203 protein-coding genes, 1 tRNA gene and 15 pseudogenes (1 of these 219 running past the window's edge) are annotated in these 230,686 nt (G+C 45.5%); 40 read left to right on the top strand and 179 right to left on the bottom strand.

The window, feature by feature from the left end; genetic code table 11:
* Positions 1-95: 95 nt before the first annotated feature.
* Complete coding sequence (locus AC6I3O_RS06940; RefSeq protein ID WP_497850225.1) at positions 96-419, bottom strand: cupin domain-containing protein; 324 nt, start codon at positions 417-419, stop codon at positions 96-98.
* A 201-nt stretch (positions 420-620) separates the two neighbouring features.
* On the opposite strand from AC6I3O_RS06940, the gene AC6I3O_RS06935 reads away from it, so the two are divergent.
* Complete coding sequence (locus tag AC6I3O_RS06935; protein ID WP_497850224.1) at positions 621-1,262, top strand: DUF5688 family protein; 642 nt, start codon at positions 621-623, stop codon at positions 1,260-1,262.
* An 18-nt stretch (positions 1,263-1,280) separates the two neighbouring features.
* Here the strand turns inward: AC6I3O_RS06935 and AC6I3O_RS06930 are convergent, their stop codons facing one another.
* From AC6I3O_RS06930 to AC6I3O_RS06905, 6 genes are all read right to left on the bottom strand, one after another.
* Entirely contained in the window at positions 1,281-2,147 is an 867-nt protein-coding gene (locus AC6I3O_RS06930) for an IS3 family transposase (RefSeq protein ID WP_497849287.1), read from the bottom strand.
* An 8-nt stretch (positions 2,148-2,155) separates the two neighbouring features.
* Positions 2,156-2,434 carry a transposase gene (locus AC6I3O_RS06925; protein ID WP_497849288.1) on the bottom strand — a complete coding sequence of 93 codons (279 nt, stop codon included), beginning with the start codon at positions 2,432-2,434 and terminating at the stop codon, positions 2,156-2,158.
* A gap of 288 nt (positions 2,435-2,722) precedes the next feature.
* The gene (locus AC6I3O_RS06920) at positions 2,723-3,046 is read right to left on the bottom strand and encodes a DUF6618 family protein (protein ID WP_302134599.1); all 324 of its coding nucleotides are present in this window, start codon (positions 3,044-3,046) and stop codon (positions 2,723-2,725) included.
* Positions 3,047-3,058: 12 nt separating this feature from the next.
* Complete coding sequence (locus AC6I3O_RS06915) at positions 3,059-3,865, bottom strand: ExeA family protein (RefSeq protein WP_497850223.1); 807 nt, start codon at positions 3,863-3,865, stop codon at positions 3,059-3,061.
* Positions 3,865-5,133: a DDE-type integrase/transposase/recombinase gene (locus AC6I3O_RS06910; RefSeq protein WP_497850222.1), complete on the bottom strand. Its 1,269-nt coding sequence runs from the start codon at positions 5,131-5,133 to the stop codon at positions 3,865-3,867. Before AC6I3O_RS06910 ends, AC6I3O_RS06915 begins: the two co-directional genes overlap by 1 nt.
* Before the next feature lie 90 nt (positions 5,134-5,223).
* Positions 5,224-5,817, bottom strand: a complete 594-nt coding sequence (locus AC6I3O_RS06905) for a DUF6431 domain-containing protein (RefSeq protein WP_304532924.1) — start codon at positions 5,815-5,817, stop codon at positions 5,224-5,226.
* Positions 5,818-6,074: 257 nt separating this feature from the next.
* Here AC6I3O_RS06905 and AC6I3O_RS06900 point away from each other — a divergent pair, with 257 nt between their 5' ends.
* Positions 6,075-6,257: a hypothetical protein gene (locus AC6I3O_RS06900; protein WP_300891170.1), complete on the top strand. Its 183-nt coding sequence runs from the start codon at positions 6,075-6,077 to the stop codon at positions 6,255-6,257.
* 87 nt (positions 6,258-6,344) lie between these two features.
* Positions 6,345-7,250 (top strand): hypothetical protein, encoded by a 906-nt coding sequence (locus AC6I3O_RS06895; protein ID WP_300891172.1) that lies wholly within the window; start codon positions 6,345-6,347, stop codon positions 7,248-7,250.
* A 616-nt stretch (positions 7,251-7,866) separates the two neighbouring features.
* On the opposite strand, the gene AC6I3O_RS06890 is transcribed toward AC6I3O_RS06895, so the two are convergent.
* The 7 genes from AC6I3O_RS06890 to AC6I3O_RS06860 form a co-directional block, all read right to left on the bottom strand.
* A complete protein-coding gene (locus AC6I3O_RS06890; RefSeq protein WP_300891173.1) occupies positions 7,867-8,286 on the bottom strand; it encodes a PIN domain-containing protein in 420 nt (139 codons plus the stop codon).
* Positions 8,270-8,512 carry a hypothetical protein gene (locus tag AC6I3O_RS06885; protein ID WP_300891175.1) on the bottom strand — a complete coding sequence of 81 codons (243 nt, stop codon included), beginning with the start codon at positions 8,510-8,512 and terminating at the stop codon, positions 8,270-8,272. Before AC6I3O_RS06885 ends, AC6I3O_RS06890 begins: the two co-directional genes overlap by 17 nt.
* A gap of 348 nt (positions 8,513-8,860) precedes the next feature.
* A complete protein-coding gene (locus AC6I3O_RS06880; protein WP_497850221.1) occupies positions 8,861-9,067 on the bottom strand; it encodes a hypothetical protein in 207 nt (68 codons plus the stop codon).
* 287 nt (positions 9,068-9,354) lie between these two features.
* Positions 9,355-9,534, bottom strand: coding sequence for a hypothetical protein (locus AC6I3O_RS06875; RefSeq protein WP_300891179.1), 180 nt, complete (start codon positions 9,532-9,534; stop codon positions 9,355-9,357).
* 471 nt (positions 9,535-10,005) lie between these two features.
* On the bottom strand, positions 10,006-10,182 hold the full coding sequence (locus AC6I3O_RS06870; protein WP_300891181.1) for a hypothetical protein: 177 nt from the start codon (positions 10,180-10,182) through the stop codon (positions 10,006-10,008).
* 14 nt (positions 10,183-10,196) lie between these two features.
* Positions 10,197-10,850: a hypothetical protein gene (locus tag AC6I3O_RS06865; RefSeq protein WP_300891183.1), complete on the bottom strand. Its 654-nt coding sequence runs from the start codon at positions 10,848-10,850 to the stop codon at positions 10,197-10,199.
* Positions 10,851-11,223: 373 nt separating this feature from the next.
* Positions 11,224-11,298 (bottom strand) — tRNA-Pro (locus AC6I3O_RS06860).
* A gap of 113 nt (positions 11,299-11,411) precedes the next feature.
* On the opposite strand from AC6I3O_RS06860, the gene dapB reads away from it, so the two are divergent.
* Positions 11,412-12,209, top strand: coding sequence for a 4-hydroxy-tetrahydrodipicolinate reductase (dapB, locus tag AC6I3O_RS06855; protein ID WP_497850220.1), 798 nt, complete (start codon positions 11,412-11,414; stop codon positions 12,207-12,209).
* 67 nt (positions 12,210-12,276) lie between these two features.
* Entirely contained in the window at positions 12,277-12,591 is a 315-nt protein-coding gene (locus AC6I3O_RS06850) for a YbjQ family protein (protein ID WP_497850219.1), read from the top strand.
* Between the two features lie 112 nt (positions 12,592-12,703).
* Here AC6I3O_RS06850 and AC6I3O_RS06845 read toward each other — a convergent pair whose 3' ends face one another.
* The 8 genes from AC6I3O_RS06845 to AC6I3O_RS06810 all read right to left on the bottom strand — a co-directional run bounded on the left by AC6I3O_RS06845 (position 12,704) and on the right by AC6I3O_RS06810 (position 22,773).
* Positions 12,704-14,281: a DEAD/DEAH box helicase gene (locus AC6I3O_RS06845; protein WP_497850218.1), complete on the bottom strand. Its 1,578-nt coding sequence runs from the start codon at positions 14,279-14,281 to the stop codon at positions 12,704-12,706.
* 290 nt (positions 14,282-14,571) lie between these two features.
* Entirely contained in the window at positions 14,572-15,561 is a 990-nt protein-coding gene (locus tag AC6I3O_RS06840) for an ABC transporter ATP-binding protein (protein ID WP_497850217.1), read from the bottom strand.
* The gene (locus AC6I3O_RS06835; protein ID WP_497850216.1) at positions 15,558-16,661 is read right to left on the bottom strand and encodes an ABC transporter ATP-binding protein; all 1,104 of its coding nucleotides are present in this window, start codon (positions 16,659-16,661) and stop codon (positions 15,558-15,560) included. Before AC6I3O_RS06835 ends, AC6I3O_RS06840 begins: the two co-directional genes overlap by 4 nt.
* Before the next feature lie 10 nt (positions 16,662-16,671).
* Complete coding sequence (locus tag AC6I3O_RS06830; RefSeq protein WP_497850215.1) at positions 16,672-17,589, bottom strand: ABC transporter permease; 918 nt, start codon at positions 17,587-17,589, stop codon at positions 16,672-16,674.
* On the bottom strand, positions 17,579-18,547 hold the full coding sequence (locus tag AC6I3O_RS06825; RefSeq protein WP_497850214.1) for an ABC transporter permease: 969 nt from the start codon (positions 18,545-18,547) through the stop codon (positions 17,579-17,581). The genes AC6I3O_RS06830 and AC6I3O_RS06825 overlap by 11 nt, the downstream gene beginning before the upstream one ends.
* A complete protein-coding gene (locus AC6I3O_RS06820) occupies positions 18,547-20,184 on the bottom strand; it encodes an ABC transporter substrate-binding protein (RefSeq protein ID WP_497850213.1) in 1,638 nt (545 codons plus the stop codon). The genes AC6I3O_RS06825 and AC6I3O_RS06820 overlap by 1 nt, the downstream gene beginning before the upstream one ends.
* Positions 20,185-20,511: 327 nt before the next feature.
* Positions 20,512-21,726, bottom strand: a complete 1,215-nt coding sequence (locus AC6I3O_RS06815; protein WP_497850212.1) for a MalY/PatB family protein — start codon at positions 21,724-21,726, stop codon at positions 20,512-20,514.
* Positions 21,727-21,903: 177 nt separating this feature from the next.
* Entirely contained in the window at positions 21,904-22,773 is an 870-nt protein-coding gene (locus AC6I3O_RS06810) for a C39 family peptidase (RefSeq protein ID WP_497850211.1), read from the bottom strand.
* Between the two features lie 448 nt (positions 22,774-23,221).
* Between AC6I3O_RS06810 and AC6I3O_RS06805 the strand changes: the two genes are divergently transcribed.
* Positions 23,222-24,301, top strand: a complete 1,080-nt coding sequence (locus tag AC6I3O_RS06805; RefSeq protein ID WP_497850210.1) for a PD-(D/E)XK nuclease family transposase — start codon at positions 23,222-23,224, stop codon at positions 24,299-24,301.
* Between the two features lie 374 nt (positions 24,302-24,675).
* On the opposite strand, the gene AC6I3O_RS06800 is transcribed toward AC6I3O_RS06805, so the two are convergent.
* The 9 genes from AC6I3O_RS06800 to aspS all read right to left on the bottom strand — a co-directional run bounded on the left by AC6I3O_RS06800 (position 24,676) and on the right by aspS (position 34,000).
* Positions 24,676-25,968: an MFS transporter gene (locus AC6I3O_RS06800; RefSeq protein WP_497850209.1), complete on the bottom strand. Its 1,293-nt coding sequence runs from the start codon at positions 25,966-25,968 to the stop codon at positions 24,676-24,678.
* Between the two features lie 204 nt (positions 25,969-26,172).
* Complete coding sequence (locus tag AC6I3O_RS06795; protein WP_497850208.1) at positions 26,173-26,556, bottom strand: hypothetical protein; 384 nt, start codon at positions 26,554-26,556, stop codon at positions 26,173-26,175.
* A gap of 64 nt (positions 26,557-26,620) precedes the next feature.
* Positions 26,621-27,574 carry a glutamine-hydrolyzing GMP synthase gene (guaA, locus tag AC6I3O_RS06790; protein WP_497853431.1) on the bottom strand — a complete coding sequence of 318 codons (954 nt, stop codon included), beginning with the start codon at positions 27,572-27,574 and terminating at the stop codon, positions 26,621-26,623.
* A 36-nt stretch (positions 27,575-27,610) separates the two neighbouring features.
* Positions 27,611-29,023 (bottom strand): amidophosphoribosyltransferase, encoded by a 1,413-nt coding sequence (locus tag AC6I3O_RS06785; RefSeq protein ID WP_497850207.1) that lies wholly within the window; start codon positions 29,021-29,023, stop codon positions 27,611-27,613.
* 202 nt (positions 29,024-29,225) lie between these two features.
* Positions 29,226-29,420, bottom strand: a complete 195-nt coding sequence (locus AC6I3O_RS06780; RefSeq protein WP_497850206.1) for a hypothetical protein — start codon at positions 29,418-29,420, stop codon at positions 29,226-29,228.
* Entirely contained in the window at positions 29,413-30,849 is a 1,437-nt protein-coding gene (gene gatB / locus AC6I3O_RS06775) for an Asp-tRNA(Asn)/Glu-tRNA(Gln) amidotransferase subunit GatB (protein ID WP_497850205.1), read from the bottom strand. The genes AC6I3O_RS06780 and gatB overlap by 8 nt, the downstream gene beginning before the upstream one ends.
* Entirely contained in the window at positions 30,849-32,333 is a 1,485-nt protein-coding gene (gene gatA / locus AC6I3O_RS06770) for an Asp-tRNA(Asn)/Glu-tRNA(Gln) amidotransferase subunit GatA (protein WP_497850204.1), read from the bottom strand. The genes gatB and gatA overlap by 1 nt, the downstream gene beginning before the upstream one ends.
* Before the next feature lie 14 nt (positions 32,334-32,347).
* Positions 32,348-32,641 (bottom strand): Asp-tRNA(Asn)/Glu-tRNA(Gln) amidotransferase subunit GatC, encoded by a 294-nt coding sequence (gatC, locus tag AC6I3O_RS06765; RefSeq protein ID WP_497850203.1) that lies wholly within the window; start codon positions 32,639-32,641, stop codon positions 32,348-32,350.
* A 24-nt stretch (positions 32,642-32,665) separates the two neighbouring features.
* The gene (aspS, locus tag AC6I3O_RS06760) at positions 32,666-34,000 is read right to left on the bottom strand and encodes an aspartate--tRNA(Asn) ligase (protein WP_497850202.1); all 1,335 of its coding nucleotides are present in this window, start codon (positions 33,998-34,000) and stop codon (positions 32,666-32,668) included.
* Positions 34,001-34,618: 618 nt separating this feature from the next.
* Between aspS and AC6I3O_RS06755 the strand changes: the two genes are divergently transcribed.
* Positions 34,619-36,298, top strand: a complete 1,680-nt coding sequence (locus tag AC6I3O_RS06755; protein ID WP_497850201.1) for an AAA family ATPase — start codon at positions 34,619-34,621, stop codon at positions 36,296-36,298.
* 50 nt (positions 36,299-36,348) lie between these two features.
* On the opposite strand, the gene AC6I3O_RS06750 is transcribed toward AC6I3O_RS06755, so the two are convergent.
* Together AC6I3O_RS06750 and AC6I3O_RS06745 are read right to left on the bottom strand one after the other, a co-directional pair.
* The gene (locus AC6I3O_RS06750; RefSeq protein ID WP_497850200.1) at positions 36,349-37,707 is read right to left on the bottom strand and encodes an MATE family efflux transporter; all 1,359 of its coding nucleotides are present in this window, start codon (positions 37,705-37,707) and stop codon (positions 36,349-36,351) included.
* 96 nt (positions 37,708-37,803) lie between these two features.
* A complete protein-coding gene (locus AC6I3O_RS06745) occupies positions 37,804-38,103 on the bottom strand; it encodes a YciI family protein (RefSeq protein WP_497850199.1) in 300 nt (99 codons plus the stop codon).
* Positions 38,104-38,298: 195 nt separating this feature from the next.
* Here AC6I3O_RS06745 and AC6I3O_RS06740 point away from each other — a divergent pair.
* The 3 genes and pseudogenes from AC6I3O_RS06740 to AC6I3O_RS06730 all read left to right on the top strand — a co-directional run.
* Positions 38,299-38,466: pseudogene (locus AC6I3O_RS06740) on the top strand (helix-turn-helix transcriptional regulator); the annotation flags it as partial.
* 33 nt (positions 38,467-38,499) lie between these two features.
* Positions 38,500-39,252 (top strand): helix-turn-helix transcriptional regulator, encoded by a 753-nt coding sequence (locus AC6I3O_RS06735; RefSeq protein WP_497853430.1) that lies wholly within the window; start codon positions 38,500-38,502, stop codon positions 39,250-39,252.
* Between the two features lie 196 nt (positions 39,253-39,448).
* The gene (locus AC6I3O_RS06730; RefSeq protein WP_497850198.1) at positions 39,449-41,344 is read left to right on the top strand and encodes a diguanylate cyclase domain-containing protein; all 1,896 of its coding nucleotides are present in this window, start codon (positions 39,449-39,451) and stop codon (positions 41,342-41,344) included.
* Positions 41,345-41,633: 289 nt separating this feature from the next.
* On the opposite strand, the gene AC6I3O_RS06725 is transcribed toward AC6I3O_RS06730, so the two are convergent.
* Positions 41,634-41,765 (bottom strand): TnpW family protein, encoded by a 132-nt coding sequence (locus tag AC6I3O_RS06725; RefSeq protein WP_497850197.1) that lies wholly within the window; start codon positions 41,763-41,765, stop codon positions 41,634-41,636.
* Between the two features lie 726 nt (positions 41,766-42,491).
* On the opposite strand from AC6I3O_RS06725, the gene AC6I3O_RS06720 reads away from it, so the two are divergent.
* A complete protein-coding gene (locus AC6I3O_RS06720; protein WP_497853429.1) occupies positions 42,492-42,731 on the top strand; it encodes a DUF6061 family protein in 240 nt (79 codons plus the stop codon).
* Positions 42,732-42,930: 199 nt separating this feature from the next.
* Here AC6I3O_RS06720 and AC6I3O_RS06715 read toward each other — a convergent pair.
* The 6 genes and pseudogenes from AC6I3O_RS06715 to AC6I3O_RS06690 form a co-directional block, all read right to left on the bottom strand.
* Positions 42,931-43,224, bottom strand: a pseudogene (locus AC6I3O_RS06715) (PDDEXK nuclease domain-containing protein); the annotation flags it as partial.
* Positions 43,225-43,316: 92 nt separating this feature from the next.
* On the bottom strand, positions 43,317-43,541 hold the full coding sequence (locus tag AC6I3O_RS06710; RefSeq protein ID WP_497850196.1) for a helix-turn-helix domain-containing protein: 225 nt from the start codon (positions 43,539-43,541) through the stop codon (positions 43,317-43,319).
* Positions 43,528-43,971 carry an RNA polymerase sigma factor gene (locus AC6I3O_RS06705; RefSeq protein WP_497850195.1) on the bottom strand — a complete coding sequence of 148 codons (444 nt, stop codon included), beginning with the start codon at positions 43,969-43,971 and terminating at the stop codon, positions 43,528-43,530. The genes AC6I3O_RS06710 and AC6I3O_RS06705 overlap by 14 nt, the downstream gene beginning before the upstream one ends.
* A gap of 129 nt (positions 43,972-44,100) precedes the next feature.
* On the bottom strand, positions 44,101-44,616 hold the full coding sequence (locus AC6I3O_RS06700; RefSeq protein ID WP_016283891.1) for an immunoglobulin-like domain-containing protein: 516 nt from the start codon (positions 44,614-44,616) through the stop codon (positions 44,101-44,103).
* 56 nt (positions 44,617-44,672) lie between these two features.
* Positions 44,673-45,995: a HAMP domain-containing sensor histidine kinase gene (locus AC6I3O_RS06695; protein ID WP_497850194.1), complete on the bottom strand. Its 1,323-nt coding sequence runs from the start codon at positions 45,993-45,995 to the stop codon at positions 44,673-44,675.
* Entirely contained in the window at positions 45,983-46,657 is a 675-nt protein-coding gene (locus AC6I3O_RS06690) for a response regulator transcription factor (RefSeq protein WP_497850193.1), read from the bottom strand. The genes AC6I3O_RS06695 and AC6I3O_RS06690 overlap by 13 nt, the downstream gene beginning before the upstream one ends.
* Before the next feature lie 187 nt (positions 46,658-46,844).
* On the opposite strand from AC6I3O_RS06690, the gene AC6I3O_RS06685 reads away from it, so the two are divergent.
* Complete coding sequence (locus tag AC6I3O_RS06685) at positions 46,845-48,332, top strand: hypothetical protein (protein WP_497850192.1); 1,488 nt, start codon at positions 46,845-46,847, stop codon at positions 48,330-48,332.
* Between the two features lie 582 nt (positions 48,333-48,914).
* Here the strand turns inward: AC6I3O_RS06685 and AC6I3O_RS06680 are convergent.
* From AC6I3O_RS06680 to AC6I3O_RS06610, 15 genes and pseudogenes are all read right to left on the bottom strand, one after another.
* Positions 48,915-49,055 (bottom strand): Maff2 family mobile element protein, encoded by a 141-nt coding sequence (locus tag AC6I3O_RS06680; RefSeq protein WP_004060551.1) that lies wholly within the window; start codon positions 49,053-49,055, stop codon positions 48,915-48,917.
* Positions 49,056-49,122: 67 nt separating this feature from the next.
* Positions 49,123-49,380 (bottom strand): annotated as a pseudogene (locus tag AC6I3O_RS06675) (VirD4-like conjugal transfer protein, CD1115 family); the annotation flags it as partial.
* 98 nt (positions 49,381-49,478) lie between these two features.
* Positions 49,479-50,303: a hypothetical protein gene (locus AC6I3O_RS06670; protein ID WP_497850191.1), complete on the bottom strand. Its 825-nt coding sequence runs from the start codon at positions 50,301-50,303 to the stop codon at positions 49,479-49,481.
* Positions 50,304-50,315: 12 nt separating this feature from the next.
* Complete coding sequence (locus tag AC6I3O_RS06665; RefSeq protein ID WP_497850190.1) at positions 50,316-50,717, bottom strand: hypothetical protein; 402 nt, start codon at positions 50,715-50,717, stop codon at positions 50,316-50,318.
* 88 nt (positions 50,718-50,805) lie between these two features.
* Entirely contained in the window at positions 50,806-52,449 is a 1,644-nt protein-coding gene (locus AC6I3O_RS06660; protein ID WP_497850189.1) for a recombinase family protein, read from the bottom strand.
* 62 nt (positions 52,450-52,511) lie between these two features.
* Positions 52,512-52,700 (bottom strand): hypothetical protein, encoded by a 189-nt coding sequence (locus tag AC6I3O_RS06655; protein WP_300561229.1) that lies wholly within the window; start codon positions 52,698-52,700, stop codon positions 52,512-52,514.
* A 12-nt stretch (positions 52,701-52,712) separates the two neighbouring features.
* A complete protein-coding gene (locus AC6I3O_RS06650) occupies positions 52,713-53,540 on the bottom strand; it encodes an ATP-binding protein (RefSeq protein WP_300561226.1) in 828 nt (275 codons plus the stop codon).
* The gene (locus AC6I3O_RS06645) at positions 53,537-54,250 is read right to left on the bottom strand and encodes a replication initiator protein A (protein WP_497850188.1); all 714 of its coding nucleotides are present in this window, start codon (positions 54,248-54,250) and stop codon (positions 53,537-53,539) included. The genes AC6I3O_RS06650 and AC6I3O_RS06645 overlap by 4 nt, the downstream gene beginning before the upstream one ends.
* Positions 54,251-54,387: 137 nt before the next feature.
* Positions 54,388-54,745: pseudogene (locus AC6I3O_RS06640) on the bottom strand (cysteine-rich VLP protein); the annotation flags it as partial.
* A gap of 8 nt (positions 54,746-54,753) precedes the next feature.
* Entirely contained in the window at positions 54,754-55,098 is a 345-nt protein-coding gene (locus AC6I3O_RS06635) for a winged helix-turn-helix domain-containing protein (RefSeq protein ID WP_300561220.1), read from the bottom strand.
* Positions 55,088-55,942, bottom strand: coding sequence for a ParB/RepB/Spo0J family partition protein (locus AC6I3O_RS06630; RefSeq protein WP_300561217.1), 855 nt, complete (start codon positions 55,940-55,942; stop codon positions 55,088-55,090). The genes AC6I3O_RS06635 and AC6I3O_RS06630 overlap by 11 nt, the downstream gene beginning before the upstream one ends.
* A gap of 11 nt (positions 55,943-55,953) precedes the next feature.
* Positions 55,954-56,274, bottom strand: a complete 321-nt coding sequence (locus tag AC6I3O_RS06625) for a DeoR family transcriptional regulator (RefSeq protein WP_300561214.1) — start codon at positions 56,272-56,274, stop codon at positions 55,954-55,956.
* A 33-nt stretch (positions 56,275-56,307) separates the two neighbouring features.
* Complete coding sequence (mobQ, locus tag AC6I3O_RS06620) at positions 56,308-57,720, bottom strand: MobQ family relaxase (RefSeq protein ID WP_497853428.1); 1,413 nt, start codon at positions 57,718-57,720, stop codon at positions 56,308-56,310.
* 234 nt (positions 57,721-57,954) lie between these two features.
* Complete coding sequence (locus AC6I3O_RS06615) at positions 57,955-58,236, bottom strand: DUF3847 domain-containing protein (protein ID WP_497850187.1); 282 nt, start codon at positions 58,234-58,236, stop codon at positions 57,955-57,957.
* Positions 58,237-58,346: 110 nt separating this feature from the next.
* Entirely contained in the window at positions 58,347-58,748 is a 402-nt protein-coding gene (locus AC6I3O_RS06610) for an RNA polymerase sigma factor (RefSeq protein WP_497850186.1), read from the bottom strand.
* Positions 58,749-59,042: 294 nt separating this feature from the next.
* Here AC6I3O_RS06610 and AC6I3O_RS06605 point away from each other — a divergent pair, with 294 nt between their 5' ends.
* Positions 59,043-59,390: a helix-turn-helix transcriptional regulator gene (locus AC6I3O_RS06605; protein WP_497850185.1), complete on the top strand. Its 348-nt coding sequence runs from the start codon at positions 59,043-59,045 to the stop codon at positions 59,388-59,390.
* A 58-nt stretch (positions 59,391-59,448) separates the two neighbouring features.
* On the opposite strand, the gene AC6I3O_RS06600 is transcribed toward AC6I3O_RS06605, so the two are convergent.
* From AC6I3O_RS06600 to AC6I3O_RS06565, 8 genes and pseudogenes are all read right to left on the bottom strand, one after another.
* Positions 59,449-59,604, bottom strand: a complete 156-nt coding sequence (locus AC6I3O_RS06600) for a cysteine-rich KTR domain-containing protein (protein WP_497853427.1) — start codon at positions 59,602-59,604, stop codon at positions 59,449-59,451.
* A 113-nt stretch (positions 59,605-59,717) separates the two neighbouring features.
* Positions 59,718-60,410, bottom strand: coding sequence for an ATP-binding cassette domain-containing protein (locus AC6I3O_RS06595; RefSeq protein ID WP_497850184.1), 693 nt, complete (start codon positions 60,408-60,410; stop codon positions 59,718-59,720).
* 25 nt (positions 60,411-60,435) lie between these two features.
* Complete coding sequence (locus tag AC6I3O_RS06590) at positions 60,436-61,728, bottom strand: ABC transporter permease (protein WP_497850183.1); 1,293 nt, start codon at positions 61,726-61,728, stop codon at positions 60,436-60,438.
* Between the two features lie 11 nt (positions 61,729-61,739).
* The gene (locus tag AC6I3O_RS06585) at positions 61,740-63,077 is read right to left on the bottom strand and encodes an ABC transporter permease (protein ID WP_497850182.1); all 1,338 of its coding nucleotides are present in this window, start codon (positions 63,075-63,077) and stop codon (positions 61,740-61,742) included.
* Between the two features lie 205 nt (positions 63,078-63,282).
* A complete protein-coding gene (locus AC6I3O_RS06580) occupies positions 63,283-64,635 on the bottom strand; it encodes a sensor histidine kinase (protein WP_497850181.1) in 1,353 nt (450 codons plus the stop codon).
* On the bottom strand, positions 64,619-65,290 hold the full coding sequence (locus AC6I3O_RS06575) for a response regulator transcription factor (RefSeq protein WP_497850180.1): 672 nt from the start codon (positions 65,288-65,290) through the stop codon (positions 64,619-64,621). The genes AC6I3O_RS06580 and AC6I3O_RS06575 overlap by 17 nt, the downstream gene beginning before the upstream one ends.
* A gap of 149 nt (positions 65,291-65,439) precedes the next feature.
* Positions 65,440-65,733, bottom strand: a complete 294-nt coding sequence (locus AC6I3O_RS06570; RefSeq protein WP_497850179.1) for a hypothetical protein — start codon at positions 65,731-65,733, stop codon at positions 65,440-65,442.
* A gap of 12 nt (positions 65,734-65,745) precedes the next feature.
* Positions 65,746-66,033, bottom strand: a pseudogene (locus AC6I3O_RS06565) (TnpV protein); the annotation flags it as partial.
* A 98-nt stretch (positions 66,034-66,131) separates the two neighbouring features.
* Between AC6I3O_RS06565 and AC6I3O_RS06560 the strand changes: the two are divergent.
* Positions 66,132-66,410 (top strand): transposase, encoded by a 279-nt coding sequence (locus tag AC6I3O_RS06560; protein ID WP_497849288.1) that lies wholly within the window; start codon positions 66,132-66,134, stop codon positions 66,408-66,410.
* A gap of 8 nt (positions 66,411-66,418) precedes the next feature.
* Complete coding sequence (locus AC6I3O_RS06555; protein ID WP_497849287.1) at positions 66,419-67,285, top strand: IS3 family transposase; 867 nt, start codon at positions 66,419-66,421, stop codon at positions 67,283-67,285.
* Between the two features lie 381 nt (positions 67,286-67,666).
* Here AC6I3O_RS06555 and AC6I3O_RS06550 read toward each other — a convergent pair whose 3' ends face one another.
* The 9 genes and pseudogenes from AC6I3O_RS06550 to AC6I3O_RS06510 form a co-directional block, all read right to left on the bottom strand.
* Positions 67,667-69,493: a reverse transcriptase domain-containing protein gene (locus tag AC6I3O_RS06550; protein ID WP_497850178.1), complete on the bottom strand. Its 1,827-nt coding sequence runs from the start codon at positions 69,491-69,493 to the stop codon at positions 67,667-67,669.
* 6 nt (positions 69,494-69,499) lie between these two features.
* Complete coding sequence (locus tag AC6I3O_RS06545) at positions 69,500-69,682, bottom strand: hypothetical protein (RefSeq protein ID WP_497850177.1); 183 nt, start codon at positions 69,680-69,682, stop codon at positions 69,500-69,502.
* Positions 69,683-70,118: 436 nt separating this feature from the next.
* Positions 70,119-70,421 (bottom strand): annotated as a pseudogene (locus AC6I3O_RS06540) (TraG/TraD/VirD4 family protein); the annotation flags it as partial.
* A 108-nt stretch (positions 70,422-70,529) separates the two neighbouring features.
* A complete protein-coding gene (locus tag AC6I3O_RS06535; protein ID WP_300820783.1) occupies positions 70,530-72,353 on the bottom strand; it encodes a reverse transcriptase/maturase family protein in 1,824 nt (607 codons plus the stop codon).
* A gap of 644 nt (positions 72,354-72,997) precedes the next feature.
* Positions 72,998-73,201 (bottom strand): annotated as a pseudogene (locus tag AC6I3O_RS06530) (VirD4-like conjugal transfer protein, CD1115 family); the annotation flags it as partial.
* Between the two features lie 99 nt (positions 73,202-73,300).
* A complete protein-coding gene (locus tag AC6I3O_RS06525) occupies positions 73,301-74,149 on the bottom strand; it encodes a PD-(D/E)XK nuclease family transposase (protein ID WP_160254699.1) in 849 nt (282 codons plus the stop codon).
* Between the two features lie 79 nt (positions 74,150-74,228).
* Positions 74,229-74,417, bottom strand: a complete 189-nt coding sequence (locus AC6I3O_RS06520; protein ID WP_120469646.1) for a transposon-encoded TnpW family protein — start codon at positions 74,415-74,417, stop codon at positions 74,229-74,231.
* A 71-nt stretch (positions 74,418-74,488) separates the two neighbouring features.
* A complete protein-coding gene (locus tag AC6I3O_RS06515; RefSeq protein ID WP_497850176.1) occupies positions 74,489-75,346 on the bottom strand; it encodes an ATP-binding protein in 858 nt (285 codons plus the stop codon).
* Positions 75,343-76,100: pseudogene (locus AC6I3O_RS06510) on the bottom strand (phage replisome organizer N-terminal domain-containing protein). The gene AC6I3O_RS06515 and the pseudogene AC6I3O_RS06510 overlap by 4 nt, the downstream one beginning before the upstream one ends.
* Positions 76,101-76,600: 500 nt before the next feature.
* Here AC6I3O_RS06510 and AC6I3O_RS06505 point away from each other — a divergent pair.
* Positions 76,601-76,768 (top strand): annotated as a pseudogene (locus AC6I3O_RS06505) (tyrosine-type recombinase/integrase); the annotation flags it as partial.
* Positions 76,769-76,969: 201 nt separating this feature from the next.
* On the opposite strand, the gene AC6I3O_RS06500 reads toward AC6I3O_RS06505, so the two are convergent.
* The 3 genes and pseudogenes from AC6I3O_RS06500 to AC6I3O_RS06490 form a co-directional block, all read right to left on the bottom strand.
* Positions 76,970-77,533 carry a PHP domain-containing protein gene (locus AC6I3O_RS06500; RefSeq protein WP_497850175.1) on the bottom strand — a complete coding sequence of 188 codons (564 nt, stop codon included), beginning with the start codon at positions 77,531-77,533 and terminating at the stop codon, positions 76,970-76,972.
* 102 nt (positions 77,534-77,635) lie between these two features.
* Positions 77,636-78,817 (bottom strand): annotated as a pseudogene (locus AC6I3O_RS06495) (IS630 family transposase).
* Positions 78,818-79,435: 618 nt separating this feature from the next.
* The gene (locus tag AC6I3O_RS06490; RefSeq protein ID WP_497850174.1) at positions 79,436-80,767 is read right to left on the bottom strand and encodes an MATE family efflux transporter; all 1,332 of its coding nucleotides are present in this window, start codon (positions 80,765-80,767) and stop codon (positions 79,436-79,438) included.
* A gap of 103 nt (positions 80,768-80,870) precedes the next feature.
* On the opposite strand from AC6I3O_RS06490, the gene AC6I3O_RS06485 reads away from it, so the two are divergent.
* Positions 80,871-81,689 carry a MerR family transcriptional regulator gene (locus AC6I3O_RS06485; RefSeq protein WP_497850173.1) on the top strand — a complete coding sequence of 273 codons (819 nt, stop codon included), beginning with the start codon at positions 80,871-80,873 and terminating at the stop codon, positions 81,687-81,689.
* A 21-nt stretch (positions 81,690-81,710) separates the two neighbouring features.
* Here the strand turns inward: AC6I3O_RS06485 and AC6I3O_RS06480 are convergent, their stop codons facing one another.
* Together AC6I3O_RS06480 and AC6I3O_RS06475 are read right to left on the bottom strand one after the other, a co-directional pair.
* Entirely contained in the window at positions 81,711-82,880 is a 1,170-nt protein-coding gene (locus AC6I3O_RS06480) for an AraC family transcriptional regulator (protein WP_497850172.1), read from the bottom strand.
* Between the two features lie 147 nt (positions 82,881-83,027).
* Positions 83,028-85,031, bottom strand: a complete 2,004-nt coding sequence (locus tag AC6I3O_RS06475) for a right-handed parallel beta-helix repeat-containing protein (protein WP_497850171.1) — start codon at positions 85,029-85,031, stop codon at positions 83,028-83,030.
* Positions 85,032-85,242: 211 nt separating this feature from the next.
* On the opposite strand from AC6I3O_RS06475, the gene AC6I3O_RS06470 reads away from it, so the two are divergent.
* The gene (locus AC6I3O_RS06470) at positions 85,243-85,896 is read left to right on the top strand and encodes a TetR/AcrR family transcriptional regulator (RefSeq protein ID WP_497850170.1); all 654 of its coding nucleotides are present in this window, start codon (positions 85,243-85,245) and stop codon (positions 85,894-85,896) included.
* A gap of 16 nt (positions 85,897-85,912) precedes the next feature.
* Positions 85,913-87,157: an MFS transporter gene (locus AC6I3O_RS06465; protein WP_497850169.1), complete on the top strand. Its 1,245-nt coding sequence runs from the start codon at positions 85,913-85,915 to the stop codon at positions 87,155-87,157.
* A 141-nt stretch (positions 87,158-87,298) separates the two neighbouring features.
* Here the strand turns inward: AC6I3O_RS06465 and AC6I3O_RS06460 are convergent, their stop codons facing one another.
* The 28 genes and pseudogenes from AC6I3O_RS06460 to AC6I3O_RS06325 all read right to left on the bottom strand — a co-directional run bounded on the left by AC6I3O_RS06460 (position 87,299) and on the right by AC6I3O_RS06325 (position 116,882).
* Positions 87,299-88,792 carry a lipopolysaccharide biosynthesis protein gene (locus AC6I3O_RS06460; protein WP_497850168.1) on the bottom strand — a complete coding sequence of 498 codons (1,494 nt, stop codon included), beginning with the start codon at positions 88,790-88,792 and terminating at the stop codon, positions 87,299-87,301.
* 8 nt (positions 88,793-88,800) lie between these two features.
* Complete coding sequence (locus AC6I3O_RS06455) at positions 88,801-90,486, bottom strand: thiamine pyrophosphate-binding protein (RefSeq protein WP_497850167.1); 1,686 nt, start codon at positions 90,484-90,486, stop codon at positions 88,801-88,803.
* A 10-nt stretch (positions 90,487-90,496) separates the two neighbouring features.
* Positions 90,497-91,390: an SDR family NAD(P)-dependent oxidoreductase gene (locus AC6I3O_RS06450; RefSeq protein WP_497850166.1), complete on the bottom strand. Its 894-nt coding sequence runs from the start codon at positions 91,388-91,390 to the stop codon at positions 90,497-90,499.
* A gap of 9 nt (positions 91,391-91,399) precedes the next feature.
* The gene (locus AC6I3O_RS06445) at positions 91,400-92,557 is read right to left on the bottom strand and encodes a polysaccharide pyruvyl transferase family protein (protein WP_497850165.1); all 1,158 of its coding nucleotides are present in this window, start codon (positions 92,555-92,557) and stop codon (positions 91,400-91,402) included.
* On the bottom strand, positions 92,526-93,617 hold the full coding sequence (locus AC6I3O_RS06440; RefSeq protein WP_497850164.1) for a glycosyltransferase WbsX family protein: 1,092 nt from the start codon (positions 93,615-93,617) through the stop codon (positions 92,526-92,528). Before AC6I3O_RS06440 ends, AC6I3O_RS06445 begins: the two co-directional genes overlap by 32 nt.
* On the bottom strand, positions 93,617-94,573 hold the full coding sequence (locus AC6I3O_RS06435) for a glycosyltransferase family 2 protein (protein WP_497850163.1): 957 nt from the start codon (positions 94,571-94,573) through the stop codon (positions 93,617-93,619). The genes AC6I3O_RS06440 and AC6I3O_RS06435 overlap by 1 nt, the downstream gene beginning before the upstream one ends.
* On the bottom strand, positions 94,570-95,868 hold the full coding sequence (locus AC6I3O_RS06430) for an O-antigen polymerase (protein ID WP_497850162.1): 1,299 nt from the start codon (positions 95,866-95,868) through the stop codon (positions 94,570-94,572). The genes AC6I3O_RS06435 and AC6I3O_RS06430 overlap by 4 nt, the downstream gene beginning before the upstream one ends.
* 25 nt (positions 95,869-95,893) lie before the next feature.
* Positions 95,894-96,814, bottom strand: coding sequence for a glycosyltransferase family 2 protein (locus AC6I3O_RS06425; protein WP_497850161.1), 921 nt, complete (start codon positions 96,812-96,814; stop codon positions 95,894-95,896).
* Complete coding sequence (locus AC6I3O_RS06420; protein WP_497850160.1) at positions 96,807-97,832, bottom strand: NAD-dependent epimerase/dehydratase family protein; 1,026 nt, start codon at positions 97,830-97,832, stop codon at positions 96,807-96,809. The genes AC6I3O_RS06425 and AC6I3O_RS06420 overlap by 8 nt, the downstream gene beginning before the upstream one ends.
* Positions 97,829-98,548, bottom strand: coding sequence for an IspD/TarI family cytidylyltransferase (locus tag AC6I3O_RS06415; protein ID WP_497850159.1), 720 nt, complete (start codon positions 98,546-98,548; stop codon positions 97,829-97,831). Before AC6I3O_RS06415 ends, AC6I3O_RS06420 begins: the two co-directional genes overlap by 4 nt.
* Before the next feature lie 23 nt (positions 98,549-98,571).
* Entirely contained in the window at positions 98,572-99,384 is an 813-nt protein-coding gene (locus AC6I3O_RS06410) for a LicD family protein (RefSeq protein WP_497850158.1), read from the bottom strand.
* Between the two features lie 26 nt (positions 99,385-99,410).
* Positions 99,411-100,463, bottom strand: a complete 1,053-nt coding sequence (locus tag AC6I3O_RS06405) for a glycosyltransferase family 2 protein (protein ID WP_497850157.1) — start codon at positions 100,461-100,463, stop codon at positions 99,411-99,413.
* Positions 100,464-100,481: 18 nt separating this feature from the next.
* Positions 100,482-101,174 carry a sugar transferase gene (locus AC6I3O_RS06400; RefSeq protein WP_497850156.1) on the bottom strand — a complete coding sequence of 231 codons (693 nt, stop codon included), beginning with the start codon at positions 101,172-101,174 and terminating at the stop codon, positions 100,482-100,484.
* Positions 101,168-102,532 (bottom strand): DegT/DnrJ/EryC1/StrS family aminotransferase, encoded by a 1,365-nt coding sequence (locus AC6I3O_RS06395; protein WP_497850155.1) that lies wholly within the window; start codon positions 102,530-102,532, stop codon positions 101,168-101,170. Before AC6I3O_RS06395 ends, AC6I3O_RS06400 begins: the two co-directional genes overlap by 7 nt.
* Positions 102,517-103,086 carry an antiterminator LoaP gene (gene loaP / locus AC6I3O_RS06390; protein ID WP_497850154.1) on the bottom strand — a complete coding sequence of 190 codons (570 nt, stop codon included), beginning with the start codon at positions 103,084-103,086 and terminating at the stop codon, positions 102,517-102,519. The genes AC6I3O_RS06395 and loaP overlap by 16 nt, the downstream gene beginning before the upstream one ends.
* A gap of 190 nt (positions 103,087-103,276) precedes the next feature.
* On the bottom strand, positions 103,277-103,753 hold the full coding sequence (locus AC6I3O_RS06385) for a hypothetical protein (protein WP_497850153.1): 477 nt from the start codon (positions 103,751-103,753) through the stop codon (positions 103,277-103,279).
* 426 nt (positions 103,754-104,179) lie between these two features.
* Positions 104,180-104,308: pseudogene (locus AC6I3O_RS06380) on the bottom strand (site-specific DNA-methyltransferase); the annotation flags it as partial.
* A 41-nt stretch (positions 104,309-104,349) separates the two neighbouring features.
* Positions 104,350-104,968, bottom strand: a pseudogene (locus tag AC6I3O_RS06375) (DNA adenine methylase).
* Positions 104,969-104,983: 15 nt separating this feature from the next.
* On the bottom strand, positions 104,984-105,679 hold the full coding sequence (locus AC6I3O_RS06370) for a D-lyxose/D-mannose family sugar isomerase (protein WP_497850152.1): 696 nt from the start codon (positions 105,677-105,679) through the stop codon (positions 104,984-104,986).
* A gap of 24 nt (positions 105,680-105,703) precedes the next feature.
* On the bottom strand, positions 105,704-106,552 hold the full coding sequence (locus AC6I3O_RS06365) for a MurR/RpiR family transcriptional regulator (protein ID WP_497850151.1): 849 nt from the start codon (positions 106,550-106,552) through the stop codon (positions 105,704-105,706).
* A gap of 25 nt (positions 106,553-106,577) precedes the next feature.
* Complete coding sequence (locus AC6I3O_RS06360) at positions 106,578-107,444, bottom strand: ketose-bisphosphate aldolase (protein ID WP_497850150.1); 867 nt, start codon at positions 107,442-107,444, stop codon at positions 106,578-106,580.
* Between the two features lie 82 nt (positions 107,445-107,526).
* Positions 107,527-108,843, bottom strand: coding sequence for an ADP-dependent glucokinase/phosphofructokinase (locus AC6I3O_RS06355; protein WP_497850149.1), 1,317 nt, complete (start codon positions 108,841-108,843; stop codon positions 107,527-107,529).
* A gap of 16 nt (positions 108,844-108,859) precedes the next feature.
* Positions 108,860-109,696 carry a carbohydrate ABC transporter permease gene (locus AC6I3O_RS06350; RefSeq protein WP_497850148.1) on the bottom strand — a complete coding sequence of 279 codons (837 nt, stop codon included), beginning with the start codon at positions 109,694-109,696 and terminating at the stop codon, positions 108,860-108,862.
* A 2-nt stretch (positions 109,697-109,698) separates the two neighbouring features.
* Positions 109,699-110,577: a carbohydrate ABC transporter permease gene (locus AC6I3O_RS06345; RefSeq protein ID WP_497850147.1), complete on the bottom strand. Its 879-nt coding sequence runs from the start codon at positions 110,575-110,577 to the stop codon at positions 109,699-109,701.
* Between the two features lie 89 nt (positions 110,578-110,666).
* A complete protein-coding gene (locus AC6I3O_RS06340) occupies positions 110,667-111,989 on the bottom strand; it encodes an ABC transporter substrate-binding protein (RefSeq protein ID WP_497850146.1) in 1,323 nt (440 codons plus the stop codon).
* Between the two features lie 288 nt (positions 111,990-112,277).
* Positions 112,278-112,592 (bottom strand): annotated as a pseudogene (locus tag AC6I3O_RS06335) (Fic family protein); the annotation flags it as partial.
* A 15-nt stretch (positions 112,593-112,607) separates the two neighbouring features.
* Complete coding sequence (locus AC6I3O_RS06330) at positions 112,608-115,667, bottom strand: glycoside hydrolase family 2 TIM barrel-domain containing protein (RefSeq protein ID WP_497850145.1); 3,060 nt, start codon at positions 115,665-115,667, stop codon at positions 112,608-112,610.
* A gap of 291 nt (positions 115,668-115,958) precedes the next feature.
* Positions 115,959-116,882, bottom strand: a complete 924-nt coding sequence (locus AC6I3O_RS06325; RefSeq protein ID WP_497850144.1) for a cupin domain-containing protein — start codon at positions 116,880-116,882, stop codon at positions 115,959-115,961.
* Between the two features lie 116 nt (positions 116,883-116,998).
* Here AC6I3O_RS06325 and AC6I3O_RS06320 point away from each other — a divergent pair, with 116 nt between their 5' ends.
* Complete coding sequence (locus AC6I3O_RS06320; protein WP_497850143.1) at positions 116,999-118,189, top strand: MFS transporter; 1,191 nt, start codon at positions 116,999-117,001, stop codon at positions 118,187-118,189.
* A 105-nt stretch (positions 118,190-118,294) separates the two neighbouring features.
* Here the strand turns inward: AC6I3O_RS06320 and AC6I3O_RS06315 are convergent, their stop codons facing one another.
* The 5 genes from AC6I3O_RS06315 to AC6I3O_RS06295 all read right to left on the bottom strand — a co-directional run bounded on the left by AC6I3O_RS06315 (position 118,295) and on the right by AC6I3O_RS06295 (position 123,179).
* Positions 118,295-119,881 carry an AAA family ATPase gene (locus tag AC6I3O_RS06315; protein WP_497850142.1) on the bottom strand — a complete coding sequence of 529 codons (1,587 nt, stop codon included), beginning with the start codon at positions 119,879-119,881 and terminating at the stop codon, positions 118,295-118,297.
* Positions 119,882-120,066: 185 nt separating this feature from the next.
* Complete coding sequence (locus AC6I3O_RS06310) at positions 120,067-120,495, bottom strand: potassium channel family protein (RefSeq protein WP_497850141.1); 429 nt, start codon at positions 120,493-120,495, stop codon at positions 120,067-120,069.
* Between the two features lie 45 nt (positions 120,496-120,540).
* Positions 120,541-121,059, bottom strand: coding sequence for an HdeD family acid-resistance protein (locus AC6I3O_RS06305; RefSeq protein ID WP_497850140.1), 519 nt, complete (start codon positions 121,057-121,059; stop codon positions 120,541-120,543).
* Positions 121,060-121,132: 73 nt separating this feature from the next.
* A complete protein-coding gene (locus AC6I3O_RS06300) occupies positions 121,133-122,398 on the bottom strand; it encodes a chloride channel protein (RefSeq protein ID WP_497850139.1) in 1,266 nt (421 codons plus the stop codon).
* Positions 122,376-123,179, bottom strand: a complete 804-nt coding sequence (locus AC6I3O_RS06295) for a DUF2238 domain-containing protein (protein ID WP_497850138.1) — start codon at positions 123,177-123,179, stop codon at positions 122,376-122,378. Before AC6I3O_RS06295 ends, AC6I3O_RS06300 begins: the two co-directional genes overlap by 23 nt.
* Positions 123,180-123,400: 221 nt before the next feature.
* Between AC6I3O_RS06295 and AC6I3O_RS06290 the strand changes: the two genes are divergently transcribed.
* Positions 123,401-124,144, top strand: a complete 744-nt coding sequence (locus AC6I3O_RS06290; protein WP_497850137.1) for a LytR/AlgR family response regulator transcription factor — start codon at positions 123,401-123,403, stop codon at positions 124,142-124,144.
* Entirely contained in the window at positions 124,141-125,457 is a 1,317-nt protein-coding gene (locus AC6I3O_RS06285) for a GHKL domain-containing protein (protein ID WP_497850136.1), read from the top strand. Before AC6I3O_RS06290 ends, AC6I3O_RS06285 begins: the two co-directional genes overlap by 4 nt.
* Before the next feature lie 45 nt (positions 125,458-125,502).
* Here AC6I3O_RS06285 and AC6I3O_RS06280 read toward each other — a convergent pair whose 3' ends face one another.
* The 23 genes from AC6I3O_RS06280 to AC6I3O_RS06170 all read right to left on the bottom strand — a co-directional run bounded on the left by AC6I3O_RS06280 (position 125,503) and on the right by AC6I3O_RS06170 (position 156,289).
* Positions 125,503-126,048: a hypothetical protein gene (locus AC6I3O_RS06280; RefSeq protein WP_497850135.1), complete on the bottom strand. Its 546-nt coding sequence runs from the start codon at positions 126,046-126,048 to the stop codon at positions 125,503-125,505.
* Positions 126,049-126,063: 15 nt separating this feature from the next.
* Positions 126,064-128,253 (bottom strand): ATP-binding protein, encoded by a 2,190-nt coding sequence (locus AC6I3O_RS06275; RefSeq protein WP_497850134.1) that lies wholly within the window; start codon positions 128,251-128,253, stop codon positions 126,064-126,066.
* A 43-nt stretch (positions 128,254-128,296) separates the two neighbouring features.
* Positions 128,297-130,381: a hypothetical protein gene (locus AC6I3O_RS06270; protein WP_497850133.1), complete on the bottom strand. Its 2,085-nt coding sequence runs from the start codon at positions 130,379-130,381 to the stop codon at positions 128,297-128,299.
* Positions 130,382-130,408: 27 nt separating this feature from the next.
* The gene (locus AC6I3O_RS06265; protein WP_497850132.1) at positions 130,409-133,111 is read right to left on the bottom strand and encodes a HAMP domain-containing protein; all 2,703 of its coding nucleotides are present in this window, start codon (positions 133,109-133,111) and stop codon (positions 130,409-130,411) included.
* Between the two features lie 90 nt (positions 133,112-133,201).
* A complete protein-coding gene (locus tag AC6I3O_RS06260; RefSeq protein ID WP_497850131.1) occupies positions 133,202-133,585 on the bottom strand; it encodes a DUF4280 domain-containing protein in 384 nt (127 codons plus the stop codon).
* Positions 133,570-134,346, bottom strand: a complete 777-nt coding sequence (locus tag AC6I3O_RS06255) for a hypothetical protein (protein WP_497850130.1) — start codon at positions 134,344-134,346, stop codon at positions 133,570-133,572. The genes AC6I3O_RS06260 and AC6I3O_RS06255 overlap by 16 nt, the downstream gene beginning before the upstream one ends.
* A 1-nt stretch (position 134,347) precedes the next feature.
* On the bottom strand, positions 134,348-134,926 hold the full coding sequence (locus tag AC6I3O_RS06250) for a Pvc16 family protein (RefSeq protein WP_497850129.1): 579 nt from the start codon (positions 134,924-134,926) through the stop codon (positions 134,348-134,350).
* 34 nt (positions 134,927-134,960) lie between these two features.
* Positions 134,961-136,775 carry an MORN repeat-containing protein gene (locus AC6I3O_RS06245; protein ID WP_497850128.1) on the bottom strand — a complete coding sequence of 605 codons (1,815 nt, stop codon included), beginning with the start codon at positions 136,773-136,775 and terminating at the stop codon, positions 134,961-134,963.
* Between the two features lie 23 nt (positions 136,776-136,798).
* Positions 136,799-137,680: a hypothetical protein gene (locus AC6I3O_RS06240; protein WP_497850127.1), complete on the bottom strand. Its 882-nt coding sequence runs from the start codon at positions 137,678-137,680 to the stop codon at positions 136,799-136,801.
* Between the two features lie 7 nt (positions 137,681-137,687).
* Complete coding sequence (locus AC6I3O_RS06235; RefSeq protein ID WP_497850126.1) at positions 137,688-139,415, bottom strand: Ig-like domain-containing protein; 1,728 nt, start codon at positions 139,413-139,415, stop codon at positions 137,688-137,690.
* A complete protein-coding gene (locus AC6I3O_RS06230; RefSeq protein ID WP_497850125.1) occupies positions 139,412-140,566 on the bottom strand; it encodes a phage tail protein in 1,155 nt (384 codons plus the stop codon). Before AC6I3O_RS06230 ends, AC6I3O_RS06235 begins: the two co-directional genes overlap by 4 nt.
* A gap of 108 nt (positions 140,567-140,674) precedes the next feature.
* Positions 140,675-142,798 carry a baseplate J/gp47 family protein gene (locus AC6I3O_RS06225; RefSeq protein WP_497850124.1) on the bottom strand — a complete coding sequence of 708 codons (2,124 nt, stop codon included), beginning with the start codon at positions 142,796-142,798 and terminating at the stop codon, positions 140,675-140,677.
* An 18-nt stretch (positions 142,799-142,816) separates the two neighbouring features.
* Positions 142,817-145,765 (bottom strand): baseplate J/gp47 family protein, encoded by a 2,949-nt coding sequence (locus tag AC6I3O_RS06220; RefSeq protein WP_497850123.1) that lies wholly within the window; start codon positions 145,763-145,765, stop codon positions 142,817-142,819.
* Between the two features lie 6 nt (positions 145,766-145,771).
* Positions 145,772-146,185, bottom strand: a complete 414-nt coding sequence (locus AC6I3O_RS06215) for a GPW/gp25 family protein (RefSeq protein ID WP_497850122.1) — start codon at positions 146,183-146,185, stop codon at positions 145,772-145,774.
* Positions 146,186-146,220: 35 nt separating this feature from the next.
* Complete coding sequence (locus AC6I3O_RS06210; RefSeq protein ID WP_497850121.1) at positions 146,221-147,000, bottom strand: phage baseplate assembly protein V; 780 nt, start codon at positions 146,998-147,000, stop codon at positions 146,221-146,223.
* Positions 146,997-148,058, bottom strand: coding sequence for a phage late control D family protein (locus AC6I3O_RS06205; protein ID WP_497850120.1), 1,062 nt, complete (start codon positions 148,056-148,058; stop codon positions 146,997-146,999). Before AC6I3O_RS06205 ends, AC6I3O_RS06210 begins: the two co-directional genes overlap by 4 nt.
* A 36-nt stretch (positions 148,059-148,094) precedes the next feature.
* Positions 148,095-148,757: a CIS tube protein gene (locus AC6I3O_RS06200; RefSeq protein WP_497850119.1), complete on the bottom strand. Its 663-nt coding sequence runs from the start codon at positions 148,755-148,757 to the stop codon at positions 148,095-148,097.
* A gap of 16 nt (positions 148,758-148,773) precedes the next feature.
* Positions 148,774-152,814: a hypothetical protein gene (locus AC6I3O_RS06195; protein WP_497850118.1), complete on the bottom strand. Its 4,041-nt coding sequence runs from the start codon at positions 152,812-152,814 to the stop codon at positions 148,774-148,776.
* 29 nt (positions 152,815-152,843) lie between these two features.
* Complete coding sequence (locus AC6I3O_RS06190) at positions 152,844-153,284, bottom strand: phage tail protein (protein ID WP_497850117.1); 441 nt, start codon at positions 153,282-153,284, stop codon at positions 152,844-152,846.
* Positions 153,285-153,332: 48 nt separating this feature from the next.
* Positions 153,333-153,461, bottom strand: a complete 129-nt coding sequence (locus tag AC6I3O_RS06185; RefSeq protein ID WP_497850116.1) for a DUF6760 family protein — start codon at positions 153,459-153,461, stop codon at positions 153,333-153,335.
* Positions 153,462-153,514: 53 nt separating this feature from the next.
* Positions 153,515-153,883: a phage tail assembly protein gene (locus tag AC6I3O_RS06180; RefSeq protein ID WP_497850115.1), complete on the bottom strand. Its 369-nt coding sequence runs from the start codon at positions 153,881-153,883 to the stop codon at positions 153,515-153,517.
* Between the two features lie 197 nt (positions 153,884-154,080).
* Positions 154,081-154,506, bottom strand: a complete 426-nt coding sequence (locus tag AC6I3O_RS06175) for a phage tail protein (protein ID WP_159753344.1) — start codon at positions 154,504-154,506, stop codon at positions 154,081-154,083.
* A 46-nt stretch (positions 154,507-154,552) separates the two neighbouring features.
* On the bottom strand, positions 154,553-156,289 hold the full coding sequence (locus tag AC6I3O_RS06170) for a phage tail sheath family protein (protein ID WP_497850114.1): 1,737 nt from the start codon (positions 156,287-156,289) through the stop codon (positions 154,553-154,555).
* Between the two features lie 222 nt (positions 156,290-156,511).
* On the opposite strand from AC6I3O_RS06170, the gene AC6I3O_RS06165 reads away from it, so the two are divergent.
* The 6 genes from AC6I3O_RS06165 to AC6I3O_RS06140 all read left to right on the top strand — a co-directional run bounded on the left by AC6I3O_RS06165 (position 156,512) and on the right by AC6I3O_RS06140 (position 162,902).
* A complete protein-coding gene (locus AC6I3O_RS06165) occupies positions 156,512-156,664 on the top strand; it encodes a hypothetical protein (RefSeq protein WP_497850113.1) in 153 nt (50 codons plus the stop codon).
* A 173-nt stretch (positions 156,665-156,837) separates the two neighbouring features.
* Positions 156,838-159,606 (top strand): AfsR/SARP family transcriptional regulator, encoded by a 2,769-nt coding sequence (locus AC6I3O_RS06160; RefSeq protein WP_497850112.1) that lies wholly within the window; start codon positions 156,838-156,840, stop codon positions 159,604-159,606.
* A gap of 36 nt (positions 159,607-159,642) precedes the next feature.
* Positions 159,643-161,562, top strand: coding sequence for an ATP-binding protein (locus tag AC6I3O_RS06155; protein WP_497850111.1), 1,920 nt, complete (start codon positions 159,643-159,645; stop codon positions 161,560-161,562).
* On the top strand, positions 161,546-162,364 hold the full coding sequence (locus tag AC6I3O_RS06150) for a hypothetical protein (RefSeq protein ID WP_497850110.1): 819 nt from the start codon (positions 161,546-161,548) through the stop codon (positions 162,362-162,364). Before AC6I3O_RS06155 ends, AC6I3O_RS06150 begins: the two co-directional genes overlap by 17 nt.
* 87 nt (positions 162,365-162,451) lie before the next feature.
* Positions 162,452-162,724 carry a type II toxin-antitoxin system RelB/DinJ family antitoxin gene (locus AC6I3O_RS06145; protein ID WP_497850109.1) on the top strand — a complete coding sequence of 91 codons (273 nt, stop codon included), beginning with the start codon at positions 162,452-162,454 and terminating at the stop codon, positions 162,722-162,724.
* Positions 162,708-162,902 carry a Txe/YoeB family addiction module toxin gene (locus AC6I3O_RS06140; protein WP_497850108.1) on the top strand — a complete coding sequence of 65 codons (195 nt, stop codon included), beginning with the start codon at positions 162,708-162,710 and terminating at the stop codon, positions 162,900-162,902. The genes AC6I3O_RS06145 and AC6I3O_RS06140 overlap by 17 nt, the downstream gene beginning before the upstream one ends.
* 81 nt (positions 162,903-162,983) lie before the next feature.
* Here AC6I3O_RS06140 and AC6I3O_RS06135 read toward each other — a convergent pair whose 3' ends face one another.
* Both AC6I3O_RS06135 and AC6I3O_RS06130 read right to left on the bottom strand, forming a co-directional pair.
* Complete coding sequence (locus AC6I3O_RS06135; RefSeq protein WP_497850107.1) at positions 162,984-164,108, bottom strand: AAA family ATPase; 1,125 nt, start codon at positions 164,106-164,108, stop codon at positions 162,984-162,986.
* On the bottom strand, positions 164,077-164,916 hold the full coding sequence (locus tag AC6I3O_RS06130) for an RNA ligase family protein (RefSeq protein ID WP_497850106.1): 840 nt from the start codon (positions 164,914-164,916) through the stop codon (positions 164,077-164,079). The genes AC6I3O_RS06135 and AC6I3O_RS06130 overlap by 32 nt, the downstream gene beginning before the upstream one ends.
* A gap of 238 nt (positions 164,917-165,154) precedes the next feature.
* Here AC6I3O_RS06130 and AC6I3O_RS06125 point away from each other — a divergent pair, with 238 nt between their 5' ends.
* Positions 165,155-165,928, top strand: coding sequence for a class I SAM-dependent methyltransferase (locus AC6I3O_RS06125; protein WP_497850105.1), 774 nt, complete (start codon positions 165,155-165,157; stop codon positions 165,926-165,928).
* Positions 165,929-166,180: 252 nt separating this feature from the next.
* On the opposite strand, the gene AC6I3O_RS06120 is transcribed toward AC6I3O_RS06125, so the two are convergent.
* From AC6I3O_RS06120 to AC6I3O_RS06090, 7 genes are all read right to left on the bottom strand, one after another.
* Positions 166,181-166,768, bottom strand: a complete 588-nt coding sequence (locus AC6I3O_RS06120) for a hypothetical protein (protein WP_497850104.1) — start codon at positions 166,766-166,768, stop codon at positions 166,181-166,183.
* Positions 166,758-167,240 (bottom strand): RNA polymerase sigma factor, encoded by a 483-nt coding sequence (locus tag AC6I3O_RS06115; RefSeq protein WP_497850103.1) that lies wholly within the window; start codon positions 167,238-167,240, stop codon positions 166,758-166,760. Before AC6I3O_RS06115 ends, AC6I3O_RS06120 begins: the two co-directional genes overlap by 11 nt.
* Positions 167,241-167,395: 155 nt before the next feature.
* Positions 167,396-168,649 (bottom strand): ATP-binding protein, encoded by a 1,254-nt coding sequence (locus AC6I3O_RS06110; protein ID WP_497850102.1) that lies wholly within the window; start codon positions 168,647-168,649, stop codon positions 167,396-167,398.
* A gap of 223 nt (positions 168,650-168,872) precedes the next feature.
* Positions 168,873-169,526, bottom strand: coding sequence for a hypothetical protein (locus AC6I3O_RS06105; protein WP_497850101.1), 654 nt, complete (start codon positions 169,524-169,526; stop codon positions 168,873-168,875).
* Entirely contained in the window at positions 169,519-170,139 is a 621-nt protein-coding gene (locus AC6I3O_RS06100; RefSeq protein WP_497850100.1) for an NUDIX hydrolase N-terminal domain-containing protein, read from the bottom strand. Before AC6I3O_RS06100 ends, AC6I3O_RS06105 begins: the two co-directional genes overlap by 8 nt.
* Positions 170,129-170,695: a sugar O-acetyltransferase gene (locus tag AC6I3O_RS06095; RefSeq protein ID WP_497850099.1), complete on the bottom strand. Its 567-nt coding sequence runs from the start codon at positions 170,693-170,695 to the stop codon at positions 170,129-170,131. The genes AC6I3O_RS06100 and AC6I3O_RS06095 overlap by 11 nt, the downstream gene beginning before the upstream one ends.
* A 25-nt stretch (positions 170,696-170,720) precedes the next feature.
* Entirely contained in the window at positions 170,721-171,632 is a 912-nt protein-coding gene (locus AC6I3O_RS06090; RefSeq protein ID WP_497850098.1) for a helix-turn-helix domain-containing protein, read from the bottom strand.
* A 422-nt stretch (positions 171,633-172,054) separates the two neighbouring features.
* On the opposite strand from AC6I3O_RS06090, the gene AC6I3O_RS06085 reads away from it, so the two are divergent.
* Positions 172,055-173,005 (top strand): methyl-accepting chemotaxis protein, encoded by a 951-nt coding sequence (locus AC6I3O_RS06085; protein WP_497850097.1) that lies wholly within the window; start codon positions 172,055-172,057, stop codon positions 173,003-173,005.
* 96 nt (positions 173,006-173,101) lie between these two features.
* Here AC6I3O_RS06085 and AC6I3O_RS06080 read toward each other — a convergent pair whose 3' ends face one another.
* The 3 genes from AC6I3O_RS06080 to AC6I3O_RS06070 are packed head-to-tail and all read right to left on the bottom strand — an operon-like array spanning position 173,102 to position 174,463.
* Positions 173,102-173,605, bottom strand: coding sequence for a methylated-DNA--[protein]-cysteine S-methyltransferase (locus tag AC6I3O_RS06080; RefSeq protein ID WP_497850096.1), 504 nt, complete (start codon positions 173,603-173,605; stop codon positions 173,102-173,104).
* Between the two features lie 23 nt (positions 173,606-173,628).
* Positions 173,629-174,099, bottom strand: coding sequence for a YbaK/EbsC family protein (locus AC6I3O_RS06075; protein ID WP_497850095.1), 471 nt, complete (start codon positions 174,097-174,099; stop codon positions 173,629-173,631).
* A gap of 4 nt (positions 174,100-174,103) precedes the next feature.
* The gene (locus tag AC6I3O_RS06070; protein WP_497850094.1) at positions 174,104-174,463 is read right to left on the bottom strand and encodes an AAA family ATPase; all 360 of its coding nucleotides are present in this window, start codon (positions 174,461-174,463) and stop codon (positions 174,104-174,106) included.
* A 173-nt stretch (positions 174,464-174,636) separates the two neighbouring features.
* Here AC6I3O_RS06070 and AC6I3O_RS06065 point away from each other — a divergent pair, with 173 nt between their 5' ends.
* The 4 genes and pseudogenes from AC6I3O_RS06065 (at position 174,637) to AC6I3O_RS06050 (ending at position 176,820) form a co-directional block, all read left to right on the top strand.
* Positions 174,637-175,788: an AAA family ATPase gene (locus tag AC6I3O_RS06065; protein ID WP_497850093.1), complete on the top strand. Its 1,152-nt coding sequence runs from the start codon at positions 174,637-174,639 to the stop codon at positions 175,786-175,788.
* 95 nt (positions 175,789-175,883) lie between these two features.
* Positions 175,884-176,026, top strand: a pseudogene (locus tag AC6I3O_RS06060) (ATP-binding protein); the annotation flags it as partial.
* Positions 176,008-176,097: pseudogene (locus tag AC6I3O_RS06055) on the top strand (TnpW family protein); the annotation flags it as partial. The pseudogenes AC6I3O_RS06060 and AC6I3O_RS06055, both read left to right, overlap by 19 nt.
* Before the next feature lie 297 nt (positions 176,098-176,394).
* A complete protein-coding gene (locus tag AC6I3O_RS06050; protein ID WP_497850092.1) occupies positions 176,395-176,820 on the top strand; it encodes a hypothetical protein in 426 nt (141 codons plus the stop codon).
* Positions 176,821-176,879: 59 nt separating this feature from the next.
* On the opposite strand, the gene AC6I3O_RS06045 is transcribed toward AC6I3O_RS06050, so the two are convergent.
* From AC6I3O_RS06045 to AC6I3O_RS06035, 3 genes are read right to left on the bottom strand one after another with little or no spacing between them, the layout of a single operon-like run.
* Positions 176,880-178,859 carry an ATP-binding cassette domain-containing protein gene (locus AC6I3O_RS06045; RefSeq protein ID WP_497850091.1) on the bottom strand — a complete coding sequence of 660 codons (1,980 nt, stop codon included), beginning with the start codon at positions 178,857-178,859 and terminating at the stop codon, positions 176,880-176,882.
* Positions 178,798-180,615: an ABC transporter ATP-binding protein gene (locus tag AC6I3O_RS06040; protein WP_497850090.1), complete on the bottom strand. Its 1,818-nt coding sequence runs from the start codon at positions 180,613-180,615 to the stop codon at positions 178,798-178,800. The genes AC6I3O_RS06045 and AC6I3O_RS06040 overlap by 62 nt, the downstream gene beginning before the upstream one ends.
* Entirely contained in the window at positions 180,573-182,174 is a 1,602-nt protein-coding gene (locus tag AC6I3O_RS06035; RefSeq protein WP_497850089.1) for an ATP-binding cassette domain-containing protein, read from the bottom strand. The genes AC6I3O_RS06040 and AC6I3O_RS06035 overlap by 43 nt, the downstream gene beginning before the upstream one ends.
* A 534-nt stretch (positions 182,175-182,708) precedes the next feature.
* On the opposite strand from AC6I3O_RS06035, the gene AC6I3O_RS06030 reads away from it, so the two are divergent.
* The gene (locus AC6I3O_RS06030; protein ID WP_497850088.1) at positions 182,709-184,535 is read left to right on the top strand and encodes an ABC transporter ATP-binding protein; all 1,827 of its coding nucleotides are present in this window, start codon (positions 182,709-182,711) and stop codon (positions 184,533-184,535) included.
* On the top strand, positions 184,510-186,258 hold the full coding sequence (locus AC6I3O_RS06025) for an ABC transporter ATP-binding protein (protein WP_497850087.1): 1,749 nt from the start codon (positions 184,510-184,512) through the stop codon (positions 186,256-186,258). The genes AC6I3O_RS06030 and AC6I3O_RS06025 overlap by 26 nt, the downstream gene beginning before the upstream one ends.
* Before the next feature lie 47 nt (positions 186,259-186,305).
* Here the strand turns inward: AC6I3O_RS06025 and AC6I3O_RS06020 are convergent, their stop codons facing one another.
* Positions 186,306-187,490 carry an MFS transporter gene (locus AC6I3O_RS06020; RefSeq protein ID WP_497850086.1) on the bottom strand — a complete coding sequence of 395 codons (1,185 nt, stop codon included), beginning with the start codon at positions 187,488-187,490 and terminating at the stop codon, positions 186,306-186,308.
* A gap of 115 nt (positions 187,491-187,605) precedes the next feature.
* Complete coding sequence (locus AC6I3O_RS06015) at positions 187,606-188,895, bottom strand: ATP-binding protein (protein WP_497850085.1); 1,290 nt, start codon at positions 188,893-188,895, stop codon at positions 187,606-187,608.
* Between the two features lie 288 nt (positions 188,896-189,183).
* On the opposite strand from AC6I3O_RS06015, the gene AC6I3O_RS06010 reads away from it, so the two are divergent.
* The 3 genes from AC6I3O_RS06010 to AC6I3O_RS06000 are packed head-to-tail and all read left to right on the top strand — an operon-like array spanning position 189,184 to position 191,576.
* Entirely contained in the window at positions 189,184-189,972 is a 789-nt protein-coding gene (locus tag AC6I3O_RS06010; protein ID WP_497850084.1) for an ABC transporter ATP-binding protein, read from the top strand.
* 17 nt (positions 189,973-189,989) lie between these two features.
* Positions 189,990-190,793, top strand: coding sequence for an ABC transporter permease (locus tag AC6I3O_RS06005; protein WP_497850083.1), 804 nt, complete (start codon positions 189,990-189,992; stop codon positions 190,791-190,793).
* A 6-nt stretch (positions 190,794-190,799) separates the two neighbouring features.
* Positions 190,800-191,576: an ABC transporter permease gene (locus AC6I3O_RS06000; protein WP_497850082.1), complete on the top strand. Its 777-nt coding sequence runs from the start codon at positions 190,800-190,802 to the stop codon at positions 191,574-191,576.
* 48 nt (positions 191,577-191,624) lie between these two features.
* Here AC6I3O_RS06000 and AC6I3O_RS05995 read toward each other — a convergent pair whose 3' ends face one another.
* Complete coding sequence (locus AC6I3O_RS05995; protein WP_497850081.1) at positions 191,625-192,674, bottom strand: ATP-binding protein; 1,050 nt, start codon at positions 192,672-192,674, stop codon at positions 191,625-191,627.
* A gap of 408 nt (positions 192,675-193,082) precedes the next feature.
* On the opposite strand from AC6I3O_RS05995, the gene AC6I3O_RS05990 reads away from it, so the two are divergent.
* Positions 193,083-193,520, top strand: coding sequence for a hypothetical protein (locus AC6I3O_RS05990; protein WP_497850080.1), 438 nt, complete (start codon positions 193,083-193,085; stop codon positions 193,518-193,520).
* 153 nt (positions 193,521-193,673) lie between these two features.
* Here AC6I3O_RS05990 and AC6I3O_RS05985 read toward each other — a convergent pair whose 3' ends face one another.
* The 28 genes from AC6I3O_RS05985 to AC6I3O_RS05850 form a co-directional block, all read right to left on the bottom strand.
* A complete protein-coding gene (locus AC6I3O_RS05985; RefSeq protein WP_497850079.1) occupies positions 193,674-193,853 on the bottom strand; it encodes a hypothetical protein in 180 nt (59 codons plus the stop codon).
* Positions 193,846-193,998, bottom strand: coding sequence for a hypothetical protein (locus AC6I3O_RS05980; RefSeq protein WP_497850078.1), 153 nt, complete (start codon positions 193,996-193,998; stop codon positions 193,846-193,848). The genes AC6I3O_RS05985 and AC6I3O_RS05980 overlap by 8 nt, the downstream gene beginning before the upstream one ends.
* Before the next feature lie 92 nt (positions 193,999-194,090).
* Entirely contained in the window at positions 194,091-194,627 is a 537-nt protein-coding gene (locus tag AC6I3O_RS05975; protein ID WP_497850077.1) for an AAA family ATPase, read from the bottom strand.
* A gap of 96 nt (positions 194,628-194,723) precedes the next feature.
* Positions 194,724-195,239 (bottom strand): GNAT family N-acetyltransferase, encoded by a 516-nt coding sequence (locus tag AC6I3O_RS05970; protein WP_497850076.1) that lies wholly within the window; start codon positions 195,237-195,239, stop codon positions 194,724-194,726.
* 53 nt (positions 195,240-195,292) lie between these two features.
* Entirely contained in the window at positions 195,293-196,594 is a 1,302-nt protein-coding gene (locus tag AC6I3O_RS05965; protein WP_497850075.1) for a hypothetical protein, read from the bottom strand.
* Between the two features lie 30 nt (positions 196,595-196,624).
* Positions 196,625-197,044, bottom strand: coding sequence for a hypothetical protein (locus tag AC6I3O_RS05960; RefSeq protein ID WP_497850074.1), 420 nt, complete (start codon positions 197,042-197,044; stop codon positions 196,625-196,627).
* A 191-nt stretch (positions 197,045-197,235) separates the two neighbouring features.
* The gene (locus AC6I3O_RS05955) at positions 197,236-198,300 is read right to left on the bottom strand and encodes a hypothetical protein (RefSeq protein ID WP_497850073.1); all 1,065 of its coding nucleotides are present in this window, start codon (positions 198,298-198,300) and stop codon (positions 197,236-197,238) included.
* Positions 198,301-198,396: 96 nt separating this feature from the next.
* Positions 198,397-199,776, bottom strand: coding sequence for a hypothetical protein (locus tag AC6I3O_RS05950; protein WP_497850072.1), 1,380 nt, complete (start codon positions 199,774-199,776; stop codon positions 198,397-198,399).
* A 177-nt stretch (positions 199,777-199,953) separates the two neighbouring features.
* Entirely contained in the window at positions 199,954-202,722 is a 2,769-nt protein-coding gene (gene lanM, locus AC6I3O_RS05945; RefSeq protein WP_497850071.1) for a type 2 lanthipeptide synthetase LanM, read from the bottom strand.
* A 68-nt stretch (positions 202,723-202,790) separates the two neighbouring features.
* Positions 202,791-202,922 carry a hypothetical protein gene (locus AC6I3O_RS05940; protein WP_497850070.1) on the bottom strand — a complete coding sequence of 44 codons (132 nt, stop codon included), beginning with the start codon at positions 202,920-202,922 and terminating at the stop codon, positions 202,791-202,793.
* Positions 202,923-202,951: 29 nt separating this feature from the next.
* Complete coding sequence (locus tag AC6I3O_RS05935) at positions 202,952-204,145, bottom strand: ATP-binding protein (protein WP_497850069.1); 1,194 nt, start codon at positions 204,143-204,145, stop codon at positions 202,952-202,954.
* A gap of 122 nt (positions 204,146-204,267) precedes the next feature.
* A complete protein-coding gene (locus AC6I3O_RS05930; RefSeq protein WP_497850068.1) occupies positions 204,268-204,981 on the bottom strand; it encodes a LytR/AlgR family response regulator transcription factor in 714 nt (237 codons plus the stop codon).
* A gap of 228 nt (positions 204,982-205,209) precedes the next feature.
* Positions 205,210-207,069 carry a DUF5696 domain-containing protein gene (locus tag AC6I3O_RS05925; RefSeq protein ID WP_497850067.1) on the bottom strand — a complete coding sequence of 620 codons (1,860 nt, stop codon included), beginning with the start codon at positions 207,067-207,069 and terminating at the stop codon, positions 205,210-205,212.
* 105 nt (positions 207,070-207,174) lie between these two features.
* Complete coding sequence (locus AC6I3O_RS05920; protein ID WP_497850066.1) at positions 207,175-208,002, bottom strand: carbohydrate ABC transporter permease; 828 nt, start codon at positions 208,000-208,002, stop codon at positions 207,175-207,177.
* Between the two features lie 12 nt (positions 208,003-208,014).
* Positions 208,015-208,914 carry a carbohydrate ABC transporter permease gene (locus AC6I3O_RS05915; protein ID WP_497850065.1) on the bottom strand — a complete coding sequence of 300 codons (900 nt, stop codon included), beginning with the start codon at positions 208,912-208,914 and terminating at the stop codon, positions 208,015-208,017.
* A gap of 10 nt (positions 208,915-208,924) precedes the next feature.
* Positions 208,925-210,208: an ABC transporter substrate-binding protein gene (locus AC6I3O_RS05910; RefSeq protein WP_497850064.1), complete on the bottom strand. Its 1,284-nt coding sequence runs from the start codon at positions 210,206-210,208 to the stop codon at positions 208,925-208,927.
* 283 nt (positions 210,209-210,491) lie between these two features.
* Positions 210,492-212,096, bottom strand: coding sequence for an extracellular solute-binding protein (locus AC6I3O_RS05905; RefSeq protein WP_497850063.1), 1,605 nt, complete (start codon positions 212,094-212,096; stop codon positions 210,492-210,494).
* 13 nt (positions 212,097-212,109) lie between these two features.
* On the bottom strand, positions 212,110-213,702 hold the full coding sequence (locus tag AC6I3O_RS05900) for a response regulator transcription factor (RefSeq protein ID WP_497850062.1): 1,593 nt from the start codon (positions 213,700-213,702) through the stop codon (positions 212,110-212,112).
* A complete protein-coding gene (locus AC6I3O_RS05895) occupies positions 213,695-215,302 on the bottom strand; it encodes a sensor histidine kinase (RefSeq protein ID WP_497850061.1) in 1,608 nt (535 codons plus the stop codon). Before AC6I3O_RS05895 ends, AC6I3O_RS05900 begins: the two co-directional genes overlap by 8 nt.
* Before the next feature lie 83 nt (positions 215,303-215,385).
* A complete protein-coding gene (locus tag AC6I3O_RS05890) occupies positions 215,386-218,475 on the bottom strand; it encodes a flagellin (RefSeq protein ID WP_497850060.1) in 3,090 nt (1,029 codons plus the stop codon).
* A 604-nt stretch (positions 218,476-219,079) separates the two neighbouring features.
* Positions 219,080-219,694 (bottom strand): response regulator transcription factor, encoded by a 615-nt coding sequence (locus AC6I3O_RS05885; protein WP_497850059.1) that lies wholly within the window; start codon positions 219,692-219,694, stop codon positions 219,080-219,082.
* The gene (locus tag AC6I3O_RS05880) at positions 219,663-221,228 is read right to left on the bottom strand and encodes an ATP-binding protein (protein WP_497850058.1); all 1,566 of its coding nucleotides are present in this window, start codon (positions 221,226-221,228) and stop codon (positions 219,663-219,665) included. Before AC6I3O_RS05880 ends, AC6I3O_RS05885 begins: the two co-directional genes overlap by 32 nt.
* Before the next feature lie 139 nt (positions 221,229-221,367).
* Positions 221,368-223,374, bottom strand: a complete 2,007-nt coding sequence (locus AC6I3O_RS05875) for an FtsX-like permease family protein (protein ID WP_497850057.1) — start codon at positions 223,372-223,374, stop codon at positions 221,368-221,370.
* A 10-nt stretch (positions 223,375-223,384) separates the two neighbouring features.
* The gene (locus AC6I3O_RS05870) at positions 223,385-224,134 is read right to left on the bottom strand and encodes an ABC transporter ATP-binding protein (RefSeq protein WP_497850056.1); all 750 of its coding nucleotides are present in this window, start codon (positions 224,132-224,134) and stop codon (positions 223,385-223,387) included.
* A 215-nt stretch (positions 224,135-224,349) separates the two neighbouring features.
* The gene (locus AC6I3O_RS05865; RefSeq protein ID WP_497850055.1) at positions 224,350-227,043 is read right to left on the bottom strand and encodes an amidohydrolase family protein; all 2,694 of its coding nucleotides are present in this window, start codon (positions 227,041-227,043) and stop codon (positions 224,350-224,352) included.
* A 42-nt stretch (positions 227,044-227,085) separates the two neighbouring features.
* Positions 227,086-229,410, bottom strand: a complete 2,325-nt coding sequence (locus AC6I3O_RS05860) for a hypothetical protein (protein WP_497850054.1) — start codon at positions 229,408-229,410, stop codon at positions 227,086-227,088.
* A gap of 465 nt (positions 229,411-229,875) precedes the next feature.
* Positions 229,876-230,310: an IS200/IS605 family transposase gene (tnpA, locus tag AC6I3O_RS05855; protein ID WP_300512659.1), complete on the bottom strand. Its 435-nt coding sequence runs from the start codon at positions 230,308-230,310 to the stop codon at positions 229,876-229,878.
* Positions 230,311-230,413: 103 nt separating this feature from the next.
* Positions 230,414-230,686, bottom strand: partial view of a TniB family NTP-binding protein gene (locus AC6I3O_RS05850; protein ID WP_497850053.1) — the final stretch only. Its footprint extends 402 nt past the window's final position; the window shows 273 of its 675 coding nt (coding positions 403-675); its start codon lies beyond the right edge, outside the window; the stop codon is at positions 230,414-230,416.

Here is a 230,686-nt window from a genome sequence, read left to right as displayed (position 1 = left end):
CCTTTTGTACCCTTTTGCAAATAATTAGCATGGAAATAGGCTGCCCTGAATAAAATTTTATTTTCAGGGCAGCCTATTTCCAAATCTTGTTATATTTAAAATGAAACCGTAAGCTGCATCTTGAACCGTTCCTCCCCAAATACCGCATGAGGAACGTCTTTCGGCATAATTAATGTCTCCCCTTCTTCAAGAATAAATACCTCTCCCCCAACGGTAAACTTGCCCTTGCCCTCCAGCACCGTGACCATAGCATCTCCGCCGGACGCATGGGTGGAAATCTCCTCTCCTTTGTCGAATGAGAAAATCGTCATGCTGACGGAGGCATTCTGCACCAGCGTCCTGCTCACTACCTGCCCTGCCTGATAATCCACCAAATCTTTTAATTTCATGCTCTTCTGTTTTTCAATATTCTTATACATCTCAATTCCTCCTAAATGCTTAATACTGACATCACAAGATGCCCGGATGGTTATGATAATTAGTATAACACAGGGATTCCGTTTTACAACGAAATAAACTATAAAAATGGTAAATATCAAATCAAAAAGAGGTGTTTTAAAAAACCTTCGGTCGGGTGGAAAACTGAAAATAAAACCTATATCACAGAAAGGAATATCAAGATGAAAAAATTAATGGCTTTAAAAGAATTTTCAGAATGCGTACGTAAAGGCGTGAAAGCCGGACTTCCTCACGAGCTGGAAAAGGCGAAGGTAAATATCAAATATGAAAAGGACGGGCATGCACAAATACAGATTAACCGTCCATGTTCCAACACGACAATACGTTACACATTAACCCTCGACTACCGGGAATACCTGTCTGGAAAATGTACGCCGGAATGTGTGATCGCGAATATCCTGAATAGCCGGATTCTTTACTATGTACCGGAAGACTTCTGCAGCATTGACGTTTCCGACTTCGAGTATCTCAAGAAACGGATTGTCAGCCGGCTCATCAGCAGTAAGCCCCAATACATAGAACGGATGAGGAACCGTCCCATAAAGTGTTTCAAGGATATGCCCCTGGCTATGGTCTGGGAGTTTCACAGCACGGATTTGTGCCACAGCAAAGACAGGATAGCGCGGATGCCCGTAACAATGGACATGGTAAATGATTGGGGGATATCCGTAGACGAATTGGAGAGGATTGCACAGAATAATAACCCCTTATTGCGCCCTGCACAAATCAGGTACATGGGCGAAATCCTCAGTGGAAATAGATATGGATGTGAAAGGCAAAGTGGATCTATGTCAATACTTTAGACAAAAAAAGTTGAAAGGTTATGCTGCTGTTTTAAGTTCTTCATCCTCCTTTTGTTGTGGTGTCATATAACCAATAGCACTGTGTATTCTTTTACGGTTATACCAGCCCTCTATGTATTCAAAGATTGCTCTGCGGGCTTCCGTTGAATCCTGATAGTCATGGAGATAGATTTCTTCCTTTTTCAGCACGGAATGGAATGACTCAATACAGGCATTGTCATATGGATTCCCCTTACGGCTGAAAGAATGCAGGATTCCCCTGCTGGCCAAGTAGTTTTCAAATTCCCGACCCGTGTACTGACTCCCAAGGTCGCTGTGCAGGATAATCCCCTCTGTATCCGCGACATTCAGGCACGCATTCTTTACTGCCTGGACTGCCAGTTCCGCCGTCATAGATGTTCCATAGGCATACCCGATGATCTTGCGGCTGCATAGGTCCATAACAGACGCCAGATAAGTCCATCCTTCTTTCTGCACATGGATGTAAGTAATGTCCGTACACCATTTTTGGTTAATGGTCTCCGTTTCAAAATCACGCTGCAAAATATTTACCTTATCATCTGGGACGCTGCCATGATTGGCACGGTGGTTGTACTTCTTTACTACAACAGAGCGCAGCCCCTGCTCTGCCATATGCCTCTGCACCCGCTTGACGCTGCAGGATGTACCGTTATCATTCAGTATGCGGCATATTTTGACAGCTCCATATCTCTGTTTTGAGTCCTCATATGCCTGTTTCACTTTCCGGCCGAATTCTTCATACTCTTTTTGCTTATTTGAAGGCACACGGACCAGAGCCTTGTAATAGGTGCCCCTTGGGAATTTCAAGGCGCTGCAAAGCTGGGACACAGAGTAATCAGCCAGGTTGTTCTGGATAAAAGCCACAATTTCGGCTATTGTTCTTTTGCGAATATGGCGGTCGCTTTTTTTAATATTTCATTCTCGATCTTAAGGCGCTGGTTCTCTTTCTGGAGAGCCTTATACTCCCTGAGGGTAACCGTTTCCTCCCCCGATACTTTGATTGGGGAAAGCTGCTTTACCCACCCGCTGATAGTACTCCGATTTACGCCATATTCACGCTCCAGTTTTGGATACGAGGTTCCTCCGGCATTGTACAGATCCACGATCTGCTGTTTAAATTCCAGAGTGTAAGATTTTTGGTTTTTCGCCATGCCCTTCATCTCCTTTGCTCTTTCACTTGATAGTATAGATTGTTCAACTTTTCCTGTCCACTCTTATATACTAACACCAAAGCGATGCCGTTATTATTGTCGGACGGCAAATTGAGGGAGACGCAAACAGCGAATTATTTTTCCGACATTTATCCTATTGACTGCGCAGTGCTGTCTGCAAATGCACAATCCTGTCAAAAATGCTGCACGTTGTTGTCGGTATTGTTTTGCGCCTGAAATGCAAAAGGCCATGGATCCCTCATGAGACACATGGCCCATATGAAAAATTTAGTTTTTCCCCTGCCTGTCGGCCAGAACAGGAAGATGAACCAGGCCGGTGGCGACAGTCACCGCATCCACCTTCCGCATCAGGGAGCCGATCCTTTCTTCATTCCAAAAGATATCGGAGAAATCGGAGAGCTCGCACCCTACATCATGGTTAGGGATGCACAGGTAGTTCCCATATTTATGCCGTCCGGCGAGGATGTGGAAGTAAGTCCCCCGCCCATTGATCTCAGCTTCATACCATCCGTTCCCCGTGCTCAGCAGGATGATCTGCCCCGTCCAGGTCTCCTTGCGGGAACCGCTTTTCAGGATACAGGTATAATTCATGTTCCATTCCTCCTATCCGAGATTCTGGCTGCTGACAGAAGCCAGGATGACATCCGTATCGATCACTTTCTTGTCCATCTGTGCCCCCAGAGTCAGCGCGTCGGTCATCAGGTTGTCCACCAGGCGGGGGCTCCCCTGGGAGTGACTGTGGACGGCAGAAAGCGCTGCCTGGTCGATGATGGAGGCTGCGCCTCCGGCACAGGCGATCTTGTGGAGGATATACTGCGCCACTTCCGAGTCTGAGAGACCGGAAAAGTTGTAGTGTACGGTGATGCGCTGGCGCAGGGCCTCATGGACGGGCTTTTTCAGGGTGCTGTTCAGGTGGGGCTCCCCACAGAGGATGAGCGTGAAGCAGTTCAGGGAGTCATACCCGTAGTTCATGAGCATCTTGATATCCTCCAGGATGCCGGTGGAGAGGTATTGTGCCTCATCGACTGCCAGGAGGAGGGGCTGCTTCTTGTCCTTGTAGAGGTAGAGTATCTGCTCCTGTACGGCGCGGAACATCCCAGGCTTGCCGCCCCTTGGCTCTACCCCCAGGACAGAGCAGAGCTGGCGGTAGAACTCCATGACGCTGACCGTGGAGAGGCAGATGTACTCCATATGGTAGAGGTTGGGGTTGAGGCACTTTGCGAAGCAGCGCAGTGCGAAGGACTTGCCCATGCCGGGGCGTGCGGTGAACAGCCCGATTCCCCTTGTGTCCTTGAGGTAGTCCAGCCGGGACGTCATTTCCGAGATGTCCTTTGAGAGGAACCGGTCCTTTTCTCTTGCGTTCTGTTTGTCAAAGGGATTGAAGGAAAGCCCATAGTAGGAACGGAACATCAGCTCTCACCCCCGATCCTTGAATAATCGATGGACGGCGTGTTATTGCGTTTCGTCCTGCAGTTCTCGTTTTTATCCGTAGGCCGGATGGGATAATGTTCCCCCTCATAAAGGATGAAGGCACTGGACATGTCGTCTGGCAGGAAGCGGATCTCCACTTTTGAAGAAATGAACTGCATGGGAACGTCATAGGACACCTTGTCGATGGAGACGGTAGAGTCCTTGTTCACCTTCCTGGTGATGCGGTTCAGGAAACATTCCTCCAGCCACTCCCTGGACTTAGGGTTCCGGATGGAGGAGCGTGTCTGCTGGTAGCGGTCCATGGGCGTTGTGCCGATGCCGGAATGGACAGATGTGTTGTAGGTGCGCATATAGTCCTTAAGCAGCCTGTTGAACTGTGCCAGCGTGGTGATGGAATCCAGATCCAGCGTATAGAGCCAAGTCTCCTTGAGCGTTCTGAACTGGCGTTCTATTTTGGCTTTGGAAGCACCATCACGAATTTTTGTGTGTAAAAGTACGGTGCCGATGGAGCCGCAGATGAGGGAAAGCTGCTCATTCGAGTAACTGCAGCCATTATCGACATAGAGCTTCGCCGGGATTCCATGGGCTGCCACAGCGTCCTTGAACACCTTCTGGAAGTTATAGGCATTATCGTTATAGAAGAGGCCGCCGCCCACCAGAAACCGGGAATAGTCATCAATAATCATGATGCAGTAGACTCTCCTGCGCTGGCCGTGCTCCGTGATATAAGGCAGGTAACAGGTATCTGCCTGCCACATCTTCCCAAAGGCGTCTTCTTCAAACGCCTTCCTGTCCCGCATGCCTGGGTTGCGTGCTGATTTCAGGTCATGTTTCTTCACGAAGCGCTGGACGGCGCAGACGCTGACTGTGGCAGGGATGAAGGCTTCTTCAACGAGGTGCCGGTGGATCTGGGTGGAGTTCAGCCGTGGGAAGGCTTCCTTGAGGCGGTAGATCTCCTCGATGGCCGTGTCCGGGAGCACCCGGGTGGAGCCCTTATCGGAACGCTCCTGCGGCATGAGGGCGTCGATGCCACCGTTCTGGTAGAGGGACACCCATTTGCTGAGGGTCTTTGGGCTGTACTGGAATACCGAGCCGTCAGGCAGGGTGAGCGGTTTTTCGGTGATACGCAGGTAGTAAGCGTTCCTGGACGCATCCGGATAAAGGCCATGGATGACCGGCGCTATGAGAGCAAGGCGGAACTGTGCCATGGCGGCTGCGTCCGAAAGTTTTTTTGGATTGTTGTCCATAAAAATGTCCTCCTTAGGTGGTTTTCCACCATTATGCAGGAGAGAAGGGAGGGAAGCCATACCCGTGGCGTGTGGCCGACGGAAAAAGGGTCAGGGGCCGAACACCTGCTGGCAGTAAAGTGTCGGGTTTTTATGGGACTGGAGGAAAGACTTTGTAAAACGGCGGACAAAGGCGGAGGCGAAATCCGAATAAGCCGGCTGCGTGAGCAGGGACTTCAGGAAGGAAAGGCCGGAAACCTCCATGGAGGAAAGCACGCCGAGCCAAACTTCCTTCTGCACCCGAAAGAGCTGCAGCCACCGGCGCAGCTGGGAAAGGGTGATGCCGAAGCGTTCGCATAGCCTTTCCACAGTGGAAAGGCGCAGGAAATACTCTGCCAGGACACGTAGAAGGAAGAACAGGCCGTAGCCGGAGTAGGGAATGATGAAGTCCGGGAGGATGGCATGGGTATGGCCACAGGTACAGATAAGGCGCATGATGCAGAGGCTGTGGCGGACCTGGGTGCCGCCTATAAAGTCCACCAGGGAGCGGTCATAGTAGGCATGGATGCGGCAGGATCCCTTTACCCCACAGCAGGGACAGGTCTGCAGTTCCGAACGGAATCCGGCCATAAAGGAATCGAACAGGATCTTTGATGAACTTTTTATACGAACCAGCTTGCAAAACAGGGAATTTTCTCTTATCATAATATATGTCGGTGGTGCTGGAGCCTCATGAGCGGGACATGATCCCGTATATGGCAGGCACACTGGTATGTGAGAGAAAGAACGAACTGTGGAAGGTGCTGTTCTTTCTCTTTTTTTTGTTCCATAAAAACTATATCGGAATGACATGGGATGGTCAAGAGGAAAACGTGCCGCCTCCTGTAGCACACTTTTATAGACAGTGTTTAAAAACTGAGATTATAATTTGACGTTTTTGTGCGGGAGATAGGAACTTTAATTTGCTGGGCTACATTATAACGAACCCGGCGCTCCAAGACGGCGCGGTTGCTGCCACCTATCCCGGTGTACGGGAAACCCTGACAGGCATGCTGGGAGATGACGTGTATATCATTCCTTCCTCTGTCCAAATAGAGCAATCGGATTTAGTTAAGAAAGGAGTGCGTGGCCATGGAGAAGAATGAAACGTATGTAGGAAAGACTTAAATCTGTCTTTCCTGCTACATACTGACAAGAGCAACATAGATGATAGGATAAGGAGGGAATCTATCATGAAAAAGAGAATGACATTGCTTACCGTAACCCTGATGATGATTGCATGCTTAACCGCTTGCGGCGAATCCGAGGAAAGCATAAAAGAGACCATCGGCAAGATGGACACCGTGAAGGTGGACACCATTGCGAAAGGAAACGAAGACAAACTGGACGAGATTTTAAAAGACCAGGAGTCTGAGAAAAAGGACGAAGATGCAAAGGACGAGGATAAGACCGAAGAAAAGAAAGACGAAGACAAGACCGAAGACAAGTCTGAAAACAAGTCTGAGGATAAGAAGCCGGAATCCAACAAGACCGATTCCGACAAGAAACCTTCTACTTCTACGGATACGAAAAAACCTTCTACTTCCGACGACAAGAAGCCGTCCGCACCGTCCAAGCAGCCGTCTACGTCCAATGACAAGAAGCCGAGCCAGCCGACGACGAACAATAACACCGCAAAGCCGGAAGCTCCGAAGGGATGCAGCCATAACTGGAAAGCGAACTATAAGACCGTAACCACAAAGGCAGCATGGGATGAGACCGTTACGGTCAAAGCAGCATGGTCAGAGCAGGTACTGGTGAAAGCGGCATGGTCAGAACAGGTATGTGTAAGAGAAGCACAGACCATTACTACAAGCTACAGCTTATGCTCATGCGGACACGCCATGTATTCTGATGCAGAAGTCCAGGCACACACGATTTGGAAACTCCAGAATCCAGATGCAGCAGCAGCTTGCGCTGGTGGACGTGACTGTAAGACAAAAACGGAAACAATTCCAGCCGAATATACAACGGTAAACCATCCGGCAGAATACAAGACGGTGAACCATCCGGCAGAGACCAAAACCGTACACCATCCGGCAGAGACCAATCAGGAACTGGTGAACCATACCTGTACGAAATGCGGGGCTGTGAAGTAAAGACAGATAACAAGAATAAAGCGATGTCCATCACGGATATCGCTTTTTTTTAACAAATCAGAAAACCAAACCTTAAAAAAATACATGAGAATAAGTTTGTTGAAGATGTGGGTCGTCTTTCCAAAGTATCCCATAAACTGTCTGGTCAAATACTTCATATAATTATTGAAATATTCGCTTCTGTGATTGTCGGTAAACTGGTTCGCATCCATCAGGAAATCTAATGTGTAATCTCTGATTTTTTGACAGAAGTACAGAAGCCTGCGTACCTATCAAAATCTGCATCCTGCTATCTACATCGGTAGCTGCTTTTCTCACTGGTCCAAAATTGATTATATGAATCTCGTTCACTTTGCGCCCCCCCTGGTGCTCCAAACATCTTGCCGCATTGAAAAAGAGGCGTTTCCTCCAATTTAGGAATCACACCTCTTGCTCAGTCGGGGTAACAGGATTCGAACCCCTTGGCCTGTTTCAAAGGCCTTGCTAATCCCCTGTTTGAACAAGGGGATTGATATCGCCACACGACTTTTCAAGGGTTCTTTTCTTTTGCAGTCGTCGATTCGTCGCCGCAAAATCCTCGTAATCCTTACCCTGTCAGTCCTGTCTACTCATTATACTATATGTCTTGAAATTTTTGCAAAACCTGTTCCGGACTCCATACTTTCATATCTGCCCTTTTATAGTCTTTTGGATTCCGTGTAACAATTCCATCCATCTCATTCAACAATGCAACGGCATACTGAACAGAATCTTCAAAATCATTCCACGCCAATTCCAAAGCTTCTTCTATCTCTTTCTCTGAAACTGCTGCAATCGACACAATGCCCATAAGTTTTTTCAATAATTGTCTAACTAATCCTTTATCTTTCAAATATTTGTAGGCAATATAATATATATCCGTTACCGCAGCAGCAGACACATATTCCTGCACATTATCATACTGGACCAATTCCAGTACTTCTACCGCCTTGTAATAAAATGGTTCTCTTTTCAAAAGGACATCTAACAAAATATTCGTATCAATCAGTAATTTCATACTTCCTTAACCTTTCGTCCCGTAATTCAGACAATGTTTTATTTGTATATGGAATTGCGCCAACTAACGACTGAACGATATCTTTCACATTCTCTTTTTTTTCTACAGATTCTTTTTCTTCTGTTGGAAGGATAATAACCTCTAATTTCTGATTTTTAAAATTATCCGGTAATTTCATAATCGTCATCAAACTACTTGCATCAACATATTTTCTTACAACTTCCATATGAATTTCCTCCTGTATCGCTGATTATTGTATCATTACTTTTTTCTAAATACAATATACTCGTATTCATTTAACAGTATCTATCTATTCCACATTTTATATTGTATACCATCAACCATCTTCAAAATCACTCTCGTTTGATAAAGCAGACATTCCAAAACCGTCGCCGTCCATTAATTTCCGAATTATCATATACTGGATTTCCTTCAATAAACACTCCTCGTACACTATCATATGGTCTTAAATTATATTCCCGATTATACTGATGGATTCGTTCAATCACAGCACAATCCAATTCCCTTAATAGAACAATCCAATCATTAAATTCGGCAGATTGCTGTACATCTCTTATTCCTTCTGCATAGTATATGCCCTGCTATACCGATATCTTTCCGAAAATTCTCCATCTTCCTGCAGAATGCCAGCCCCCTCCAAGCTTATCCTTGATCTCTCGATCGCCTCTTTGTCAGGCATAGAATTCAATTTCTTCAAATATTCTTCCATTCCCTTAACATAGGCAACTCTCTCATACTCGACCTGTTCAATCGTTGGCATATAATCGACCTCCTTGCCTTGGACTGTCAACCCGTCATTTTCAACAATCTTTCCTGTTCCTCTTTTGCCCACTCTATAGCTTTCAACTATTCCTCTAACCGTTCACTTAAGATAGCGTGTTCCGACATAAAGAATCCCCTTCCTATCAAATTGACCCTGTTACTGCTTACTCATCTTTAGAATACCCCTTCAAACCACTTAGGTACTTGCCGATAGATTGGGTAATGTCTGATATAAAGTCGATTTTCCTGCACCATTCACTCCTGCTATCAAGACATATTTTTTCACTAAAACAGCTTCCTTTCTATTACCTGCCTTTGCTTTCTTTGTAGCAAAAAATTACCTACCATTTCATAAAAATCTCTTTGTTCTTCTGTTTCAGCCTCCAAAACAAGCTGCAATGTATCTTCTGGTTGAAGAAATTTTATTTCCTCATATTTTTTTTCAAATTTTTTTACATCACACATACAATCACCTCTAAATATATCTGTTACTGTTATACAATACTAATATTACTTTTTATAGGTGTTTTTTTAATCTAAAAAGAGGCGTTTCTACCAATTCAGAAATCACGCCTCTTGCTCAGTCGGGGTAACAGGATTCGAACACCTCGGCTTGTTTCAAATACCTTGCAAATCGCCCGTTTGCGCAAGGAGATTGACGTTGCTTCACTTCTTTTCAAGGGTTCTTTTCTTTTTCAGTCGCCGATTCGTCGCCGTAATTTCTTCGGAATCTTTAGACTGTCCGTCCCGACTTTCCATCCTAATTCTAATTATTAACTACAATCTCCGTTTTGTCAAATGTTTTCTCCAATCTCTCCATATCTACAATGGTTTTCCGCATTAGTGGGTGTTGGTAACGCTTGGTACTCTGGATTCGTGCAATCTGCAGCTTTGGTTATCTCAACAGGTAAAACGGTCTCCATAATCCTTAACCTGTCATTTACTCTGACTTTTCTTTTTCTGATTTAAAATAAACGGTGTCATTTTCTCCATAAGTTCCTTCGACAAACGTTCTCCCTTTTTTTTCAATAGCCTTTCCTGTTCCGCTTTTGCCCACTCTATAGCTTTCAATTGTTCCTCTAACCGTTCACTTAAGATAGCATGTTCCTCCATGAATAATCTCCTTTCTATCGGTTGTCGTAATCTATACCTACTCTATAACAATTTTTCAAAAAATTATCTGTTGCTTTTTGTAAACCTTTAAGATTTTTTGCTTTATTACTCAAATTAACTGATTCGTTAAATAATTTTACAGCCATTTCATAAGAATACCTTCTCCCTTTTACAAGATATGATACACTTCCTAAATTAGTAATAACCACTAGCATCTTAAGACTTGCATATTGTAATAGAAACTTTATATCTGAAAGCGAAAAATCAGATAATGACGGGTGGTTATGCAACACAATAACAATACAATCTCTGGCAGACGACATCAAGTGATATGCAACTGTACTACTTAATGGGTCAACCTCGTGTTCCCCACCTAATGCCACTCCTATATACTCCTCTTCGTTTTGAATACATTCAGTACTGTCCATACTATAGGTGAGTGCCACTTCATTAGAATTATTTTCTGTTTTTGAAATCCATAATACATTCTTTGCTAACTCTTGAATGATACTATACTCACTTTCCGGAATATTCTTATATTGTACTCTTGGTACTTTTCTAATGGCTTCGTCTGTAATCATTACTTTATGGTTTCTTTTTTTTGCCATTTCCAACTCTCTTACTTTACGTCTATTACCATATTTTCCCAAGAAATCCCGCCCTTTCATAAAAATCTCTACTATAATGCTATCTATCCGTAAACACACCATCTTCCTTAAAGATACTAACTTTATTATACAATATTAATATAACTTTTTACATACATTTTTTTCCTAATGATTTATGCTATTTTTATGCATATCTACTTCGTAATGATACAGAATCACTATATCAATTCACAACTGTACAATCATCCACTTTTCCGCCTGAAGGGCAATCATTCCAAAACCGTCGCCATATAGGGGGGCGCAGACGTCGCCGTCCATCGTCATTCAATGTTTTTTTCGTACTTAGATGTACGAACCATTCTTCCCGCCAGATACCTTTCTGCATTGAAAAAGAGGCGTTTCCTCCAATTCAAGGAACACGCCTCTTATTAAGTCGGGGTAACAGGATTCGAACCTGCGACCTCACGGCCCCCAGCCGTGCGCTCTAACCAAACTGAGCCATACCCCGATATTGTTATTTTACCGAATATCTCCCAATAATGCAAGCATTATTTTCAATTCTGTGTTAAAATATAAGAAATTATATACATGTACCAAAGAAACACGAAAGGAGTTCAACGAATGAAAGTAATCGTAATCGGTCCACGGGGCAAGATGGGACGGCTGATAACAATGGCCGCGGCATCCCGTGACGACATGGAATTAATCGCCGGCATCGCACCCAAGGGACGCAGCTACCTCGGACAAGATCTCGGTACCGTTGCCATGACAGGTTCCATCCTTGGCGTTCCGGTAACGGACGATTTAGCAAGCGTTATCGACTTTTGCGACGTTATCATTGATTTTTCCACAAAGGAAACGGCGATGGAAGTTTTGAATCTCGCTGTCGCCCACAAAAAAGCTCTGGTATGCGGAACTACCGGATTTGGTTCAGAGGAAATGCAGAGATTCCAAGAAGCCGCTAAAGAAATTCCTATGCTCTACGCCGCCAATACTTCCAAGCTGGTCAACGTTATGAACAAGCTGTTGGAACTGGTCGCTTCGACTCTGAAAGACGAAATCGACATTGAGATTCTGGAAATGCATGACCAGTGGAAAAAGGACGCTCCCAGCGGAACCTCGAAAGAAATGGGTGAAATCATGGCGCATGCCCTTGGAAAAGAGCTGGATGAGATTGCAGTCTACGGGCGGGAAGGAGCCGCGCCGCGAAAACCCGGAACCATTGGATACCATTCCCTGCGGGCGGGAAACATCCCAAGCAGCCACACGGTTTTCTTCGGCGGTATGGGAGAACGTCTGGAAATCACCCACCATTCTTACAACTGGGAATGTTTTGCAAGAGGCGCTTGTGACTGTGCAGCATTCCTTGCAGATAAGGCTCCGGGATTCTATACCATTAAGGATGTCCTTTCTCTCTGACCTGGCATAGCCACCAACCGATACAAATTCTTTAAAACTAAGTCTACAATAAACAGGAGGAAATAAAATGTTATTAGTCAATACAGATTACATCACAGGGAAAAATTTCGAGATGATTGGTATGGTACGCGGCACGATGATTCAATCCGTACATTTAGGAAAAGATATTATGAACAGTTTCCGTACCTTGGTAGGCGGAGAGCTGACTTCCTACACAGAGATGATGAATGAGGCGAGGGCTGTCGCGACAAAACGGATGGCGGAGGACGCACAGGCGATGGGCGCCGACGCGGTAGTCAATATCCGCTATGCCTCCAGTTCCATCGTGCAAGGCGCAGCCGAGGTTCTTTGCTATGGAACAGCAGTGAAATTTATCGATTAACTCATCTGGCCTATCCGTTCATAGATGCCGAAAAAGCGGTTTTCCTGCCATATATACCAAAGAGCTTTAAAGCCTTGCTATACATGGCAGAAAGCCGCTTTTACTGACCTCCCTATTTCTGGTTTGCCGGTTCCACCGCCACTGATTTTCCCTTAATCTTTGTGTGGTTCACAGAATTAATAATCTCCCGCGCATACTCTGTCGGCACTTCGACGAATGTATATTTATCATACATATCAATCGTCCCGACAACCTTCCCGGGGATTCCACTCTCTCCGGCAAGCGCGCCTAAGATATCTCCCGGCTTCGCCTTATCCTTTTTCCCGATATTGATAAACAGTCTGACCATTCCCGGTTCTTCCGCACCGGTATCTGCAAATACCTCCGCGGGCTCTTCTTTCCCGCCTGCGCATAGTTTCAGCAGAGCCGCCGCAATATCCATGCTGGTATAATCAGAATCGTTAACCTCCGACTGTATCAACTGCAAGTACGTTGTCAAATCCTCTTCTTCAATCATCTGGTTGACCGTATCCATCAGCTTCTCAATCTTCGTATTCGCTACGTCATTCAGCGATGGAACTTTCTGAGCATAAATCTTCGTCTTACAGTAACGCTGTATTTCCTTTAGCTTGTAAACCTCCCTGCCGGACACAAAGGAGAAGGAACGTCCCACACGCCCCGCCCTTCCGGTCCTGCCGATACGGTGTACATAATACTCGTCGTCCTGAGGGAGGTCATAGTTAAAGACCGCCTCCACTTCATCCACATCAATCCCACGCGCCGCAACATCCGTCGCCACTAAAATATCCGTCTTTCCCTTTCGGAATCCATCCATGACACGGTCGCGCTGTGCCTGCTTCATATCGCCGTGGAGCCCTGCGGCAAAATATCCCCTGCCTAAAAGCCCGTTTACCAGAAGGTCCACCTGCTTCTTCGTATTACAGAATACGACGGAAAGCTTTGGGTTGTAAATGTCGAGAATCCTTGATAACACTTCCTCTTTATTCTTAGGCTTTACCTCATAGTAAAACTGTTCAATGTTGGGAACCGTCAGCTCACGCTTCGTCACCTTGATCATTTCCGCATGGTTCTGGTATTTCTTCGTTATGTCAAGAATCGGTTTCGGCATGGTCGCGGAAAACAGTACTGTCTGCCGTTCTTTGGGTACTTCTTCCAATATTGTCTCGATATCCTCCCGAAATCCCATGTTCAGCATCTCATCCGCCTCATCTAACACGACCGTATGAAGATGCTCCATTTTAATCGTCCTGCGGCGCATATGATCCATCACACGCCCTGGCGTTCCGATAATCAGGTGTACCCCTCCCTTGAGGGAACGGATCTGTTTCACGATCTCCTGGCCGCCGTAAATGGGTAGCACTTTGATTCCATGCATATAATAGGCCAGATTGCGGATTTCCTCCGCTACCTGGATTGCAAGCTCTCTTGTGGGGCAAAGCACGATTGCCTGTAGCTTTTTATTCTTAGGGTCTATTTTCTCTAAGAGAGGAATCCCGAATGCGGCTGTCTTGCCTGTCCCTGTCTGAGCCTGTCCAATCAAATCCCGTCCTGACATCATTACCGGGATTGCCTTCGCCTGAATCGGGGACGCTTCCTCGAATCCCATTTTCTTCACTGCCCGCATAATCTCCGGACGCAGTCCTAAATCTTCAAACCTTACTTCTTCCATATTAACATCCTTCCTAATCGATACTGTCTATACAATCGAGAAGGGAAGAGCCATCTTCCCCTACTCAACCCACGGCCCGTGCGCCGCCTCAGCGGCATATTTTCGCTGCAAGGGTCTGCACATAAAAAATACTCTCTACCTGATACCAAGTAAAGAGTATTCACAAAGTCTCGATATTTATCATAACATAGATTCTTCCTGCTTGTCCAGTGCATCCTTGCATAAAATTACAGAAAAATCATATATTTTAGTCCACCAGCCCCGCAAGGGGCATGCATTACGGGATACCCTTAGGAATACAAATGACATGCTACAAAATGTCCTGCCGAAACCTCTTTTAGTGGCGGTCTTTTGGTCCTGCACACCTCCATGCACTTTGTACAACGTTCACAGAACCGGCATCCTTCCGGCGGATTCACCGGACTTGGCACATCCCCTCGAAGCAGGATACGTTTCCGTTTTTCGGACGCATCCGGGTCAGCAATCGGTACTGCCGAGAGAAGCGCCTCCGTATATGGATGGTATGGTTTCGCATACAACTCAACGGATGGAGACATTTCCACCATATTTCCAAGATACATGACCCCAATATTGTCGGAAATATGCTTCACCATAGACAAATCATGGGCAATGAACAGCATGGTCAGATTCCGTTCAGCCTTTAACTCTGCCAGAAGATTAATAATCTGTGCCTGAATGGACACATCCAGCGCAGAAATTGGTTCGTCACAGAACAAAAATTCCGGATTCACCGACAATGCCCTGGCAATTCCAATCCTCTGACGCTGGCCTCCTGAAAATTCATGGACATTCCGGTTAGCGTGTTCGGTATTCAGCCCTACCATTTCCAGAAGCCGCATGACTTGACCTTCCTCGTCCTTCCTGTCCTTCGCCAGCTTATGTACCTTGATTCCTTCCGCAATAATATTATATACTTTCTGGTGGGGATCTAAGGAGGCATAGGGGTCCTGAAAAATCATCTGCACTTTACTGGTAAAGGCAAACCGCTCCTTTTTGGACATGCCGTGGACATCTTGGCCCTGAAAAAGCACTTCTCCGCTGTTTTTCATAAGCATCCCAATGCAGGTCTTTCCACAGGTCGTCTTCCCACAGCCAGACTCCCCCACAATCCCTAGCGTCTGCCCTTTGCGTATCACAAAAGAAACATCGTCCACAGCTTTCAGCACACGCCCCTTGCCTGCCGGAAAATATTTACACAGATTCCGGACTTCCAGTTCGGGGATTTGGGCATACTTACGCTCTCTCAACTCATCTGTCATCTGTTTTCCTCCCGGCATACCGCCTTCTGTTCGGATTCTTCCTTAGCCCGGTTTTCCGAAACCAATTTCCGTTCTTTTGCAGTCCTATCCGTTTCTATCTGGAACGGTATCCCGCTTAGGTCTGCCCTTTTGTCTGTAAGCCAGCACCAGACCTCATGTCCGTCGCTGACCTTTGCCGCATCCGGCATATATTCCCTGCAAACATTCATTGCATAAGGGCAGCGTTCACAAAAACCGCACCCCTTGGGCGGGCAGGTCATATCTGGAATATTTCCTTCAATCGTGACCAGTTTCTTGTCCTCGCCGGTGTCAATACGCGGAACGGAGTTTAACAGTGACCATGTATAGGGATGCTGGGGATGGTAGAAAATATCCCTGCACGCCCCCCGCTCTACAATCTTTCCCGCATACATTACAATAATTTCATCCGCTATGTCAGCCACCACGCCCATATCATGGGTAATCATCAGAATCGACATGCCCGTCTCTTCCTGTAGTTCCTGCATCAACTCTAATATCTGCGCCTGAATCGTCACATCCAAAGATGTAGTAGGCTCGTCTGCAATCAGCATCTTTGGCTTCGTAATCATTGCCATTGCAATCATCACCCTCTGGCGCATACCGCCGGACAGCTCATGGGGATATTTCCTCATGCAGAGTACTGCGTCAGGAATTCCCGCCTTTTGAAGCATTTCCACAGCACGTCTATCCTGCTCCTGATTCCCGATTTCCGGGAAATGGTTTGCAAGATTTTCCTTAATCTGCTTTCCAATACACATGGTCGGATTCAGGGACACAAGCGCATCCTGAAAAATCATGGAAATCTCTTTCCCGCGGAATCCATTCCATTTCGTTTCGTTATATGCCGAAATCTCCTGGCCTTCATAGAAGATTCTGCTTCCTTCTTTTACCTTTCCCGGCTTCTCAATCAGCCCCATCAGCGACTTTGCCGTCACGGACTTTCCACAGCCGGACTCTCCTACCATCGCCACCGTCTGTCCTTTTGAAATCTGGAAGGAAACGCCTCTGACCGACTGTACCTCACCTGCATACGTGTAGTAAGATACCGCTAAATTCTGTACTTCAATTAATGGTTTCATCCCGTCTCTCCTATTTCGCAATCTTAGGTTCCAAAGCAGTCCGCAGCACGTCTCCTAACAGGTTGAAGCTCAATACCGTAAACAGTATCAGCACCCCCGGATAGACGGCAAGCATGGGTGCATCCATGATGTGCGCCTGCGCTCCTTCCAGCATACTTCCCCAGGACGCCTGAGGAATCTGAACCCCAAGCCCTAAGAAACTTAACGAAGACTCCGTTAGAATCGCATTTGCCACTCCTAAACTTGCTGCCACCGTGACCGGTCCTAAAATATTGGGTACGATGTGAGTCACCGCAATCCGTATGCTTCCACTTCCGAGATTCTTCGACGCAATGACGAAATCACGCTCCTTCAAAGACATTGCCTCCGCCCTTGTGATGCGGGCTACCGATGCCCATGAGAAAATACTGAGTACCATAATCAAGGTCACGAGTCCTGGTCTTAAAAATGCGTTCATAACCACCATGAGCAGCATGCTCGGAAGCGCCAGGAAAATGTCAGTAAAGCGCATGAGCAGCGTATCTAACTTTCCGCCGATGTATCCCGACAAGATTCCAATTGCCGTCCCGATGAACACCGTTACAAGCATCGCACAGAATCCGACGGTCAGCGATACCCTTCCCCCATAAAGCGCCCTGGTCAAATAGTCCCTACCGTAATCATCCGTTCCAAACCAATGGCTTACCGATGGACCCTCCATCTTATGAGAAACGTCGATTGCATTGGGATCATACGGGCTTAAAGGCGCCAGTAGAGAAGCAATGATAATCACGATCAAAATGACCAGGCAAATCGCCGCAACTTTGTTATTCATCAATTCTTTTCGGATATCCTTCCATACACTGTGACGGACAAAGTTCACATCCTGTCCCTGTTTTTTTGCCACCCGCCGAAAGGAATCCTCCGTATACATTCTCTTATCTTCCATTTGTCTGGTCTATCCCCCGTTTAATTCTTGGATCTACCACAGCGTACAGCATATCTGCCAGAAAATTGCCCACTACCAGGATAAATCCCGACATCATGATATAAGCCATAATCATTGGATAATCGCGCACCCCGATTGCCGACATTGCAAGCGTCCCGATACCCGGCCAGCCAAATACGCTTTCTATAATAAACGAGCCGCAAATCAGCGAAGCCAGGTTCATTCCCATCAGCGTAATGATGGGAAGCAGTGTGTTCTTCATCACATGTCGAAACAAAATCTTCCTCCCCGGCGTCCCCTTTGCCTTGGCGGTCAGCACATATTCCTCTCCAAGCTGTCCTACCGTATTCGCCCGTATATATCGGATATAGGTGGCAAGATGCCCCAGACTTAGGGTAATACAGGGCATGATCATATGCTTAAATGTGTCGAATACCGAATTCTGCCCTACCGTGTGCATTCCGGAAGACGGCAGGATTCCAAGTTTCGCTGTAAAAAGAATAATCAGCAGCATTCCCAGCCAGAAGGAAGGCACAGACATTCCTACGTAGGACAAGCTGCTGATTAGATTATCTATCCATGTATTCTTCTTTAACCCTGCCCAAAGCCCCAGCGGGATTGCCAGGACAAACGACAGGATCATGGCGGCTCCCATCAATTTAATCGTAGCCGGAAACCGGTTCAAGAACTGCGGCATAACCGCGCTCTTATTCGCCAGAGACACTCCAAAGTCTCCGCGAACCGCCCTTTTTGCCCATGCAAAATACTGTTCCGGCATACTCTTGTCAAGCCCCAGGTCGGAGAGGACCGCCGCCCTCTCCTCCTCTGTCATTTCCGGTGTGATATACATGGATGAGACATCCCCCGGAGCAATATATATAATTCCAAATGAAAAAAATGATATCATGACCAGGACAACTGCCAGTTGAAGAAGTTTACTTCTAACATATTTTTTCATTATTTTACCTCGATTGGTAAGTAGTCGTTAAATTCTGGGATGATAGAACTACCGTCCAGCCCTGTTACATATTTTTGTGAAACCATGATGTAGTTCGTATAAGTAAGCGGGTACTCCCAGTATTCTCCATTTGCCTTCGTCTGCAATTCCTTTGCGGCTTCCTTCGCCTCGTCTTCGGAGGCTGCGGAGTTTACTTTAATTGCCAGTTTCTTGATTTCGTCGCTCCATCCCCATGCATCGCTGCTATTGTTGAGATAGGTATAAGATTGTCCCAGATGCGGGCCGCGCTCGGAATCCCATCCGTTCGTTCCCAAATCCCATGTATTTTCCTGTCCGCTCTTGTAGAGCATTGCAAAGAATCTCTGGAAAAATGCGGAAGATTCCACCCCTTCTACATTGACCTGGACGCCAATCGCTGCAAGCTGCTGCTGGATAACAACCGCAACCTCTTCCATGTTCGGTCTGTCTGCATTGTAGATATAGACTAAGGGCTTGTCGGTAAGTCCGGAGGATTCTGCAAGCTTCTTTGCTTCCTCCAAATCCTGCTCAAATCCCTTGCAGTCCGGGTCATACAAGCTCTGATCCGGAGTCAGCACACTGTTTGCAGGTGATACCAATTCATCGCTTCCATAAGCCGCCTCAAGGATTTCGTCTTGATTCAAGGCAAGGAAAATTGCTTTTCTTGCATCCTCAGAAAGTTTTGTGGGGCCATAAGGGTTGACCTGAAGATAATTCAGACGGGCTTCTGAGATTGTATACATGTTGTACTTGTCAGACTGTTCTTTATATTTCTCAACTTCATCTGCAGTCGTAATCCGCAGGTAATTGATTTCGTTATTCTCAAACGCGATCTGTTTGGTGCTGCCTGAACCAATCGTCTTCATAATGACCTGTTTTACCGACGGCGTCCCCCGGTAATAGTCTTCTCTCGCCTCATATACGATGCTGTCCTCGTTGATTTCTGCGACCGTATAGGCGCCGGACGTCACCATGTCCGTAGAGTTGAAGTATCCGCTGTCGTCCACCTTGGAAGGGTCGTTGTCGAATACGTGGGCCGGAAGCAGCGTCATTCTCGCAAGAGCCATAGAATAGGTTGCGAATGGTTCCGAAAGGACAAATTCCATAGTCTTATCATCCTTCTTTGTCAATGTCACTTCCTTGTTGTTTACCGTCTTTACCGAACTTCTCCCGCCTGAACCAAGCGCGCTGTATTCTACGGTAAACAGGAAATCGTCTGCGCCAATGGGCTCCCCATCGCTCCATGTGGCTTTGTCATTAAAATGCAGCGTATATGTCTTCCCGTCCTCGGAAATTTCCAGACTGTCTGCCAGATAATACTCTCTTCCGTCCTTTGTCTCAGAAAACAAGGAGTCGTAAATCGGACGAGTCACTGTCGTCTGATCGTCGCTTGCGGTACTCGGCTGCAAGGACGTCGGCATATAGTTGACGGCCTGCACGAATACACCCGGATTGCCGCCGGATTCCTCTCCCTGGGAATCATCTTCTTCCCCCTGGGAGCCGGCGTCATCTGTCGTCTCCGTCTTTCCTGTATCTTGCGCTTCCTTGTTCCCACATCCGGCAGTTATTGCCGCTACCATGCTTACCGCACACAATACGGCAACTATTCTTCTCTTCATGTTTCGCTTTCCTCCTAATCATTTGGCAGCAATGATGCTGCAGCTCTTGTGTCCATTTGCCCCAAACCTGTATATTTCACAAGTATATTTGTTTCCTCCTTCCTTCATTTTTTTAATATGTTTAATATTTACACATATTCGACAAAAATTCCAATCGTTTTTTTACATAAAGTATGCATATTTATTAACATATTCTATAAACTTAGGACAAACTGGCATTTCCTGACCGTCCCATATCCCAGCAAATCCAGGCACAAAAACCATGAAGTTAAAAATGCCAGAAATCTTGAATATACAAAGACTTCTGGCATTTACGCTCAACATATTCTATTCACAAAATACATATTTTCCCAATCTGTCAAATGCTTCCTGTATCATGGAAAGGGGCGAGGCAAGGTTTATTCGGATGTACCACTCACCATGGAACGCCTTTCCGCTCTGCCAGAACACGCCTGCCTCAAATCCGGCTCTCATCAGTTCTTCCATCGTCTTGCCATGTTTCCGGCACCATTCCTCACAGTCGATGAACAGCATATACGTCCCCTGAGGGCGTGACACACTCACACCTTCAAAATGTTCGTCGATATAATCGCAGGCATATTTTACATTGCCTCCAATCACTTCTCGGAGTTCTTCCACCCATTCTCTGCCTTCCGGACTGTAAGCTCCTGTCAACGCATGCATGGATAGTACGTTTATAGAATTATAATGGCCAAGAGACGCTTCTTTCCGGATTCTCTCCCTAAGCCAGTCATTATATATAATATGGTAGCTTCCAATCAGTCCTGCCAGGTTAAACGTCTTAGATGGGGCATAGAAGGCGACAGTACGATTCCTTGCATCTTCTGATACAGACTGGGTTGGGATATGCTTGTTGCCGTAGAGAAGGATATCTGACCAGATTTCGTCAGAAATCACATAAACGTCATGCTTTGCATAAAGCTCCATTACCTTCTCGACTTCCCATTTTTCCCAGACACGTCCTGTAGGATTGTGAGGAGAACAGAAAATTGCACAGTGTATCTTATTCTTCACAATTTTTTCTTCCATATCCTTAAAATCCATTCTCCAGATGTCTTTGTCATCCTTCTTTAATGCGCTATGTACGATGTTGTAACCGTTATTCTTCAATGTTTTGGTGAATCCGATATAAGTCGGCGCATGTACCAATATCGGATCTCCCTGAGAACAAAGGGTATGGAGTGCGCTTGCCACACCGCCGAGAACACCGTTTTCGTAACCTATATGCTCCTTTTCAAGCCCGGTCACGTTATTCTGCCGTTCCTGCCACTCAATAATCTTGTTGTAATATTCCTGAGATGTTGCAAAGTAACCATAAGTCGGATGCTTTGCCCTCTCGATGATTGCCTCCGTGACTGTAGGCACCGTTGCAAAGTTCATGTCTGCGACCCACATCGGGATACAATCAAGCCCATCCCTTACTTCTATCTCTTCCCCTATGCCAAAGGAATTCGGAAGGATATCAACGGCAAGGGCATCTTTGCCTTTTCTGTCAATAATCGTGGTAAAATCGTATTTCATTCTAATCTCCTTTGTTTGTTTTTTATTTCAGTCTATTCTTAATTGCCTGTTGCGTCAAATCGAAATAATTGATATTTTCATGTAATTATACCTTATTGGACGAAGTCCATCCGCCCCGTCAGGGGCATGCATTACGGTGTGCCCTTGGGTATAGATATTTGTTATATATGAAAATAATTATTGCTCTATACTATACACCCACAATCCCCGAATCTGGCTCGCAATATCGGCATACACCCAGCCCTTGCTGCTGTTCTTTTTACTGAATGGGTCGTTGACTATGACTTTTCCATCCTCATACCCGGTCAGGACGATAAAATGCCCGTTTTGTGTAAAATCTCCGGGACTCATACTGCAAATGATTGGTTTACCCTGCGTCAGCTCCTCTATCACTTGTTCTTCCGTCATCTGCGGTACGTCATAGCAGGACAGATTCCAATTCGCCCCGGCTTCTTTCATGAAAGCCCAGTAAGTGTCGTTATTCTCATCTACATAATAATTCTCGGTTCCGTATGCCGCAACCTTCGCCGGCGTGATAGACGCATCACCGGTAAGCCCGGACGCAACCATCGCCATACAAGTAGGACCGCATCCGCTGACAGCAATAATGCTTGTCCCGTAAGGCGCATAGCCCCAACGCTCGTCATACTGGTACAGATTCGGAATCTTCCCTGCCACCAAGTCTTCCCCTATCGTTTCTGCGCTGGGTATATCCTTCTTCTCTCCATAATGTTCGACAAAATCTATAGTCTCCACATTCTTGTCTAATAATTCAATCACACTCTCCGGATATCCTTGCTTGACAGCCTCACTCTTGATTCTCTTTGCCCTCTGCTCGTCAGTTTCAATCTCTACCGTGACCTTGTCCGCCTTTTTTGTATTTTCCGCCTTCATAACCTGCTTTGCCGCCAGCTCATCCTCCCGCTTCTGTGCGTGACAGCAAAAAAGTATTACAATCAAAAAAACCAACAGCCAACTGAGCAGAAATATCTGACGCTGCACCTGTCTTCTACGCTTGCGTGCCCTTATCCTTCTGCTTGCATCCATCAATCATCCATCCCCTTGTATTACCTGTGCCGACAGATACGGACCCTCATTCCGCATATATCGACAATATACTCTTCTCCACATCGTTCATTATACTCCATGGTTCGGCATGTGGCAACTTAAAGTATTCTTAATTTTTGCTTCCTCCAAGAAAAATTTGCCTTATGAACATTTTTACAAGCCTATCTTTACAACATAATCATATTACAACAAAATACACCTCAATCCCTCAGAACACCACATCGTTCTGGGTTTTTTATTTTTAGCATCAGACGATAAGCTTTAGTATCTCTAAATTTAAAACTTCTCTTGTCGAAAAACGTCGCACAAATGTAATTGAAATATAAAACATTTACCCCATAAAAGATTTACTTCTTAACCATATAAACGCCAACAGAAGAGATTAATTTAACAACGTACACAGACATTTTGTGAGGAGGGATTACATTTGGCCAATTCATTACGGACATATTTTCCAATGCTTCAAAGCCGTGAAGAAATCTTGGGGAAAATCCATGGTTCAAAAGAACTGGAAGAAATCTTTCACAGTTGGCAAGAAAAACAGCGGGAAGAGTTCCTCGATTTCTGTACGGGCGCAAAAGGCGTTAAGATGCTCTATGACTTTTGTATAAAGGCAATACTGAATCCGGAAATTTATCCGGAACGGCTCGAAGAGTTAATCTCCTTATTGCTTGGGAAAAAGGTAAAACTTTTGAAGGTACTTCCCAATGACAATACACGGATTGCGGACGAATCGTCTCTGCTAATCATGGATTTTCTAGTTCGGTTATCAGACGGAAGCGTCGTCAATGTAGAAGTCCAAAAGGTAGGGTACGCTTTCCCGGGCCAGCGGAGCGCCTGTTATTCTGCGGATTTGTTATTGCGGGAGTACAAACAGGTACGCGGCGAGATGACAAAAAAGGCTTTTTCCTACCGCAAGATTTCCAATGTCTATACCATCGTCCTATTCGAGAAAAGCACTCCTGAGTTCCATCAATTTCCGGATAAATATATCCACAAATTCCAGCAAGAATCAAATACCGGGTTAAAGCTCAACCTTTTGCAGAAATTTGTCTTTGTTGCGCTTGACATCTACAGAAAAAACCAGCAAAATAAAAGTATAAAGAATCGGCTGGACGGATGGCTTACTTTTCTGAGCAGCGATGCGCCGGAGGATATCATTGCGCTGATTGAGAAGTACCCGGATTTCAAGCCGATGTATGCGCAGGTATATGAGATTTGCCAGAATATAGAGCAGGTGATGGGTATGTTTTCAAAGGAATTGTATGAGTTAGACAGAAATACGGTACGGTATATGATTGATGAACTTCAGGAAGAAAATAAACGATGGAAAGAACAGGATAAGCGGAATCAGGAAGAGATTGAACACTGGAAAGAGGTAAATCGCCGCAATCAAGAGGAAAACCGCCGCAATCAAGAGGAAAACCGCCGTAATCAAGAAGAAAATTTATATTTGAAACAAGAAATTGATCGTCTGCGCAAGGAATTAAGACAAAAACAGGGTTAAGGTTATCTTGCATGGCCAGCATTAAGCAACTCCAGAAGCCCATCTGGGAGAACTTGGGAGCAGTTCACTCCCCGCTTTTCTGCCAGGATAGTCATTCATGCCGGAAACGAGACATTTTTGCGGACTGCCCTGGTATCAGTTACCTATAATTGAATATAAGGGAATCACATTGAGGATAGTATACATACCTACTGCCAGATGATTCCGTTTGACAGTAGATTATGCTATTTGCTATCAATTAACAGCGGATTGACTCACATTAACATCACGATGGAAACAAGAGGGATTGAAACCCGCACAAATACGCCGTTTCAATCCCTTTTTTCACTATTCCCATTCGACAAGTTATTTTGTTTAGCTCACCAAAAATATAGTTACTTTTCGTTATATTGATACTTTTTTAACTTCTTACCCGTAATGATACAAACCATACTTCCACTTACTCCAAGTATAAACATCATAAGTGCCGCACCAGAACCTTTTCCTGTACCAAAAAGCATTTTTAGAATTGATAAATCATCATATACAGCCATAAGCGGTTCGCATACATTATCTACCATAAAACCACCCAAAAACAATCCGATTGGGATGGTAAAAAACTGAAGCGTATTACGACACGCATAAACACGTCCCTGCAATTCTATCGGAATGGTACTCCTAAGAATCACATCCAAATTAGCACTCATAACAGGTACAAGAATCCACCCAATGATCTGTCCAATACACCACAATATCGGTTCTCTGGAAAAAGCCAATAAAAAATTTTCAGTCCCTAACGAAAACAACATTGTCAAATAAACGACTTTAACCCTATCCTTTGGCTTAGGTAAAACCGAAACGATCAGACTGCCAATAATCATAGCCACACCGGAACAGGAAGTAACAACCCCAAGAACATAGTGACCTCCTTTAGGATTCGGAAGTACATACCCTGGTAATGTTGCATCAAAAGCAGAAGCCACCAGATTAACACCTGCCATAAATAAGATCAGCGTCATAATCATTGGATTGTCTTTCAAAAACCCAATTCCTTCTTTAGCAAGAACAAATACACTTTCTTTTCGTTTACGATTGCTTTTTGGAATGCTAATAAAAAACTGCAATGCTATAAATGCGACTACAAAGCTGCCAATATCTACTGCTATCACACCATTAAGTCCTGTAAAAGAATACAATGCTGTAGCAATCAGAGGGTTTAATATGGATATCAGCGACCCTGACAAAGAACGAAGGCCACTTGTCTTCTGATAATACTTTTCGGGAATAATAAGCGTCATAGCAACTTCTGATGCCGGTTGCTGCACTGTATTCATTAATCCCGAAATCGCATTTAAGACATACAAATGCCATACCATCAAACGGTTTGTACTAAATAATCCCAATACTACTACGGTACAAAACACTGCAAGTGCATCGCAAACAATCATTGTCTTCTTTTTATCGAACCGGTCTGTCAACGCTCCTGCAAATATACTCATTAACACATATGGTGCATAAGAGCATATAGTAAGTGCTGCAGTACTTAATGAAGAACCAGTCTTCTCATACAACCATAAAGTTAATGCAAATGCTGTGATACTGCTGCCAAGTTGAGATACACTCTGGGTACTCCAAAGAATCAAAAAATCTTTCAACTCATATAATTCAATTTTCTTTGTATTATTCATTTCTTTGCTCCTTTTCATATCAACTATTTCTTGAAACAGAAGCAAAGCTTGAGGATATCAGCCTAATGCTCTTCCTCCATGCAGCCTCCTCAAGCTCTGCATGGAGCTACTACAATACAAAGTATCATTTTTACTTACCTTCCATTTAGATCGAACAACTTGCATAGCCGAAAAATTATCTCTCACCTATATTATATCTACCAGTTAGCCCCATGTAACCACCAAACCAAAAGCCTTTTTCATTCGCTCAAAATCTGCTCCTATTGCCCGCAGTTCTCTGTTTTCCTCCAGTACATCCTCCAATCTTTCAGAAATCCTGTTCTTTCGTTCAGATACTCGGGCATCCGGCTTTATGAAATAAACGAAAATACAGACCCGGACTTCCCGGAAAAACACATAGCCGTCAGTTTCCGCTACCACCTGCTGGACAAGTTTCTGTTGGAATGGCAGCTTCGCAAAAAGCAGCTGGCAGCCGGGGAGATTACCAGAGAAGAATATCTGGAATGGAAGCTCAACTGGCCGCAGACCGCTGATGATTGCGGCAAACATACACCATCTAAGCAATGGCGAAAAGAATAAGATACACAAAAATATCCCTCTGGAAACAACCTCTGAAAATGACTTAAAATAAAGCTTTCTTGAGATTTGTGCTTTATTCCCATTCAATCGTCCCACACGGCTTCGGCGTCAAATCATACAGCACCCGGTTCACCCCCGGCACCTCATGGGTAATCCTCTCCGTAATATGCTCAAGCAATTCAAACGGCACATTCTCCACCGTAGCCGTCATGGCATCCACCGTATTCACCGCACGCAAAATCACCGGATACGCAAACGTCCGGGCGCCGTCTGCGACTCCCACAGACCGAAAATCCGGAACCGCCGTAAAATACTGCCATACCTTCCCCTCGAGTCCATTCTTCGCAAACTCCTCCCTAAGGATCGCATCTGACTCCCGTACAATCTCAAGCCTCTCCCGGGTAATCGCCCCAAGACAGCGAACTCCAAGTCCCGGTCCCGGGAACGGCTGGCGGTATACCATGCCGTCCGGCAGGCCCAACGCCTTGCCTACCACGCGCACCTCATCTTTATACAAAAACTTCAAAGGCTCCACCAGCTCAAACTTCAAATCCTCCGGCAGGCCACCCACGTTATGGTGCGCCTTCACACCGTCGCTCTCGATAATATCCGGGTAAATCGTCCCCTGAGCCAGGAACTCAATCCCTTCTTGTTTGCGCGCTTCTTCCTCAAACACCCGGATAAATTCCGCACCGATAATCTTACGCTTCTTCTCCGGCTCCGCTACATCCGCCAGCTTGTCCAGAAAACGGTCTACTGCGTCCACATAAATCAAATTGGCGTCCATCTGGTCACGGAATACCTCCACCACCTGCTCCGGTTCCCCTTTCCGGAGCAAGCCATGGTTCACATGCACACACACTAACTGCTTCCCAATGGCTTTAATCAAAAGTGCAGCCACCACAGAAGAGTCTACTCCTCCGGAAAGCGCCAGCAGCACCTTACGTCCGCCTACCTGTGCCTGAATCTCTGCCACCTGCTCTGCAATAAATGCATCTGCAAGCTCCTTCGTCGTAATCCGCTCCATACTGTCCGGTCTGGTATTATTTCCCATAGTATCCTCCTATTCTTTGCCGTTAAAGCAATACGTACACACCTTGCAAGGCTCGATCCCGATGGACTCTAACAAGTCGTCCAGTCTGTGGAACCTAAGCGAAGTGAAATTCTGCTGTTTTCTGATATCCTCAATTAACTGCGCATACTTGCAGGAACATGGATTGGCGTACTCATCCAGGACCTCCTGCGGGCATTCGTCCCCCTCACGCTTCCGAATCATCTGTCTTGTAATCAGTTCCATCTCTGATTTGGAACGTGAAAAGTTCAGATACTTACACCCATAGAGCAGCGGCGGGCACGCCGGACGGACATGTACCTCCTTCGCCCCGCTGTTATACAGAAATTCTGTCGTCTCCCTAAGCTGCGTCCCCCTCACAATAGAGTCGTCAATCAACAGAAGCTTCTTATTCTCAATCAATGCCTGAACCGGAATCAGCTTCATGCGGGCAATCAAGTTCCGCTGGCTCTGGCTGGTAGGCATGAACGACCGGGGCCAGGTGGGTGTGTATTTGATAAATGGTCTTGCATATGGAATCCCGGATTCATTGGCGTAGCCAATCGCATGGGCAATCCCGGAATCCGGTACGCCTGCCACCACGTCCGGATGGACGCTGTCCCCGTCCCGCTTCGCAAGCATACTTCCGCATTTGTAGCGCATCTCTTCTACGTTGACCCCCTCATAGGAAGAAGTGGGGTATCCATAGTAAACCCACAAAAATGAGCAGATCCGCATCTCCTTGCTTGGCTCCCTAAGGGTCTTTACGCCCTCCGGCGTGATAAACGCCACCTCCGACGGGCCTAATTCCCTGTAATCGGTATATCCCAGATTGATATACGCATGGCTCTCGAAGGACACGCAGTACGCATCCTCCTTCTTTCCTATTACAAGAGGCGTCCTTCCGTACTTGTCCCTCGCCGCATAAATACCTTCCTTGGTCATCAAAAGCAATGTCATGGAACCGTCCACAACATCCTGAACATACTTGATTCCCTCCAGGATAGAGTCCTTCTCACAGATTAACGCAGCAATCAGCTCCGTCACATTAATCTGCCCGTTGGTCATCTCCTGAAAATGTGAATGTGTACTTTCATATAGTTGGTTCAGCAGTTCATCATAATTGTTCACCTTGCCAACCGTCGTGATTGCAAAACTGCCCAGCTTTGAACAGATTAAAAGCGGCTGGGGCTCAAAATCCGAGATACATCCAATCCCCAGATATCCCTTCATCTCGCCTACGTCACGGTCGAATTTCGTCCGGAACGGTGAGTTCTCAATGTTATGGATTGCCCGGTTGAAGCCGTCCTCTCCATAAGTAGCCATCCCGCCCCGCCGTGTGCCAAGGTGCGAATGATAATCCACACCATAAAAAAGTTCTAATACACAATCCTTCTTTGATGCTACACCAAAAAATCCTCCCATATAAAATCTCCTTCTTTTCAGCTTCATAAATAGCCTGCCATACCATTTTTCTATACAGGTTATTTATTTTCCTTATATATCCATCAATATCATATCACATCCGCCGGCAAATGACATCCCTAAATCTGACAAATCTCTCTCCCTTCACCCTATGCTTGTCGGGCATATTCCACACATTTTCCCGTCATCATTCCACATTCTTTCATTTCCTCACTGGTACGCACAGATGCTTACATTCCCACTTACGGGCATACTCCAAAAATTCTTTCATTTCCTCACTGGTCAGAGCCGTGTTCTTACGGCACTCCTCTATCGTACATCCCTCTCCCAGCATTTTCAGTATTTTCTTTTCTTCCTCATTCCGGGGGCATTTTTCCCGCATCTCTGCATCATTCATTAAGCATCTCCTTTAGCTTCCGGTTCACAAGTCCGGGGTCTGCCTTTCCTTTCATAGCCTTCATGGTCTGCCCCACCAACGCGCCCAGAGCCTTTTCCTTGCCTCCCCGGTAATCTTCTGCCGCCTGCGGATTGTCCGCAATTACTTTTTTCAATACTTCTTCAAGCGCGCCTTCGTCATTTACCATTTTGAGCCCATGCTCTTCCACATAAACTTCCGGATCAACGTCCTCTGAAAATATTTTCTCAAACACTTCCTTTGCCACAGAACTGTTGATTGCCTTGCTTTCCGTAAGCTCCACCAGCTTCGCCAGATTTTCCGGTGAAAACGTGATATCTTCCGGCTCCATATTATGGTCTTTCAATAGGCGCAGCGTCTCCACCATCAGCCAGTTGGACACCTTTTTCGGCTTGCCGCAGATTCTCGTGGCTGCCTCGAAAATGTCTGCCATGTGCTTAGATGCCGTGATGATTTCCGCGTCATACTGGGGGATATCAAATTCTTTCTGATATCGCTTTAGCTTCTCCGTCCTAAGCTCCGGCTGTTTTTTTCGTATCTGTTCTATCCACTCGTCGCTGATGACAATCGGCACAAGATCCGGCTCCGGGAAATAACGGTAATCCTGCGCGTCTTCCTTGGAGCGCATGGCATAGGAGGATTCCTTGTTGTCGTCCCATCTTCTGGTTTCCTGGACGACGGCTTTCCCTTCCTCCAATAATTCAATCTGGCGTTCCCGCTCTCCCTCGATTGCCCGGGCGATTGCCTTAAAAGAGTTCAGGTTCTTCATTTCCGTCCTGGTGCCGAACTCTTCCGTACCTGCCTCCCTCACAGACAAGTTAACGTCGGCCCGCATGGAGCCTTCCTGAAGCTTACAGTCCGAAGCGCCCAGATATTGGATAATCATACGCAGTTTTTCCAGATAGGCGATGACCTCCTCTGCCGAGCGCATATCTGGCTCGGAAACGATTTCCACAAGGGGGACTCCGCTTCGGTTGTAATCCACCAGAGACGTATCGTCCCACTCGTCATGAATCAGCTTCCCGGCGTCTTCCTCCATATGCATCTCGTGAATACGGACTTTTTTCTTCCTGCCGCCCACCTCGATTTCTACATAGCCCTTTGACGCAATGGGAAGGTAGAGCTGTGAAATCTGGTAGTTCTGGGGATTGTCCGGGTAAAAGTAGTTCTTACGGTCGAACTTACAGACCCGTGTGATGTCGCAGTTGGTGGCAAGGCCAATGGCCATGGCGTATTCCACTACCTTCTTATTTAATACGGGCAGTGAACCGGGCATTCCCGTACACACCGGACAGGTGTGGGTGTTGGGCGCGCCGCCAAATTCTGTGCTACAAGAGCAGAAGATTTTCGTCTTTGTCGCAAGCTCTACATGGACTTCCAGTCCGATTACGGTTTCGTACATCTTTGCCATTACGCCTCGCCTCCTTCCATCTTCCTATCCGTATGACCGCTGACAAAACCCAATGTCTGCTCCAACGTATACGCCGCACGGATAATTTTATTTTCCTCGAAACAATTTCCGAGTATCTGCATCCCCACAGGCAATCCCTTGGAATCCAACCCTACAGGGACGCTGATTCCAGGCAGCCCCGCTAAGTTCACGGAAACGGTATAGATGTCTCCCAGATACATCTTGAGCGGGTCGCTTAGGCTATGCCCGAGCTTTAGGGCCGTCGTGGGCGCTGCCGGGGCGATGATGACGTCGAACCTTGCAAAGGCGCGGTCGAACGCCTCTTTAATAAGAGCCTTTGTCTTCAATGCTTTCAGGTAATAGGCGTCATAGTAGCCGGAACTTAACACAAAAGAACCCAGCATGATTCTACGCTTTACTTCCGCACCAAAGCCTTCATTGCGGGTCTTCTTATACATATTGTGAAGCCCTTCATATTCTTTTGTACGGTAGCCGTATTTTACCCCGTCAAAACGGGAAAGATTAGAACTTGCCTCCGCCGACGCAATCACATAATATGCCGGGATTGCGTACTTAACAAGGCTTAAATCAAATTCTTCTACAATCGCTCCCCTGCTTTCCAGTATCTTGACCGCCTCCAGAATCTTCTCCCTGACCTCGTTATCCAGCCCGTCGCCAAAATAATCCTTAGGTATCCCGATTCTCATGCCAGTCACATCATTTACCAAGGCGGCGGTGAAATCTACATACTTACTTCTGTCAATGGATGTGCTGTCCTTAGAATCATAGGATGCAATTACTTCCAAAATTGCCGCGCAGTCCGTCACGTCCTTTGCAATGGGTCCAATCTGGTCCAGCGATGAACCGTAGGCAATCAATCCATATCTGGACACCGTCCCATAGGTGGGTTTCAGCCCAACCACCCCGCAGAATGAGCTGGGCTGGCGGATGGAGCCGCCGGTATCCGAACCAAGGGCATAAGGGCTTTCACAGGCGGCCACTGCCGCGCAAGAGCCGCCGGAAGAGCCGCCGGGGACATATTCTAAATTCCATGGGTTTCTCGTGACGCCAAAATACGAAGTCTCCGTTGTGCTTCCCATGGCAAATTCATCCATATTGGTTTTCCCGATGATCACCGCGCCCGCTTTTTCCAGATTGCATACCGCCTCTGCCGTAAACGTGGGTTTGAAATCTTCCAGAATCTTTGAACTGCAAGTGGTTTTCATTCCTTTGGTACACAGGTTATCCTTTATCGCTACCGGGACACCGGCAAGAGGACTCTCAAGCATCCCTTCATCAATCTGCTTCTGCACTTCTTCTGCTCTTAAAAGGGCGCCTTCCCGGTCAATGGTCACAAAACTGTGGACGTCCGGTTCTGCCTTATCAATCTGCGCAAGGCATGCATTTACGGCATCTGTAACGGATAACTCTCTTGCTTTGATTTTCTTTCCCAGCTCAACTGCCGTCATACTTGTAATATCCATCTTCCATCCGCCTCCTATCCAATCGTCTTGGGAACCTTGAAGCATAAGCCTTTCCTTAACGGCGCGTTAGCAAGGGTTTCCTCACTTCCGTCCTTCTGGCTTACCGTGTCTTCCCGGAACACGTTATTTACCGGAAATACGTGGGACATAGGGGTAACGCCCTCTGTGTCCAGTTCATTCAGCGTATCAATATAATCCAGCATTTTCTCCATATCTGCTTTGGCATTCTCCTTTTCCTCGGCGGATAATTCCAGTTTTGCAAGGATTCCCACATATTCGATTGTCTCGTCTGATATCTTGTTTGCCATATCCAGTATTCTCCTTTACTTCTTCTAAGGCTCCAACCTGCTCATATCCCTTGGGAACAGCGTGGTCTCCCGCACGTTGTCCTCCCCCACCAGCTTCATGGTCAGCCGTTCCAGGCCAATCCCAAGCCCTCCATGAGGCGGCATGCCATGTTTGAACGTATCGAGATAGTCTTCCATCCCCTCTTCTGACATTCCTCTTGCAGCAATCTTCTCCCTCAGCATCCGATAATCATGGATACGCTGCCCGCCGGTCGTAATCTCCATTCCTTTGAAGAGAAGGTCGAAACTCAACGTATATCTCGTATCCTCCGGGTCGTCCATCGCGTAGAACGGCCGCTTCTTGGAAGGATAGTGGGTCACGAAAATGAAATCGCTGTCCCATTCTTCTTTCGCATACCGCCCAATGAGCAGCTCTTCCTCCGGCTCCAAATCAAAGGGATTGCGCATCTGATGTCCGTATTTTTCGGAAACCCGCTCTTTTATCTCATGGAACTTCACTACCGGAATCTGGGACACATCCGGCAGGGTGATATCCAGAATCCTAAGTTCCTTTTCGTAATCTTTTTTTAGCATTTCCATGGCGTACTGTAAATATCCTGTCTCCATCGCCATAATATCCTCGAATCCGTCAATATAGCCCATCTCAAAATCCAGGCTGGTGTACTCGTTCAGATGCCGTTTTGTGTTGTGCTTCTCCGCCCGAAATACGGGAGCCGTCTCGAACACCCGGTCAAACACGCCCACCATCATCTGTTTATAGAACTGGGGGCTTTGCGCCAGTACGGCGGGACGGTGGAAATAGTCCAGCTTGAAGATGTTCGCGCCGCCCTCGGCGCCTTTTGCGCCAATCTTGGGTGTGTGGATTTCCGTAAATCCCTCGCCGTAGAGGAAATCCCGGAATGCCCGCACAAGCCCCTCCTGAATCCGGAACTTGGCCCGCTCCCGGATGTTCCTAAGGGCGATGGAGCGGTAATTCATCTTCGCCTCCAATGAAGTGTTCAGTTTCCATTTGCCAATGGCAAGGGGCAGCATTTCATCGGACGGCTGGCTCAAAATGCGGATTTTCTCCATCCGGATTTCTATCCCGCCCGGAGCTTTCTCATTTTCTTCTAAAATGCCTTCTACCTCAACCGTGGAAGCCTCCCTGATATCTTTCAGCTTAAAATCTGCGGCGCCTTCTTCATACACTCCCTGAAGAAGCCCTTCTCTTTTCCTAAGGATTACGAATGCTACCGTACCCATATCGCGGATTGCGTGGACGGCTCCATTGACCTTCACCTTCTGCCCGGGCTTTGCCTGCCCCAGTAACTCGCTGATTTCCAATGTTTCCTTCTTTCTTACGCCTGTGAAATAATCCATAATTGTCCTCCTTTTCCCATCTGACTGTTGCTGCTGTCATGTATTCCGGGGGTGAGACATCCTGTAAATGATAAAATCTCATGGTCAATAATCGTAGGATTTTATCATCTCAGGACAACGTAAAAAGTCCCGGAATACATGTCTGTATTCCGGGACGGATATTCTGATACTATCCGCGGTACCACCCGCATTGAATCCTAAAGAAATGATACCGGACGTCTGTCCGGCAACCGGATTCCCCTCTGCAGAAACCACATGCAGCGCCTAGTGTACTAGCATATGATTCCTCACGCTTAACGCGCGCCCACGTACCGGCCTACTTAGGTTCGACCGGTCAGCTCCGGAGTGTTCCCTATTGTCCTTATTCCTCAAGAAGCGCTCTCAGTCGGTGACACTTCATTCCTGTCAAGTTCCAAAGGACAGAGTCTCTTTCATAGCCTTTTAAAAATTTGTCTCTTATCTTAGCACACTCTTTTTGGGATTTCAAGCATTTTTTCATCGTTTCTGCCTTTTTCCGCCTTTTCATCCTGCTCCCGCCACCCTCCCATGACTTGTGAACTTACAGTTTCTATGGTAAAATCCATATATCAGAGAAACCAAAAAAGGAGTCTGACGAATATGAAATCTATCAATATGCCAATAGGCAGGTCTGGATTCGAGGATATCCGAGAAAACAACTATTACTATATTGACAAAACCGGTCTGATTCAAGAGTTGATAAAAACTCATGGAACACAGGTCACTCTAATTACCCGCCCGCGCCGTTTCGGGAAAACACTGGCAATGTCCATGTTGGAATCATTCTTCGATATCCAGAGAAACAGCCGGAAGTGGTTTGAAGGTCTGGAAATATCCCAGAATCAGATTCTTTGCGGGCATTGGATGAACCAATATCCGACTGTCTTTGTATCTTTCAAATCTATTGACGGACTGACATTTGAAGCCGCTTATGAACAATTGGCAATTGTGATTGCCAGATTATTCAAAAAACATCTTTATCTGATGGACAGCGGCAAGATTACAACTTACGATAGAAAAATAATAGATGAGCTTATCTCACAAAATGCCTCGCAAAATACAGTAAAAAACAGTCTTCTTATCATGACAGAACTGTTAGCCGCTCATTACGGAAAACCTGTAATCCTGCTGATAGACGAATACGACGTACCTTTAGCCAAGGCAAGCGACAAAAATTACTATCCCCAGATGCTCGACATCATGAAGGGACTCCTACAGGCATTCAAGGATAATCCTTCCCTAAAATTTGCCGTTCTTACAGGCTGTCTCAGAATTGCAAAAGAAAGTATATTTACAGGCGTCAACAATTTTGTATCAGATACCATCTCTGACACGCGGTTAAATGAATACTTCGGTTTTACCGAGCCGGAAGTTTTGGCAATCCTGAAAGACACAGGCTGCATGGAGCATGCCGACCGTGTAAAGAAGTGGTATGACGGATATCATTTTGGGAACTTTGAGCTCTATTGCCCATGGGATGTACTGAATTATGTGAATAAAGTCCGGACAAACCACATTACTGAGCCGGAAAGTTTCTGGGAGCACACCAGCGATAACTCCATTATCTCCAGTTTTCTTTCCCGCAATACGAGTACTGTCAAAGAAAAGCTGGAAATACTTATGGCGGGCGGCTATATCAAGGAAACGATTACAGAAAACCTTACTTATGATGTGCTGAAATCCTCCGAAAGCAATGTATGGAGCCTGCTCTATCTGACTGGTTATCTGACCCGGGCGCTGCCGGAAGAAATGGATTCATGGGATAACCTTGAAAAGGGCCAGATTGCATTGAAGATTCCAAACGCCGAGATAAAAGAGATTTTTAAGAAAAGTATTAACCAATGGTTCAGCAGCAGGGCTGTCTCCTGTAATTATGGGAAATTGTGGCAGAGCCTTTGGAATGCAGATACGGAAGATTTAAGCCGTCAATTATCGGATTTGCTGTTCGATACGATTAGCTATCATGACTATTCAGAGAATTTCTATCATGCATTTCTCACCGGGTTGTTTGCCGGGACAGAATATATCGTTGAATCTAACTATGAGAACGGTCTGGGACGGTCGGATATCGTAATTAAGGACCGTATCAACCGGCGGGCGGCCGTTATAGAAGCAAAGGCGGCAAAAGGCGAGGATAAACTTATGTCAGAATGTGAAGAAGCATTGGCGCAGATTGAAAAAAGACAGTATGCAAAAAAAGTGGAACGATCCGGGTACGGTAAGGTCTTGTGGTTTGGGATGGCATTTTATAAAAAGAAATGCTTGGTCAAGAGTAAATAAGCCAGATGTAAAACAGTAAAAATACGGTTCACATCCGGCTTTTCATTTCACTATATTTTATCCTTACATACAGTCACCTTGTTAAACGCCCCTACGAACACAACTCCTTTTACTACAGACGACAGTGTCAACGCCCACCAGATACCGTTAAGCCCCAGCGGTGACGCCGCCAACGCCACCGCAAGAGGCACTCTTGCCGCGGTAAAAACAATGCTGATAATACTGCACAGCTTCGTCCTGCCAAGCCCGGACAACGCGCCCACCGTCATCAATTCCACACACATGAACGCCTCGCTGATTCCCACAATGCGCAGATAATCAATAGATATCCCCACGACATTTGCCTCATGGAAGAAGATTTCCGAGATTGGTTTCGGCAGCAAGATAAATGTCAGCGTAATCAAACTTCCCCATATAGCGATTGTCCGGAAGGAAATCTTGTATCCCTTGCGTACCCGCTCCATCTGGCCTGCGCCATAGTTCTGAGCGGTAAACGCATTAATCGCCGCCGCAAACCCGTCCGCCGTATTCCAGGATACCGCCTCGACTTGTCCTCCCACACGCTGTACGGCGACCGCACCCGGCCCGAAGACGGCGACCATGCGGGTCAGCACCATGGAAATACCGCAGTATACCGTCCCCTGCAACGCCGTAGGTACTCCGATGCGGAACACTGCCTGAAAGAACCTGCCTTCCACAGGCTTTATCAGTTTCATCCCGGCAAGGACATTGTCCGCACCTTTTCCCTTCCATGCCCCCAGGAGCATTACCAGCATAACGATGAACTGGGCAATCACCGTCGCGATTGCCGCCCCCACGACTTCCATTCTGGGAAACGGCCCAATCCCAAGGATGAGTACCGGGTCTAAGGCCATGTTGACGATAAGGCCGATAATATTTGCCAGAAGGGGCGTCTTAGAATCCCCCTGTGCCGTGTAAATTCCAGTCAGCACTACGGTCATGTAGGAAAATATTACCAGCCCGCAGGTTATCCGCATATAGCTTTCCGCACACTGTATCGTCTCTTTGTCTCCGAGATGGAATAAGGCTACAAGGCCGTCTGTGAAGCCTACGCTTACGATTGCAAATAATACCCCGAACAACAGTGTGAGCTGTAACGCCGCCCGGGCGTACTCGCCCGCCTCGTCCTTCCTGCCGCGCCCGAACGACTGGGCGACATTGACCTGCGCTCCCATTCGCGCAAGGGATGAAAGTCCCTGGGAAAGCCATACGTACATGCCACCCACACCGACGCCAGCAACGGCTTTCGAGCCAAGCAATCCAATCCACGCCATGTCGGTAATGCTGTAGACTGTATTTAAAAAGGACGACGCCATTATCGGCATCGCCAGTGCAACCAATGACCTTAAAATCGGTCCCTCCGTTAAACATACCTGTCTGTTCTTCATTCCATCACTCTCTCTAAAATTTTATCCTGTCGTCCAGTATAGCACATCCTGCAATATTAATCTATACATTTTCGGACTGAGTCCGACCGCCCGCAATTACAGCAAGTAATTGTTCTCCCTGTCTGCAATCTGTAAGCCGACTAACTTATAGGTCGCATACCCTCCCATTATCAACGGCTCTTTTTTGCATATTTCTTCTGCTTCTTCACGGCTTTCTGTTTTTAGGATATACATGCCCGCCATTCCCGGATAACCCTTAAAGATGCCGCAGATTTCCAACTTTCCCTCATCGTCCAGCTTTCTTATGTTCTCAACATGTTCCACAACTACCTGTTTTGTCATTTTATTATAGGTCTTGCTTTTCTCAATCATCATCATGTACATCATTTTTTCCATACGTTATTCTCCTTTTCATTTTATTTTTCTCATTATGGTCTATTCATATACTCCTTTTAAGGCATACGAACTCCGTCCAACAGGTGAAATCTGGCACCGCATAATTTCATTTTAGAGACATATTGCATCTGGAATATAAATAGTTTATCATAGAATAGTGACAAAAACTGTCACTATTTAGGAAGGAGATTCAAAATGTCAAAAGCAGAACGGCTGATTGAAATGATGATAACAATAAATGCAAAAAAAGATTTTACCGTAGGGGAATTAGCACATGAATTTTCCGTATCGAAAAGGACGATACTGCGTGATTTACAAGAATTAGAACAGGCTGGTTTTCCCCTATACTCCGAAGTCGGGGCCGCGGGCGGATATCATATCCTGAAAGAACGCATTTTGCCGCCAATTGCTTTTTCAGAAAACGAGGCAAAAGCCATATTCTTCGCCTGCCAGGCCTTGCAATTTTATCGTGACTTGCCTTTTGAGCAGGAAACCCTTTCTGTCTTAAAAAAATTTTTAAATTGCCTGCCATTAGATATTCAAACCAGCATCACACAGATTCAAAACAAGGTCGTGTTCTGGATTCCGGACAGACATTGCGATTCTCCCCTGCTCAAATCAATGTTTTTGATTGTAATGAACCGCCATGCCGCGACAATACGGTATTCGGGGGCACATTCTGAGAGTACGCGCACAATTATACCGGTCGGCTTATATGCCATGAACGGACTTTGGTATTGCCCGGCTTATTGTACTGCGGCAAATCAAATCAGAGTTTTCCGGGTTGACCGTATCAAAGAAATCCTGGCGGAAAATCCCTATCCAAAAGGGAAATATCCTATCCCCGGGTCAATTCAGGAATATCTCGAAAAAACCGAGGAAAAAAAGGATTGCCACATTAAAATCAATCTGACAGACATAGGTGTGAAACGCTGTGAAAGCGAACCTTTGCTTGCAGGGGGATTAAAAATATTTCCAACTGGAGGCGGAATCATCGACATGGAAATAAACCTTGCTGCTTTAGAATGGATCGCCGATTATCTGCTGACATTTGGGAACAATGCCACTGTGTTAGAACCAGCGGAACTCATAGGGCTAATTCAGCAAAAAATATACGAATTACATCAGCATTATTGCATATCAAAATAATGGCAAGCGCATCGGCTTTCGGGGTTACGGATGGGATTCTGTGAAATACGATGTAAACAGTAAAATATTTCAAGATTTGGTAACAATCGCTATATAAAGGGGAATTACCTTGTTAATCCATCCCGCTTATGCTATCATATGTTTAATTTGTTTGTTCTTTTTTCGCAGATATTTTCTTACCACACAGGAGGCGCTGATGAAGCCACTAAAAAAGATTATCAGTCGGTATATGAATCTTGTCACATTAATCCTAATTTCCTTTTTAACAATCGTTATCGTTTATGTTCAGCTTGATGACACTCATCAACAGGCGTACAATGATGCCATCATGACGTTTCAGCAGATTGAGCAGGTTCTTGAACAGAACAATGCCGAACTTGCGGAAACAAAGGAAGAATACAGCCAGACCTGCCTTTACAATGCACAGGCCATTGCTTATCTGATTCAGGCGAAACCATCTGTGCTTGACAGCGTTGACGAGCTTAGGCGAATCGCCGTATTCATGGAAGTTGATGAAATCCATATTTTTGATAAGACCGGACGTATCTTTGCCGGAACCCACCCGGAATACTTTGATTATACCTTTGATTCCGGCGAACAGATGATGTTTTTTAAACCTATGCTGACCGATAAGTCTCTAAAACTTGTGCAGGACATAACGCCCAACACCGCTGAGGAGAAACTGATGCAGTATTCGGCCCTATGGAGCGCTGACGAAAGCTTTATCGTACAGGTTGGCATGTCTCCCGTCAATGTCATGAAAGTGACTCAGAAAAACGAACTTTCCTACATATTTTCTCTGTTCCGCGTGAATACGGAGGCAAGCTATTACGCGATTGACCGAAGGAGCGGAGAGATTGTGGGCTCTACAGATTTAGACTGTGTACATAAAAACATCGAGGCGATTGGACTCAATCTCAACGACATTGCCGGGCAGCCAAAAGGATTTCATGCTACCGTCAATGGCCGGAACTCTTTTTGCGTGTTCAAGTCCTTTGATTCCAATTATATCGGACGCGTCCTTACTGACCGCGCGCTTTATGAGTGGGTTATTATGAACACTATCGTCCTGTTTTCCTGTCTTGTCATAAGCGCTGTCGTCCTTATGCGCGCTGTGACCAGATATATGAACCGCTATGTCGTGGATGACATCTATTGCATCAATCAAAAACTCCACGCCATCGCCGCCGGAAATCTCGACGAAGTGATCGACATTCAGAGCAGCACAGAATTTTCGCAGCTAAGCAGCGATATTAACCGGATGAAAAAGAGCCTCTTGGATAATAACCGAAAGATGTCCTATGTGCTCAGCAAAACCAACATGTACATTGGGGTGTACGAGTATAACGAACAAATGCTGCCGGTACGCTTTACAGAGTATGTGCCGCAGATCCTCGGGCTTACCCCTGAAAAGACAGAACAGCTATCCGGCGATTACCGGACATTTCAGGAGTTTCTTACCCGTCTTCGCAGCCAGCCATTCGCCAATGAGACCAATGTCTTTAAGCTGAATGAACGCTATATCAAGATTGAAGAACTCAACGAAAGCGGCAATATTTTCGGCGTCCTCATAGATGTGACAGAGAACACATTAAAACGCTTAAAGATTGAACAGGAGCGGGACTATGACAGCCTGACCGGATTGTATAACCGCCGGGGGCTGGAGAATTTTCTCGCCGCCTGTTTCCATAAGCCGGAAAAATACTGCGTAAGCGCTCTTGTGATGATAGACGCTGATAATTTGAAAGTAATCAACGATACCTACGGCCACAAAGAAGGCGACGCTTATCTGACGCAGCTTGCCAGCCTTCTCGGAACATTTGCACCCGGCCACAGCATTGCCGCCAGACTGGGAGGCGATGAATTTGTCCTGTTTCTATACCAGTATCAGACAAAAACGGCGCTGTCTGGCGCTGTTATAGCGCTGGAAGATCTGCAAAATAGCAGCCGCGCCCGTCTGAACGACGATTTGGAGGTTCCTTTAAGTTTCTCCTTTGGTTACTGTCTGACGGAGGGACACGCCGATTACCATACGCTGTTAAAAGAAGCAGACGAGAAAATGTACAAGAACAAAAAGTCCCGTAAGTCCTAATGTACTGACACATTTACTTTCAGTCAAATGAGCAGAATGAATTTTCAGTCTGCAAGGCGGAGGAGGGAGGCGATGCGGTGGCATCGTTGACTGACGACAACGTGGCAGATGGAAATTCAGACAAGTCCTTTGACGAAATGTAAATGTGTCAGCACACTGGAACCAAATCCATCCGGTCAAGCGTTCATTAACTTTATATCTCTGAGATACATAACGATACAAATGATCGTTAAAACCGCTTCCACAACCGGTTGTGCCGCAATCACGCCATTCAGTCCCCAAAAGTAACTCAAAAGAATGACTCATGCGTTGTCTCCGTACTGGTTTTACTAAAATAAAGAGATACATCATAAGTTGCTTTTCCAATATTCTTTCTAATCTTCTGTGCTGTATTATCAGTGATATGATTCTTTTTTTGCATATTATCCTCCTAAAATAAAAAAGCGATAAAACTATAATAGCTTTACCGCTCATAACTAATAATCATTATGAAATTCTTATACAAACTGGAATATCTAATTTTAAAAGAAACGACAGACTATGAACCTTATTCCATTGTGCGGAGTTGCGCTAACTGCTTGATTAAATCCTCGTTGTTTTCTTCGAGAGTTTTTGTGGGGTCAGAACCATTATACTTGTCACAAGGAACTTTCTCACATTTTCCACAATGCTTTATTTTTTAGTATTTACACAACAATCATATATTCCGCATATTTTTTCGCCGGTATATTCCAACCAGAATACCTGTCCTTTGATTATCGGACAACCTTTGCAATCTATCGGATAATACTCACATTTAGAGCATATAACACCACAACAACTAATAATTTTATTCATATCCTTACAATACCTCTTTACAAACGGGAATTCTGATAAGACACTTTTTATAGCATTTATTAACTGTTATATTTTATCTTCAAAAAGTCCGCAAACCCTTGAAAATGCTAAATTTATAGCAAGTGAGTTTGCCCTTAGACTTTCCCTTGTGTTATATCCTTTTCCCTCATGTTACGAACTCTCATAAGGGCAAAAATATGGGAAAGAAAAACCTGTAACAAATTATAACATGAAATGAACAGGGCAGGAAGAACTGATTGGAATGCTTTCACAAATTTCTCCAAAACTCAAGAAGAAAGGACGAAAAACTATGAGATTTATTCATGCAACATATAATATGCTTCATAACTGTATTGATGTAACAACTTTTGACGGGTATGTTTTACGTATAGACTGCGTAAAAGCGGAAGAAAGATTGAAAACAACACCATGCTCTGAATGTGCCTTAAATGCTTTAGCAATAGACAACCCTCTTGAATATGCAACACTGTATCTTGAGTGTGGTATGCAGACATGGGTAGATGCAGAAGATTCAATAGAATTGTGGTAACATATCTTTCTTTGCATAGAGGACTGGTTAAGATATAAACCAGTTCTCTATTTATTTGTAAAATTGCCCACACTTACATCATATATGAACGGAGTTTTACAATGATAAATCGTTAGGAATTGTTTAGAAATAGCTTGTTAATTTTGACAGTTTTGTGCGAAATAACATGGATACAAACAGTCTACAACTTGCAGACTATTTATTTTGTATTCATCATTTTTGCAACTTCAGACTCCAACGTTTCTATTGTAGGAAGACTGCGTTGGTATTCTTTGCTGAGCGCATTGCTTAATTCGTATCCTGCAATACCAATCGGCTGTGAAACTTCTTCTAAAGAATATTCTGCCACAACATTATCCTTATCCTTGCAAATAAGCAAACCTATTGCCGGATTATCGCCATCTCCTGTTAATTGCTTATTTACTGCGGTAACATAAAAATTTAATTTTCCAACATACTCCGGTTCAAATCTCTTTGTTTTAAGTTCTACGACAACATAACTTTTTCAAAACGCCGAACATAAACGCAAAAAAACAGGAAATCTTTTCTTGATTTCCTGTCTTGGTGTGCCGTTCTATGCGGCGGTTATTCAGTTTTGGGGTATGGCTGTTCATCAAAGCGGAATTGGAACAGGGCAGCGATAAGCCGCCGTTTGATGTTGTCCTCGGTGTCCTTGTTGACCTGTCCGTTTTCAAGGGAAGCAATTCGGATTCGCTTGCTGTAATGCCGTAAAACTTCGTCAACGGCTTCCGGCTCTCCGCTGGTCGCCCGGACAATCGTTTCATATGGCACAAGTTTAGGATTCCTCACGGTAAAGCACCTCCATTTCTTCATGCAGTATTTGCAAGGCACTGTGTATGTGATGCCACGCCGTACTCCGGCAGCGTCCGTACAGTTCCCCGATTTCCTGTTGTGTGTAACGCCCGAAAAAGTAAAGGTAAATGATTTCCCTCTTTTTCTCCGGCAGAGAGGACAGGGCTTCGGCAAGCTCCCAGCTCGTAAGGATAACCCTCTGATCGCATATCGTAACAGGGTATTGCTTACAAGGGTCTATAAAATATTTATCTGTTGTACTGAATGGGTAAAACTTTTCTTCGGTGAGGTATTCAAAGGATATTTCCCTTTGCCGCCGCTTATCCCTGTCACGCCATGCGTTGATAGCGGCATAGCGTATAACTACTCTGCAAAAGGCATTAAATGTGTATTCGATATGCTCCTTGTATGCTTCTGTGCAAGCCATAAATAATTCCCCCTCTCTCCCACATGTGCCGGTGCATGGTTTACGGTTGCATTTATAATTCAAAGGAATAGCAGTAATTTGGGTTGCTAAGCCTTAATTACCTATTTGCGAAACAGAGTGAAGAATTTTTTACCTAGTCGTAAATTCACAAGATAAATTATAAGCATCGTAATCCCAATCTCTCTCATTTTCAAAGAAAGTAAATTGTTTAATCAAGCGATAGTGTCCAGCAGGCAATTCCCCATAAAAACTTTTAACATCAATTTCTAATGTTAGTCGTTCATCAGGCTTAATAATACAATCCTTTTCATTGCTCTTTGAGGGGTCATCAAGTTGCTTAAGCTGATACCAAGTACCGGATTGTTCAGCTTCTATTTCAAAATAATTTGGTGAATATCGGTATTCTTTATCAGAATTATTTTCTATTAAAAACGAAAGGTGCTTTAGGTCTAAATCCTTTTCTGTATTCATTGAAATCTTTAAATCCTCCAAAGTGTCAAGTTCTTCTTCATTTCCATAAGGAGAAAACTCATATTCTTCGAAATAGTCTTGTACTACATGATTATCACTGTCCTCTGTTTGACTACACCCGACAGTACACACCAGTAACGATAAGGTTATAAACATACTCATTATTTTTTTCATTTGTCCTTATCTCCTTTCTTTTGGATATATCGTAGCAATAAAATGTCTATTTTCAATCAACTTTCACTACAATTTATTTTTACCGTAACACATGCTCCCCCTGCTTTATTATTAGCAATTTGAATTTTTCCACCATGTCTTTCACATAGAATTTTACAGATATTCAGTCCTAACCCCAAATGTTCAGTAGATATATCTTTTGATAATTTATAAAATGGTAATGTTGCTTTTCCAATATCACTATTTCTAAAACCACAACCATCGTCCGAAACTGATATAACTAAATCAGTATTCTTTATTACTACGCTAATAACAATATCATTTTTTGCATATCTAATACTGTTAGAGAGTAAATTTTCATAAATTTGCATAACTGCATCTAAATTGATAAATATGTCTACATTTTTTCCATTTGTTGTAATCGAAAAATGTTTGTCACAACAAAGTAATTCTGCTGTATCATTCAGACTGTCGATAAATGAATAAAAAGTAATACGCTGTCGTGAAATTTCAATATCTTCTAATCTGTATAAGTTTGTCATGGCATTTACATATTTTTCAAGCCGCGAAACATTTTTTGACATTACTGATATTTCTTCTAATATTTCTTCTTGTGATACCAAGCCTTTTGGAATAAAAGAAAGCAGCATAGTAGCATGACCTTTTAATAAGGTCAAAGGAGTTCGTAAATCATGTGAGAAAGCTGCATTTAGGCGGCGCTGTTCAGCAAATTGCCGAAACATAGTTTCATTATTTTTTGCCAAGCATTCTTTCATTTTTTCAAAAGCATGGCAGAGTTTCCCCATTTCATCATTTAATGGATATGATAATTCAAAATCTAAATCGTTTGCTTCAATTTTATGATATGCATTAGTCAATAGCTTAATAGGTTTTGATAATTTCTTTTTATAAAAAAATGTTACGCAACATATCATACTAATAGATAGTATGGTAGGAATTATTACAATATTTAGTGAACCTAAAACACTGTCAATCAGTCTGTCCCGGTTCGTAAAATTAGGTGTAACTTCAATATATGAAACATGGTTCGGATAGACATATTCGTGTACTGGACGTTCTTTTTGATAATCAACATTGAATTTGCATATCTCATTACCTTTAGTGTCGAATATTGTGTATTTTGTTTGGTCGTTGCTATAGACGGCAGTAAACGAACCATTTTCCGGTATATCATACCTTGCTGTCATATTTTCATACTTATAGTTTAGATTTATTCTATAACTGTCTACCATTGAAATCAAAAAGATACAAATAATTATTCCAATCAACAACGAAAACAAAGCATAAAGAACAAAGGACATCCTGATACTCATGTTATTTAACTGATTGAACAATTTGCTTTGCTTTAATTTTCCCATTTATATCCGCACCCCCAAACTGTTTCAATGTAAGGTCTATCGCCTAAAGATAAAAATTTTGCCCTAATACGTCTGATATGCTCTGTGACAACTGTATTATCGCCAACTCCGTCTAACCCCCAAACTTCTTCATAAATAGTTTCCCGATCAAAAACAATCCCTTTGTTTTGTGAAAGGAAAGATATTATATCAAATTCCTTTTTGGTAAAAGCTATATCCGTATTATGGTAAAACACAATACGCGAGGAATAATCTATAACCATATCATCATCAAATTGCACTTTTGAAGCTATATTGTGCCTTTTTTCTCTACGGAGATGTGCTGCAATACGAGCTTCTAATTCATCAATAGAAAATGGTTTTATTACATAGTCATCTGCTCCAATAGAAAAACCTTTTATTTTATCACTATCTTCAATACGTGCTGTTAAAAAAATAATAGGGCATGAAACATAATCCCGTATTCTTTCACAAATAGTAAATCCGTCTATATCCGGCATATTAACATCTAACAAAATAATGTTAGGATTCTTTTCTACTTCTTTTAATGCAGTTTTTCCTTCTGTTGCAGTATATACTGTATATCCAAGTTTACTGAAATAACGATACAGCATTGATATAATTTCATTTTCGTCATCTACAATTAGTATGCTTTGTGCCATAAATATGTCCTCCTTTTGAATATCATAACTTCTCGGAATCTTCAGCCCTTACTTTATAAGGCTTTCAGACCCTTGCTTCAAAAAATCACCCACTTTTTTTGCAAAAACACTTGACAAACCAGTCAAAAAATGCGGCGCTTCGCGCCCTTGATCAATAAGTACATTTTTTGATTGGAGGCGATTTTTGATGTTACCTTGTAATCCTGGCGGTCATGCCGCCTTTCAGGATACTTTCGTATCCCAGTTCCTTAAATTTTACCCGGATCCCTTTGCGCTTCCCAAAAGCACTTGGGATTATATCGTGCAGTTCTGGTATCTCGATCTTTCCAAGACTGATTCTATCATGCAGGATTGTTACTCTGTTTTTGGCCCGGAACCCAGGCTCCCTTCCTGCATGCTGCGCTCCTACCTGCTTGCTTTGAAGCTGAAAGTCTCTTCCATCACTGTCTGGTGCCGCATGCTTAAGGAAACTCCCCTTTATGCCATCCTCAGCGGTTTCTCTTTCGGTGATACCCCTGGTGTCGGTACTTTTTATGATTTCTTTTCCCGCATCTGGCAGCATGACTCCAGCAACCTTTCCCCGAAAGACCGCTTCCCTAAGATAAAGAAAACTCCCAAAGGCAAAAAGAAAGGCGATAAGACTCCCTGCGACTCTTCCAGCACGGCTTCCAAACTCCTTCCCCTGCTGGAACGCTGGCATCTGAAACCGGATAACCCTTTTTCCCTTGTTTTCCGGCTCTATCAGCAGCAGTTCCTGGACCTTTCTATCCGCAATGGGCTGATCGACTCAGACCGTCTGGCTCTTGCCGGTGACGGCACCCCTGTCCGTACTGCCGCACAGCAACGAAAAAAGCGTATCTGCGATTGTAAGGAAAAAGGCTATCCTTCCTGTAACTGTAAGCGCCATTACTCCCAGCCTGACTGTAACTGGGGATGGGACTCCCACCGGGAATGCTATTTCTTCGGCTCCCACCTCTACATGTATGTGGCTTCCGATTCCTATAGCGACCTCCCTGTATTTCCACTTTTGGAACGGGCTTCCCGGCATGACATGCTTTCCTTTCTCCATTCCTTTTTCACAATGAAAGCATACCTTCCGGAATTCCGTATTGAAAAACTCCTTCTGGATTCTGCCCATGACGCTTGCCCTGTTTATGAATACTGCACACGGGAAAACATCACGCCGTTTATCGACCTCAACCCCGGACATACCGGGCATTTTACCTATAAGGACGATTTCACAATCGATGACGATGGGATCCCTGTCTGTAAGTTGGGCTTACGTATGCATAAAGATGGATATGAAGCTGCCAAACACCGGGCGAAATACCGATGCCCAAAAGCCAACCGAAAACGGGGCTGCTTCTGTGAGCATCCCTGTTCACCGGCTAAATACGGCAGGACCGTACATATCTTTACCGATGACAATCCAAGGTTATTTAACATACCGCCAAGGGACTCTAAAGCATGGGAAAAGGAATATGACAGAAGGACTTCCGTGGAACGCTCCAACAAGCGCGAGAAAGAGGACTATAAATTAGAAGACGGCAGGCACCGATCTACGAAGATGTGGTACTGCCGCCTCTACGGCATCATGATGCTACAACACCTTGATGCCTGGGAAATGCCATCGATTAAGGCGTTTCAAGAATCATTATTAGGATTAGCCGCCTAATAATGATATCTTAAGCGATCCCATAAGATTTTTCAAGGCATAGTACCCGCTATGTCCAATGTTTATGTCCATTTTTCTCAAACTTCTTTTCCTGCACGATATTCAGTTGTCAATTTTCGGTTGGAATCTCATTCATTGAGATTCCGAGAAGTTATTATCTTTCTTAAGATTAACAAATAAAAATCTATTTCTAATCAATTTCTTTATTTTTTCAATGCCATTAGAGATTATATATGGCAGTATAAACTATAGCAATATTGTTCTGCATATTTTATACTTTATCAACAAATAAGCATATAATATTTCTTGCCTTTTATTTAACAGGAACTAGAGGGATTCCGTAGTAGTCGGCACTGTGCGTAATGTGCATAACTTGCTATCTTATGGAGTTGTGGGAAAGTCTGTTTGCAGAATGTGGGAAAGCTGCACTTTAGCTTTTCCATGTTCTGTGAACGGACTTTTCCATGACGGAATAGCAAGTTATACACATTTCCACGGTGCTTGTCTTTTGGTCTTTGGTTTCTTTGGTTCGGAATAGTGTGGTGCTGGCGGTCTATCTCTTGTTTTCGGTTGCTTGCTTCTTTACCGTACATGAGCATTCGCGCCAGGGTTGTCGTTGCCGTAACCTTCCAGCAGGTTGATAACGCCCCACACGCCAAGGCCAGCGCCCAGCGCGATAACCAGTACCTTCAAAGTGTCGATTGCGCTCGTAAAAAATTCCATACATTTTCCTCCTTAAATTTGTTGTGATTGGTTGGATAGGGACAAAAAAAGCCCGCCGGTTGAAAAGTCAATCGGCGGGTGCATCAGACGCGGGCGGCGCTTCGAGTTCACAGCTTTCAAAAACGTCGTCCGGTCGGACGGTCAATCTCCGGCTCAGATATTTTGCAATATCAAAAGCGTTCTTTTTGCTGGAATCCAGCAGGTATTTATATTGCGGATGTTTGGTAATGTCAAATTTGTCGCTGAAAAACGGCCTTACGCCCTGCACCTGCAAGATGCACTTGCCGCCGTCCATCACCGCCAATTCATCGGTTGACATCAGTTCACTGCAACATTGTCAAGTGGTGAATTCAAAAATAATCTCGAGGGTTCCCAATTCTCTTAAAGAATAGGGAACCCTCGAGATTATAAACTATTTCAACTCTAATCAGCAAAAGTTTGTTTAGAGATAATTCCTTTGGACAGATAGATATAATCCAATGGACTTTGAAAAACTTTTCGTCCGGTTTTCCACCTTTGTGCACAAGATTTTAATTCATCTGCAGTAAGCGGTAAAAAGTTTTGCAAAACACCGTCTACGTAATACTTTATCGCTAGAGATGCACTTTCATTAACAAAATTGTAAACACCGTCTTTATGCTCCAAAAACTCTTGCTGATTTCTGTAATCAGTTATAGGTTTAACTCTCATAACATTTGCTGTTGACAACTCATGATATATCCAAGGAGAACTTGTTTGCTCTTTTTTTATGTCTTCTTCTAAAGAAATTGATTGTGGAGTATTAAGTAAAAAAACTGTCTCACACGCATCAATCATGCTTGTTAAGGCTATTGATAACATCATGTGAACATGGCTGGTGGAATAGTTTCGCTTATCGTAGTCAAACATTTCCCCATTGCGATGCATACAGTATTGTATATCAATTCTTTTTAATAACTCATTGGAATATCCCCACAAACAAGAATCTATAAAAGTATTTAGTCCAAGTTCTTTCTGCAAAAAACCAGCTAAAGCAATCGCGGTTTTTTCGTCACTGTGGGAATGGGACAAAAACACATCAAAATCGGTTTCTACTGGAAACCAATGGTTTTGCAATTTTGTTCCATCTATTACTCCATTTTCGTCAATAAAATCCTGCAAACTTGTTTCTATTTCGGCTTGATAATTTTCAAAATACGAACGTCCGTAGCCCTCGTAGCCACTAAAGTCGTACGGAGTGATTCCTTCTAACTGAAATTTGGAAAACATATAATCCCCCTTCTAAATCACATGAATCAAAATAATCAACACGACAGAGATTGATAAATAAAGCGGTGTTACAGAAATATTCCAAAACATGATGCTTGGAATATTTGAAACACTATTTTTATATGGGCTAGTATCCATTGAAAAATCAATTGCATTGTCATTAGTTTCACTGGATACTTTTTTATATAATTCTCTAAAAAGTTTTTCTTGCTTGAGATAGTATGAATCCAAAAACCAAAAAATTATTGTTAGAAATAGCGCACAAGCATATATTTTCCAATCACTTTCCTTTATCGATAAGGCCACTATTGCGGCTACAATAGTTATATTCCACCCCTTTAGATAAAAGGAATTTGAGGACATCCTTGTTATTGCGGATTGAATATAATCCATATGCTTATGTTTGTTCTCCATAACTATTGTACTTGCCTCCCTTTTATTTCCTGCTAATTATCATATTTAGTATTGCCCCATTATAGAGGCAATACTAAATATATTTCAGCTAATTCGGAATTTCCCCCACAAAATTATAAATAATGCGGACTTTTTGCACTTTTTCTCCGTCAATAACCTCGACTGCGCTGATAATAATTTTATCAATTAGCCGATTCAAAATAGTTTCATCCAATTCCGTGATAGACGCATATTCCTGGATTTCCCCGATGAACCGGCGCACATCGTCCTCCGTGTCGCTGGCGGTTCGTAACTCGTCCGTGATCGCCTGCATCCGGGCTTTGTTGTCTGCCTGTTCCTGCTCCAGAGTTTCAGTCATGCGGAAGAACCGCTGCTCGGTCAAAATGCCCTTTGCCTTGTCTGCATACAGGCTCATGAACATTTCGTCAATTTCCTGGTTACGCTTCGCAAGAGCGTCCTGCTCCTTTTTCAGACTGTTTTCGTCAATAGAATACCGCTGCTCCAGCCGGTGGGTCAGCCGCCCATAGAACGCTTCTGCATCCTGCAAGGCCATTTTTCCATGCTCCATGATGTCCGACAGCACAAGATTGTAGAGGTCACGGGCTTCAATCTTATGGCTGGTGCAAGCGTTTTTCCCCAGCCGGTTATAGGTCTGGCAAATGTAATACGCCTTGTCAATTGGCTCCCGCATTTCTCCGGTGAAGCGGTTCTTCCCGGTTCTGCCGACTTTCTCATAGCGTACCTGCATGGATTTCCCACAGGTGGCGCAGTAGACAAGACCGTGGAACAGATTATAAAAGGGGCAACTATTCCCCTGCATGATGGGCGGGCGGCGGTCAATCAGCTTTTGCACCCTGTCCCACTGCTCCCGGCTGACAATGGCCTCATGGCAATTCTCGATAATCTCCCACTGGTCACGAGGAATAAAGTTCACTGTGTTGGAGCGAATGGCCTTTTGGTGGCACTTGCAAACCACATGATCGCCCTTGTAGACCGGGTTACGGAGCATTTTTCCAATCACCGAACCGCTCCACGAATAATAGCGGACTTCGGATTCCACAGGCTCCTTAATGCGTGTAATTGGGATTTTGCGCTCTAACAGGTGCTTGGCAATCTTCATCGTGCCGCACCCGTTCAGTGCCAGATCAAACACCAGCTTGACGGTGGGGGCAGTTTCCGGGTCGATAATCAGATGCCCGTGATCGTTTGGGTCACGCATAAGGCCGTAGGGAGTGGGACCGCCCAGGAATTTCCCCTGCCGGGAACGAGCCATCCACCCCGCCAAAACTTTTTTGGAAATATCCCGGCTATACATATCGTTCAGGATATTTTTGAAGGGGGTAATGTCCATCTCCTGCCGGTTCAGACTGTCCACGCCATCGGTAACAGCGATATAGCGGACATTATGGCGCGGGAAAAAGATTTCGATGTAGCTGCCAGCCTCGATGTAGTTCCGGCCCAGGCGGGAGAGGTCTTTCGTGATAACGCACTTAACCTTCCCAGCCTCAATGTCGGCAATCATCCGCTGGAACGAAGGACGGTTGAAATTGCGGCCTGTGTAACCGTCATCAACGTAAAATTCGTAATCCAGCAGGCCATTTTTCTCAGCAAAATCACGCAGCAGGGCCTTTTGATTGCTGATGCTCATGCTCTCATTTTCCCGCCCGTCCTCAATGGACAACCGACAGTACAGGGCGGTAACAGATGGGGCAGATTTATTCTTCCTGTTCATTGGTAATCTCCTTAATGAACAGGGACACGATATGGTCATGATACCACGATATGACAAATTTTTCAACAGGCATTTTTACCGCGCTCCTTCTTTTCAAGCCAGGATTCAAATTGACCGCAAGCCTGAGATTCAATGGCCTGCTCAAAAGCAGCCCTCATGCTTTGACTGCCGCTATATTCGCGGGTCACAATGAACCGGGGCTTGTCCTTGGCCTTGGGTGTAGCGGGTTTATCCTGTTGGGCTTTTTTCATAGGCAACTCCTTTCAGTCCATCAAATTTTTCAGCCGCGCCAGCTTGTCCTGCGCCGTAGCCTTACGGAAGTTCTCGCCGGAGAAGCGGATAGGGGCGCACATTTCCAGCAGGCGGTCATAGATACGAGCATGGGCGGTATCCTGGGGGTGCTGCAAATCTTGGAGGGGAATGTTGGTGGTGACGATCAGCGGCTTCTTACTGCGGTAGCGGCTGTCAATCACGTTATAGACCTGCTCCAATCCGTACTCCGTCCCGCGCTCCATGCCAAAATCGTCAATGATAAGCAGCAGGGCGCGGCAAAGCTGGGATATGTACTCATTACGGCCCTCGAAGCTGGCAGTCAGATCATTCAGAATCAACGCAAAATTGGTCATGCGAACGGTGATCTCACGCTCCATCAGCGCATTTGCGATACACCCTGCGAAGTAGCTTTTCCCGGTGCCGACGCTCCCCCACAGCAAATATCCGATATTCTCCGCCAGCATGGTATCCCAATGCTCGACATAGAAATGGGCGTGTTTCATCTGCGGGCATTTGCCGTTGTCATTGGCAAATGTCCAATCGCGCATAGCCGGATCGGTGAGGCCCCGGCGCTTCAAATCTGCCACAATCTGTCGGTGACGGCGGGCCTCCTGCTCCGCTGTCTCCCGGTCAATGCGTTCCTGCTCACACTGGCAGGGACAGGGGAGCAGCCGCCCCTCTAACGGCGGCTTGTCCATGCGAAACTGCTTGGGAGTGCGGCACTTCCCGCAGTACAAAAGCCCATCCGCCCCGGTGTAGTCTCCTGGCTCCAACTTGGTTACGGTCATTCGCTTCACAATGCTGTCAAAATCATTCATAGGCTATCGCCCTCCTCGTAAGTGTAATCTGGTATGCTTTTGCCCTTGCGCCTATCCTCCGCTGCCCAGCGGCGAATGGTGGCGGCATGGTTCTGGTAGGTCTTGCCTGTGGAGGCCATGTACTCGGACAGCTTTTCCACATACTGCTGCCAGAGGTCGGGCAACTCCGCTTGCAGTTCGGCTATCTCCGTATCCGAAAGGAAAACATTCTGATAGCGGCCTTGCACATGGGCGCTCTCACTCACTCTACTCAAGTTATTCTTCAAGTTACTACTACCTATTTTATTAGGGGCCAGTTTTCTGGCTATCTGACGGCCAACTTTTTGGCTATCAGCAGGCCAATTTTCTGGCCGTTTGACAGCCAGTTTTTTGTCCATCAGACGGTCAATATCCTGGCTGTCTGGCTGCTTCACATAGATACGATTTGGCATCCCGTTCCCACAGCGCCGACGCTCGATCAGTCCTGCGGTTTCCAGTTCGTTCAATGCGTTCTTGACGGTTGAGGGGCCTTTGTCCACCAGATCAGCAATCTTGCTGAGCGGAAAGACGATGTAGATATTCCCGTCCTCGTCTGTCCAGCCATTGGCGCGGGAGAGGTTGGCTCTGTCCAAAAGAACGGCATATAGAACTTTGGCGGTCTGCGTTAAATCCACGTCCAGGAGGAACCGGGGATAGGGCAGATATGGGAGCAGTTTGCTATCTTTTTTCATGTAGTCTGCGATAGGTTTCACCTCCTGGCCTTGTTGCACCGTTGAGGGCCTTTTGAGGGCCTTCCGGGGTGCTGGATAGGAAAAGTATCAGCCCCCCCCCTATTGACCAGCGCCCGGAAAGCCTTGCAAATCAACGCCTTTTTCGGGCCTAAAGCGTTACATATCAGCCCTATGTCGGCGCACTCGGTCACGGGTCTTACGCCGCCGCTCCTGTTCAGCACATTCCGAACAGTATTTCGCCCGGTTGGATTTTGGAACAAAGTAGCTGCCGCAGATGGCGCAGGGCTTCATATGGTCACGGTAGAGCAGGGCGGCGCACAGGGCATTGTCCAGCGGCAGGACGGTGGCACGAAACCATTTGCAGATCAGCGAGTAGGTGATACTCTGTGGGCAGACACATTCCTCACCATTGTCCAGAAGCAGGCAGCACCCGCCGTCATAATTGCAGCAGCTATGTACCAGTCTCCGGGCTGTCCGGTACTGCTGATAGTTCATGTGGACAATCACGGTTCATCCTCTCCTGCGGGTAACTTGACGTAGGTGTGGTAAGGCTGGGTGGGACTGCGGCTCACCCAATGACGCTTTACCAGCCCGACACGCTCCAACTCCGCCAAGGCATGGCCTACGGTGGAGGGAGTGCGGTCGATCAGCTTGGCGATCTCCGGGTTGATGAAGGTCAGATACCGCCGTCCATGCTTGTCCACGCTGGCATCGCCGTTCATCACCATGTCCAGCAGGATGGCATAGACCTCTTTCGTAATCAGCCGCAAGTCCATCCCCAGCAGAAACCGGGGATAGGCCAGATAAGGCGGCAGGGTGGTACTGGCGGTGATGTAATCAGTTTTCATGTTCATTCTCCATTTCGTGTCGGATTTCATGTACCTTCTCGAAAAATTCTTTGATTGCGGTCGTGACAGAATACGCACTATTGCCCAATGCGTCAAATTGGGAAATTGACATTCCGGCGAAAATGCCTGCCCGGTGATGAAGGGATTTGATACCGGAAACATAGCGGGAGCAGAGAGACGTAAACTCTCTCAAAGCCGCTTCGCTGTCCATCATCCCCTGCTTCTTCGGCGTGGGTGGGGCTATGGTTAGAACGGCAGCGGCCTCCGCCTGCTGGTCAGGGGGTAGTCTGGATATTTTCAGCGCGTCCCCTTTGGTGATTTTATCGCCAGCATCCCGGATGGTTTTCTTGGCCTCCGGGGTCAGATTGGCGGCGGTCTGGACAAGTCGCTCAACGGTGCGTTTGCTGATCCCCAGCTTATCGGCAGTATCCTCCGAAAAGGGCTTTGCCGCTAAAACCGTCAAATTGTCGTTTTTAGCTGTCTGACCATTTCGCTGGCCTTGGCGCGTCTCCGGGTGGATGGCTTCATAGAGTTCCTTCCGGCGCAGAAGCAGATCGCCCAACTCCCGATGGGACAAACCAGCCCGAACAAAGTTCTCGTCAATCTCGGCCAGTTCCGCTTGCAGGCCGTCCGCATCGCTGACGGTACACTCAATTTCCGTCCAGCCCAGCAGCTTCGCCGCTTCTAAACGGTGAAGTCCGGCGATAAGCGTGTTGTCCTGGGTGACGGTGACGGGGTTCATCAGGCCCACGGCGGCGATACTCCGGGCCAGTTCCTCCACGTTTCTCTGTTGGGTATCCCGCCGTCCTGGATTGATTTTGATTTCACTGATTTTGATTTGCATGATGATTGCCCTCAATGCGAAAATACTGCAATAATCCGGTTGAGCATTTCGCGGTCATGGCCGTCCAGGGATTCCCCCAGCCTGCGGAGTAAGGCAATTTCCTCCGCATTGAGCATCCGGCGGTCCAGGTGGAACCACTCCGCCACTCGAACACCGCCGTGACCACCCTGGACGGTTTCAATCGGATAGGAGCAGGTCAGCACCACAATGTCACGGCGAATTGTCCCGGTGCTGACGTTAAACTCATGTGCCAAATTGCCATAAGTATCATGCCGCCGGAGACACAAAGCCTCCAAAATCTTCTGGCGGCGTTCCCACGGGTTCAGGTCCATTTTTCAAAAACTCCCTTCGGTAAAATTGATGATTTATCGTTCTTGCTCCTTCTGCTGGTGCTGTCCCTCACGAGCCAGACGGTCAGCGGTTTTGCGTAGAGTCTCCACCGCTTTAATTTCATCCCGCATGGTACGCATTTTCTGATAATCTGCGTCCTTTTGTACCGTCAATTTTGCAGCTTCGGCCCGCCACGCTTTGGGCGTGATCGCCTCGCCGGATTCTTTCAGCGATTTCAGAAAATGGGCGGCAGCATCGAATGACGCTAACTCTGCGCTATGCTCCTGCTGGTATTTCTCCCGCTTGCCCGGTTTCACCTTGTCCAACTTCTGACGAACGGGCTTAAATTTCTCATACTGCGCCCACATTTCCAGCCGTTCATCCAGAACGGCGAGACGGCGCTCGGCTTTGACAATCTGCCCACGGACAGCGTAAGAATCTTTGTTCATAGCGGAGACTTTTTCATAAAGTTCCTGCATGGAATTGATTCCGTTGCCCTGCAAAAATGCCAGCAGTTTCGCGTTCTCTTGCAGAGCCTTAATCTTACCGGAACGGGAACGGGCTTTGTTGCTGTTGACCTTGGCCTGGGCTTCATAAAGACGAGCCACAAGGCTGCCGCCGTCCTGGGGCTGTTCGGTTCCAGCCTGCTCCTTCGTCCAGTTATAAATCCGGGTGATGCGGGCCTTGATTTCCTTCAGCAGTTTGTTGTCTGCGGCAATCTGGCGGTTAATATCTCCCTTCTCCGTAGCAATGCCCCGCCGTTCCATCTGACTGGCGGCAACGCCCATGTGAATGGAAGGGATTTTCTCAATGCCCTGCCGCTTGTAACTGCAGTGGTCGATGCGCTCCGGCCTGCCAGCAGCTTCTAATGCCCGGTTCGCGTAAGCGGCCCACGCCGCCCGCCACTTCTCGGCGTTCTCTCGGTTGTTCCAGTCGGTGGTATCCTCACGGTGATTCTTCCAGCCGCCTTTGCCATCCGGAATGCGGTTGCCCTGGCTGTCCAGGTCATAAACTTTCCGGCACTTCGGCCCCCAGCGTCCATCCGGTTTCAACGGACGGATTGTCAGCATGACATGGGCATGGGGATTGCCGTCACCCTTGTCATGGAGCGCAAAATCAGCGCACATTCCCTCTGCTACAAAATTGTCTTTGATGAAAGCCCGAACAAGTGCCAACTGCTCCACTCTGGACAGTTCCACGGGAAGGGCAACTTCGATTTCACGGGCAAGCTGAGCGTCGCTGGATTTCTCGATTTGCTCCACCGAGTTCCAGAGAGTGGAGCGGTCTGCAAACTCTGGCGGGGCGTGGGCGGGGAGCATGATTTCTGTATGGACAACACCAGGCTTATGCGTGTAGTCGTGGGTTTTGCCGTCCCACTCATTTGTCAGCTTCTCGCCGCTCCGGTAGGCGGCAGCAGCGACAGCCGAACGGCCTACACTCCGCTTGATGATTTGAATGGGACAGTGAAAAATCGCTATGTGGTTTTCCTCCTTCCTCCGCAGTCAACAGCGGGGAGATAAAGGCCAGCGGAAACGGAACAGACGCAAAGCGGATGTTTCGTTTCCGCTGGCGCACAAGGGGTTTGGGGAGTGTAGCTCCCCATCGCGTCCGCAGGACGCAACAGCCCCCGGCAGGGCGCACGACACCGGAACGGTGTATAAGTGCGCCGTTAAGAACGGACTTTAGTTTGTGGGGGCGATTTTTTGCGCCTTTTCCGCCGTTTCCTCTGCTCCCGGCAGACGGGAAAGGTCAATCAGAAACGCCTTGATTGCTTCGCCGTCCATGCTGGCAGTGAAGGGAAACACTCCCTCCATGATCGCGCCATGCACAATCAGGCGGTGGTTTCGGGCGTGGCGTTCTGCATCCCTCTGCTTGTTCAGCAAAATCTTTACCTGGTTCTCATACTGTTGGGCTTCCTTTTTGGCTTCGTCACGCTGTTTCAACAGGGATTCTTTTTTGTCCATTGACATCTCTCCTAACATGAGAGAGGGGGACAAGCAGCTGCTTGTCCCCCTCTGCGAAATTTGAGGGGACTGCCCTCACCTGGTAAGCCACTTACAGGCTTCTGGTGGGGTCAATCCAGAAAGAAATTTTGGAATTTTTTTCGGACTGCTTCGATAGAATCACGGACGGCATACTTGGAACAGCCGTATAACAATCCAATCTCATCATAGGTATAGTCATACAGCGCAAAAAGCAAAAACCTCTCCCGCTGAATTGCCGTGCAGTTGTCCAAAATGGACAGCAGCAGAGCCAAAGTTTCCCGCTGACATACAATGTCCTCCGGGGTGGGCTGATAGGGCAGCAGGCCCTCGGTAGCGACTATGTATTCGTCAAACTCCCGATCATCCCAATGCCGCCGCTTTTCATGGTAAAGGTTTTCGGCCTTCCGCCTGCCCTGGTCGTAGCACTCGGCCACTTCGTCATTGACTTCAACAGACACCATGCGTCCGTTGATTTTGATGGTGATCTCCATCCTGTTTTCCTCCTGTTCAGATTTGGGTTTTGCGAAATCTGAACAGGAGGCGGGGAGCGGCACCGGGGTAATCCGTCCGGCCTATTTATCATTGTGAACCGCAGTACACCGCTTGGAGTATGACTGCCCTTTACAGAGTATCGAAATTCGCATATTCCTTGCTAAATGGCGCATTGCGGCCCACTAAGAAACTTCCTCCATTCTGTTAGTGAATTAAGATACATATAAAAGCCGAATTGTGGTGGATTCAATCGAAAGGGCGCATATTGTAGAATGTCCTTGAGGTGAATTGCGATGGATTTTATTCGTACATTGGGTGACACTGTGAAAAAGGCCCGCAAGCGGCTTGGCCTTACCCAACTCAAAGCTGCTGAAATCTGCTCTATTGATTCACGCACGATTTTGAACATTGAGAACTATCGGGGAAATCCGAAAATGACAGTTTTGTTCCCTCTGGTTCGTGGGCTTCAGATAGATTCCCAGGAGATTTTCTATCCTGGCATGGAGATCAAAAATCCATCTGTCAGCCAGCTTCGGTTCTTGATTGAAGATTGCACCGAGCAGGAGGCCGCAGCCCTGATTCCTGTCGTGCAATCCTTCCTGGGCGCAGTCAGATCAAATGCCGCTGCCAAAATCAAATAGGCCGTAGAACAGAAAAAGAGCCTGCATCCTTACGTCAGTAGGAAGCAGGCTCTGCGTTTTAAGCGTCTGGCTCGTCGCTCAACACCATTTTCAGTTGTGCCACTGTTACTCGGATTTCCTTTTTGCACTTGGGACAGTACAGCGGAAATTTCACCAGGACAGTATCAAAGTACACCTTAGTCCTTGTTCTGCTGCCGCAGACAGGGCAGCACACCCAATGAGAAGATTTATCCTTTTCGTTCACACTCAATTACCCTTTCCGGCAGCAATCACGCTCTGCGTTCAACGTCTGGCTTTTGTGATCGCCGCTTTCATCAACAGGAAGATTTATCGCTGATTTTTTTGGGAGGCCCGCCTTTTCTGGCTGGCGGTTTCCTCCAAGTCACTGACTGACAGCGTTTGCAACTCGCCTCTACGCAGTTGCAAAATTACATCAGCCTCTTTCGCCAACTCATTGGAGTGCGTCACGATCACCACACATTTGCCGGATTTATGGGCACTCTCTTTGAGAATGGCCGTGATTTCGGCAGCGGTATCCTCGTCCAGATTCCCGGTCGGTTCATCGGCCAGGATAACCTGCGCGTCACTGGCCAGGGCGCGGGCGATTGCTACACGCTGCTGCTGGCCCCCGGACAGCTTCAGCACATTCCGCTTTGCTTCTTCTGCGGTCAACCCCAACTGTTCCAGAATAGGGAGCGGCGGCAGCTTGGAGGTTAGGGCTACGTTCTCCATTGGTGTTAAGTAGTCGATCAAGTTGTAACTCTGGAAGATGAACGCCACATGACTGCGCCGGTGATCGGCAAGGCCGGTCTTTGCAATGTCCTCTCCCTGGTACAAAATCTGACCGCTGGTGGGGCTGTCCAGACCGCCCAGCAAAGACAGCAGCGTTGTTTTCCCGCACCCGGAGGGGCCGAGGATGGCGTACATTTTACCCTGCTCCATTTGAGTATTGATGCCCTTTAAGACTTTCTTTTTGCCGTCATAGGCATATTGAACATTTTGGATTTCCATGATATTCATAAAGCTACCTCATTTCTGTGTAAAATCATTCCATTTGTGACAGGATCGTTTTCGGCTTCAAACGCATAACAGGGATGCAGGACACCAGCACCGATGCAATCAGCAGGACACTCCCCACTGTCGCCGTCAGTGTAAAGTGCTGGGATGTTACAACCACGTTCTCTGCGGTTTTGCCAAACAGAGTTCCCAAGATTCCAGCCGCCTGTCTGCTGGACAGATAGGCCAGAGGAAAAGCTGCTGCTGCAATCAGAAGGGTTTCCAGCACATATTGGAGAACAACCGTAGGCTTGGAGATGCCGGCCGCCAGCAAGATTCCGGTTTCTCTTTTCCGTCCGCGAACGGACATGGATAGAATAAGAATTATCAACACCATACTCACGGCGGTAATGACAGCAATTAAGGTAGTAATCAGAGTTCCCGTGTCAGAAAGGGCGTTGGAGATATTCTGGTATACTTCATCGTTAGCTGTGATAAGGAAGTTGTTCCAGTCGATTGTATGGATTTTTTGCACCTCATGGATGATACTTTCAAGCCGCTCCGGGTCGGTAACAAAGAAATCTGCGGAGGCATAGCCTACATCTGCGTAATTTTCCAACAGCTTCTTCATGGCTGCTTCGCTGACAAAAGCATTGTTCGTGTACTCGTAGTAAGAAGATTCGTTGTAATTGTTACGCTCGTCCGTTTTATCTGCCACGACTTCAAATAAACCAACAATCTCTAAATTCATCGTTTTGTCGTCGGATAGCGGGTTATTGACGGCCTGGATGGTATCGCCTACTTTAAGATCATGTTTATCCGCAATGTCTTTACTGATAACAATTCCATTCTTAACGGAGGAATCAATCGTCTTTCCTTCGCACATAACCATGGCGCCAGACAGGAAAAGAGAATGGTATTTTGAATTGATGCAGCCGTAAGAGTAGAACTGGCAGTCAACAATCGCATGGCCTGTGGGTTCCATTTGCTCCAGCCATTGCCCCTGACGGTCAGACAGGCATAGAATGGTGCGGATTGAAGCGTTGTAACCCTCTATTCCATTGATCGCAGCGATGCTTTCCATCCTATCAGTCGTAAGGTATTCCTGTGTGCTATATGAGCCGCCGCCATCACTGCTCCAGCCACCTGTCGCAGTATTACGGCTGACGGTAAAACTTGCTCCTGTCGTTCCCCTGACCTCCTCGGCCTGTTTCTCCTGTGCATCAGCTATGGCAAGCCCGGACAGAACCAGTGTGGTGATCGCCAGCAGCAGGCAGAATACCAGCAGCGTCTTTTTCCATTTTCGCACGGTATATAAAACCGCTCTTGTTCCTAAATTCATGTTGCGCCTCCTTAACTCATCTGTGATAAAATACTCTTGGGCTTCATTTTCATGATCGGATAAGCTGCCAGGGCAGTGGATGCGATGCAAAGCACCATGCCAAAGGCACACACGATCAAGAAGTCCCTTGCAGAAACTGTCACCTTGATTTCTGACAACCCTAAATCTATGGTGGGTTCTTCCATGCTTTCGATATTCCCGGTCAAATCCACAGTTTCATAGGTTTGGGCGGTAACTTGGGAAAGCAGGCCGCTCCCGATCTGATTAGAAATAGCCGTACTGGCTCCATAAGCGAGAAGCAGGGCGAGTGCTGCCGCCAGAAACACTTCCAACAGATATTGCATAAGTACGGAGCTTTTGGAAATGCCCATCGCCAGATAGACGCCGGTTTCATGGACACGCCCCCGAAGCCGCAAGGTCAGGAATAAGGCCAGCACCAAAAAGCAAATCACGGACACTACCGCGATGGCGATAAATACGATGCTCTGCAAGCCCTTCAAGGATTCTTTCGCGTTCTGATAATCATTATCGTAGCGAGTCAGTATGCAGTTTCCCCAGTCCACTCCTGGAAACTCCTGTACCTCGGCCATGATGCGGTCAAGCTCATCCGGGTCATTCACATAGAAATCGCCATACTGAACGCTGGTTTTACTGTTCGTGCCGTAGAGCAGAAAAGAAGCGGTGGAAAGATCGGTAAACACGATGTTTTCATAGAGATCGCAGGATGGGGCTATGCCGATGGAATCCTGTTCTCTCGTATTGCGAAAGATTCCAGTCACCGTTACCAGGCGGGTGCGGTTTTCATCCTCCACGCTCCCCAGCAGCATGAAATCACCCATAGCCAGCCCATTGCGCTGGGCAAATTTTTCATGAACCAGCGCTTCGTTCCGGCTTGCGTCAGTGATGGCATTTCCTTCGATTAGTTCAAAACCTCCATCGGTGAAATAGCTGTCCTCCTGTGAATTGGAGTTCGCCACGATCTTACCGGCGTTCTCATATCCCTCCGGCACCTGAGCCGCGCCCTCGGTGCTGATTTCCAGAGGTTTCCTGTCTGCGTCATAATAAATCGCATAGGAATAGGAGCGCAGAGTGTGTCTCCCGCTCAAACCATCTACGGCGAGAATCTGGCTCACTGTATCCTCCGATATGCCGCTTCCCAAACGCTTGGCGTTGATGGTGAAATACCCCAGCAGAGCCTTTTTGATGTTGGCGTTTGCGGTTTCCGTAGCAGCCTGGATGGAGAGACAGGTCAGCATCATCGTTGCCATGACCAGCAGAAATGCCAGTAGCGTGATGGTCTTGCCCTTTTTCCGTATGGAGTACAGGCAGGCCCGTTTCCATAAGCTCACTTCGCCGTCACCTCGTTTCTCCTGATAGTAAGTTTCTTTTGCATGGTTTGTTGTTGTACCTCCTTTGATTTTTGATGCCCTCTATCCGGGAACATCCAAAGAATACAACCGGAAAGTGGAGTTCAGGTGGAGCTGAGGTGGAGTTTTGATAAAGTTTAGGCCGGGCTGCCCTTACGGACTGCCCGGCCTGACTGATTTCTGATATTCAGAATGTAATAGTGAAACATACCTCGTCGGAGGTACTATCCATGCGAAAGGAAAATCCATGCCGCTCCAAAATCGTCTTGACAATGTAAAGGCCCAAGCCGCTGCCGCCCGTGTCCCGACTGTGGGAGTGATCGACACGGTAAAACGGCTCAAATATCTTCTCCAAGTCGGCGCTGTCAATGGATATGCCGCTGTTTCTGACTTGCAGTGTGTTCTCTGTCAACTTGACACTGATTTCCGTCTGCGCTGGCGAATGAGTAACCGCATTGCTAATGATATTGGATACCGCCTTTTGCAGCAAGGCCATATCGCCCCGGCAAGTACAACCGGCTTCAATCTCTGCTTGAAAATTCTGCTCCCTGTCCTCTGCTGCTCCCTGCCATTTACGGCAACACTCCCGCACAAGCTGGCTCAAATCAACCTCAGAAAGCGTCAGACTGAAGTCATTTCCTGCCATGCGGGATGCCGATAGGATTTCTCTTACCAGCAATTCCATATCATTGACCGTCCGAAGGGAGTGCCGGAGGTGGGTGTCACGATCTTTATATTCTCCCACCTGATAGATCATCCCCTCCAACTCGCCTTTCAGAACGGTGATCGGTGTTTTCAGCTCATGGGAAACCGCCTGGAAGAAGTCTACCCGTAATTTTTCCAGCCGCCGTTCCTGTTCAATATCGGCTTGCAGTTTTTCGTTTGCCGCAGATAATTCCTTTAAGGTGCTGTCCAGGCGCGCCGCCATGGTATTGAGATTCAAGGCCAGCGTTCCGACTTCATCGGTGCGGGAGGTATTGCAGCGCCATGTCATATCCAGAGTGGTCAGACGCTTGGAAATATCGCTGATTTCAAGAATCGGTTTTGTCAGCAGCCTTGTCACAAAGCAGGAGACGATCAACGAGATTGCCAGAACCACAATTCCGATGATTGGGATCAGCCGCCAAAATGCTTCGGTCAGTTGGTTTACCGTTCTGGCAGACATCATGATCTGCAAGGTATACGTTCCATCCGCAAGGGCCAGTGCAGTAGACGCCGTTTGAAAAGCATCCTGTTCCTGCTCATCCAAAATTTCCTTGCCAAATGTAAGACTGGTTTCATTGCCGCTTAACAAAGCTCCTGCGTTATGATTGATGCAAAATTCATAAATTCTTTGTGTAGCATCATCCACGCTCCGATGTTCCAAGTCCGTAATCAGTTGGCTGAGCTGTTCCGTATAATTTGTTGTCAACGTGTATCTGTAGCTGGCTGGCATGACCGCCATAATGGTTCCATAGAGCAGGAGGCTGACAACGAACAGCAGGACGGTCAGCAATAAAAAGACTTTCAGCCATAGGCTGCTCTTAATTTTCCTTATCAATTCGATACCCTACCCCTCTAATGGTTTCGATGCAGTCAACTCCCAGCTTCTTGCGAATGTTCTTGATGTGGGTATTGATGATCTTATCGTCCCCAACATAATCATAATTCCAGATGATGTCTAAAAGCTGCTCTCTTGTGAATACCCGGCCCGGATTTTCCATGAGAAGATGCAGAATTTCAAACTCGCGGGCCGTCAATGCTACTTCCTGACCGGATACGAATACCTGATATTTTTTCGTATCCAACTGGATTTGTTGATAGGACAGAACATCGTGATTGACTTCTGTACCCTGTGTGCGCCGTAATACCGCTTCAATCCGGCGCAGGAGCAGAGGCATGGAAAATGGCTTTGTGATGTAATCGTCAGCCAAGAGGTCGAAGCCTTTCATCTGGCTATCTTCATCATCCAGAGCCGTCAGCAGGATAACGGGAGTATCGCTTTCATTTCGTATCATTTCGCACACGGTGTAACCGTCCATTTTGGGCATCATAATGTCCAGCAGCACCAAATCATAATCGGTCTTGTGAAAAGCGGCTATCCCGGCCATGCCGTCACCAGCCAACGTGATGTTATACCCGGCATCCTCTAAAAAGGCTTTCAAAATGTTCTGTATGTTTTTTTCATCTTCGATAATCAAAATGCTTTTTGGCATTGGGGGCACCTCCTACGCCCAGTGTAACATAGAATTGTGGAGTTTAGGTGGAGCTGCAACAGTTTTTGATAGGATTTATAAAATTCTCTGTGTCCATAGCAGTATAGAGGCCCGAAAGCGTCTGTCCGCTTCCGGGCCTCTGCTGGTTCTTATTGCAGCTTCTCCAAAAGCGCCTGCCGCTGTGCGGTGATCCGCTTCTGTTCAGCCACGGTAATTTCTCCATTTGCGGTGATCGCTTTATATTCCAGATACCCGGTGAAACAATCCAGCAGCACATCCCGCATGATCTCTGGCGTGGCGCACAGTCCCTCACCGGCCCAGGTGTTTGCTCTGGAATCCCATTCCAGCACTGTGTAGCCGTGAGAGGTCATGACGATCTCATATCGGGTATCCTCGGCGAGATAGTCTTGGAAAACCTCCATCACTTTCTCAAATGTCAGCATCAGACCGCTCCCTCAAACATAGACCAGATCGGCCAGGATGATCTCATCAGCCTGCGCCCGGCAGTTGTTGACCAGCCCTACCCACGCCATCTGGTCACGGGCTTTCAATTCCTCGGTCACGCCAGCAGCTTTCATCAACTGCGGCAGGAGCGTGTCCATGCGCTGCTCCGCCATCCGTTCGACACCCTTCAGATGATCGGCCAGCTTGCCACTGTTCACCAGCACCATCCACAGTCCGGGCCGATGCTCCCGGAGGTAGTCGCGCCGCAAACTGCCATACTTGCCATAGAATACATCCTGTTCCGGTTCTTCGTCAAGTTGGTGTTAGTATATAAGAGTGGACAGGAAAAGTTGAACAATCTATACTATCAAGTGAAAGAGCAAAGGAGATGAAGGGCATGGCGAAAAACCAAAAATCTTACACTCTGGAATTTAAACAGCAGATCGTGGATCTGTACAATGCCGGAGGAACCTCGTATCCAAAACTGGAGCGTGAATATGGCGTAAATCGGAGTACTATCAGCGGGTGGGTAAAGCAGCTTTCCCCAATCAAAGTATCGGGGGAGGAAACGGTTACCCTCAGGGAGTATAAGGCTCTCCAGAAAGAGAACCAGCGCCTTAAGATCGAGAATGAAATATTAAAAAAAGCGACCGCCATATTCGCAAAAGAACAATAGCCGAAATTGTGGCTTTTATCCAGAACAACCTGGCTGATTACTCTGTGTCCCAGCTTTGCAGCGCCTTGAAATTCCCAAGGGGCACCTATTACAAGGCTCTGGTCCGTGTGCCTTCAAATAAGCAAAAAGAGTATGAAGAATTCGGCCGGAAAGTGAAACAGGCATATGAGGACTCAAAACAGAGATATGGAGCTGTCAAAATATGCCGCATACTGAATGATAACGGTACATCCTGCAGCGTCAAGCGGGTGCAGAGGCATATGGCAGAGCAGGGGCTGCGCTCTGTTGTAGTAAAGAAGTACAACCACCGTGCCAATCATGGCAGCGTCCCAGATGATAAGGTAAATATTTTGCAGCGTGATTTTGAAACGGAGACCATTAACCAAAAATGGTGTACGGACATTACTTACATCCATGTGCAGAAAGAAGGATGGACTTATCTGGCGTCTGTTATGGACCTATGCAGCCGCAAGATCATCGGGTATGCCTATGGAACATCTATGACGGCGGAACTGGCAGTCCAGGCAGTAAAGAATGCGTGCCTGAATGTCGCGGATACAGAGGGGATTATCCTGCACAGCGACCTTGGGAGTCAGTACACGGGTCGGGAATTTGAAAACTACTTGGCCAGCAGGGGAATCCTGCATTCTTTCAGCCGTAAGGGGAATCCATATGACAATGCCTGTATTGAGTCATTCCATTCCGTGCTGAAAAAGGAAGAAATCTATCTCCATGACTATCAGGATTCAACGGAAGCCCGCAGAGCAATCTTTGAATACATAGAGGGCTGGTATAACCGTAAAAGAATACACAGTGCTATTGGTTATATGACACCACAACAAAAGGAGGATGAAGAACTTAAAACAGCAGCATAACCTTTCAACTTTTTTTGTCTAAAGTATTGACATAGATCCAAGTATCAGATCGGGAATGTAGTGGTCTCCCACTCTCGTATACGTTAATTCTGCCATAATGAACCTCCTTGTGTTCAAGTCCTATTGTCCTATTCTTTCCACGAAAAGTTCAGTTGATCGTGTCCCTGTTCGTAAATTTTATGGGGCAACTAAACTCGTCACAAGGTATTATGGCATATCTTTTCCGAGTTTCTGGTAATTTACCCCCATGCTGCGCTGGCTTCCCCGCGTGTCGGAGGTGTTGAAAAGGTCATGAGGTAAGCGCCTCGTGGACGCTCCCTCCCGAACCGTGCGGGCACCTCTCAATGCACACGGCTCTCCATATGCCGTCAACTAACAAAATCAGTCTTTTCCGTGTATCTCACGGTGGCACGCCGGGCATACTGCCAGCGTTTTCCTGCGGTTCTTCAGCATAACTTTTTCCCACTCATATTTACCGCTAAGGCTTTTCAGCCGTTTTACCTGATGAATCTCCACGTCATTTGTGTACTGTCCGCAGAGTTCACAGGTTTTGGAGCGCAGTTTTGCCGCTATACGGTTCGGTTTATCATACCGCTTATAAGCCGGTAAGATATCCGCCTGCGGTACATTGGGCTTGTCCTTGCGGATAAAAGGCCCTCTGTAGAATACGCTCTCCTTCATACCGCTTTTTGTCTTATAAATGACAGTAAACCGCCCATTCCTGAAATATTTCTGTTTCATTTTATTTGCGGTTGTGCGGTATTTGTTCGCAAATGTTTTTAGCATACTGTAATGCATCAAACTCGCAAACTTACCCACTGCGCATACATTACATGCCAGTGAATAGTAATTGTACAGCCCCCTGATTTCAGAGTTGTACTTTGACAGAATCTCAATATCTTTGCGGTTAATGAGCTGTGGTCTGTGAATGGCTTTCCAATGCTCTTTTTGTGTAACTTTGTCTTTCTTGATACGGATTGCGCCATACTCTAACAGCTTCGCTTCCCACTTTTCATGCGGCATATACAGCTTCACCGCACCGCTGTACCCTTTTACTTTCCTGCCCTGACGTTTTGTGATTTCCTGGCTTTTTGAAATAGAGATATCGTAGCCAAGAAACCTCGCCCGGCTGGTTGCATGGGTGATTTTGGTTTTCTCCACTGACAGTGTAAGGTTCAGTTTTTCTTTGAGGAACACGGCCAAATCTGCTTTTAAGGCTTCCGCATCCCTTTTGCTCCCGATAATGCTTATGATAAAATCATCCGCATAACGGACGTATTGCAGGTTTTTGTAGGTTTCATCCCTGAACTGTTTAGAAGGGACTTCCCTCTGTTTCTCCCGCAATCTGCGTAATTCTCCGGCATGTTCTTTCTTTTCGGCTTCGGAAAGGCTACTCCATACTTCCCTGTTCTGGCGCATAAATTTCTGCACCTCACGGTTTCGTCTTGCGTATTCCGGATTTACCTTGCGGCTTGCCCGGTTTCCTTTTATGAAGCCTGCTTTGTATTCCTCCACATACCTGTCTAATTCATGCAGATAAATATTTGCCAGAATGGGGCTGATACCGGAGCCTTGCGGTGTGCCGCAATAAGTCCTGTTGTACTGCCATTGTTCCATATATCCGGCTTTCAGAAATTTCCACATCAATGAGATAAACGCTTCATCATCAATGCGCCTGCGCAGAATATCAATCAGCACATGGTGGTCAAAGCTGTCGAAACATGCCTGAATATCCCCTTCCACAAACCAATTTGCCCCGGCAAATGTCCGCTGTATCTGTTCAAGGGCTGTGTGACAGCTCCTTTTCGGGTGGAATCCGTGGGAATAGTCGGAGAAAGTGGGTTCATAAATGCTTTCCAATATCATTCTGACTACTTCCTGCACCAGCTTGTCATCCCCGGAGGGAATCCCAAGCGGACGCTTTTTACTGCTGTTTTTCTTCGCAATATATGTACGCCGTGCAGGTTTTGGGCAGTAGGAGCGGTCTTTTAATGCGCTGATGATACGCTCTATCCTCGGACTGCTCATCCCGTCCAATGTTTCACCATCCACACCCGGCGTCATGCTCCCCTCATTGGCATAGATATTCCTATATGCCAGTAGGTAAAACTCCGGGTTGTACAAGTTCCGGTAAAGTCTTTGGAACTTATACGATAAATCTTTAGACTGTTTGTTTAGGCTATTTAATACATCAGTTGGATTTCTCATGATGCCTCACGCACCTTCCTTTCTTATTTGTATTAAAGACATACTGCTCCCCTTCGTCATGTGGGCGGCTCTCCCGCTTCCGTTTTTACGGCTATCCCTGTAAATCCAGAGTCCACGGGCTACTATGGGAGCTGTGTAACCATGCCCGCGAATGGGCGGGTTTAGGTCATCCCCGGTAGCATATGCCATACATAGCTCTCCGTGTTGTCGGTAATCTTTGTAGATATGTGGCGTTCGCCGTTCAACCTAATCTAAGGCTTGCCTTGCTTTGGATATCCCACGCCTGCCGACTATCGAGCGACAGCCGCCAAAGCACCGTGCGTTTCATCTTCTTTCGCACGTAGGCCAGATACTCCCAGGCTCCGGCTACCAATCAAGCAGTTTAGCTTTCATCCTCATACACGGATTTTCATCCCTGCATAAAATAGCGGTTAGAAGATTACGCCATTCTATGCCCGTTATAGCCGTAATAACTATAACAACGACATGCTACACTCCCCAGAGGGTTTCCCCTCACGGATAAGTCGTGGAATGATAGACAGTAAATTTTTCACCTTCCTTTCTTTGATATCTTCGTCTACCGCTTGCTAAAGGCGGCTTATGGCATACACCCTAACGGGCGCACGATGGTTTCCTTTCCCAGCGTTTCCGAAATCTCTTTCAGGGTGCTGCGCTCCTTGCCACCCAAAAACAGGACGCAGGAGCAGTTGCCGATGATAGTTTCCGCATGGTCTTTGTAGACGGCCTTTAACTGGCTCTGCGTCTGCACCACGATATGGGCGGAAATCTCGCGGCTTCGGATAACGGAAATCAGGTGCTGGAAGTTGGGGATTTTCTGGTTGGCAAACTCGTCCAGCAGGCAGGTAACATGGGTTTTCAGTGCGCCGCCGTTTTCCAGCGCCTTGTCGCACAGGACGTTGAACATCTGCATGAGGTAGGTTGGTTGCGCCTTGCCGGATTACTCCGGTAGGTTTCAACCTTCCCCCTCCCGAACCGGACGGACACCTCTCGGCGTATCCGGCTCTCCATCTACTAACTAAACTTGAGTTTTTATTATTTTGAAGCATTCCGGGCATACCGCAAGGGACTTTCTTCTGATTTCTATCATTTTCCTTTCCCACTCCGTAACGCCTTTCAGCTCCTTTAATTTCCTGACGTGGTGCATGATAACCTCGTCTGTCTTTCTCCCACAGAGTTCACACTGTCCAGCCTGTAGCCTACGGATAAGGCTGTTCTTTTTCGTATACTTCCGGTAATGCGGCATGACATCCACAAATTCCGGGGCTGGCTTCATATTCTTTCTAAAACCTTCATGGTAGAATACTGTTTCTTTCATTCCATTCTTGGTCTTGTACTTGACTATAAATTCACCGTTGCGCTTATATTTCTTGCAGATATGCTTGTACGTTGTGCGGTATTTACAGCCGAAAGTTTTATATAGGCTTGCTTTCATAATGGTGTAAAATTTATCCAGCACCGACACATTCCCTGCGAGGCGGTAATAATTGTATATGCCCCTGATTTCAGCATTGAATTGGCTGACAATCTGCACATCCGGCATGTTGATGAATTTCCCTCTGTAGGTTGGTTTCCACAATTCCTGTCCGTTTTTGCATTTCTTGATATACATTGCCTGATATTCCATCAGCTTACTGAACCATTTTTCCTTTGGCACGTATAGTTTGACCTGTCCGTACCATGCCCGTTTTAGGTTGCCGTTCTTGTCACGCATGCAGTCCTTGCTTCTTGACACAGAAAGGTCGTAGCCCAGGAAGCGTATCAATTCCGCAGAGTGTGTGATTTTTGTCTTTTCATCTGACATGATTAGGTTCAGTTCCCCTTTCAGGAAATCTCCAACCCTCTTTTTTATCTCCTCTGTGTCCGCTTTTGAGCCGATAACACCAATCACAAAATCATCTGCATAGCGTGAATACTGGATTTTCTTAAATCTTTCATCAATGGCTTCGTAGCATGGAGTTACTCTTAGCTTTGCATAGAGTTCTTTAATTCTCCCTTTTGCCTTTGCCATCCCTGCTTCATCATTTTCTGATTTGGCAGTTTTCAGCTTCTTCTTCCAATATCCCAGCAAACCCAGCGTCTGGGAGTATGCCTTCTGTGGCTTCCTATAGGATTCCTGCCTGTCAAACTCCTTTTTTAGATTTTCAACGAATATGTCCAATTCGTTGAGATAGATGTTGGCAAGTATGGGACTGACACCCGAACCCTGCGGCGCACCGCTGTAGGTGGTGTTGTACTCCCATTCCTCAAGGTAGCCTGCCCTTAAAAATTTCCAGAGCAGCTCCACAAAACTTTCATCCTTGATTCTTTTCCTGATAATGTTAATCAGTATATGGTGGTCGATGTTATCAAAACAGCCTTTGATGTCCCCTTCCACAAACCATTTCGTCCCTGTGAAGGTTCTTTTTATCTCCCCCAGACAGGTGTGACAGCTGCGGTCTGGCCTGAACCCGTGGGAATGTTCGGAAAAGTTGGGTTCATAGATAGCCTCCAGCAATACCCTTACAACCTCCTGCACGATCTTGTCGTCGGTTGACGGTATACCGAGCGGCCGTTTCTTATCGCTGTTTTTCTTTGCAATGTACGTTCTCCGTACTGGCTGTGGCTGGTATGAGTGGTCTTTCAGCGATTCAATGATTCTGTTGATTCTCGCCATACCCATACCGTCCAGGGTGTTCCCGTCGGTTCCAGCGGTCATGCTCCCTTCAGAAGCGGCAATCTTCTGGTATGCCAACAGGTAAAACTCCGGGTTGTACAAGTTCCGGTAAAGCCTTTCAAACCTGTACGATTTGTCTTTTGTTTTTGATTCCAAGTTTTTCAATATAACTTCTGGACTTCTCATAGTGTCTCCCACACCTTTCCTTATTTTATATTGAGTAGTAGACTGCTCCACTTCGCCATGTGAGCGGCTTTCCCGCATCCGGTTTACGGCATTCCCTGTCATTTCAGGGTTCTCAGACTACTATTGGAGCTGTGTTACCATGGTGGATATTCAGAGCCACTTTTCGCATAGTTCTCATAGCCTTTGCAGGCGTTCCACTTTAGGCAATCCCCATTTAGCTTTCATGAAACATGAGATTATTGCATTGTCGGATGGGACTTTCGCCGTTTCTATCACTTATCCTGTGACTTGTCTGCCCCGAATACCACATAGCTCCCCTACACGCAGGCTTGCTACCGGGACACTGGCGGATTCAGTTCCACTACGCCAGGAGCGATCATAGACCCTACTCACGGCTATCCAGCAGGCAGTATAGCTTTCATCCTCATATGCAATTTTTCATCCTATTTTGCCTTGTACACCGCATGGAACTTGCGGCTACGCACTCTCCGACATGCTACACTCCCTGTCAGGTTTCCCATTTCAGATAAGTCGGGGGATGATAGGCTGCGGCAAACCGCATGGTATTTTACCTACTGCTTTCTCACAGCAGATTTTCAAAAAAGCCACGGCCGGATTTAGTAGCGCCCGGCCTTATGGGCGCACGTATAAACCATCGCAGAAATGAAATTGAATGTCATATCCGTGTCGGACACGATACAGAACAGCGCCGTCTTGCGGTCGCCAATCTTTTCAAGTTCCAGTTCGTCGCCCTCCATCAGTTCCCGCACCTCCCGGATGTCAAAGGGAGCCATTCTTGCGCCGCAGCTAATCAGGATCGATTTTGCTGTTTTGCCAGAGACAAATCGTCAAGGACTTTTTAATCAATTTCACAAAAAATTCACAATTAGGGCAAAAAAATAGAGCCAGAAACCTTTATTTAAGATTCCTGGCTCTATGACAGTGCTTTATGCGTTTCGTTCTGCTTTCAGTTGATTAACTTCTTCAAGGGAAAGCCCTGAAATATTCGCAATTTCCTCAAGCAAGTATTTCCCCGCCTCCAACATTCGGAATACTGTCATCTTTTTTTCTTCCTGTATTCCTTCTTTCAGGGATTCATTTCTCATATCCTCCATGATGCGGCACATCTCACTCACTCCCTTCGGATTTTCTTTCAGATACCGTGTCCGGTCTGCCATCAGTTCAAAATTCATATCGGATGCTTGTGTACAATTAAAATCGTGCATGAGCTTTCCAAAATCGGATTCGCCCCGGTATTCCCCATTCACATATAAAATATGTTCTCCATCTTCAAAGGATTTATCCGTAGCAAGATTGATTCTCTCAATCGGATAGACCGGTTCACCTTTTCCGTAAAAATCTTTCTCGATAATGAAGATTGTATAGGTGTCCGGCAGTTCTTTAAATTCCTGCCCGGAATGGAGGTTCTCTACATCCATCACGCTGGAATGGTATCTTGCCCTGTGCGGGTCTGCCCCCTTTTCCTGTCTTTGGATTTCAAGATCGTATTTTTTCCCATCCGGGTCCGTCCCGTATGCGTCCAGGCAGATAGAGCGTGCCCCGGCCAGCCTTTTCATGTCCTTTTGTGTTTCGCAGTCAGTGATAATCAAATCCTGCTTACCCGTGATAATGCGTAACACAAATTCTGCTAATGGAATGTTATCTTTAAACAGGCAGCGCATAAAATCATCGTCGATAGGGCGTAAGTCACGCAGGCGCTGTAAATCCTCCTGATGCTGTTGTTCCGTCGCTGTCAATATCCCCACCTGCCTTTCCTTTCGTTTTTGTAGTTCCATACTACCATAAACCTCCTGATTTTACAAGCCGGGAACCAGTGTAGTATTTCTGATTCCCCGGCGTCCCTCTGTTATCGTTTTATCCCATCTGCTGTATCTCATTTTTCAGCATACGCTTAATCTTGTCGCTCATGGTCTCCGTGCTGGTCTCACTGAAATGAATCCGCACGATATAGGTGGTGCGGCCTATCTTCTTCACCAGTGCGGGCGGGTTCTCTGCCCCAGCTGTGGTGCCTGCTACATTCTGGATATTTTTCTCACTGCTCATGGTATGATGCTCCTTTCCCGGACAGTCCCACGGTATGTATAGGAATTGTCCCTTGCTGCTGTTTTCAGGTTTCATTTCGGGGAGACAATCCCCCTCGCCGCCTCTTTGGTAGCCGCCGCCTTTTCCTCCCGGAAGTTCCTGCCGGAGAAAAGGACAGGGGCGCACCGCTCCATGATACGGTCATAGATTCTGGCGTGGGCCAGGTCGGGCGGGTTTTTGATCTCTTCCAGTTTCAGGTTGGTCGTGACGATCAGCGGCTTCCTGCTCCTGTACCGGCTGTCAATGACAAGGAACATCTGCTCCAGCGCATATTCGGTATTGCGTTCCACGCCCAGGTCGTCCAGAATCAAAAGGCTGTAATCGTCAAGGGCGGAGATAAACGCCGCCCGGTCCTCGGCAAACATCCCGGTCAGCCGGTTCAGGATAGAGGGGATATTCGTCATGAGCACCGGTACATCCTGGTCGATTAGGGCATTGGCAATACATCCGGCAAAGAAGGATTTTCCCGTCCCCACGTCACCGAAGAGCAGAAGGTCGGTATTCTCCCGGTATGCCTCCTTCCAGTTTTCCACATAAGCACGGGCTTTCTCCATGAGCGGGTTCTGCCCGTTGTCATTGGCAAAAGTGAAGTCATGGAGATAGCGGTCCTGCAGGCCCTGCGCCCTCCTGCGCCGGATGCTCTCCATGAGCGCCCTCTGTTCCTCGGCGGCCTTCCTCTGCTTTTCGGCCTCCTGCTGGCAGGGGCAGACACAGCGGGGCATGAGGTAGCTGTGCCGGAGCGAGTCGGGGAGGATGGTCTGCCGCCTCCCTCCGCATTTCTTACAGTGGATAAGGCCATCAGAATGGTCTATGTATTCGTCCTCCGATAATTCCGTATCTCCGGCGGTTTTGTCAATAAATGCCCGGACAGCCTCGTTGATCTCGATCATATGGTGTCTCCCTCCTTTACGGTGTAATCCCGGTTTCTTGCCGGTGGAGCCGCCCCTTTCCTGTCCGCATTGGCCCAGCGCCGGATTGTGGCGGCATGGCTTTTATATTCCCTCCCGGTGGATTCCATGTATTCCGACAAACGCTCTACATAGTCCTGCAGGACACTGTCTGAAAATTCATTCTGCAGCTCCGACATTTCTCTTTCTGCCAAAAAAACATTCCCATACTTTCCATAAGCGTGTGCGTCATTATCACACTCTCTATTCTCTATACTCTTATCTCTAATATCTAATCTCTTATCTCTAATCTCTGGTGGACAAATGTCCCCCGGCTATATGGTGGACATTTGTCCGTCTGTCCGGATGGGAGCAGCTTCTGGCGTTTCAGGCGCATCCGCTCTTTCTTCTTCCGTTCGCCCTCGGTGGAGGACTGGCCGATCAAAAGCTGGATGTCTGCCATGTAATAAGCCCCGTCCGTCAGGACCTCCACAAAACCAAACTCGGTAAAGAGCTTCAATGCCCGCTCCACCGTGCCGATCTGGTGGCGGGTGAAGGTGGCTATGGTCTGGGGCGTGTGGGGCAGGCCGTCCCCAAGCATGAGGACGCCGTTATGTTTCAGCGACATCAGGTACATTTTCAGCAGCAGGTTGGAATACAAAAGCCCGTCCTGTGCGCTTTCCAGTATCACCATCTTCTCGGTGGTGAAAAAGTTCTCTTTCAGTTTCAGGTAATAATATTTTCTGTTGTCTGACATATCTGTTGCTCCTTTGGTCTCTGGATAGGGCTGTGAGGCCCGTATACGCCATTTAAGGCTGTTTTTGGGTGCCAGTGATAAAAAGGTATTGGTCACTAAATGAAAAAAGCCCTGGCGATCTACGTCACCAGGGCAGAGTTATCTATAAACAAAAAAGCCGCACAGTAGCTGAACATCCGTCAGTTACTGTGCGGCTGATATGAATTAAAATCGGTATTACCGGGTTGCTGCCCGTTTGTCCTTTATGTGAAATGGTTCCTTATCACCTCCCAGTCTGCCCCCACCAAAGGGCGTATTGTAATGAAAAAAGAATGGTGGCAAATCCGAAAATCCTCTCTGATTAAGATTGCTCATGGATTTCTTTGCTTTCAGAAAACAACAACATATAGTATTCTATACATTATTTGTTTCTGTATTTAGTATCATATGCGCGCTTTACAACACCTGAGCAACCTTGGTAATAATGGGTTTTCCGATTTGTCCTTATTATACCGTAAGGGCACACCTACACAACGAACCTGTTATCAAACGGGGCACAGCCAAAAGATGTGCAGGAGCTTTTAGGACATTCGGACGTAAGCACAACCATGAATGTCTATGCACACGCTACAAGGGAGGCGAAGAGGGATTCCGCAAAGCTATTGGATAAGGTTGTGGGAATGAGTTAAGCAATGAAAACTGAATAAGAAAAACTTTCCCTTGTAGCTTGCCAATAAGGGCAAAAACAAGGGAAAAGGATACATATTTTGAGACTGGACATACCGCAAAGCCTTGAAAATAAAGGAAAGTTAAGACAGTTAGTAGATAAACGGGAATTTGTCTAATGAAATTTGAATAATTCGTTTCAACAAGAATTTGTTTTCCTGATGTCAATGTAGTCCAACACGTTCCCACATTTCTTTTTCTGGATTTGGGCTAAGCCGTACCACATGTTCATAGCCAAGTGATAAAAGAATCTCTTCAGCTTGAATATAACCTGCATCAAGGAACTTTGCATCGTGACAGTCAGAATTGATAATCACCTCCCCACCCCAAGCTTTCCATTCTTTTAGTAAGAATGCTGCCGGGTAAGGCTCTGACATATATCCTCTCGCAACGCCTCCTGTATTCACCTCAAGCAGCGCATTTGTTTCAACCATCGCTCGTAAGGCATCAAGAGCCATTATACGATAAGCTGAAGAATCTTCGTCATATAAATGCAATGCAGCATTGTTATACCTTACAAGATCAAAATGTCCTATTATTGCCGGTTTTGATTCAAGTACATAGTCCCGAAACAGTGAAAAATACCGTTGCGCCATTTCAAGCCCATTACCGTCACAGCATTCATTAACATATTTCTGCATGATCTCTGATGGTGCATCCACTCCACTATAACTACCGTCCGGTCTCGTAAAATAATGCATGGAAGCAATAAAATAATCGTAATCCATTAGATCTGCGCAACTAAAGATATCTCGCTCTATACCAAGATATATTGCCATACGTCCTTTGTATTCTTGCTGTACTAGTACATTGAATAATTAATAACTGGCCTAATTAGCATTTGATTTTATGCCAGCTTTAACGGCTTCATCCTGACTTATTTCATCCATTTTATAAGTCCAATGGTATACAACTGGCTCCCTGTTGACCTCTTCAAAATACAGGTATATGCGGTCAGCGAGTTCCTCCTTTGATTTGACTCGAATTCCTTTTAACATCTGCTTTGTCATCTTGCTAAAGAAACTTTCTATCATGTTTAACCATGATCCATGCGTGGGCGTAAATACAAAGATAAATCGTCCCTCCGGACACGTTGCAAGATAGTTTTTTGTCTCCTTGGACTTGTGGGCAGAATGGTTATCGCATATGATACGTATCACATCCCCTTCTGGATATTTATTGTCCAGTTTCTTCAACAGATTGATAAAATCTGAACTTTTATGACTCTCGCTGACCAGTGGAATTGCTTCCCCAGTCAGCAGATCAATTCCTGCCAATAAGGAAAGAGTCCCTAAACGCTTATATTCCGCGTCACGGTAAACACATCCTGTATCCGCTGTTGGACGCAGGTCATCCCCGGTCGTTGCAATCGCCTGTATTCCGGGTTTTTCATCACAAGAAACTGTATGGACAACAATCCCATCTTCTGGGACGATTATGCTACCATCTTCATTAAACTGTAAGGATATTTGCTTATATACCAAAAGTACATCATGCATTTTCTGTTCAAATTCAGGGTCACGTTTTTCACAGTAATACTTGATTTTGAAAGGTTTGATTTCCGACTTGCGCAATATCTTTTGAACCATAGGTTTTGTGATCGTGGCAAGCCGGGGAAAGCCCACCTCTTGTGCATTTTTCTGAATATGCTGATGCAGGTTTTTCAGAGTCCAAAGTTCCTGGGAATAGCCAAGATCAGCTGGACGTTGGCAGGCCAAATCCACGATCTATGCCACAGCATCATCTGTAATTTCAATTGGATGACCAGGACGTGGTCTATCATATAAAGCAAGATCAACACCGCCTTCTTTAAACTTTTTAAGGCATAACTTAACGGTATTCACGTTAACATCTATGCGCTGTGCTATTGCGGCATTTGACTCACCTTGTGTTTTGTATATCAATATTTTTGCTCGGTCAACAATCTGAGCCTGTATTGTTCTGCATCTACACAGAGATTGGAGATATTCATAATCTTCCTGTTCAATATCTAATATATTTGCGTGTGCCATAATCAACATTCCTTCCTATATTAAATAATTTGATTATAACACTCATATATATATTTGGCTAGTTATTTAATTTATGATGTACTAGGCGTATCGCCCTTTTATAATCACCTTCTCTTGAAGGAGCAATACAATGCGCCGAATCAAACATCTGAGGTGCGTGAGAAGTGAAACCAAGCGAAACAAATCCCATTTTATATGCCATTTGAGCCATGTCATGTGCAGTTGACTTTCCATCACAAAAAGTTGTGTGAACGTGCGCCGATGATAATATTTGTCTCATGCTTTACCACCTTTAGTTTAAAAAGATATCATGTTATTCGTTGGTTTATCTGAGCCAAAATCCCCAGTTTTTCTCCAAATTAAATAAGGTATGGGATATTTTAATCTGATGTATTTTCCGTCAGATTATTTCATCTCCATACCTTTTGTGTTATCCTTCTATCTGGTACACATAAAAAAGGACAGGAACCCTCACACATCATGGCGGATGGATCCGCCATAGACAAAGTCTATGATAACAGTAATCACACAGGAATGCAACGAAATTTATATTTAAAATTTATATTGTTAAAAAGGTAATCGCAGCCTATATTACGAAAAGTAAAATTGGTGTAAAACTTAATACCCATATCTCTTCCTATATTTCAGCAGCATCGCCCCGGACAATACAAGCGCCATCAGCTCCGCCGCCGGCGTTGCCAGCCAGACTCCATTTACGCCAAAAAACAAGGGCAGTACGATCATAGTAATCAACATGAACACGAAAGACCTTGAAAATGCAAGGACTGCCGAGACTACTCCGTTGGACAATGCGGTGAACATCCCGCTGGCAAATATATTGAATCCTATGAACAGAAGCGCTATGGTGCATATCCGGTTCCCTGTCACGGCAAGACCGTACACCGGGTTGTCCGGGCGGGCAAATATGGACACCAACGGCTTTGTCAGCAGAAAGGATGCCGCCACTGTCACAAGCGAAATCCCCGCAATCACTTTCAGGCTGGTTGTGACCAGTTTTTTCATCTTCTCATGGTTCTGCTCTCCATAGTAGTAGCTGGTCATTGGCGCGACCCCGTAGGAATACCCCGTATACAGGGAGCTTGCAAACATGAGCACATACATGATAATCGTGACGGCGGCGACTCCATTTTCCCCTACATAACGAAGCATCGTCCAGTTGAACATCATCGTGATAATCCCGGTGACAAGGGCGGTGGCCATCTCCGAGCATCCGTTTGCCGCCGCATTTGCCAGGACTTTGAACCGGAAGACCGGCTTCTCAAAATGCAGAAGGCTCTTTTTCCGGCTGAATACGAACATACCCGCGACGGCTGTCACAGAATATCCAAGACCCGTCGCAATCGCCGCGCCGCCGATGCCCATCTGGAATCTGGCGATGAACAGATAGTCAAGCGCCATGTTCAGGACGCCGCCCGATACCGAGCAAATCAGAGAAAGAGTGGCCTTTTCGCTGGCAATCATATAGAGCGTGAAGTTATTCATCAGGAGGATTGGAACGGTAAATATCAGGTAGCGGCTTAAATATTCCACGCAGTACCTCTCTACGTCTGCCGACAGGTTCATCCCTGCGAAAATACGCCCCATTATTAGATATCCGACTGCGCACATGGCAAGCCCCACAAAGACATTTACCAGAATCAGGAACGTGAAGTCCTCCTTCGCCTCCTCGCTCTTATGCTCTCCCATTTTTTTCATGATAACTGCGCTTCCTCCGGTCGCAAGCATGGTAGAAATTGCTGTGACAAGCTGGATGATCGGCGCAGTCAGGTTGATTGCTGACAATGCGTCTGTGCCGATCAGGTTCGACACGAACAATCCGTCAACCATTGTGTAAAATGACATAAATACCGACATGGCAATCGTTGGGACGGCGAATTTCAGGATATTTTTCAGTGATACCGGTTTATCGTATGCATTTTGGTTTTCCATTTTTTTACCCCATTTCCCTTGTATTTTCTTGCTGTGTAAGGTATCATAAACCATACAGTAACTGTACAGTCAAGATGATATTCTAAATTTTCGGAGGTAACTTGTGGAAAGAAAAAGTAATTTTCTCACAATCGGGCAGTTTGCCGCCATGCACGGACTCAATAAGAAAACTTTGATGTGGTATGATGAGATTGGGCTGTTCAAGCCTGCCGCCGTCAATCCGGAAAATGGATACCGTTGTTATAATTACCGGCAAAGCCCGGTTTTGGAGACGATACTTCTGCTGCGGGAACTGGATGTTTCCATCAGCGAAATTCAGGAATTTATGAGAAACCGATCTGCCCAGAGGTTAAAACGTCTTTTGGAGGAAAAAATAAACGACCTTGATATGCAGACGAGCCATTTACAGGCGCTTAGGACGACGCTATGTACCCATTGCAGGAATATGGATACCTTGCTGACCATGGACTTGTCTGAAATCAGTATCGTTGAGAAGGAGGCGCGGTGTCTGGTCACGGTGGATATTCAGAAGGACACTTCCTTTGAGGAAGAGGTGGAACTGATTACCGCCGAGACGGAGAAGTACCGGCTTGGGCGTCTCCATGAAGCGTCCTATGGGTCTATGATTCCTGTTTCCAGCCTGCAGAATGGGAATTTTGACGATTATACGAAACTCTTTATTGAGATACCATTTCTGGATTACCAGGCGGGGCTTCATATTATGCCCGGCGGGAAATACCTGCGGGCGTTCCACAAGGGAGAATGGGAGCGGATACCCGAACGGTATCAGGCGATTCTAGGCTATGCAAGGGCGCATAGCCTGACGCTTCATGGGTTTTCTTATGAAATGGGGATAAATGAAAATGTCATTGACCGGATTGAGGATTATATTGTGCAGATTGAGATTCCTGTCCTTGGATGAAGAATGTGTTTTCTTTCGTCTTCAGGAATTCATCTCCTTACGGTACTGCTGCGGCGACATTCCCGTCTTCTTCTTAAAAATCCGGCTGAAATAGCTCAAGCTCCCGAAACTCAGATAATCCGCAATCTCCTGCACCTGTCTGTCTGAATATTGCAGCATATTACAAGCCGCTTCCACCTTAATATTCAGGATATATTCTACTACCGGAATCCCTTCATGCTGCTTGAATAATTTGGACAGATACTCCTTGGAGATTCCTACCTCCTCTGCAAGATTTCCCAAATCAATCGTTTCAAGCCTTCTGGATATAATCAGTTTCTTGCACCGCTCTACATACTGGTTGGTCATGCCGGACTGCTGTTTCTTCCTGACCTGTGAAGCGCAGTATATATGTACTTCCTTTACTAAATCATAAATCTGCGTCACATTTTTGCATGCTGAAAGCCGCTTTAGATAAATGTCATTGACCAGAAACCCTTCTTTGGACGTCAGCCCTCCCCGGATTGCCGCCCTTGACGCCAGAGAAATCCCGATTACCGCCATGTATTCCTCATTCCTAAGAATGTCCCCCAGTATCACAGGATGGGGCAGGTAGAGGAGGTCGTAATTTTTCTTCAAATATTCCACATTCCCCTGTTCGATATGCCGATACAGGACATTCTCATCTGCCTGCGTATGGTTGGACTGGAAGGCGTCGCTCTGCCTCAGTTCTTCGTCTACCAGAGAATACATCCGGATATCTTCGTCCTCCTCCAGGCAGCTTTCCAACAAATCGATGCCATCGCCTGCCGGCAGTCCCTCTCCGTCTGATAAGATATTCAGAACCAGATTCGCCGCTAAAAGACTCACCCTTAACTGCACCCTTGGGAAATCCTCGATATGGTTCCTCCTCATGTAATTCCTAATTTTATCAGAGTCCAACGCCCCATATGCAAACGGCCCAAGCAGGTAATCGTATTCCGTTCCCTTTAAGCCGTACATCTTAACCGGAAGTCCCTCTCCGTAATCCGTAACGGCAAAGTCTTTGGCAGAAAGTTTTTGGAGGGTTTCCTGAATAAGCGTATATTCATACGTGGGGATTTTCCTTGGCACAATCTCATATGTTTCTATCTTAGTCCCATATTTATCATATAAATAAATGGGCAATTGGGTCAGCATTACGATTGTTCTTAACAAAATCTGTCTTTTCATTGCGGCTGCTTTCTATCTCTTTGTCTTCGTCTGTTTTTACAAATTACACATTATATATAACAATTCTGCGAACACATGTCAAGCATGGCTTTAGAATGAAAAAGACGGGCAAAAAGCAATCGCTTCCTGCTCGTCCCTTTTGTTCGGCTACCAGATTCTCTTCGCAGCATCCTCCTTCGATACGAATGGTCCCGGAACCGCTGATACACCGCGGTGTCCGCCGAGATAATCTTCCGTAAATATGATCTCTGTCCCGTCCGGATTCTCAAACCTCTGCTCTGGCTCAAATGCATATCCAAGGATATCGCTGTTAATAATACCCGCCTTGAATCCTTCCATCAGGTCATACACGTTGGTCTTTAAGAAATATTCTCCGTCCCTTTCTTCCAGTTCTACCGTCGCCTGATTCTTATCATCCACCAGATTAGACGTTTCCTTCTTGAAGGCTTTCGCACCGTTAAAGTATGCATTTCCGTTAATCCATACTGGCAAATGCCCGAAATGATGCTCCATTAATTTGAACATATTTGCCGGCTTATCCATCTCGAAGTTGGCAATCCATTCGTCATAGGTAGGATACTCATTGAAAATCTCGGTTCCTGCCACCTGATTATCGAATCCGAATTTCTTCGCTTCTTTGGCGTCCTCCATGGGCTGGTAATTCTGGATGAAGATATTGTTGTAAATACGGTCGTCTCCGTGAAGGATTGTCATAAAACCTGCCACTTCTGTACGGTGTTGGATATGGTATGGCGTGTAACGCGGCTCTCTTCCTGCCTCAACTTCTTCGGAGTGGTCGGTTCCTGCCCCTACCATTGTAAATGAGCCCAGCATCAGGTTATGTACGCACGCAACGCCTTCGGTCGCAAAGCGGACTGCCGCACGGGAAAGCATGATATTATTATCTATCAACGTCGGTCCATGGCTTACTTCCACGAAAATATCCTGGCTGCACATTGCCCCTTCTGCCATCGGCGTTCCCTCCGGCGAGTGGTTATCGTGGAGAAGGTTCTGGGAGATACGTGTCCCTTGTGCTTCCCAGTCTGTCCAAATCCCCATGGTGGAGTGATGAATATGGTTCCGGCGCATTACTACGTCAATGGCAGCGTGAAGCTTGATTCCTGAAATCTCTGCGCCGCCTAACTGCTGCATATTGTTGATATGGTGGATGTGGTTATCCTCAATCAGGCTGAACACGCATCCCATACGTCCAACGATACCGGTCTGCTCGCAGTGGTGGATATGGCAGCGCCTTACGATGTGGCTTCCTACCGTTTCCTTTGTCCAGCCGTGGTACTGTCCGCGGCAGACTGCGTCGCGCTCCATCTGGGTCGGGCTTTTTACCTTCTTTCTTGTGAAATAATGGTCGTTTTCCTCGTCATAGTATTTTCCCAGAGAAATTCCGCTGCATTTGCTGTTACTGATATCGCAGTCTTCGATGATCCAGCCTTTTGACCAATGGGGGCCAATCATGCCGTCCTGATACGCGGCTGGGGGAGCCCATGTTGTGGCGGCTTTATTTACCGTGAAACCGCTGAAAGTAATGTAACCTACCCCTGTCTTTGAGGGCATGAAGCAGTTTCTCCTGACGTTGATTTCTACCTTTTCCTGGTTGGGGTCTTTTCCCTGGAAATTTGCGTAGATAACCGTTTCATTGCCGTCCTGCTCGGTATACCATTTGTACACAGACCACTCTGGCTCCCATGACGGCGGATACACTTCGCCTTTGATGCATTCTTCTAAAGACTCTGTCTCGTAGAGCTGGCGGTCGTTTAAATAGACAGCTCCTGTATGCCGTACCACTGGGGCAAAATACCAGTCGCCGCCTACGAATGTGGTGTATGGATTGTAGTTTCCGAAGACGCCGTTATCGATACGGTATACCCAGACGTTGTCTTGGTGGCGGAGCCATCCTGTGGCCGGCTCTGCGCCTGTGATGACTGCGCCTAATGGGGTTTCGCTGCGGTAGGTGATGCGGGCGTCTTCTGTTCCGGCATATATTGGGTCTACAGATTCGCGGTAGATTCCCGGCGCCACAATGACTTCGTCGCCGGGTCTTGCTGCTTTTGCCGCGTCGTTGATGTGTTTAAATGGGGTCTCTTTTCTGCCGTTTCCCTGCTTGGGGGCGGCGGCGTTGACGTAAATCTTCATAAAATGTATACCTCCAAAATCCATATTTGCTGTTTGAATGTATTTTAGCCTGTTTTATGGATTGGTGTTTGCATAGAATCGGATATCTTTGCACTATTTGGAGATATATTTCCCAAACTCCTCTTCACAAAATCAACAAACTCCTTGACAAACATACCAACGGTATGTTAACATGCAAACATACCAAAAGTATGTATAAGAGGTAAAAGCAATGGCACGAAATAAGCACCCGGAAGAAACCGTCAATCGAATATTATCTGTCTCTTTCCGTCTATTTATGGAAAAAGGTTACGAGCATACTTCCATCCAGGATATCATCAATCAATTAGGTGGACTCAGCAAAGGCGCTATCTACCATCATTTTAAGTCAAAGGAAGACATTTTATTAGCCGTTACAGACAGGATGACGGCTGAATCGAACCAACTGCTTACCGTAATCCGTGACCGTCCAGACTTAAACGGCAAAGAAAAGCTGAAAACAATTTTTAAAGAGTCCATCTCCCGCCGCGTACAGAATGACATTTTCACGGTAGCCCCAGATTTCCATAATAATCCTAAGCTTCTTTTCAGCCTTTTGCATGACACCGTTGATAATGTGGCGCCTGATTATATTTTGCCCATTATTAGGCAGGGAATTTCAGACGGTTCTATCGAAACGGATTATCCGGAACAACTTGCCGAACTGATTTTACTTGCGGCTAATGTCTGGATGAATCCTATGATATTCGACAGCACCGAGGAAGAATCCCACCGTAAGTTTATGGTTTTCAGCCAGATGATGCAGGGATTCGGACTCGATATCATAGACGATGAAATGTTAGAAAGATTACAGGAACTGACAGCTATTTACCAAAAGAGCAAATAAAATGGAGGGTTAGAAAATGAATCAAAAACTATTTTCAAAAGATTTCACCTTAGTCGTCGTTGGTCAGATTATATCACTCTTTGGCAACGCTGCAGTCCGGTTTGCGTTACCCTTATACTTATTGAATCTGACCGGCTCGTCTGCGCTCTACGGAACCGTTACCGCGTGCGCTTTTATTCCTGCTATTCTGCTTTCCCCGGTTGGGGGAATTGTCGCGGACAGGGTCAATAAGAGAAATATTATGGTAATATTGGATTTCTTTACTGCGGCGGTAATCCTGACATTTTCCCTGCTTATGGACGGGGAAAATATCATTTTGCTTCTGACGGTTACGTTAATGCTTTTATACGGCATTGCGGGCGCATATCAGCCGTCCGTACAGGCAAGTATTCCTGCGCTTACCAGCCAAGAACATTTTATAGCGGCTAATTCTGTTATCAATACCATAAGTTCTTTTGCTTCGCTAATCGGGCCTGTGCTTGGAGGTATTTTATACAGTACATATGGTTTAAAGCCTGTATTGTGGGTTTGCATGGTATGTTTTTTTATATCGGCGGTCATGGAGATTTTCATTCAAATACCGTTCCGGAAACAGTCTTTGAAGGGCGGTATTTTGAAGACGGCAAAAAATGATTTTGCGGAAAGTATCCGGTTTATCCGGATAGAGAAACCGGTAATCGGAAAAACCCTTCTTGTAATCTGCGGGATTAATTTATTCTTAGCCTCCATGATTACGGTCGCACTGCCATATCTGGTAACGGAAGTATTCGATTTAGAAGCCGCGCAGGCGAACAGGCTTTATGGTTTTGCAGAAGGGGCGTTGGCGGCAGGAGGACTTTCCGGCGGTATCGGCGCAGGTATTTTTGCAAACAGGCTGGAAGTCCGTAAAGCGGGGAATCTGGTGATTTCCTGTGCGGCGAGCGTGTTTCCGATTGCGGCGTCATTGATATTGTTTTCATCTGGAATGATTAACTACATCGTTATAACTGTATGTTGTTTTACAATTATGGTATTTTCAACGGTTCTTACCGTGCAAATGATGTCGTTTATACAGGCGGAAACTCCGCAGAATTTGATTGGGAAGGTGATTGCGGTTATATTTACCGTTTCGATGTGTGCGCAGCCCTTAGGCAATGCGTTGTATGGCGTCCTGTTTGAGATTTGTAAAGGGTTTGAATATGCTGTGATTTTATTTTCAGGCGCTGTTTCGTTGGTGATTGCTGTCCGTACAAGGAATATTTTCAAGAAGTTTTCGGTGTAAATTGCTCTAATTCAGGTACGGCGGGAGAAAACTTTGTTTTATTTGACAGAAAATTGAACCGCCACCTGATATTATAAGAATCCCCTCTCCCTACAGGAGAGGGACTGGCAAATTCAATTTCTTGTTTCACAGGTTTGGAAATTATCTATGCTTTATCGATTTAATCATTTCAATAGCGTCTTGATTGACAAGGAGATTAGCTAAGATGAAACTTATTCCAACAAATAAAGTAATAAATAGCCCACTTACGAAAAACTGAAAATAATTGCTAATTTTAATGTTGATAAATCTATAAAGCAATACGTAAACGAAAAACAAGAAATAATTAATTCCAAGTATAGAAACTGTTTTCATAGGTTTTCTTTTTAGTATTACAATATCAGAAATGTATGTGCAGTAGATCACTTTTAAAGGAAGCGCAACTACCGTTGCTGACAAAACACCCTCTATTCCCATTTTCCAGACCAAAATCAATGATAATAATAAATTAATCATTGCTTCTGCTATATTAACTTTAACTGCAGGTTTTTGCCTGAATGATATGCCTATCAAGTTTCCCGTTACATATCTGCTCCAAGAAAGAATTTGAACCAGGCAGAACAAAAGGGGCAAAAAATCATAAATATAATTCGTGTCATTCACGCCGCTTGTGTATAAATTCACAAAAGGTATAATTAAAAAGTAACATACTGACATTAAGATTGATATGCTTCCTACAAATACGCTCATAAATGAATCATGTAATTTAATATATCTGTCAATATTACCACTATTATACTCCAAACCAAGATGGTAATTAATAGATGAGTACACAGAGTTTAAAAGACCCTGCAAAGCGACAAACACCATATTGTATATGGAATACACACTTGATGCTGATGTCGAAACAAAAATCGAAAGAACAATCATATCCGTCGAAGAAAACACGACCCATGCAATCTCAGAAATCAAATTCGCATTTTTATCAGGTAATATTGCATCTCCAGTGTCAACATTATAGTTTATCCACCCAAATTTATTTTTCATATATAAATAGTAGAGTACAAGTTGGATGAGCGAAACTACGAAGTACCCAAACTGAATAAATGCGATATTCACAGAGCGCAAAGAAAGCGCCATCTTAACACCATAACAGAGAATCCGGCTTATAAGTGAAAAAATATTAATAATATAGGAACATCCTTTAGCTCTAAGAAATGTGATCCAAGTATTTATAAAATAGAACGTAACTACAGATGTCAGCCCTTCAAAGAGAGTATAGATACAGATAGTCCAATAGGGAACAGAAGTTTTCAATATGAAAGGAAGTAAAAACGAAAGCAAAATAACCGTCAACAAATACACAAACGATACTCTTTTGTAATATTTTCTTGCAAGCGAAGCCACAAACGAAATATCGTCTCTATCTTTTTCCTTGATTGGTTTATAAAAAGCATTTCTTGCTGATACCGAAATTCCAGCTTCAAGAAGCGCCATATATGTAAAAATCTGCCCAATCGTGTTGATTAAACCATTTGTATCCGATCCATAATTGACTAAAACAATTCTTGGAACAATGAGACCCAACGCTATAACGATGAGCTGGGTAACAACACCAACCGTCAGATTTGTCAATGTTTTTTTCTTTTCATTCATACTTTGCCCTATCTTATCATCCGTTTAATTGCAAATTTTGCCTTATCCTTAATTGTCAGGGACTTATTGCCTGTAATCATATTGGAATATGCTTCACTTTCATCTGTATCTGAAACAAATGCTTCTAGCAGAACAGGATAAGAAGATTCCATAATAAACGCATCTGTTCTTTCTTCAAATTCCTTTTTTGTCTTTGCTGTAATATATTTAAATCCACATGTTTTTGCCCATCCCTCTGCATTTTTAAAATGCCCTGAAGCAGCAATGTATCTGTCAATACTTTTTAAGTTTCCACCCCAGAGCTTGAACTCAACTCCTCCGGCGTTATTTACGACCAATATTTTTAAATTGTTCTTTATATGACGTATACTAATAGAATTTAAATCATATAAGAAAGCTAAATCTCCAATAATCAAAAAAGACATTTTGTCAGTAACCACACTTTGTCCAATAAGTGTTGACATGCCTCCATCAATTCCAAAAGCTCCGACATTAGAATAGCATTCTATTGAAGGATCTATATGAAACATATTCCATATTCTCAGGCTATTTAGAATAGAAAATTGCAGTATAGAATTCTTTGGTATTTTTTTTGAAAGTGTCTGTGCAATTGAAACAGCAGAAAATGGTACATTGATATCTGTTTTAATTGAACAAAAATATTCAGACCATCTTTTGTAAAAGTTATGTGCTGGCGGCTCTTTCACTTCTAACGCATTGAGCTTTTCAAAAAATTCCTGCTCATCAGCCTGAATAACCAGAGTCAACTTATCATAGGTATCAACTATATCACCGTCTATGGACACTCTCCAGTGTTCAACTCCTTGAATATCATTTCTTGAGAAAAGATTATAAAAAGGATAATCCCCTGTTTGTCCGCCAATCGTAATTAATATGTCCGGTTTTAGATTTTCCATAAATACTTTAAAATCTATTACCAGTAATGGTAAATTCCCTTGAATCGTATATTTCCCATGGTAGTTCGATAGATGGTTCGTATAAACCACAACGTCGTTTCTTTCACAAAATTTCTCCAACTCTGAGACAAATTCGTTACAAAATGGCAAATGTTCTCCAATACAAACTAATATTCTTTTCTTTTCAATATCAAGCTTTCCTATTTCATTTATTCCGATTCTCCTAATTGTCTTTATGTCAGGCTCTGTTGATTTCAATGGGAAGTCAAGCCACGGAACGCAAAGCTGCACAGGACCGTTGCCGTTATGCGTCAGCTCGAGGATTGATTCATCGATCTGCCGTGACGAATAAAGAATATCGTTTTCATCCGCAATACAAGGAAGTATGTATGAGTGTTTGACACAGTCATTCGGAAGCGACGCCTGATTCGGCGCCTGCATATATTCCTGAAATAGGAATCTGGGATGTTTAGACATAGTAATTGCAAGAATCGGAATCTTTTTATAAAACCCTTCTGTAAGACCAGGAATATAATTCCGTGTAGCCTGCGCACTTGTGCAAGATGCCACGATTGGTTTCCTCAGTTGAAGATATAACCCAATTGCAAAATAAATCGCACTTCTTTCATCAACAACTGAATAGCAGGTAAAAAAAGAATCGTCTTGTACCGCTTTTGCAAAAACTTGATTCGTTCCACCCGGACTAATTACAATTTGATCAATGTTATGTACCTTGAGAGAATGTACAATCAGTTCAATGTTTTTAATATTATTCATTACATTATGCTCACTTTAGTGAGTATCCTCCATCCATCAGTATGGTTTGTCCTACCAAAAAATTACATGCATCACTTATCATAAACACAGCCATTTCCGCAACTTCTTCGGGAAGGCATATTCTATTCAAAGGATTCTGAGCGCAATAAGTATTATTTCCTTGTTCTAAAGAAAACGGCTGCATTCCAGTCTTAACAATTCCTGGCGCTATTGCATTTACCAGTACCCCATCTTTTGCTAATTTTAAACCCAAGCCTCTCGTCAAACCTCTTATGTCCCATTTGACCATTCTGTATGGGTACGCCGCTCCAACGAATCCCCCCTGAGAATCTATGTTTATTACCTTCCTATACTTTAACGGACGGAGTCCATCCGCCCCGCAAGGGGCATGCATTACGGTATGCCCTCGGGTATAAATATTTGCTTTTTGGCCGCTCCAATGTCTGCAAAGCTCCTGAGTCAAGAAAAAAAGACCTTTACTATTTGTATCATATATTACATTCCACTCTTTTTCACTCACATTGGGGAAAAATTCATGCGGCTGTAATCCTGCGTTATTAACCAAACAATCGATCTTCCCATCAAACATAAGCAAAACTATTTCAAGCTTATTTTTTAAAGAGTCTATATCGGTTATATCCCATTGTAAATAGTCTATAGACGTTCCAATCGTCTCCTTAGCCTTTTTCAACTTTTCTTCATTTCTACCTGTAATAATTACACTTGCTCCGCAAGAACAGCACTTTTTAGCAATTTCATATCCTATCCCGCCAGAAGCGCCAGTAATTAATATATTCTTTCCGTCCAGACAATGAGCATAGTCAATCTTCGATATCTTAATCTCGTTATAACCTCCAAACCTTATTGCCGATTTGAATCTTTTAATTTTACTAATAAATCCCATCTTTATTTTCTATACTCCATCTATAATATATTTCAATCTTTTTTTCAGTTGTTTCACCTTTTCTTCGATGAGAAATTCTGTTTCTTGAATTTTCCCATAAAGCAGTTGGTAATTATTTACATATTCGACGGTCTTCTTAATTGCAAGGTCAGTGTCATATTCTTTTCCATGAATTAAGTAAGGATAATTTAATGTATTAAATAATCCCTCAAATTTACGGCTATACGTTACTGGTATTGCGGCTACGCCTGATGAAAAGGCCGCGATAGCCGAATGCATTCTAGCTCCAATAAAGCAATCCATATTTGCGATATAACTTTTAGCATCAATTGGATTTGTAAAAATTGGTGATAACAGTGTTTTAGGGAATTCAGCGTGCAAAGCCTTCAAAGTTAAGTAATCGTCATCATGTGCTTTAGGGTTCAAATCTATAACATGGGGAATTAAGTGAACATTCCATTCTGTACAATCCACATATGTCTCTATAATTGTGCGTATGTACTTCCTGTAATTAATAGTTAAGCCAAATTGGTTATCACTGTTAAATCCGCCTTTCCACAACAAACCAGATATATTAATTCCAAGATTTTTCCTGGCTCTATCCACCGTATATCTAGTTTTATCATATGGAAGCATAAATGCAAGATCAATACATTCTGTAATGTCTTTCTTCACTCCTAATTTTCTCAAATATTCTATAGATACTTTATCTCTGGAAAACACTTTATATGCTTTCGTAATGATTTGAATCGCTCTTTTTCTGATTACATCATCAACGAAAGGACCATATGTCTGCGGCATCAATATGTATCTCCGATTGAGCAGCTCTGCTGCCCATTTACGTTTTATCAAACCCATGCAATATTCTTTTGAGTAAATATCAGAGAAACTATCTCCCATGGTAATATCAAATACAAAGTCACATTTTGCAATCGCTCTAATCCATCTAAGTCTAGGCTCCTTAATCCTTAGAGGTACAGGGATAAAATCAATATCTGGAAAATACTTGGGGAATTCGCCACAGCATTCTGAATCTAATACATATATCGTCAAATTCCCCTCTTTTCTATTTGCCTGTAAGAAATCTATAAATGCGTAAGAAAGGGCTTCACACCCTTTATTAGGAGATTCTAGTTCAAATCCCAACAGACCTATTTTCATTCCCATTTCTCCATTCTCTTATCCATTCTAAATACTTGCATCCATCTTTTTTCGTAGGCTCAAGCATCATGCCCTCTGCCCACTCATTCCATGCATTAATAAACAGATATTCCTTTTCTGATATACAATCCATAAAAATACGGAACAATCCTTTATCATACGGTGTAATAACATATCCCCTTTGCTTATGTCTTGGGGTATTATCCCATTCAAACCAAACGCATGGAATTTCCAGTTCATTTTTTTTGTAACAATTTATTTTTTGCTTCATCAGTTTGTTTCCATCATAGATAGCTGGTTTTCTGTATATATTATGATTCCTCAGAATATTTAATAATTTTCGCTTGCCGCGCGCGTAATAAGAATGATTGTAATTTTTCCAAGCAAACGTCTGAATTGCCGGCTCCCTGAAAACAACTTTGTTGGTTTCAGGCCATAAGTTTTGAAGAAAAGAATCTAATGATATTTCACCAGAAAATGTTTCTATCAAATAAATGCCATCAAATCCTTCTTCTTTACATCGCTTATTAAAATATGTAAACATCCTGTTTTTTTCAGTAAATTCACTCTTAAATATACAGAAAAGCGGCTTATTATCTTTCTTCTCATATCTGATATCTTTGAAGAATTGCAAGAGATACCTAAAATGTTTCTCCCAATCTTCCTCGTTGCCGTAATCCAGCGGCATAATCGTTTCTTTTTTACCTTCCCAGGAGCGAATCCATGGGTGATTCGCCCAACAAAAGAAAAACTTTTGGTCTATATCTTTCCATTTCAAGAGGTTTTCTGCTGGTTTTTCCAGTAAAAGTTTTCCTCTAAAATAATAATGATAGTAGACCAGACCGTCTACATGATATTTCTTCATTAAAGAAGTCTGCCATTCAACAGTATTCTTGTCTAACAAATTGTAATAATTCTCATGATATGGGATGCGAGGCTGGTGGTGACCTTTATATAGGGGAATTGCAGCCTTTACATTTCTCCATTCCGTAAATCCTTTTCCCCACCATTCATCGTTTTCCGGAATTTCGTGATATTGGGGCAGATAATAAGCATAAATCTTCATCATAATCCCCCTTTACTGCCAATTTTCAACTTATTCTTTCTCTTCTTCAACATCATATGTAGTACCGGAACCCAATCCATTTTGTTATTCGCGCACCAACACAACATTCGATGTCTTAAATATTTTAAGTCACCATATGATTTGTTGTTGAGTACACATTTTCGGTACTCATTTGGACTGAACACATCCACCTCCGTTAAATATCTAAGAGCGGCGATTTGATGTCTAAAGCAAATGAACCGTTTGAATTCGTTATCTGTTCCGGACTTACAATAATATTCAGCTATTCGTTTTGCGGCTTTCCTATCGTCAACCGATTTTTTAACATTGTCAGTGGAATGTGTGACAGAACTCTCGACCATGCGGTATCTGTAACCATTTCGGTTCATATACCCTATATTTTTTGCTTTGATAAAAGCTTTTGCGCAAAAAAGCATATCTTCACATACAACCAAATCCTCATCAAGTTTTAGTTCCTCTATCAAAGTATGTTTAAAAAATTTGTTGCACAAACTATGCATATATACTGGTTCGTCTATAAATTGTCTCCATATATTATCATCTCTCGGCTTGGACGATACAATGTTCTTGCCCAATATAATATTCATACATCCTAAATCATACTCAGCCGTAATTACCTCTTCAAACGCCTTTGCATATTGTACCGCCTCAACCGTATCATCACTATCTACAAAACTTATATACGTTCCTTTTGCCATAACCATACCAAGATTCCGAGCGGAAGCGCTGCCGCCGTTTTTCTTTTTGTAAACCGAGATACGTTTATCCTGCTTGGACAATGCTCTGCAAATATCATACGAATGATCCTTTGAGCCATCATCAATCAGGATAATTTCCATACTTTTCAATCCTGTATCCAATATTGACGTTATACATTCCTGAATGTATTCACTCGAATTGTAAACAGGAATTATTACCGATAATGCCAGATTCATCCTATTTTTACCTTAACCTTTTTGCCACCGAACACTAAGAAATAGATGATTGAAAACCATCCTATTTCATATACTAATCCAAGATGAAATCTCATAAAGAACTGTTCGGCTATAGGGAAATACACAATTGCATAAACGAGCATTGCATATATTCCCCATGAATATAGAGACCCTTTTCTCAATGCAGAAATATATATTTTTCTAAAAAAGAATCCAAGAACCAACGGAAAAATTATGTTCCCAATCAACCCAAAATCTATTACATATGGCGTCAATGCCGAATATACATTTGATGCGTAAACATAGCCGTTGGGGGATCTGAAAACCACCATGCCCAATCCGGCCCTGTTAGATAATTCATCCCATAAGTCAATGCCGAACACCTGCAGCGTACGGATTAATTGTGAAAAAGTTTCTTTCCCATACTGCAAGTCTGCATTTTCCAGTTGTTCTAAACATAGGTTGAAATTATATAATCCCGAACCGCCATAGATACCAATCGTACGTTCAAGGTTCGATGTATAGCTTTTAGTTTTCCCAAGAAGATAGAACAGCCCTACAGCGATAACTAAAATTAAAACAGTCCTTTTCAATATTTGTCTATTGGTAGATTGCACACTTCTCTCACCAGAAGACATCTTAAAAAAAATCCATATACAAAGCGCAAATATTATGAATCTTAAAAAAATATTTCTGTCAGTAGAAAACAGGGTACAGACTGCAAAACACATACTTGGTATCAATAATCCTTTGGGTATTCTGATTTTATTTTCATATTTATATACAAATATTTTCATGATACTTATTTCTGCTATAGCAACAACGATTTCACGTAATTGATGCAGCAAAAAATTTGAACTGTTTTCGTAAGACGCCTCGTATATGGATCTAAAGATTGTATTGCCACTTCCGCCAGAATGCCCCAGATCAATAGACATAAAAACAAATAAAACCGTACAAACAGCAGGCGCTAGAAAAAATATGAATTTTGAGTATCCTAATCTTTCACCACCATTTGTTTTTAAAACACCTCTGCTTCCACTATGTATGACACTGCGGTCAGATATGACATTTGCCATCATACAGCCTATTGCGAACGCCGTTATGGCTGTAAAAATATAAATCGGGAAACGGGGATTCATTTCCACCTGCCAATTTTCCATATTGGATACAATGATTGATAATGACATTATAAATGCAATCAGCAATAATGAAAAAGGTGAGATAAAACTCCTGGTTATTGAAAAATAGCAGGCAAATGCCAAAATAAATACAACCAATATTACATATATCATCCTATTGCTCCAGATTAATCAAAGTTTAAAATAAATTCAGTAATATCTTAATTCTCAGCATAAAGTGAGACTCGCCTGAGTATTCACAAATCTCCATATCATGCAATAGATTTACTTTTTTTGAAATGCTATTTCGATAATTCGCATATGCTTCTAATCGGTTCAAAATTTTTTTACTTCCAATAAGATCTCTAAATTTTGTAACAATCTCATAAGCCAGTACACTTCTTCCATTACGTAATTCCGCATGATTCATTTTCCTGACCCACTCTTTTACGGCGATAGCATCTTTTACTCCAACAACATTGTCCTCGTGCTGCCGATAATAAATATATGCATGATTATCATAACAGACTTCTCCTACGGTTGCCGCCACCATTGCTACCCATACGTCATGTATCCGTTTTTTTAACAAATCATGGGAGGGGAAACGTTTCTCTTCTATTAAAATTTCCTGTAACCTTCGATTCCATACCATAGTGCAGCCTGTCATGCAGTTATTGCATAGAACTTGCATATAATTTGTATGAACCGGATTCTTGTGCCGAATGCCCAAGGGGTTCCCGTCTTTATCTACTAACGCCTGATTCGAGCAATAACATTGGGGAATATTACTTGCAGATAATTGTTTTATCGCCATTCTTAGCTTATTGGGCATCCAAATATCATCCTGATCCGCGAAGCAATAAAAATCACATGTGCTGCCCGCACTCTTTAGAATCGTCATAAAACTATTTCCAACGCCTATATTAGAGCCGTTTATCAAAGTAATATTGAAATGTTCGGATAAATAACGATGAATAATCTCTAAGCTCGAATCTTTGGAACCATCATCACGAATGTATAAATGAATTTCCACCTCTTCTTGAGCAAAAATACTATCTATTTGTTCTCTCAGGTATTTTTCTCCATTATAAGTACTCATCAGAACCGCTGCTTTATTCATCTTCCCCAATTCCTCTAATCATCCTCTTGAACATCTTCTGTAAATCCACCTTTGGGCTCCATCCAAGTCCTTCCATTTTTCTAACATCTAAATCCATGAATAAGGTTTCCGCATACCCAAGCGTCGTAATGTCTTTAGCAATATCAAAGACTACCTTTTCGCCCATCATTTGCGCCATTTCCTTGATAGAACAATAGGTATCAGGATTGGCGACTGTATAGGACTCTCCAGCCTTAGCTTTTATCATTGAAACTAGAATTGCAGATACGGCATCCGCAGTATATAAGTACGATCTTTCTGTCAGACCATCTGATTTTAAAACGATTTCTTTCTTTTCAATTGCACATCGCATAAACTGAGCAAACACTCTTCCATCGTCATATTTCACACCGGGTCCAAATGTCTGTGTTGCTCTAAGCGTCACTGCAGGCACACCAAACTGACTATGATAACTATTACATAGCGCCTCGCAGGCAAGCTTAGCAATTGGATAACTATTGCGGGAATTCATCGGATCAAATGAACCAAGCTCATTCTCTTTTACTTTATGTCCTTTTTTCGGAAATCCATAGACCTCCATAGTGGAAAGATTTATGAACTTCTTTACCGGATGCTTTACGGCCCACTCCAATAATGCTTTTATCCCTTCCATATTTGTGACCATAGTGTCTACAGGCTTTTCAGAAAAAAACTTCGAGCTTGTAGGACTTGCCAAGTGAACAATATACTCAGCTTCTTTCTCAATCTTTAGCTCTGTTCCAAGGATATATGGAATAATCTCGGCTTTGGTCCAACCGAAAAGCATATCTGCGGCATCTATATTTCTGACCGGCAAAATTAGTTTCATATCTAACCCTTTCTGCCGGCTGTTATACGCAATCGCGTTCACAAGATTGGAACCGATAAGTCCAGTCGCTCCCGTGATAAGAATTGTCGAATCCCGAAACTGCTCCCAATCTATGAAGTCTAAATTGCCAATATTTTGACAATCCTCAATCTGAACCTTTTTCATCATCATACTCCGAATATCTGCGAATTTTCTCTTATATCCATCAGCGCCCGAAATGTATAGAAGTCCGTCGCTGTTGTAATCTTAATATTTTCAGCCGACCCCTCTACCGTATAGACGTCATGTCCGCTCAACTGCATTAAATAGGCGGTATCAATACAGTCCTTCATCCCAGAATTAATTGCAACCTGATGCGCTCTAAGCAGTACGCCAAGCCTGAATGACTGCGGCGCTTTCGCCATCTGGCACTTACTTCTGTCAATTATTTCGCCTACCTTATTATCAGATCCACGCACAGCGATGGTTTCAACAGCGGGCGCTACGGTTACAGCAGACCCATATTTTTCAACCGACTCTATATTTTTGGTAATTGTCTCATGGTCAATAAGCGGCCTTACACCGTCGTGCATAAGGCACACTGTATTCTCCGGATACATTTCTGCCGCCTTCTTAACACCTTCATACCTTGAAAGCAAGCCTGTCTCACCCCCAGGGATGACAGCCTTCACCTTGCTGATATGGAACTTATCAATCATACTATGACAATAGTCGATCCATCCTTCTACACATACCACGATGATTGCATCAATCAGTTCGTGCTGTTCAAAATCTTCCAAAGTGTAGATTATGATTGGTTTCCCGTGAAGTTCCAGAAATTGTTTGGGCTTTGTTTTCGTATTCATTCGCTGACCTGTACCCCCAGCGAAAATAATCGCTATATTCATAATCGTGTCCTTGCCGTACTCCCTTATCTTCTGAAAGCCTTATATGTATGGTGTGTTTCTTGCTTTTCTTTTGGTGGGAGCTTCATATAATCTCCATAGTGCTTTGAAAGATATTCATCATAATTCTGAATCCCTTTGAGTTTATATCCCTCAAAGTCAAGATCACAGTAATTCTCAAATGTTTCTTTTGTCATAATTTCTTGTTCTCTATAAGAACCGCACACACAGCCAGCGTAAGCAGAACATACAAATGGATTCCGCAAGTTTTCTTCATCGACCTTGCAAAGAATCTTTTCAGGATCTACAAATCTGCTTAATACGAACATAGCAAATCTTATGGGTTCTACCAATATGCTGTGTGTTTTGCTTCGGAAATATCGTTTCCACAATACGGCGTTCAGTATTTCTCTATTCCAAGAAGTCTTCTTAAATATCCTTAACGCTTCCTGTTCACTATTTCCAAGGCCTTCTAGTGGAAAAATATCTATATTAACTCCTATTTCAACTGTCATCGCCATAACATCATCACGAATTATGGTTTTCGGGTCCCAGATTTTTGCAAATAGTCCATGATAACCCTTAACCGTGTTATATGTGAGCAGATTGAAACCGACTTCATTTTCCTGGCAATATTGAAGAAACCTTTCATAATCTGGCCTGGGCATCATCACGTCAATATCGTCATCCCAGGGAATAAATCCTTTGTGTCTGATTGCTCCAAGGAGACTTCCACCGCCTAAGGAATATCTCATATGGTTCTTTTGGCAGATTGAATCAAATTTTAAGAGTAATTCTAATTCAATCTTTTGCACTTCTCTCAGTGACAACTCTTCCATTTAGAATTCCTCCTTGTCATTTTCCATCATTTTCTTAATGATTCTTTCACGATGTCGATCATATCGCAGTCGCTTAGTTTATTCTTCATAAAGGGCATCCTCAGAATGCCGATCCATGTTCCCATACCATAGCTTAGATGCAGCAATAAAAACAAAAACGGCATCGCCATAAAAAATGGATTAAAGCCTTCTTGTTTTATTGCCATCACAGCGCTAAGCGCCCCAAAAGCAAGATACATCCCCCACATTAGAGCGGCAAGCTGCCATGTGCCAATGAACCATACGTATGATGTAATCACAATTCCCAGAACGAATGCAGCCGGAACCAGATGATATAGTGAAATACATTCTCTGCACACTCCGATAGTCAGACCAATCCAGTAACCGTTTCCATATTTCTGCTTTATCATTTTTCTCAAAGTATTTCTCGCATATTGGTACGAAGTGATGCTTGGATCAAAGCAGAGATTGTAGCCTGCACTTCTTATACGGTAATGAATCTCATTGTCTTCGGTACGCAGCAAATTCTCATTGAATCCGCCAACTTCTGCGAAGACTTCTCTTCTATATGCCCCATGGAACATCGACTTTACATATTCTTTTTTGATTCCATTTCTTGATTTACTTATACTGCTTCCAAAGAGTGAATTTTCTGTCTGTAATAATGCTTTTCCCCAGAGTCTTCTGTTTTCTATGATACAGGGCCGTACACCTCCTGAGACAAACTCCCCTTCCTTGAGATTCCTCATATTCAGTGTTACAAAATCAGGAGGAATGCTTGTATGGGCGTCAATTCTGATAATTACATCCGATGTTGAAGTCATGAGCGCTACATTCCATCCCGCCGCTTGAACCCTCTTTTCATTAACCGTAATTCTTATCCCATGAAATTCATCGGCATATTTCTCTGCAAACTGATTCATTACTTGTCGGGTATGATCTGTTGATTTTCCGTCAACCAAAACCACTTCTATTTTGTCATGCGGATAAGTCTGCCCAATGAAGTCATTGAAGAGTTTTGGGAGAAATGTTTCTTCATTATAAGCTATTACGCACAATGACACTGTTTCAGGCTTCATTGCTATTCCCTACTTTACTTATACTTTTCTTCCCAGCACGACGGTAATCGTTCTGAGCATCGTCAATATATCCCGCAAAATCCCAAAGTGTCTGATACTCTCCAAATTCCATTCCATTTTTGATGGAAGAATCTGTGTTACATACGCTTCATCCACATGAGCAGCCTCATCCAGCAATCTATCCTCATCCTTGTATCGGATTGAGGCTTCACTGGTTATTCCTGCCGGCATTAGCAGTGTGGCATAAAACTCTGGCCGATACTTCTCCACATACTTCACAACCTCTGGTCTTGTTCCAACGAAACTCATCGTTCCCTCAATCACGTCAACAACCTGCGGGAGTTCATCCAGCCTAAGCCTGCGCAGCTTACTGCCGACTCTCGTAATTCGATTATCATGACTGACCGTTATCGCTGACCCTACCCTATCGGCGTTAGCGACCATCGTACGAAATTTATGAATGTGAAAACTCCTTCCATAGCTGGTCACACGTTCCTGACGGTAAAAAATGGGGCCGTTCGAGTCTAGCTTGATAGCGATTGCTATGACGAGCATTGGCAGAAACAGGATGAGCAGGAGAATGATTGCTGCCGCCAAATCAAAGACACGCTTCACGAATAGCTGCCCGCGCTTTCTATTCAATATTTCCCAATACGGACGGACCTCGGGAGTCCTCATAAAATCCGGGAGGTCTTTCCATTGTTTCAACATATGTTCATTTCCCTTATAGCGGCTTTCAGTGTTTGAACTACGTACGCAGCATCCTCATCCGACAGGTGCGTGTGGAGAGGAAGTGTTATCAGATTCTTATAGTAATCATAGGCATTTGGATACTTACTGCAGTCCTTGCCATAGGCAGTCATAAGAGGAAGCGGTTTGTAATGGACGTTCGCAACCACACCTTGCTTCGCCATATATTCAATGATATGGTTTCTCATTTCTTCATCTGCTTCCGGAACACGGATCATGTACAGATGGTTAGATGAGTCCATTCCATCTACATGGTGAGCCAGATGACGAATCCCCAACTCATCACAAGCCCTATCATACACATCTATTATTTCTTTCCTGCGACGGAGCATACCGGAATATCGATCCAGTTGTTTCAGTCCTATCGCAGCCATAATATCGGTCATATTACACTTATACCAAGGACCGATGACGTCATATTCCCATGCTCCTATCATGGTCTTAGAAAATGCATCTTTATTCTGACCGTGAAGGGATAAGAACTGGTAGAACTGGTATATTTCCCCGTCAGCGACACCTATGTCATACACACTCTGCGGAAGACACCACGTACTGGCCCCGCCCTCGGCTGTCGTAAAGTTCTTTACTGCATGGAATGAAAAATCAGTGAAATCGGCAATCGCCCCGCAATATCTACGCTCCGGCGATTTTAACGCTCCGGCTCCGGTATGGGAAACAATACGGCTTGCACCGAGACTGTGGGCGCAGTCAGCGAAAACGGCAATTCGGCCAAGCCCTTTCTGAATCTTAGATGTGAAATCTCCCAACGGCGTGCCATCAGACTCTTTTGGCCTGAACAGAGAAGACTTCTCTTCTACTATCTCATACACTCGGTCATAATCCGCCACAATCCCCCCAAGGTCAACGACTACGATTGCTTTCGTATGCTCGTTAATCGCCGCTTCCAGGACACTATAATCCATCTCCGGCATATGGGTAGCCTTATCTCCATCCTTTTGTATATCTACAAACCTGACCGTCGCCCCGCAGTGGATAGCTGCGGAGGCGGATGCCGTGTATGTATAGGCTGGTACAATCACCTCGTCACCAGAACCGACACCAAATATTCTTAAATTCATTTCTTCGGCAGCGGTAGCTGAATTCAGACACACAACCTTTTGATTATAAAGAGCAATCGCTTCCTGTCCCCTGCAGTCAATATCTGTACGCCCTGTCTTAATATAACTAGCCAGCCGGCATTCCAGCATCTTAGTCCTGGGTCCCGTTGTTATCCAACCAGAGCGGAGAGCTTCAACAACCTCAGCAACCTCCAGATCGGAGATGTCGGGCGGACTAAAAGAAATCATACGTTTTTCCATACTTGTCCCCTCTTTACACTTTCTTCACTTATCTTGCCTACCATCTCCACCCCCAGATGCACCGCCGATTTATTCCCCATAAACTCTACTTCCACCACTGCAATCCGTTTATGCAGATTTACCTTCCTAATCTGCCCTTCCAGATTCACCAGTGGACCTGACAGAATCCGGATTTGGTTTCCTTCTTCTACAGCAATCCTAGATATCTCAGCTTCCGGATTCCGGCCGTCATTCATTCCATTTTGAAGCTTTTCCAGCAACCGCATATCCTTCTCTGACAATGGTATAAAATATTCCTCACATCTTCCAAGCAGCCTGGTCAATGCCGGAATCTGTTTTAATTCTTCATATAACAACTGAGGCTGTTCTGAAATCATGAACACGTAGCCCGGGAAAAGTTTCTCCGTCACTTCATGCCATACCCCATGAAATTTCTTTCTAAGCCTACGGACTGGCACAAAGCAATTTTCCAATATTTCTCCGGAAATCATTTTCTCCGCAAGACAAATTGTTCGATTTTCCTGCCCTGAGACTACCTGCATTACGTACCACATACTTTTCCCTTCCTCAGATTAATTACGCGCTGTCTTGTGACAGCTTAACATGGCTTCGCCATCCATACCTGCATAAGCACAATCATGCAGCCACAGTGAATATCTATATGTCTACCATTCATACGCTCAAGCGCCAATGCTTCAAGAGGCATTCCTGATATCCTATGAAGTACGCTTACCCCTGGGGCATCTATTCGCTCCAACGAGATGACACGACCTTCTCCGTAATTTCTAATCCTGCCGGGAGCCAACCGTAATCTTGCCGTTTGGTTATTGTAATCCTCGCTAACCGTTTGTGCCGGTCTATTTTGCAGATTCGGCTTTCCATTCCTTTCAGGGGGCCTTCTGTTATATGGGGAATCCCTTTATCGATGATTCCTCTGGACATTTGAAGATGATGCTCTCTGCCGCACAGTATTTTCAATACTTGTTCTTCTTCCTTATCCATTCTGCTCAGCCGATTTTTTTGTTTTACAGTGATATTGCTTTTTCTAAGTTCCTTTCGTAAGATGTTTTCATTTTCACTTTCCAGAAATACATGCGCCGGAAATAACAGCTTACGTTCCAGATGCCATGCGCCTTTATATCGGCGCAACTGGTCATATGTGAAAATAAACACGTTTTGAATCGCTTTTGAGGAGAGTGTTTTTTTACACAAAGCCACCATCTTCTGTTCTTCCTGTTCCTTACAGGTCAATAAGTACCAGATTACAATCCCTTCTTTCGTAGAGTAGAGTACTCTGCGATTTTTTGTCTCTTGTTTTGTCGGTGAATTGGCAGATAATTATTATAAATAATGTAGAATTTATTGCCTGAACATGAAATTAAACTTGCAATTTCTGGATTTTTCTATTGAAATTATAGGAGATATGACCCAAATTTTTACAAAAATAAATTAGGTATTGATTTATGTGTCCTGGGTGGTTATAATAAATGTGCTGATTTTAAAAAAATCGCAGAGTACTCTACTCTGCGATTTTTGTCCATTGTACTTCTCTAAAACTTTATGAAAACTTATGATCCTGACGTCAAGGGATATACCAATATGGATGAACTTCGGAAGGCGCTTGAAGAATAAGTGTATACAGTAAAATTCACCACCACTCATAAAAAAGCGCCGAGACTTCTTTTCATTCTTCTCTGCCCATAAAATGGTTTACGCAGAATGTGTGAAACATCGACATACTAAGTTTGTCGGCGGATTTGTTTTCTGCCATGTTATTTCTTTCCACCCTTACAGGTAATGCCATTATCCCGGCTCCTTTAATAATTGCATATAATCACTTCTTCGCCAACTCTGTTGGATGCATCGGAATTAATCATGCGCTTAACACTTACAACATCTATTCTGTAGCCTTTATTACCATTCCCCAGCGATAATGGTTACTCCCTGCAGATATTCTGAAATCTCCATAATCACTTTTTCGTCAACGGATGCGCTTCGGCTATTGTTATATGGAACATTGAACAGTCCTTTTGCATTTACACGATACAAGCCATTAAAACAGTGCTTATTGATAAATACAAATAATGCAGCCAACTCTACATCATACTCTGCTTTCATCAGTTTATAATTGTAATGCTCCCTAAGGGAATAATAATATTCCTTTCCATCCTCCCTCATATCTGCATCAAGCTTCTTTACAGCTTTGAGAAATGCATCCGGTACATTACGTATCTGTTGATATGCATTTATCAATGCCTTGTTGATATCGTTTATCAGAGCATTTGCCGGAAGCAATTCAAAAGTTACCGCACCGCCGCCGACAAACGGCTCATAATAGTTATTATATGTTTCAGGCATTCTCTCCTTTATCTGTGGAAGCAGCTGGCGTTTTCCGCCAGCCCATTTCACAAATGGAGCGATACTTGAATTACTCATTCTGGTTCCTCTTCTCTATGTCCTCAAAAGGACATTCGCCGGATACTCATTACAAAGCAGCCTGTAAGGCTCTTCATCCTCCTCAATCTCCGGAAAGCGCCCAATCGGCTCATAAAACCGATTGTCATTCTCATCATCATTACACATCGACACTTCCCCGAGCAGCACCGCACCGCCTGTCTCCGGCACAATAAAGTCGTGGTACATATAAGGCATAATCGTAATACTCTGCCCCGGCTTCAACAACACTTTCGTCCCCGCCGGCACAACCTCTTCCTTGCCGTCCGAATACACCGTCACATCCGTATTCAGCATCTCACCGTCTTTTGCCCCATTATACACCGTAATATAGATATCATTGCCCCCGCGGTTAATAATATCCTCCATCTTATACCAGTGAAAATGCATGGGAGCCGTCTGCCCCTCGTACAGCATAAGAAGCTTCTCCGCATACGCCTTGGGATACTTCTCTGGTTTCTTCCGATTCCCATTGCGGATCGTCAGCAGAGAGAATCCCACCTTGTCGAAATTCCCAAGCCCATAATCCGTAATATCCCATCCAAGACAGTTCTCCCTTATCTCGTCATACTCATGCCCCACGCTCTCCCAGTCCTTCGCGCTCCATTTGGCAAAGGGAGGAATCTCGAATCCGTGTTCCTTTATCAGGGCTTCCATATCTTTAATCACTTCATTAATCCTTGAACGTTTCATATTTTCCTTCCATTTTAAAAACCATCAAACCTTATATTCCGACAAAATAATCTCCGGTTTGTCAGCATTTCTCGTCTTAATAAGTTCTTCGTTGGTGACAAAGTTGAGCAAAGCGTCAATAATCGCAGTCTCGTTCAGATGAGCATAATCCTTATAATAACTAAACGACCCTTCCACCCCTGCGGACAACAGCACATAATCTGCCAGATCAGACACCGGAGACTGACCAACCGCCGTAATGGCAATCATCTTGAGCCCTTTTTCCTTCCCAAGCTCCATTCCCTGAATCACCTGCCGCGACGTACCCGACTGGGATATGGCAATCAGGATATCCCCTTCGTCCGCCAGGTTGACATGGTTCAGGAAATACTCCGGCGCCACATTGTATGTACTCTTAATCCCCAGTCGCCCCAGCCGAAATCCCATATACTGCGCCAGCGGGCTCGTATTCCCCACCGCCATGATATGAGCGACCTTACAGCTCTTCAACAGATTGACGCACCCCCGCATCACTTCCAAGTCAAGCCTTCTTCCAATGACCAGCATCGCCTTGGCAAATTCTCCAAACATCGCCTCAACGCTGTCCTTGCTTTCGATACTTTCAATACTGTTATACTGCTGCTTTCCTACATCTCTCGCAAGAGTAATCCTGAACTGGTAATAACCTGTATATCCGATATGGTGGCACATCCGTACAACCGTGGCGTCGCTGACTTTGCTGTACTTCGCAAGTTCTGAAACATTACACTCTACTGCTTTCTGAGGATTCTGCAATACGAAAGCCGCCACCTTCTTCTCGGCGGAAAAAATATTCTCGTACTGCTCCTTGATTACTTCAAGCACTTCTCTATTCAGAAAACTCTTCTCACTCAACTTTTGGCACCCCAACTATTCTATTTTATTTGTATAAATCTGCTTTCCCGATGGTCTGGAACAGCTCAAGCTTATGTCTTGCAACCTCATTCATCGCCTTGATACATTCCGGCTCGATGACGTTCGGCTCTCTTAAACTCTTATCTTTCAGGACTTCCCTCATCTTCTCGAAGTAAGCCGCCTTAATATCTGAGGAAATGTTAATCTTGTTAATTCCAAGGGTCACAGACTCTCCAATCTCCTTATCCGGATTGTTGGAACCGCCGTGAAGGACTAAAGGAATATCCACCTTAGAAGCAATCTCTTTCAGGATATCCAGTTTCAGCTCCGGCTTCATGCCTGCCGGATACAGCCCATGGCATGTCCCGATTGCGATTGCCAGCGTGTCAACGCCCGTCTCAGCCACAAACTTTACCGCATCCTCCGGGTCTGTGTAAATAATCTTGGCAGCTCCGCCCTCCATCTCGTCCGGATTGGTGGTGCCGATGGTTCCAAGCTCTGCCTCCACAGATACGTTCACCGGATGCGCGGCCTCGATTACCTTCTTCGTGCCTGCAATATTCTCCTCAAACGGAAGCTCCGCGCCGTCAAACATAACAGAAGTGAAACCGCTCTGGATTGCCCACATAATCTTCCCAAAATCGCTGCAGTGGTCTAAGTGGATACATACCGGAACCGGTGATTTGTAAGCCTTCTCCTTAATCGCCGTCACCATCTCGGAACCGATGAAGCTCAGCTCGTCAGGGTGAATCTCAATGATAACCGGGGAATTCGTCTCCTCACACACTTCCATGATACCAAGGAACATAGAATAATCACTGATATTAAACGCCGGAAGCGCAAACTTATTCTCCTTCGCAACTGCTAAAATATCCTTCATATTCATTAACATAATTCTTACCTCCATAAAATACAACTACTAATACTATAATAAGCTACCTGTTTTTTCCTGTCAATAATCCAAAATAATTAATCTAAAAACACATCTGAACACCGCCCACGAAAGAATCCCCAAGGCCAATCGTAAACTTAGGCTTATCCATATATTTCGACGGAACCAGAACCGTTTCCTCGGCATATTTGCTTTCCCGGACAGTCTGATAGTTCTTCATTCCCCGATCGCCAAAGCCAAACTCCAGCACCTCTTTCACCTGCTCCTTCGTGCCGTACCAGCCGTTATTTGCCTTCGCCGTCGCCAGCAGGTTCCCGTAAATCAGCCCTCTTTCGATATCAGCCTTCAGCGGTTCCCCCACATACATAGAATAATCCTTCGTGTGGATCACCACGCCTTTGCGGACGCCGAACATGCGACGGATAGATTTTGCGCCTTCCACGCAGGAAATGATATCCTCCACATCCACACCCTCCTGGTACATATGGTTCAGCGTGTGGTTCAGTTCTTCCTCGTTCATGCTCAGAATATCCACGCTTGCGCCAATCGTTTCCAGACAAAGCTTCTTCACATCAATGCTGTGGAAATGCGCATCCTCGAAAAATACAATCCCTTCCGGGTTGCCCACCCGGTATGCCGCGACATGCTCCTTTGTGAAGTTAAGCCGTTCCTTCAAAAGCTCCGGGTTCAGCAGCGCGTTAAAGCTAGACAGCACATTGCTGCTTACCAAAGAGGCGTTCTGCTCAATCCAGCGGAAATACGGCTTTGAAAACGGCACGAATTCATTTACCGTGATTTTCGTAATAATCAGCCGGTTAGAGCACGGTATGACCATCTCCTGTGCGCCTAAGCATATCTTATCGCCCTTCTTGAACTGGATGATAAAATGAGGCTCCTGCTCATTGGTCTGCCTGATTTCATCCGTATGTACCAGCCGCCCGTCCTGGGAAACGGTATACACCTGAGGGGTGTTCAAGATATCGCACACCTCTTTCGAGTCGTCCGTCAGATGTACGACGGACGGACAGCCCACACTGTTAAGGGCCAGCGCCGCCTGGACCGCCGTACCTCCCATGCCATAGCTAAAATCAAAGGTTTCCTTAATTAATTCTACGTTCTCTACATCCACCTCTCCGCCGATTCCGTTGGAGCAATAATAAACCATTGTCTCCAAGAGGTCCTGCATTGTGCGGATTATTTCCGCCGCCTTCATCTGGTCAAGACGCGCCTTTGGCGTATGTTCTTCCAGAAGCTCGTTTAAGCGTTCCGTCTTGAAATCACACAGCAGGTCAAGATTGCTGGTATACCCCATAGCCGGATAACGTCTCTTTTCGGCTCTCTTCCGAACCGTGGATTCCAGCTCATCATAGGCCGCCTGATATTTCTGTTTCAAATCCATCCTGCCTACTCCTTTTCTAATTCTTTACCGATCCGGCCGTCATACCTGCAATAAAATATTTCTGGAAGAATAAGAACAAGAATAAGATTGGCAGAGAGCCAAGTACGCTCATTGCCATCATCTGGTTCCATTCATAGGCATGCTGCCCCATCAGTAAATTGATCCCTACCGGTACGGTACGCATATCGTTGGTCTTGGTCAACGCCAGGGCAAACAGATACTCGTTCCATGCCTGCATGAACGTATACATCCCTACCGAGACAAGACCCGGGACAGACGGCGGCACAAGGACGCTCCACAACGCCTTGAACCGTGTTCCCCCGTCAATCATGACTGCTTCGTCCAAATCTTTCGGAAGCGTGTTGAAATACCCCGTCAGCATCAAGATTGCATAAGGCAGGGTGAAGACCATGTAGGTCAGCACCAGCGCGCCGTACGTATTAAACAGCTTCAGAGACACAATCAGGCTCATATACGGAATCAGCAGCGTAATCGGCGGCACTGCCTGGACTGCGACGATGATAGTATTGATGACCTTCTTCCCCGGGAAATTGAACCGGCTGAAAGAATATGCCGCCAGAATACCGATAATCAACGTAACCGTAACCACAATCGCCGATATGGCATAACTGTTAATAAAGAACCGAACCTGTTCCGGATTCGTGAAAATCGCTTTGTAAGCATCAAGGCTAAAATTTTCCGAAATCCATGTGGGCGGCCAGGCGAAGATTTCAGAATTCGGCTTGAATGAATTCAGAATCATCCACAATATGGGGAATCCTGCCCAGACCGTCCCGATTGCCAACAATATAATAATCAAAACCTGTACCCATAATTTTTTCTTTCCAATCATATTTAATCCCCCGCTTTCTGCTGCCTTACATAGAAGATTCCTATGATCGTACATACAATGAGCAGTATCACCGCTCCCGCCGATGCCATTGAATACTGGTACTTGCTGAAACCTTGCTTATAAATGTAGGTACTGATGGTTTCCGTTGCATTTACCGGGCCGCCTCCTGTGGTCATCCAGATTAATGCGAACTGCTGCAGCGTCCATACGAAGTCCAGCATAAGAAGGCCGACCAAAATCGGTTTTAACTGGGGAATCGTAATGCGGAAGAAGGTCTGTACCGCATTTGCCCCGTCAAGCGCAGAAGCCTCGTATAAATCCGTAGAAATCCCTTGAAGCCCCGCCAGAATACTAATCATATAGAACGGATAGCCTGACCAGATATTAATGACCGTGACTGCCGACAGGGCCACGTCCCTGGAAGCCAGCCACTCTACTTTCTCACTGATAATTCCTGCGTTCGTCATCAGGTAGTTCAGCACGCCGTTGGGATTTAACATCATACGCCATACGATTGCGATGACAGAAGCCGTAAACATCCAAGGCAATGCATAGATGACGCGGAAGATTCCCTTCGCCGCCATGCCTAAGTACCTTGTGTTCAGAAGCATGGCAAACAGCATGCCAATCAGGAAATGTGCAACGATTGAAACCAGGACAAATATTAATGTATTCTTAATCGCCACAAGAAACGTGGGGTCTGACAGTACCGCAGCATAATTCTTCAACCCAACGAATACCGGGTTCTTATTAATAATCACATTGTCATAGAAAGAATAACTGATTACCATGACAATGGGTATAATCAGCAATATGCACATCAACACCATTGTCGGCAGGAGATATAAATATGGGGTTATCATTTTTTTCCCTTTTGCCAACTCAATCCCGTCTCCTTTACTCTAAATTTCTAAAATATGGGCTGCACGCAAAGCAAGCGCACAGCCCATGACCTTTGCCTTCCTAATATTTACTCAAATGCCGGTTCCCAGCGCTCCTGTGCAGCCTTCAGCATGTCAGCCGCAGAAGCCGTGTCGCCGTCAAGGTATAACTGTAATTCTTCGCCGAAACTTCTCATCAAATCTTCGGACGTCGGAAGCCCTGTGAACTCATTCACTGCCTCGCAGCTCTGGAACAGCTCGTATGCTTTTACGAATAACTCGTCAGATGCGGAGTAATCCGGCTCAGCCTTGGAATTTCCAGGGAATGCGTTGGCCAGTACTGCAAGTTCCGCGTTTACTTCCGGGCTCATAAGGTATTCTACGAATTTCCATGCCTCTTCCTTGTGCTCACAGTTCTCTGCGATACCGATACCCCAGTTTGCAACGTCCATTCCGCTCTTTCCGGAGAAACCTTCGGTTACAGGAACGGTGATATAGTCAAAGTTCAAATCCGGCGCGCCCTCTTTGATGGTCGTCAGGTGGGAAACACCGTCGGTCATGAACGCTACACGTCCGTTGGTGAACTCTTCAACCATGTCTGGCTCTTTCATGGAATATGCGCCGTCTGCAATATATCCCTTGTCAAACATTTCTTTTACAAAATCAACAGTTGCCTCAAGGTCTGCGTTGCCTTCTAAGTTCGGCTTGCCGTCCTCAAGCATGGAAGAACCTGACGCCCATAACCATGTCATAAACTGGTTCTGGATTCCGCTTGGGGACTCTGAGGATAATGGAATCGCCCATCCCGCGATGTTTTCATCATACTTCTTCACTGCTTCACATGCCGCAAGGAATTCTTCTCTGGTTGTAGGCAGTTCTTTTACGCCTGCAGCTTCTAAGATATCCTTATTGGCGTACATCGGGTATGCAAAGTTTACGACCGGAATCATGTATGTATTGCCTTCAAACTGAATCTGTGAAGATAACTGGCTGTCGTCGTAGCCTGCTCCTCCCATCAGCTCTGTCAAGTTGGCAATAGAGCCCTGTTTCGCAAAATCATAGACCCATGAACCGTCAAGACCGACTACGTCTGCCATCGTGCCGGATGCCGCGCCGGATGCAATCTGTGTCTTCGTGTCTGCATATGGGTTGCTGAGAAGGTCAATCTTGATGCCTGTGTCGTCCGTAAACTTCTGGCAGATGTCCGCAAGCGCTCCGTCTGGGAGCTCAACGCCCCACCACTGCTGGAATTCCAGCGTAACGCCGTCTTTGCTTCCGCTTCCGCCTTCGTCTTTGCTGTCGCTGCTTCCTCCGTCAGAATCTCCGGAACCGCCGCAGGCTGCCAGAGACATCACCATCATGCCTACCACTGTTGCAGAAAGCATCTTCTTTGCTGCTGTTTTGAATTTCATAATTCTTCCTCCTTTTAATAAAATTTTATTTCAGCACATGCATGTACTGTATTTTTTGCACAGGAAAAACATCCATTTTTTGTCTATATCAACAATAAATAGCAAAATTTTCCAGTACTTACTTGTGCTTTTTGTATAATTACATTATAAAATATTTTTTCATATTGTCAATACCTTTTTCACAAATATTATCAGAAAAAATAATATTTCTTCTATTCAGCAATACAGAGAAGCCGTTGTTCCATAGATATGAATAATCTATAAAACAACGGCTCCTTTGCACAACTTCTATATATATTTATCTTCATACGGAATCCGGAAATATTCCAGATATGCCTTGTATTTATCCTGGGCGGCCAGGCACGTATCTCGCAGATACCCCTTTTCGTTTTCCCATTCCTTCAAACCACGGTAATAGAACATTTTCCACTGGTCTTCGATAATGAATGGAACCATATTGTATTTCAGGCATTCTTTAAACAGAATCAGCCTGCCAATACGCCCGTTTCCATCCTGGAAGGGGTGTATACGCTCAAACCTCACATGGAACTCTAGCATATCCTCCAACGTTTTTTTCTCTTTTGAATGATAATCGGCTAAAAGAGCAGCCTCCATCCACTATCCTCTGAAATCCCTGCTCTTTTCTATTATCGAATCATTCTTCACACATTTGAATACAAGCCTCATCGAATAATCGTTGAGCCTCGTTTTATGCGCATACGTCTGTTCCTCCCCGCAGGAATTACTTCCAACGCCGGAGTGTTTCGCATCCAGATGGATTACGGTTTCCGGGCAGCGTTTGATCTCCCCCGCATGGCGGGCCCTCTCCAGTTCTTCTATGGTATAATCATGGACATCCATCCCGACTCCTTTCTCGGAACAAATCAACAGGCTCTCCTTGCCATCCCCTGCGGCAAGCCAGCGGACTTCCTCCCGATGCCCGTTTTCCTGTGGCTTCGCATACTCCACATGCATTTCCTCCACCGTTTTCCGATATATGCCCATCCGGGCGGCGGACTTCATGTCACAGTAATTTTCCTCAGGCCCAAGCCCATACCAAACCACATTTTGGAACTCTCCAGGAAGACGCAACTCAATCCCGATGCGGGGGATAAACTCCGGGCAGAAACGGCTGTAACGGAAGCCTCTCATATCCAGCGACAGCACAAGCTCCCCATCCTTTTTTACCCGCCATGTATAACAGGCCTTGAAGCCGAACGCCATGCTAAGGGGTGAGAAATGTGTCCTTATCTTCACAAGGATATCTTCCCCGTCTCTTTGGGCCGAAAATTCTTCCAATTGTTCCTGCTGCCGGTGCAGGAAATATTTTCCCTTCCAGTCTGGCGTCTTGTACATATCATTGTCAATGGGCGCGCGCCAAAGGTTCATCGACGGGCCTGACGTAATCAAAGTTTTTCCCTGTACCTCGTATGTGGCAAGCCTTCCTGTTACTCTGTCAAAGACAACACGGAACCCTTCTCCGGTAATCTCCGCCCGGTTTTTTGTTTCCTGAATCTCAGGCGCACCCGAAGCCCCGTCCCCCACCGGCATCTCTCCTTCAGCCTTGTCCGCCTTACTCCCAACTAAACCATTCTGTCCGGATTGCAGAAGGAACTGCCCGATTCCAATCTCCGTCCCGGCAGGAGCAAAATCCGTATCTCTTTTATATACAAATGACAGGTTCAGGTAATAGTCGCTTCCCGGCTCCGGATGTCCCAGCGTATACGGAATTTTTACCAAGGTTTCTTTTCCGGCGTCTGCCTTGAGGTTGTCTATCCGTCCCGAACAGTCAACCGTCTCATCGTGTACAACCTGATACTCCAACGCAACATGGCTCAAATCCCTGAAATCATAAAGATTCCTGACCCTGACCAGTCCCTCGGACAGCTGAACCGCCTCCGCCTTTACCGGGGCTATCACCTGCTTGTAATGTAAAAGGCCCGCAGAAGCGATTCCATCCGGGCGAAGTAGCCCGTCCATACAGAAATTAGAATTGTTCGGCTCGTCCCCAAAATCACCGCCGTACCACCAGGTTGTCTTGCCGTCCCCGTCTTTTTTCGCAATCCCGTGGTCGTACCATTCCCAGATGAAGCCGCCCTGAAGCCTGTCATACTTCCGGAATAACGCCTGATATTCTTCAAGGTTTCCGGGGCCTGTCCCCATGGCATGCCCATACTCGCACAGGATATGGGGCTTTCCATGGCCGTCATTGCCCTCCCCTATCTCTTTTAACCCGTTAAGCCTTGTATACATCGTCGAATAGACGTCGGTGATATCGGCCGACGCATCCCCCTCATAGTGGATGAGCCGGGAAGCATCCAGACTGCGGATGGCTTCTGCCGACGCATGAAAATTCTTTCCCACCGACGACTCGTTTCCCAGCGACCACATCAGGATACATGGGTGGTTCCGGTGTTCTTCCACCATTCGCACGGCGCGGTCAATATATGCGTCTCTAAAGCTCTCCTCATTGTTCAGCCATTCGTATTTCTCAATCCACTCAAACCCGTGGGTTTCCAAATCCGCCTCATCAATCACGTAAAAGCCATATTGGTCGCACAGGCTGTAAAAATACGGGACTTTCGGATAGTGTGCGCAGCGGATGGCATTGATATTATGCCGTTTCATCATGCGCAGGTGTTCCTCCACCGTCTCCCGGCATACTGCCGCGCCGCCCGACGGGCTGAAATCATGCATGTTAACGCCGTTAAGCAAAACCGGTACGCCATTTACAAAGAAACGGGAACCTTTGGTTTCCACTCTCCGAAAGCCTGTGACTATTTCCCCTTCATCCCATACCTGACCGTCTTTTCCGTACAGCCTTGCCGTTAATCGGTAAAGCGACGGTATCTCTGCGCTCCAAGGTTTCACTGTGCCCACAGAAGTACGGATGGCTGCACATCCGCAATCCATTTTTGCCAAACCAGCGGCAACTTCCTTCCCTTCCCCATCTTCTAACCTCCATTCTACATGGTCTGCCTCCTCCTGCGCAGTAATCTTCTGGATTAGAATTCCTTCCTGATAATCATCCCCAAGCCCTGCCTCTGCAATATAGTTTTGGATTCCCTTCTCCGGTTCGGCAATCAATGTCACATCCCGGTAAATCCCGCCGTACCACCACATATCCTGGCACTCCAGATAGGTTCCGTCCGACCATTTGTACACCCTGACCGTAATCTGGTTCTCCCCCGGATGAACCAAGCCGGTGATGTCGAATTCGGACGCAAGGCGGCTTCCTTTGCTATATCCGGCATGACTCCCGTTTACCCACAGGTCAAATGCGCTTCCTACGCCTTCAAACCTGATCTTCTTCCGTTTCCCTGAAAAGTTTTCCGGGATTTCCACAGTCCTTCGGTAGATTCCCGTCGGATTCTCGGACGGCACAAAGGGCGGGTTGATGGGAAACAGATACCAGACGTCCGTATAGTGCATCTGTCCGTACCCCTTCATTTCCCAGCAGGACGGCGTTTCCAGCGTATCCCACCCACTGTCGTCATAGTCTGCATCCGAAAATCCCTCCGGCGAATATTCCGGCGCTTTGAGATAGAGGAACTGCCAGTTCCCGTTTAAGGAAATCCGGCAGTCCTCTCTATTCTTCCTGTTAAAATCTGTGTGGGGCGCACATCTTCCTATATGGAGAAGCTGCTCGTCCTCCCAACGTTTCTTTACTCTTGACACGTATTCTCACTCCTTGTCTGCTTCATTTACTCTCGGAAAATGGATACGAAGAAATTCCAAGAGTAAACGTCTTTTTTATAGTATATACTACCTTGCGCTGCTTCTCAACTGGTGTGCTGACCGCATTAATAGCTGGACTATGACAGAACTCTATCTCTTTTTCTTAGTGTAATCCCAAATAAACGAAAGAAATGCCAATAGAATAAATATGGACAGCATATCCCATACGTCAAGAATCGGCTTATTTCATTAGATTTATTTTCTCAAAGCGGTTTTGATTGTTGGTGCTACTCAAGGAATAGGATGGTTCAATAGTTTACGATTTATATTGAGATTTCTATATTCCCGTGGCGTGCAATTATAATAACGCTTAAAAATTTTAGAAAAATTGCTTGGACTGTCAAAGCCGCATGATGTTGCTATTTCTGAAATGCTGTCCGCCGGATTTCCTAACAACATTTCAGCTCCATGCATTATCCTGTATTTCAGCAAATACTGGATCGGGGAAAGCTGGATTGTTTTTTGAAAACAGCGCAGACATTCCCTTTCGCTAATATCAGCCATGCCGGCAATTTCCGCCACGGATATATCATCAGCATAATTTTTATGGATAAATGCGAGCATTTTTCTAATACGGAAACCGTCTTGGTCGAGCGGAATATTCCGCGTATCTGCCTGTGGTCCAAATTCGCCATATAAGAAAAGACAGATACGGGATAACTTTTCCCGCACAATAAATTCGTACCCGTAACAATCTTTTGACAGGGCTTCAAACGCACAGTTGAACCAATGCGCCACGTTCTCATTGCTCCCCGCTTTGATAAAATATCCGCAGAACCTATTGCAGGTCAGTAATGGCTGCATATACTTTTTTGAAAATACGGAATCCTCATTTCCTGTAATAAGCGCCGGACTAAAAACAAGGGAACGCAATTCACATTCCCCAACAGCCGCGCCATAATGAAGCACATTGGAATTGATGGCCACGCAGTCCCCTTTTTGCATAAGGAAAGATTTTGACGGTATTTTTATTTCCATTTGTCCATTTTCTATATACACAATCTCAATTTCTTCATGCCAGTGCCACGGAATAATATCTTCCTGCCTGTCCATGTGATAAGATGAATACCCGGCGCATGGGAATTCAAGGCTCCCATGTGGCTGAAGCTCTTTTGATACCCTGTTCAAGTTCAATCCGCATTCTTGTAATGCCATACTTATTCCTTTCTTTCTGTTTGGCGGTTTTTTTATATTATACGTCTGAAAATGTATTGTATCAAGCGCTATTTGACGGTATTCTTTTCATAAAGAAAATACAGGAGGATGATAAGATGTTTCAGTTATTATTGGTCATTATTTATCTTGCTTTTATCAGTCTGGGACTTCCAGATTCCTTATTAGGTTCCGCATGGCCGACCATGTATCGGGAGTTTTCCGTACCCGTTTCCTATGCGGGCGGGATTTCTATGATCATCGCTGTCGGGACGATTGTTTCCAGCCTGCAAAGCGACAGATTGACAAAAAGATTCGGGACAGGGAAAGTTACCGCTTCCAGTGTGCTAATGACTGCTGTTGCGCTGTTTGGATTTTCAATTGCCCATTCCTATGCCGCATTATGCTTGTGGGCCGTCCCTTATGGGCTTGGCGCCGGAAGTGTGGACGCTTCTTTGAATAATTATGTCGCACTCCACTATGCAAGCAGACATATGAGCTGGCTCCACTGTATGTGGGGCGTCGGCGCTTCACTTGGCCCTTATATCATGGGCCTTGCGCTCGCCGGAGGGCGGAATTGGAATATGGGGTATCGCTATATTGCCATTCTCCAAATTGTATTGACCGCTATCTTGATATTCAGTCTGCCATTATGGAAAAAGCAGGACACAAATGATACAGGGCAGACCGACGGGGAGACGCAAAGCAAACCGCTGTCTTTACGCCAGATCGTCAAAATTCCGGGAGCAAAAGAAGTCATGATTACATTTTTCTGCTATTGCGCACTCGAACAGACAGCCGGCTTATGGGCAAGCAGTTATCTTGTGCTTCGCCGTGGATTGTCGGCAGAAACCGCCGCAGGATTTGCAAGCCTGTTCTTTATCGGGATTACCGCGGGCAGGGCTTTCAGTGGATTTTTGACAATGAAATTAAATGATACGCAAATGATCCGACTTGGGCAGGGCTTTATGTTGTTCGGCATTGTGCTTTTGCTTTTGCCATTTGGCAGCATGACCGCACTGCTTGGCCTAATATTTGTGGGGCTGGGCTGCGCCCCGGTCTACCCTTCCATCATACATTCCACGCCGGAACATTTTGGAGCAGACAGATCGCAGGCCATGATCGGCGTACAAATGGCATCTGCTTATATGGGGACTTGTTTTATGCCGCCGATCTTCGGATTTATTGCGAACCATATCAGTGTTTCCCTGTTCCCGGTCTATTTACTGGCAATATTGTCTCTTATGGTCGCTATGCATGAAAAAATGCTGCCGAAAGTATCCGGTTCATCCGAACAGAAAAACTGGTAATCGCAGTCAGCTTGCCGTTGTTCCAATGCCAGAAAGGAGAAGGACGACTATCCAGTCAACCCTTCTCCCTTCTATTGTTTCTCTCAAATCGTATCATTCAGGACATTATGCTTTCTCAATAAGACAACTATGCCTGCCTGTTTTCTCGTTATAGTTAATGCCAACAAGCAGTATATTTCCGGCAAATGGTTTCAATACTGCCGTGTATTTTTTTCTCTTAATCTGCGCAATGGCGCCTCCCGGCGTCCTGTTCCATTTCAACTCGATTACCATTGCCGGAAATCCTGACAATGGAACAGGGATGAAAACGATATCCGCAATTCCCTTGCCCGACGGCATCTCTTCAATCTTTACATACTGTCCAAATGCCGCAAGATACGCATACTTAATGACAGCCCTCAATGCTTGTTCATCGTTATAGTACTGCGGCGCATAGTGTTCTCCTCTGATTTCTTCCAAAGCAGCCGCTACAGCAGTGCCATTACACGCAATCGTGTCGTCCAACAGTTTCTGCGAACGCTTGATAAGCGTTATCCATCCTGTATTTACACTCTTTTGGGAAAGGAAATGTTCAAACTCTATCCGAACTTCTTCATTCGGTATCCGAACAGACTGTTCCTCTTCTTGATAAGTCAGATATCCCAAATGGATCAGTAATGTAAGTACATCGTCCGCACTTCCAAAAGTCTCGAAATCATTCTGGAAACTGTCAGCGCTGACCTGAATCTTTTCTCCGGCAATCAGGCGGGCGACCATAGCTTGCAAGCCTTCAAAATCCATGTTAATATAACGCTTCAATGATTCCGCTGCCGATGTTCTTCTCCAATATGAACGGCATTTGCCTGTTCTCAAGGCACTCATAACAGAAAATGGGTTGTACACAGCTCCGACCGCAGGAAATTCATACCCATCGTACCATTTCTTGATTTGTCCGTAGTCCATGCCTTTTTCCGCGCATCGCTCCATCACCTCTTTTTCTGTAAATCCCACATACTCTGCAAAATCAAATGGATCGAGCATAGAGTACTCGTCAAATTCTGAAATCGCAGATTGTTTCCCGTCCTTTTTTATCGGCAGGATTCCTGTCATGTAAGCTGCCGCCACAGCTTTCGGCGTGAAGGTCCCATTCTTAAACCATCCCCTGAGTAGATCCAAATATACCTGTTGTGCCTCCTCTCCATCCTTCGTCTCACGAATCACTGCATCCCATTCGTCTATGATAAAAATAAACTGTTTTCCGTCCGGTCTCTCTGCACAGTGCAATAGTTCATCATTTACTGTTCTTAGTTTTGGCAAATCAGGGCATATCCTCAGCAAGTCGTCATGAATTGCCTCCATGATCATCCCCGGAACCTCTATTAACGGCTTCCGTAAAATCTTAGCCTCTGAAATAAAACTGGTAATCTCCAAATAAATCACGTTGTATCGATTCAGATGAGCAGAATAGGATTTTGAACGAGCAATTCTCTTTTTATCGAACAGCTCATGAGAGTCACATGAACAATCGTAGTAAGCCGCCAGCATTTTTGCTGCATAGGATTTTCCAAAACGACGAGGCCTGCTAATACATACAAGACTATCGTCTCTGCCAATTCTTTCATTTATCAGCTGTATCATTCCTGTCTTGTCTACATAATTTGAACCGTCGATCCGTTTGAATGCCTGATTCCCAGGATTAACATAAATGCCCATTTTCGGTCTCCTTTCAAAGGATTTACAAACTCCATTACCGTTCATATTCTACCACATCCCTGATTTTCCCTTCAAGACCTAAATCCTCACCTATTCTCCCATTCATTAAAATCCTGCCAAGTCAGACCGCAGACCTCTCCGATACGCAAGTATCCTCCGGAACAGCTCTTTTATGCCCAGATCTCCTAATCCTGCTTTTTATGCCCGAATTCCCGTATCCTCCGGGACAGCTCCCTAAGCTCCTCTTCCGAAAGCTCCGGCAGCATCTCCAACTTTTCCAGGAAGACGGAAATCGTCTCCTTCTCCCTTACTTTCAGATACTCCATATAATAGCTCACGACGACTCCCGGGACCATTGCCGTCATGAGAATTCCGTATGCAGCCACGAGTACGGTGACGATCCGGCCGCCCCTTGTGACGGCGCAGATATCACCGAAACCTATGGTAGTAGAGGCAACGAAGCAGTACCACAGCCCGTCGCCCAGAGTATTGATTCCAGGCTCTAACACAGTCAGTACCGCGGCCGCGCCGCACAGGAACATCAGGAAACTAATGAAGATCTTCAAAGTCCCCGTACGTTTCAGGACATAGTAGCAACGTTTCCATGCCTTCATTTTCCAAAGACCGTCCCCTCATACAGGCCTGTATCCATGCCTGCCCTATTCATCGTCCGCCGTCATGTACTGGGCCATCACAATCATGCTGATACCGCTCTCGATAAAATATACCCCTACGAGAATACCAAAGGTCAGCGCCAGCAGCATCGGATGTACCACGGAATAGATTCCCACTAACAGCCCAAGGATTCCAAGGGTCAGCGTCCATACCCAGCCAAGCCCTTTTGTCACCTTCTTCTGGCGGAAGGCCTGGAAGATATTGATTACGCCTTGCAGCATGAACCAGAACGCCATAAGGTAAATCAACATGCCGTCTGTCATCAGCTTCAGCCCCGGCACCACCAGAATTACGATGCCAAGAATGATACTCAGGATATCAAACACGAAATCCAGCCCGTACGTCTTATTGGAAACTGACCGGATGATTCCCACAGTCCCATAGACAAACAGCAAGATTACAAGAAAATAGCCTGCCTCCAAAAATGTGATTAGCGGGGTAAACATGCAGGATAGCCCGCAAATGGCGATCAATACCCCAAATACAATGGAAAATACCTTCATAAATAAATCTCCTCCTGATTCTGTAATTTTTTCTCACTGCACGACGGATCTTCCCGCATTGTGCAGCCGTCATTTATTTTTCATCACTTTTTATCAGTGTAGAAAAATCTTTCTTGCTCTCCATCTTTGAACAGAACATATTCCCTGCCGCTGCCGCAAGGAAAATCCACAAAAACAACCTAACCGGGAAACACAAAAACAGCAGCACGGTCACAGCCAGCGGTTTCCTCATGATACCGCCAAGCAGCGCCGCCGTCACAGCCGCCGCTGCAAATGTCATATGCCCCCCGCTATAGCCAAAGGCCAAAGCCCCTGCGGAATAGCCAAGGCATACTCCCGCAAATATGATTGGGAAGAAATGTCCTCCTTTCAGCCCGGACTGAATACAGATATTGGTCAGCAGCACTTTCAGGAATGCAATCGCGGCAAGGATGAGCGGCGCATACATCTCACAGTCTGCCACCAGTTCCCCCATTGCCTCCTCACCGGAAAACATCAGTACCGGCATCAGCATCCCCATGGCTCCAAGGCACAGCCCTCCCGCCGTTTCCCTAATAATGGCCGGAAGGGTTGACAACGCCTTCTCTGCCGCTGTATGTGTGAGGAAATAGAACTTCGCCAGCACACAGCCAAGCAGGATATACACTGCCAACATCAAGTAATCCCATATCTTGGGCTGCATTTCCGGGAAAGATGGCAGCGCGCCAAGTCCAGAGCCGAATATCGCTGACAGCAGCATATAACATCCGGTTCCTGCCGCTGCGGCAAGTCCGTACAAGAATAATTTCAGCGTCCCCGGAAGCTTGATGATTTCCTTGTCCCGGTTCTCTTCCTCCACAGCAAATACACCGAATAAGGGCGAGCGGAACAGGACGCCAAGGGTCACTGCCACGCCTACCTGAGAGTATTCCTTCGCATTCTGACGGGCAAAGGAAAGATTATCTCCAATCCAATAGCACAACCCGACGATTACCCCTGTAAGCCCCGCCTCAGGGCCGATACTGCTGCCCAGCAAGAGTGGGAACAAGGCGCTTAACAGAAGCACCGGCATATTGGAATAGTCGAAGGTCTTCTCCTCCTTCACCTTTCCCATTACCGTATCAAGCTCTTCGGGGTAGTCCCCGAACTTCCGCCGAAAACACCCGATGAACGCCGCCCCCAGCGTACACACAATCAGCGTGTAACAGGGGATAGAGTATCGGGAAGGCAGCCACTCCCACAGGAAATGGATTCCAAGGGACATGACTTTCAGGAACGCCCATATCACGCCTCCCGCCACGGCTCCGATGATACAGCAGAATAAAATCAGATATAAATTATTTCTTACCGTTTTGCCCATCAGCCATAGTCTCCTTCTTTGCTTCCATGCCGTGCGGCTCGTTCACTTGCGGAATCAGCGACGATGCAAGCCTGCCCTTTCCTCTCTGTTTCAGGTAAATGATTCCGATGACAGAAAATACCACGGCTCCTATAAAGTTTACAATCAGGTCTTTCATCGTGTCCACGATTCCGATGTCGAGATAGCCGCCAAAATTCCACTCTTCACCGTTTACCACAAGGGATTCTACCGTTACCTGAATGGGGTTGTTCGCCCCTAAGGGGTCAAGCTTTACAGAGCTGATTGTGGGCAGAATCCAGTCCTTCTGCATATCTGTGTGGAAGAACCAGTCCATGCTGAACTCAAAAAATTCCCATACGACCCCTACCGTCATAGAGAAACAGAATGCCACGAACGCTACGAAGTATGGGGACATTTTAATAGAAAACTTCTCGCTCCTGTTGAACAGGTCGATGAGGGCGAACCCGATTGCCGCCATCAAGAATCCGTTGGTCGTATGTAGGATGGTATCCCAGATTGGTATCTTGATGTAAAATGCATTGATTTCTCCAAGGATTTCAGCCGAAAAGATAAAAATCAGGATTACCCCTTTCAAGCCTGCGGGAATCGTCACTCCCACCATCTTTTCAATCATCTGTGGCACCATAAAAAGAATCAATGTCAGGATTCCCAAAAACATGTTATGGTAACTCCCAAGGAAAAACTGCCGTACGACGGACAGCACCACCAGAGTAATCAATACAAGCTCCACTCCCGTTTTCTTTTTCAAATTTTTGTTCACTAAAAACTCTCCTCTCTTTGCGCACTACGGCTTTATGTTAGTAAAAATTCCCCTATTTCGGGAAATTTACAACAATTATACAGATTTTGCACCAAAAAAGCTGGTCTGTAATCTGTCTTTTGTCCCTAAAAATTCACAGTTTATCCCATGATGTGGAATTCCCTTTCTAAAAATCCTATAATAAATTTATCCCTTATTTTTTACGAAAGAGGTGCTTGCACATGTTACGCCTTGCCATCTGCGACGACGACGGAACGGATCTTGCGAAAACTTCAGAAATCATTAAAGAATGGCGTTGCCAGGAGAACCATCCGGATATTAGAATTCATACGTTCCGTTCCCCTTACAATCTCATTGACTCTGTTTCCGGAGGGGATACTTACGACGTCTTCCTGCTTGATATCCTCATGCCTGACATGACGGGTATCAGCCTGGGGGAGCATCTGTCCAATATCCTTGGGGAACCGCTGATTGTCTACTTGAGTTCCAGCAGAGATTACTATCCGGACGCATTCCGCCTGTATGCATTTAACTATATCTGTAAGCCTGTCCGCCGGGACAACTTGTTTCCTGTATTGGACAAGATCGCCCGCAATTATGGAAAGAAAAAAAATGAAGTATTTGTCCTCAAGACCTCCAAGGGATTCCGTCAGATTCCCCTGCATCAAATTGTGTATGCGGAACTGCTCTCCCATGTCTGCTATCTCCATCTGGCGGACGGACAGTGTTTGAAAAGCCTGTATCTGCGCTCCGGATTCGACCAGTTTCTGGCGCCGGTGTTGGAACATGCGAATTTCATTAAGACTCACACATCCTTTGCGGTGAACCTGGATTATTCTGAACGGCTGACCGTCGGGTCGCTTGAGTTGACTACCAAAGATACGGTTCCCGTTGCCCGTTCATTTTCTGCAAAGGTACAGAAGCTCTATATTGATTACTGGCTTCAGGAGGTAAAAGAGCCATGACCCTGACGAATTTCATGGAAGATGACCTGTTTATCCATTGCATCCGGATACTTTTGATTACCGGCTTTACTCTGGGGATGATGGTCGCACTGACTACATTCAAATATACTCTCCGGAAAGTGTTGGCAATATTCAGCGTATACCTTATATGGGTATGCCTGTCTTCCTGGACCATTATCTCAATATTCGGATTTTTCTTCTTTACGAAGATTATGTTTTTTACCATTTCCCTGCCCGCCTTTGTGCTTGCTTACAAAATGGACTTTTATTCGCCTGCCCAGGCGATGTTTAATTATGCGACCCAGATTGGTTTTTCCCTGATCATTGCCATGACCGTGCTTCTGATAAATTCTGCCGTCAATGGCAATCCTTATATCTATTTCCTGATTCTTACCGTAGTCTATTCTATCGTAATTTATCTGGAATACCGGTATTTGAGGAAGCCCTTCCTGAACCTGATGCATACCGTCCATATTGGCTGGGGAACCATGTCGCTGATTCCCCTTTGTTTTTGTGCATTGCTTCTCGTCATTGCTAACGTTCCGTTTTATTATATCCGGGAACCTATACGCGCCGTGTATATTTACGGACTTCTGGCGCTGATCATCGTGGTCTATATGGTGGTCTATCAGAGCATTCTGCGCCAGTACCGGCTGCAGATGGTTTCTCACGACAAGGAGCTTCTGATGCTGCAGGTCGCTTCTATGGAAAAGCAGGCAAAGAATGTGCTTGCCACTGAAGAGCGGCTGAAAATATTGCGCCATGATATCCGGCATTTTTCCATTGTCATGAATTCCTGCCTGAAGGACGGCTCTATGGAAGAGGCGCGGCATCTGCTGTCTGGTTTGGAAGACACGCTCAACAGAAGTGAGACGCCCCACTACTGCCAAAACTATATCATAAACTCCGTACTTTCCTATTATCTGAATATCGCCCAGGAAGAAGGCGTACAGGTACATTCGATTTTCATGGCGCCGCCTAAGAATGCCATTGATTCGGTTTCTTTTTCTGTGGTTCTTGCCAATGCCCTTGAGAACGCGCTGCATGCCTGCAGGAATGAATCCGGCGAACGCATGATCCGGCTGAAAAGCCGCATGAACGGCAGCCAGTATCTTATGGAGCTTGAAAATACGTGCAGGAAAAAGATTTCATTTGATGAGGATGGGCTGCCTATTTCCCAGAAGGGTTCTGAGCATGGGATTGGGACGAAGAGTATCCTTTCCTTTGCAAGGCAGACTCGCTCCAGTGTGAATTTCAGACAGGAGGATGGAATGTTTATTTTGCAGATGATTACGAATACGGCAGTAAGATAAAGACTACCCTGTGCCGTTAAAAACCACAACACAGGGCATCTCATCCTATTCCCCATCCATAATCTTCGACAGCGTCTCCATCGCCTTCGGAAGGGAGTCCCCTTCCAGCAAAAGATACAGCGTACTACACAGAATCTCATAGATGTTGAGCAGCATCTCAATAATTTCGACACACTTTTTAAGCTCCTTTTCCCCTGCAAGATCTGTCAGCATTGTATAGCGAATACCGGCGACTCTCTGCGCCTTTCCCTGGCTGTCCTCCGTAAGATAAATAATCTGTCCGATGGGCAGGCTCTTATTCAGCTCATTGGCCATCCTAAGAATCACCTCTTCCGAGAAAGCGGCTGGATTCTCCTCTATTATCGGATTCAGATTCATCTCCCCATACAAATGCAGGATATCCCCAAACCCCGGCGCATTGGCAAAATTGCAGGAAATATCCAGACTCAAATCTTCCCCGATCCGGGCGCCAAGCAGAAGCGTATCCATGGGAGCCTTTTCCCCCTCCTCGATAAACACGCTGTTAAAATCCAGCTGCATTACGTATTCATGCAGCCTCTTCAAACCTTCCCGTAACTCTTCTTTACTCATCAGAAAACCTCCATTTTAAATCTTATATATATAATACTCCTGCAATTCCGCTTTTCCAAGTATTTTCCCGGATTTCTCATATTCCTGCTGCAGCGCCGTCATAATGTGCTCCATCCCCGTAATCTCCTGCTTAGAAGCCGCCAGGAACGCCGCGTTCACCGCAATATTCTTGATGCTTGCGCCGGAAAGTTCAAAATTATCCGCCAGATACTCAATGTCAATATCCCCCGTAAGGGGCATTTTTTCCGGGAACACCTTCTCCCACATCAAAGCCCTCTGCTCCTTCTGCGGAAATGTAAACCGGATAATATACTTCATCCTCCGCTTATACGCATCGTCAAAATTCTGCAAAAGGTTCGTGGCAAGAATGGTAATCCCGTCATATTCTTCCATCTTCTGCAGCAGATACGCCGTCTGTGCATTGGCGCTGATATCCCTTGCGTCCGAGACGTCCACACGCTTGCCGAACAGCACGTCCGCCTCGTCAAAAAAGAGGATACTTCGGCTCTTCTTCACTTCGTCAAAAATCTCTTTCAGGTTCTTCTGGGTCTCCCCGATATATTTCGACAGCACGCCGGAGAGGTCTACCTTATAGAGTTCCAGATTCAGCTCCTTTGCCAGCACCTGGGCCGCCATGGTCTTTCCGGTTCCCGGCGGCCCTGCGAACAGCAAGGATACCCCCCTGCCATAGGCAATCTTATCCGCGAATCCCCACTCTTCATAGACCTTGCCCCGGCAGGAAATCTGCCCGCATGCCTGGCGCAGCAGTTCTTTCGGTCCTTCTTCTAACACAAGGTCATCCCAGGTATACGCCGCATTGACCCGGCTGGCACGTTCTCCGAGCTTATGGGAGATCTTCTGCTGGCATGCCTGATACAGATACGCCGTGGGAATCTTCTCTTCACCTTGTACCGCCGCGTTCCGGCAGGCAAGCCATACCGCATCCCGGATCGTCCCTGGAGAAAAATCGAATTGTGCCGCCAGCGTGTCACAGACCTGTCCCTCCTGCGCCTGCCAGCCTGCCTCTGCGAGAAACGCCTGAAAGAGCATGCTCCTCTCCCGTATAGAAGGAAAACGAAGCCGGAATTCCTCGATTCCATATCCTGCGGGATATTCTCCCCCGAAGACATCCTCTCCCGGACTCTCTTCCACCGTAAAAAATACGTCCTTAAAAAATAAAGAAGCACACCGCAGAATGCCGATGGCAGCCTGACGGTTCTTTTTCTCCCCCGCCCACACTGTCTCCCAGTGGTCGAACACCAGAAAGGCATGGTCAAGCATTGCCCGCACAACGGCGTCACATGCCGTCTCTTTCATCTGCTCTTCCTTTTGGTACGCCAGTCCCTTCATATCCAGAAATAATGCCGACTGCCCCTGACGCTTCGCCGCAAGGCTGATCTGCAGCTTCTTTCCACTCCCCAAAGGCCCGTGCAGGAAAAACAGTCGTATCTCCTCCGTTACGGCCTGCCCGGCCTCTTCCCGAAGCCGCCGGGAAAGGCTTTCTGCCGTCTGGCGGTTGATATTGCATACTGGCTCCGTTTCTTCGTCCAGAAATTTCAGACGGTACTGGGCTTTGCCTCTTTTCAGATCCGATTCATGGAAGAATACATACTCCACCAGAGTTTCCCGCAGCTTAAACCGCCACGCCAGTTCACTCTCCTGAGTCAGAGGCTTTGGGCCGAATACGCAGCATAGCAGCTCCTTGCGGGCAAATACCTGATGGATGAGGGTATTCTGCTCCTGCTCTTCCATGGTGTACATCTTGATACACAAGTCCAGAGACGGATAACGCCACGCCAGATCGTCCTGAAGATAACTGTACATCCTCTCAAATTCCCGATTCAGCTCCGGCGCCATGGCAAGGCAGGCAATATACTGCTCAAACCCATTGAGCCCAAGCCTTCTGAGCATATATTCAAAAGGAAGGAATACCCCGCCTTCTTTCATGGTGCGGTACGCCTCCCCGTGGAAGGCGCGCCACCTGCCAAAGAGATCTTCCCTCTGCGCATCATAGGATTTGCGGTCCATATGTGTGAACGCATCCTCCATCACGTTGGACAATTCGTCCCGGAACAGCTTTGTATTGTAAATATGCCGAATCCCCCCGTTCTCCTTGAGACGCACCGCATATTTCGTGTACAGGCTGATTTCTTCTTTCACCAGGACAAGCAGCCTCTGGAAATATTCCTCCTGCCCTGAAAACATTCTTACACCATCCATTCTTTCTCTCGGTTATTCCCCTAAGAATCTATATTCCTGCAATCAACGCCTTTTCAAACGCCTTTTCATCGTGTGCTTTTAAAAGTACCCCATAATCCACGCCAAGGCCTTGAAGCCTCTTATCCGCAGCGGCATATTTCTCCAGCGCTTGTGTGGCGGCCGCCTTCTGCTCATCATTGGGATCGTCCTGCAATCCTTGCGCTATTCCTCTCAGCCCATACTTCTTTTCCTTCATTTCTTCCAGAACGTCTTTCACCCGGTTCTGCAGGACTTTTTCAGCGCTGGAAGGATTTTTCTCTTTTACCTTTTTCATGACTCCCTGAGTCAGGTTCTTGCTGGCGCCGACTATAACAGCGCCATTTGAAACTGTCCCGACAATCTGATTTGCCAGATTTGCTTTATCACTGCGTTTCTTATCTTCGTCGGTTTCCGTCTTCTCCTTCAGCCCGGCGCTTACACTCCCGGTTATGGTGGAAATCAGGCCTGTGGAAAGGGTAGTCAGCCCAAAGATTCCGTTCATGAGCTGCTCATTTAATTTACCGGCCTTTCTTTCAAGCATCAGATAACCGGTCAGGACATCCTTCTCTTCTTCTGTGACGCCCCCTTGTTCCATCAGCAGTACCGCAATTTCTGCCCTGGTCCTCCCGGCGGAAGCTCCCGTTTTCTTTTCCTGTGCCGGCGCTCCGTCGTTTTCAGGTTCGCCGCCTTCTCCAGGCTCCTCTGCTTGAGGTCTCTCTGCTTCAGGAAAATACTTTTCTTTTATTCGATCTACTTTTTCGCCTGCCTTATCTCGGGCGTCTGCCACCTTCTTCCTGTTTTCCTTCAGCTTCAACATCTGATTGACAGATGATGAAAGACCGACAATCTGCGTAAAGCCCCCCAGTGCCAACGAAACATAGCCTGTCACCTTGGCGAACACACTCTTCCCCTGTCCTGCAAGGCCCGCAATCGCTTTGGCAACGCCGCAGACTCTGAGTAATATGGTAGCTGCATCGGAAATGATACCCAGTACTGCAAATGCGTTATCCCTTATGGCTCCCTTCTTTTGGCTGGCCTCCATTTCCTTACTCCATTTCGGCATATTCCGAAAGCCTTTGATCTTCTTTACCAAATCACGCAGAGAACCAACCAAAGCAATCATATTTACAACCAGGGAAATACTGTTGCCGAGTTTGGAATCGGCATATTCCTTATCCCAGGAGCTGGCTATTCCATTAGCCCCCATTGCCAGCTTATTGACGTCAAGCGCTTTATCTATCTTAGAGGAATTGAAGAAACGGGAAGCCCTGCCGCTGGCAAATGGATTCGATTGATGGTTTTCCAGCCCCTTTGCCAGCACCACCGCCGAATAAATATTCCCTCTTCTGGCTTCATTGACCTTTTTCAGCAAATCTGCAGCGCCATTTTCATTGTTCTGCGGTTCTTCCGGCTGATTACTCTTTAACTCCTTCAACTCCTGCAGCGTGTCGAAGGAACCGTCTGCCTCTCCGCCTTCTTGAATAATACCTTCATTTTCCATGGCAAGGGCACGCATTGGAGCCGCTATCTCATCAAGTGTTCCACTTTCTCCATTTCTGATGTGCTCCCCGTTTTCCTCCTCAGGCTTATTTCTTTTTACCTCCAAAGTCGGAACGTTTTCCTCTCTCCTTTCTTCCTCCGCAGGCTTAGGCTTACCCCTTTTTACCGTCAAAGTCGGAACCTCTCCCTCACCCGAACTCCATTCATCCTTCTTAGCCGGAGGTTTCGGATTATTTTCATTTACTATATGAGGCTGGGGCTGCGGTTCTGTCTCATTCCTTTCTCCATTTCTGGCCGCAGGCTTACTCCTTTTTACCACCAAAGTCGGAACTTCTCCCTCACCCCCGCTCCTTTCTCCATTTCTGGCCGCAGGCTTACTCCTTTTTACCACCAGAGTCGGAATCGCAGGTTCTCCCCTTTCAAGCGACGGCGTCTCTTTTTTTACTTCCTCGGTTCCGTCATTCCCGCCAGTATCATTCTGCACAGGCTTCTGTTCTACTGCCGCAGGCCCGGACGGACTGGCAGATGAATCATTCTGCGCCTTGTCGCCTTCTGTCACTTCCTCTATGGTATTCTCTAAAATATCATGATCCATTCTTTCACCTCATCTCTAATCAGCGCATTAAAACTTCTCGATTACCGTCTCCTTTTCCTCCTCATCAGCCATCTTGTAATACCGGTCGCACCGATACAGATATTCCTTTGCGGCCTTGTCTTTCCGGTGCTGCTTCAGCACTTCCACAAAGACAAGCCTTGCCTCATAGAACTTCCTGGCAACGAACAGCCCCACGCCCTTCTCGAACAACTCTTTCGTCAGATCCTTGTAATAGAATTCCTCCTCCGAATCCCCGTCATAGACGTCATAGACCCGCTCGTAAGTATGATTGGCGGAAAGGTAAATATTTCCCAGATACCTTGCATGATAATGCTCCTCAAAATCCGGTATCTGCCTATAGACCAGATGGGTGATGAGAATATGGGCGCCATATTTGTCCCCCTTTAACCGCAGCGTTTTCGCCAGGTCAGAATGGGCGGAGACCGCCGTCGCCTCCATCCTCTGCTCATGCCCGATGACGCCGATCATCACACGCCCATAGCTGATGGCAATGGTCCTGCCGCCTCCCGCCATCCGCTCATCCAGAAGGCGATGAATGTCAATAGCAGCGTCAAGCGCCTCCTGGCTTCCCACCGTAAAGAACGCCGACAGCCCCGTATCGTCAAAATGTTCCACAACGCCGCAATGTCCATTGATCGGCTCTACCAGCAGGGACAGCACACGGTTAATGTCCGTGTACACCTGTTCCGCCGACTGATACATCTTCTGTCTGGGATAATTCATGGCATGAAGAGACAGAATCGTCATGTCTCCAACCATCTGATCCCCCAGTTCCACATCCTGAATGGATTCTTTGTTCAGAAGCTCCAGAATCTTCGCAGGGATAAATTTATAATAACCGTCCGACATCCCCTGAATGTCCTGCACATATCTGGCAATTTCCAGTGACATCTGGTTAAATGCCGACGAGATATCCGCCACTTCATCGTGGCCGCGGACGGCTACCGTCACACCCAGATTTCCTGCCGCCAGTTTAAGCGCGCATTCTTTCAGCTCCTTTAAAGGACGCAGGAAGATATAAAGGATTACCATCAAAACCACTGTCAGGATTAAGAGCAGCGTAGACGAGGCATTCTTTAGATTCCACTGATAATACCAGATCTGGTAATCCAGAATATTCCCATCGCACGATACCGCTAATACGCCGAATTTCGTCCCGTCGCCAAGCGCCAGCGGAACAAACTGGTTGTTGCGCCTTCCATTACGGTTTTCGTCGCTTTTATTCACGATTTCCCCCGTATTGTAGGCATCATAGATGGCCTTAGAAATCTCAGAACTGTACACCCATTCCACCGGAACGCCGTAATATTCCGACATAGACTCACTGACGTACAGCCGTCCCTCTTCATCTCCATGGAAGATGCTGTATACATATATGGACAACTCTGTTCCACCTTTGATGGAAGGGTGGCTCATCCGCAAGGCGCGGTCGCCGGAAGGAAACTTTTCTGCGTCTGTCTCAATGTTATGTATGATATCCTCTTTGAGAATCTTCCCCATGGCAGACAAAGCCAACGTCTGGTTACGCTCTAGCTGCCGCCGCATAGATGATTCAATCCAATATTCCAGAAAACCGTCCATCACCAGCAGGCTCAACAGGAAAATCACACAGAGCCGTACCAGGATGGTCTGTACATGGTATTTGACACAGGCAATCCAGTAAAGGCACAGAAGAGCCGCCACGAGAAGAATTCCTGCATAGACCCAGCCCATCCTCTGCATGACTGCCGTAGGGACAAGGGTACATTCTCCAATATCCTGATGAACGCCATTCTGGTAGGAACAGATGGAAAGCCTTCCATCCGCATTCTCCATCCCGGCGCAGAACCCCTTCTGGGTACAATCCGGGCTTTGCAGTTCCTGAAACGTAAAGCCTGCATAATTCTTCCTAAGTTCTTCCGCCGAAAAAACCGTCTCTGAGGTCTGGCTGTCAAGGTCTATACTGCGGATACACTCTGCCTCATACTCCATCACATAGGCCCGCTCTCCGTCATCGCAGAGGCTCTTAAAGGCGCCTTTCCTGCCTGTGACGCCTTCGATTTCCAGATAATGGTCTGTCCCCGCTTCCTTTGCAAATACCTCTCCTTCGTAATCCATCCACAGAAGTACCTGATTCTTGCTTAAAAAAAACTGGGAATTGAGATAGGGATATTCCAGAGCGACGTGATCTAACCGCTCCCTTTTTCCATTTTCATCACAGACGTAGAGAACCGCCTCTCCCGGGCCGTTCTCATTATCCGGAATACAGATATAATAAAGTTTCCCATCCCGGATACACTGCATCCACACCTGGGCATAAGTATTTTCTTCCTCTGAGAGAAGAAAATCCGTCTCCTGAAAACGCCCTCTGTCAAAATCACACTGATAGACTTTGCCTCCCACGCCGTCCCAGGATTCTACGTCCGCCTCTTCAATGAACGCATAGGCGTTACCTGCGTCGTCAAAGAAAATCTGACGAATGATCCGGCACTGTTCCCGCTCATGCTTCTGGCAGACAATCATCTGCCCATGCTCTCCGTCCGGGTCGGAACGGATGATCCTTAATTTTTCCCCATCTCCCCGGTCTACATAATAGAGCTTGCCGTCCTGCAAATGAATCTGCTCAATATAATTGAGCTTAACCGTCTTTCCATAAATACTGGCTGCAGCAAATACAATGGCTGCAACAGCCAGAATTCCCCAGATACCACATAATATTTTTCTTCTCATTTTCATTCCTCGGATTCAATCTATCATTCCTTAATGGACGAAGTCCACCTGCCCGTATGGCATGCATCACGGTATACCCTATGCGCCGTACTACATCTGCACCGTCGGGCAGCCCGAATTGGTAAACTGTATCATTCCCCCATATGCGCAGGTCAGCTTGCACTGATCGTTCAGGGCCGGCTTGCCGCCCACCAGCACTTGGGGAACCCCCGGCGCCCACGGTCCTGCCGGAACCGGCGTGCAGGGCATGGGAGTCAGCACTCCCATTGCCGCCGCTGTCGCTGCCGCCACCATAGGATTCGCCATACTCTGGCACATCCCGAATGGAACGATATTTACAAAAGGGATATTATCGGAAATAGTTGCCAGCGGCATGGCTGACATAGTCTTTGCCGTTGGCAGTACGTTCAGTATGGAGGGCGCCATGCCGAAGGAACAGGTCATGGACGCACCGCCGGTCACACATAATCCCATGGTTCTTCACTCCTCTGTTTTAATATGAAATTGTTCTCACGTCCGCGGACAATCTCCAATTCCCCTTCCGTCACTTCACCGTCATTTTCACAGGCGTAATGCAGGAGACGTCTCTCCTGGCAAAGTTCCGGAAGCAATAGGTAAAATTCTCCTTCCTCATCCGCAATACTCTCCCTGGCCGGACAAATCAAGGTATCCCTCTTCTGGTAATCCCAAGCAAGGGGTTTTTTCAACCTGTACTGCTCCCCTTCCTCCCCGGGACGATCTGCACGGAAATATTCGCCTTCTTCCTTTCCTTTCTTCCAGACATACCAGAACATGCCTGAAATCCTGTCCTTTATATAGAAAGAAATCTCTTCCTCCCCTTTCCGGTAGTCGCGGATCAGCCTTACGTTCCCCTGACCGTCTCTCACATGGAACCTAAGCACACTCCCCGGCTTCGTCCTGCCCCGCACAACCGTCACGCCTTCCCGCAAGGGGTAAGCGGGGGACGGATACAGGAGAATCTCCTCCACACATGCCCCTGAATCTGCCGGAAGATGAAGCTTTTGCCGCTGGTAGACGCTCGATTCTATTTCCGCCTCGAACACAGGGCTTCCCACGTCAAGAAACAGGAAATACCCTTCCCTCTTCTTTTCTACCCTTCCCCCGGACAGGGTGCGAAGGGTAACTCCTGCCGACACCGGCTCTCCGGTAAAGGCGTCCCTCAGGCGCACTGCCTTGGACAGCCGTATTTTCCTTTCCTGTAATACCATATTCATCCTATGTATCCTTTCCGGTAAAACGGTAATCGATTTCCTGTACCCTTCTGACGGATTTCTTCCTTGTAGACGGAATCTCCACCGGTCCTGCCGAGTAGAACAGGGACGCCCGGTACGCCGCATTCGGCACCGTCCAGATCCGCGTCTTTACCTCTATGTCCAGATCCAGCATTTGCAGGCGGATATTCCCGCCTCCCGGTTCCCCGGTGGGCGTAAAGGTATCAGGCTTTAACGCCGCCTTATCCCGGAACGCCTGTATCACTCTTCCCAAAATCTGGTGTTCCTGTACTGCCCGGTATTTTAAGTCGCTCTGCAAATAGAGGGTGAGCATATAGTAAAGCGTCAGATAGGTGGAGGGGTAACGCTGGGCGTTCCGTCCGATATCTGCCATCTCATGAGCCTGTATCGAGTTATCTGCCTTCACGTCATAGAGCCACAGGCCCACCACATAATCCCCGTGATCCTCCGGAGAACACAGCCCGATCTGATCCGGGCTGTTCAACAGTTCCGGGATTAACGCCTCTTTTAACAGCGTCAGTATCCCGTTCCCCGTATCCGCAATCTTCGTATAATCTGCCATAGTTTCCCTTTCTGTATCTTCACCTGCACATCTCTTAGTTCCCAGTTCCTGCCTGATTCGTCTGAGTATTCCCCGTATTCACTCCCGACACATTTGTGACCGGGTCCGGCTGGGTCAGTACGCCATACTTAAATTGGCCGGTTTCCAGAACCATCCCGGAGTAAGGGTCGTAACGAGTCCCGTGCCCGAAATACTGTCCCCGGATAAAATCTCCCTCATACAAAAGATTTCCCATGTCGTCCCACAGCTTCCCGGTTCCGTAATACTCGCCGTTTAAGAATCCTCCTTCGTAAATCAGCCCTCCGTTAGACGGCTGGTATAACTTGCCGTTTCCGCTATACTGTCCTTTATAGAACTCTCCGTCATACAACAGGGCTTCCGTCTCGGAATCGGTCAGTTTTCCCATTCCCTGATACAACCCGTCCACAAAGGTTCCGTCATAAATCACCAGAACCTTGTTATCGTCATAGAGCTTGCCTTCCCCGTTGAACACATCCGACTGAAAGCTTCCTTCATACACGATGTCGCCTTTTCCGGTAAAGACCTTCCCCAGGCCTTCCTTCTTTCCATTGGCAAACGCCCCTTCATACATAAATGCACCGTCCTCATAGAACAGAGTCCCCTCGCCGTCATACTCGCCTTTGGAAAAACTGCCCTCATAGACCAGCTCGCCCTTGTCGTAGATCTTTCCTTCGCCTTCGTACTCATCCTTGGCAAATTCCCCTTCATAGACGACATTTTCCTCGGCGTCATATGTGGTTCCGCTTCCCTCTTTTTTTCCCTTCACAAAGCTGCCTTCATAGGCAAGGACGCCGTTCTCGTAGAGCTTGCCGTCTCCCTCGTACTGGTCTTCCACAAAATCTCCCGCATACACAAGCTGCCCTTCCTCGCCCAGCAGAGTTCCCTCGCCGCTCTTCTTTCCGTCTACAAAGTCTCCGTCATAGACGAGGGCTCCCTCCTCATAGAGCTTTCCTTCTCCTTCGTACTCGCCGTCTGTATTGACCGTTCCCTCATAGACCACATTTCCCTCTTCGTCCGTCAGGACCACCTCCTGCAAAAGAGGCTCACCGTCCTCGAAGGTTCCCGTGGCGACCACATTTCCCTCTTCGTTATAGAGGGTTCCCTGTCCCTCCATCTCGCCTTTGACGAAAGTTCCCACATACTGCTTCTGTCCATCTGGAAAATAGAGCGTCCCGTTCCCTTCATACAGGCCGTTCTTGAAATCTCCCTTATATTTCAGATTGCCCTCCCTGTCATAGAGGGTTCCCCGGCCTTCATACTGATTCAGAAGGAAAGAACCCTTGTAGCACAGAGTCTTACTGTTCTCATAATACAGTTCCCCCTCGCCGGAGTAGGCTTCCATCTCAAAATTCCCCTCGTAGAGCAGGAAACCAGAATAGGTGTAGAGTTTCCCGTTTCCGTTAATCCTGCCCTCCTCCATCCTTCCCTTGAAGATCAGTTCCCCGTCTTCCCGGGACAGAAGTTCAACCTTGCCGGTATATCCCACCATCTCGTGGGAATTGAGAACCATGGTCTTCGTGAAGAAATGGGACACCAGAATAGGGTGCAGCAGCTTGATATACAATACCGGCACAATGATCGCCGCAAGCAGGATGACAAAGACCAGCCGTTTCAGCACATAATATCTGCCGATGGAAAAATAATCCCCGATGACCCGTTCCTTCTTGTCCTTCTTCTGGTTGACTCCCTTACGGACATCGGTAAGAACCTTCGAGGCAAAGGAATCCGGGCTGAGGGTCCGCTTTGCCTTGCGGATGACGACCTGGACCGGCGCCATCAATACATGTGAAAGTCTTCTGGCAGTACGCCCGATAAGTCCGCCCTGCATATCTGATACCTCCTAACTGTATTTCACCTTGTCTGCTCCGTCTCCTTAATCTTGAGGGTCCCAATCTGCCCGAAGGACACCCCGTTATCCGAAAGCGCAGGATTGGGCAGGCTCCACAGAAGATAAATCGCAGCCGACACAATCAGCGCCGCCGCAAGCGCCGTTCTCACCGTCGGCAGCATTTTCTTAAAGCGCTCCCAGGCCCGCCACCAGAAACGCCCGGATTCTAACTCCCTGTGTTCCGTCTTGGCAAGCACTGTCTCATAAACTTCATCATATGCCACATAACAGTCCCACAGATACCCATACCGCCCTTCGTCCAGATCCATCACGAATTCTGCCAGATCCCGGGATTTCTTCTGTTCCAGCTCCCGGGCGAACAACTCATGGACGATCCCGCCGGCACGATTTATCAGATCCTTTTCCTGCACCTGCCAGTAGTAATTAATTTCCGTAAAAAAGTAATTGAACCGAACCCCCAGAGAATCATCCAACACAATATTTTCTTTCCGCAAGGCTTCGTACACAAAACATTCCGGCATATTCAGCAGAAAAATCTGTGCAAAAATATTTTTCAAGATCACAAGACGTTCCCGCAGATGGAAGTTCCCCTCCTCCAACGCCTGCTGCAGTGACTTCCCGGACGCATAATGGAAAATCACATAATATCTTCCGTCCGCATTAAAGCTGGCGTAAAGATCCCGGAAGGAAAGGCTGACATTCTGCTTCGTGGTCATGGGAATCAGCTTTCTGGCAAGCTCCATATCCCGGACGCATGCCACTGTATAAAGCCCCTCCTCCCGGCGGTCTGCGTCGCACCCCAGATACAGGTCAATGTTTCCGGAGACCGTGGTCTTAATCTTAGAAATCAGTTCAAACTGCATATTCTGAAACTTGATTACCATATCCGCCTCACTCTTTCTCCCTCACCACTACGAATGTGGACGCCTGTACTTTTGGATAAGCCATGCTGGAAACCGTAATGTGGAAGATACCTGCCGTCTCCGGTGCGGTATACTTTCCGTTTTTGTCAATGGTTCCGCCCTCCGGGTCCCGTACCGTCCATTTCAGCCGTTCATCCGTGAAGCCTTCCAGCACTGCCGTAAATACCACGCTGTCACCCACGAATACATTGGGATTATCCGGCTGTATGAAGATATGCTTCTTCTTGGCTGACTCCGGCTTTCGTATTTCGTTGCGAAGAGCCGTCCAGTGAACCCGCACCTGTCTGGCCCCGTCATTTTTCAGGATTTTAAGCCCGATCTCAAAGGTTCCCTCTGCGGGTTCCAGCTTTGCTCCCAGAGAGCCTGCGAACCCGTGGACGCTCTCGAAGAGGGACGCATCCCCGTATAACATCTGGGTATCCTCCTCAAAATCATCATCCACCTCATAACCAAGCAGGATGGTCACAGAGCCGAAGCCCAGCCCGTGAACAATATCATCCGAGTATAGAATCTCGCCCGGGCGCATGTTTCCGATATCGAATACGATTTCTCCGTATGCCGCCCGCAGAGGCTTCTCCTCACTTTGGGTCTTCTGGTTCTCTATTTCCAGACGCTCTGTCTCCATAAGCCGCTTCACATCCTGAGAAAGCTTTCCAATCATTGCCGCCGCAATCTCACTGTGCAGGACCTTCTGGTCAAAAGGAAGAGGCTCGATGCGCTCAATCAGGCAGACGCCCCCAGCCCGCACCACGTAGATTTTCGCCAGGTAGATTCCTTGCTGGAACGTATTTCCTACAATATAGTCCATTGCTGTCTTATAATATTCGGACTGCATCGTCTCATAGCTGTCCCTGCTGCTGACATATCCGCTGCTGACACAGGGCTTTGTCTCTGTATATACCTTGCCGCCTGTCTGAAACTGAAAGCTTCCCTCCACCATAGAGATTTCCGCCTGTACCTCCTGTACACCTGCCACTTTCAGGGGGATTTCCATGCGGTATCTGGTATCCTTCACTAAGTCCTTACTGTCAAACGCCACCCGAACCCGATTGCCTTCCCCGCTGGTAAGAAACGACAGTTCCAGCTCATACTCAAAGGAAAACTCCTGCTGCCCCCCATGCTCAATCTCTATAGTAAGGACAGCGTCCTTACCAGCCTCTAAGAATCTGGGAAATATCTGGAAGATTCGGGTTCCCTGGCCCCGCCAGACTTCCTTACGCTCCTCATACAGCCGTTCCGGCGTAAAAATCTCCCGCTCCGGTTCCTCCTGTGTGACGAACAGACGGTATCCTTCTTTGTATTTATTGTATTCACTTCCGTTTTTCCCTGCGGTTCCCGCCACGTTATGCATCAGTTCATAAGCTTCTTCCTGATATTCCAGGCACAGATAGTAAAAGCCCGCGTCCTGATCCTCGCCGTAGCCTTCCAGTTCCGACACCTTCCGGATTGCCGGCTCGTCCAGCACGATTTCCCGTCCCGCAAAGTCCAGGGCAAGCCCCCGCTCCACGGAAATGCTCTCGTCATCCACTTCCACGACCCCAAGCCCGCAGACCACGCCGGAGCCAAACAAGAAACGGTTGATGGTCCTTCGCTTGTCGTTAAAATATTTCTGCTCTGTCTCAAAATCTTCTACGGACAGCAGCTTCCCATAAAAATATCGGTTTCTCTCGAATGGAAAGCTTTTCAAGTTCTTCATATCTCTGTTTCCTCCTTTGCCTCGGCTTCTGCCGTACCCACGATGGAAGGGATGGCAGACATTCCTCTTAGATTCACCTGCTCATATGCCACCAACATGCTGTTGACCCCTGCATATACATTCTGCCCCAGATAGATCCCCGGGCGCAGGATGACCAGATGGATACGGATATGTGCGGGCTTCATGTCCTCGATCATTTTCTTTAATGCGTGCTGCTCCCTCAGGGAACATACTGCCTGTTCCCGCACGAACACACTTACCTCGTAAGACCCCCATGCATAGGATTTTTTTAAACTCTGGTACGCCGCCGGGTTATCCCGGTAACGCTCAATGTCAGAGTATTCCAGAAAGAAGGGGCGCTCTCCCGTAAAGGTGCTGATGACATGTTCCATGTATTCCCTGGTCCCGCGTATCAGATTCTTTGCCACGATTCCCATGAGAAGACGCCGTAACCGTTCTTCCTGCCACAGATGCGCATTGGTAATTCCCACCCATTTGGCAAGCCATCTCAAAAATTCAGGCTCCGCTACCTCTGGGTCTAACTGTCTTGCACAGTCTCCGATCTTTTCATCCAAATCCTGATACACTGCCTCGAACATCCCCAGGAACCTTCCTAAGAAATCTTCCTTTCCCCCTGTCTGGTAGATTGCAGGCAGATAGGAGAGGAAACTGCGGTTTCCGGCATATATCTTCATGTGGCTGATTTCGGGGAGGAAACCAGCCTGACAGAACAACTGCACTTCCAGCCACAGATACCTTCCTCTTGCATGGTACAGCAGGATATCTCTGGGATTCTGTACGATATGGGCGAGAAACGGCTCCATGAGCCGACGCTTTTTCTCCAGAGGGATTTCCCTGTCACGAAACAACGCCTCCCAGGGACAAAGCCTGCCGTCCACCGGTACAGAGTCCCGGTCGCTGCAATAGATGTAGAACTTAATGGAATCGTCTCCGTAGTCCTTGCTTTCAATAACGGCCCTGTGCCACTGGTTCCCATCCTCGCCGCTGTCTAACAGACGGGAAATGAACGTGCCGTTCTGGGATGCTCCTTCTTCTAAGGCAATCCCCTGCCCTGTCATCCGAATCCCATTCTGATACCCGGATTCATAATCTCTCTTTTTATTAAATACGAAATATCTTAGCTGCTCCAAACCTATCGCCTCTCTTATCTGCTTCTACCTGCCTAAGCCATATTTGCCGCAGAACCGTTCATCGAATTGCCAGCCATACCTTCGCCGGCCTGTCATCCCCGTGCTTTGTCAGAAGTCTGTCTCCCCTGCCGTAAAAATCCGGATATCCGTCTCTTTCAAATAAGGCAGCCCATTGGGCGGCAACTTCACATCCCCATTCACCAGATGGCGGTATCCTCTTCCTCTTGCCTCCACAGACAAAGACCTTACCTGCCACACGCAGGGCAGAATGTCAATGATTCCGTAGAGTACGCTGCCGGAGACCGGTTTCCCAATCTCCCAGGAATGCTCATTCACGTAAGAACTCACCGCCTCCTCAATCATTTCCTCTGCGTCCGTGAACTGAGGACGGATGACAATCTCGGCAAACACTGCGATTCCCACATACTCTGGATTCAACAGGCGGATAGATGTGCCCAGCATCTTCCCCTTCTGCAATGCCTGTTCCAGATTCCGCCTATACTTCTCACTGAGCCGTTTATCTCTCTTTTGATAACTTAATGGACGCACCACAATGGCAATCTCATTTTCCCGGAAGGAGTCCTGTGCCTCTCCTGACTCTGTGACGGGAATCACCTTGCAGTCCTTGATTAACAGCCCCGGCGTCTGCCGGACCAACTGCTCATAGTCTGCATAGGTCACGCCCCGGTTGATGTTCCTAAGCTTCTGCCTGATCCGCTCATAGCAGTCTTCTACCGTCTCATTGTCCCTGCCGCCGCAGGTCGGCCGGTACTGCCTCACCAGAAGTTCGGGACAGTCGCCGCATTCCCGGATTCTTCCTGCTTTGATATTGCCCGACTGCCCGTCGCACACCCGCAGACGGAGCAGAAGGATTTCCCCATCCGGGGCCATGCCGTTTTCACAGTTGCCGAACAACAGCCGGTTCTCTGCCAAATCAAGGACGTATACCATGTCTTCCGGCGTACATCCGTCAAAATCTTCCACCCGCCGGTAGGGATAGAATCTGCCGTCCTGCCGATCCCAGACCATGATCTCAAATTCATCATAGACGATATCCGGGATATCCAGCCAGTATTCCTGATTGGCATATGCCTTGCCCGTACCGATTTTCCGCCGTTTCCGAAATTCTTTCTCGTAGGCGGCAAGCCTGACCTTTAAGGCTCCTCCTTCTTCTGTCTGCTCCTGCCAGCAAAAGGAATAAACCACGTCGCCTTCCCTTGTCTCTTCCCTCTCCTTAACCGGAACCTGCACAAAACCGTCCTCAACCTGGACGTAAATCTCTGCCTGCCCCATCTTCGCAAGATACATTCCACTCTTAACCCTATACATCCCGCCCCCGCAAGGGACTGCCTCACAGTCTTCGTAATCACAGAAGGAATACTGCTGCCTTACCTCTATCTCGTTAAAGTAAATGTTCTGGATCAGCGGCGCCACGTCGTAATCATTCTCTGACAATGTTACACGAATCTGCCATGCGCCATACTCCAAGTCCTCCACCATTTCACCGGGCAGATGGAATCCAATCTTCCCGCTCTGCAAAAAGGCGTAGGTAGTATCAAAATCCACCGGCAGCTCCTCCCACCCGTTCTCAGACTGGTATTCCCAATGAATCTTGGCAAGGGGAACGAAGTCCGCTCCAATGGGATTGCGTGCCACCTCGTATTCTGTGCAGATATCAAAGGTCAACACCGTCTGTCCCCCGGTATCAAAACCACGATCCATGACGAAGCAGCATCGGTTTCCTGCCTTTGGCTGCTCCCCAAAGGGATACAGGCGCATTCTTTTTTCCAAATCATTTCCGATATTGACGTACTGCTCCAATGCTTCTCCGTTCAGGAGGTATGCCCCGATCAGCTTTATGGGACGGGGAAATTCTTTCTGTATCGTCTCGAAGGTCATATTTCCGGCGAAAAACCGGGCGCCTTTTAAGATCGGATACTGGCTGCCCATGGAACCTGCCGGCAGTTCCACGCTCACCGCTCCCTTTGCGGGGCAGGCATGCTCCATACTGGTTCCAAGGAGTTTCAGGTATTTCTGCCGTTTCCAGCCTCCAATCTGGCTGATATGATACTGCTGTATCTCTTTGAGCCAGGAAAGCAGCCCGATCAGCATCATACCCGGATCGGACTGATTATAGTTGGTCCATTCCGGACACTCTCCCGGGATTCGGAAAATGGCGTCCTCCTCGATTTCCCGGTAAGATTTATCATCCAGATTCAAATCATAGAACATCTCCTATGCTCCCTTTCTCTATTGTTGAAATTCCACCACTACCTCATGAAAGCCGCTTTTGGGCAGCCGGTAGAAAGGCAGCAGCCGTTCTTCGTTGACTTCATATTCCGTGAACCGCCCGCTTCTGTATTTGCGCAGGGACAGTTGGCTGATGTATTTAACGCCCTCTACCTGTTTTAATGCGTGGATGATCTGGTTCTGGTCCGGAAGTATGCCGATTTCCCATCCGTCCCCGTAAAAATTCCCATGGAGTGCATTCAGGAACCTGTCTAATTCCTGCCGTACCCGTTTCGTTACCGCAAAGACCTCGCCTTCTTTGGCAAGCTCTACTGACACCTTTACATCCAGCCGTATCAGATCCGGCATTACAATATGGAACCTGCCCAGATGGACAATGTTCTGATCCATATGGGAGGACAGGTATTGACAGATCCTCCTTCTGGTGCGCTCGAAGCTATAGGCGCTCTCTCCGTAGTCTCCGGGAAGTACCACCAAGGTAATGGCTCCTTCCTGGCGTGCGCCTTTCTCGTCATAACCTGCAAAACATTTTACCTTGCAGATATCCCGTGCGGCTTCCCTTGCCATGTCTTCGTAGTCTTCGGCAGAGACGCACCTTCTGCCGTGGCGCAGAAGGCTTGCACTCCTTGCCACGGACTCCATCACCGTCTCCCCGTCAAGGCCGCACACCGTGGCCATAGGATTGAACACCGTATTGATAAATCCGATGGTACGGTCTAACCGTTCGATTCTCCCTGCCGGCACATTTCCCTTGTTTCCCTGGCTGTGCCGGTAGGATACACGGATTTCAATCTCATCCATCTGGTTTTGCCCGGCATTTTCCATGTATTTGGGGAAGGTAATCTGTCCCGTCCGCCAGTCGGCGGCATACTCATTCCTGCCGCCGCTGCCGGCGTCAAGCTCCTCCACCTCTGTCCATAATTCCCAGGACTGCCCCAGGCCGCGCTGGTAATCCTTCCTCCCTAATACCCGGACTTCTAAGCTGCAAATGTCCTGACAGGCAAGCCAAATCTCCTTTTTCTCGGCTCTGGGCGCAAGCGTAAAGTTCTCTTCTACGCTCTCAGCGCCAAGGACACTGGTAGCATTGGGGTAAATGCCCTCAATCTTGGGGCAGTTATCTTCTTTGCCGCCTCTTTTCCTGTCTCCTGCTTCCTCTTTGCTGCCTTCACTGAGCCGAATCCAGTATAAGTCCTGCCCGAACAAATTTCCCTGACAGCTATCGTCCCGTCCATACCAGGAAATCAGCCCTGTGTGCGCGAATCCTTCGGTTCCGTCGGCAGGATGCATTTCCTTCCATCCTTCTTTTGTCAGATATTCCCATCTAAGCCCTGTAAGTTTTCCCTGAACCGTGTCGTGCATGACGAACAGAAGTTTCAGAGGACCTCCCACAGGGGGCTGTGTGAATCCGAAATAGCAGGTCTTTTCTTTCTCCGGCCTTGCCTCGCATGCCGGAAATGCGAATCCTTCCCGCCCCATTTCTGCCGCGCCATGGACGTTAAGCTCCATGTTATTGCGGCAAAACATCACTTTCGGGCGCAGCGGATTGTCCTCATAACTGTAGCTTAGTGAAAAATTCCCTGCCACCGGCGCAATATACGCCCCTCTGGTCTTATAGGCGTTATTCATACGGATGATCCTTGCACGGATACAGTAATTTTCCGCGGAGCTGATAAGCGCCCGCTCCACATCCGCCGGACAGGTGAATTCCATCTTCCGCCGTACCCCCCGCATCCCTTCCTCTACCGCAAATATGCCGCCGTACTGTCCGGATACGGAAAGCCTCTTCCATCCGTACCCATTGTAATATTCCCAGATGACTTCCCGGATGGTGATGTCATACTCCTGTTCCGGCACGAATTCCTTCTTGCGCATAATCCGCTTCCAGGATATTTTCATCCCCGAGGCTGCTTCTTCGATGGGAATCCTGACGAAATCAAGGTCAAACTCTATGCTGATGTGGGCGCCTGCCTTTCCGAAGATTTCCCCGCTTCCGATGTAGAATTCATCATACACCGAAGGATTCGCCCCGAACGCCAAAAATTCTTCCATCTCCTGTTCCGTGCCGTTCACGTTGATAAATTCTGGTCTTAGCCCCAGACATTTTGTTCCCAGAGAAGCCTCACGGAAATAGATCCCGGAGAAATATTCTGCATCCAGGACTTCTGCCATAATCACGTACATTCCCCCGTACTCTTCCATAGGCGCGATTCCCTGCTCTCCTCCCTGAATCGGAAAACAGAGGGTTCCGTCTTCATATGTCAGGTCTGCAATACCGCAGAATTCTTCTCCTGTCCCGTAAAAGAAACGGATTCGCCCAGAGTCAAGAAACGCTTCCCGAAGCCCTTCTATTTCGGATGACCTTGCCTCTGGCACGAAGGACAGCCTGGCGTCTGCATGGCTTGTGATTTCCAGTTCCCGCCCGAAACAGAAATACAGCAAATGCTGCTGCAGGTTCTCTTCCCCGTCCTGAAACAAAAAAAAGGAGGGAGCCGAATCTCTTTTCTTACTGTAAAGTTCATAGATGGTATCTTCTTTGGGCTTTGCAAGGAAAATATGCTCAAGCTCCATGGTCTTGACCAGCACTTCCTCCTGAGTCTCGAATACAAGCTGCCCGTCCGGCCCCTGGGCAAGCAGACGGGTCTGCCTTGGGACTTCCGCCTCCCCCACATACCCCTCGGGCAGTGCAAAGACCACAAATCCCTCTGCCGGGCTTGCCGGATACAGTTTCGCATTGACCCCGTCAAAAAAGGAAAACAGATCTCCTGCTACGGACATATTAAATTTTTTGATGTTGTCATGCATCAGGCCGGCAAATATGGATACCAGCGCGGTTCCGGCGTCCGGCTGTTCCTCGTCATACCGCCACTCTGGCACATACTGCTTTGCACAGTTCCTCATATAGCCGATAATGTCCTCTTTCGACATTTTCTCCATCTGCGGAATATCCATAACAAACTACTCTCCTTCGTTGATATAAAAAGGGTATACCTGGTTATACTGATTGTTGGTGGCGCGGACCACATAGCTTAAATGGATGGTCAGCATGCCCTGGTCGATCTGCTCGTCGCTGACTTCGGCCTCTATGTCTTTGATTCTTGGCTCCCACCGGATCAACGCCCGCTCGATTTCGGTTTTCATGGAATACAGGTTCGTGTAATCCGCCGTCTCGAATGCATATTCCTGGATTCCGCAGCCGAAATCCGGATGCATGGGCAGCTCTCCTTTCCGGGTTCCGATGATGATGCGGACGGACTCTCGGATACTGTCCTCGTTGGACGACATCCGTATCCGTCCTGTGGCTTTGTCGATTCCTACCGGGAATTTCCAGCCAGTCCCTAAAAATGCTTTCACGCTGTCTCTTGGTTCCATAAGGGCTGCCTCCTTTCTGTCATTCCCTGCACATCCTAGTTAATCTTCACCATACTGCCTTTGAGCTGCGCCATGCCGGAAGCCTGCAGCCCAAGCTCTCCGTCTGCCTTTACCTTAACGCTGCTTCCGGTCAGCGAGGCGCTCTGGCCGCCTAGCTTCAAGCTCTGCTGTGCGTCTAACTGTACGGTGCCGCAGGCGACTTTCACGGTGTTGGCGTCTGCCTTCACCACTTCCTTTGTGCCGATGGTAAGGGAGATTTCTTTTTTCGCCTTCAAGGTGACTGCGCCGTTCTTGCAGTCCATGGAGAGGCTGTTCTCCTTGCCTTTGTCCTGCACGAGAATGGTTTCTTTCTCATCATCCAACAGGATTTCCAACCCTTTGGGTGTATTGACCGTAATCTTTGCTTTATCCTGTGTCTCGGTAAATGTGATTTTATGGCCGCCTTTGGTGATAACGGCCTTGGTTTCGTTCTTTTCATCTGCCGTTCCTTCTGGCAGCTTATCCTTGCCGTTCCACAGACATCCAAGGACTACGGGCATGTTCATATTTCCGTGGATGAACCCTACCAGAACCTCCGTCCCGATTTCCGGCAGCCAGTAATTGCCGAAGCCGTTTCCGCAGTATCCGCTCATGACCCGCACCCAATCGGAAGTCTTCTTGTCCTTCTCGCCCATCATGTACTCCACCTTGATCATTCCCACATGCTCTTTGTCCCAGATTTCTTTTACGATGGCATTTAAAAGTCCTGGCGCCGTAATCTCCGGGTAGGTCTTGTCTTCTGGTTTGTCCGTCAGCAATTCATCATAAAAATTCACCTTGTCCAGCCTCCTACTTCAAAAGTGGTCCGGTATCCGTCGCTGCTAAAGGAATGTTTGGCTTCCATGATGTCATAGGTTCCGTCTATCAGCTTGGAGTCTCCTTTTACAATCTTCACCCGGCCGCCGGCCTTTATCTCCGGGACTCCGATACAGACTCCCGTTGCCTGTCTTGCCTGTTTCTTCATCTCGTCTGCCTTGTGCTCCGCAATCTGCTTGGCGTCGCTGTTAGCCTCCACGGCTGCGTCCATCTGGGTACTTTCATTCTGTACCAGTGACTTCTGGCTGTCGTCTGCCTTTACGGTCACTTCCGCAGACACTTCTTCTTTCTTGTCTGTGTCCTGGCCCATAATCCGGATGATAGTATCCTGGAAGGAAGCCCGCCGCTGAAAGGAAATAAAATCCTGGGCCCATTCCATTTCTACGGTGGAGAACAGTTCCGCGTCAATTTTCTTGAAATAAAGTTTTCCTGCGTCTATGAAGAAATCCCGGTTTCCTTTTCGGCACAGTTCTTCTGTGATAAATTCATAGTCGCTGCCGTTCTGGATGATGCATTCTCCTTCCAGCTTGTCTGTGGCGTCCACGTCTTTGGACTTGTAAGCCGCCTTGTATTTTTTCACCACCTCTTCAAATGCTTCGGAATAGCTGGTGACAGTGTGGGATATGTTGCTTTTCTTGCTTCCCATCAACATGCGGCGTACGTCTACGGCCGTCACCCGTACGGAGGGATTGTCCGAGAGTTCGTAGTTGATTTCGTCCACATAACCGTAAAACAGGGAGGTCAGGGAGGAGCCGTATCCCATCTCAATGTCGATCAGCTCGCCCAGGATGAAATCGCCGGTGACGTCGCCTACGAAACTGCGCTTTTCCAAGTCGTATACATTGGTCAGTTTTATGACTGCCGCACTGGCGGCGGTCTGGGACAGGGTCACTTCTACAGACTCTACGGCATAATCGCTTTCTCCGATGACGTCCAAGCCGCCTACTTTGACTTTCAGGGCAGGCACTAGAAAATCGTTGTATTTACTTGAAAGGCTTGACATTGTTACTTTTCCCACTTTGAAACTTCTCCTTTCACGTGCGCTCTGCAAATTTTACAACGCAGGCAGTTTCACCACCTGCCCCGGCCTTACGTCCAGGGGGTTCAGGATTCCATTTTCACGGGCAATGACTTTCCACATGTCCGGGTCGCCGTATTCCATATTGGCAATATCCCACAATCCCATACCCTGACGGAGCGTACGGTATTTGGTACGGTCCGGTGACTCAAAAGGCGACTTCCTTTTTGTATCCCTGGGGGATATCAGGGATTTAAACGTCAGGCTTACCTTTGCCCGCACCGGCATTCCCTTCTCGGTAAACATGGTGTAGGTGTGGTTCATCTTCGTCACCACCCCCTCAAAGTTCAGCGAACCCCACTTGAACGTCACCTTTGGCGGCCGGTGCATGCTTCCGTCTATGGACGTGGCGTCTGCAATCTGTTTCGTAATAATGGAAACGTCGGTTGATTCTTTGGGCGGTCCAAAGGAAATCAGTGACGTTGATTTCGGCACATAGGTATCCAAAAACAGGCTCAGTGACAGTTCTGTAGCGTCGCCGGATATGTACTGGATAATCGGGCCGTCCAGCCCCGGAATCTTTTTCTCGGAATAGCTGGAGCCGTCTGTCAGCTGGTACTCGGAAGGGTTAAACAACACTTCGATTACACTCTTGCCTACTTCCCGTTCAATCTCTAGTTTTGCTTTTGTCAGTCCCATGCACACGGCCTCCTTTCTATATCAATCCTCTCCGCAGTTTTTCTACATGGAGTTCCTCGTAGAGCTGCCTTTTTATCTGGTCGGTAAATGCCCTCACATCTTGTTTTGCTTTTGCGGCGCCTTCTACGGCTTTCAACTGTTCTTCTACTTCTGTCAGCTTTTTCCCTAACTGCTCCTGTACGGATTTGATCTGTATGTTTTCTTCCTGTAAACGCAGTCCGGTTCTTTGCTGCTCATCCTGGGATGAGTCTGTGGCTTGGATGGAGTATGCAAGTTCTTGAGAAGGATAACCGTAATGGGCTTGAGACAATGATTGCCTTGCCCTGCCTGACGGCTGCCCTGCTTCTTCTGGCTGATTCCATGCTCTCTCCGAAGAATCCATGGCCGTCATGGATTCGTTTTCTTTCCGAATTCTCATTGACAATGGGAGGGACGCGGTTCTGCCAAGATAGGATATTTCTGCCGCGTCTTCCATTTCTGGCGTAACTGCAATATCCGCCTTATTTGCTGTTACTGCCTTATCTACTGTAACCGCCACTTCTGATAAATCTGGCGTATCTATGATATCTATCAGATCTATTATATGTACTACATCTGCTATATTTTTCATATCCTTTCGGATTCTGCCGGACGAATTCGGGTAAGTATAAGATTCTTGTATCTGTCGGAGATTCTGCCGAAGATTTTCTTTCATTGTCTGACGGCGCTGCACCTCATATTGCCGGATACGGTGTGCCAATTCCAGGTATGATTCTCTGTAACTGTGATGTCCATAATCTACTCCATGGTACGTCTGGCTGGAATCTGACCAATCTTGCATACCCGGCAGGCTCTTCTTATATGGAAGGTTCTTCTCATCTGGCAATCCCTGAAGCTCCCTTACAATCCTTTGGCTGATATCTGCTAATTTTGTCCTCGTTCCGGCTTCTTCCAATCTCTGCTGAATTCTTGTAACTTTTGTCAATTCTTCTATCAAAATCTCATACTGCTCTTTATTCAGATAACGTATATAATCAAGCAAATCATGGACTGACGGAGATTGAAGCTGACTTGGAGCATAGACAAGACGAAATCTTCTCTCCGTCTGCCAGCTCTGGTCTTCCTCTGAGTCCCACACATTTCCTGTCTTGTGTTCTGTCTTTGATTCCGATACGTTTTCCGTACTACGGGCTTCCGTAAAATCTGACATTCCCCCCGGCACATCCGTTTCCATCATCCCACTGCTGTGCGGCTCGTCCTTTTCTTTTATCAACTGTTGTGCCGCTGTCATACGGTTTATCTGCCAAATCATCTGCTGCAGGTTATTCCTGTCGTCCGTATAGATCAAGTGGGTCCTGGGCTGACCTTCACCTTCACCTTCCTCCATCGACGGCGTAACTCTTCTCTCTTTCTGTGCTTGTGGCAATGGGTCATGTTCCGGATAATACCGCAGCGCCTTTCCCCATTCCCAAACTTGGGCTGGAGAAGTCTTGCCCTGTTTTCTCTGTACGAACATTTGTCGCACTTCTCTTGCAGTCTCTTCTTCCATTCCTAAGCCAGAAGTAAGCATGCCCTGAACCTTTGTGACCTGTGCCAGTTCTTTGACCAAAACTCCATACCCTTCTTCATCCAGATTCCGAATATAATGAAGAAGACTTTGAACCGACGAAACGGTAAGCTGGCTGTCCGCATAGGTGAGTTGAATCGTTTCTTCTGCCTTCGCTTCCCCCTGTTCCGTCTTCCGGGAAATCTCTAACCTATGGTTAATCTGGCTAATCAGCTGCTGAAGATTGTTCCGGTCTTTCGCCTCCTTAATTTGGCGGCGTATCCATTGGGCCTGTTCCCTATTCCGGTCTTCTGACAATGTCTTTTCCTGTACTGGAACTGTCTGTTCTGTCTCCTCCATCATTTCCTGGGAATCGGCATTTTCATTCTGTGCATACTCCGGGCAGTGCAAAAGCGCCTCTCCCCATTCCCACATTCTCAGATATGGCACGTCTACGGTATCTGTCTCTTCAAGTCCAAGCTGTCTACGTTGGCTGTCTGATTGGAGTAATTCCCGATTCCTTTGAACAAGCATCTTCCTTAACGCCTGCTCGGCTTCCTCTTCCATCTCCTGTCCCTGAGATAACCTCCACTGAATCTGTGTAATCCTGGACAATTCTCCAAGCAGGCGCTTATACTGTTCTTCATTCAGTTCTCTGGCATAACGTAATAGACTCTGAATGGATTGGGACTGAAACTGAATGTCCGTATATTCAAGCCGGAAGGAATTTCCTTTCCCGTCCGCCTCAAAAGAACTTACATCATAGGATTCCCTTACGGGAAATTTTACTGATGGAAATTCCCTCATCTGCAAGGCATGGTTCATCTGGGCAATCAATTCCCGAAGCTCCTTTTCTTCCAGTAACGTCGCTTCTTCCGGCAATTCCTGCTTCCCCTCATCATGGCCTGAAAGGTCCCTCAGCGCTTCTCCCCACTCCCACAATTTCTGAAACGGCGCATCCACTAGCCTTGTTTCTTTGGAACTTATCCACTCTTTTCTATTCATAACATTTTCCCGCCATACCCGCAGAAATGTCTCCATGCCATGCTCTTCCATATAGCGGCTGACTTCCTGTGTCAGATAGGTCCACTCCTCATGATATTCCATGTCATGCCAAGCTATATGCTCCCCAGAAGCCCTGTTTTCTTCTGTCTTTGAAGATGCTGATTTGAATTTCTGCTTTTCTGGAATTGGATTTGCAAATAACTCCGCAAACACTCTGCCCCATTCGCAGATATCCCGGAGTTCTTCTTCACGCATTTCCCCCTGGTACTGATCCAGGAAGGTTTCTTCTACGAACTGGCGCTCAACCGCTCTAAACTCTTCCTCAGAAATTACTTTCGAGAACTGACTTACATCCTCTCTAGATCCTTCCTCAGATGTTCCGTTTGGGAACTCAGTTTCCCGGTACAACTCTCTATAAGTCTCAAAAACTTTCGCCTCATGCTGCCAAAGCTGCTCCTTTTGCGCTTCAAGCTTCATCTGTACGGAATTCATCATGCAGCGGATTTTATGCGGCAGCCCTTGCGCCTCTTCCGTAACATCCGTCATATCTGCGGCTTCTTGATATGGTTCGGTACTGAGTGCCATATCTACAGTCTCTTCATATGGTTGGAAGCCGAGTACCATATCTGCAATCTCCTGATACGGTTCGGAAAGCATTTGATATGGTTCGGTACTTAGTATAGACGAAACCCGTTCATGAAAGCTTCTGGCAACTTCATGCTCATACCGTCTGCGAAGTTCTGCAATTTTCTCCCGAAACCTCCCGCCGGTATCCCTTGGATTCATTTCTTCTATCTGCCGTTGTGGCTGCTGGATTTCCTCCTCTATCTTTACAATCGACTCTTGGCTGATTCCCTCCAACTGCTCCCACAACTGCCGGATTTCCTCAACTTCCATCACATCTAAGTACTGAAGCATAAACTCTTTCGGTTCTGTCAGATTCGGAATCTGCCTCGCCAGAATTCTATACTCACCCTCCGGCAGTACACGAATCAGTTCCCTCTCCATCTCCCGGAGAATCTCCACAGAACGTTCTGCCAGAAAACTCTTTATATCCGACGAAAACGCAGAAAACAGACGATATTCCGTCCGCTGCCTTTCAATCATCCGGTTCTCTCTCTGCCAGTTTTGATAACGTCTGCCTTCCTCTCGGAACTGCTCAAGCAATGTCACATATCGGTTCACCGCCCGATACAGCCTGACGTCATAACATCGAAGCTGCGTCAGGAAACATTTTTCCGCACGGAGTACACTGCCCTCCATCTTTTCTGCAGCCGCAGCCAAAGTTCCCCCAGCTCCGGAAAGCCCTGCCTGCAATATCCTGTTTCGTAGGACAAGATTAACAAGGATCTGAATCTGCCGGGGTTCTCCTCCCATGTACCCTCCCCCTGCATCCGGGTATATGAGTTCGATCCGCCCATACTCCGCAGAGTCTTCCGGGACATACTTATCCCACAACTTCTGTAGTAAATCCTGTCTGATATGAAGCTGTACTTTTTGTGAAAATGGTTTTCGCAGCTTTAGCATAGAATTCCTCCGTTATGGGATGGTAAGCCTTACAGCCCAATCTTATTGATCGTCTCCGTCAATCCATTGTGGGAAATCTCAATCTTCTTGATCAGCAACCCGCTGTTGGTCGCATCCAGCGTGTCAATCTCCCACTTTGTCACGATTCCCCAGTTTGCCTGATAAGTTGCAGTGGGAACAGCGCCCGAATCCGGCATGACCATAATGATAATGCCCTTCGACAGCTCGTATCCAGCCGTCAGAGTGGTTCTCGTCAGTTCCCCGCTGGCAATCCCGTATTCCAGCACCAGTTTATCCATGGACTGCCGGGGCTTGGGCAGATAATGAACACGATCATTGACGCCGCCCTCCACCACCGTCTCAAATTCCATGGTGGCGGAAATATTCGACACCTTGGAAAAACCCAAGGGCATACCGTTTAGAATCACTTTAAACTTTGTACTTTTCGCCAGATTATTCTGCATTGACATCTTTCTTCACCTTGCTTTGTATGATTTACTCCATATCGGCACATCTGCCTATATTTTAAAAATATCGTTTTTGGGAGGCTCTCGGCTGATTTTCCTGTTAATATTGGAAATCTCCTTACACCACCGCAGACGCTCTCTATGGGGCAGATTCAGCACATCGTCCCTGCTCCAATGCACGTAATAGGCGACAAATGCCGCTTCTTCGTAAATTTTGTCAGCCGGATACAGATTTACAGCCCGGCTTCCATAAAATTTACCGGCACTTGAATCTCCTCCCCACAATGAGGGCAGACGGTACGGTAAACCGGAACCTCCGCCTGGTTCACGCGTTCGTATAAATCCTGCAGGTACGCCAGATCCGGCGTGTAAAGCCCCTCGATGACTTTGGTATCTACTGCCGGCATAGTCCCAAGGCTTGTGATGACCCGGGAGAGCAGGATAATTACCAGATATCCCGGATTCTGCTGTACCCTTGGGTCACGAAGAGGTATAATCTCGTCTGCAGCCGTAGCCAGACGCATTTTTCCTTCTTTATGGAGATTTCCGTCCCTGTCCATATATCCTTTTGGCAGGACAAAAGAAAATTCTGTCTCAAACATCCGTCTTACCTTTGCTTTCCGGCTCCAGAGCGTGTTTGAAAAATGCTTTCTGCAAGATGCCGTCCCAGTTTGCGGCAGATTGTAGGAATGCATTTTCAAACACGCATCAGGGCCTATATGTCCATTTGAATACGACGCTTTGGCCGCTCCCTGAAACAAATCGTCCCAGACCGTCCAAAGCCCGTCTCATTTTATCTCTATGATACTCTTGTCATTCCCTCATGGGCAATCTCAAGAGTCTCAATGGCAACCTCTGAAGCTGTCGCATTGAAATCCGGCGCCGTATATTTCGCCGGCCATGCATTGATGACCTGCCAGGACGCAGTTGCAGTCTCTGTCTCATCCAGAATCGTAATGGTAATCGTCTTGCGCTCCACTTCGCCTTCCACGCCTGCAATCATCCACTCATACATAACCATGGAATCCGCAACGCCTTGTTTCAGAGTAATATTTCCATATTTTTTCAGTCCCGGGAGTTTCATGGGTGTCTGCACCATATCGCCCTCGCGGTACTCAATTACGTCGATGGACGCGTCAAACCCGGACGCCTCCGAGAAACCTCCTGCCTCCAGGCCGTCAATTTCCACTTTGTATCTAAACTTTCCATATGGGGTACTTGCCATCTCTTCTCAACGCTCCTTTCTGACTAATTCTATTTAGGGACAGCACTTACACGGAATCGCCCGTCTTCTGTGAAATCCTGAAGATTACAAATTCAGCCGGTTTCACCGGTGCAACACCAATCACGCAGATCAGCCTTCCGTTGTCGATATCATCCTGGCTCATGGTATTCCTGCCGCAGTTGACAAAGAATGCATCTGACGGCGCTGAACCTGCAAGGGCTCCCGATCTCCACAGTCCTGTTAAGAATACGTCGATAGTCCGTTTCACCCGTACCCACAGAACCTCGTCATTTGGCTCGAAGACCGCCCAGTTGGTGTTCGCCTTGATACTTTCCTCAATGAAAATGAACAGACGGCGGACGTTAATGTACTTCCAGCTGGGGTCGCTGCTCGCTGTGCGCGCTCCCCAGACACGGATTCCCTGTCCCGGGAAGGAGCGGATCAGATTGACGCCCTTGGGGTTTAAGATGTCCTGCTCGCCCTTGTTAAACTGGCAGTCCAGCCCCACGCATGCCCGGACCGTTTCATTTGCCGGAGCCTTATGTACGCCTCTGGAATTGTCGCTGCGGGCGTAGATTCCGATTACGGATCCTGACGGCGGAATCGCCATATTTTTCTTATCCAGCGGGTCGAAAACTTCCAGCCACGGATGGTACATAGCGGCGTAATTGCTGTCTACGATTTCCCTGTGGGCGATAATGTCGTCCATCTTCTTGGCGTTCCTTGGCATATCCAGAACCGCGAAACGGCTGGCAAGGTTCTCGCAATGGGCAACCAGCATTAACTGTACATTGGGGTCTACCACGCCCGGAACCGCCATGATGGACACGTTGTCATTGTCTAAGAACGCCTGGATACCGGTACGTTTTCCGGCTCCCTTGTCTACGCCGATGAAATCTGCCGCACTGATATTGGACACAGAGCCATTGCTGCCGCCCTTTAACGGGATCACACAGAAAGCCTTCTCCGGGTCTTCTCCTGCAATCTCGTCAAATGGAGCGACTGGCTCGCTCTTCTTGTTGCCAATGTACTCTGCAATAATCAGGTCTGACTTTGCCGTCTTCTTCTCAACATAATTCGGGATAGACACGTTGAAGGACAGATTCTCGTAGAATTCTACGATATCGTCGTATTTCACTTCCAGGTTGAACTCACAGGTGGAGATTACCTTGTTGGGAAGCAGGTTCTTGTCCACCACGTCCTGTTCAAATTCTTTTTCAAATACAATGATATTATCCTGGCTCTTTACGACACGGTTGTATACCACATTGGTCATGTCCTTGTAAACCACAACGTCCCCCGGATGGAATCCCGCAGAACTTTTTACCGAATACTGCTTGCCGTCTGCCGTGTCAAGCTCCTCGAGAATCTGTGTCTTTGCCTTGCTTGAGGGAGTTACCACAACGCTCATGCTGTTTCCCCACAAGCCCGGATTCTTTGCCCGCACCCTAAGGACGGATTCCATTGCCGGAACTTTTGCATGGGCGGGTCTTGCATCGCTTGGGGCGACACGGGAAATGTAACAGCGGGAGCCGCCGTTTACAAAGAAATGCTCCACTGCATAGGCAAGGAACCTGTATTCCCCATACTCATTTTCAGACAGATAACCGCCAAACTTCCTCTTAAAATCTGCAAAATTGGTTACAAGCTGCGGAACTCCTTCCGCCGGGCCCCGCTCTGCAAGGCCGATAAATCCGGCCGTACTTGTACCAACGCCTTCCATCGGTTTGCCGCCTGAATCAAATTCCTCTACATATACGCCTGGTGATAAATATTCAGCCATAATCTCCCAACATTAGCCGCCTTTTTCGGCCGCCAATGCCGGCTACCTCCTTTCCTGGTTAAAAACTTCACTTCTCTATGCAAGTATAAAATAGGGCGCTAAACAAAATTCTAAACAATTCGACAAAATTTGCAAAAAAATAAATCTTTACATCATTGACATTGATTGTATAATTAGAACAAATACTAAATCAACAATCTTTCCCAGAAAGCAGGTGATTATATGACAGATAAACAATTACGGTATTTCAACAGATTGACTGTATTTGTAAGGAAGCTGTTAAAACTTGTACCTCAAGACAGAAGAGAGGAACTTGAAAATGAATTTGATTCCATTCTCTTAGAAGTCACAGAACCAGACGAAAAAAACAATTAGTAAAATATAGATTAATTTTATTAGTAGGTGCCTTAGGGCGCCTATTTTCATTCCCATTCCGCAAAAATGGTGTAAAATCCTCTTAATTGGTGCCAGTCCCATAAAGTATTTTGAAATAATATATAATATTTAGGCAAATCGGAAAACCAACAGAGAAAAAGGACTGACCACTGATGAAGAATGAAAACAGCAAAATCCAGATACCAAACGTAAACAGGGGATATACGGAACGGACAGCGGATGCCCTTCTTTCATCTCTGCAGGCGGATATCATCCTGATAAATGCCGGGGCAGGTTTCGGGAAAACACAGGCCCTGGCCAATTATGTACGGAATTCCCCGGGAAAAAGCGCATGGTACAATCTCAGCGATACGGATAATGACCTTATGTCCTTTATCCGGAATTTTACCAAATCCGTCCGGCACGCACTGGGGAATCCCGGAGAAGAATTTAACATTTCTGTTCCCCTTCTGGAAAATATTGACATTATCATGGAGCAGCTTGTCATATGGCTGGATGAAAAGATTGATTTTCTGAATATAATTCTGGATGATTTTCAGGAAATCACGAATCCGGATATTTTCAACCTATTAGATATTTTAATCGAGACTATGGACAGGAAAATACGCCTGTTTATCGTAGAAAAGCGCTCTCTCCCACTCTTTTTTCACAAATATATCCAGAGCGGGCGCGCCGTCTGTATCGGGATGGAGGAACTGAAATTCAAACAGGAAGAGATTGCCAGGCTTCTGACGCATGTAGGCGAAGACGCCGGGCAATGTGCGAAACTTATCTATGACTGCACGGAAGGATGGCCGGTAGGAATCGCGCAAATCATGCTGCAGCTAAAACAGAGGCACAAAGGGGATACTGTCAAGGTTTTAAAGGATATCTGCGACAAGCTGGAAGTCTCCGACTATTTTATGACCCGGGTCTACAAAATGCTGCCCTTTGATATCCAGACATTTCTAACCAAAACAGCAGTACTGGACTATATGACCCCTTCCATCTGCAATAAGGCGGCCGGAATCTACAACTCGGAAAGTATGCTCCGCTATCTGGTCAGCGAACAGCTCTTCGTACAAACTCTGGGAGAAGGAAGCAGCCTGTACCGCTACCATTCTATCTTTCAGCGGTTCTTACTGTCCCAGACGACTCCGGAAGAACAGCAGGAGACTCTAAGGACGGCAGCTTATTTTCTTCTGAAAACCAATGATAAAATCCAGGCGGCAGAGTATGCCTGCCGGGGGAAAGCCTCAGATATTGTGCAGACGGTCATAGAGGTTTCCGGTGATTCTATTTTGGAAGATCGGCTTTATGGTACTCTGGAACGATGGTTTTCGCTGCTTTCAGATTCACACTGCGAACTGACGCCAAAGGCACGGTTCATTTATGGGAAGTACCTCATGGCTTTGGGGCGCGTCACAGAAGGAAACGAACAGATTGCGCAGGCTGGAAAGGCTTTTTATGAAGCCGGACAACTAAAGGATTACAAACAGGCGCTTCTGTTTGCAGCGGCGGTGAAACGCAAAGCCGGGGAATTATTGCAGGCTGAGGTATATCTGAAACAGTCAATGCAGGATTCCCAACCCAACTGGGACAAGACTGCCGAAGCGCTCCTGACAGAGCAGGTTAAAATCAAATGCTGTATGCACCAGCTTAAAGAGGCGGCGGGGCTTCTTCTTAAAAAGACTGGGCAGGGGATACAATTTCATGAGGATTCGTTTTTATATCTGGCCTTTCAACTCCTTACGATGTTGACACAGCCGGAGGAGGAAGAACCTAATCAGGCGGAACATGCTTCTCTTTCTCAGAATACAAATCCCACCCCGGCCATACAGATTGACTGTATGGCCGACGGTTTTCTTTTACGCAGCTGTATTTTAGCAGAGCATATGAAATCCGCCTACCTCTCCGGCGATTATGAGACGGCAGGACAGTATGCTCAGCAGATTATCAAGAACTCGGAACACGAGACATTGCAGACAGCCGTTGCATGGGAAATGCTTGCAGTCCTGTCCTGGGATGCAGGAAATTACCGTAAGGCAGTGGAACAATCCCGAACCGGAAACACATTTTTGCAGAAAAACAATATTGGGATTCTGGATCTTTCTTCCAAACACCGTCAAATACTGACAGAGATTCATACCATCCGCCGAAACACTGCGGATACCCGTCTTCTCATTTCCCGGAAAGCTGAAAATCCGGGAGCAGAACCGAAAGGAAACGGGAGAATACGGATTCAGTGCATGGACGGATTCTCCGTATTCCTTCCAGACAAAGACGGCAGGGAAATGAAATGGCGGACGAAAAAGGCACGGGAACTTTTCGCATACCTGTTCCACCTTCAGGGAAGCAGCGTATCCCGGGAGGCGCTAATCGATCTTTTATGGCCGGAATCCGGGATGAAGAGCGCAATCGCCCTCTTCCACACCACTCTTTATAGTATCCGGCAGGCATTTACACAGGAAGGGCTGGAAGAACTGATTTCCTATGAAAACAAGAAATATTCCCTGAATATGCAGCTTGTAGACTCTGATTTGGCGGAACTGAACGCGTACATTCAAGACTTGGCGGCATGTGAAAATAATCCGGAACGGATGATTTCGCTCTATCCGGGCAGCTACATGGGAAACAGCGGCTATCTCTGGTCTTACGGTATGGCGAAAGAACTGGAAAACCAGTATCTTGCAGTACTCCGTTCCGGAGCCGCCAAAAGAACGGTACAGGAGCGGCACGAGGCGGCGATTCCATTTTACCAGAGAATACTTGAGGCAGACCCTTATAATGAAGACATTGTAAGGCAGCTTATTATCTGTTTATGTAAGAGCGGGAAACAGGCGGAGGCGAAACAGCAATATGACCGTATGCAGAAATTATACCGGGAAGACTTAGAGCTGGATTTTACAAGCAGTTTTCAGGAAATTGTAGAACATGTGTGAAATACTCATACCCTTGGGTATAATAAAGGATAAACAATGAATATCTATGAAAATTACCTCGAATTTTTGGATGATTTAATAAAATGGGGAGACGATTCCCGCGCACAGCACAGCCGGATATCTCCCTTGGAAAATTTAAGAAGCCTACTTCTGAAATCTTCCAAAAGCGCTGAGCAAGATGTGTTTTCACCGTTTCTTTATGTCGCTCTGTCTGCCGGCTTAAAACAGGAAGGCCTGCTGATGCTGGCGGCGGCATTATATATGGGGCTTTTGGGTGAATCTCTGACCCCCGCGGCATGGAAATTATTCTGTACTGGGACAGGAAATGATTTTCCTGTGTCAGAATTATTGGGACAGTCTTCCCATTTGCTGTATGAGCAAGAATGGGATGAAACAGGTCTTCCATCCCGAATCCGAATTGCTCCGCAGCTTTTTCCATTTTTGTGCGGAAATATCCTTGATATCCGACATCTTCCGGGCATGGAATGGTATCATCTGGCGGAAGATCCGCTTCCATTCCTTGGCGAAAATATCCGGTTATATGAAAAAATCGACGTCTGCCTTCGCCAAATTCCAGGGAAAAAATTGGTATACCTCAAAGGCCGGAAGGGGAGCGGCAGGAAACTCAATTATGCTTATCTTGCCGCCCTGTCCCACATGAGCCTTGCCGTAATTCCCTACGAGACGCTGCAAACAGAAAGCCATCTCAGGGAAATGCGGCGGGAGTGCCTGCTGCATCACGCCATGTATGTGATAGAACTGTCCGATGAGACGGACGACCTGACTCCCCTCTTATATTGGCTGAAAGAGGACGAGACGATTTTTCTTCTGGGCGGGCATAAGGAAATCTCTCTCTCCTCTTCTCATTCACGGCAATATCTACCCTTTGCCATCAACCCAGAGGACGTTCTTGGTGACAAGGCGCTATTTGAGAACCTGACCTTATCTTACCAGTGGGACTGCGGGAAAGACCGGATGGATTTCCTTAGCAGGTATAATTTCCTGCCCGGGAAAATGCGGGAAATACTGGAACTTGCAAAATCCTATTCCATCAGTGAAGGGAATGGACGCATTACTGCCGATGAATTGCGGTGTGCCGTTCTGCGGGTATCCTCCCATTCCCTGGATAAGTATGCCAAGAAAATCCGCAGTATTTACAGGATGCATGACCTGATTCTTCCGGAAATGCAGAAAAAGAAGCTATCCCACATTATCAGCCGCATCCGTAACCGAAAACTGGTCTATGAGGAATGGGGTTTTCTGGAAAAATCAGCCTACGGCAACGGGACATCCATGATTTTTGCCGGGCCTCCCGGAACCGGAAAGACCATGGCTGCCCAGGTTATGGCTGCGGAGCTTGGCATGGAGCTTTACCGGGTGGAGCTGCCGTCTGTAGTAGATAAATATATCGGGGAAACTGAGAAGAAACTAAACCGTATTTTTGAGGAGGCTGAAAACAGCATGGCAATCCTCTTCTTCGATGAGGCGGACGTATTATTTTCCAAACGGACTGAAATCAAAGAATCCAATGACAAATACAGTAACATGGAGATTGCATTTTTGCTGCAAAAAATGGAAGAATATGAGGGCGTCAGTATCCTTGCAACAAATTATCTGCAGAATTTTGACAGTGCGTTCCGACGTCGTGTCAGCGATATGATTGATTTCCCTCTGCCGGATGCAAGCTTGCGCCGTCAGATGTGGCAATCCATGATACCCTCGAAAATGCCGATTTCCCATGAGATTGAGATAGATTTTGAATTTCTTGCGAATCAGTTTGAGGTGTCGGGGAGCATGATTAAAAATGCTTTGATTTACGCCGGTTTTCTTGCAGCAGAAGCAAAAGAACCAACGCTTACAATGGAACAGATATTGAAAGGGCTTAGCCACGAGCTGGAAAAAAGCGGGAAAAAACTCAGCCGTGACGAGTATGGGGAATATGGGCATTTATTTTAAGGATGATAAGAAAAAAGAACGATGGGATTTGGGACAGGCAATTTTGCACAGAGAATTTCAGGAAACACAGAAGCCGCAAAGAGACGAAAGGCAGCCGGGTTTTGAACTGTTTAAGAACTCTTACGGCAGACTGAGTTATCTGGAAAAGGGCCAAGATTCCAGACAGGAGAAGGAAGGATTTGCACTGGAGGCTTTTGAGGCTCCAGGCACTCCGGCGCATACGGAGAAGGAAAAGCATTTGGAGCGTTCTTCCATGAAAAAAGTAAATAACGGCGACCGGAAAAAGCTATATGCGTCGGAGGTTCCCTTCCACAATCAGGCGTTCTTTTATGAGATGTCCGGCGCAAAAAAGAGCGGCGCGTTTCTCAAATGTATGAAAATGCTTGTCCACAGGCAAGGACATCAGACCATACAGGATGCGTTTGGATTCCTCGACCAGGAGGCGGAACAACGGGAACTGGAAGCGCTGAAAGAGAACCGGAATGAACTTTTTTCGGATGAGTCCGGCCGGGTGAATAAAAAGATGGACGCTTTGACCAGCCGCCTCCAAAGGAAAGAGGCGAAGGAACGGCAGTTGTGCAATGAGCTGCAGGTGATGTTAGACGCCCGCGTAAGAGAAGAAGCCGGCAATGGAAAAGCCTGGCAGAGGCATGGGGATCTTGAGAATCAAAAGGATGGTAAAGAAAGCCTGAAAGATGATCGCTTCCTGCAAAGAAGGCTGGCAACAGAAGACATATTGGAGGAAACATCCGAGGAAGCATCCGGGCCAGATGAGCCGGCTGATGGTTCGGAGGATGAATGAAAAGCTGTTTTTTACAAAACGTAAATACTATGTATTGACATGGTTATTATATTAGTATAATATGTAAATACGAAAGGGGTGTCAAACATGGGGACAACAAGTATTACGATCCGTATGGACGAAAAATTGAAAAAGCAAGCCGAAATTCTTTTTGAAGATATGGGAATCAATATGACAACCGCTATCACAATGTTTACAAAAGCTGTGGTCAGACAAAACAAAATTCCATTTGAAATTGCAGCCGACCCATTTTATTCCGAATCAAATATGAGAGTATTAGAGCAACGCATTGCGGATATTGAATCGGGAAAATCCGTACCAAAAGAGCATGATTTAAAAAACTTTGAAAAGAATCAATAAAATCATCAAAGACATTCAGCGTAATCCCTTTGACGGCCTTGGGCATCCGGAAACGCTATCTGGGAATTTATCCGGATGGTGGAGCCGACGAATCGATGAAAAAAATCGTATTGTCTATAAACCTAATGAGGATACTATTACCATTCTTTCTTGCAAAGGGCATTATTCTGATAAATAATTTTACACTCAGGGGGCGGGAAATGCCAAATTTCATCCCCCCTGAGAATCTTACATATTTTACTTGCCCTCAAAAATGAATTCAGGAAACCATCCACCTCACTTCATAGCCTTCCCAAGATGCCGGAATCTCCAATTTCCCAATCATCTCCTCAAGCACATGTTCAGGAATATGCCGTGCCCTTTTCTGGTTCCTTGCCAACAGCTCCCTATAAGGGACTTCCAGATACAGAATACACACACGCGCCCCATACCCGGCAAAAAGCCCTGTTAACTTCTGCCTTGTTTCCCGGACAAGGTTTGTGGCATTCCAGATAAACGGCTCTTTCCTGCGCAGATACTCCCGCGCCCGCTCTGTGGCAATCTGCACCACCCTGCCCGTCCCCTTGGCGGGCGGCACCCCCAGCTCTTCGCGGATTCCATCCAGGGAAATCACAGGCATTCCCTTACCGTTCTCCTCAATCCAAGTGTCTTTCCCTGAAAGCGGAAGCCCTGACATCAGTATCACGTCAAATTCTGTATCGTCAAACAATTCTGCCCCCTGCCACAATCCTTCTTTATGAAAATACTGATATTTTGTAAATGGATTGGCAAACACATATGGCTTCTCCCACAAGTTTAATTCTTTCGCATAATCCGCAAATAATTCCACATGTTCTTCCATCCGCCCCTCACTCTCTGCAATCCGTCCCCGCACATCCGCCTTAGAAAGCAGATATAAAAGCCGCAGCGGGATACTCTCCGCCGCCTTCAGCAAGTCAAATTCCACCCGCCTCTTTGTTAAGAACCACACCGGAAGTCCATGAAACCGAATCAGCTTCGCCGCTGTCTCCCTCTGCCAAAAAGTCATACCGAAACATTCTGCATTACGGTAAGCAAGCCTTCGGAAATCCTTTTCCCCGACTATAGTATGCTTAGGCGAAACCCATTTCCCATCCTCCTGCTTCGTACAGGCTGCTTTCCCGATGTCATGGAACGCCGCGGCAAGGAACAGAAGCTCCTGCTCTGCCGCCTCCAATTCCAGCCATTCTGGAAGATTGACCAACTCCCTGCATACCATTTCCGTATGGCGGTAAACATCCCCCTCCCCGTGATACTCCGGGTTCTGGGGAACCTCTTTCAGCCCGGACAATTCTGGGAAATGACCGGCAAGCCAGTCCAGGGAAAAACCGCTGTTACGGATTCCCGCCAGAATCTTTCCCTCCATCTGTTCCCGCTCCTTCCTGCATATCAAACAAATCAACGCCGTCTGCCAAGACATTTGCCACAATTGGGCGGTTTACCCAATGGCTCTCGGAATCCAAGATTGTGTTCAGGAAAGAACCCCGCACATATTTCAGCCGGTCGGTCACATAGTCTCCATCCTCTACCTTAATATAGATTCCTTCCATCACCCCAGTCAAATCCGTCTGGCGGACAGTTGCCTCAAAATCTACCTTGCTCTTCCTGCATTGGGCTAGAAGGCTTTGCTTGGGTTCTTCGGAAATGAAAAGGCTTTCCCCTATCCATTTTTCAATCCTTCCCAAAGTCTCGCAATTTCCTTCCGCCAACACACGTACCGATTGTACAAACGGCGCTTTGCTTAGGAATTCCCGCCGTTTTCTTGTAGAAAAGAATCGTTTTTCCTGCTTGTCGAATATGTCGAACTCCATAAAATAATGAGGCAGGCGATCATAAAATACGGTATGCTTTGCATAGAGCCATTCCCCATACATCACATATCGGTCGCCCAACAACCGGTATAGCCTGTCCTCAAAGCATCCTGCCCACAGCTTAAATAAATCGAACTGACGCTCCCCATACCCGCCGTTTAGGAAATGCCCGCGGCTTTGGAGATACATTTTCCCGTCTCTGCCAAAACTGACGCCGCAATTTGCGCCGTCTACTTTCTCTTCAAGAACTAAATATTTTCCCTGTATTTCAGTAAACTTAACACATTTCAGGTCTTCATCGCCTGCCTGCTCCCTGGAACCCTCAAGATGCCTGGTTCTTGGGTACTTATAAATCTGTTCCATAACCATCCTCCCCTGAATTCATTCTATTCACATTTTATCGTTTCGTCAAGTTACATCTCTCTCCTTCACCAAATTTTTTACATCAATGGCAAGATGTTATTTGCCTGCCATCTGCTTCTCATAATACAGCTTGAAAATCAAAAAAATATTTCACTATAATGTGTATAATTCTAAAATGTCATCGCTCTTTCGATAAACACCGGAAAAGCGATCAAAAATGCACTCAGGAGGTCGAAAAATGATAAGCATGAAACAACTGATAAAAAGCGACGTTAAGTATTCCGAGGACGGCAATATCATCCATTTTATCTTTGGCGATGAGGACCGCCCTTACTGGTCAAAATGCCTCACCGAACATCTGGTGACGAACAAGATTGATTTGAATATGTCCAAGCGATATGAAGACCAGAAAGACATTATGACCAAAGACGAGAAGCACAGACGGTTCATTGAATTCATCTCAGCGGCAGAGGGAGTAAAAGTTGATTTGGCAAGCGGCCCGTCTGGATATTTTTCTCCCATACTTGACAAACTTACGGAAACAGATACCTTTATCGTAACCGACGCTTGCCTTCCTGTTATCAAGGCTCATTCCGGCGCATGCGGGAGAGACAATTTTTTTGTGTTTGATATTGATTTAGACCGGGGGCTTCCATTTACCGATAACAGCATCTCCGCTTTCAGCGGTAATTTTTTGACGAATGTAGAAACCCTCCCGAATCTGATGAAGGAAGCTTACAGATGCTTAAAACCGGGGGGCAGGTTTGCATGTATCGAAGTCTTCTATGAACAAGGGAGTAAATCTTTCGAGCATTTAAACGCCCAAGGCTCCATACATGCATCTTTTGAAACTTTTGTTGATTTTTGCAAAAATGTAGGCTTTCAATATATCGGCAGTGATGTTCTTACCACAAGACAAGGGAAGATTGCCGAAGGAGACTTATTCCCATTAGACGACAATGATTATTCCTCGGACAGAACGATATACTTAGAAAAACGCGTAAGCAAATAGACTGCATCTTAGTCCCTCCAAAACGCATGACGGTATCCTCTATGTTGCATGAAAAAAATAATCATCCTATAGCCTGAGGCTTTTGTGGAAAACGAATGACAGGGAACTCGTGTTTTCCGGATATTGGAAAAAATAAAGAAAGACAGAAAATAGAACGAAGGGGGCTGTCGGAAAATGATATTTTAATTTGTCATTTCCCGACAGCCCTCCCCCTTTCATCCTTGATTATGCAAAACTTATCTATATGGCAAATTAATTGAAAGACTCCGGACTCAGATACTTATGGGGACTGATACCATATCCATCCTGATATTTCACCGTCATATACAGCGGTTTCCCATCCTCAGAGATTTCCACATAACACACCCCATCCTCAAACCGGTCCGTAATCTCAATCTTCTGGTCATAATAGTACACCCAGACTGTCCCGTCGTCCTCATAAACCACTTCCGGGCTGTTTAATTCCTCCAGAAGCTCACTCTCCGTCAACGGACGCTCACCATCCTTATCATACGCGACTCCTCCGCCCCCGCGCTCTCCCACGGAACCATCCTCTCGTTGATAGGAAAGCACATAGTTTCCTTCCCCGTCAAAGGAAATCTCCGCATTGGTCATCTCTCCGTTAATCCACAACTGAACCGTCCTCTGAATCCCGCCGACATCCGCCGCATATGCCATGCCGCCTCCGACAGCCACCAACAGGCAGGCCGTCACAGCTGCCGCCGCTGTCTTTAATTTCGCTTTTCTGCTCATCATAGCCATCCTTTCCACCTCCATAGAAATATCACCGGAGGGATGCAGCGCCGAAAACGCCTGTTTATATTTTTCCTTATTCGTCATCGTCCCATTCCTCCTGTAATCTCTCTTTGAGCAGTGAACGCCCCCGCGACAGCCTTACTTTCACATTACTATCCGATATTTTCAAAATATCCCCGATTTCATGTACAGAGTAATCCTCATAATAAAACAGATGAATCACAATGCGGTACTTTTCCGGAAGCCCCATGACCGTCTCGAACAGCTCCTCCGACTGCGGAGTGTCAAATACCAGCGTCTCCATATAATCATCCAGGGAGCGCTTATTCCTGCGCCAGAAGGTGCGGTTCACATTCTTTGCCTTATTAATCGCCACCCGAATAAGCCATGCGCGCAAATGCTGTTCACTGTCAAATTCTTTTTTTAATGAATAATATTGAATGAAGGTATCCTGAACTACATCCTTTGCATCCTCCGCATTCTTGCACACATTAAACGCAGCCGCATAAAGATTGTTCTGATATTCTTCAAACAACTCCTGCACAGATCGTCTCATGAGAACTCCTTTAACACCTTAGGGTAAAGTTATTTGAAAGCCTTTCACTAATAGTACAAATGAAACGGCAAAAAGGTTACAAAACTTTTTCCAAATTATCTTCACTTGATAATCCCCGGGGTATTATGCTCTTTGTGCGCCATAAAATATAAAGATTATAATTCAAGACTATTTGGATTCAGAAGAAAGTCCATGATTCCCATAATTACAATTCCCTCCTCATTCCTCCATAATTTAATCCGGTCTTTCACTACAATAATCTTTTTAAATGAATCGCCAATATGCACCAAAGATTTCTGTTCCTGCTGCATTTTATCATTGTCTGGAATAGCAAATGCTGACTGAATATAGTATCTTTGATTGCCACGATTGCAAACGAAATCAACCTCCAACTTTTTGCGTATCATCTTTCCGTTTTCATCACGTTCGGAGCGTTCCACAACGCCAACATCTACATTGAATCCCCTGACAAGCAATTCATTGTAAATAATGTTTTCCATAATGTGATTTTCTTCCTGCTGCCTGAAATTGAGTCTGGCATTGCGCAGCCCGATATCAGTAAAATAGTATTTAAAAGGAGAGGCAATATATTTTTTCCCTTTTATGTCATACCGTTCTGCCTTATTAATAAAAAATGCATCCAATAAATATCCAATATACACCCCAATCGTTTTATCACTGACATGAATCCCATTACTTTTAAAAGTATTAGCCAGTTTTGTCGGATTTGTCAAAGAGCCTACCGCCGACGCAAGTATGTTGGCCAGAGTATCCATGACATTATCTCCCCGTAGTTTATGCCTTTCTTCGATATCTTTTAAATAAAGTTCCCTACATAAGTCAATCAGATATCTTGATTTTAACTCATCCGTTTTTCGGCTGAGAATCAAAGGAAGTCCTCCATAATTATAATAATCAATCCAGGCATCCTGTTTATCCCCCGGATATGCAGTAACATATTCGGAAAAAGAAAGCGGATAAACCCGTACTTCATCTCCGCGCCCCCGGAACTCCGTCAGTACATCAGTAGAAAGGAATTTGGAATTACTTCCGGTTACATAAATATCCAGATTATCCCTCCTGTTTAAACCGTTGAGTACCGACTCGAATCCCCTGCACATCTGAACTTCGTCCAAAAAGATAAACCATGTGCCCTCATCAGTAATACACTTCTTAATATATACGCTGAGGCGTCTGCTCTCACGGAGTTCTTCATACTCATCGTCATCTAAAGGAATCCTGATGATTCTGGATGCCTCTATGCCAGAATCCAACAGATATTGATAATATAACTTGAACAGAAGATAAGACTTTCCACACCTTCGAATACCTGTAACTACCTTGATCAAACCATTTTCCCGGCGTTCAATCAATCGATTCAAATATAAATCACGTTTAATCGTCTCCATTTCTCTCTCCTTACTTCGGATTTTTGCATTTTGATGCAATTCCCCGTAATTATATTCTATAAGGAACTGTCCGGAAAATCAATCCCTTTTCATATTATACGCCGAACCTCCTGAAAAAAATGCATTTTCCCGAAGTAAAGATTCTGAGAGTTATTTCTTATACGGAAAAATCATAAAAATCTCTCCAATATCCATGTGAATATATAGCGACTGCCCCGCCAATTTAAGAAATCACCGCACACTGGACAAACGGCTCATCCACCAATTCAAGATTTACCTTTGGACGCTTCATTCCTATACCGTCAAGAAATAGCTGCAGATGCTCCAATACTGCCTGTGCAGTCTCAACAGAAATGGAATATTTCCTATATGGATATATATTGCCAGCCAAACTCCCCTCTATTCCCATCTCCTTCAAAACATGGGCTAATCCTTCCCTGTCCTCCAATGCCATAAGTACACTTTTGAACTGAAAATAGCCATATATCGGCACTTCCATAATCTTGTCCGTCCCCCAGATCTGTTCATAATACGTAATGAAAGACAGGCCATCCGGCACAGGGGACTTCATTTTCTGCAATATACCATGCACCATTTCCGCCAAATCTTGCAGTTCCTTATGATACCCTGCATATGACCAAAAACTTACCGCGAATCTGTTTACCAATAATTCCTGCTTCAATCCTACAACATCAGTGTTGTAATAATCACACAGGCAGTGGCCATATTCGTGTACAATATTATACCAGTGGAAGTAAAAATCAAATTGATATTGAACATTTTCTTTGCCAAATAATTCCATAAACAACTTCTGTTGTTCCTCGGTTCCCCGTTCAAATCTCCCGGTTTTAATCGTATAATCCCTTTTCTCAATCAATCAGCGTCCTCCAATTCTTCGAGTGATACGCGTCAAAGCACATCCTCACCTGCTCCTCATTATTCTTCTCCTCTGCAAGGGCCGGCAGCTCATCAGCACCGAAATACCTGCTCTCCACAGTCTCAATATTCGGCTCGAACTTGCCGCCAATCACTGTGCATAGCACAAAAATCTTACAGACCTTATATGCATATACCGGCAGGTTATGTTTCTCCCTGTCCTGCACGGCAATCACCATATCCGCGGTCACATCCAGTCCCGCTTCTTCCTTCACTTCTTTGATGGTATTCTCTTTCACGGAAACATCCACATCGACCCAGCCTCCCGGCAAAGACCAGGTTCCGTTCTTCTCCTTCACAAGCAGAATTTTATCATCCTTAAAAATCGCCCCGCGGCTGTCAATCTTAGGCGTCTGGTATCCAATCTCGTTACAGAACAAAGACTTCACCTTATCCACAGGAATTTCTGATTTATAAGAAATCATCTCCGCCGCAATGTCCCGAATCCGCTCGTACCGTTCCCGATCAAACAAATCCTTCCCGTAAAAAAGCCCCTCCTGCGCAATGCTCTGCAATTTTACGGCCCATTTAAGCCATATTTCGTTACGCTCCATAGATTTCATCCTCAAAACATCGGATTACCCTGCAAGGATTCCCGACAGCCACACAATTTGCAGGAATCGAACGAGTCACCACACTTCCCGCCCCAATCACACTGTTCTCACCAATCGTCACGCCCGCCAGGATGATGCACCCGCCGCCAATCCAGACATGATCCCCAATCTCCACAGACCTTGCAAATGTGCGGAAAAAGGTCGTCCCCTTCTCCTCCCAGTCGGCGACCAGCCTCTCCTGCGGCAAAACCGGGTGGGCAGAAGTATAAATCTGCACATTCGACGCAATCAGCACCTGGTTCCCGATTCGTATGGGCTTATTATCTACGAACGTACAGTTCATATTAATAATGACATCATCGCCCAAAAAAATATTTTTGCCCAAATCACAATGAAACGGGGTGTCAATCGCCACATTCTTCCCTATCCCGCCCAACAGCTCCGTCAAAATCTCATGTCTTCTCGTTGTATCGTCGTAATCGCACAAATAATAATCCCGCGTAAGCTCCCTTGCACGGGCAATCGTACACAGGGTATCCCTGTCTGCCGTTTCCAAAAAATCCCCTATCCCAATTCAGCCATTAACTATCACTATCCTGCCATTTCCTCCGAAATTCCACCGGCGTACATCCCACATTTTCCCGAAAGACCTTGCCAAAGTAACTGCCGCTGCCCAATCCGCAGGCCCGCCCAATCTCTGTGACCGACTCCCGCCCGCCGGCAAGCATCTGGCAAGCCATGCGAAGCCTTATGTCCCTGACATACTCTGTCGGCGAAACATGGAGATAATTACGGAAAAGCCGGAAACATTCCCGCTCGCTTAGATAGACTTCCGAAGCAAGCTTGGCCACCGTAAGCTTATCCGGGAAATGCTCATGGATATAAATCAGCATCTCTTTCAGCCTTTCATCGTTTTTGTCCAGCTTTGCGCCGCCCTCCGACTGAGAATAAAAACAATCAAAAAGCAAAAGCCATATCCGCGACAACGCTTCCCTGACACGAATCTCATACCCACGCTCACACTCCTGCAAATGAAACGCCTCCTGAATCAGCCCAAGAAGCCCTGCATGCCTTTCATGCTCCGGGAAAAAACCAATAATCTCCATCTGCGGCGCCGTCACCACCGGCAAAACATATTCTTTCTCAATCCGGCTCCCCTGATTTCCGGAGATAAGGGACGGTTCAAAAATATGTAGAAGCTGTACATTCTGCTCCGTATGGGACAGAGCCCTCGTCCTATGGAGCACATTGGAATTCACAAAACCGCCGGATCCGGCAGGAAACACCAGCTTTCCCTTAGGCGTGTGATATTCCAGCGCACCGCTCTCCATATAGAACAATTCTACAGCCTTATGCCAGTGCCATGGCACAGACTTACCCACATATTTATCCAGCTCGGCACAAGTCATCGTATAAGGAAAATCATCTGCAAAATCCGGCAGACGCTCTTCCTTGCTTCCTGCACAAAATTCAAATCCCTGAACAATCTTCATCGGATATCCTCCCGTTACTTTTCCTTATCCTGCCACTCCCCGAGAATATTTTACCCTGTTTTCGTTGTAATATCAATCTTGTTGCCATTAAGATCCGGAGAATCCCGCTCTGATTGCGGAAGCACAGCGATACACCGAAGATTTTGCGGCGGTCAAGGGTATCTTTGAGGGGTTGTATATCGCCACCCCCGAAACGTATGTCCTGACCCATACTTCCCAGGACGCAATCGGAATCACCACCCGAACCGGCGACTCATTAGATACATTCCAGAAAACAATCCTGGCACAGCCCGGGCTTACCAACTTAGGCATCATGAAATCCCCGGGAACCGGCAGCTCAGGCAATCAGCCGTTTAGGCAGGCTGGAACTATCTGCTGACCAGGAGCTGGAACCATTCTATGGCAGGACAGATGAAATCGGCATGATTGCAGAAACCATACATCAAGTCTGCGGCTGCCTGCGAAAAACGATTGAGGATATCGGACGGATACTTGGCGAAATGGCTGCAGGCAACATCGCCGTAGATGTGGTGAAAAACGAGGACTACTACATCGGGGACTTCCGCGCCCTTGCTGAAAGCCTGAAAAGTATCCGCACCCATTTAACCGACGTAATGCGGGACATCGCCCAGATCGCCAGCCAGGTAAACAGCGGCGCAAATCAGGTGTCCGCCGGCGCCCAATCCCTTTCCCTGGGAACCATGCAGCAGAAAGACTCCATGAGCAGGCTCGTGTCCAACGTTACAGATATCACTACCCAGATACAGAACAGCGCAGTCCGGTGCGGCAACGCCAGCAGCCTTGTGGACAAAGCCACCGACTACGCAGCCGAGGCAGATACAAAAATGGAGCAGTTGATTACTGCTACAAAAAATATCGATGAGTCCTCCTCACAGATCGGCAGTATCATAAAGACTATTGAAGATATCGCATTCCAGACAAACATCCTTGCGCTGAACGCAGCGGTAGAAGCCGCCCGTGCAGGCGAAGCCGGGCAAGGTTTCTCCGTCGTATCCGACGAAGTCCGGAACCTGGCCTCCAAGTCTGCCGAAGCTGCAAGTAATACGAGCACGTTAATTGGGCGCTCACTCAACGATGTCCGGACAGGTACAGAATCCACGAACCTGGCCATTTCCGCAATGCAGCTCATCAACGAATGCATCCAATCCATCAAAACATTGATGGATGAGATATCAGATGCCAGCGTACAGCAGTCTGAAATGATCGTGTCCGTGGAAAACCGAATCAAAGAAGTGTCTAAAGTCATCGAAGAAAATTCAGACGCCGCTGAGGAAAGCGCGGCAATCTCCAACGAACTGTCTGGTCAGGCAAAGACACTGAACCAATTAATCAGCCAGTTCCGCATTAAATAAATAATAGCCATCTTTCGGCATGAAAAGCAAATGAGGCTGCTGCAAATCTTCTATTTTGCAGCAGCCTCTTAACAAGTAACTGAACCTGACTCCAAATCAACACAAAATATCCGCATTTTCCAAAACTAGCAGCTTCTTTTTCACTTCAATGCCGCCTGCGTATCCCGTCAGGCTTCCGTCTGTCCCAACGACCCTATGGCATGGAATCATCAACGAGATCGGGTTATGTCCCACAGCCCCGCCGACTGCCTGCGCCGACATCCTGCAAAGCCCCATCTGTCCGGCGATTCGTTCTGCAATCTCACCATAAGTCATCGTCCGTCCATAGGGAATCGTACGCAGGATCTCCCACACTGCCTTGCGAAAGGGCGTTGTCTTCATAGACAGCGGCGGCATAAAGTCCGGTTCTTTTCCGTCAAAATAGATTGTAAGCCACTTGTCAGCCTCTTCAAATACAGGTAACTCTCTCGGTTCACAGTGATCCGATAACGAAGCGCCAAAATACTTCTGGCCGTCAAACCATAACCCGGTCAGCGCTTCTCCGTCGCTGGCAAGGGTTATCCCGCCAAAGGGCGAATCATAATGATGTGTATATTCCATGTTCTCAGACCTCCTGCTATGCCTTATTCTGCCAACCTGCAGACATCGACCCACCGGATGAACCCGGAGTACTCCTCCAACTCCGGAATCGTAAGCTCAATCGCACTGTTCCCGCTTCCACAGGCGGGGAAAACCGTCTCAAACCTCCGCAAGGATTCATCCAAATACACATCCACGCCCTCATTCACGGCAAACGGGCACACACCGCCCACAGCATGTCCCACCAGCTTTTTTGCATCATCCTTGGGAAGCATCTTCGCCTTCGTCCCAAACTGCGCCTTATATTTCGGGTTATCAATCCTCACATCCCCCGCTGTCACAACAAGTACTGCATGTCCATCCACCAAAAAGGAAAGTGTCTTCGCTATCCTCTGAGGCTCGCAATGGAGCGCTGCCGCCGCAAGCTCCACAGTCGCGCTGGAAACGTCAAATTCCTGAATCCGGTCCTCTATCCCATATTTCCGAAAAAAATCTTTCACTCTTTCAATCGCCATATCATTACTCCTCTTCCAACTCCATCTGCCCCACAATATAGTCCACATTCAACTCTATATCCTTCGTCCCGTCTACCCGAATCACCGGACAGTCCACAGACTCTACCCATTCCTCCACATACTGGTCTGTTCTGCCGGCAACCATTTGAAAAAAAGCCTCCTCCTTAGAACGGGGAGAAGCAAACAAATAACCCGGATCTGTCTTGGGGAAAAAGAGCCGCTCATTGTCAATAAAATGATACCCAAGCCGCTTTGACAAAGCCTTGCCAAGCGTACTCTTCCCGCTGCCGTTCAGGCCGCACATCATAATCCCGTTTCCCATATCGTCAATCATCCTCCATCGTATCCTGTCAACCGCTGACATGTAAAAGTATACCCCATAATCATTCCCTACGCAACCCGTGTACTGACCTTGGGTATAATTAAGATACCAATTCAATATTGAGAAAATCTTCAAGACATGATAAAGTATCCCCAAGGGCACACCGTAATGCATGCCCCTGGGCATTCCAATCCTCGAAAAGGAGACATAACACTATGGGAGTTTATTTGAACAGCGGGACAGCCCGCACATTATACAAAAACGAAACCAAAAAACCATACTTTATAGATAAATCACTATTACTCGAAGAACTGTTCCCATTCGTAAAAGAAGGCTCCAATTATATCTGTATCACCCGCCCGCGCCGTTTCGGGAAAACCGTAATGGCAAATATGATTGCAGCGTTTTTTTCCAACGCCCATGATACGGCAGACATTTTCGGCAAACTGCAAATCAGCAAAAGAAGCGGCTACCAAACGTATCTCAACCGATATCCAGTGATCCACATCCCGCTAAACGATATCACAAGACAATGCGCAAGCTACGAACAATACATAACCCGAATTGAAACACGTTTAATACGCGACCTAAAGAAAGCCTACCCACATATAGGGCCTGATCAAGAAGACTCAGCCATAGATATGCTGACAGACCTATACGCAGAAGACTCCTCCATACGCTTCATATTCATACTGGACGAATGGGACTTCATATTCCATCAGCCATATGTCACTGAAACGGAAAAAAAGGCATATTTGTCGTTCCTGCGAAGCCTGTTAAAAGATCGTCCCTATGTGCAGTTGGCATATATGACCGGAATCCTCCCTATAGCAAAATACTCAAGCGGCTCCGAATTAAATATGTTTATGGAATACACGATGGCAACAGAAGAAAAATATTCCACCTATTTTGGATTCACAGAAAAAGAAGTGGATATTTTATTTGAAAGATACCAGAAAAAATGTATGGACAACCCGCAAATCACCAGAGCCGGACTAAAAACATGGTACGATGGATACCACACAAAATCCAATCAACGAATTTATAATCCACGTTCCGTAATCGTCTCCCTGACCAACAACAATCTAGGCAATTACTGGACAAGTTCCGGCCCATACGACGAAATATTCTATTATATCAAAAACAACATTGCAGCAGTCAGAGAGGACCTTGTCCGGATGATATCGGGCGTATCCATTCCAATCAAAATACGGGAATACACCGCATCCTCTATGAGCCTCCAGACCAAAGACGAGATATTTTCCGCAATGGTCGTATACGGATTCCTTACCTGCGAAAAAGAAACCGTCTGCATTCCAAACAAGGAATTAATGGAGCAGTTCAGTGAAATCTCGAATCGGATATGATAAAAAAGTAAAAACGGTTCACACTTTTCTACGGCAGCCCCATTTTTCATCAACCTGAAACAGACGCCGCCCACCAAACGCCCCTTCTCCATGACAAGAATCCGCCAGGCTTTGCCCACGCAGGGATTTATGACCGCACGCTGAAACGGTGGCGCCAGTTCTCTTTTCTGGTAAGAATTTCCGGGAGGAAGCAGTCAGGGGGACCAAAGCGACGGCGAAAGAACTACCTATATTGTGAGGGTTCATTTCAGCAAGACCAGCACGTTAAGCGACAAAATCAAGCGTATGCTGAAAAATGAGATACGGTAGATCTGAAAAAGCGATAATGCAAACAAGCCGGGATTCAGAATTGCACAGGCTCCCGGCTTGTAAAATCGGGAGGTTTATGGTAATATAGAGCTACGAAAACGAGCGGGAAACAGGTGGGAAGATTGACATTGACGGATAAGCAACATCAAGAAGATTTGCAGCGTTTGCGTTTGTTAAGACCAATCGATGATGATTTATGCGTTGTCTTTTTAAGGATAACATTCCATTGGCTGAATTTGTGTTACGCATTATCACTAATAAACCTGATTTAATTATTACTGAGTGGAATTTAAAGAGTTGCCGGACACATATACAATCTTTATCATTGAAAAAGATTTTTACGGTCAGAGCGAAGCAGTTTATCCGATTGAGAGAATCAACCTTGCAACGGGTAAATCTTTTGAAGATGGGGAGCATATCCTTTATGTGAATGGTGAATATCGTGGAGAATCCGATATTGGAAAACTCATGCACGATTTTAACTGTACCCAAGCAGCTGATATGAATTTTGAATTGATGGCAAACCGAACACGGTATCTAAAAGAGAACCCAAAAGGAGTGAGCGAGATGTGTAAAATTATGGAAGATATGAGAAGTGAATCTTTAAAAGAGGTTGCTCTTCGCATGCTGTCAGCTGGAAAATATGCTCTGGAAGAAATTGCAAATATTTCTGGACTTTCTCTTGATGAAGTAAAAAAACTGAAAGCGGAACAGACAGCATAAATGATACTGACCGGGAATCTAAAAACAGATTCCCAGTCTTTTTTGTTTAACAAACTTCATCAACCTGAAACAAACTCCGCATAATTCTGCTTCTGCAGATCATACATACGCCAATATGCCCCTTTTGCCCGAACCAGCTCATCATGCGTCCCCTGTTCCACCAAATGCCCCTTCTCCATGACAAGAATCCGGTCCGCCGCCCTTGCCGCCGCAAGGCGGTGCGTAATAATCACAGCCGTCCGCTCCCTGCAAATCTCCTCAAAAAGCAGATACATATGCCGCTCCTCCAACGGGTCAATCGCCGCCGTCGGCTCGTCAAGAATCAGCATCCCGCGCTCCCGGAAACATCCTCTCGCAATCGCCGCCTTCTGCCACTGCCCTCCCGACAAATCAATCCCCCCGAACTCCCGGGACAGCATCGTGGAAAGCCCCTCAGGCATCCGCTCCACGGGAAACCCGCATTTTTGCAAAATCTTCTCCACAGTCTTCTCACACGCCTCGTCTTCACAGGCTTCCTTCATACGTCCGGCACATAAGGCATCCTCACATCCCGTTCCCATGCATCTGCCGTCCAAAGCAGCACACTCCGCCTTTATACGCCCGCTGTCTGACACCGCTACATTCTCAAAAAGCGTCATCCCATACCGCACATAATTCTGGAACACCCCGCTCAAAGAATCCGCAAAAGCCTCCCATCTTAGTTCCCCCGTACATTTCCCGTTAATCCTGAGACATCCGCCTGTCGGAAGATACTGCCCGCACAGAACTTTCAGAAGGGTAGACTTTCCTGCACCGTTCTCCCCCACCACAGCCACCGTCTCTCCGGGACGGACCACAAAACTCACATCCTTCAAAACTTCCGTCTCACATCCTGGGTAACAAAAATCCAGATGCTCTGCCCGAATCTCAGGGTTTCCCTCCCCAATCTCCGTGCTTGTCCCATTCACAGGTTCTAAGTCAAGAAACGCGGCATAATTCCTGATACTCCCATAATTCTCGCTAATCCTCCCCACATGGCCGCAGACCAGCTCCTCCATAATCCGGAACATCGTATTCAGCGACGTAAACAACGCCGCAAACGCCCCCACAGAAACGCCTCCGTTCCACACCTCCCACACAAACAGCAGCATCACGGCAAGATACCCGGCAAGCGTCAGGCTCTTAATCAACATCTGACGGACTCCGGAACTGACCTGCACCCGCCACTCCTTCCTGCCATACCTCCCCAGAGCTTCGAGAAACAGCCGCTCAAAAAAATGATACGCCCCTAAAAGCCTCGTTTCCTTAAAAAATTCCAGCTTCGTCATGCAGCCCTGGTAATACTCAAACATCCTGCGGTCCTTCACAGTCTCCTGCTCAAGCTTCGCAAAACTCCTGCTCCGATACCTCTGCTGCGCCAAAACAGGAAGAAAAATCAACAAAAGCGCGGCTAGAAAAACCGGTTTCAGCATAGCAAGATAAATCCCCATCAAAACAAAATACGGCACATAATAAGTAGCAATCAAAAAGCAGATATTCATAAAAAACACGCTCTGCTCCACACCCTTCTTGGCATTCTCATGGCGTTCCAGAAAGGAAGCGTCCTCAAACGCTTCCGCCGGGAATCTTGCCGTCTGCATCTGAAGGCGGCGGTTAAACTCCTTTACCACCCGAAAGGAAACGCCCTCAACCACAGCATTATGAACCGTGCCAAAAATCAGCCCTGCGGCAATCACTCCCGCCAGGATAAGGATACTCTCCAAAATCCCCCCGTTTCCAAACGAAAGCCATCCCCAGCCAGGCGCCGCCTCTGTCGGATGCCGCGCCGCCGCCAATACCTGCAGGTTTCCGGCAGAAACCCGTTCAAAAAATACCTGCATACAGACCGTCTGCAATACCAGAAACACACTGTGAAGGATTCCCGTCAGCAAAATAACCGACACTCCCACAGGCGCAGCACGAAATGTCAACGCAAGGATTCTTCCAAACACAAACTTTTTATGACGCTTCTTCATACCAGCTTCTCTGCACCTCATACATTTCCCTGAATTTTGATTCATAACCCATCAACTCCTCAAACGTCCCCTGCTCCAGAACACGCCCCTCTCCAAAAACAAAAATCAAATCCGCAAGACGGACAGACCCTAGCCTATGGCTGATAAATACGGTCGTCCTTCCCTGGCTCAATTTCCCATATTCCTGATACAGCCTACTCTCGCTGACCGGATCTAAGGACGCAGACGGCTCGTCCAGAATACAGATTGGGGCGTCGCTTACAAACGCACGGGCAAGTGCAAGCTTCTGCCACTGCCCGCCGGAAGCCTCCCCATTATCCTGTTCAAACTTTCCAAGCGTCGTATCGATCCCGTCAGCCAAACTATCCACAAACTCCGAAAGCCCTACCTGTTCCAGCGCAAGACGGATCTTCCCGGCATCCGGCCGCTTCCCCAACGTGCTTTGCCCAAACGCCGCACCTCCAATCCCAACCATCTCCCTGACCGAAATCTGATATCTGGCAAAATCCTGAAAAACAACCGCATACAGGCCCTTCTTCTCCTGCGGGCTATACTCCCTAAGCTCCCTCCCATTCACAAGAATCCTTCCCTCATATGAATCATAAAGCCCCGTCATCAGCTTAATCACCGTAGACTTCCCGGCGGCATTCGCCCCGGTAAATGCATAATGCTTCCCCGCCTCCAGCCGGAAACACACGTCTCTTAGCACATATTTTTCCGTCCCCGGGTAACAAAACGACACATGCTCAAACACAAGCTCCCCAAACCCTGCAAAAGCGTTGTCCGGCGCCTCCAAAATGTCCTCTCCTTCTTCGGGAAGCCCCATAAAATCAACCAAATCCTTCCTAAATTCCCGATTTCCAGACAACTGTTTCAACAACTCCGACAACTGCTGCACCATGATTGAAACCACGTTCAAAAGCTGGGAAGCGGCAGAGACAAAAATCCCCACCGATATCTCCCCGCTTCCCAACGGAAGAAGCAGCGCCAGAATCATAAAAACGGAAATCATTGCAGCCGCCAGCCCATAACCCCGGGCAGCAAAAAAATACTTCAAAAAAGACTTCATATACAACCGGGAAGCCAAATCATACTCCCGGCTCCATTTCCCCTGCAAAAATCCGGTAAAAGAAAAAAGGTTCCTCTCCAAAACATCTTCACGGCTGTTCAGCAATTCATCATAATACCCATATCTGCGCATATGTCCCGAGACCTCTTTGCCAACCTGGTACATATTCTCCCCATTCTTTTTCGCCAGATACACCAACGGAAGAAACAGCAAAAACAGGAACAGGCCGCACCACCACACCCGGGCGCTGACAATTCCCCCAATTCCCAGCACCCGGACGCCAATCACAGCAATGCTCAGCATAATATACAGACCGTCCACAATCTCTTTCTCAGGATTCTTCGCAAGACGCCCAATCTGATCCTGCACCCTCTGATTCTCAACCAGATAATAAGGCAGGCAAGCCGTCTTCCTCGTAAGTTCTGCCCGGACTCCCTCCCGGACTCTCTGGGTCAACCTGCACAGAATAAACTGAACCGATTCATTCACCACCCACGTAACGCCAATTACCAAAATCCAAAGAATCACCAGCAGGAAAATATCCGCCCCGACCTCATGGGACACAAACACGCCCGAAACCGCATCAATAAACCTTGCCGTAAGCAGCATCTCAACCAACGGCAGAATCCCCGCCGATACCTTCGCAAAAATCAGACCGTATGTACATAGCTTCCCATACTGCCTGTTCTTTAGGAAATAAAATCCTTTTTTATCCCGCCATGCTCCATCCATATTACTTCATCAAACTCCTTCAGTCTCTCCGACAAATCATGTGTAACCATAATCAAAGTCGTCTCCGAATCCATCTCTTTCAGCAGATAATCCAGATAAACCTCCCGCGTAAAAGGGTCAACGGCAGAAAAGGGTTCATCCATCAAAATAATCTGAGTATGCGCCAGCAACATGCGCAGAAATCCCAATGTCTGCCGCTCCCCTCCGCTCATATCCTGACAGTTATCCGCCTCCGTCCTCCCTGCCACAGCGTCAAGCACCGGATTGCCAAGCCTCCTCTTCAACTCACAAAGCAAATCATCCGGATACGCCCCAAACACCGTCACATTATCCCAAAAACCTGCCCGGAAAACATGCTCGCCCTGATGGACGCAGGAAACCAGTTCCGAAACATCCAGTTTTGCAAGGGGTACGCCGTCAATCAAAACCTCCCCCTCCTCCGCCTCCAAATCTCCGGTAAGCAGATTCATAACCGTAGACTTCCCAGAACCGCTATGTCCCGTCAGCGCATACTTCTTCCCCTTCTCAAAAGAATAAGAAAAATGCTCCATCGAAAACCCGTCAAAATGAACACTGACATTATCAAGACGAATCGCTTCATTAAGAGTATCCGCCTTCTCCCTCCCATCCGGCTCTCTTTCCGCCAGGAAATCCATAACCTTCCGCTTTACCTCTGCCACCGACTGAATTGCACTCACATCATATAAAATTGACTGAATCGGAGACAGGAAACTATCCACATAACCAAAAGTGGCGACGCATGTACCAATCGTTATCTCCCCCTTCGCCAGCAGGATTCCCGCCGCCGCAAAACTCGCAATCCGAATCACCCGCACCGCCATATCATTGACGGCAATGGAAGCCGATTTTGCCTTTCCATACAGCCTGCGTTTCCCACACATCTCCTCGAGTTTCTCATCCTGCACGCCGATAAACTGCCGCCTCGTTCGGGAATTCACAAGTGCGAACCCCTCGAGCAAATCCTTGACCACTCCCGTGTACTCGGCAATCTTCTCCTGATGCACACTGCGCGCCGACGCCATCTTATCTCCAAATAATTTCGGTCCCGCCACAGTCACGATTGATGAAAGAAATAACACCAATCCAATCCTCCAGTCCACCAATCCGAAAATCACAACGCCATAGATGAGAAACATATTAATGGAGCGAACAATGTCAACCATAGGCTGTACATAATCCATCTCCACCGCCGCCAAATCATTACTCTGCCATGACAGATACGTACCAATATCATGCTTCACAAACTCCTTCTTAGGCTGCCGCACCACACTCTTAAAAAAATCGTGTTTCATCGCCCGCTCTATCCCGATTCCCTGTGCAAATGTCGCTCTCATTCCAACATAATTAATCAAAACATCTAGCACATGAAAAACAGCATACCAGAAAATTACCGTCAGTTTTTGGTCAGAATCAAACAACAATTTCTGTAGATACGGATACATAGACGCCAACAAAGTACAGACAAAATCTGCCGCAATCTGGAAAATAATAAATGGCATAACTTTTCTCACATAAAATCCCATTCCACGCTTTTTCACAACAAAATCCCCTCCTATCCATATCCAAAACAGAAACAAATTATTACTCAATCTGGTGCAAAAAAAAGAGAATCGAGCAACAAAAATCCTACTGTTATTATATCATAAACCACCTTGAAAATCTTCATTTTATTCCCAAAAATCTGAATATATTTCTTTAAAATTACTGTCTAAAACCTCTCAGAACCAACAAAATTCATATCTATTTTTCTATGTCGAACAACGTCGAAAAGAACTACAAACATATTCACAAGTTCCAACAGACATCAAATACAGGTTTAAAAATCAATCTGTTGCAAAAATTTATATTCGTAGCGCTTGACATTTATAAGGAAAACAATCAAAATAAAGCTATAAAGAATCGGCTGGACGGATGGCTTACTTTTCTAAGTAGTGATACCCCTGAGGATATCATTGCATTAACAGAAAAGTGAAAACCAGTATCTAAAAGCTGAAATCGAACATCTCAAAAAAGAGATGGAAAAAATCCGCAATTAGAAACATACAAGATAAGGAAAACAACCGAGGAAAGCCATGTTGAAAAGTGGGAAAAAAGTACTCCCCGTTATCTTACGGGAACTCAAAATTTTAAAAGAAGCAAACAAAAACTATTTATACTTATGTATGCTGGCAGCCATGCTGTGCGCCGGCATCAAACCAACCCTGTTAGCCGTAATCCCCAAAATCTTCGTATCATGGATGTGTACAGGCAATACAGGGAACCAAAACGCATACGCAATCGCGTGTATATTTGCAGCAATACTGTTAGCAGGACTCATTGGAATCCTGTGCGACAACATCCTTGAAATGCGTTTAGTAGAACTACGCCGCGACGAACTGCAAAAATATCAGAAATGGTATCAGCAAATCGATTATCACCACTTAGAAGACGCTGCCTTTTCTACCAAAAATCAGAGCGCCATCGACGCGTTAGGCGGCTACGATGGATTCTACGGCACATACATGGCTCTGATTGATATGGGAAAATATGTGGCAACCTTTATCCTGTGCGGCGCATCCCTACTCCGTTTCCACATTGGCATCATATGTATCTGTCTGCTATCGGTATATCTCAGTGGAAAACTCAACGCCTGCATCGCAGCAAGCATTGAAAAAAACGAACCGGCAAGAGCAAAACTGAATAAACAAAAAAGCTATTTTTCCGAAATAGGCTACGATTTTTCTTATGGAAAAGACATCCGAATCTTCACACTTTCCGGTATGCTAAAGAAAAAATTCGTCTCAAAATCCGAAGAATATGTCTGCAACCAGCAAGGCATCTTCCGCCGGAAACGGAATCTCGGTTTCCTGAACGAACTGCTGGTATGTACACGCAATCTGAGCGTCTGCCTGATACTGGCATTCGAGTATTACTCTGGGAACATCGACCTGAGCCAGGTAACGCTATATCTTGGAATGACGATCGCCCTGAATCAGGCTTTGGATTCCGCTTCCGACAAACGGGTGGAATTGATACAGCACGCTGTCTACAGCTCCCATTACTTCGACCTGATAGACGACAAGAGCTACATCAGCCAACACAACGGCAAAGACCTTCCCGGAGGGCATATCGGGACAATCCAGTTCTCACATGTATCCTTCCGCTACCCAACATCCGAAAAACTGGTGTTGAACAATATCAACTTCCAAATCGCTCCCGGTGAAAAGATTGCATTCGTGGGAATCAACGGCGCAGGGAAAAGCACCATCATCAAACTGCTCACCCGGCTGTTCGACGCAACCGCAGGGGAAGTCCTGATAAACGGGGTAAATATCAACACCATCGATAAAGACATCTACTACCGGAAAGTCTCTGTCGTATATCAGGATATCAACATTTACGCCGCCAGCATCCTTGAAAACGTCACAGGCTATACGGAAGACACAACCAGCCGGGAACGTGCAGTCCAATGCCTGAAAGCAATGAATCTGGATAAAAAGATCGAAACCCTTCCCCGGCGGTATGACACCTCCCTGCTGAAAATCATCGACGAAAACGGCATCGAAATATCCGGCGGAGAGGCGCAGAAAACCGCCATTGCAAGGGCATTGTACAAGGAAGCTGACCTGTATATCATGGACGAGCCCACCTCCGCCTTAGACGCTTTGGCAGAGATGGAAGTCTATGAACTATTCAGCCAAGCCGCAATGGCGAAAACGGTAATCTTCATCTCCCATCGCCTATCCAGCACCAAATTCTGTGACCGGATTTACCTCCTGTCCCCAGAGGGCATAGAAGAAGCAGGGACACACGAAGAACTGATGGAGAAAAGGGGAAAATATTACAACATGTTCATAACCCAGGGAAAATATTATAGAAAAGGAAAGGAAAACAATGGCATTAGGGAGAATACTGATTAAATTTATCCGCATTGCATATCAGGCATACCGGAAAATGTTTGGGGTCGTCCTATTCCGCTGCCTCGTCTATGCTGCACAGGCATTTTACATCGCAATGTTTGTATCGCTTATCATCAAATGCTTAGAGTCCAGGCGGCTAAAGGACGGGGTCGCAGGAATTATTGTCTGGGTACTGGCAGGGACAGGGATTTATCTGTTAAAAAGATTTTCAGATTATCTATATGAAACCAATCAGGAACGGATGAAAGAAAGGCTGGATCACATTATATTTGATAAGATTTGCCGCATACCTTACGAATATCTTGAAAACCCTTATTATCTTGATTTGGTCAAAAGAGCAAAATTCTGCATCAAAGAAGAAGGCTGTATAGATTCCGTCTTCCGGCGGGGATTCGGATTTATACAGAATGTATTCGTCCTCGCCAGCATATCCGGAATCCTAATCCATTTTGATCGGATAGTATTTATCATTCTGGCAGGCGCGGCGGTTTTGAATATTATTTTCTATATGATATTTGTACACATTGAACAGGATTTTTTTGAGAAAAGCGTAGAAATCGACCGCAAATATGTATACTATTTGGATACACTGTTATCCAAGGAATATGGCAAGGATTATCGGTTTTACACAGTCGGAAAATTACTGCTTGAAAAATTCGGACAGTTCTCAGGCAAACTGACACAGTATTTTGACTGGTATCGCAAAAAAGTTATCCTAATTCAGGGAATTGTGGAGACAGTCAAATATATCTCCATGATAGGGATTTATTTCTCCGTATTCCGTAAAACGATGAAGCTGAAACTTACGGTATCCTCATTCAGCTTCTATGCCACGCTTGGAATCACATTTCTCAATACGGTATCCGAATGTATCGAAAATGTCATGCGGTTCTATATGTTCCTGAAATATGCCGAACCAATGATTGAGCTTATGGAGCTAAAAGAAGAGATTTCCGACGGTACGCTTGAATTGGGGAACATAGAAACCCTTGAATTCCGGAACGTGACATTCACCTATCCCAACAGCTCCAACGCCGTGTTAAAGGATGTATCCTTTGCCATCCATAAAAGGGAAAAAATATCCATCGTAGGGCTTAATGGAGCGGGCAAAACAACGATCGTTAAGCTTTTATGCAGGCTATACCAGCCAAACGAAGGGGAAATTCTGGTAAACAACCAGCCAATCAACAACTACCAGTATTCGTCATACATAGCACAGATATCCACACTGTTTCAGGATTTCCGCCTGTTTGCAGTCAGTGTGGAGGAAAATGTCGCCGATGTGAACGCCAACGGGCAGGATATTCTGGAGATACTCCGGAAAGTAAACCTGAAAGACAAAGTGGAGGCGCTGCCCCAAGGTGCGAAAAGCATTTACTCGAAAGTATATGATGAGGACGGCGTTGAATTCTCAGGCGGGGAGGAACAAAAACTGGCTCTGGCAAGAATGCTGAATAAAAGAAGCAGTTTGAAAATTTTGGACGAACCTACCTCGGCAATGGACCCTTATGCAGAAGCAGAATTCTACCAGACCTTCGATGCATTAGCGGGGGAAAGCATGGTCATCTATATCTCCCACCGGATGTCCTCCTCGGTTCTGGCTGACCGGATTCTCGTGATTGAGAACGGGACAGTCGCAGATTTTGACACCCATGAGAAACTTCTGGCGAAGAAAGGGCGGTATCAGGAACTTTTCAATATTCAGGCGGAACATTACAGTTAGCATTGTATGCTTGACAAAGACATTAAAGTGGGCGCAAAATACAGCATCTATTTTGCGCCTGCTTCCGTGTTTTTCATGCGCACGGACAAAAGAAGCCCTAAAACATGAATTGCAATCCCCAGTATAAACGGCAATTTATTGCCAATCTCATACGCCACCCCGCCTAACAAAGCTCCTATACTGGAAGATACCAGACTCACACTGCCAATCATCCCCCAGAATTTGTCCACCTCTTCGTCCGTAAAATTCACAAACACATAAGAGTTCGCCGCATTATTCAGTATGGAGGCAAGACCTCCAAATATGACAGCGAAAGTAAATATGTAAACATTAGAACTGCAATACATACATGCTATGATAATAAAAATAACAATGTCCAACTGAAACATCCTCTTTTTATTATATTTATCTACAATCATTCCACCTACAATTGCCAGCGCCGACGTTATCACTGTAGATGTAGAAAACAGAAAAAATATACTGTTTTCCTGAATCCCAATGTCCTTTGCCACAAGGGGCACATACTCTGCGCATTCTGCCCCGATTCCCAGAATAAAGGTAACGGCAAGATAAAAAACCAACTCCTTGCTTACGCCTGTATGTTTTCCTTTTTCTTGCTTTTCCGGTGTTTCCTCTTCGTCCCGGTCTTCTGCTTTCTTCCGGACTTTTTTATCAATATAGCTTACGGTAACATATATAACGGCAAAAATACAGAAATAAAATATCCATATTGCATTGGTACTATCGCTGATTCCCTTTATAATGCCTACGATAAACAACCCCAGAAAACACCCTGCGTACAGGAAAACATCCCGGATTCCAAAGACCTTTCCTACATGCTCTTTTCCTGCCTCTTTTCCAAGAAGGGGATTTAAAATAACATTCAATACGCTGGTTGTAATGATTATCATCGAAAGTCCTGCTAATACAATAAATGTAGGAAGGCGGTTCAAAAATATGAGCATAACCGCCATATCCACAAGCAGCCATATTTTCAGGCAATTCATCTTCTTTTTTATTGACCACAGGGAAATCGGAATGATGACAAGCGCCCGCATGATTTTCGTGAAGGACAGCAATCCGCCGTATAGCCCCATATTAATATCAAGTTTTTTAAAATATAAAGGGATTACGATATCTATACTATCTGATATCATAAAATATAAGAAAAAAATAGCAAACATAACCGGCACATTTTTACTCATTGATTTGCGGAACAGTTTCCTTTCCATCTCTCATCCTTCTTTCTATTTCTCATTCAAATCTATAATATCCGTTTCCACAATAAAATGTATCTCACAAAAAGTAAACCCTCTATTGTTTATGCGAACATGTACTATAGTTATATTAAATATTTTCAACCGCATACAATGGCAAATTCACCATCCACTCCTGCTCTCTGTAATCGGACATGGAAATTCGCACCGCATATTCCGGCTCAAACTTCTTACAATAGGCTTTTAAACTCTGCGCCCGTAAGTTTTCCTCTGCCTTTACCTCCACGGGTACAATCTTCTTCCCTTTCTGAATCATAAAATCCATCTCATAGGTTGACTTACTGCCCGCATAATAATAAGGCGTATACTTTGCAGACGACACAATCTGCTGCATCACATACTGTTCAGATAACGCGCCCTTAAATTCTGTAAAAATATCGCTTCCTTCCAGAATAGATTCTGCATCCAATTCACTCAAAGCCCCCAGCAGACCTACATCTACGATAAATAACTTAAATGCACTAAAATCAATATATGCTTTCAGCGGCATAGCCGGTTTATTTACCCGGTATACCTTTTTAATCAGACCACAGTCCAACAGCCACTCTATCGCAATCTCAAAATCTTTCATCCTTGCCCCCTGCCTGATCTGCCCAAAGAAGAACTTCTTATTCTCCTTCGCCAGCTGCATGGGAATAGAATTCCAGACCATCCGGATTCGCGCAAGCTCCCCTCCGGATGCATGCTTGCCGAAATCGGCTTCGTACTGTCCTAAGATGGCTGTCTGTAACCTGCGCACTCCAGCATAATCTTTGTGCTCACTGAAAAACTGCACGACCTCCGGCATCCCTCCGACAAAATAATAATTCTTCAGCCAGAATATATATTTATCACGGAAATTCCCCATCAGACCATAGTCTTTCACAGGAATCAGATCCGCCAACGCTTTTTCACCCATCGCTTCCAAAAATTCCCGATAATCCATGGGATGTAGTTCCAGCGTATCCACCTTCCCTACCGGGAACGAAACTCCTCCGTGAATAGCAACTCCAAGCAGCGAGCCTGCGGCAATCACAGCATACTCCGGAGCATTTTCACAGAAATACTTCAAAGCCTCAAGAGCGCGCGGCGCTTCCTGAATCTCATCAAAAATAATCAGCGTATCCTCAGGGGTGGCTTCCAGCTTAGCCTCAACATTAATGCTCATAATAATCCGATGGATATCGTAATCATCATCAAATACCCTTTTCATCCTCTGGTTATTATAAAATGTAATATATGCTGTTTTTTTGAAATGCAGTCTCCCAAACTCCTTCATCAGCCACGTCTTCCCCACCTGTCTGGCGCCTTTTAAAAGCATTGGTTTTCGGTTCTCTTTTTGTTTCCACAAAAGCAACTCCTGCATAGCATAGCGTTCCATCCAATCGCCCTCCATTTTCTGCTCATTTAATTCTTGATTTAAACATTTTTTCTGCCCATTTTAACGTAAATATCTACACTTTTTCTTTATATTATTACGAATATTATACGCACAAACCTGACTTTTCGTCAACCGCCAAACCTGTCGGTGGTAATTTTATCAACTACCACTTTACCCGCTATTCTTTACATGATATAATCATATCGTTCGGTAACCAGTTGGCAAAATCCAACAAAACCAGACCGGCTTGGCAAGATATGAAAATATAACTACCAGGAGGAAGCAAGAATGATTACGATGGAACACGTATGCAAATCGTACAAGATTGCAAAAAGAAACGCAGGCTTTGGCGCTGCCTGTAAAGCGCTCTTTCACAGGGAGCATGAACTCATTCATGCCCTAAGCGACGTATCCTTCACCATCGGCGACGGCGAGATGGTGGGCTACATCGGTCCTAATGGAGCCGGAAAAAGCTCCACAATCAAAATTCTAAGCGGAATATTGACCCCTGACAGCGGAACCGTCCTTGTGGACGGGCGTATCCCCCATAAAAACCGCATCCGGCACGTCCGGGAAATCGGCGTCGTGTTCGGGCAGCGTTCCCAGTTATGGTGGGATGTCCCCGTCATTGATTCTTTTGAATTACTGAAAGACATCTATTCTATCCCGGATTCCCAATATAGGAAGAGTCTCGAAGAACTGACAGAATTACTGAACTTAAAGGAACTTCTGCGCTCCCCAACAAGGCAGCTCTCCCTCGGGCAGCGGATGCGCTGTGAAATTGCCGCTTCCCTGCTGCACCGCCCGCGCATTCTATTTCTGGACGAACCGACCATCGGGCTTGACGCAGTGTCCAAATTGGCAGTCCGCGACTTTATTTTACAACAGAATCAAAACCATAAAACTACCGTGATTCTCACCACCCACGATATGCAAGACATCGAAGCCCTGACAAACCGCATTATCCTCATCGGCAAGGGACGGCTTCTGCTGGACGGCACAATCGACGATATCAAAAAAGGCGGCGAAAGTATCGACGAGACGGTGGCGGAGCTGTACCGCTCCTATGACATTTAGGAAAGGGGATATGAAGAATGAAGAAATACCTATCCTTTTTCCGGTTAAGATTTTCAATGGGGCTCCAATACCGCGCCGCCGCCCTTGCCGGGGTTGTGACCCAGTTTGCATGGGGATTTATGGAAATCATGGTCTTCCGTGCATTTTACCGCGCCGACCCGGGAGCCTTTCCCATGAGCTTTTCTGCCACGGCGTCGTACGTCTGGCTGCAGCAGGCGTTTCTTGCCCTGTTCGCGCCATGGTTGATGGAACAGGAAATCTTCAGCTCCATCGTGAACGGAAACGTCGTATACGAACTATGCCGCCCGCTCAGTATCTACAATATGTGGTTTTCCCGCAGCGCAGCAACTCGCCTGTCGAAAGCCGTTTTAAGATGTTTCCCTATCCTTGTGGTCGCCGCATTCCTCCCAAGCCCCTATGGAATCGTACCGCCCGCAAGCCGGCGGCACTTCATTCTGTTTCTGGCAGCCTTAATTCTGGGACTGGCAATGACGGTATCCTTCTGTGTCCTAATCTACATACTGGCGTTTTTCACCATTTCGCCCCAAGGACTACAGATGATATTCATCACACTGACAGACTTTTTCAGCGGTGGAATCATCCCACTTCCATTTTTTCCGGAGAAAATGCGGGAGTTCATGGAACTCTTGCCTTTTGCGGCTACTCAGAACGTCCCGCTGCGCATCTATAGCGGGAGCATGACAGTTCCGGAAATCCAAAAGGCAATCTTCCTACAGCTCTTCTGGCTTGTGACCGTCACGGCAATCGGGAAGCTGCTCTGCCTTGCGGCACAGAAACGTGTTACTGTACAAGGAGGTTGAAATACAATGCGGCTTTATTTCCATTATGTATCGATCAATATCCGATGTACGATGCAGTATAAGGCTTCGTTTTTACTGACGGCAATCGGGCAATTTCTGGTGTCATTTACCATATTTCTGGGAATATTTTTTATGTTCCAAAGATTTTCTAAAGTAGAGGGTTTTACCTACAGCGAAGTGCTGTTATGTTTTGCAATCATGCTGATGGAATTTTCTCTTGCAGAAATGTTCGCCAGAGGGTTCGACCAGTTCTCCGGCTTGGTAAAGACCGGGGAGTTCGACCGTATACTGGTTCGTCCCCGGAATGAAATTATTCAGGTATTAGGCAGCAAATTTGAACTCACACGTATTGGAAGGATGATGCAGGCAGTCGTGATGTTTATCTATGGGATTGCAAAAAGTGAGATTACATGGAGCGTTACTAAACTCCTTACCGTCGTCTTTATGCTGGCTGGGGGAACTGTGGTCTTCACTGCCCTGTTTCTGATTTATGCGGCATTATGCTTCTTTACGCTGGACGGATTGGAATTCATGAATATATTCACGGACGGCGCAAGAGAATTCGGCAAATATCCGGTGGGAGTATATGGGAATGGAATCCTTATCTTTGCGACATTCTGTATCCCATATGCGCTGGTACAGTATTATCCCCTGCTGTATATCCTTGGGCGAAGGACGGAGATCTTCCTGATGTTCTTACCGATACTTGCCTGCTGGTTTATCGTTCCGGCACTCCTATTATGGCGGTTCGGGGTAAGACACTATAAATCCAGCGGGTCTTAGGGCTGTTTTACGATTTAAATGGGGGCAGTTGAAAATACCTGCCTCTTTTTACAAATCTACCGAAATAATCTGCATCTTTACAAATTCATCAAATCTTGGCAGCGCCAAACGAATCTTTCCATATTCCCTGGTATCAGCCACACCTTTCCTTTTCAGCCTCTCACGGTATACGGAAAACAACTCCGATTTCATACCCAGCCGCTCCCTGAGACACTTCACCTTGCATTCTCCGCTTACCGAAATCTCTGCCAATATCTTTTTGTCCCATTCTGAAAGTTCTGACCAAATCTTGCCGTATACATACTCATCCAAATATTGATCGTACTCCGGTAGAATTTCGTTAAGGTCTTTTTCTCGGTTTTCCCAATAAAGATATCCCAATACCTGAAATGCGAAAGGATATCCCTTTATCAAAACAGCCATTTTCTCCGCGGTATCCAAATCTAACTGAAAGATATCCATATAATTCTTTCGCACAGCCGTATAATTCAAAGGTTCCAGCGTAAGCTTAGGCGCCCTGTATAAGAATGTGAGGGAATCTTCATTTTGTAAATCATATATATTCTCATATAATCCGGTCATGAGCAGATAAATTGGGAAGCCACGTCTCAGAAAAATCTGAAAAGAGCTTGCAAAAATCCTTATATATTCCGAGTTTGTCACCTCGTCAACCGTAATCAGCAATCTTTTCCCAGACTGTTTCACCTGTTCTAACATCCGTTCAATAACATTTTCAATATCCGTAACAGGGGCCGCGTTCTCGATGGACATTCCCAGCCCAAAAGCCGAAAAATCTAATCTGGCTTTTAAAAATCTTGCATGCATTTCCGGAATGCTATATAACTTAGCAGCCAGACTTTGCAGCAGATCCCGCATGGGATTTAATTCTATCACAATCCAGTTCCCTTCTTCCCGCATTGCATCGGCAATATTAGACATCATGACCGTCTTTCCGGAACCTCTTACACCTGTAAGCATATATATCTGATTCGGAGAACTCTCCGCATTAAAGTTATCTATAATCTGATTTGTCTGCGCTATCCGCGAAATGTATTGTACCGGTTTTTTTCCAAACGACAGTGTAAATGGATTATGCAACTGTATCACCTTCTTTATAAATCTTTATAACTTTTTATAACTTATAATTTATTATATAACTTTTTATAACTTTATTCAACCACTTCCCCCAATGTTACAATTCTTGCAGCCTCATTCAGCAAAACCCTAAGGCACAAACAAGCATAAGATGCATAAAATGAAATAAAATAAGACCATAAAACAGAAGGGTTAAATAGAATGAATAATAGATTATGTTGTAACTGTTGCTGTCCTGGACACGTCGGACCTATGGGACCTCAGGGCGATGTCGGGCCTCAAGGGACTATGGGACCCCAGGGTGATGCCGGGCCCATGGGACCTATGGGGCCTCAGGGTGATGCCGGGCCTCAAGGGCCTATGGGACCCCAAGGCGACGTCGGGCCCCAAGGGCCCGCCGGGCCTGGAGTTTTGCCCGCTTATTTTAATGCAGTCATGCAAGGCGGGTTCCAGACCATTCCTCCGGAGGGAGAAATCAATTTCCTGCTTGCATTTCAATCCGGAGATTTTTCATTTGTTCCAAATACTCCGGAAATTATCGTAAACACAGGCGGTATCTACCGGATAGACTATTCCCTGCTGCTCCGTCCTGCCACCCAAGCGTTGAATGTGGCTTATGCCGTAGCGATTAACGGACTGGAAAACCCATTGTCATTCTTTGGGACTTACTCCGACGGGCTTGTGACTGCGGAACGCACAGAGTTAACCGGCATGTTCATCACTTCGATTGCCGCCGGGTCAATCGTCACGCTGCGCAATAAGTCATCCACTGAAGACTACCTTGCCGGAACAGGGATTGACAACCAGGCTGTCAATCACGCATCCATCCTATTACAGAGGATTGCCTAAATAAAGCAAAGGGGCGTCGGAAAATCTTGTGAAAACCTCATTTCCGACAACCCCTTTCTCTTCTTTTGTATTCAAACATGCCAGTACAGACGTTGACCTTACCCAAATATCAGATGCATATTGGTATGTCTGTTCAAAGAATTCCTCTCCTTTTCAATATAATCCCAAGTCTTTTGATACGTCCCCTGAGACATAATCTTTCAGAGTAATATCGCCATGCACAACCACAAACTGCACCTCATTACTAGAAAAGTACTCTTTCATAACAGAGCCAAGCGCAGCTTCATCACTTGTCCCTTCCACTATAAATGCAACTACTTTCTTTTCACTCATGCCGTGTCGCCCTACCAGCCTTTCTAAATGCACGCGCGATTCTCAAACTATCTGTTTCCTCATAAATCACTTCATCCTGGCCTCCAAGCGTAAGACCTCTAATATAAGTATCCCTGAGATTGTTTGACGGTTTTATATTTTTCATCCGGATGTATCTTCTATCTGGATTTGCCGTAGAAAACATAATACTATCTTTGTCCAGCATCTCCAAAGCCCGTAGATTATGGGATGTAAATATTAACCCGCCATCTTTCTGGCTACCATTAAATCCATTTTATTCAATAGATTGGCTTCTATAACCTCATCCAGCCTCTTTTTCGGGGCAAACACATTCTCCCTATCCGATCGTTGATAATCCATAAATACGGTCTTATTGCTTCTGGAACCATCTCTATTTACCGCACAGCTTAACGTTTCACGGACAATCTCTGCCTCCTTGCCGTTTTTCTGTATAACAATCTTATAACTTGTTTCATACGTAACTTTTTCTGAAAAAATATTGAAATCAGCCATAACCTCTGCCTGACTGCCATTCACATCGATGTAATCTGCAATTTCCGTATCCAGCGTATTGCCTGTCATGATTCTCTGTAAATAGTACAGCGTGTCAATCACTGTGGTTTTCCCGGAACCATTCTGGCCATACAATCCCAGCACCTCCGCCTCCTTATAGGACAACTGCTTTTTGCATGTATATGGCATAATAATCTGTCCATTTCTAACATTTTTAATATTAGAAATCTTTAAAGAAGATAATCTTACAATACTCTCCATAGTCCCAATCCTCCATGGACTTCATTTTAACACAGGCAACATCCTATTTCAATTATTTTTCCTATATTTGCATTTTTTATTCCTTTTCGCAAAAAACTATATTTCTCGTTTCACCACATAACGGTCATGAGGCATATCCGCCCCCCGGTAGTGTTTCGTCCACCTATCTGCCGCAGCCATGCCATTTCTGACGGCAACATTCTGAGAAGCTGTATTCGTATCCCTGATGATTGAGCAGACCTCTTTCGCATCCAGTTTCTCAAACGCATATTTTTTACAGGCTCTTGCAGCTTCTATGGCATAGCCGTTATGCCAGTACAGACGTTGGAAGAGATATCCGATTTCAAGCACTTCCGTTTCTTTCCATGGCTGCATCGTAAGCCCGCATTGCCCAATCATCTCATTCGTTTCCTTCAAAATGACTGCCCATAGGCCGAATCCCCATTTTTGATAACGCGCAATCTGCCGGTCCAGCCACTCCTGAACTTCCGCATCGCTAAATGCACCTTCGTAGGCATACATCGCTTTTTCGTCTTGTAAAATTTTGCACAAAGAGCCGAAATCATTCTGGTTCATTTCTCTTAAATACAATCTCTCTGTTTCAAGTATCATCTTCATTTACCGCCCTGTCTCACATTTTGCAACAGCCCCTTAACAATTCAATTTCAAGACTGATAGGACGCATACACAAGATTTCGATTAATATGGCTAGTCCTTACCAGCCCGCATATCCATGGTTTCTCGTTTACAAGTGCCTTATTCTCATCAAGGGTTTGATCCAGCGCATCCATGAACTTCTCCATAAACGGCTCGTATGTCTTATGAAGCATATCCGCTAATTTACTGCTGATATCTGCGCTCTCTATCTTCCTTTGCTCAGCAACTCTCTGATTTGCAAAAAATGACCCTAACTCGGAATCGCTCTTCGACGTACTCCATACCATGTCCGGTCGTTTCAACTGCCCGGTAAGCGATTTTGCATAGACTCCGGCAAAAGATAAATCCTTTATATCATATAACGCCTGCTCATTGGATTCCTGTTTTCCGAATCCCTGCCCTTCCTTGGATGCCAAGAAGCTTTCCCTCAGCCGTGCCGCCATATATGCATCGTCCTGTTTCAGCCATTGATCCGAGGAGCCGTCTAATTGGATATAATCAGTTTGCGCCAGATGCTCTTCATAAGCAGCGGCTTTCTTATCTATCATTGCCAAAACACTGTTTTTCATCTCTTCCGAAACGCCCGTCTGTCCCAGGCCCTCATAAAACTTCCCTATCGTGTCTCCATAGGAATCCGCCATTCGCTCTTTTTCTTTGGAGTAAATTTCCTCCAGCTTTTGCATTTCCTGCTTTTGCTCGTCGCCAGTGTATTGTTTCTCAATCCTGTCCTTCAAAACTGCATACCGTGAAGCGAGAAAATCCGCTTTTGTTTCAAGGCGTTCAATATTGTCAAACCCAACGTTCATCTGCACAAAATCCGATTCTACGCCGCTCCAGTCTATCTCGTCGCCTAATCCCTTTTCATTTAATTCCTGACGAAAACGCTCCAATTCAGCTTCACTTACCTGGCTTGCCAGACAAATTCCTGCCGGTTTTGAGGAATCCCATACAAATTTATCGCCTTCAATACGTCCATTGATACGAAACTGTTTCATATACTGATCCAATAAAGCGTCTTTTTCCGTGTACGAAGTGCGTTCCGATGGGGGGATAATTTCATACGTGCGCAGTCTTTCGTCCGGGACCACATAGGTGTATTCAACAGGCTCGATTACGCGCATACTATTTCCGTTCGGTCTATATATGCCAGATTCACATTTGTTTTGTGCAATACCGGAACTTATCATCACAGAATCCCGGCGAGTGAACGACTGATTCCATTTCAATAATGTGGAATTCTGATTCCTTCCTGAATGGTTTAAACCTATCCGGTTCAGGTAGCTATTGCTTCCTATTTTCCCAATATACATTCAATCACCTCCTAATATCGTTCCTAACTACTATTTTAACAATAGAATTTCTCCGTATTGTCCCATATAAATGGTACTTGGAATGTTTCCCTCTCCCCCTCTCACCAAATACGTTACTTTTATTTTATCGGCAACTTGGGCATTCTTTATAACTGATTTAAACTTAACTCCTTTCACTGTAACCACCGATTCCTCATCACCTAAAGTTTGTATCACAATCTCGTCTTCGTCTAATATTTCCAAAACTACTCCATATATATCCCTCAAATGCTGCCCATTCCAACTATCATCTGAGATATCATCGAATGTATATTCCTTAATGAAAATTTTAGCTGGGATATACGCTATATCTATCATCTCTTTTTGCCCCGAAATATCAGTGGAAGTACATAAATATATAAGAATTATCAGGAATATTCCTATTAAAATGATACTTCTAATTTTTCCCATTTTCTTCTCCATATGCGCAAGGAATCAAGCCAATTAATTTTTCATTCTGTATACCGGGAAACTACATATCATATAGAATGAAAAATTCGCCAAACCACAATAGTCTGATTTTAGAATATCTCATTCTTCGCTTTTTGTCAAATATTCAATGGGGGAATCGCTAAACGATTCCCCCATTAGTTCATTACTTTTTACAATCTTCTTAAATTTGTCAACGAAAACGTACGTCCACCTTCTTTTGTATAATGATAATTAAACGCACTTAAAAATTCGCAAACCTCAAATGTATCCAGATTAACAACAATGTAACTAGGACCATATGAAAAATCCATCTCTCCCTCGCCAAAAGTTCTTGGAGTTTTTAATCCAGATGGGTCATACCAATCCATAATATGAGTCACATCGCCATTATCATTTCTAAAATAGCTATTCATATATAACCAAGCTCCCCGGTTAACTTCTATTAAAAGCGCATTCGGCGCCGAGTAAGGAGCGCTACTAGAAAAAGAGCCTAGATATACACCACGAACACCATCTTTATCCGCAAGCGTAATACTCATACTACGTCCAGTATATCCTAATGGCATCTGCCATGTCTCATCTTCTTCCCAGGTTAACCCTTTAAGAACATTCTTTCCATTACTGAGAATAGTTGAATCGTCGTAGTAAAGAACGACTCTGGCAAGATTATCTGTACAGTTAATAATACTTGAAGCCCCAGACGGATTGGCGCAATTCCACATCAATGTATAGTCGCCAACTTCTTTACCTGTAGATGAACCTATCACAATCGCATATTGACCTTCTGGAATATTAGCGTAGCTGCTTCCGGAGTTTGCTACAACTCCCCAATTCGATGGCTCATCCAATACGCCATCTTTAACATAATATAATATAGCCATTAAATTAGGGTTAACGGATTCCAGTTTAAGAAACGCGAGCTGCTTTGCCGTCAATGTAACCACATAAATATCATATGAGTCTGTTAAAGTGCCATTCCCAACAAAAACAGGATCTTGAATCGCCCAAATTTCTCTACTGTTAAGCGCATTACTGGGAACACCAGAAAGTGTAGAGTCTAAATGCTCTCCCTGCGGCAAATTTTCTAAATCAAAAAATTCCTGCTCAGGTACATTTCCATTCACCTCAGTGGATATTGCCTGAATTCCAACATCTTGCTCTCCTTTTGCCTCAATTTCAGAAACATCTGTCGAAGCAAAAATATTCATTGAAAAACAACTAACTGTAAATGCCATAACACATAACATACTAATAATTTTATTTATTTTTTCATAATCCTTTTCATCCTTAAAGCATATAAATTTTTATATAAAATTTTATTTCCAATACTTTTATCTATCGGAAATTTCAGACTGATATGACGCATACACAAGATTTCGATTAATATGGCTAGTCCTTACCAGCCCGCATATCCATGGTTTCTCGTTTACAAGTGCCTTATTCTCATCAAGGGTTTGATCCAGCGCATCCATGAACTTCTCCATAAACGGCTCGTATGTCTTATGAAGCATATCCGCTAATTTACTGCTGATATCTGCGCTCTCTATCTTCCTTTGCTCAGCAACTCTCTGATTTGCAAAAAATGACCCTAACTCGGAATCGCTCTTCGACGTACTCCATACCATGTCCGGTCGTTTCAACTGCCCGGTAAGCGATTTTGCATAGACTCCGGCAAAAGATAAATCCTTTATATCATATAGCGCCTGCTCATTGGATTCCTGTTTTCCGAATCCCTGCCCTTCCTTGGATGCCAAGAAGCTTTCCCTCAGCCGCGCTGCCATATATGCATCGTCCTGTTTCAGCCATTGATCCGAGGAACCGTCTAATTGGATAGACCCAAGGGCACACTGTAATTCATGCCCTGCAGGCGGGTGGACTTCGTCCATTAAGGTATAGAGATCGGTTTGTGCAAGATAATCTCCATAAGCAGCGGCTTTCTTATCTATCATTGCCAAAACACTGTTTCTCATCTCTTCCGAAACGCCCGTCTGTCCCAGGCCCTCATAAAACTTCCCTATCGTGTCTCCATAGGAATCCGCCATTCGCTCTTTTTCTTTGGAGTAAATCTCCTCCAGCTTTTGCATTTCCTGCTTTTGCTCGTCGCCAGTGTATTGTTTCTCAATCCTGTCCTTCAAAACTGCATATCTTGAAGCGAGAAAATCCGCTTTTGTTTCAAGGCGTTCAATATTGTCAAACCCAACGTTCATCTGCACAAAATCCGATTCTACGCCGCGCCAGTCTATCTCGTCGCCTAACCCCTTTTCATTTAATTCCTGACGAAAACGCTCCAATTCAGCTTCACTTACCTGGCTTGCCAGACAAATTCCTGCCGGTTTTGAGGAATCCCATACAAATTTATCGCCTTCAATACGTCCATTGATACGAAACTGTTTCATATACTGATCCAATAAAGCATCTTTTTCCGTATACGAAGTGCGTTCCGATGGAGGGATAATTTCATACGTGCGCAGTCTTTCGTCCGGGACGACATAGGTATATTCAACAGGCTCGATTACGCGCATACTATTTCCGTTCGGTCTATATATGCCAGATTCACATTTGTTTTGTGCAGTACCGGAACTTATCATCACGGAATCCCGGCGAGTGAACGACTGATTCCATTTCAAAAATGTGGAATTCTGATTCCTTCCTGAATGGTTTAAACCTATCCGGTTCAAGTAGCTATTGCTTCCCATTTTCCCAATATACATTCAATCACCTCCCTCCTATAATTTTTATATTTGACTTTCCTTCAAGTTTCTTAATTATTATATGCACCATATTATAAAAAATTTGATACTTTTTCAGAACAGCGCTATTCCCATTTACTTTATAACACACTTTAGGCTGATTTTCTACACATAGGCTTAATCTCCAATTTTCTGACCTTAATTTCTTTCCAAAAGATTCCAGCACAAAACAAGCCCTATTCCCCCAATACCTGACATAACAGACGCATGATAATATTCCCATACAGGCACCTGTTCCAACTCCAGTAACCATTTTTTTGCTTTCAGGCTCTCTTCTCTCAATTCTTTCCTGCCAAGCGCTCTTGCACATATCTCCAAAATCATATATTTTCCTGCAATCCCATGGCAAATACAACTATCGCCCTCATTTCTCCACCTCATCAGGCATGCAAATCCTCTTTCTATATCTCGGCGGACATCTTCATCTTCCCTGAAATCATCCAATTTCAACAGACTAATACGCGACAACAAAATTCCGCTCCCGCCGTGGCACCATGAATCAGATTTACTGCCCTTCATTTTCTGCCTACGTATATCCTCCCATGCGCCGCACTCTTCTGAAAACAAAGAATTCTCATAGTTCAGCAACCTTACAATCCTGTCTATATACGTCTTATTACCAGTATTCCTTAACAACTGTCCATATGCCAGTATTCCTCCACTGTTCCCATGCGCCATGCCCGAAAGCGGTAACTTCTCCGATGCACACAGCCATCCGCAGATTTTTTCTGACTCAGTCCGCTCATCCCACAATATCTCCCCCCCTGCTTCGACCGCAAAAGAAAGATACTGTTCTTCACCTGTCAACCGAAACAGTTGAAGCAACACAACAATCCATCCGCTGTTTCCTGAAATCAAATCATAACGGCTATCCTGTCTACAAATTTTCTGAACAATCCCTGCATGTTTCCTTGCATACTGCAAAAAAACTTTCTTACCGGTTATTCGATATAAGATAATATAAGCAAATACTATTGAGCCTTCTCCTTCAAACATTCCTGTTCCGCATAAGGTATTTTTTCCCTTCTCCTTCGTGTACCCATCCGTGTAATGGAACATCTCCTCTATCAGATCCCGATACACCCTTTCATACTCCCCGGTTCTACATACTGCTAACACAGATGCAAACAAGACCGCCATTCCCGGAACTCCATCATACAGATTCATTCCTGCCTGTTCTATTCTAAAGTCCTTACCAGAAAATTTCAGACATGTCCACATATATTTTCCATCACACTTCGGCTGGATATCTAATATATGCCTTATAATTCTAAGCAGCACATTCTTTTCAGCTTCACAATCATTATCTCTTTTTACAAAATCTGTGGATATGTATCGGTTCTCATCTCCATACGGGAGTCCGCATTCCGCTGATAATCGAATCAACATCTGCTGTCTTTTCAAATCTGTAAATGATAACATGTCCACCTTTTTTTGAAAATCTTCGTACGCGCTTTGCACAAAAAAGCTTCCATACTTTGCTCCATGCCCGTCTTTTAGATACGTACTTTTCCCATTAAAATGATAAACAGGTATTTCCATATCCATCATTGCTTCTATCTCATAGGCAAATACTCTTCTATACTGTTTATCTTCCGTTTTCTTCTTTTTCAGTACATGAAGCAAAAGAATTCTATTTATTGTATCTTTCATAAAATACGGCGAAAAGGACGTCTCCAGATACATACTATACTGCTGCGTATGGCGAAATAAATATCTGCTTTTCTCCCTATATAGCGGTTCAAAGAGCATGTTTATTGCTTCTCTCTCACCCAGCGCCGTACGATAGGCGTCCTCAAAACCGATACAAATCTCCTCCGCCATCCATCTTCCGTTACAAAGCAAAATATTGTCCTGTGCGGAAACTTCTCTTTGCCTGTAATCCAGCTTGATATTAGATGTTTTCGGATTGGAAATAACAGGCAGCCCAATAGGCGTATTCCCCCAGCAAGACACTGGCAGCATTCCTGTTTCCATAACAGAATCTTTCCCTGCTCCTGGCATTGTTTCTAAATCTATAAGCTCTGGGTATTCGCCGTCCGCAATTATATTTTCCCTGTGCAGATCTGACGTGCCTGAAAGATAGCAGATAAATAGCTGGATTCCCAATCTGTAAAAATATCTCTTTATCTCTTCTTCACGTACACAAGGCTTCTGCTCAATATATGCGTCTATTCCACATTCTCTATTAGAAAGGATTTCTCGCTCCCTGCTGCTTAATTTTAGCTTCCCGCAAAACCAGCCATATATATTCTGGTATATACGATCTTTCTGTAAGCTCCGCGATTTATATATAACCCATCTTTCATTGTCCAACAATATTTTTGCCGCTGTTTCGCCTCGTGTATGGGAATCTGAGAGTCCCATTTTGATATCATTTATCTGTATGCTGCTATTCTTTTCCTTCAACATCTTACAGATACGCTGTATTTCGGCAAGAATTTGACTAATCCGTAACAAAAGGAGGCGCAACATTTCTGGATAGTTTCTGCACAGCATCTTTATATAGGAAGGTCGTTTTAGGAAATGCTCTTCATAGCTTTCATATTCTTCTCGTTCGTTTTTTCCGGATAATTTCTTTTCTTCCCTACATTTCCCAATGTCTTCAATAAGACATCTTACCGGAATATTTGCAATCCCTGCCAGTATGTTGTCTGAAATTACTCTCTTACGTTCTTCATCTATTACCAGTAGTCTTCTTAATTCTCCATTCCCTGCATACTCTAGCGCCACCTGAATAAAGAAACGGTAGAAATTTTCAAAATTCATTTCTGGTATTTTTCCGCCGTAATAGTTATGCGTACGCTCATATATTTGATATAAATGGATATCACGCCTTTCCCAAAGTATCTCCTTCAAACGTTCACATTCTGTAAAGTCAATCTCACTGTATATTTCTTCACCCAATATCCTCTTCCACATATCTATATATTCTACCTTGCCACAAAATATCAAAAAGAACTATCTGTTCAATCCTAACAGCATAGCAGTGTTAAATAGCCGCCCTCTCCACTTGTTATAAGATTGTCCATACTTTCCCCTTGTTCCAACTTTTCTGCCTGCTCAAGCTCATACAAAACTGCTTCCAATTTTTCTTCTTGCATCATTTACTATACCTCTGCTAAAATAATCTATATTACAGCTTCTTTTTTCCTACTTTCCTTAGCATGCTTACTTCAACTTCAAACCAATTCTCATTACAGACATAACGGAACTCACCACCGACCATTTTTACAATTTCCCGTACATTCTCCATCCCCCAACCGTGCAGGAGTCGGTCTTTTTTGGTCGTCCTTAGTCTTCCTATCCCATTTTCATTTAATTTTTTCACACAGGAATTTCCAATTTTCATAAGAAACATTTCATTTACATTTTTTATAAAAAGATGTATTCGGCGTTCCGTTGCTCCACACTCCATTGCAGCTTCTATGGAATTATCCAATAAATTACCTAAAATGATCATAAAGTCCTCCCCTTTTACAGGTAAGCTATAAATCTCTATATCTGCCAAAAACTGAATTTCATACTGCCTCATCTGTTGGATTTTATAATCTAAAATAAGATCTATTTCTGCAAACCCCGTCCATGTATGTCTTTGCAAGATTTTTACTTCGTTTAAATGCTCTTCAACACATTCCTGTGCGCATACATAATTCTCCTCTTCCAAACATCCCTGTAGATATATCAATGTATGCTTCAAATCATGAAGCCTTTTGGCATCCTCTCTGCAATACTTTGTAATAATTTTATTCTCCTTTGCAAGCTGTTCATGCCGCAACGCCATATTTATTTGTTCTGTTTTACTATATACATACAATACGTATACCAAAAACATTATTAATGTTACAACGACAGTCATTATACCCGTTATAATATCCTCTGGAACAAATCGTACAATTCCCAGAAATAGCATAGTACGAAGTAGTTCCATTATAACAATTTCTATCACCAAAAGGAAATTCCTTCTTTGTATACTTTTCGTCATTTGCTTCATTAAAAAAGTTAATTGTTCCAAATACCTGTAATACAGAAAGCATATCACACAAACCAAAAGAACACATAATATCGTTTCCGACCATACACGTCCCCCCTGCACATTTACATATTCCACATTCTTCTCAAGCCAAACACCTCTGATAATCATCAATGGAACTTTTGGCAATGAGTAAATAATATCATACCCCCAATTCCACAATAAGGCGATTTGAAATTCACAGCGTAAGAAAATCTTCATTAAAAATGCATTCAAAATGCCGTTTATAAAAATTTGAATCGTCGGTATAAACCCATGGCAAGAGTCCCATGCCTGGGCTGCCGCCAGGACAACCATCACCCCTCCTCCAAGCCACAGAACGCCTTTCCCGTTCCACCTCTTCTCCGGAAATATGCGATAAAATATGAGTACGCCCAAAATAATCTTGCAAAAGCTGATTGCTATATAGACAGCCTGAATCATCTCTTTATACTCCAATACTCTTTAACCCTATTCTTCACATTCCTTAGCTGGGGCTGGCTTACCGGTAGGAACGCCCCGTCCCTCATCTTCACCTGATGGTCTCTTAGCGACATAATATGCTTTAGACTGGCGACATAACTTCTGTCGATTTTTACAAAATTGGCTGGATTCAACTGCTCATATGCTTCATTCATCGTCATGCGGACCTTGCTTTCGCCTCCCTTATGTACGATGCGTATATATTTCTTTTCTTTGATTATATACAGGATATGATCCTCCGGTATCTTTTCCAGATTCGAGCCGTTCATCACAATAAAATATCTTTTTTCCTTCAATTTCATCTCATTTGTCAGGACAGTATATGCTTCCGGCAGTTTTTCCTCCATCATAATCTTAGGTATGTACCGAAACGCATTCACCTCATAAGCCGCCACTGCATATTCTACATAATTCGTAATAAAAATGAGAACTGCATCCGGCTGACACAGCTTTACCTTGCTTCCGACTTCCAATCCACTTGTCCCCGGAAGCTCCATGTCCAGCAAAATAATATCACAATCCCGTTCCTTCATCTCATTTAAGAATTCTTCTGTATCCGTATGGCATCTCAGCTCGTACTCCTCATCCACATGCTCAAAATGCCTCCTCGAAATATCTTTAATAGCTTCAATACAACATATATCATCATCTAATACCACGATTTCAACCATATCATATATCCCTCATTTATAACACATAAGTATCCCCAAGGGCACACCGTGATGCATGCCCCTGACGGGGCGGGTGGACTACTCCCAATAGAGTATAACATATCATCCGCCGCTTTCAAACATCTGACCCCGAACTCTTAAATTTTGACCTCAAATTAATATTTCTTACACAAAAGGGAGACATCCGCTCTCCAAAGCTTCTGTCTCCCATCTCATCAGCCTTACGCTTTACCCGCAGGAAATCTCATACGTCCCTGCCTCCAAATCAACCACAACTTCCGTCCCGTCAGCAAAAACAGTCTTCTGCTTCTTATAACCATCATCCAAGAATTCATGCCGCACCATCTCGCAGTAAGCCACCTTCTCCTGAAGTTCTGCCACCGTCCGATACCTGGAAACCGCCCGCTCCAATTCTTCCCCGTCAAGCTCACAGTCCAGATACGCCGCCCCGCCGTTCAGCAGCGCATACAGCATATAATCCTCCTCCGGCTTGTCCGAATCCAGAAACCATGGCAGCACGATACAGTCATGATAGACCAGATTAAACAACGGCACAGGCACGCCAAGCTTTGCCCCGTCCTTTTCCAGCATAAACGTATACGGGCCATAATGCGCCGTAACAAGGCTTGGAACAGCCCAGTCCACAGCCTCCTCAGAACTGGGCAGGATATTATTGGCATTTAGGAAATCAAAGCAATTCTTCCGGAACTCAATACATTCCTTTCTGGTCATCCTATGCCACGGGTGCGCACATTCGTCCGCCTCATTACATGTAAACACATCCAGATACGTCCCCTCAAGATGGATTCCCTGCCTGAACAGCTCCATAAAGTTCCGCCTGAGGTAGAGAGGCGACTGGCTGGCGCAGATATAGGTCTGCCACCCTCCGGCCCACCGGGAAAACTCCGGCTTCTTCCCCTCCGGCGATACCATGGAAAACTCCGGGTCGTAGGTCTTGGCGTCAAAATAATAATCCCGGTACTGGTCATGGATTGCAAAAATATAGCCCATCTCTTCCATACTGTCAGAAAGGAACTTCATCCCCTTCCATCCTCCTGCCGCTTCACACGCAGGAAGATAGTCCGGATGCTGGTTATCGTACCCGGGATTCCCCCACCCGTCCAGGTGCAGGTACACCTTGTCAAGCCCTGCTTCTTTTAATTTGCGCATCTGGGCTTCCCGCTGCGCAAATGTGACCAGAGAATCATTCTTCTGTGGATTTTCCTTATCATAATAGTACGAATCCTTTGAAATATGCTCCTTGATCCCAGTATGTACCACCGCCGAACCGATAAACTTATCCACCAGCGGATTCCTCGCCGCCTTCTCTTTCAGCGTCACAAGGAGCGCCTTCTCTTTCGCATACTCCCGGTACACCTTACACAAATCGTTATAATCCCCATCCTTGAGGAAACGGTACTTCATCGTCCGCTTATATGCCAGCTTCCCAAGGCTTGGCAGCCACCGCACCGACACATGGCAGTAATCCCCTCCTGCCGGGTGGCTGACCTGATACCCTGCATCCCAAGGGTCGCAGACAATCCCGATATACGCTGACTCGGGGCGCACCTGTCCGAACCATGGCATAAACGCACCCGCGCTGCACATCTGTCCGTCAAATACCATCTTATCCACCGCATACGGCCAGTCGTTGGGTATCAGTAGTCCCTGACGGTTATTCACCACCGTATACCACCTGGAGTCTTTCTTTGCAAATTCCATCTGCCCCGGCCAGAAAAACTCGCCCACCAGCGCATCCGTCTCTTTCAGGGGCGTCAGCTCAAAAAAGATATCCTGCGTGGCATACTCCACCCAAACCACCGTCTGGAAGCAAAATTCATCCAGCCCCTCACAGTTGCCAAAGCCAGTGAACACCGTCCGGATTCCAACCCCGACTCCTGTTTTCCAGACAAAATGTTCTTTCTTTTCTGCATTTTCAAAATAAACCTTCTCATCACGGAAATAGAAGCAGGGACGGTACTCCTCTGCCGTCTTCCACGGCTTTCCATTGCTGGTAATGCTGATTGCAAGGGTGTCCTTATCAAAACACAGCTCCGTATTCTGATAGTATACTTTCATATCATTCATCTTGATTTCCTCTCCTTATCCACACACACTTTTCCCAGAAAACTCTTACGTTTTCCCTTCTGTACATCATACCAATATTTCGGATATTTGAGAAGACCTTACCCATCATCCTTTCACTCCAGTATGGGCAACCCCTTCAATAAATTGTTTTTGGAACAAGAAAAACATTACAATCACGGGAATCACCGCCATGACCGCCCCCGACATTTGCATCGGGTAGTTTGTGGTAAACTGCCCCTGTAACGTGGCAAGCGCAGGGGCAAGGATCATCTGATCCGGCGAAGTATTGGCAATCATGGGCCACATAAAACTGTTCCATGCAGATTTTCCGGTAAAAATAACCACCGCGACGATTCCCGGCTTAATCAACGGAAGCATAATCTGGGAATATATGCGGAAAAACCCACACCCGTCCACAATCGCCGCTTCTTCCAGCTCCTTGGGCAGCGACATAAAAAACTGCCTCAGCAAAAATACCGTAAACGCACTGCACAAGTTCTGTATAAATAACGCCGGAAGGGAATCCAGCACCCCTAGCTTCTGCATAATCAAATACTGGGGCATAATAAAAATCTGGGACGGAACCATCAGCACCGACAACAGAATAATAAAGATAAAATTCTTCCCCCGGAACCTTAACCTTGCAAAAGAGTACGCAGCCATGGAGCAGAACAAAATCTGTCCCAACACCGTAACCACCGTTACAAATATAGTGTTAAAATAAACTCTGGCAAAAGGCAGCGCTTCCAACACGCCCCGATACCCTTCTGTGTTCAGAGACTCCGGCAGTATGGTGGGCGGAATCCGCATGGTTTCCCCAATCCCTTTAAACGATGTGAAAATCATCCACAGGAATGGAAAGACCGTCAAAAGCGTACCAATCAACAGTATCAAATGTACAAAAAAATAACTTTTAGATTTACGTTTCTTCATCGCTTCCCTCTCCTACTCATAGTGAACCCATTTCTTCTGCATCCCAAACTGCACGGCTGTCACAAGCATGACAATCAAGAATACAATACTTGAGATTGCCGCCGCATACCCCTTTGCGCCATAGTCGAACGCATTTCGGTAGAACATCATCACAAGGGTCTGGGACGCCGAAAATGCCGGGCTGTCTTTCGGAATCATCATGAATATGGTGTCAAATATCTGGAAACTGCTGATGATTGACGTAATGACCACGAAAAATATGGTGGGCGTCAGAATCGGTATCGTAATCTTGAAAAAACACGCCGCCGGGCCTGCACCGTCAATGACCGCCGCTTCATAGTAGGATGTGGAAATCCCCTGCATACCTGCAAGCAGAATAATCATATTGTACCCGACCGACATCCATATTTCCACAATCAATACCATAATCAGCGCATACTTAGGGTCTGACAGCCAGTTTATCCCTTCTATGCCGAATACTTTTAACACAGAATTCAAGACGCCGTATTCCCCGTTATAAATCCATTTCCACACCAGCGATATCGCTACCGACATGGTGACTGCGGGCAAAAAGTATAACGTCCGGTAGATCGACTTTCCCCTTATCTTCGTGTTCAGCAGAGAAGCCACTAACAGGGAGAGGGCCACCACTGCCGGTACAATGACCAATGCAGATTTCAGCGAATTTGCCAACGCGGTAAGAAACTCTTTATCTTCCAAAAGCCTGACATAATTGTCTGCTCCGCAGAAGGAAGCGACATTAAACTGATTGACGTCATTGAATCCAAACCAGATGTTCTGTAAAAACGGGAAAATGTAGAACACACTTAACCCGATGACCACCGGCATGATAAAAAGATACCCTACAAGCTCTTCCTTACGCTGTCTTTTTCCCATTTTCGTTTTTTTCATAACATCCCCTCTATTCATTGTTCATACGGTCATAGATTTCCTGCGCTTCTTCCTGCAATTCCTTGCTCACCTCTTCAAGCGTCCTCTCCCCGGTAAATGCTTCCGTATATTTCTTCACTTCCAAATCCCGGATTTCTGACATAGACTTACAATAAGGCATGGGAACGGCTTCATCGATGTGGTTGGTAAAAGCCGCTAAGTTCCACTCCGGAATCGTATCGGAAAAATATTTCTGCGCGTCTGTCCTTGCGGAAATAACGGACCCCATCTCCCCTTGAATCTTCATCGCCTCTTCGCCTCCCAGCCACAGCACAAAGTCTGTCGCCGCGTCTAACTGTTTCGATTTTTTGTAAACGGCATACCCAAGGCCGCCGGCCATATTCGGCTCTTTCCCGTTATAGGAAGGATACTCTACAAGGTCAATCTTGCCCTTAATCTCTTCATTGCTTGCGAACTGGGTCGTCATATAGGAACCTCCCATAAACATGGCAAGGCGTCCCGCCTCAAACCTTGTGGCAGCAGAAGAATCCGTCAAATCTGCAATGGAAGGGGAATATCCTTTTTCAATCAAGTCTATCCAACACTGTACGCCTTCCATGGTCTCCGGCATCGTGTAGGTAGGGGCTGTCTTGTCCTCGTTGATAATATTTCCGCCTGCGGCAAAAATCGTTGAAGAATAATTCTCGAAGTCAACCGGAGAACCAATGGCATACACGCCCTCTCCCATGTTGCCTTTCAGCTTTTCCGAAGCCGCAAGCATATCGTCCCAAGTCCAGTCATCCGACGGGTAATCCACGCCTGCCTCATCAAACAAATCTTTGTTGTACCACAGCGCCGCCGTCCCCGTGTCTTTCGGGATTGCATATAACTTACCGCCAATGGTGTAGGCGCTTGTCATTGCCTTTGCATAATTCTCATACAGCCCAATATCAGATTTTTCCGCCGCATCGGTCAGGTCTGCAAGGATTCCCCCCTCCTGGTAAACCTCTGCGTGAAGCGTATTCAGCCAGAAAATATCCGGTGCAGTGCCGCCTGTCGCGCTTGCTTCCAGCTTCGTCCAGTAATCCTTCCACGGAGTCAGCTGGATCTCCACGGAAACGTCCGGATTCTCTTTCGTGTAAGCCTCAATCATGGCTTCCAGTGTGGGTTTCTGGTTGGTATCCCAGATTCCTACCGCCAGCTTCACCTTTCCGCCTCCCTCGCTTCCTTCTTTTTCTGCGCATCCTGCGCTAACCCCCATTGCCAATGCCGCCGCAAGCCCCACTGCCGCCAGTTTCTTCATTCTTTGTCTCATGATTTTCCTCCTTATTCTAAATCAATTTCTTGTTAACTTAATGATAGGAAGAAAATCCATTGTTCTCAATCATAAATATTTTACATTCTTTTTCTTTTTTTACACATTTATACTTTTTAACAAGAAAAGACTGCCTAAGAGCCATATTTTTATGCAATATACATCTCCATTCTCCACAGAAGCAGAAAATATAATGCAAAAAAACATCTTCTTATGACAGTCTATATACAAATTACATAAATCAAGCCGCTCTATTTTAACTCTCACTCTACATACGGAGCAATCACTGATTCTTTCGAGACCATGCATTCACCTCTGCAATCAATTCCTCACCGCCCAGCTCCATCCATTTTCGCCGGTACTCGTCAAACTGCTCAATCGGCATTTCCCCCATTACCATTTTCGTGAACGTTTCCTCCGTCATTTTATCTAATATATCCTTCCTGGCAGTCATCACATCCGTCGGCAGTCCATAGTATCTGTTCAACTCATACTTTCCTTCCCGCACCACATTCCTTACGGTCGCCCACGCCCCGTCTTCATCCACCCTTGCAAGGAAGATTCCCCAATCATTATCTGGAGGGTATCTTCCCCCGTCTTCCTTCCACCGATAGTAATCCTCACAATCTTCCCAGTAAGACAACAAACGGCTGCTGACGTCCGGCGGCGATACCAGGTCTCCGGCGTCAATCCGCCCGTGAAACGCTTCGTACATCTCATCAATGTCATAAGGGTCAAAATAATGCGCCGCAGTCCATTCCCAAATAAACCCGTTCTCTGCCCGTGCCTCCTTGGGATAATCCGTCTCTAACTCCACGAATAAATTAAAAAGCTCCATCACTGCTTTGGGGTTTTCGCAATTTCTGCTGATAACCCAATATTTCTCAATCGAAACCGTATCCATGACTGCCCCCTTGGTTCCCTTTGCCACAGGGATGGGGGCGGTAATCCATCTGCTGTCCTGATTTTTTGCAATCTCTCTTCCAATGAGCGAATCATACTCCCAAAAAGGCGCAATCACAATCCCAAGACGCTCCTCTAACACCTCCTGCGTGAGTTTGTTGTAATCACACAGTGGAAATTCTTCGTCTAAGATCCCTTCTTCATAAAACCGGTTGAGTACAGACAGCCCTTCCTTCGTCTTTTCGCTTATCTCCCCCGGAACCAGCTCCCCGTCCTGCTCAATCCACGCTCCCGGATAAGAGCCGGACATATGCAAAAGTCCGGACATACTGCCCACGCTCCGCCCAAGCACTTTGTGGGTCAGGAAGATTCCCTGAGACGCGCCGGTTTTCTCCTGAAAGGCTTTCGCCACTTTTTCAAACTCGTCAATCGTCTCCGGCACGCCAAGCCCCAGCTCGTAAAGCCAGTCCTTCCGTATCATCATGATATTGACCTGCCGTTTGGTATCCCAATACTGAGGCAGCGCCATAATCTCCCCATTCTCGTTCGTCACCGCTTCCAACACCTGTGGATTTCTGTAAATCCACTTTTTTAACGGCTCGCCAGCTCCCTCAAGCACTTCGTTCCACGGCATAATCTGGTTGCCTTCCGCCATCCTCCGGTAGGCAGTTCCTTCCCTTACCGCCATAAAATCAGGCATGTTCCCGGTCGCAACCGCCACATTTAATTTCTGCCTGTACTGTTCCTCCGTCGCGCTCCAAAGCCAGTCTATCTCTATGTTCAGCCGCTCCTTTGCCGTACGGTTAAAGCTGTTATTTTCCGGCGTCGTTCCTTCCGGTATTTCTTCATCGATCGCCCCGTATTCCAAGACGCTCGTCAGCCTGATAGGTTCTTCCTGACTCTCTCCGTCATTTTTTAAAATGCATCCGGATACCGCCAAAGCGCCTAGCAAAAAAACGGAAATTATCTTTTTCTTATTCATCATACCATACCATTCTTTACTTCTTACCGGACGTCTGGTTCCGGTATTCCGTAGGCGTCATTCCCATATGTTTCTTTAAAAATACTGTAAAATATCCAGAAGATTTAAACCCCAGCATTTCCGAAATATCCTCTATTTTCTCGTTGCTGTTCTTCAATAATTCTTTTGCCTTTATCACTTTCGCTTCCGCTATAAACTGAGAGATATTCTTCCCTGTATTGATCTTATAAAATCTTGACAAATACGATGGATTGAAATATACCAGCTCTGCCAGAACGTCTAACGATATGTCTTCCGTAATGTGGTTCATCACATAGGTTTCGATTTTATGAATGATTAACGCGTCCTCTGTGGCGGCAGTTTCACATCTGCCTTCCATATATTTCAGGAATTCCATGACAAATTTGTGAACTTCATTGACACTCGTCATGTATTTTAAATGAAAATAATTCTTCCGGAGTTCTTCCGGTATCTCTGAATATTTTACATAATCCTCGATGTAAGAAGCAATGACGCCGACGCTTTTGTAGTACTCCCGCACATCCGACAGGCTCCTCTCATGGTTGTTCTTCACGTTCGAGTAAAGCCCTTCAAACCCTTCCCGTATTTCTTTGAATTTCTGTTCCATCAAAAGCCAGTCCAGAGAAATCTCATTCTTCTTTTTATAACCTTCATGTCCCTGTTTTTTCTCCATGAGTTCTTCCAGCTTAACTAAAATCGGATTATTCTCCGACCAGTTTACTTCCAGAAAGGCATGGAATAACTTGATTTCCTCTTTAATTTCATAAAATGCCAATTCCTTCTCTGAATAGATGAACGACACTTTCTGATTATCCAAACCATACAAAATGTTCTGGATGCTTTTCAATATATTCCGGAAGCTTGGAGACTCCTCTTCTTTCTTCTGTGCCAGTATCAGATAGGAGCCGCCATGCAGCAGGAACACAATATATACATGATAAAAATATCGGTATTCTTCTTTCACTTTCAAGAAATACTGTGTCAGTTCTCTTTCCGTGACACTCCGCCCGTCTGTCGGCTTTAACAGACGTCCAACCCCGCACTTTACCGGCAATCTGAGGTTTAAGCCTTCTTCTTCGCAGATTTTAGCAAGCGCCTTTACCGTCTCTGCATCTTCCGGGTTTCTCAGGTATTCTGCCCAGAGCTTCTCTTTCCTGCTGTTTTCATAATCTTCCATGAGTTTTTGCATCTTCTTGGAAATCAATTTGTTTCTCTGCTCCGTTTCGATTTGAAGCAGGTTTTTCCTGATTATGTCAACCAGTTTTTCCTCATCGCTTTTCAGGACGTACTGACCCCCGAATTCATTTACCGATTTGTAAATGTAATCGAATTCGTTATATCCTGTCAGGAATACAATCTTGCAGTCTTTCCAATATTTCAGCACTTCTTCTGCAAATTGGAAGCCATTTTGTACCGGCATCTCGATATCGCTGCAAAGGATGTCGAGTTTGATCTGTTTCGCGATTTTTATCCCTTCCTTCACCGTGGAGGCAGTGTAGGCTTGCAGTTCCAGATTCTCCCTGTTTACCGTCTCTGCAAGTCCGCTTACAATCCCGGGTTCATCATCAATAAACAAGATATTATGCATGGCCTTTTTCCCTCCCGCTTTTTCTGACCGTCAAAACCATCTTCACGCCGCCAAGACTGCTGCGTCCTGCATGGATTTTATTTTCCGGATCCACAAATTGCAGCCGTTTTTCCAGGTTCCCAAGCCCTGTAATGTGGACGTCCTCTTTTTTCAGGGCGTCCTGAATACGGCAAAGGACGTCTTCCCCCATCTGATAGCCGCTGTCTTCTATGGTAATTGTGACTGTGGTATCGTTTTCCTCAGCGCAGATGATAAGTTTCCCTTCTTTTTCTACGTGTTCAAACACATATTTGTATGCATTTTCTACGATGGGCTGTAGGATGAGACGCGGCACTTCCACGGTATCTCCTGCCTGGGGCAGATCTTGGACCTCTATGGATACCCGGCCTTCAAACCGTATTTTCTGGATGATAAGGTAGTTCTTCATATGCTCGTATTCTTCCCTAAGGGACACCATTTCTTTTCCGGTCCGCGTGACGTAGCTGTAATATTTTGAAAGGGCATGGCTTAATTTTTCTACCTTTTCCACATCATAGGATTTACACAGGTTCGATATATTTGCAAAACAGTTGTACAGAAAATGGGGTTTAATCTGTTCCTGCAGATGGTCGAGTTCCATCTGCTTCATGATGATTTCCTGTTCGTAGCGACGTCTTGTGTAATATTCCAGATATTCTTTCATCTTATTGAATTCCGCCGTTACATAGTTGAATTCTTCCAACCCCTGATGTACCGCCGGTTCCCCGCCCTTTTCTTCTTTGGCTTGCTCCATAAAACGGACGATATTATTTAACGGGCGGTGGATTGCTTTATTGAGGTAACGGGAAAATGCCGCTGCTGTGATGGCAAGGAACAGGATGGAAATGCCGCCTAAGACGTACAGGTATTTTCTTAACGACATGATTTCAGGCGGGATATAGTAGGTGACTTCGATTGGGTATAATTCGCTTCGGACAGTTATGGGATAGTAGTCTTGTGCATTTCCCAGCTCAGACAATTCCTGGCCGTCTATTGTGACTTGCATCCTCATATTATCGGCTATTTTCTGGTCTAACAGCTTTTGAAGCTCGCTGCTGTTCAGGCAGGCGTAGCCTTCCATATATTTCTTCTCGTTCTGCATTCCCAGGCGCAGGCAGATTTCCCCGCTCCGGACTTCTAATACGTCGCCGAAGAGCTTCCTGCCCGGTACGGACTGATTTTCAAACCATGTCCCTACGTCAATCCATGTCTCATACTCCGGGAGGTAGATGCCCAAGTCTTTGATATAGCCATACTGGTTTGCCAGAACGGACAGTTCGCTTTTTACTTTTAGCTTTAAGTTTACTTCTTCGTAGGTGGTAAGCGAACCTTTCCTCCCACGCAGGACTTGTATGTTTTCTCCGTACATGGCGAGGGTCAGAGTATCTTTCAGCTGCAGGAGCCTCTGGTTCAGGGCTTCCATGGAGACTTCTGCGTTCTCCCGGTATTTCTCTTCAAAACGGTTCTCCAACAGGACGATTCCACGGTCTACAAAAAACAGGATAGCTGTGACGAGCAGGATATGGTAGAGCAGGTAACAGAAGGTGAGCTTGTACGCTAATTTTAGCTTGTCTGCTTTCATTCGGATCTCCATGAAAATAATCAAAAACAGGGGATGCAGATATCCGGGAACCACAGGAAGGTATCCTGCGGTTCCCGGGCTTCTTAATGGAGCAGCTGCAGCACGAGTTCGGGACGTTTGCTGGCTTGGGCAATGATGCTTTGCTGGGGCTGGCTTAGAATGTCGTTCTTGATTTTTTCCATCATAAGGCCAGCCATGTCCGCATCCCGGATGCGGCTCTCTGCATCTTGTAAGTTGGTGGTCGTATGGGCCAGCGCCTGGTATGCGTGTTCCAGACGGTTGTAATCTGCCCCCATAACCGCCCTGCTGTCAGCGATGCTGTCGTGAGCGCAGTCGATCTTTTTAAGCAGCCCAAGGGGATGCTGGTCTTTATCCGTGAGATCCACCAGCTTTGGCGGGTTCAGCCGAAGCTGCGTCAGGGACAGGAAGGGCAGATGTATGGGAATCATCTCAGGCTCCGGATTATGCCCTGCATAAATCATGACCTCGCAGTGCCGGAAATCCAATAACTCGCCTTCGGGAGGCTCCGGCGGGGCGATCTCTTCCTTTGTTACCGTATAGGTGAAGTTTGTAAACACGCCGCTTTCCACAGAGCCGATGTATTCCTGCCCGGTCGTATTGTCGTAGACGATGCCCAGACGTTTGTCCCGGATGACCAGGGAGGTGGAAGGGTCTCCCACTTCCATGTCCGTATAATGGTTCAGGCTGGGCTTTACCTGATCGACAATACTCTTCACGATCTGATCCCCGCTTGTGACCTTGGACAACTCTACCGGGATGTTGTGGATGGTACGGGTCACGTTCTGTCCGTTGATGGTCACATTGTGGGTGAAGGAGGGCGGCGCGCTGCCGTCGTTCTGCCAGCAAAAGTACACGTTGATGTATTCCCCTTCGCAGGTTGCGCAATTAACCCGGAATCCCTTGCCCAGCAGGGTATCCAGATTGTTGGTGTTGATCGATGAGAAGTCCAGCACCTTCTGCTCATGGCCGACGATAGTGCCGCCGGAAAACTGCACGGGGCCATCCTTCACAATCCCTGACACGCCCTCCGCGCCGTCGGAAACCGATACTTGATAGGAACTGCATTGACGCCGCCACTCTATGGTCAGGGATGCGGGCGTCTTGCTTTCATCTACACGGACTTCACAATCGTTCCCAAATGAGCCTTTTGCCCGAATGGCTGTTTCCATGACGGCAGCCAGATCCGTAAAGCTTTTGCATCCGGAAATATCGATATCGTAGTAGTCTGAACGAAGATCAGTTCCGTCGGTAAATTCCCACCGATACATGCTGCCGCCATTTCCGTTGCTGATTCCAAAACCTGTGCCGATGAGTTTTGAAGCGTCAAAGGGCTTCTCTAAAGTAAAGGGAACGGACACTTCCTGACTGAAATACACCCTGCTGCCCGACAGCACGGCAGTGCTGGGCGGTATCGCAGCTTTGACCTCAACGACGCACCCCTGTATATTAAAACGAGGGGCAGATGTATTGGGGTTCGACGAGAAAATCAACTCATTTCCCTGCTCCTTTACGGAACCGCCGCGGTAATTCTTAATCATCTTCACCACCTCGGCGCGGATCTCAGCCGGGCTCTTTCCGCTTATATCATGGGTATTTGTATAATAGTCTCCCGTGCTGAACATGGTTGTGCCATCCGTTTTTATCGGGGTAGCCGGATTCTTACTGTCATAAAAAACATGATTATAAGAACCCAACTGGAAGGAGAACGGCACCTTGAAGGAACTTACATCGGGAATCTTTACGGTGAATGTGCCGCCTACCTCTGCGGAAGGAGGGGTGGAACTTGTGGTGAAAGCCAGAGAGTTCGTCTTCCAAGACGGCTTGGTCGTATCCTCTTGCTTGCTCTGGGTGGATTCCGATATGTACGCATTACACTGCGTACCGGAAGAAGCGGAAGCCGGAAGGCTGGTGCTGATCTCCAGATTGGGAGACGTATACTTTATCGTCGTGTTCGCACTGTCAAGAGGAGGGGTGGTTCTAAGCTTACTCATTACAGTATTGATGAAAAACTCTTTGGTAATCGTACCTGTGGTCTGCGTAAAAATATCGGCGTAAGAAATACTGGCGCTGGATGGATTCGCTCCTGATATATAGATATTCAGCGAATTCCTCCTTAAATTTGCAACGTCAATCGGATCTTTCACATTGGACATATTGTAGGAAAGGGACAACTCCTTTCCATACACCGGCTGGTTGTTTGCAATTCCGCTGCCGTCCACTTCGTTAATCGTTTCCTTTCCCTCCGGGTTTTGCACCGTCCAACCATTTTTATATGTTCCGTCTCCTTTATCCGCCCAGTAGTGAGTAGTGGTTCCATTGGCTTCAACAGGATAAGAATAATCGTTCAGACTCCCTGTCAATGTAACCGTATGCGCGGCTTCATCTACCTCTACCTTCTGGATATCGGAAAATTTAGCAAGCTGCTCCATCGCCTCCCTGACTGTCTGGATACCCTTGAGTGAAATGACAGACGGATTACCGGAACTGTTTTGGTCTCTGTCTGCCCGGAACGTATACGTTGTGCTGCCAATCTTAATGGATTTCTTGTCCAGCATTATCGCATAGTTCATCCCTATTCCGTCCTCCAGCTGGAATGTGACGGTAGCAGGCTTTGCCGGGACAGGCGGGTCAAAATCTTCATTTTTTACAAAATCCATCTCGCCCCACAACTGCTGATCCGCAGCTTTGTTGAACTCTTCCACGTAGAGATAAACGGGATCGTTGGAATCAGTAGGGATGCTTTGGAAGAGCGGAATGGTATTATACCTGCTAGATGACGTGATGTGTTCAATCTCGCCAAAAAGCTGGTTGATCTCCTCGCTCATGTAGCGGCGTTCCCGGTCGCTGTAGGTGCCGTTACTTGCCTGCAGGCAGAGTTCTCTTGCGCGGCGCAGCATCCCGCCTACCTCCTCCAGCGCGCCGTCCGCGGTCTGCGCGATATCGATTCCTTCGGAAACATTGAGTTCACATCGTTCCAACTCGGTAATCTGGGCGCGCATTTTTTCTGATACGGCAAGGCCAGCCGCATCATCCGCAGCCTGCCGTATCCGGAAACCTGAGGAGAGCTTTTGCAGATTCTTTGCAATTGCGTTGTCTGTATTCTTCTTTTCACGCAGCGCATACAAAGCCGGTATGTTGGTTTGGATTATCATATTGATTTATCCTACCTTTCTGCCTTACCATGATTTGTAAGAAACCGTATGAAAATACTACGGAATCCGGAACCGCCATATATCGGCAGTTCCGATGTCTACGACATCCATCCGCAGCTGCTTGGAACTATTTAGTTAATTATACTACAAAAAAATCCAATTTAAAAGATGTCATTGACAATTCATGCCTATATTTTCATGCCTGAAAATACCTCAAAGCAAGATGTCCCTAGTAAACGCGATTGCCTTCGTTCCATATACGCACGGCTATTATAAAGTAACCGAAAGAGTGGGCGAGGCTTTTAAAGACGGTCTGACACGAAAAAAATAATATTGACATACCGCCACAAGACCTCTAACCACATTTCACTCCCGGCATTAAAAATAACTTTTCCTATGGTGTTTTGCGAAAGATAGCAATAGCTATTTTTTATTATCATTCTCTAACTCGATTACATCCAAAATATCACAATTCAGGGCTTCGCAGATACGAACCAGCCTGAATTTTTTAACAGTCACGCCATCAAAATTTCCTTTTATACTGATATTAAGCAGATTATACAGCACAATGCAGCTTTTGATGATTTGTTTATTTGATGAGAAATTAGCAAATCGGCGGGAGGTATCCTAATTGAATCGCCTTGGTTACTGCTTCGACAGAGGAGGAAACATCAAGTTTTTCAAATATATGCTGTAGATGATTGGAGAGGGTACGCTCGCTGATATAAAGTGCGCCTGCAATCTCTTTCCTCTTTCTTCCGTTAGCTATAAGCTGCAAAATCTGTTTTTCACAGTCAGTTAATTCTTCTAAAAACGGAACGGAACCGTTGAAGATAAATTTTCCCTGCATGATCTGTGAAAGAAAAGCGATCAGCATTTCCGGTTCAGTATTTTTGTTGATAAATCCTTTTGCCCCGATTTTTTTGGCTTCGTTACGGTATACCGGAAGATCGTATCCTGACAGGATAACAATTTTCTGCTCCGGATGACGTTGTAATATCTGCTTTGCCAATTCCAAACCGTCTTCAGATGTTATATTTTTTAAATTGATATCCATTAGCAGGATGTCCGGGGCATCTTCTTCAATGAATTTATCCAATAGGGAAATATCATTGATACTTTTAAAGGTTTTTATATCCGGGTAGTCTGATAATGCAATCTCCAGACTTTTAGAAAACAGAACGTGGTCATCGACTAATAAAATATTTATAAGAAGCATCTCCTTTCATTGGCAGATTGATACAGACGCTGATTCCATGTGGGAAATTGGGGGTTATACTTACGGCGCCGTCCATGCTTTGCACACGGTCAATGCTTAATGCAAGACCTCTGTGTTTTGATGAGTCTGCATAGGCGAGGCTATCGGTGTCAGCGCTCCCATTATCCTTTACGCATAATACTATCATTCCATTATCTTGCGTAAGCGTTATCCACGCTTTTTCTCCCGTAGAGTGTTTGTAAACATTCGTGACGAGTTCTTTCAAAAGCCGGTATATGAAAATATCATATGGCGGAACTAAAAATAAAGAGGCTGGACAGTCGAAAACAATGCCGACGTGGCGCTCAGGAAATGATTGCGCAATATAGGCAAGCAAATTTTGGTAATTCTCTTTTATAGTAAGTTTTGACAGTAATACAGGATGATAATTCTGCATCTGCTCACGGATATAGAGATTCATACTATCAAGGGTTTCTGTGATTATTTTCTGTATATCAGGTCTTGTTGATTTATGCATCATATTTTTTATGGAAAGCAAGTCTTGAAGTATATTATCATGAAGAAAATTTGAAAATTCAAGATTTATCTGCTCCTCCTGCTTTAACTGTGCTAATGCCGCATTATATTTGCTTTCCATAACCATGTCGCCTCCTCCCTGCCTTAAATTAAAATCCAGTATGATATTGCAGACATAGATTAACACAAACATAGCGTCCAACATAAGAAGGAAAGATAACCATCCGATCCCCAGAGTCGTTGTAATCAGGCCGCAAATGGCAACACCGAAAAGCAGGATCAACATTAACTGGAATCGGCTGAATATGGCAGACAATGGAAAACTGTGATGCTCTTTCAGTATAATACTATGAATACTCATGGAGAACAGCAGGACAGGGATATACGCTCCAAAGTTTGAAAGATTTCCTTTTATTCCCATTGTAGTAAGACAGTATGCAATGAATAAGATGATGATTACCACAAGAGAGAACAGAATGGATTTCCATTCTGCTTTCAGAACAAAAGCAGTTCTTTTTCTATGGTAAGCAACAACAAAAATGAAACAAAGCCAGCTTGCCGAAAACTGGATGCCATACAACAATGCAAACACGTTATCTGATATTAAAATGCCGATAAGGGAGCAGATACAGGTTCCGGTCAGGCAGAGGTTTGTTGCTTTTTTAAATCTATAACCGCTCCCCTGAAATAAAAACATGAGTATGAAATTGATGAAAACGCACCATATGACCGGACTTAATGCATAAAAAGCAATATTTGTTACAGCGTTGTCTGAAACGGAAAGGAGCATATACCAACCGTCTAATGCCAGCAGACCGCAAAACAAAGTGATAGCTTTATTATCTCTGACGTTGCAGGAACTCACATAAGCAGCGTCTATCAGCATCAACGATGACAGGAATAATGATACGGTTTTGCTGATGCCGCACGGCATCTGAATGTTTATTTCCAGCCCCATATATATTATAAGCAGGGTAGAGTTTATAAAAAGCAAAAGCTTAGGATTAATGCACTTCATATTTTTGCCCCCTTATCCATGCCTAAATTATATCATTTATCTGTGTGCATACAACTAAAATTTTCACAAGATTCCGATAGCCTTGCATATAGCCTGCGAAAATGCCGGGTGATAAAGAAACGGCATTTTCGTATAATCTTTATTTTTCCAAAACCATTTTACAGCAGGTATGGACAGTCATAAAGTAATAAATCAGATAAATGAGCAGTGTCAGCGCAATAGCCAATATTGTAGGAGCGTATAAAGCAAGGCTGTTCTCCAGAAGGTTCTGCATAAGCGCTGTTTTGTATACTAATGTGGCAAAGATACAGTCTGCCAGTCCGAACAGGAACGGAATGCTAAAAAATGTGATTGCCTGTTTCCTGATGATTTTTTTAATCTTCCTGTTCGTATATCCTATTTTTACGAGGATATCGTAATCGGATTTTGAATCGGCTATAGCAGAAATGTTATTAAAATACAGAATGCTGCCTGTTGCGATAAAGAATAATACCACAAGAAAGCCTATCAACAGGAAGGTGGAACTGTTCAGGGAAACCACTTCGTGTATTCTATGGGAATTGCCCTGCAGGTAAGGACTTTTATCCAAATATGCAGATAGAGCCTGAAACAGCTCCTCGTTACCTGTTATGGAATTTCCATTTATACTTAAGATTTTCGTTTCGGGGGCGGCATGTTCAGATATCGTTTTGTATAAACTGTCACTTACAATTAAAGTACCAACACTGTTCGCAAATGAAATAGGATTATCTAATGTAGTCATAGTCACAGTGACAGGTATTTCAGTATTGTTTATGAGCAATGGATAAACGCTGCCTGTTTCGTCCTTGCCGGAAGCCGGCTGGTATCTTATAAAAATACACTCATTGTTGTTTAGCGCTGTAAACTGCTCCAAAGCCTTTTGCCGCCCTTGTGCTTTCAGAATGGCAGTATAGTCAGAATATGAGATACATTCAAAACCTGCATTCCGAAGGATTTTTTCGTTATCAGCATCTCCCTTGGAAGTTCCGACACTGTATTCCATGGGAAGCTGCCCGGCAGTAGAAGTAACTTTATAAATATCGGCCTGCAGGAATGTAATATCATCTCCGGATGAATAGTTGTTCACGATCTCCATGATTGCGGACAGATCGCTCTCCTTTTCAATACGGCACTCGATTTCTGACGGCGCAATGCGGGATATTGCAGCGATAGGATAATACAGGGTTAGAGCCATAATACTTGAAACAGTCAAAGTTGCGGCTGACAGTAATGTGAGCATGATCAGCGTTTTTGAATTGGAACGCATCCGATATATAAAACTCGGCGAAGTAATGATTCTTGTTTCCGTATAAAATTTCTTCTTATTTTTCTTGCCAGTCTGTACCGTATAAGGGAGAAAAGATGCAATAAAAAGCGCTGTCCCAAAAAGAATGAGTGTAAATGTAAGCATTCCAACAGCATAAAACCCGACTGAAAACCAGACAGATTTTTCGCCCCGCAGGATGTCAAGAGCAATACCATATCCCAAAATGACAGATACAAACCCGATGATGGAAGGAACGGCATGGAACTTTGTCTTCTTTTCCGCACTTTTTTCAAACCGCACTAAATCCATAAGGGAAGATTTAAAAAGAAATCTGCTGTTGGACAGCGATAATATGATAATAATGGCAAAAACAAAACACGCTGTCTTTACCATAGCATTCAGGTTAAAATACGGTATTTCTGAATTATTGACTGTCAAGTCCAGTAATTTAGTAACGCCAAACACAATGCCTTTGTGGAACAGACCGCCCAAAAGGATTCCGATTACGAAAGCCCCGAAACAGGAGAGCAGGTTTTCTGCTGTAAGCAGGGACAGTATCGTGGACTTCCGATATCCTAATAATGCATAAATACCCAATTCCTTTGTGCGCCGGCGCAGGAAGAAACGGTTTGAATATGACATATAAAAAATTACAAACGCCATAAGGAATATAGAAATCGTGTTGCACATGGTTTCCACCCGCCCGTCGCCTGATATTTTCTCAAGCATAACTTTATTCATGGAAAATGAAGTAAATGCAAAAAAAATAGTAATCACAAAGGAAATGGACAATAAATAAAGGGCATAAAAGGAAAAATTATTTTTTAGGTTCTTAAGCGCCATAGATAAACGGTTCATGGGTACTTCCCTACCTTTCTGTGTCTAATTTTGCGGTTGTCTGTGCAATGGATTCATAGAATGCACGCCTGTCAGCATTTTGTTTCAATAATTCCTGAATGATACAGCCGTCTTTAAAAATCAGGATGCGGTCAGCAAAACTTGCAGCATAAGCATCATGCGTGACCATTAGTATCGTAGTATGGAGACTTTCATTTGATTTTTTTAGAGTGTTCAGCAAATCTGTTGCGGAACTTGAATCCAATGCCCCAGTCGGTTCGTCTGCAAACAAAATGTTTGGATGTTTCACAATGGCTCTTAGAGCAGAAGCACGCTGCCTTTGCCCGCCTGAAAGCTCACTTGGATATTTCTCTAACTGTGCGTCAATACCAAAGCTTTTCGCCAGGCTCCGTATCATGTTTTCTATTTTTTGAGGCGGAAGTTTCTGCAAAGTCAGTGGAACGGCGATATTCTCAAAAATAGTAAGGCTGTCTAACAGCAGATATTCCTGGAAAATAAAACCCAGATTATCCCTGCGGAAATCCGCTGCTTTGGAATCAGTCAGATTTTTAAGATTGACGCCGTTTATTGTGATGCTGCCGCTCGTGGGTGTATCAATCGTGGAAAGAACATTAAGCAATGTTGTCTTTCCTGATCCGGAAGCCCCCATAATAGCGATAAATTCGCCGTCCGTTACGCTGAACGATACTTTATTAAGGCTTGGGCGTTGTGATTTTGCATAAATTTTTGTTACATTTTCCGCTTCCAATAATGTAGCCATTTCTTTTATTCTCCTTTGCTTTTTTGATAACAGTATTATAATTTGGGGGGTGTAAAAAAGAATGAGTAAATTACGCAGATTTTTTGCGTGATTTGCTCATTCTTAAAAAAAAGCAGGGTGGTAATCTATTTTCTGTATTTGTGATAACCGTTTCTCTGCCATTTTTATCCAAATCTTACTCGCCCATAAGCCTCCTTCTTTTCACCGAACTTTCCTTATAATTCCCCTACAATTTTTTCCAATTCATCATATATTTGCTGATCTTTATCTTCTCTCTGCAAAAAAGATGATTTTATGCCGCATTCACGGGTTTTGTCAATCCACTCCAGCGCCGTCTCCCTGCTAATGCCGCTATACAGCATCCCGTAATAGATATATGCCAATTCATTCGATACATTTGTGTGAAATACCATAGGGTCGTCAGAATTAATACATACCATTACATTGTCTTCCCCGCCAGGCCTGTTCAATCTGTAAATCTGATTCTCCGTTATTTTATCCACCTCTCCGATTGCTACATTGGATGAGGGATTCACCTCTACGACAATTCCTTTCCGGCTCAATTTCTGACACAATATTTTCTGCAGCATTTCTGTAATCTGTATATCCTGTTTTGTCACCTCATAATGGATTGGACATTCCATTTCTGTAAGGAATTTTTTACAATGGCGCGCCAGGGCAATCTTTTCTCCATTCCAAAAAATATCGCTGCATGTATCATCTCGGACTTCTTTGCAAAACCCAACGTCTTCAGCCTCCGCACATTTGTCATAGCTGCCCTCTTCTGTGTCAAACATTTTTAAATATCCTTCTATCAATACCTGTAAGGAAATATTCTGCTCCTTGCCGTATATCCCTTTCGCCAACTCGTATACTTTCCCTTCCAGATATGCAATCAGCGTAGAATTACATTCCACCGTATCCTGACTCAGCATATAGTACGCCCATACATAATTATCTAACGCTTCACTTCTTGGCAGTACAACAAAAGGATTTTGACGCCTCCATTGCTCCGGTAAAATGCCAAGCGCAGTACCATGTCCGATTCTGTCTCCCGCATGAAACTTCAAATAAGTAACCGTTTCGTCTATTCTGCGCAATCCCGACAGAATATGCCTGAAATCTTCTCCTGCATGGAACGTGAACCGCAAACTCTGGATACGGTTTGTCCCATACCCTACTTTTTCTATGGAGCTGTCCCTGGCTTCTTTATAGGCTTTTGCAAAAACCCATATAGGAGTCGCGTTTTCCAGACTCGCCGCATCAATCCCTACAATATAACGATCAAGCCCGGAAACACGATTTCGCAGGCTGCGCATAATTCTAATCTGATTCACATACTTTTCTTCCAACACACCGAACTGCAGCTTTTCTTTTTCTTCCATACCATCCAGAAAACATTTGTATGGAACCGTGCTGTCTTTTTTCTTCAAGAGATGATACACTAAGCCTACTCTGGGAAATGTCCGGTAAACTTGATAGCTTTCGTTATCCTTCCTGCAATAGTCCTCCCTGATGACATTAAGGTATGCCTCTAAAAAATCTTTCACATCTTTCTGGAACCCGTCTTCTTTGTCATTAATTGATGCACGAAATTCTATTTTTTTCAAATTCTGGTTGTAAAACTGTTTCCTCATAGCCTGCTCCCAATAAGCAACCTTATCCTTCTTATGGTTCAGACTGCCTGAAACAGCCCCATAAAACTTACTCAATTTTGAATCCTTTTCATAATATTCCTTTTGAAAATAATCAAGTCCTCTCACATTCTTTTTTTGTACCGTACAGCCAAAAACATAATTTTTGATGCGTATATACTGCAAAAAGCACTGAATAATGCGTTTTTCATTTTCACTCGTCTTACTTTCCTGCCTTTTCCTGTATTCTCCCAGATATTTCATTCCGTAAAACAGAAAAATTAATTCATCTGAAGTATGTAATACATCCGGAACATGAAAGATTTCCTGCATGATTGTTCTCTCATCCGACTGCTTGGGAAGTGAAGGTAATACAATATCGTCCCACAGTTCCTTACAATAGGAAAGAGCCTTATCTTTTGCTGCTTTTTCTTTCAATCCGCCCCATTGTTTCTTATAAAATTCCTCCAACCCTTTTCCGTCTGCAAAACGTCCTACAAGCTCATTCAACTCTTCGCTCTTCCATGTCACTTTTTTCAGCGCCAATGCAAGCCAGATACGGACAATTCCAGCTATTAAAACGAAAAAGAGACTCTCTCCCGGCGTCTGATTTCGGTTCCCAAATTCAATAGTATTACTCTTGATTGCATTTATTGATTTGCTGTCCAGAGGACGCATGAAAACCTCCCATACCTCATAAAACGAGATTGATACCCCTTTGTGGAGATGGTTTTCCGCAACTCCGGATTTGAGTACCGCATCCAACTGCTGGTCTGCTACCTCTATCTGGTTATAATAGTATTGCAGGCTATTGATATCATTTCCCGGATTCTGGGTTATATATAGCATCACAATAAAATCTAAAGGGATATGCATATTCATACTGTGGAATAAGAAAATTTTATTAGAATCACCGAATCCCCCGAGAAAACTTTCATCCTGCCTGTTTTCCCAATATTTGAATACAATTTTTCCATCCCGCTGTGATATCATAGAGCGTGTAATTTTATACAGGCAGTCCAGGTACATCAAAAAAACATTTTTGTACCGTTTTGTCCTTAAATCATATAAATAGCATTTTTCCAGATACATATATATTTCGTCATAAGAATATACATTACAGTTTTCCTGAATGTGACGTATCATTGCCTCCTGAAGCTTTTTTTCCGCATTTTTATTCTGGATGATTTCCTCAAAATAATCCTCCAGGAAGAAATCCAATGATGCAAAAGGATAACACAAAATCGCCAAATATCTGTTAATCGTATCATTCATAGCAATGCCTCCGCATGTTACCGTGACCTTCCATTCCTTAACTTAGAATAATAATTCAAATTCATTCTCTGTTATGTCAATTTTCTTACTGATAATCTGGTATACCTCATTTTGAATCCTTTTGTCGGCTTTGATTTCACTGTCTAACATATATTGTGCAAGTTTGACAATGTCTTCTGCACGGGCGCCGGCTTTCTTTGCCTCACTCTCATTCGCCTGAAGATATCTTAAATAGCTTTGAAAAATAAATATTCCCTCTTTTTCTTGAAGTTTCGGTTCAAAATAATCCCAACCTCTTGCTTGTTTTCCTTCTTCTCTCAGCTTTTCCTTTACTTCTTCTTTCATCTTCGCTATTTGAATTTTATGTATCAAATATTTTATATACATTTCGTTATCTTCTCCGGTTTTACCCAGATATTCTTTTATAAAATCCCCCATGACAGCTTTTTCCTTATTTTGCTCATAATACCTTTCCCGTACTTGCTTTATTTCACTATTTTCACTCTCATCATTCTCATCGAATCTTTTAGCATCCCCATTCCTCAGGTAATCTAGATTTCCTTTAAAAAAGAGATTTTCTCTCCTTTCCAATTCTGAATGAATCTCATCCCATTCAGATGTGTGAAGCGCTAACGGTAATTCTTTCATTTCCATTAAAAGCTTTCTTACTTCTTTTTTTCCATATACAACCCTATTATGAAAATGTAAAAATTCTTCTAATATACACTGTATAATAAGCGCCTGTTCAAGACTCAAATAAAACTGACCATTCGGGAATTCCATTTGCTCTGATTCGTCATCCTTTACTGACAAAGACATCACCCTTCTCACCTTAGACTCTATGCCATATACAAGCGCTGTACCAGACGTACCTTTATAGCAATTTTTCAATTCAGAATATGCCCCTTCTTTATCTGATTTAAAAAAATGAGTTACATTAAAAATCATTCTTCCAGAGCACATTTTATATATAATATCATCTTTCTTTTTTATTAGATATGGTTTGATTTTTTCTTTTGCATAAGTTGTATCCCACAGCCCTTGTTCATCGATTTCCTCCAAAACCGGTTTTTGTTTCTTCCATTTCCAATCTTTTTCCGCAAAGGAACTATTATAATTAACTGATTTTAAAGACTTCACTTCATAATTGTTCACAGCAGTTAATTCTTTCATCTGATTCATAATTGTTTTTATTAATCCTGTCAGAACATTTTCTTTGGAATCAAAACTGAATTGCATTTCTTTATCATGTTTTTCCCTTAATTTTCTCTCATAATAAATCCAGTAACGTTTTTTTTCATTTTCATATTCCGCCCATAATAAATATTTCAAATGTACTTCTAATATACTGCCTTTATACATATAACTCTCTACATTCCTGAAACTCTCTTCTGCCAGATTCCCTCCTCTTCCCATGAACCGCATGCCGTCTTCTACATAGTCAGTATCTACAAGCCGTATCCCATAAACAACCCATGGATCTAAGGACAGCTTATTAAGCAGATTCAACATCACTTCCTCCATCTGAATATATAAATCTGCCAAATAATCTTGGATTCCATCTTCAGATTCATTCAGAGCCTGAACCGCCCTTGAGAATGCATATGCTGTCTTATAGGCATTTTCTTTATCTGAATAACTATATTTCTTTTCCAATATAGCATATATCTCCGCCCTCCCGAGGCATCGGATCATATGCAAAACAAAAATAAAATCGCACTTTGTCAGAATATTTATCAAAATCGATTTAACAGAATCTTTCTCCTTTATCGACTTCTCTATTTCCAGAAATTCAAGCGGAACCCATTCTACGGGAATCTTACCATCTACCTCTTCGCTCTGAAGATATTCCTGTATAATCTTGTTTTTTAACTCACCATATTTACTCTTGTCTTCATTATCATAAGTTTTATTATAAAACAATTTCGCTGCAAAATCTATCAGATAGTAGACAGCAAATCGCTCCACGCTCTTCATAGATTCTTTATTTTCTGTCTCTGTCTCCTCCGTTTTTCCATATAACAACTGATATGCATTTGCAAAATCAACCTTTACCCGTCCCTGCCCAAGTACAATGACGTATTTGAGTAAATCTGATTTGTATTTTGCGTATAACGGTTTGGAATCTACCATCGTCTCTATCAAACGCCAGTGGAGAAGCTCTTTTTCCGCTTCTGTCATATTGTTTTCTTTCTTCTGTAAATCATATATTTGTAAATCATATATTTCCTGTAATACGTTATAAACATTATTCAGTCCCCGGGAGGTGTCGTCAAACATATGGAAAGCAAGTCTCATATTTTCCGTTTTATCATCTTCTTTGTATACAAAATACATTTCTCCTAATTTCTCTTTTGTTACTTCCACCAATAATTCTACAAGGCTTTTCGGTTCATCTCCCTCATTTCCACTAATTTTATAATTCCCTCTCTCATCTAAATCCCAATACCGAATCGCTCTGCGGTATGCAGGAGGTATAATCTTCTTCAGATATTCATAAGCAAGCTGCTTTTTTCTCTCCAACAAACTGCTTTCTGAATTATGATTGACAGAATAATAAGTCTCTCGAAATGCATCTTCTCTCAGTGCATCCTCCTGCCGCAAAAATTCCAACGTCAATTCCTCTTCAAATGTTTGAATATCTCCTGAAATAAACGTTACAATTCTCGGATTTGACAGATAAACAAGAAGCGTCCTCACAATGTCCATACATTTGTTTGTACTCAAGTCAACATCATCGATAACTGAACCACTACCGGCTAAAGCCGGTAGGTTCGGTGTGCTGCTAAAGCAGCCTAAAGTTGTCTCTGCTCTTTGTTATTCCTTTTATCTTTAACTTATTTCAAAGTTGTCTGTTTTTAATTTCTCTTGTAAATCTTGATTTTTAATATACTCTTTGATAATTTCATCTGTTACATTTCCACTACTTGCCACAAAGTATCCTCTTGCCCACAAATGCCGTCCCCAGAATTGCTTGTTCAATTCTTTGTATTCCATCTGCAATTTTCGGGATGTTGTTCCCTTAATATATTGTACCAGCTTACTTGCTGATAGATGCGGCGGTGCTGATACCAGCATATGGATGTGATCACTTCCTACATGCCCTGCCAGGATTTCTACCTCGTTCTTTTCGCATATGATTCGGATTAATTCTCTTGTCCGTACCGCTATCTTTCCTGTTATCACCGGTTTTCTATATTTTGTTATCCAAACCAGATGGTACTTAATATCATACGTGCAATGTGACGATTTTCTATAATTCTCCATATTCTTCACCTCACGTTTAGTATTTCTATTTTTACTTTTTTCTAAACTTGAGGTTATGGGGTTGACCTAAAGGTTTCGCCTTAAGGCGAGGGTTTTAACCCCATTATACAGACAATAAAAACATCATGGATTGTGTATTCTCGTCACCCTGCAGTAGTCTCGTCACAAACTGATTAAACATGGTAATAAACTCAGAATCCGAACTGAAAACTTTCTTAGTCTTGTCCACATAGTTCTGCTCTGTAGTAAACTGCTGAATCAGAATGTCCCGATAGTCCTTCTTGATATAGCAGTACTGCTTTACCAGCTCGTTATACACCCCTTCCAACGAATCTTTTCCAACATAAATGCAGTCTCCTTTATATTTTTTCTTTTT

It is taken from the genome of Sporofaciens sp. St.21A7, from assembly GCF_059728535.1.
Note: the sequence above shows the minus strand (reverse complement) of the source record. Positions and strands in the feature narration are given on the sequence as shown.

Bases quoted from the DNA above. Each gene is read 5' to 3' on its own strand.
- AC6I3O_RS06940 (WP_497850225.1), bottom strand. From the start codon at position 419: ATGTATAAGAATATTGAAAAACAGAAGAGCATGAAATTAAAAGATTTG.
- AC6I3O_RS06935 (WP_497850224.1), top strand. From the start codon at position 621: ATGAAAAAATTAATGGCTTTAAAAGAATTTTCAGAATGCGTACGTAAA.
- AC6I3O_RS06925 (WP_497849288.1), bottom strand. From the start codon at position 2,434: ATGGCGAAAAACCAAAAATCTTACACTCTGGAATTTAAACAGCAGATC.
- AC6I3O_RS06920 (WP_302134599.1), bottom strand. From the start codon at position 3,046: ATGAATTATACCTGTATCCTGAAAAGCGGTTCCCGCAAGGAGACCTGG.
- AC6I3O_RS06915 (WP_497850223.1), bottom strand. From the start codon at position 3,865: ATGTTCCGTTCCTACTATGGGCTTTCCTTCAATCCCTTTGACAAACAG.
- AC6I3O_RS06910 (WP_497850222.1), bottom strand. From the start codon at position 5,133: ATGGACAACAATCCAAAAAAACTTTCGGACGCAGCCGCCATGGCACAG.
- AC6I3O_RS06905 (WP_304532924.1), bottom strand. From the start codon at position 5,817: ATGATAAGAGAAAATTCCCTGTTTTGCAAGCTGGTTCGTATAAAAAGT.
- AC6I3O_RS06895 (WP_300891172.1), top strand. From the start codon at position 6,345: ATGAAAAAGAGAATGACATTGCTTACCGTAACCCTGATGATGATTGCA.
- AC6I3O_RS06890 (WP_300891173.1), bottom strand. From the start codon at position 8,286: ATGAAATTACTGATTGATACGAATATTTTGTTAGATGTCCTTTTGAAA.
- AC6I3O_RS06885 (WP_300891175.1), bottom strand. From the start codon at position 8,512: ATGGAAGTTGTAAGAAAATATGTTGATGCAAGTAGTTTGATGACGATT.
- AC6I3O_RS06880 (WP_497850221.1), bottom strand. From the start codon at position 9,067: ATGCCAACGATTGAACAGGTCGAGTATGAGAGAGTTGCCTATGTTAAG.
- AC6I3O_RS06875 (WP_300891179.1), bottom strand. From the start codon at position 9,534: ATGTGTGATGTAAAAAAATTTGAAAAAAAATATGAGGAAATAAAATTT.
- AC6I3O_RS06870 (WP_300891181.1), bottom strand. From the start codon at position 10,182: ATGGAGGAACATGCTATCTTAAGTGAACGGTTAGAGGAACAATTGAAA.
- AC6I3O_RS06865 (WP_300891183.1), bottom strand. From the start codon at position 10,850: ATGAAAGGGCGGGATTTCTTGGGAAAATATGGTAATAGACGTAAAGTA.
- dapB (WP_497850220.1), top strand. From the start codon at position 11,412: ATGAAAGTAATCGTAATCGGTCCACGGGGCAAGATGGGACGGCTGATA.
- AC6I3O_RS06850 (WP_497850219.1), top strand. From the start codon at position 12,277: ATGTTATTAGTCAATACAGATTACATCACAGGGAAAAATTTCGAGATG.
- AC6I3O_RS06845 (WP_497850218.1), bottom strand. From the start codon at position 14,281: ATGGAAGAAGTAAGGTTTGAAGATTTAGGACTGCGTCCGGAGATTATG.
- AC6I3O_RS06840 (WP_497850217.1), bottom strand. From the start codon at position 15,561: ATGACAGATGAGTTGAGAGAGCGTAAGTATGCCCAAATCCCCGAACTG.
- AC6I3O_RS06835 (WP_497850216.1), bottom strand. From the start codon at position 16,661: ATGAAACCATTAATTGAAGTACAGAATTTAGCGGTATCTTACTACACG.
- AC6I3O_RS06830 (WP_497850215.1), bottom strand. From the start codon at position 17,589: ATGGAAGATAAGAGAATGTATACGGAGGATTCCTTTCGGCGGGTGGCA.
- AC6I3O_RS06825 (WP_497850214.1), bottom strand. From the start codon at position 18,547: ATGAAAAAATATGTTAGAAGTAAACTTCTTCAACTGGCAGTTGTCCTG.
- AC6I3O_RS06820 (WP_497850213.1), bottom strand. From the start codon at position 20,184: ATGAAGAGAAGAATAGTTGCCGTATTGTGTGCGGTAAGCATGGTAGCG.
- AC6I3O_RS06815 (WP_497850212.1), bottom strand. From the start codon at position 21,726: ATGAAATACGATTTTACCACGATTATTGACAGAAAAGGCAAAGATGCC.
- AC6I3O_RS06810 (WP_497850211.1), bottom strand. From the start codon at position 22,773: ATGGATGCAAGCAGAAGGATAAGGGCACGCAAGCGTAGAAGACAGGTG.
- AC6I3O_RS06800 (WP_497850209.1), bottom strand. From the start codon at position 25,968: ATGAATAATACAAAGAAAATTGAATTATATGAGTTGAAAGATTTTTTG.
- guaA (WP_497853431.1), bottom strand. From the start codon at position 27,574: ATGGAGCGGATTACGACGAAGGAGCTTGCAGATGCATTTATTGCAGAG.
- AC6I3O_RS06785 (WP_497850207.1), bottom strand. From the start codon at position 29,023: ATGGGAGGATTTTTTGGTGTAGCATCAAAGAAGGATTGTGTATTAGAA.
- AC6I3O_RS06780 (WP_497850206.1), bottom strand. From the start codon at position 29,420: ATGAATGATGCAGAGATGCGGGAAAAATGCCCCCGGAATGAGGAAGAA.
- gatB (WP_497850205.1), bottom strand. From the start codon at position 30,849: ATGGCAAAGATGTACGAAACCGTAATCGGACTGGAAGTCCATGTAGAG.
- gatA (WP_497850204.1), bottom strand. From the start codon at position 32,333: ATGGATATTACAAGTATGACGGCAGTTGAGCTGGGAAAGAAAATCAAA.
- gatC (WP_497850203.1), bottom strand. From the start codon at position 32,641: ATGGCAAACAAGATATCAGACGAGACAATCGAATATGTGGGAATCCTT.
- aspS (WP_497850202.1), bottom strand. From the start codon at position 34,000: ATGGATTATTTCACAGGCGTAAGAAAGAAGGAAACATTGGAAATCAGC.
- AC6I3O_RS06755 (WP_497850201.1), top strand. From the start codon at position 34,619: ATGAAATCTATCAATATGCCAATAGGCAGGTCTGGATTCGAGGATATC.
- AC6I3O_RS06750 (WP_497850200.1), bottom strand. From the start codon at position 37,707: ATGAAGAACAGACAGGTATGTTTAACGGAGGGACCGATTTTAAGGTCA.
- AC6I3O_RS06745 (WP_497850199.1), bottom strand. From the start codon at position 38,103: ATGGAAAAAATGATGTACATGATGATGATTGAGAAAAGCAAGACCTAT.
- AC6I3O_RS06730 (WP_497850198.1), top strand. From the start codon at position 39,449: ATGAAGCCACTAAAAAAGATTATCAGTCGGTATATGAATCTTGTCACA.
- AC6I3O_RS06725 (WP_497850197.1), bottom strand. From the start codon at position 41,765: ATGCAAAAAAAGAATCATATCACTGATAATACAGCACAGAAGATTAGA.
- AC6I3O_RS06720 (WP_497853429.1), top strand. From the start codon at position 42,492: ATGAGATTTATTCATGCAACATATAATATGCTTCATAACTGTATTGAT.
- AC6I3O_RS06705 (WP_497850195.1), bottom strand. From the start codon at position 43,971: ATGGCTTGCACAGAAGCATACAAGGAGCATATCGAATACACATTTAAT.
- AC6I3O_RS06700 (WP_016283891.1), bottom strand. From the start codon at position 44,616: ATGAAAAAAATAATGAGTATGTTTATAACCTTATCGTTACTGGTGTGT.
- AC6I3O_RS06695 (WP_497850194.1), bottom strand. From the start codon at position 45,995: ATGGGAAAATTAAAGCAAAGCAAATTGTTCAATCAGTTAAATAACATG.
- AC6I3O_RS06690 (WP_497850193.1), bottom strand. From the start codon at position 46,657: ATGGCACAAAGCATACTAATTGTAGATGACGAAAATGAAATTATATCA.
- AC6I3O_RS06685 (WP_497850192.1), top strand. From the start codon at position 46,845: ATGTTACCTTGTAATCCTGGCGGTCATGCCGCCTTTCAGGATACTTTC.
- AC6I3O_RS06680 (WP_004060551.1), bottom strand. From the start codon at position 49,055: ATGGAATTTTTTACGAGCGCAATCGACACTTTGAAGGTACTGGTTATC.
- AC6I3O_RS06670 (WP_497850191.1), bottom strand. From the start codon at position 50,303: ATGTTTTCCAAATTTCAGTTAGAAGGAATCACTCCGTACGACTTTAGT.
- AC6I3O_RS06665 (WP_497850190.1), bottom strand. From the start codon at position 50,717: ATGGAGAACAAACATAAGCATATGGATTATATTCAATCCGCAATAACA.
- AC6I3O_RS06660 (WP_497850189.1), bottom strand. From the start codon at position 52,449: ATGAACAGGAAGAATAAATCTGCCCCATCTGTTACCGCCCTGTACTGT.
- AC6I3O_RS06655 (WP_300561229.1), bottom strand. From the start codon at position 52,700: ATGAAAAAAGCCCAACAGGATAAACCCGCTACACCCAAGGCCAAGGAC.
- AC6I3O_RS06650 (WP_300561226.1), bottom strand. From the start codon at position 53,540: ATGAATGATTTTGACAGCATTGTGAAGCGAATGACCGTAACCAAGTTG.
- AC6I3O_RS06645 (WP_497850188.1), bottom strand. From the start codon at position 54,250: ATGAAAAAAGATAGCAAACTGCTCCCATATCTGCCCTATCCCCGGTTC.
- AC6I3O_RS06635 (WP_300561220.1), bottom strand. From the start codon at position 55,098: ATGAAAACTGATTACATCACCGCCAGTACCACCCTGCCGCCTTATCTG.
- AC6I3O_RS06630 (WP_300561217.1), bottom strand. From the start codon at position 55,942: ATGCAAATCAAAATCAGTGAAATCAAAATCAATCCAGGACGGCGGGAT.
- AC6I3O_RS06625 (WP_300561214.1), bottom strand. From the start codon at position 56,274: ATGGACCTGAACCCGTGGGAACGCCGCCAGAAGATTTTGGAGGCTTTG.
- AC6I3O_RS06615 (WP_497850187.1), bottom strand. From the start codon at position 58,236: ATGGACAAAAAAGAATCCCTGTTGAAACAGCGTGACGAAGCCAAAAAG.
- AC6I3O_RS06610 (WP_497850186.1), bottom strand. From the start codon at position 58,748: ATGGAGATCACCATCAAAATCAACGGACGCATGGTGTCTGTTGAAGTC.
- AC6I3O_RS06605 (WP_497850185.1), top strand. From the start codon at position 59,043: ATGGATTTTATTCGTACATTGGGTGACACTGTGAAAAAGGCCCGCAAG.
- AC6I3O_RS06595 (WP_497850184.1), bottom strand. From the start codon at position 60,410: ATGAATATCATGGAAATCCAAAATGTTCAATATGCCTATGACGGCAAA.
- AC6I3O_RS06590 (WP_497850183.1), bottom strand. From the start codon at position 61,728: ATGAATTTAGGAACAAGAGCGGTTTTATATACCGTGCGAAAATGGAAA.
- AC6I3O_RS06575 (WP_497850180.1), bottom strand. From the start codon at position 65,290: ATGCCAAAAAGCATTTTGATTATCGAAGATGAAAAAAACATACAGAAC.
- AC6I3O_RS06570 (WP_497850179.1), bottom strand. From the start codon at position 65,733: ATGCTGACATTTGAGAAAGTGATGGAGGTTTTCCAAGACTATCTCGCC.
- AC6I3O_RS06560 (WP_497849288.1), top strand. From the start codon at position 66,132: ATGGCGAAAAACCAAAAATCTTACACTCTGGAATTTAAACAGCAGATC.
- AC6I3O_RS06550 (WP_497850178.1), bottom strand. From the start codon at position 69,493: ATGAGAAATCCAACTGATGTATTAAATAGCCTAAACAAACAGTCTAAA.
- AC6I3O_RS06545 (WP_497850177.1), bottom strand. From the start codon at position 69,682: ATGGCATATGCTACCGGGGATGACCTAAACCCGCCCATTCGCGGGCAT.
- AC6I3O_RS06535 (WP_300820783.1), bottom strand. From the start codon at position 72,353: ATGAGAAGTCCAGAAGTTATATTGAAAAACTTGGAATCAAAAACAAAA.
- AC6I3O_RS06525 (WP_160254699.1), bottom strand. From the start codon at position 74,149: ATGGAACTACAAAAACGAAAGGAAAGGCAGGTGGGGATATTGACAGCG.
- AC6I3O_RS06520 (WP_120469646.1), bottom strand. From the start codon at position 74,417: ATGAGCAGTGAGAAAAATATCCAGAATGTAGCAGGCACCACAGCTGGG.
- AC6I3O_RS06515 (WP_497850176.1), bottom strand. From the start codon at position 75,346: ATGATCGAGATCAACGAGGCTGTCCGGGCATTTATTGACAAAACCGCC.
- AC6I3O_RS06500 (WP_497850175.1), bottom strand. From the start codon at position 77,533: ATGGATTACGATTATTTTATTGCTTCCATGCATTATTTTACGAGACCG.
- AC6I3O_RS06490 (WP_497850174.1), bottom strand. From the start codon at position 80,767: ATGGAAAACCAAAATGCATACGATAAACCGGTATCACTGAAAAATATC.
- AC6I3O_RS06480 (WP_497850172.1), bottom strand. From the start codon at position 82,880: ATGAAAAGACAGATTTTGTTAAGAACAATCGTAATGCTGACCCAATTG.
- AC6I3O_RS06475 (WP_497850171.1), bottom strand. From the start codon at position 85,031: ATGAAGATTTACGTCAACGCCGCCGCCCCCAAGCAGGGAAACGGCAGA.
- AC6I3O_RS06470 (WP_497850170.1), top strand. From the start codon at position 85,243: ATGGCACGAAATAAGCACCCGGAAGAAACCGTCAATCGAATATTATCT.
- AC6I3O_RS06465 (WP_497850169.1), top strand. From the start codon at position 85,913: ATGAATCAAAAACTATTTTCAAAAGATTTCACCTTAGTCGTCGTTGGT.
- AC6I3O_RS06460 (WP_497850168.1), bottom strand. From the start codon at position 88,792: ATGAATGAAAAGAAAAAAACATTGACAAATCTGACGGTTGGTGTTGTT.
- AC6I3O_RS06455 (WP_497850167.1), bottom strand. From the start codon at position 90,486: ATGAATAATATTAAAAACATTGAACTGATTGTACATTCTCTCAAGGTA.
- AC6I3O_RS06450 (WP_497850166.1), bottom strand. From the start codon at position 91,390: ATGGGATTTATTAGTAAAATTAAAAGATTCAAATCGGCAATAAGGTTT.
- AC6I3O_RS06445 (WP_497850165.1), bottom strand. From the start codon at position 92,557: ATGGGAATGAAAATAGGTCTGTTGGGATTTGAACTAGAATCTCCTAAT.
- AC6I3O_RS06440 (WP_497850164.1), bottom strand. From the start codon at position 93,617: ATGAAGATTTATGCTTATTATCTGCCCCAATATCACGAAATTCCGGAA.
- AC6I3O_RS06435 (WP_497850163.1), bottom strand. From the start codon at position 94,573: ATGAATCTGGCATTATCGGTAATAATTCCTGTTTACAATTCGAGTGAA.
- AC6I3O_RS06430 (WP_497850162.1), bottom strand. From the start codon at position 95,868: ATGATATATGTAATATTGGTTGTATTTATTTTGGCATTTGCCTGCTAT.
- AC6I3O_RS06425 (WP_497850161.1), bottom strand. From the start codon at position 96,814: ATGAATAAAGCAGCGGTTCTGATGAGTACTTATAATGGAGAAAAATAC.
- AC6I3O_RS06420 (WP_497850160.1), bottom strand. From the start codon at position 97,832: ATGATGATGAAAAAGGTTCAGATTGAGGATTGTCAAAATATTGGCAAT.
- AC6I3O_RS06415 (WP_497850159.1), bottom strand. From the start codon at position 98,548: ATGAATATAGCGATTATTTTCGCTGGGGGTACAGGTCAGCGAATGAAT.
- AC6I3O_RS06410 (WP_497850158.1), bottom strand. From the start codon at position 99,384: ATGGAAGAGTTGTCACTGAGAGAAGTGCAAAAGATTGAATTAGAATTA.
- AC6I3O_RS06405 (WP_497850157.1), bottom strand. From the start codon at position 100,463: ATGAAGCCTGAAACAGTGTCATTGTGCGTAATAGCTTATAATGAAGAA.
- AC6I3O_RS06400 (WP_497850156.1), bottom strand. From the start codon at position 101,174: ATGTTGAAACAATGGAAAGACCTCCCGGATTTTATGAGGACTCCCGAG.
- AC6I3O_RS06395 (WP_497850155.1), bottom strand. From the start codon at position 102,532: ATGGAAAAACGTATGATTTCTTTTAGTCCGCCCGACATCTCCGATCTG.
- loaP (WP_497850154.1), bottom strand. From the start codon at position 103,086: ATGTGGTACGTAATGCAGGTAGTCTCAGGGCAGGAAAATCGAACAATT.
- AC6I3O_RS06385 (WP_497850153.1), bottom strand. From the start codon at position 103,753: ATGGTGGCTTTGTGTAAAAAAACACTCTCCTCAAAAGCGATTCAAAAC.
- AC6I3O_RS06370 (WP_497850152.1), bottom strand. From the start codon at position 105,679: ATGAAACGTTCAAGGATTAATGAAGTGATTAAAGATATGGAAGCCCTG.
- AC6I3O_RS06360 (WP_497850150.1), bottom strand. From the start codon at position 107,444: ATGTTAATGAATATGAAGGATATTTTAGCAGTTGCGAAGGAGAATAAG.
- AC6I3O_RS06355 (WP_497850149.1), bottom strand. From the start codon at position 108,843: ATGGATTTGAAACAGAAATATCAGGCGGCCTATGATGAGCTGGAATCC.
- AC6I3O_RS06350 (WP_497850148.1), bottom strand. From the start codon at position 109,696: ATGATTGGAAAGAAAAAATTATGGGTACAGGTTTTGATTATTATATTG.
- AC6I3O_RS06340 (WP_497850146.1), bottom strand. From the start codon at position 111,989: ATGAAATTCAAAACAGCAGCAAAGAAGATGCTTTCTGCAACAGTGGTA.
- AC6I3O_RS06325 (WP_497850144.1), bottom strand. From the start codon at position 116,882: ATGGCATTACAAGAATGCGGATTGAACTTGAACAGGGTATCAAAAGAG.
- AC6I3O_RS06320 (WP_497850143.1), top strand. From the start codon at position 116,999: ATGTTTCAGTTATTATTGGTCATTATTTATCTTGCTTTTATCAGTCTG.
- AC6I3O_RS06315 (WP_497850142.1), bottom strand. From the start codon at position 119,881: ATGGGCATTTATGTTAATCCTGGGAATCAGGCATTCAAACGGATCGAC.
- AC6I3O_RS06310 (WP_497850141.1), bottom strand. From the start codon at position 120,495: ATGAAGGCATGGAAACGTTGCTACTATGTCCTGAAACGTACGGGGACT.
- AC6I3O_RS06305 (WP_497850140.1), bottom strand. From the start codon at position 121,059: ATGAAGGTATTTTCCATTGTATTTGGGGTATTGATCGCCATTTGCGGG.
- AC6I3O_RS06300 (WP_497850139.1), bottom strand. From the start codon at position 122,398: ATGGGCAAAACGGTAAGAAATAATTTATATCTGATTTTATTCTGCTGT.
- AC6I3O_RS06290 (WP_497850137.1), top strand. From the start codon at position 123,401: ATGTTACGCCTTGCCATCTGCGACGACGACGGAACGGATCTTGCGAAA.
- AC6I3O_RS06285 (WP_497850136.1), top strand. From the start codon at position 124,141: ATGACCCTGACGAATTTCATGGAAGATGACCTGTTTATCCATTGCATC.
- AC6I3O_RS06280 (WP_497850135.1), bottom strand. From the start codon at position 126,048: ATGAGTAAAGAAGAGTTACGGGAAGGTTTGAAGAGGCTGCATGAATAC.
- AC6I3O_RS06275 (WP_497850134.1), bottom strand. From the start codon at position 128,253: ATGTTTTCAGGGCAGGAGGAATATTTCCAGAGGCTGCTTGTCCTGGTG.
- AC6I3O_RS06270 (WP_497850133.1), bottom strand. From the start codon at position 130,381: ATGGATCATGATATTTTAGAGAATACCATAGAGGAAGTGACAGAAGGC.
- AC6I3O_RS06265 (WP_497850132.1), bottom strand. From the start codon at position 133,111: ATGAGAAGAAAAATATTATGTGGTATCTGGGGAATTCTGGCTGTTGCA.
- AC6I3O_RS06260 (WP_497850131.1), bottom strand. From the start codon at position 133,585: ATGGGATTATGTGTGACCGGCGGTGCGTCCATGACCTGTTCCTTCGGC.
- AC6I3O_RS06255 (WP_497850130.1), bottom strand. From the start codon at position 134,346: ATGAATATGGTATTACAGGAAAGGAAAATACGGCTGTCCAAGGCAGTG.
- AC6I3O_RS06250 (WP_497850129.1), bottom strand. From the start codon at position 134,926: ATGGCAGATTATACGAAGATTGCGGATACGGGGAACGGGATACTGACG.
- AC6I3O_RS06245 (WP_497850128.1), bottom strand. From the start codon at position 136,775: ATGCAGGGCGGACTTATCGGGCGTACTGCCAGAAGACTTTCACATGTA.
- AC6I3O_RS06240 (WP_497850127.1), bottom strand. From the start codon at position 137,680: ATGGTAATCAAGTTTCAGAATATGCAGTTTGAACTGATTTCTAAGATT.
- AC6I3O_RS06235 (WP_497850126.1), bottom strand. From the start codon at position 139,415: ATGAAGAACTTGAAAAGCTTTCCATTCGAGAGAAACCGATATTTTTAT.
- AC6I3O_RS06225 (WP_497850124.1), bottom strand. From the start codon at position 142,798: ATGTTCTATGATTTGAATCTGGATGATAAATCTTACCGGGAAATCGAG.
- AC6I3O_RS06220 (WP_497850123.1), bottom strand. From the start codon at position 145,765: ATGGATATTCCGCAGATGGAGAAAATGTCGAAAGAGGACATTATCGGC.
- AC6I3O_RS06215 (WP_497850122.1), bottom strand. From the start codon at position 146,185: ATGGAACCAAGAGACAGCGTGAAAGCATTTTTAGGGACTGGCTGGAAA.
- AC6I3O_RS06200 (WP_497850119.1), bottom strand. From the start codon at position 148,757: ATGGGACTGACAAAAGCAAAACTAGAGATTGAACGGGAAGTAGGCAAG.
- AC6I3O_RS06195 (WP_497850118.1), bottom strand. From the start codon at position 152,814: ATGCTAAAGCTGCGAAAACCATTTTCACAAAAAGTACAGCTTCATATC.
- AC6I3O_RS06190 (WP_497850117.1), bottom strand. From the start codon at position 153,284: ATGTCAATGCAGAATAATCTGGCGAAAAGTACAAAGTTTAAAGTGATT.
- AC6I3O_RS06180 (WP_497850115.1), bottom strand. From the start codon at position 153,883: ATGTTTGAGACAGAATTTTCTTTTGTCCTGCCAAAAGGATATATGGAC.
- AC6I3O_RS06175 (WP_159753344.1), bottom strand. From the start codon at position 154,506: ATGGCAAGTACCCCATATGGAAAGTTTAGATACAAAGTGGAAATTGAC.
- AC6I3O_RS06170 (WP_497850114.1), bottom strand. From the start codon at position 156,289: ATGGCTGAATATTTATCACCAGGCGTATATGTAGAGGAATTTGATTCA.
- AC6I3O_RS06165 (WP_497850113.1), top strand. From the start codon at position 156,512: ATGACAGATAAACAATTACGGTATTTCAACAGATTGACTGTATTTGTA.
- AC6I3O_RS06160 (WP_497850112.1), top strand. From the start codon at position 156,838: ATGAAGAATGAAAACAGCAAAATCCAGATACCAAACGTAAACAGGGGA.
- AC6I3O_RS06155 (WP_497850111.1), top strand. From the start codon at position 159,643: ATGAATATCTATGAAAATTACCTCGAATTTTTGGATGATTTAATAAAA.
- AC6I3O_RS06150 (WP_497850110.1), top strand. From the start codon at position 161,546: ATGGGCATTTATTTTAAGGATGATAAGAAAAAAGAACGATGGGATTTG.
- AC6I3O_RS06145 (WP_497850109.1), top strand. From the start codon at position 162,452: ATGGGGACAACAAGTATTACGATCCGTATGGACGAAAAATTGAAAAAG.
- AC6I3O_RS06135 (WP_497850107.1), bottom strand. From the start codon at position 164,108: ATGGAGGGAAAGATTCTGGCGGGAATCCGTAACAGCGGTTTTTCCCTG.
- AC6I3O_RS06130 (WP_497850106.1), bottom strand. From the start codon at position 164,916: ATGGAACAGATTTATAAGTACCCAAGAACCAGGCATCTTGAGGGTTCC.
- AC6I3O_RS06125 (WP_497850105.1), top strand. From the start codon at position 165,155: ATGATAAGCATGAAACAACTGATAAAAAGCGACGTTAAGTATTCCGAG.
- AC6I3O_RS06120 (WP_497850104.1), bottom strand. From the start codon at position 166,768: ATGACGAATAAGGAAAAATATAAACAGGCGTTTTCGGCGCTGCATCCC.
- AC6I3O_RS06115 (WP_497850103.1), bottom strand. From the start codon at position 167,240: ATGAGACGATCTGTGCAGGAGTTGTTTGAAGAATATCAGAACAATCTT.
- AC6I3O_RS06110 (WP_497850102.1), bottom strand. From the start codon at position 168,649: ATGGAGACGATTAAACGTGATTTATATTTGAATCGATTGATTGAACGC.
- AC6I3O_RS06100 (WP_497850100.1), bottom strand. From the start codon at position 170,139: ATGGAGCGTAACGAAATATGGCTTAAATGGGCCGTAAAATTGCAGAGC.
- AC6I3O_RS06090 (WP_497850098.1), bottom strand. From the start codon at position 171,632: ATGAAGATTGTTCAGGGATTTGAATTTTGTGCAGGAAGCAAGGAAGAG.
- AC6I3O_RS06085 (WP_497850097.1), top strand. From the start codon at position 172,055: ATGATTGCAGAAACCATACATCAAGTCTGCGGCTGCCTGCGAAAAACG.
- AC6I3O_RS06080 (WP_497850096.1), bottom strand. From the start codon at position 173,605: ATGGAATATACACATCATTATGATTCGCCCTTTGGCGGGATAACCCTT.
- AC6I3O_RS06075 (WP_497850095.1), bottom strand. From the start codon at position 174,099: ATGGCGATTGAAAGAGTGAAAGATTTTTTTCGGAAATATGGGATAGAG.
- AC6I3O_RS06070 (WP_497850094.1), bottom strand. From the start codon at position 174,463: ATGTCAGCGGTTGACAGGATACGATGGAGGATGATTGACGATATGGGA.
- AC6I3O_RS06065 (WP_497850093.1), top strand. From the start codon at position 174,637: ATGGGAGTTTATTTGAACAGCGGGACAGCCCGCACATTATACAAAAAC.
- AC6I3O_RS06045 (WP_497850091.1), bottom strand. From the start codon at position 178,859: ATGAATCAAAATTCAGGGAAATGTATGAGGTGCAGAGAAGCTGGTATG.
- AC6I3O_RS06040 (WP_497850090.1), bottom strand. From the start codon at position 180,615: ATGGATGGAGCATGGCGGGATAAAAAAGGATTTTATTTCCTAAAGAAC.
- AC6I3O_RS06030 (WP_497850088.1), top strand. From the start codon at position 182,709: ATGTTGAAAAGTGGGAAAAAAGTACTCCCCGTTATCTTACGGGAACTC.
- AC6I3O_RS06025 (WP_497850087.1), top strand. From the start codon at position 184,510: ATGGCATTAGGGAGAATACTGATTAAATTTATCCGCATTGCATATCAG.
- AC6I3O_RS06020 (WP_497850086.1), bottom strand. From the start codon at position 187,490: ATGGAAAGGAAACTGTTCCGCAAATCAATGAGTAAAAATGTGCCGGTT.
- AC6I3O_RS06015 (WP_497850085.1), bottom strand. From the start codon at position 188,895: ATGGAACGCTATGCTATGCAGGAGTTGCTTTTGTGGAAACAAAAAGAG.
- AC6I3O_RS06010 (WP_497850084.1), top strand. From the start codon at position 189,184: ATGATTACGATGGAACACGTATGCAAATCGTACAAGATTGCAAAAAGA.
- AC6I3O_RS06005 (WP_497850083.1), top strand. From the start codon at position 189,990: ATGAAGAAATACCTATCCTTTTTCCGGTTAAGATTTTCAATGGGGCTC.
- AC6I3O_RS06000 (WP_497850082.1), top strand. From the start codon at position 190,800: ATGCGGCTTTATTTCCATTATGTATCGATCAATATCCGATGTACGATG.
- AC6I3O_RS05985 (WP_497850079.1), bottom strand. From the start codon at position 193,853: ATGAGTGAAAAGAAAGTAGTTGCATTTATAGTGGAAGGGACAAGTGAT.
- AC6I3O_RS05980 (WP_497850078.1), bottom strand. From the start codon at position 193,998: ATGAAAAATATAAAACCGTCAAACAATCTCAGGGATACTTATATTAGA.
- AC6I3O_RS05975 (WP_497850077.1), bottom strand. From the start codon at position 194,627: ATGGAGAGTATTGTAAGATTATCTTCTTTAAAGATTTCTAATATTAAA.
- AC6I3O_RS05970 (WP_497850076.1), bottom strand. From the start codon at position 195,239: ATGATACTTGAAACAGAGAGATTGTATTTAAGAGAAATGAACCAGAAT.
- AC6I3O_RS05965 (WP_497850075.1), bottom strand. From the start codon at position 196,594: ATGTATATTGGGAAAATAGGAAGCAATAGCTACCTGAACCGGATAGGT.
- AC6I3O_RS05960 (WP_497850074.1), bottom strand. From the start codon at position 197,044: ATGGGAAAAATTAGAAGTATCATTTTAATAGGAATATTCCTGATAATT.
- AC6I3O_RS05955 (WP_497850073.1), bottom strand. From the start codon at position 198,300: ATGGCATTTACAGTTAGTTGTTTTTCAATGAATATTTTTGCTTCGACA.
- AC6I3O_RS05950 (WP_497850072.1), bottom strand. From the start codon at position 199,776: ATGTATATTGGGAAAATGGGAAGCAATAGCTACTTGAACCGGATAGGT.
- AC6I3O_RS05940 (WP_497850070.1), bottom strand. From the start codon at position 202,922: ATGATGCAAGAAGAAAAATTGGAAGCAGTTTTGTATGAGCTTGAGCAG.
- AC6I3O_RS05935 (WP_497850069.1), bottom strand. From the start codon at position 204,145: ATGGTTGTCCTGGCGGCAGCCCAGGCATGGGACTCTTGCCATGGGTTT.
- AC6I3O_RS05930 (WP_497850068.1), bottom strand. From the start codon at position 204,981: ATGGTTGAAATCGTGGTATTAGATGATGATATATGTTGTATTGAAGCT.
- AC6I3O_RS05925 (WP_497850067.1), bottom strand. From the start codon at position 207,069: ATGAATGATATGAAAGTATACTATCAGAATACGGAGCTGTGTTTTGAT.
- AC6I3O_RS05920 (WP_497850066.1), bottom strand. From the start codon at position 208,002: ATGAAGAAACGTAAATCTAAAAGTTATTTTTTTGTACATTTGATACTG.
- AC6I3O_RS05915 (WP_497850065.1), bottom strand. From the start codon at position 208,914: ATGAAAAAAACGAAAATGGGAAAAAGACAGCGTAAGGAAGAGCTTGTA.
- AC6I3O_RS05910 (WP_497850064.1), bottom strand. From the start codon at position 210,208: ATGAGACAAAGAATGAAGAAACTGGCGGCAGTGGGGCTTGCGGCGGCA.
- AC6I3O_RS05905 (WP_497850063.1), bottom strand. From the start codon at position 212,096: ATGATGAATAAGAAAAAGATAATTTCCGTTTTTTTGCTAGGCGCTTTG.
- AC6I3O_RS05900 (WP_497850062.1), bottom strand. From the start codon at position 213,702: ATGCATAATATCTTGTTTATTGATGATGAACCCGGGATTGTAAGCGGA.
- AC6I3O_RS05895 (WP_497850061.1), bottom strand. From the start codon at position 215,302: ATGAAAGCAGACAAGCTAAAATTAGCGTACAAGCTCACCTTCTGTTAC.
- AC6I3O_RS05890 (WP_497850060.1), bottom strand. From the start codon at position 218,475: ATGATAATCCAAACCAACATACCGGCTTTGTATGCGCTGCGTGAAAAG.
- AC6I3O_RS05885 (WP_497850059.1), bottom strand. From the start codon at position 219,694: ATGCTTCTTATAAATATTTTATTAGTCGATGACCACGTTCTGTTTTCT.
- AC6I3O_RS05880 (WP_497850058.1), bottom strand. From the start codon at position 221,228: ATGAAGTGCATTAATCCTAAGCTTTTGCTTTTTATAAACTCTACCCTG.
- AC6I3O_RS05875 (WP_497850057.1), bottom strand. From the start codon at position 223,374: ATGAACCGTTTATCTATGGCGCTTAAGAACCTAAAAAATAATTTTTCC.
- AC6I3O_RS05870 (WP_497850056.1), bottom strand. From the start codon at position 224,134: ATGGCTACATTATTGGAAGCGGAAAATGTAACAAAAATTTATGCAAAA.
- AC6I3O_RS05865 (WP_497850055.1), bottom strand. From the start codon at position 227,043: ATGAATGATACGATTAACAGATATTTGGCGATTTTGTGTTATCCTTTT.
- tnpA (WP_300512659.1), bottom strand. From the start codon at position 230,310: ATGGAGAATTATAGAAAATCGTCACATTGCACGTATGATATTAAGTAC.